Genomic DNA, 230,686 nt, shown 5'->3' on the forward strand with positions numbered 1-230,686 from the left:
TGATTACCCTTAAAACTAATGTAGCTTTTGGCGCCATTTTGAGTGATTTCGTATTTACCTAAAATACTCCCACCCCGCTGCATGTCTAGCGCTAGCACTCCCATGGTTTTTACATCTAATACTTGGCCTGCGAACTGGTTCGTGAGACTAGCGGCAGTAAGAACTAACTTTTGAGCGAGCTCCGATAGGCCTAAGTCTTCCAATTTCTGACTAATCGCGGTTTGCTCAAGCCCTTGGCTTTGCTGTTTGGCTAACCATAGTGCGAAAAACTGCGGGCCATGAAGCACATAGAGGTCGACTTCTTTCATCTCTGAAGCTCTAAGTTTGCTCAAGCAAGCATCACGTTTAGCTTTATTTCGTTGGGACAAACATTGAAATTGATTTTTGGCCACTGCAATTATCTCCTATAAGTTGCAGGGCTAAATAGTAAACACCAATAATGACAAAGTAAACAATAAGGTTTGCCGAATTACATGACTTATGTTGATTGATTCCCAGTAAGAGACCTTATTAATCAACTACTCGGCCATAAATGCACCTCTGCCTTAGCTAAATGTCGCAGCCTGCCCACAGCGCTTAGTTGCCCTCGTTCATTTTTGTTTAATCATCAGCCATGTTAAAGCTTTTTCCGCCGAGTTTGGCTAGGACTAAGCTAACCCACCCTGTTAAACTCATATCATTAAATTACTTAGGTTTTTTGAGCTTTAGCCTCGGTTAACGAGAGCCATAAGGTGTTATTATGGGTTTTGTTTTTATGGTGGGTGCCTCTATTAGTTTCGCTCTAGACGCTAGCTTGTAGGAACAATCAATGCAGAGTTGCGGCGGATTATCTATTTCACCTGTTCTCTATCGGCAAGGAGCTTGGCTATTTTAGCGGGCTCACCTCTGTAGCCGTATCTAGCTAATTTGTCGACTTCTGGGTCGTTGCACAGACTAAAGTCTTTTACCCAAGCGTCAATGCTAACTGACCCCATGAGTAATGTGAAAGGAGGACAAGGTTGATAGCCATGTTGCTCAGCAATTTTTTCAATACGGGATTTTTCTAGGGATTGGCCAGGCAAGATAATTAGAATGCTAAAAATAGCCACTACCGTTAGAGTTTTGACAGATAGATGTTTAGGTCCTAAATGTAAATTCCTTTTTTTAAACAGGTGTATTGCCATAACATAAATATCGATAGTGAAAGAAATAAGATAATTCCAGCAATAGGTATCAAGTAACCACTATCAAGGTAGATGACTGGATAGTTTTGTTTTATCTGGGTAGATAAAAAAGTGAGTTCACCGGTACAAAATAGCATTAACAAACATAAGACAAATAGACTCATGAAAAACAAAAAGCCTAATAGAAATGTTCGAGTTGTATACTTTTTTTTCATTGTTATCGTGCTCTAGAAAAAACTAAATACGGAGCTTTTCATGCTGTTAATTGCTTTCATCTTCTCTATATCTTGATTTAGCTTATACATACTTTTACTAGTGGATCCTTCCACTTTTTGATTTAAAGATTATATAAGTTTTTCTTTTATTTGAAATTTATTTTCAATGCTAGTCAATAATTTCTGGATAACAAAAGCCGCAATAACTCCAGCGATTACGGGGGTAACAACAACACTAGAACCAACGGTTAAAGACCCCGCTACAACGCCTAAACAAGCAGCTACTGAGGCTTTTACCACATCAGACCCTACATCTACCACCCAATTGGTCGCCAAGTAGTCTTTTTTAAGTACTAACTCCAAAGTGTGGTGGGATACTGAAAAAACAACTGAAATTAATACACCTCCACGAGCAGATGCTTTAAGTCCTTGCTGACCTATACTTAATGACAGCATCTTCGTGTTAGTTGAGAGGTAGTGAGTCCCTCTAATCAATGTTCTAAGTTTATGATTAACCTTAAAACTAATGTAGCTTTTGGCGCCATTTTGAGTAATTTCGTATTTACCTAAAATACTCCCACCCCGCTGCATGTCTAGCGCTAGCACTCCCATGGTTTTTACATCTATTACTTGGCCCTAAATATTGAGAAAAATGGGAAGAGTCGTCTATTTGGATTCTCTATTAGCAAGCAGCTTGGCAATTTGGGCGGGTTCGCCGGGATATCCGTACCTAGCTAATTTATCTACTTCTGGGTCATTACACAAACTAAAGTCTTTTACCCAAGCGTCAATGCTAACTGAACCCATGAGTAATGTGAAAGGAGGACAGGGTTGGTAACCATGTTGTTCTGCAATTTTCTCAATACGGTTTTTTTCTATAGATTGACCAGGAAGTATGAAGAGAAAGCCGATGACAGCAACTACTGTAAAGGCTTTTGTTGAAAGGTGATTTGGGCCTAAACTCAAATCAAATCGTTTCAAACAAATATATTGCCAGAACATAAATAATCCAGCCGATAGTAAAACAACTGAAGCACCAATCATTCCAAAATACCGGGAGTCTAAGTAAACCACTTTATAATCGTTGTTGAGCTGATAACTTAAATACCCAAGTGTATTATCGCTTACTAACAGGAAGCTTGATAGTAGGCACAAAGCGAAGCAAGCTAGTGAAGTTATTATGGCCTTTAGGGGAGATAGTTTAACCACGGTACTTCCTAAAAGAGTTGGTATGTAGATTGGTTCATGCTCGATACTGCCCTCATTGTATCTATTTTCTGATTTAGCTCTTTGATTTCGTTTGTAGCCGAAATTTCTGCAGATCGATTTAAACTAGCGACTGTATTTTCTTTTAGTTTCTGCCGCTTTAGGTGTGTGTTTTTATCACTCTAGACGCTAGCTTGTAGGAACATCAATGTAGAGTTGCGGCGGATTATCTATTTCACCTGTGCTCTATCGGCAAGGAGCTTGGCTATTTTAGCAGGCTCACCTCTGTAGCCGTATCTAGCTAATTTGTCGACTTCTGGGTCGTTGCACAGACTAAAGTCTTTTACCCAAGCGTCAACCGTCAGAGAGTTCATAAGTAATGTAAAAGGTGGACAAGGTTGATAGCCATTTTTCTCTGCAATTTTTGCTAAACGGGACATTTCTATTGATTGGCCCGGAAAAATGAAAAGAAAGCCGATTATTATTGCCAGCGCAAAAGCTTTAGTTGAGTTATTTTTTAAACTGAGCGGAGCTGTACCTTTTATTGTATTTCTAAACTGCCAAAGCATGAACAAAGCTCCAGTTAGAGTTGTTATTGCTCCACCAATGTAACCAGTATATTTAGCATCTAAATAAATAACAGGAAACTTACTAATCAATTGATTTTGAGTTGCACTAACCATATCCGTCAGGAAAAGTAACCCACAACTTATAAAAAAAAGACTAATAAAAACTAAGAATCCTAGAAGCGATTTCTTGGTTGTTTGTTTCGTTGTCATTTTAGGCTGACCTAGAAAAAATTATAAGGCGAATTGTTCATATCACTAATCGCTTTCATTTGATTAATTTTTAGATTCATTTTATCTATATCTTTATCCAATGATTTTTTGGCCGATTTATTGAGTTCTTTGAGCAGCTTGGCTTTTAAATCGTAAGCGCTCGCAGTTTCAGTTAATAAGCCTTGAACAATAAATGCAGCAATAACCCCGCGGCTACGGGAAGCACAACGATACCGAATGTTGATACAGCGATAGAGCCTACTATGTAGCCAAAGACCGCAGCGACCGAAGCGATAACTATGTCTGCGGAAATATCTACCACCCAATTGGTCATCAAGTAGTCTTTTTTTAGTACTAACTCCAAAGTGTGGTGGGATACTGAAAAAACAACTGAAATTAATACGCCTCCACGAGCAGATGCTTTAAGTCCTTGCTGACCAATACCTAATGACAGCATCTTCGTGTTGGTTGAGAGGTAGCGAGTTCCTTTAATCAATGTTCTAAGTTTATGATTACCCTTAAAACTAATGTAGCTTTTGGCGCCATTTTGAGTAATTTCGTATTTACCTAAAATACTCCCGCCACGCTGCATGTCTAGCGCTAGCACTCCCATGGTTTTTACATCTAATACTTGGCCTGCGAACTGGTTCGTGAGACTAGTGGCAGTAAGAACTAACTTTTGAGCGAGCTCCGATAGGCCTAAGTCTTCCAATTTCTGACTAATCGCGGTTTGCTCAAGCCCTTGGCTTTGCTGTTTGGCTAACCATAGTGCGAAAAACTGCGGGCCATGAAGCACATAGAGGTCGACTTCTTTCATCTCTGAAGCTCTAAGTTTGCTCAAGCAAGCATCACGTTTAGCTTTATTTCGTTGGGACAAACATTGAAATTGATTTTTGGCCACTGCAATTATCTCCTATAAGTTGCAGGGCTAAATAGTAAACACCAATAATGACAAAGTAAACAATAAGGTTTGCCGAATTACATGACTTATGTTGATTTAACCCCAGTAAGAGGCTTTGTTAATCAACTACTCGGCCATAAATGCACCTCTGACTTAGCTAGATGCCGCAGCCAGCTCACAGCGCTTAGTTGCCCTCGTTCATTTTTTGCCTAATCATCAGCCATGTTAAAGCTTTGCATGTCTAGATTATGGCTAAGACTAAGTTAATCCCCCTGTTAAACTCATATCGTTAACTTACTTAGGATTTTTGAGCTTTAGCCTCGGTTAACTAGAACCAAAAGATGTTATTGTTAGTTTTGTTTTTTTAGCATATAGCGCTAGTTAATTCTAAAGAGCCTGTTATAGATATTTGTGTAAGCGAAGGCCGCTTTCCGTCGTATGAGAAATTAATTTTTGAAATGGAGATTCTATGTTTGGCATTCATAAAGTGAAGGTTGTTGATTTGTTCATCGAATCCGAGAAGAAGCAGGTAATTCCATTTACAGCTTCTTGCGCTGTATACCTTACGCAGAAGTTGATTGATTTAAAGCTGACCTATGCAACAGGAGAAAAGAAATCAGGCTTCTTTGGAGGCATGATAAATAAGGATATTAATTATAGAAACAGTGGATTGGATGATTGGGAGATCATTTCAAATCTTGATGGATCTGAATCCGCTGCCAAACTAAAAGGCCTTGGAGTTGCTTCGCTGGTTGGGTATGGGTTAGCGGGACCAGCTGGTGCCGTCGTAACAGGATTACTCTCCGCTAACAAGAAGGATATTCCAATTATGCTCGTGCATAAGCCTTCAAAACAAGCTTTCCATTGCATGGCCAAACATAACTTTGCAAAAGAAGTTCAAGAGAGTGAATGGGTAAGAGATGTTGTTGAATCACAAAAGTAAGCTAACAAACACATCAAGTCGCTGTAATAAGATGTTATGCCATCAGTATCAACTTACTGATGTCGCATAAAAAACATAAAGGAAAAGCTATGAAATGGATTCTGTTGGTAAAGCCAATAGTTGTAATTGTACTTTTGTGGGCTACAGGTAGATTCTCTCTTTGGTTACAAAATTATTCTGATCTATCAGAACTATCACTTATGACATTGCTAACGATGTCCTTCATTCTGAGCATACTTCTTCCTAATATTAACCAGCTAAAGTCTTTTTCAATCGCAAAAGGTGAAATTATTCTTCAACAAGTCACTGAAAAAGAAGAAAACGTAAAGCAGGTAGCCATAGCAACAGCTAGAGTTGCTCGTTTACTTGAAAAAGAAGCTTTAATATTGCCTTTAGATGGTACTCCAAGTGAAATCATCCCCGCAATTGAAAAATTAGAAGAACTGGTTAAGTAGTGGCATAACAAAACGTTCAAGAGCGATACGTAACGCATGGCAATTTTTGTTTGCGTTAAGTTAAGTGTTTATGGCGGATAGATAAACCAGACATATATGGGCGTCCGGTAATTGGCGGCTAATCCTAAGCCCCGAAAACCTCAGCATTAGCTAGCGTCTCAAGAGCCACAGCCCAAGTTATCAGCCCTTCCCCACGGCAATTTCTATTATTACCAAAAGCCACCTTACTTACAGGCTACCCAGCTCGGCAAATTGGCTATGCGCCGCTTCAATGGCGTTAATTCGCGCCGCGGCATCAGGGCTTTGCTCAATCAATTGGGTAATCAACAGATTTAAAATACTCATCACGCTGGTGTAGGAATCGAAGGTGGATGCACTGTGGATCACGCAGCTAATCTTCCAACTGGCGTACTTTTCTAAGGATGCTGCGGTAGGGTCGCTAATTAAGGCGATTTGAGTCTGTTTATCTTTGGCATGCTGAATAATTTTTTCAAGCAGTGGGGTGCGTCGGCGCATACCAAAAATAATCAACAGATCATCGGGGCCAATATTAAACAGCTCTTCGGAAATGGTCTGATTGGCTCCCGGATGCAAGCTCACATTGTCGCGAATAATCGACAATTGGCGATGAAAATACTCGGCCAAGAAACGGTTATTACGATAACCAATTACCAACACTCTTTTCTTCGAGCTAAGGGCTTTTATTAAGGAGCGAAAGCTGGCCACATCGATGCTCTCAAGCGAGCGTTGCAGGTTGGTTTGCTCGCGGTCCAAATGTTTAGTCACTAGGTCACTGACTTTGGCATCTTTGCTGTCTGATTTGTAAGAGCTCTGATAATTAAGCGCGCCCCAGTTTTTGGCCTCTCGCGCCTGACGCCGCGCATCGCTGAAATCTTTATAGCCTAGGCGACTAAAAAAGCGGGTGGCCGCGGCTTTAGAGGTTTTAGCCAGTTCGCACAGCTCGGAGGCTGAATAATCCGCCACATCCCCCGGAAAGGATAACAGTAAGTCGGCTAAGCGCTTTTCAGAAGGGGGCATGTTTTCGTAATGCTCTCTGATTCTGGTATCCAAGGGGTTGGAACTGTTGGGGTTATTCATCGAGGCCTCATGTTTATGGTACTTATTTTTTAATACCAAGGATAATCGAAAATAAATTAACAAAAAAGGCTTGTCTAAATGAAAACATAGTTTTAAAGTTCTTTCATATGGTAATTTTGTTTCAAACTGAGTTAATACAGTTTCAAGGACAGGCTATGGAACAAGTAAAACTGACAATTGATGCAGAGCGTTTGCAAGCCAGGCTACTCGCCTTGGGCGAAGTGGGCGCCTTAGCCGGAGGCGGCGTGTCTCGCTTAGCCCTGACCGAGGCCGATAAACAAGGGCGCGATCTCGTATTAAGTTGGATGCAACAACTGGGCTTAACCATCAGCATCGACGCCATTGGCAATGTGGTCGCCACCTTAGCTGGCCGCGAAGATCTGCCAACGGTAATGATGGGCTCACACATCGACACCGTTTCCACCGCTGGGCTATACGACGGCAATTTGGGCGTACTGGCCGGGTTAGAAGTGATTGAAACCTTGATTGAGTCGGGCATTCAGCCGCGCCATCCAGTGGCCGTGGCGTTTTTCACCAACGAAGAAGGCTCACGCTTCGCCCCCGATATGATGGGCAGCGGCGTTTATACCCAAGCGCTAGACTTAGCCACTTCCCTTGCCACCATTGGCATCGACGGTAAAAGCGTGGAGCAGGAACTCAACGCCATAGGCTATAAGGGCGATGCGCCCGTTTGTGACGTAGCCAAGCAAGTGGCCGCTTACTTCGAACTGCACGTTGAACAAGGCCCGGTATTGGACGAAGAGAATATCGACATTGGCGTAGTAGAAGGCGTGCAGGGGATCTCGTGGAGTGAATACACCGTTCATGGCACCTCTAACCATGCTGGCACCACGCCGATGAATTACCGCCAAGATGCCGGTTTAGTGGCGGCTAAGGTGATGACCTTTGTTAACCAACTTGCCTTAAGCATGGCCCCCCAGCAGCACGCCACCGTGGGCGCCTTAGAACTACAACCAAACTTGGTTAACGTTATCCCTAACTTTGCTCGCTTTACCGTGGATTTACGTAATTGCAGCGAGCAAAAGCTGCTTGAAGCGGAAGCCGAGCTAGCGGCTTACTTGGAACAACTGGCCGAGCAGCATGGTGTAAGCATTGAAAAACGCGTACTGGCTCGCTTCCAACCGGTGGACTTTAACCCTCGGCTCATCGACAGCATTGAAAACTTCGCCAAAGACTCTGGATTAAGCAGCAAACGGATGTTTTCTGGTGCTGGGCACGACGCACAAATGTTTGCTCCCTTGTGCCCCACCACCATGATCTTTGTTCCCAGCAAAGATGGCATTAGCCACAACATCAACGAATACACCAGCCCTGAACAAGTGGCTAATGGAGCCAATGTATTGCTTCAAGCCGTATTGAACATCGCAGAATATTAAAGGAATAGATAACATGGAAAGAAACGTCACCGTAGGGATTGCCCAACTCGGCCCGATTGCCCGAGAAGAAAACCGCCAGCAAGTCATCAGCCGGATGATCGCGCTACTAAATAAAGCCAAGCAACGAGACTGTGGCTTTGTGGTATTTCCTGAACTGGCCCTTACTACCTTCTTTCCGCGCTGGTATTTAGAAGACGAAAATGAATTAAATGCCTTTTACGAAAAAAGCATGCCTAGCGATGAAACCCAAGCCCTGTTTGATAAAGCCGCGGAACTCGGCATTGGCTTCTACCTTGGTTACGCCGAGCTAGCCGAAGAGAACGGCGAGACTCGCCGCTTCAATACCTCAATATTGGTGGATGACAAAGGCCAAATCGTGGGTAAGTACCGTAAGATCCACCTACCCGGCCATACCGAGCACGAACCTTGGCGCGCCTTCCAACACTTGGAGAAACGCTACTTTGAAGTGGGTAACCTTGGCTTTGGCACTTGGGACTTCATGGGCGGCAAAGTGGGCATGGCGCTATGTAACGATAGACGCTGGCCAGAAACCTACCGGGTGATGGCACTACAAGGCGCAGAAATGATCGTGCTTGGCTACAATACGCCAATGCACTACCCGCAGGCGCCCGAGCACGACCACCTGCAAGCCTTCCACAACCATGTGGTAATGCAGGCTTCGGCTTATCAAAACGGTTGTTGGGTTTTGGCCTGTGCCAAGGCCGGTAAAGAAGAAGACTGCGACCTACTAGGGCAAAGCTGCATTATTGCGCCCACTGGCGAAATTGTTGCTCAGGCGAGCACTCTGGGTGATGAGCTGATCGTAGCCGACTGTGACTTTGAAAGAACCCGCGAAATCAAAGAGAACATCTTTAATTTTAACCTTCACCGCATTCCTGAAGAATACGAAATCATTAGCCGACCCAAGAAATCCCAAGCCGGCAAATAGGCATACAAAAATACGGGCTAATTTAGCCCGTATTTTTTTAACTTGCGATACAGGGTAGCAATGCCAATGCCCAGCTCTTCGGCCACCAGCTTACGATTACCCAAGCGCTTAATGGCATCTTCAATTTTGTGTTTTTCCATCTGCTCAAGGCTCACCCCGCTCATACTCGGCGCAGCCTCCACCGCCACGCTAGGCTTAAGTTTTTCAAAGTTAGGCGGAAGAAAATCCATGCTCAGCGGCGCGCCCTCGGGCACGATGTTAATCAAATATTCCACTAAGTTACTTAGCTCACGCACGTTGCCGGGCCAAGAATAATGACTGAGGCTGTGCATCACTTCCTTGGTGACTCCGGGATTGGCCACCCCCAAGCGCTGGCAGTGTAGCGCCACAAAATAATTCACCAGCAAGGGCACGTCGCCTTCTCGCTCTTTCAGCGGCGGCAGGTGCAAGGGAATCACATTGAGTCGATAATATAAATCTTCCCTAAACTCGCCGCGCGCAATCAGCTCGGCAAAGTCGCGGTTGGTGGCAGAGATCACTCGAATATCCACCGGAATGGCTTTATTGGAGCCAATTGGGGTAACTTCCCGCGCCTCTAACACCCGCAATAACTTGGCCTGCAACTGCATCGACATATCGCCAATTTCATCGAGGAACAGGGTGCCTTCGTTGGCCGCTTGAATTAAACCCACCCGACCTTTAGTTGAAGCCCCGGTAAAGGCGCCCTTGGTATAACCAAACAGCTCGCTTTCTAACAGTTGATCGGGGATCGCCGCACAGTTAATCGCAATAAAGGGCTTCGCCGCACGGTTACTCAGCTTATGAATGGCATTGGCTATTACTTCCTTACCGGTACCACTTTGGCCATTAATCAATACACTGGATGGGCTAGAGGCGATGCGCGTCATCAAGGATTTAATGTGGCGAATACCGGTACTATCACCAATCACTTCCGAGAGTACTGCATTGGTCTCATAGGCAATCACCGGGTTATGCGGCTGAAAGAACGACATTAAAAATAATTTATGGGCATGGCTGTTATAAAACTGCCCCACCAATAGTTCTTCGCGTTCACCCAAGGAGATAATGTGCTGCTGGCCCTCGAGCTTGTTTTTGCAATTCACCAGTGGGCGAATATTAATTTTAATTTTGTTTAAGTCGCTGCTGGTGAGGTTTAAGTTACGCAGCGCCGGCTGGTTGCCATACTTCACCGAGTTATCTTGGTTCATTACCAAAACGCCCTGATCCATGTTATCGATCAGGTTGATAAACACTTCTTCTAAGCCATGCGGTTGCTTGGCCTTGTTTTGCACATTGCTTACCACCGATTGGGCAACGTGTTTAATGTAGTCAGAGAACAGGGCGCTGTTGTCTTTTATTCGCTGCTGCGCTTGCTCGTCGAAGGCCACCAAACTCACCACCCCAATGCAGCGTTCACCGGCTAGGATCGGCACCCCAAGAAAGGCGGTTTCGTCGCAGAGATCTCGGCTAGTACAGTCGGCACATAAGTCGTCAGCCTGGGTTTTAATGATGGTCTTTTCTTGCTTGGTCTCGAGTATGTAACGGAATAAGCGCGAACCCGAAGTAAGTTTTTGCCCTAGAAATTGACTATAGGGGCCAGTGCCGGCAATGCGGACTAGATTGCTATCAACCACTTCAGCGTCCACTTTAAGCACCCGCGACAACATTTGGGTAAAGCGGATAATGGTGGGCTGAATCTCCATCAGCTCAGAAACATTATTGATTTCTAACATGTCATTCCATTCAAATTACTGTAAACGGTGCTTAGCATTAGCCATCCATCCTATGCGGCGGGAAAACATTGGCGCTTGACGCAGATCAGATTAAGCTGCAAAGCCAGCCAAATTAACTAACCACTTGGTCAACTTTATACCAAGCCAAAGCCCTTATTTGCTGCGGCTTTAGCCTTATCAGCTTAATTCAATCAAGGCCTTTCTCAAAATGATAGTTGATAGGATCTGAGACTATCATTGAGCTTAAATTCTTTCCCCTAGATTAGCTCGCTAAGCCAGCATATCTGGCTTAAATTCCGCTAGTTGAAGCTGATTTTCCGAGTATTCCAAGGTCGGCATCTTGGCACAGAATTTGGATTTGTCTCCCTTAGGACGTAAAAGTATTTTAAGGAGTTATTTTGGCTAAGTTTAATATCGCCATCGAGGCCAATCGGCATTTTAACGGGGAGTTAGTCGCAGACTTTGGTTATGCTAAAGGAGCTACGGCGCAGCGTTTTCATCAGAGTTTACCGGGTTATCAAGCCACCCCGCTACAACCATTAAATGACTTGGCTAAAGTGATTGGGGTGAAACAAGTCTTGGTGAAAGATGAATCTTATCGCTTTGACCTAAACGCCTTCAAAATGCTCGGCGGGGTGTATGCGATTGCCCGCCTGCTGTGTGAAGAGTACCAGCTAGACATCGAACAATTCGACTTTGCCCAGTTCAATCAAAAGATCGACAAAAAACTCACCTTTGCCACGGCCACCGACGGCAACCATGGTCGTGGCGTGGCTTGGGCAGCCAAGCAGTTGGGGCAAAATGCGGTGGTCTACATGCCTAAGGGCGCGGCGGCCGAGCGGGTAAACAACATTCGAAACTTAGGTGCCGAGTGCATAGTTACCGACATGAACTACGACGATACAGTGCGTTTTGTGGTAGAGCGAGCCCAGCAACAAGGCTGGAAAGTGGTACAAGACACCGCTTGGGAAGGCTATACCGACATTCCCACCTGGATCATGCAAGGCTACAGCACCTTAGCCATGGAGAGCCTCGATCAAATTGAGCAACAGGGCTTAAGCCAACCCACCCACATCATTCTGCAGGCGGGAGTGGGCGCCATGGCTGGCGGCGTATTGGGCTGCTTTGCCGACAAACTCGGCGCTAATAACTTCAAAGCGATTATCGCCGAGCCAGAACTGGCCGACTGCATCTACCGCTCGGGCAAACAGGGCGATATGGTGAACGTAGGCGGCGATATGGCCACCATCATGGTGGGACTAGCCTGTGGTGAACCCAATCCCTTGGGATGGACAGTACTGAAAAACTGCGCCAGTTATTTCGTCTCCTGTGAAGACAAGGTCTCGGCCTTGGGCATGCGTGTGTTGGGCAACCCCATTGGCGACGATCCACGAGTGGTATCGGGTGAATCGGGTGCGATTGGCGCTGGCTTACTGGCCGCCGTGCACTTCTCCGATGATAAGCAACAACTGATGCAAGCCTTGGACTTAAACCAAGACTCGGTGGTGCTGGTGATCAGTACCGAAGGCGATACCGACGTGGCTAACTACCGTGACGTAGTTTGGCTAGGAAAATACGCCTAAACTGCCGACCGATAAGCGAGTTTAAGAGAACAAGGAATAGTTATGACTGAAACTAGCCACCAGCTCCTACACCAAAGCGCCGCCGGCAGTGAAGCCTCGGCTCGCTACTTGTTATTAAAAAATGGCTTGGTGGCCGATCACCATGACGCTAGCCAGCGTGATGTGCTGGTGTTCAAGGGCAAGATTGCCGCCGTGGCAGAGTCGATAGATGTTAGCGCTTTAGATTGCCTCACGCTGGATATTAGCGGGCTTTACTTGCTGCCGGGCGGCATCGATGTGCATACCCATTTTAATATTGATGTGGGCATCGCCAAAAGCTGCGATGACTTTTATAGCGGAACCCGTTCGGCAGCCTGTGGTGGCACCACCAGCATAGTGGACCACATGGGCTTTGGCCCCAAGGGCTGCAGCCTGTTTCACCAATTAGAGGTGTATCAGCAGGCGGCGCAAAACAAGGCGGTAATTGACTACAGCTTTCACGGCGTGATTCAGCACATTGATGAGGAAATTCTGCAGCAGATGCAGCCGATGGTGAATGCCGGCATCTCCAGCTTTAAACTCTACCTCACCTATGACTACAAGTTGGATGATGGCGATGCCTATCGCGCTCTGAAGCAGCTGAAAAAAGTGGGCGCTTTAACCACGGTGCATCCAGAAAACGATGCCGCCATTGCGATTAATCGGGCGCAGTTAAGTGCTGCGGGTAAAACCACCCCAGAGTACCACCCGCTTAGCCGCCCCTAGAGTGCGAAGCCGAAGCGATAGCGCGAATGATAAACCTCGCTAAGATGGCCGATGATGCGCCCTTGTACATCGTGCATCTGTCTAACGGTTTGGGTTTGGAGTATGCGCGTCTGGCGATAAATCAGCAGCAAAAGGTGTGGGTGGAAACCTGCCCGCAGTATCTACTATTAGATGACAGCTATTATCAGCGAGAAGACGGTGAAAAGTTCATTCTTAGCCCTCCGCTAAGAGCCAGCGCAGAACTGAATAAGCTATGGCAGGGGCTGAGCGACGGCAGCATCGATGTGGTGGCCACCGACCATTGCTCATTTACTTGGCGCGAACAAAAGCAGCCTCACCACAACGACTTCACCCGCTGCCCCAACGGTATTCCGGGAGTGGAACTGCGCATGCCGCTGCTGTTCTCCGAAGGCGTGATGAAAGGACGCTTAAGCCTGAGCCAGTTTGTTAGCCTCACCAGCTACCAGCCTGCCAAGCTATTTGGACTCTATCCACAAAAGGGCTGTTTAGAGCTGGGGGCAGATGCCGACTTGGTGATTTTCGATCCCCAGCAGAGCGTTAGCATCAATGATGACACCACCCATGATGCCTGTGATTACAGCCCCTATAGCGGCCTAAGTTGCCAAGGCTGGCCGGTGATGACCTTTAGCCGTGGCGCCTTAGTCAGCCTAAACGGCCAATTTACTGGCCAGGAGGGAGCTGGCCGCTTCATTGCTCGTAAACCCTTTAAGCTTTAAACGCACGGCGGTGCTGTAGGTGCAGCATCGCTTCCAATACGCTACCGGCAATGGCGCGGGCTTTATCAGACACCGTGGTAAAGTCGGCCTCTGCGCCGCGTGGGTCAATATCGCCAATTTTGAAGTCTTTGCTTACCTCAATGTCATTGTTTAGTAGCCCCCGCACCATGCCCGACAGTGGCGCATACACTGAGGTTTCGCCCACATGGGCAATCAACTCGCCCTGCTCCACCAGCGCGCCAATCTGAGTGTGACTGCGCATCTGCCCAGCGCAAGGAGCACGAATCACCCGTTGATGGCTAAAACCGGCGATATTACCGGGTACGCCGGTATTGTCTTGAGTCGAGCCCTGATAGATCACCCGCCCGAGGTGATGGCCGCGGTTGGTTTCAATCACCGCATCGCAGTCGCTACCCCCGCTAAAACCCGGCCCCAAGGCGATGGTGATGGGGGCCAAATCACGATGAAAATTGATATTCCGCTTGGCCAAAATGGCATCAATCACATAGCGCGGCTGCAAGCGAGAGACTTGCTGTAAGTCTTGATCCTGCAATACTGGAATATGGCCCTGCTCGATTAACTCTACAGCATGGCTAAGGTCGCGGGCCTTGCTGGCGCTAATGCCTTCTACCTGATGTGCGCCTTGATAAACACACTGGCCTAAAGACACGCTACAGCGAATCATGGTTGGCCGCTCAATCTCAGTCATGATGATGCTAAAACCGGCGTTATACAGCCGCAGAGCAATACCGGTGGCAATATCTCCGGCACCACGAATCACCACTAAGCCGTCATTGGATATGCTTGAGGCTCGAGAAGGGAAATAACAGGGCGTGGTATTGTTAGGCATAGCTATCCTTATACTACTTGGCTAAGAGGCGAAATAACGTTCTACTGTTGGTGAGGGTAAATCAAGTTGGCTCAACCAAACCGCGTTCAGCAAAGCCGTTTGGCTAAGTACTTGCTGAGCAAAGAGCCTTAAGCGCAGCGGATCTGAGCAACGGTCCATCTTATTAACTAACCATAACTTGTTAGCCTGCTTCGGGCTGTTTTTAAACAGACCCTGCGGATCGACTAGCAATTTACTCAGTGCTGCTTCATCCACTTCCGCACCCTCTACACAGCCGCTGATCTTAGAAAACAGTGGCCAACGATGGATCTGCTGCGGTGCTGCAGGCGAAAAAATTGCCTCTGCTCCCGTTACCCCAATCAGCAAATCACTTTGTTCACAAATGCAAGGTTCATGCCCCGCAGGGGCCTTCAAAGGCAGGTGTTTCGCGCCATCCGCTTCCACCAGATAAACATCGAATAAGCCCAGTTCGGCTAGTTGGGATAGCTCGGTAACACTAAAGCCCTGTACTTTAGGCGGCTGATTAGCTGGCATGGCCAGTCTTTGTTTATAGAGAAAATAGACGCCGCCAGGCGCGACATTCACCCTTGCCATCTGCCTTACCAAAGCCTGCGCGGGGCTAGGCTCTGCCAAGCAGATCTGGGCGTTAAATTCGTTGCCCTCGGGCAGGTAGGTTTTGGTCGTCGTAGTCACACAGACTTTAAAGCCCTGAGCTTGATAAACGGCGGCCAACCATTTGATTAGATGAGATTTACCTCCGGCCCCCACCACCGAGATAAAACGCGCAGCAGGAGCTAACATTTGAATGGCTTCAAAATCAGCAGCGGTGGTATGGTATTGATTTAATTGCAGCATAATTTGGGCAATAAGGCCGTTAACATTAACCGGAAGCATCACTTATGCAATACCCACACTCAAAAATCAATGCCGACTGCATTATTCCCGCAGCAGGCCTATCTACGCGCATGGGTGAATGGAAATTGTTATTACCCTTCAAAGACTCCAGTATCATTGAACAGAGTATTAGCAACGCCCTCGCGGTTTGCTCTAGAGTGATTGTAGTGGTGGGCCATCGCAGCGACGAGCTAACTGAACGACTGAAGGGCTATGCCAATCTAGAGATAGTGAGCAATCCCGATTATCAGCAAGGCATGTATTCATCCATTCGCCAGGGGGTAAGGCGAGTGACTAGCGATTACTTTTTTATTTGCCATGCCGACATGCCCTGCATCGCTCCGCAGATTTTTACACGCTTATGGGAGCAGCGAGGTGAGGCGACGGTATTTCCCGGTACAGAGCAGAAAAGCGGCCATCCGGTATTGCTCTCTGCTCGGCTAAAGCCTGTGATAGAGCAAGAACAGCAACACAGCCCGATGAAAGCCCTGCTGAAGCTCTACCCGATGCGTTTTCTCAACTTGGATGATCCCAATATTCATTTAGATATCGATACGCCACTGGCCTACCAACAGTTAATCGGCCAGTAAGTCGGCTCGAGGCAACTGCGATATATCATCGCTATCAGTGCTTATCACTATCAAAGTGATAGTCACTCGGCAAAATTTATCACTCTGATAGCAAACTCGGCTAGTTTGCGGAGATTTGCCGCAGTTTTAAGCCAATTTGTCAGCTATTCACTCTGGCTTAGTTATTGCTAATTATCCTTTATCAACTTCCCATCGGTGGCTGCTGAGCGTTATCACCGAGCTGAGAATTGCAGAAAAAAACATTGGTAAATGAAGGAGCTATTTATGGCCAAGGTAGGAATATTTTTTGGAACCGATACCGGCAGCACCCGCAAGGTGGCAAAACAAATTCAGCAGCACTTAGGTGATGAGCTAGCCGCTAAACCGGTCAATATTAACAAGGTAGAAGCCGACGACCTACTCGCTTACGACTACCTTATTTTAGGCACCCCCACCTTGGGTGAAGGCCAACTGCCCGGCATGGAGAGCGACTGTTCAGAAGAAAGCTGGGAAGAGTTTTTACCCAACTTTGACGACCTAGACTTAACCGGTAAGAAAGTCGCTTTATTTGGTTTAGGTGACCAAGTGAATTATCCAGACCAATTTGTCGACGGGCTCGGTGAGCTTTATGACTACGTTGCAGAATGTGGCGCCGACATGGTGGGCCATTGGCCGATTGATGGCTATGACTTTAATGAGTCAAATGCCGTTGATGATGACGAATTCTTAGGTTTGGTGATTGATAAAGACAACCAAGCCCACTTAACCGACGAGCGGGTGTCCATTTGGTTAGAGCAAATCAAAGCCGAAATGGGCCTGTAAACCTTGTTCCATCCAGCAAAGCTGTTAACTACTGAGCTTTAGCTTGTTCCCACACCGCCTACCATGTAGGCGGTACCCTTTCCTCCATAAGCTGCGCCCTTACTTATCACTATTAATAGAGCTTTTGCTTGATACCGCAATGACGCTTTTATCAGCTTATGCTAGATTAATAAGGTCTTTTTTACCCAAGGTATATGCGTGTTAAATACCGCCTTAAGCGATTTAGGCTTGGTGATATACGCCCTGTTGATTTGCCTGGTCACCTTTCAAGTGATTCTGAAACGCAGAGCCGTAGGCGTCACCCTTAGCTGGCTGTTATTGATTTTTGTTCTGCCCCTATTTGGCATTATTTGCTATCAATTGTTTGGCGAGCGCTACCTTGGACGACTTCGAGCGAAGCGCGCTCGAATTATGGAAGTCAAATATAAACAACGCATCGAGCTCTTGAGCCGCTCCCCTCATGTGGTGCAACACTCTGGTTCCGCTCAAGCAGAGCCACTCAACAACCTTACTCGCCGCTTACTTGGATTGCCCATTTTGGGTGGCAATAAACTGCAAAACTTTCAAGACTCCCTCGCCACCCTGCAACAGTTATGCGCAGATATTAAACTCGCCCAGCACACGATTTATATGGAATTTTACATTGTGCAGCCAGGGGGCTTAGTTGACCCAGTATTACAAGAATTGCAGCAAGCGAGTGAGCGTGGCGTCAAAGTCTACCTATTAGCGGACTCAGTAGGTTCGAGTCAATTTCTTAAGTCTGCGCAGTGTAAATCCTTGAAAAAACAAGGGTTAAACATAGTTGACGCATTACATGCCAACCCAGTACGAATGTTATTGCAACGTGTCGATTTAAGATTACACCGTAAAATTGTCGCCATCGATCAGCGTATCGCCTATAGCGGCTCAATGAACTTGGTAGACCCGCGTTACTTTAATCAACAGCGCGGTGTAGGCCAATGGGTCGATCTGATGCTCAGGGTTGAAGGGCCCGCAGCACTCAATCTACAAGCCATAGTGGCTTACGACATCGAGATGGAAACCGGCGATGCCGCCATCGAGCAATTAAATTTGCAGCAAGAGCAAGCCAGCTACGGGCAGCAAAAGATGCAAATAATGCCTTCGGGGCCGGGGATCTTTGGCGACCACGTTATTCAACTGCTACTGTGCTCTATTTATGCGGCGAAACGACAGATCGTACTCACTAGCCCCTACTTTGTTCCCGATGAGAGCCTACAAATTGCACTGGTTACCGCGGCTAGCCGAGGCGTAGAAGTGATCCTGATCCTGCCTGCAAAAAACGACTCTCGCTTGGTACGTTACGCCAGCCACTCCTTCTATCAACAATTGCTTGATGTGGGTGTGAACATTTTTCGTTTTAAGGGCGGCTTACTGCATACTAAAAGCCTGTTAATAGACCAACAAATCGCATTGGTGGGCACGGTTAACTTAGATATGCGCAGTTTTTGGCTCAACTTTGAAGTGACCTCAATTATTGACGACCCTGCCTACGCCGAAGACTTGTATCGGATTATTCAGGACTACTTAAAACAAAGCAGCCGTATTAATCCCATCGCTTGGCGAAAACGCCCCCTCTATCGCCGCCTCATGGAGAACATCATCCATATTTTCAGCCCGCTGTTATAGGCTAAAACTCAGCCAAGCAACACTATAAAGCCATCAAAATCCTGAAATAAAACTGAAATTTTGGTAAGGTTTTCATACCTAAAGCAATGCGCCAAAGCACAGATTTGCCATTGAAACATCAAATTTAAGTGACCACTTGCTTAAAAGGCTATCTAATTATCTTGTCAATTTTTAGCCAACTCGAGCTAGCCAAGGTTAGCCATTAGGGAATAACACAGGGTTTTCATGTGAGTCATCAGCAACCGAGCAGTATTGCCCCTCGTAAACATGCTTATTCCGCCCCCTCAGTGAAACAGCTAACGCTGTTACATCAAGGCGAAGTACTAGCGCAACGCTACCAACGTTATTTTCAGGCCAGCGTTGCCAGCACCGAGCACGACTTACGCAGCATCTTTCAACTACGCCATCGAGTGTACTGTGAAGAGTTTCAGTTTGAGCCGAGTAACGCGCTACAACTAGAGCGTGACCAATACGATAGCTACTCTCACTTTTGTCGTGTACAACATCTCAATTCGGGTTTAGATGCGGGCTGCTTAAGACTGGTTAACCCTAATAGCCAGCAAAGCCTCCCCTTATTGGATGCCTGTAGTTCCGCAATTACCGATCGTAAGCTGCACCCCGACAATTTTGCTAAAGAAGATATTTGTGAAGTATCACGAGTGGCCTTAGATGGCTTGTTTCGTCGCCGTCGCATCGACCAGCAATATGGGGCAAGACCCTCTGGAGTCGGTTTAGATCGCTTTAGTGATAAGGAGCTACGCACCTTTCCTTATATCAGTATCAGCCTCTACCTAGCCGCATCGATCATCGCTGAGCATAGCGGAATCAAGCACGCTTACGTCATGGTAGAACCCAAACTGGCCCGTAGCTTGTCATTATTTGGCATCAAAATGACCCGCATCGGACCCGATATTGATTACCATGGTATTCGTGCCGCCTACCATATTACTATCGAGCGCTTTCAAAGCTATTTACCGCTGTTATATCAGCCCTTGTTTGAGTTGATAAAACAAAACGTACAGGCCAGCATGGGACTACTAACTCAAGCGAGCACCAATCCAAATAACTACCCTGCTACCCTGCTCCCCTGCCTCTGCAGAGCTAAGTAGCCTCGCCCTTTTTTTGTGCAATAAAAAAGGCAGCCTAAGCTGCCTTAATATTACCAGTACAGGTTCCGCTTAAGCTTTAGGCGGACGCGCAGCACGTTTACGCTCATTTTCAGTTAAGTGACGCTTACGAATACGAATATTCTCTGGCGTTACCTCAACTAATTCATCGTCATCAATAAACTCAAGCGCTTGTTCTAGCGTCATCACGATGGGTGGCGTTAGCACCTGCGCTTCATCAGTACCCGAAGCACGAACGTTAGTTAGCTGCTTGCCTTTAAGACAGTTCACGGTAAGGTCGTTATCGCGACTGTGAATACCCACAACCTGACCTTCATACACTTCATCAGCATGCTTAGTGAATAAGCGGCCACGCTCTTGTAGGTTGAACAAGGCGTAAGTTAGCGCTTTACCGGTAGCGTTAGAGATCAATACGCCGTTTTGGCGCTGACCAATAGTGCCGCCTTTATGGGGACCATAGTGATCGAAAGTATGGTAAAGCAAACCAGAACCCGAAGTTAGGGTCATGAACTCGGTTTGGAAACCAATTAAGCCACGCGAAGGAATCATGAAGTCCATACGCACGCGGCCTTTGCCGTCTGGTGCCATGTCGGTTAACTCACCCTTACGTAAGCCAATTTGCTCCATGATGCTACCTTGATGCTCTTCTTCCACATCGATGGTCACCACTTCATAAGGTTCTTCTAACTTGCCATCTACGGTGCGAAGAATTACTTCAGGGCGTGATACCGCTAGCTCAAAGCCTTCACGACGCATGTTTTCAATCAGAATACCTAGGTGTAGTTCACCACGACCCGATACACGGAATTTATCAGGATCATCAGTTTCTTCTACACGTAGCGCTACGTTATGTACTAGCTCCTGTTGTAAACGCTCCAAAATATTACGTGAAGTCACGTATTTGCCTTCTTTACCGGCAAAAGGAGAAGTGTTTACTTGGAAGGTCATGGTGACGGTAGGCTCATCAACTGACAAGGCAGGCAAGGCTTCTACATTGCTTTGGTCACAAATGGTGTCAGAAATTTTCAGCTCACCTAAACCAGTAATAGCAATAATATCACCGGCATTGGCTTCAGCGACTTCGTGACGCTCTAGACCTAAGTAACCCAATACTTGGCCCACTTTACCGTTACGAGTTTTACCGTCGGCACCCACTACGGTCACTTGTTGGTTAGTTTTCACCGAACCACGTGATACACGGCCCACACCAATTACACCTACGTAAGAGTTGTAATCAAGCTGAGAGATTTGCATTTGCAGGCCTTCACCGCTTTTGGCTTCTGGTGGTGCAACGTTATCCACGATGGCTTGAAATAGTGCTTCCATGTTGTCGGTTTGTACGCCCTCTTCAGAGCTAGCCCAACCATTCAGGGCTGAAGCGTAAACCACTTGGAAGTCTAACTGCTCGTCAGTTGCACCAAGGTTATCGAATAAATCAAATACCTGATCCATTACCCAGTCAGGGCGAGCACCGGGCTTATCGATTTTGTTAATCACCAAAATCGGTTTTAGACCTTGCGCAAACGCTTTTTGAGTTACGAAACGGGTCTGTGGCATTGGGCCTTCTTGGGCGTCTACCAACAACAATACCGAATCAACCATAGACAATACGCGTTCTACCTCACCACCGAAATCAGCGTGTCCAGGAGTATCAACGATATTGATGTGGTAATCATTCCACTCAATCGCCGTATTCTTGGCCAAAATGGTAATTCCACGTTCTTTTTCAAGATCGTTTGAGTCCATCACTCGCTCTTCCGCATCTCCACGTGTTTGCAGAGTGCCCGATTGCTGCAATAGTTTGTCTACCAAGGTAGTTTTACCATGGTCAACGTGAGCAATAATGGCGATGTTTCTTAACTTATCTAGCACGGCTTTCAGCCCTTCATAAAGTGAGGTAAAAAGAAAAAGTGCGCTATTGTACATATAAACGACAAATTCTCATAGTTTTAAGTTGATCACGGTTTTTAATTCAGCCGAATAGGGTATTATATTGCCAGCTAACAACTTAATGCACCAAAACGGACAGACACAGCACCATAGTAGTGCAACGAATTGCACTATATTGATGCCTCTCGCGTCAATCATTAATAATTTCAATGATTTACGTCTTGGCATAGTTTTAGCTTGATGCAAAACAACGACGATTATTCGTAAAAATAAATACTATTAAATCGATTGAACCATCAATTTTGATGACACCGGAGGTTAAAAACATGTCTGCAGAAGTTTTAGCTTTGCTTAAAGAGCAAGAAGTTAAATTTGTTGACCTACGCTTTACCGATACTAAAGGTAAAGAACAACACGTATCTATTCCATCGCACCAAGTTGACGAAGATTTCTTCACCGACGGTAAAATGTTTGATGGTTCTTCAATTGCTGGCTGGAAAGGCATCAACGAATCAGACATGGTACTAATGCCTGACGCTGCAACTGCCGTTCTTGACCCATTCACCGAAGAAACTACCTTAAACCTTCGTTGTGACGTATTAGAGCCTGCTACTATGCAAGGTTACGACCGTGACCCACGTTCAGTAGCCAAACGTGCTGAAGAATACATGCGCGCTTCTGGTATTGCAGATACTGCTTACTTCGGTCCAGAGCCAGAATTCTTCTTGTTTGACGACGTTAAGTACAAAACTGACATGTCAGGTTCTATGTACAAAATCGATGCTGACGAAGCTTGCTGGAACTCAGACAAAGCTTTCGAAGACGGCAACACTGGTCACCGTCCAGGCGTGAAAGGCGGTTACTTCCCAGTAGCTCCTGTTGATTCTTCTCAAGACATTCGTTCTGCAATGTGTCTAGTAATGGAAGAAATGGGCCTAACTGTTGAAGCTCACCACCACGAAGTAGCGACTGCTGGTCAAAACGAAATCGCAACTAAGTTCAATACCATCATTGGTAAAGCTGACGAAACTCAAATCCTTAAGTACGTGATCCACAACGTTGCTCACGCTTACGGTAAAACAGCTACTTTCATGCCTAAGCCTGTAGTTGGCGACAACGGTAGTGGTATGCACGTTCACCAGTCTATCTGGAAAGACGGCGAAAACTTATTTGCTGGCGACCTATACGGCGGCCTATCTGAAACTGCTCTATTCTACATTGGCGGTATCATCAAACACGCTAAAGCATTGAACGCGTTCACCAACGCTTCAACTAACTCTTACAAGCGTTTGGTACCTGGCTTCGAAGCTCCAGTTATGTTGGCTTACTCTGCACGTAACCGTTCTGCTTCTATCCGTATTCCAGTAGTTCCATCTCCAAAAGCTCGTCGTATCGAAGTTCGCTTCCCTGACCCAACAGCTAACCCATACCTAGCATTCTCAGCTATGTTGATGGCTGGCCTAGATGGGATTAAGAACAAGATCCACCCTGGCGATGCAATGGATAAAGACTTGTACGACCTACCAGCTGAAGAAGCAGCAGCGATTCCACAAGTGGCAACTTCTCTAGAAGATGCATTGAAAAACTTGGACGAAGACCGTGCCTTCTTAACTGCTGGCGGCGTATTCTCTGATGACTACATCGATTCTTACATCGAATTGAAAGCTGCAGACATCGAGCGTCTAAACATGACAACTCACCCAGTTGAGTTCGAAATGTACTACAGTGTATAACTAAGTAAAACGTTACTTAGCTTGAAAAACCCGCTTTAAAGCGGGTTTTTTTATTGCATTTTCATGCAATTACGCCCACCTTTAGCAACAATCAGGAGGAAGTGTTAATGAACAAATGGTTGATAGTTTTATCTTTGCTAATGAGTAGCGTAGCGTCTAGCTATGCCGCAGATACCATCTATCAATGGGTTGATGAGAACGGCATAACCCATTTTTCAGACCGCCCTCAACAAGGGGCTACTCCACTAAAGGTTGAGGTCACACCACCGGCCACCACAGGCCCGCTAGTCACCCCGAGACAGCCGCTAAAAAAACAACAAAAAGCGATTAAATATCAGGTAAATATAACCAGTCCTAACCATGAACAAACGATCCGCGATAATCAGGGAAAATTGGATATTAGCGCCACCACTCAACCAGCCCCGTTAAACAATATGGGCTTTAAACTGATTTTGGATGGTATTCCGCAAGGGCAGATCACCCCAATAGCTAACTTTCAACTCACCAATATTGATCGAGGCGCTCACACTATAAAAGTGCAGCTTGTTGATGAATCGGGCAAGGAAATTGCATCGTCTAAATCTATAACTGTATTTTTGCACCGCGCTAACGCATCAGTAGGCGGAGCAACGGCCTCAGGGGGAGGTTGATCAACCACTCTCTGCTTTTTAGGTTTATAATCCGTGCAGGCGCACCAATTTGGTGCGCGCCATTCAGGAGAGAGTAGTGTTAGATATTTCTGGATTAGAGCGCTTAGTACTCGAAAACCAAGTCACAGCAATTGTGCTACTTGATGTTGCGTTAAAGATCCAATATGTCAATGCCTCAGCCGAGCAGTTACTCGGTCAAAGTGCCAAACGCCTAATTGGCGAACCACTCGCGATGCAGGTGAAACATAGCTCACTAGACCTTAGTAAACTCAACGCCCTGTGTAGTAATGGGCAAAGCTTTACCGACAACGAAGTCACCTTAGTGTTTGATAGTCATCACGCCTTGGTTGAGCTTTCTGCAACCCATATCAATAGCAGCAAAAAAAACTTATTGATGCTGGAAATGCGGGCGATTGGCCAGCAAAAGAAAATTTCTCAAGAGCTCTACCAACATGCCCAACAACAGGCGGCCAAAGAATTGGTTCGCGGACTAGCCCACGAAATTAAAAACCCCTTGGGCGGGCTACGCGGCGCAGCACAATTATTAGAGAAAGAGCTGGTAAATCCAGAATTAAAAGAGTTTACCGGCATTATCATTGAACAAGCTGACCGACTTCGCAAATTGGTTGACCGCTTATTAGGCCCACAACGCCCCGGCACTCACGAATTGCACAATGTGCACTCGGTATTAGAGAAAGTAAGGCAACTGGTTAAGCTTGATTTACCCGAGGGAATCACTGTAGAGCGTGATTACGACCCAAGTATTCCCGACTTTGAGATGGACCATGAGCAATTACTGCAGGCCTTTCTCAACATCGTACAAAATGCAGTGCAAGCCTTGGGCGACAAAGGCGGCATTATTAGTATTATTACCCGAACAGCTCATCAAGCCACTATTGCTGGTCAGCGTTACAAGCTAGCCGCAGAAATACGCATCGTTGATAATGGTCCGGGGATCCCAACCGAGTTACTCGACACCCTGTTCTACCCCATGGTCACGGGGCGAGAAGGCGGTACCGGCCTCGGTTTATCAATTTCACAGAATTTAATTAATCAGCATAAAGGGAAGATAGAATGCGCAAGTTGGCCAGGCCACACCGAGTTTACCATTCATCTTCCACTACGACGTTAAGGAAGTACTAGCATGGCAGCAACAATATGGGTGGTTGATGACGATAGCTCAATTCGTTGGGTCTTAGAAAAAGCGCTTAAAACCGCGGGATATGACTGTTTGAGCTTTGCCGATGGCGAAATGATGCTTCAGCAACTGGATTACGAGCAACCCGATGTGGTGATCTCAGACATTCGCATGCCCGGTATGGACGGCTTAAGCCTGCTGGAAAAAATTCAAGCGCATTACCCCGATATGCCAGTGATTATCATGACTGCACACTCCGATTTGGATAGTGCTGTAAATGCTTATCAAAGAGGTGCCTTTGAATATCTTCCTAAACCCTTTGATATCGACGAAGCCGTTGCTTTAACAGAACGCGCAGTTACCGTATCTAGAGAGCAAAAAGGTAACAAAGCCAATAACAAGCCTAGCTCCCCAGCACCAGAAATCATCGGCGAAGCACCTGCGATGCAGGAAGTTTTCCGCGCCATTGGTCGCCTTTCACGCTCAAGTATTTCAGTGTTAATTAATGGTCAATCGGGTACCGGTAAAGAGTTGGTCGCTCACGCCTTACACAAGCACAGCCCTCGCGCTAGCGGCAGCTTCATTGCGCTGAATATGGCCGCGATTCCTAAAGATTTGATTGAGTCAGAACTGTTTGGTCATGAAAAAGGTGCCTTTACCGGAGCCAACAACATACGCCATGGACGTTTCGAGCAAGCCAATGGTGGTACCTTATTCCTCGATGAAATCGGTGACATGCCGCTAGACATTCAGACTCGTTTGTTACGCGTTTTGGCCGATGGACAATTCTACCGAGTGGGTGGACATTCGCCGGTACAGGTAGACGTGCGGATTATCGCCGCGACTCACCAAAACTTAGAGAAGAAGGTGACCGAAGGTGACTTCCGTGAAGATTTATTTCACCGCTTAAATGTGATTCGTATTCACCTTCCTTCATTATGTGAACGACGTGAGGACATTCCAGCTTTAGCCAAGCACTTCCTAGAGATTGCTGCTAAAGAGCTCAATGTAGAAAGCAAACAGCTGCACAAAGATACTCAACGCTTCATGATGCAATTGGCTTGGCCGGGTAATGTGCGTCAATTAGAAAACGTTTGTCGCTGGTTAACGGTAATGGCCAGTGGTCAAGAGGTTCTGCCTACTGACTTACCACCAGAGTTGAGCCAACCGGTGGCCAGTGAGCCAGGTGAAACAGCCGATGCCAACTGGCGTACCCTGCTGAAAAGCTGGGTTTCTCAACAACTGGTCTCGGGACAAATCGATATTCTTAGTGAAGCCATGCCCGACTTTGAGCGAATCATGCTTACCACCGCCCTAGAACATACTCACGGGCACAAACAAGAAGCGGCACGTTTGCTTGGCTGGGGGCGCAATACCCTCACCCGTAAATTGAAAGAGTTAGACGTAGAGGCTTAAGCTAAAACAACAATAAAAAAGGAGAACCGAGGTTCTCCTTTTTTATTGGGCTCAAGCGCACTAATCGGCTAACGGAGCACTCTTATACTTACAGCTTTTCTGAGGACACACTTCACGCTTACCTGCGGCGGTTTTTTTCACTACTAATAACTTCCAGCCACATTCGGGACAAGGCTTGGCCACCGGCTGGTCATTTACCGCATAAGAACACTTCGGGTAGGCATCACAGGCATAAAAGGTTTTACCATAGCGCGATTGTCTAGCCGCCAATTTGCCCTTATTGCAGGCAGGGCAAGTAATGTCGGGACTGGCTGGTGTTTTCGGCTGAGCCGATTCAATATGCTGACAAGCAGGAAAAGCGCTACAGCCGATAAACATGCCATAACGGCCTTGGCGCAACATCAACTCTTCTCCACACTCTGGACAGGCAGTGCCGGGGAGTCGCTTTTCTAAGGAATGATCTTGTTGATGAAGCGGTCGGCTATAATCACAACTTGGATATTGGCTACAACCTAAAAATGGGCCTGACTTACTATTACGATGTTGCAGTTCACCACCGCATTTAGGACAAACATCGTATTCTTTTTCTAAGGCGTGTTCATGGGCGGTAAATAATTTAGGATCGATCTTAGACATGCTTACACCTCGTTAAACTGTGCTAAGCATAACAAAATGGTAATAATAGGCTATTGATTAGACGCAAGCGCAGTGTAATAGCGACAAAAGTTGGTCGGCACACCGCTAATAAGCGGCGCACCTTGAACGACGGAGCGGACTAGTGAAGAGGCCCATCCCCTAAGTCGAACAATAACTCTTCCATCTGCTGATAGGCGGACTCACTGCCGGGAACATTAAATAGCACCATTAAAATGACCCATTTTAAGTCTTCCAGCTCTAACTCCGGCCCATCCAACTCCATCACTCTATCGATAACCATCTCGCGAGTCTCGGCGTTGAGCACTTTCATTTGTTCTAAGAACAATAAAAAGCCACGGCAAGATACGTCCAACTTGGTAATCTCTTGGGCGGTATACACCCGAAGTGAAGGGAGTTCAGAAGGATTTAAATAAGGCTGTTTGTCGCTGTCTTGCAACGAAGCAAGTTGCTCCAACCAATCTAAGGCCTTATAGATTTCTTCTTTATGAAACCCCGCCCGACTAAGCTCTTCAGTTAGCTCATCGTGATCCATCAACAGTTCTACATCACTATGTATGTAGGTTTCGAACAGATACATGAGGATATCAAACATAGTTAGTTCCTCCTCAGCTTGACGTAACCACCTGGCACTACGGCCACAACACCCAATATCTCAAGCTCAGTTAGCTGAGCCAGTACAGCATCAACAGGTTGTTGAGTGCTTAAGACCAAATCATCAATTGAAGTTGTCTCATAAGCTACGTTATCCAACAATTGACGATAAGGCAAATTTTGTTCTTGCATATTTTGCTCCATTCCCGGAGAAAGGGGAATAGGCGTCTCAATAAAACCTTCAAGCTCTTCCATAATATCGGCCGCCGAGCTGACTAATTTAGCGCCTTGCTGAATCAGATAATGGCAACCCGCATGCAAAGGATCGTCGATGGAACCCGGCACAGCAAATACATCTCGCCCCTGCTCTGCAGCATAGTTAGCGGTCAACAAAGAGCCACTGGGCAAGCCTGCTTGCACCACCAATACCGCCTTGCTCAAGCCGCTAATAATTCGATTACGCCGAGGAAAGTGGTTAGCCTTAGCGGCGGTTCCCGGCCAAAATTCACTTACTATGACGCCTTGTTCAACAATTTGATGGGCGAGCTGTTGATGGCGCTTGGGGTAGACTCTATCCAAGCCGGTTGCCACCACGGCAATGGTAGCGTCTGGCCTTGCCAGCAAAGCGCCTTTATGGGCTGCCGCATCGATGCCTAAAGCCAAGCCACTGGTAATAGTAAAGCCCTGTTCTGCTAGTTGCTGAGCAAACATTTGGCTATGCCGTAAGGCCACCACACTGGCATGACGACTACCGACAATGGCCAGTTGAGGTCGCTTTAACAAAGCGGCATTGCCACGAACAAACAATAGCAAGGGTGGCCGCTGAATATTACGTAAACATTCAGGATATAAAGCGTCAAAGCAGCCGATTACTTGGCAACCTGATTCAGCTAACCAACTAAGGGTATTGTCGATGCGCTGTTGATTGGGTTTTAATAAAGCGGAAATTTGCGCGGAGCTAAACTGCCAGCCACGTAATTGTGCTTCGCTGGCAGTAAACAAAGCCTCAGTACCGGTGTGAGCTAATACCTCTTGCAGACGCGCCAAAGAAAGACGCGGCACCTCTGCTAACAGCAGGTATTGAGCTACCGATAACTGAGGTAGCAACTATAGGTTCTCTACCAAGTACTGAGGGCGAATAGTGACTTTGCTGTCGGTAATAATGGCATAGCTAAGTTTTTCATAGGTTTTAAATACCATCAGCTCGCCCACTTTCTCATTTGGCAACGTAACATTCTCTTGCTCATCATTGAAAGCCCGGTCGTAGCGATTCGCCATATCCTCATAAGACTTACGTTTCACTTTATCGATCACCACTTTACCTGGTTGAGCAATCGCAAACATGTCTCCTGGCGCTACCTTGTCGCGGCTGCCTTTGTTAATAATCACCACATCGTAGCGACTCATTACCGAGGTATCTGTTGCGGCCGATAGGATGTAGCCATTGTCATCCAAGTGCTTGTTGGTAGGCACAAAATAGGCGGGCAGGCGATCTTGGTCTGGTAAGGGCAGAATAATGTCACCCTGATTAATCTCTTTTAAAACCTGAGTCACCTTAACTTGACTAATATTGTCATCGTGTAAACGTTCCGACACCGCTACAGCAATAAACTCCAACTTCTGACCCAATTCCTCTTTAGTAAAAGGGTCTTGGTATTTATTGGCTAAACGATAAACCCCAAAATATTTCCCAGGCTTAAGTTGACCGCGAACATACATCGCTCTGCCTATGGCAATACGCGATTGCGCATCGTTATCACCCAATACGTAAGGCACGTCTTTCAACATGTCCTCATCGGCAATGTGGTCGTGAGACAAGAAAGCACTAATCGCTGACAAATTGATAGTAGGAATGGGTTTGGTTTTTTCTTCAATGTGCGCCTTGGGGCTAACTTTCACAATACGCTTGCGAACTAAGCGTGGCTCACCATTTTCATAAATCAGGCTCAAGCGATCGCCAGGATAAATTAAATGTGGGTTTTCAATTTGCGGGTTGTATTGCCATAAGCGCGGCCATAACCAAGGCGAGTGTAAATACAGTTCCGAGATATCCCAAAGCGTATCCCCTTTCTTAACTACATAAACCTCGGGGAAATCCTCTTTTAATTTCAAGGTGTCGGCTATGGCGCTTCCCACTAGCAACAACAAAGAGGCCCAAAGCCAAACTAATTTTTTCCCTTTCATAGTGTCTCCCAGCGACATCCCTTATAAGCAAAGCTGTTTTTTAGTCACATAAATGACTAGAATTACCAACAATCTATCAAAACCAGATTGAAGACAGAAGTTATGGCTGTACTTGAAGTATTGCGTTTTCCTGACGAACGCCTGCGTACTATAGCGCAACCCGTTAATAATATTGACGATAATGTTAGAACTATAATCGAAAACATGTTCGAAACCATGTATATGGAAGAAGGAGTTGGTCTAGCTGCGACACAGGTCAACATTCATCAGCAAATTGTAGTAATAGATGTATCAGAAGAGCGCAATCAGCGGCTCGCTCTGATCAATCCAGAAATCCTTGAAGCCGATGGCGAAGCCCTCAACGAAGAAGGCTGTCTCTCGGTTCCTGAATATCGCGCGCAAGTACCAAGAGCTGAAAAAATCAAGGTGAAAGCGCTGGATGAACACGGTAAAGAACAAATTTTTGAAGCCGAAGGTTTGTTGGCGATTTGTGTACAACATGAATTAGATCACCTGAAAGGCAAATTGTTCATCGATTACCTTTCTCCACTGAAACGCCAACGCGTAAAAACCAAGCTAGAAAAACTTGCTCGTCGCAAGTAACTATTCAACCAATTGGAAATCAGCATGACGCCATTGCGGATAATATTTGCAGGCACGCCCGACTTCGCAGCGCGCCACCTCGCCGCTTTAATCGAAAGCGAACATCACATTGTGGCCGCCTATACCCAGCCGGATCGCCCAGCCGGACGCGGCAAGAAGCTTCAAGCCAGCCCGGTGAAGCAACTAGCACTGGAGCACGACATTGCGGTATACCAACCAGAAAACTTTAAAAGTGAAGCGGCGCAACAACAATTAGCCGAGCTGAATGCCGATTTAATGATAGTGGTTGCCTACGGCTTGCTACTGCCTCAGGTCATTCTCGATAGCCCACGCTTAGGCTGTATTAATGTACACGGCTCACTGTTGCCACGTTGGCGTGGCGCAGCCCCGATTGAGCGTGCATTATGGGCCGGTGATAGCCATACTGGCATAACCATTATGCAAATGGATATTGGCCTCGATACCGGTGACATGCTGCTGAAGAAAGAAATTGCCATTGAAGCCAGTGATACCAGTGGCTCGCTCTACCATAAACTGGCCGAAGCAGGCCCCCAAGCACTGATTGAAGCGGTAAATGGTTTAAGCAAAGGCGAACTTAGTGGCGAAAAACAAGATGATAGCCTCGCCAATTACGCTAACAAGCTCTCTAAAGCGGAAGCCTGCATCGATTGGAATCAACCCGCTGAGTTTATCGAGCGCTGCATCCGCGCCTTTAATCCACGTCCCGTCAGTTACTTCATGGTCGCCGAACAAAACGTTAAGGTATGGCAAGCCAGCGTTCAACCCTTAAGCAAAGCTGCGCAACCCGGCACCATCGTTCAAGCCGATAAACACGGCATTGTGGTGGCCACAAGCGAACAAGCCCTGCGTTTAGAAACCATTCAACTGCCCGGCAAAAAAGCGCTTGCGGCTGCCGATGTACTGAATGCCCGCAAAGAATGGTTTCAGTTAAATAGCGTATTGGAGAGCAACCATGGCAGAACAGCCAAGTAGCAAACAGCTTAGTGCCCGCGCAGCCGCCGCCAGCATTCTTTTTCAGGTGGTCGACCAAGGCCAATCTTTAAGTCAGATGCTGCCGCGAGTCCTGCCTCAGGTTGTTGCTCGCGATCACGCCCTAGTAAAAGAACTTTGCTTTGGGGTATTACGCTGGTTGCCACGCTTTGAAGCCATGTTGCAACAGCTGATGGATAAGCCCTTAAAGGGAAAATCACGCCGTGGTCACTTCTTGCTAATGGTTGGCTTATATCAGCTGTTCTACATGCGAGTACCAGCACACGCTGCGGTTTCAGAAACCGTTTCGGCCACTCATGCACTAAAACTCCATTCACTAAAAAAACTAGTAAATGGCGTATTACGTAATGCCGAGCGCCAAAGTGAGCAACTACTCACCGCACAAAATGGCAACGATAGCCTGCTCTACTGCCACCCTAGCTGGTTAAGTAAACGCCTTAAGGCCGCCTACCCTGAACGCTGGGGCGAAATCCTAGAAGCCAATAACCAACACGCCCCCATGTGGATCCGCGTTAATGCCTTACAAAGCCAACGCAACGATTATCAGGCAGAACTGCAAGCCTTAGAAATCGCCAGCCAAGCGGCTAACTTGGGTGAGCAAGCATTGTGTTTAGAAAAGCCTCAACCTGTACATAAGCTGCCTCGTTTTGACCAAGGAGCTTGTTCGGTACAAGACGGTGCCGCGCAACTCGCTGCAAGCCTATTAGACGCCCAAGCCGGAGAGCGAGTACTAGATGCTTGTGCCGCACCAGGCGGAAAAACTTGTCACATTCTTGAGCTACAACCCAAACTCGCCAAACTGGTTGCAGTAGATAGCGAAGCCACGCGTCTGAAACGGGTGGATGAAAACCTGAATAGAATTGGCCTACAAGCAAAACTGATTTGCGCCGATGCTAGCCAACCCGAGCAATGGAACCAACAGCCCTTCGACCGCATACTGCTGGATGCACCTTGCTCCGCCACTGGAGTAATTCGTCGCCATCCCGACATTAAATGGCTGCGTCGCGATGCTGATATTGAGGAATTGGTAAAACTGCAGTCCGCGATTTTAAAAGCCCTTTGGCAGCAGCTAAAGCCCGGTGGTATGATGCTCTATGCAACCTGTTCGGTACTACCTGATGAAAATAGCCAGCAAATTGCTGCTTTTTTGCAACAAACAGATGATGCGGAACTGGTGCCGATTAACAGCGACGAAACAATAGAACAACCCGGATGGCAACTTTTACCCGGCGACAATAACATGGACGGTTTTTACTATGCGCGACTTCGTAAAACGCTCAGCTGAGCTTGCCTTTAGTCTATCCAAAGGTAACACTACAAAATTCGCCATAAACGCTTAAGGTATTGTTAGAAAATGAAAATCATTATTCTTGGAGCAGGGCAAGTTGGTGGCACTTTAGCCGAAAACCTCGTCGGTGAAAAATCGGATATTACCCTTGTTGATACCGATCAAGATCGCCTGCGAGAACTACAGGATAAGTTTGATTTACAGGTGGTGTTTGGCCATGCCGCCCACCCCAGCGTATTACGTGAAGCCGGCGCTCACGATGCCGACATGTTGGTAGCCGTTACTAATAGTGACGAAACCAATATGGCGGCCTGCCAAATTGCCTATACCTTATTCAATACCCCCAATAAAGTCGCGCGGATCCGCTCTGAAGAGTTACTCGCCGAAAAAGACGCCTTGTTCTGTAATGAGGCGGTACCACTTGATCACCTGATCGCCCCAGAGCAACTGGTGACAGATTATATTAGCCGCTTAATCGATTATCCCGGCGCCTTACAGGTGATGGAATTTGCCAATGGCCGAGTCAGCTTAGTAGCGATTAAAGCTTATTATGGCGGCCCCTTAGTGGGCAACGCCTTATCGGTATTACGTGATCACATGCCCGATACCGAAACGCGTGTAGCCGCGATTTTCCGTCAAGGACGTGCGATTCGCCCTCAGGGCACTACGGTTATTGAGGCCGACGACGAAGTCTTCTTCGTTGCCGCTAGCTATCAGATTCGCCAAGTCATGGCCGAGCTACAAAAACTAGAGAAACCCTACCGCCGCATCATGATTGTAGGTGGAGGTAACATAGGTGCCGCCTTAGCCAAGCGTCTAGAAAGCCAATACAGTGTTAAGCTGATCGAGCACAACCAGCGCCGAGCCGAGCAATTGGCAGAAATGCTCAACAATACCATCGTTTTCTGTGGCGATGCCTCAGACCAAGAGCTACTCAGCGAAGAAAACATCGAGCAGGTAGATGTATTCATCGCCGTGACTAACGACGATGAAGCTAACATCATGTCAGCGATGCTAGCAAAACGCATGGGTGCCAAGAAGGTGATGGTATTAATCCAGCGTGGCGCCTACGTCGAGTTAGTTCAAGGCGGCACTATCGACATTGCCATTTCACCGCAACAAGCCACCATTTCAGCTTTGCTAACCCACGTACGCCGGGCCGACATCGTTAACGTTTATTCACTGCGCCGCGGCGCAGCCGAAGCCATTGAGGCGATTGCCCACGGTGATAGTAATACCTCCAAGGTGGTGGGCCGCAGCGTAGGCGAGTTAAAACTGCCGCCGGGTACCACTATTGGCGCCGTAGTACGTGATGACGAAGTCGTTATCGCCCACGACGATACGGTGATAAAACAAGATGACCACGTGGTGATGTTCTTAGTGGATAAGAAATTTATCCCCGAAGTCGAACGCTTATTCCAGCCAAGTCCGTTTTTCTTATAGGCTCAAGCGCTATGATGATAGCTTCCGATCTAAAGCCTATCCTATTTGTGACAGGTTTGGTTCTGTCTAAATTAAGCTTACTGATGTTGGCTCCCTTGGCCATGGGTATGGCCTACGATGAACCCGGCTACGTAGAGTTTTTCTATACCATTATCGTCACTCAGACCGCCGCCTTCACCATGCTACGCTGGGGTCGACAAGCCCAGTTTAATCTGTCGGTAAGGGGCATGTTCATGCTCACTACCAGCGTGTGGCTAATCGCCTGTATGTTTGGTGCCTTACCGCTTTATCGAATCGACCATATTAGTTTTACCGACGCTTTTTTTGAGACCATGTCGGGGCTTACCACCACCGGTTCCACGGTGCTTGCAGGCCTCGATGAGATGCCTAAGAGCGCTTTATTGTGGCGCTCTATGCTGCAGTGGTTAGGCGGCATTGGCTTCATCGTATTAAGTGTGGCTATTTTGCCCTTCTTAAACGTTGGCGGCATGCGCTTGTTCCAAACCGAATCTTCCGACTGGTCAGATAAAAATACCCCTAAAACTAAAAACGTCGCCAGTAACATGCTCAAAGTGTACCTACTGCTGTCGGTGTTCTGCGCTTTGGCCTATCACCTTACCGGAATGAATTGGTTTGAAGCGATTAACCACGCCATGACCACCATTTCCACCGGCGGTTACTCGACCTCCGATGAATCAATGGCCCATTTCAGCAACGCCAGCCATTGGGTAGGTAGCGCCTTTATGTTACTGGGAGGCTTGCCCTTTTTGTTGTTAGTACAATCGCTGCAACACCGCGACCTACACTATATTTGGCGAGATGCTCAGGTACGTGGCTTTATCACCTTAATCGCCGTAGTTGGCGGCATGATGAGTGCCTGGTTATGGCTACATGGCACCTTTTCTTTGGAAGATGCGCTGCGCATCAGCATTTTCAATATTATTTCCATCGTCACCACCACCGGTTATGGACTCACCGATTTTAGCCATTGGGGCAACTTTACTACGGTCTTGTTCATCTTCTTGATGCTAGTGGGCGCTTGTTCTGGCTCAACATCGGGAGGGATTAAAATCTTCCGTTTCCAATTAGCCAGTGGCTTGTTCACCCGCCAATTACAACAGCTGGTACACCCCAGAGGCATTTACCCTCACCGCTATAATGGGCGAGTAGTCAGTGAGCAACATATTCGCTCCTTAGTGGCATTCATCTTTGCCTTTTTCTTTACTCTGATTCTACTGGCAAGTGGCTTAGCGCTATTAGGCTTAGACCCGGTCACGGCTCTGTCTGGCGCAATGACAGCACTGGCTAACGTAGGCCCTGGTTTGGGTAGAGTGATAGGTCCCGATCATAACTTCCATCTGCTACCCGACTCAGCCAAATGGCTATTGTCTTTTGGCATGTTGTTAGGACGCTTGGAAGTATTAACGGTATTGGTATTGTTCCTACCCGCTTATTGGCGTTATCGGTAAGGCTGGCGCCTCGCCTTGGATAGGTAGGGGTTTACCAGCCACCAGAATGCTAAATAACCAAAGTAAATAGCGATAATGATGACTTTATGTTGATTGACTCCGCTGTCTACCTGCTCAAAATCTAAGTCTCTAAAGTGGCAATAAAGCCAAACAATTAAAATTGAGCTATAGATGATGGAAAAGCGCCATAAGCTTAACAATAAAGATAATAACGCTCCCCACAACATGGCTTACTCCCCTAAGCAAATAGGCCTAACGGCGAACGGCTAAATGCCACCGCTAACAGCTGAGCAAACACCGCAATAGCGGCCATTCCGGCGAATAATCTCACCCACTGATTAGGCGCTCGTTTTAAGGCAAACATCCCTAACAGGATATACAGCACCAACAATACCACCTTAGTCGTTAGCCAAGCTTCAACCAAAGGATACTGCTGTAGCATTACGCACAAGGTAATAGCCGCTAGCAACAAAGCCGTATCAACTATATGAGGAATGACTTTTAGCCAAGTCTTGTTTAATAGTGAAGAGCCGAACAGTGCCAAGATCCAGCGAAACATAAAACCAAGAATACTGAGCATGGCTAAACTCATGTGTAAATGCTTCACTACTGGATAATATTCAAGCATAGCTTTCCTTGTTCATTAATTGCTATTTTAGGCCCGACCAGTGTATTGACTTGCTTAACAGACCACAAATTATTTTTATTCCTTAACATTTGCACAACAAAGCATAGGTTATTGATTAACAAAAGAATCCCCTTACAAACCCAGCGCTATGGGACGACTTTGAAAAATCCGCTTAAAAAACCATCATTAAGAACGTGATCCAGATCTCTTGGGGAAGCCAGCAAACTGTGGGACAGTGTAGCCGCGTTTATACCTTTTCATTAACAATTGTTGGAGCCACGCATGTCAGAAGTACCAAGTTTGCTCCCGGCCATCGACATCTTGATGTGCCACACAGGGGCGTCATTTTTAGATGCATGCCAAGAGTTAGGTGTTGATCCAAATGAAATCGCTGAGTTCAACCCTGTATCGCCCAGCGACACTAGTAATAATTAATAAAAAGGCAGCCTAGGCTGCCTTTTTGCTTGGAAAGCAAAAGACCAACACTAGCCGAACAAAAAGCAAATTCTTAGATAAATTTTCACAAGCGCTTTAGTTATTTCGCAACCATTAATATATACCCAATCCAAGGCTAGCCTAAACGCTCGACTTCCCCTTAAAATATCCACTACGGTAGTCACTCGCCACTAGTAGTCATTAGCGAGGAAAGGATGTCACAACTATATCGAGTTAATTTTATCTGTAACGGCAAAACCTACGAACTCTACGCCAAACAAGTACAGCAAAGTGGTTTATTCGGTTTTATAGAAATCAGTGAGTTTGTCTTTAACAGCCGCGCACAAGTCGTGGTAGATCCCAGTGAAGAAAAGTTAAAAACAGAATTTGCCGGAGTCGAGCGCACCTACTTACCGATGCACAATATTCTAAGAATTGACCAAGTCGATAAATTAGGCACGGCAAAAATCCATGACGGCCCATCGGTAATGCCCTTCCCCTCACCGCTGTATACATCCAAGCCATGAATAAACTGACCATCGACTGGTTTAAGCTGGAAGCTCAGTTTAACAACCCGCAGTTATTGCGCCGCTGGTTAGAGGACTTTCTCGCCGGTAGCGAGCAAGAGCAGACGCTATTGCAACAAGCACTGTTGGAAAAACGCAGCTCCCCGGCTCTGGAACTACAGTTGCAGGGTGTAGCGGCCTTGCTATGCAGCCCTGCCTTACATTACTGCTTGCAACAACTAAAACAGAGCGAACATAAACAACAGCCGCTGCAGCAATGCTGGCAGGTTTACCAAGAAATTCTAATCGAAGTAGAACAGAAGCTAGAATAGCTAATGCGGGATGATTCCCGTTAAGGACAAACTCGTGGGGAAGCAACAAAGCTAGCCCCCCCGACTTTCCCGCTAAGCTAGGGCTTTATCAGCCACTCGCCGCTGGGGCTTTGGATATAAGCTCCAGACTCGCTACGTTCTATGGCTTTTTTTCCAGCCAAAATAGCTACTTGCTCAGCATCTAAGTCATTCTCTTGGGCGATTTGCCGGTATTTTTCTAGGCGTTTTTGATTTATTTCGTTCACCAATTGTTGTACTTCCGCTTGATGACTCACTACGCCTAACAGGCCGTTAGTTTGTTCGCCAACCCAGCCCTGCGTTTTTGCTTCACCCAAATCGATTGCCAAAGCCGAAAAGCTTAGGCTCAACAGTAAAGCAATTAACCACGTTTTGCTGTTCATCATCTACTCCTAAAACAACCCACTATCATCACTAAATAAGTCGTCCAGTTGCTTATCAACTCGGACTCTAATCTCGTGATCAATTTTGACATTTAAATTCACTGTGATCGGCTTATCAACCGCCACTTCGACTTTGGGAGTACAGGCCACCAAGCCCAAACTTAACGCGAGGGTGGCGCAGAGTGTTCGTCTATCCATTGCTGCAGTTGTCCTGACAGTTGGTCGCCAATACGCAAACTGCGTAGTAGCTGGTAAATGTTTTCCTGATGACGATAATTTAATGCCACCGGCCGCGAGCTCACCTTGGGGTTACGCCCATAAAGTTTTACCTGCATGTCTAGCTGCCCATCTTCAGCAAAATCAACATTGGCTGCAAGTGTTTCATAGTTAAAGTCTTCTAATAAGCTTAACGCAAAATCTAAAGAAGGATGTTGCGCCTTTAAGGCCACCAAAGACTGGTGGCTTAAAGCAATCTTGCCAGCTGGCTCGATTACAGCCAATTGCCCTGCCGAAATCGCCAAGCCCTGCTGGCTTAAGTACATCGGCAAGCGCCCCGACACCGAGCCTGCCACGCTTAAACCTAACTCTGGATACAGCGCCACTAATTCGCTCAGCTGTAAGCCTTGCAAGTTCACCAGCGCCTCAGTAGGAAAATCCAAATAAAAAGGACTCAACTCGGCCTGTCCACCAAGCAGTGAAAAACGCACTTGGCTAAGTTCCAATCCGGCTAGCTCACTAAGCGGCGCGGCTTGTTGTTGCTGCCAACTGGCCGTTAACTGAGTAAGTGGAATACCCACATCCCAAGTCTCTAAGCTTAGCTTCCCAGAGTGCTGCCAGCCCTGCTCGGGGCGATAGCCAAAATCGCTACTTAAACTCCCGCCGCTAAGGCGTTGCTCTCCCCATAAGGCATTCAATGAATCCAAGGAAGCGTGACCAGTTAGCCGCTCTGCCTGCCAAACAAAATCAAGCCGCCCCTCTCCTGATAGCAGCTCAGTGTTGGCGGCCAAGGGATAAAGGCTTCGCTGTAGCAAGGGCAGATGCTGTGCGTTTATCACACCTTGCACGCTAAGTTGCGGCTCTAGCTGCCAGTAACCTTGACCACGAGTTTGCCACCGCTCAATCTCAGCTTGCCAACGCCCAGCTTGCAGCTGCCAATGGCTCGCCGGCAACTGCCACTGGGCAAAGTCAAAGGGCGAGCTATTGACATCTAGCCGCCAGTTTTCCCAGCCGCTGAGTTGAGCATCCACTTGGCTGCCTAATTGCGGCAAACTAAAGCGCATAGCAAGCTGTAAATCATCGAGGCTGGCAAGATTCATCGTGATATTCAACGGGCCGTAAGCTTGGGCAGTATTGAAACTCGGCCACACAGTAGCAAGCGCCTTAATAAGGCTCGGCTGCAATGCACCACTTAAGCTGAGCTGCTGGCGCTGTGGCTCTAGTTGAATAGCTACACGACTGCCATCATCCCCCCGCCACTGCGCCTGCCATTGCTGCACCTTCTGGCTCAGAGAAAGTTCGCCCTGAATAGAAGTACTAGTCGTTAACTTAAGCTCCAGCCGCTTCACCTTCAGCTGGCTGGCAGGCAAGGCCTTAGCCCAATCCGCTAGCTGAATAAATAGCTGCTGTAATGGAGCTTTTAGCTCTACCAGAGAGGCTGATTGAGTGGGTCTTTGTGGGTGACTAATACAAGCCAAGTTGAGCTTTAAGTGCTCCAGCTCAAACTGCAAGGGCAGGCCAATTAGCTTAAGTCCACTCAGCTGAGTTTGTGGGCAGCCTTGCCACTGCGCATCATCTAAAGCCGCGAATATAGCGGGATTGATTGAGCTATTGGCCAACGCACAGTAAGCCACAAGACAACCAGCCAGAATGCTGCTAGAAACTAGCCTTCGCCACACTAACTTAGCCTTGCTATGAGCTTGCAAATTAACCGGCTCCTACCTCATTTTAACGGCTTAACTACATCAACTAAGCGCAGCATAACAAGCAGGCTAGGCGCAGGCTATTAGTTTTCTTGGCTTGACGGATCGGCAAATCCAGATAAAAACTTAGTAACTTAAGAGGAATAAAAATAATATCGATAACGCTTATTGGCAGGGAGGGGAAATATGCCTTGGTGGTGGTTTATAGTAATGGCGCTGATCGCAGCGATGGTGGTCTATCAACTATGGCGGAATGTTCAACAGCGGCGTTGGGATCACCAACAACCCATGCACAAGCTTTGGGTTAGAGTGTCGAAGCTAGAAGAGCAGCCCATCACTCGTCCAGGTAAGCATAATGACGGTCGCCAGCTACGTTACCGCTACTTTGTTGAATTTTCCCCCTTAGAAGGCGGACAGGCTCGGCGTTTCACGATAAAACGCAGCCAGTATCAACAATTAGACCCAAACTTACGCGGAGAACTCACCATTCAAGGCTCGCGTTTAGTGCGTTTTGAAGTGGGAGAACCACCCTCTGATGGCACCATTGAAGGGTAGCAGCGCCACCAGCAGCCCAAGAGCAATAAACAAGGCCCCCCAAGCGTGGTAGGCAAATAGCTGCTCTCCCAATAAACCCAGCCCCAATATCGCGCCAAATAGCGGCATTAAATGAATATATTGGCCAGCAATGCCGGCACCCACAATTTTCACCCCATAGTTCCACGCTAAATACGCCAATAAAGAAGGGAAAATGGCTACGTAGGCCAAGGCCCATAGGGTATCGTGAGTTAAGGGAAAGGCCGCCTGCGGTAAATTCAGCCAATAAAACGGACTCAGCACCACAGAGCCAATCACCAAGGTGCAGCCTAAAAATGCAGCCCCGCTGAGCTCGCTGGGCTTATAACGTAAACCAATCGAGTACAGCGCCCACACCAAAGAAGACAATACAATCCAGCCATCACCGGTGTTAATGCGCAACTGGCTTAAGTGTTGCCACTGCCCCTTCAGCAGCAATACCAATACCCCTAAAAACGATAAACCAATGCCCAATCCTTGGCGAAGCGACATTTTGTAACCCAAGCACAAGCTACTTAGCAGTAAAATAAAAATCGGGATCATCGAATTAATTATTAAGGCATTGGTAGCGGTGGTGGTTTGCAAACCAATATAGACACAAGAGTTAAAGCTCACCACGCCCAAACAGGCCAAAACGCTAATCACTAACCAGTGACGCACAATCAGCTCGCGCTGCCGCCACATACTAGAAAAAACCAAAGGTAAAGCGATCAACATGGCTAAGGTCCAACGCCAATAAGACAATGACATAGCAGGAATTTGTTCTGATATGTAACGCCCAGTGATAAAATTTCCAGCCCAAAATAGCGGTGGTAATACCAACAAGCCATAGGCTAACAGCCTTCCCTTCATAAAACCTTTCCTTTGCCCTCTGGACGTCAAGCGCTTTGGGCTGTTAGGGTATAGCATCATGGATGTTTTTGCAGTACTATCCGGCACGCGTTGAGAGCGCTTTCTAAGATATTTTATTTCATGGATAACGATCAATGAGTCTACTTGAGGCCATTAATGCAGGTTTGCATGTTACAGCAATTATTTTGCTAGCAGGCGCCCTGTACTCAGAAGCCTTTTTGTTCCGTCGAGGAATGACCCAAGATGATGTGAAAAAGCTGTTGTTGGCCGACGCCACCCACGCTTTCTCTACGGTATTGATCTTCACCACCGGTGCGCTACGGCTATTTGTGTTTCATAGCACTGATCGAGTTTATTTAGATAACCCCTTCTTTGCCTTAAAAATGCTGCTGTTTTTTATTGTGGTACTGCTGTCGCTGTACCCCTCATCCACTTTTTATCGTTGGCGTAAAGCCTTAAAACAAGGCAAACCGTCAATGATTAGTTATCGCCAGCACTCTTCGGTTATTTGGCTAATTCGTTTAGAATTAAGCGTATTATTACTGATCCCCATGCTGGTAACACTGGCCCGTGCTGGCTTTGGCGAATAATAAAGCCAGCTAAACGCAACCACGCTAACAGTATGTAAGCAACGAGAGGTGGAGCTTTTGCACCATGCGTCCTATTCATTCACTAGTGAGCAGCTCTTAGCCCAAAGCTATAGTCAAAGTATCGAGCCTTACTGGCAGCAATACGCAGAGCCTGGCAGCTTTAAAGGTGTAAACCAGCTTAATATTCACTACTTAAAACTCCCTGCCGCTACGCCCACTAATAAACTAATTGTATTGTCTCCGGGCCGCACTGAAGGCTATTTAAAATATGCAGAACTGGCCTACGACCTCGCTCAGCAACACTACGATGTACTCATTATTGACCATCGCGGCCAAGGCCTATCAGACCGAGAAACAGCTCGCCAGCAACCCGGCGATGTGGCCAACTTTCAATATTATGTAGACGACTTAGCCGAGCTCATTAATCGCCACTTAGCCGCACATAACTATCAAGATAAATATCTACTAGCACATTCCATGGGCGGCGCTATCGTCGCGCGTTACTTAGAGCAACAGCCTGCCGATTTTAACGCGGTGGCTTTATCGGCCCCCATGTTTGGGATTAATCTGGGCGCCGTACCTAAGCCCATTGCCGCAGGCTTAAGCCGCACCATCCACCAACTAGAGCAACGCTTTAAACGAGGCCCTTACTACGCCCCAGGCCAAAAAGACTATCGGCCTAGTAGCTTTGCTGCTAACCACCTCACCCACAGCCAAGCCCGTTACCAACAGATGCTGGCGGTGTACCAGCGCCACCCGCAAATCCAGCTGGGGGGGCCAACTAATCGCTGGTTAACAGAAAGCTTTAATGCCATGCAACAATGCATCAACAACGCTCACAAGATCACGCGTCCACTACTATTATTACAAGCAGAGCAAGATCAAATTGTAACGGCAGAAGGGCAGCGTGGCTTTTTTCAAGCGCTAAATTCTTCGTCGGCAGCTGCGAGCCAGTTTTCCATTATTACTGGTGCTAAGCACGAGATCATGTTTGAGCGAGATGCCATTCGCAATCTCGCCTTAAGCAAAGTTCTCGACTTCTTCGCGCAGCATACTAACGAAGGTTAAATCCGCAGTAACAGGATTAACCAAGGAGTAACTATGTATCAACTCATCGCTAGCGACCTCGATGGCACTCTACTCAACCCCGACCATCAAGTGTCTGAACATACTCTGCAAACCATTACCCGTTTGTATCAACAGAACGTTAAGTTTTTGATTGCCACTGGCCGACACTACATCGACGTTTGTCCGATTGCCGCCCAGTTTGATTTTCCGATGTATTTAATTACCTCTAACGGCGCACGGGTGCACAACCGCGAAGGAGAAGTACTCTATCGCGCCGACTTAAAACCCGAGGAAATCGAAACCATTCTTAAGGTCAGCCGCAAATACAAGCTACACCGCAACATCTACCACGAAGACAACTGGTACGTAGAAGAAGAAAACGAATACGTTCGCTCCTTCAACAAACATTCTGGTTTCGACTATCAACTGGTCGACTTCGATAAGCTAGAACATGAACACATCTGTAAGTTATTTTTTGTAGCAGACCACGAAATACTGCTGGAGCTAGAAAAAGACCTAATAGATATTTTTGGCGACAGCCTCAACATTACCTTTTCACTGCCCGACTGCTTAGAAGTAATGACCGCCAAGGCCAATAAAGGTGAAGCCCTAAAAGCGGTATTAGAACAAAAAGCCATTGCCCCAGAACACTGCATTGCCTTTGGCGATGGCCTAAATGATAAAGAAATGCTTACTTTGGCTGGAAAAGGTGTGATCATGGCCAATGCGCATGACCGCTTAAAGTTGACATTACCTCATTTAGAACAAACACTTAGCAACAAGGAAAATGGTGTAGCTGAATATTTGATTGGCACCTACGATTTGTAGCAAATAGAGGAAGGGAAATGAGGCTTTTACAATTACTTGGCACGGCGGTTATTGGCTGTATTACCTTAGCGGCGTGCTCGTCTAGCCCAGAGCCCACTCCTGCCCCGAAAAAAGTAGAGCCGGTAAAAGTAGCGGTCAAGCTCAACCCGGCCACTCCATTAAAAGGACAGCTTAGCCTTAAGCAGCAAACTGCCATCTTCACCCCCTGTGGCGGAGATACCCAATACTGGGTGGAGTTATCAGCCAGTGACCGCCAGCTGCTACAAGGCTTCGCTAAACCTGGCCAAGGCTATGCCGAGTTTAGCGCTCGCTTTGACAACGTCAGCAAACAAGCACCACAAGCCGACTACCCTGCCAAAGTTATTCCATTAGAATGGCAGTATGTAGCCGCCGAAGGACCAGGTTGCCAGAAAGAGATTGACGAACTCAGCGCTTGGGGTAACGAGCCAGACTGGCACATTGATATTCAGGCCAACCAAATTAAATTTTCTACGCCCTCCAGCTCGGTCAGCAAAACCATTAGCCGTAGCGGCATCGACCAAGGCCTGCATTATTGGCAATCGGGAGATGAGTTACTACTAGAAGTACAACAACAACGCTGTTTAGGTAGCATGGTCAATAGCGTGTACTCTTACACCGCTAAGCTCAACTACAAGGGCAAAAGCTATCAAGGCTGTGCGCGCCGCCCCTTTACACAAGATATCGCAGCGCTGGCTGGCTATTATCAAGTGAAGCTACCCACCGCGTCAGGCTCGGGACGCGTGGTGGATCTTAGCCTCAACAGCGATTTCAGCGCCGAACTACGCAGCTCTTACCTTGAACAAGACAAAACCTTCACCGAAAAAGGCTATTGGTTTCCTGTCAATGACAAACAACTGATGTTCACCATTAGCCAAAGCCGTCAGCAGCAAATTAAAAGCAGCATGGTATTTAACTGGGACGGTCGGCTATTGAAACTACAAAACCCAGAGCAACACCAGCAAGGCAGCGTTGGCCTGAACATGATGAAAATGAGTGGGCCAGCTGTGGCTGTTACCAGCCCCGCCAACAGCTATACTGAACGTAGCTTCGAGCCCGCCAGCCTTATCGCCAGCAGCGACTACGACCCACAAGTAGAAGCCGCCCTTAAACACTACTTCAAGTTGCATCGCACCGAATTAAACGGCACCAAATACCAATGGTGGAAATTTGATTTAAATGGCGACGGCCAAGACGAAATCATCACCTATGTAGACTGGTGCGGCAGCGGTGGTTGTAGCCTACTAATTTTTGAAGGGCACAACAATGGCTGGCGTTTCCTAAGTAAGACCACCTTGGTACGCAGCCCCTTCTTCTTAGCCAGTTCCAGCCATGCACGCTGGCAAGATCTACTGCTGGAAGTGTCCGGCGGCGGCGCTAAAGCCAGCCTGCGCTTACTGCGCTTCGACGGTTTAAGTTACCCACTTAACCCCAGCCTGCAGCCAGAAGCACCACAACCCGCGCCACTTAGCGGCGTTACCTTCCACGCCGAAGCCTTTGGCCAAGGTGCGGGTCGCGCCCTAAAATAAGCCCCTGTTACAGCGCTGGCTCCTAAGCCATGCGCAGAGTACAATGCCCCTGATTTTTCAGGGGTAAGTTATGACACAGCAATTCGACGTAATTATTATTGGTGCAGGCGCCGCGGGCTTAATGTGTGCCGCCACCGCGGGCTATCGTGGCCGCTCGGTATTAGTGCTAGATAATGCCAAAAAAGCCGGTCGAAAAATCCTGATCAGCGGCGGCGGACGTTGTAACTTCACTAATACCCAAGTTGGCCCCGAAAACTACCTATGTAGTAACCCCCACTTTGTTAAATCGGCCTTAGCTCGCTACCCCTCTAGCGACTTTATCGAGCTGGTAGAGCGCCACGGCATTAGTTACCACCAACGCGACCACGGCCAACTGTTTTGCGACGACAGCGCCAAAGACATCGTAGACATGCTACTCACCGAATGCGACTGGGCAGGCGTGAGCATTCAACTGCGTAGCGAGATCCACACCATCAGCCAAAACGGCGAGCAAGGCTTTATTGTGCAAGCGGGCGGCCATAGCTATCAGGCTGAATCCTTAGTGATTGCCACCGGCGGGCTGTCGATGCCCAAACTAGGCGCTACGCCTTTTGGCTATCAAGTCGCCGAACAATTTGGCTTAAAGGTATTGCCCACCCGCGCCGGCTTAGTGCCCTTTACTTGGCATAGCGAGCAAAAACAACGTTTTGAAGCGCTCTCTGGCATCGCTGTACCCAGCTGTATTACCGCCGCCAACGGCAAACAATTTAGCGAAGCCTTATTATTTACCCACCGCGGCTTATCGGGCCCGGCAATTTTGCAGATTTCCAATTACTGGCTGCCCGGCGAGGCGATCAGCATCGACCTGCTGCCCAAGCAAGACGCCCTCGCCTTACTGGAACAAGTACTGCAACAGCACCCCAAACAAAGCCTGAAAAACACCTTAGGGCAATGGTTGCCCAAGCGCTTAGTAGAAGCGCTGTTTGAAGAAAACCAACTCAGCAAAGCACTTAACCAACTCGGCCATGGCGAGCGCGAACAAATCGCTGCCAAGCTAAAAGGCTGGCAGCTAGTAATGAATGGCACCGAAGGCTACCGCACCGCCGAAGTCACCCTAGGCGGCGTAGATACCAACGAACTCAGCTCTAAAACCATGCAAAGCAACAAGGTGAAAGGCCTCTACTTTATTGGCGAGGTGATGGACGTAAGTGGTTGGTTAGGCGGCTTTAATTTTCAATGGGCCTGGGCCAGCGGCGTCGCCTGCGGGCAAGATTGTTAGTTGTTTTGGAACAATAAAGTTTGTACACTGTTGAAAAAGTTTGTACACAAATGCTGTTTGGAACAATAAAGTTTGTACACTAGGCTATAATATATTTTATCGAATTGGGCAGAGTATATGTTGTGGCTGGACGAAGAAAACTTGAAAAGCTCGCTGATTTCAAGCGGGCTTTAAAACAAAAATATGGCTTAGGTGAAGGAGCCAATTACACTCCTTGGATAAGAGTTCAGGATATTAAGTCTCATGGGCACAGCGGTAAGATTGACGGAATAAAATCGGGACGAACTCACCATACCTTATCTGAGCAAGAGACATGCTTTTTCTATTTAGCTGAATTTTCCAATTCAGTTACCGATATTCGGGAGCAGTTTCCATTGCTACCGCTTACGCTCTCATTAAAAATTTCCCAATTACTTGATATTGAACATCCCAAACATCCCATCACCAAAGATCCGATTATTATGACTACGGACTTCCTTTTAACCTGTAGTGATGGAAAGCGGATTTGGTATGAAGCTGTATCTGTGAAGCCTAGTGAAAAGCTTTCAGATAAGAGGACGGCAGAAAAACTCGATATTGAAAGAGTTTGGTGGGAGTTATTAGGTGTTCCCTTTCACGTATTTTGCCTGTCAGAACTTAATCAAATTAAGTCAAAGAATATTCAATGGATTACTGATCCTCAACGTAAGAAGTACTCATCACCTTCGAACAAAGTTAGAGAAGAAGCCAAGCACTTGTTGACGGTGGGAACAATGCAATTAAGTGATGTCTGCGACACTTTTTCTCATCAAATCGGTATATCGAATGATGACGCATTGATTTTGTTAAAGTATTTAATAGCTGATAAAGAAGTGATTGTAGATTTGGCGCGACCCATAGTTCTATCTGGGATGATAGAAATTGTTCAAGTTAAGATGGATGGGAAACCACAGCAATATGCAAGTTGAATTAAATAGCATTTGGCGGGTTTATAACTTGGATGGTCTAGGGGATGGCCTTTACAGAGTTTTGCAACTGTATATAAGGGAACATATCGTTATTCTGTTTCCGTTGTTCGAATCAAAGACTTTGCAACGACCACTTAAGCTTAATATTGACCTTCTTAATGAAGCAATCAAAGTCGGCAACGCCCAATTAAGTTCATATGAACTGCCTTATTATCAACTGCAATCAGAAGACAATATTTCAGAGAGCTATCTTGTAAAAAGAGATGAGAAATACCGACTTATTATCGAGTTAGTATCTGACCCGAATTTTTTGCTAAATTTGGTTGAGCGGCCTCGTAGTAAAACTATTCCGATCCACGCGAAAGCCCACAACACATATGTGCAGAATATCTATCGAGCTCTAAATCTTTATTGGAAATATGGTCAAGAACGAAATGCTCTCTTACCAAGCTATATGAACTCTGGGGGCAGAGGTAAATCAAGAGTAGCTGGTGTAACAAAGCGTGGCTCTCCGATACAACTCTCTAGTCCAAGTATTGAAGTGCCTGAAGGTGTTAATACCACTGAACGCGATAAGGTTTTGTTTCTTAAGGCGATGAAGGAATTTGGACTCAAAGGTGAAGAAGTTAAGTTCAGTCGTGTATATGACAAAATGCTCAAAGAATATTATACAGAGGAGCTAATTGCTGCTGAATCTGAGTCACGAGAAGCTTTAGTACCTAATTACCGAGCGTTTGTTTATTGGGCCAAAAAACTAGTTCCACCACAAATTCGAATACATAAACAAACAAATCAGGGTGACTTTGACCGCAATAGGCGAGGTTTAAAAGGTTCTGCGACTGATCATACAGAAGTTCCTGGCAGTTGCTTTGAACTAGATGCAACAGTTCTGGATGTACATATCGTATCTGACTTTCAGCGAAATCATGTGTTGGGCAGACCAACCGTTTATTGTGTGGTTGATAAAGAAAGTCGAATGATTGTCGGGCTGCATGTCTCAATGGAATACGCTTCTTGGAGGGCTGGCCGGCAGGCTTTAATCAACAGCTTTACCTCTAAGAAAGACTATTGCGCAGAATTTGGCATCGAAATTGATGAAGCTGATTGGCCTTGTAACCATATACCTCAACGATTGCTTTGTGATCGAGGAGAGTTTATTTGTCAAGATGCCGAAAACCTCGCTGTGCCCTTGATCGGTCACCTGAGTATTGCTCCACCATACCGAGCGGAATTGAAAGGTATAGTAGAACATCGTTTCAAGATCTTGAACGACAAGTTAGTCCATGAGTTGTTGGGAACGACGAAAGGACGGCATTACATCAGAGGTGATAGAGACCCAAGGTTAGATGCCACTTTAACTCTCAGGGAAATAACCACGCTCCTCATTGATGAGGTTTTGGAGCATAACAGTTCCATTTTTGAAGATTTAGCTAAGCAAAGTACATTACTTATTGAGTCAGGTCTTTCTCCAACACCTCTGAATTATTGGAATCTACATGTCAAAGCGCAACGTCATGCTTTAAGTCGAGCGGACGAGGCTCATATTCGTTCTCGCCTATTACCGACCGTAAAAGTGACCATGACAGGTAAAGGGATTAGGCTGAACGATCAAATGTATTATGAATCAGATCATGCTGATTTTGAAACGTGGAAAGTAATCGCGAGAAATAATGGTTCATGGAAACTAGATGCTTTAGTTGATCATGATAATTCAAGTTTCATATTTGTTCGGCTTGAGGAAGAAAGTGGCTTTACCCGATGTTACCTAAAGAAGGAGTCAGCTAATTTTGCTCATAGGCATCAAGCAGATATCCTGTACTTTGGAGACTGGATTAAGTTAGAAAACAACAAAGATAAGCCAACAAAGAAATCGATAGAGCGTCATCAGAGAAGAAATCAGGTTATCGAAACTGCAAAAGAAGAAGCGGCATTGGCCCCGTCGCTAAGTTCAAAATCTGAGAGAACAAAGGGCATGAAAGCAAGGCGAAGGGAAGCAACTCTTGCTCAGAGAGTTGAGGATGTAGAAGACCAACTTCGTCAAGCTAAGCCTGATATTGAATCAGATTTACCCAGTGAACATCTTGGTGATAAGAAGAAAAAAATAATTTCAATACTCAAGCGAAAAAGGGTCAACGATAATGAGAGCTGAAAATGCTATTTACCATGAAGCGATATTACCTGAGCATCGTGGAAATCCTTTGATTGAAGCTTTGCCACCTAAGCTTGAGGATGATGAGTTAGTTGTTAAGCTGAGTAATTATCCTGAGAGGCTCGTTGAGGAAACAACCTTAGAGGCTATTGAAAGATTAGATTATCTCACTCGATTAAAAACGTTGAGGCAGCCGCTTCCACTTTATTTTGATGTATTCAGGTCCATCGAAATGGCAATCAAAGAGGGATATTCAGCAAAAAATCCTTTATCCCCTACAACAATGAACTACCTACACTATTCTTCGGACAATCGACCTGATGTTGAACCCAGAACAGGTTTTTTCAAACCCAAAGGCAGTGGAATAACAATCATTGGTGAAAGCGGAGTTGGTAAGACATGTATGCTTGAACAGGTGCTTAACTGCTTTCCTGATGTTATAGAACACACATATTACCAAAATCAAATGTTAGCAATACCGCAAGTTGTATGGATAAAAGTCGATTGTCCAGATGACTCAAGTGTTAAGGGGCTTTGTCATCGTATATTAGAGCAAATAGATCAAAAACTAGGGCTCTCACCGACAAAACCTGCGGGAACAGTAGCTCTTTTACTTCAACAAATTGAATCGAAAATGAAGTCAAATTTCCTCGGAATTTTAGTTATTGATGAAATGCAAAACCTAAACCTTGCTAAAGCAGGTGGTGCCGATCGACTTTTAGGCTTTTTGCATAACTTAGTTAACAATTTAGGTATTCCGATACTTTTCTGTGCAAATCCCCCGTTCGACGAACTCTTAAGTAAGAGCTTTAAATCAGCGCGACGAGCGGAAAGTAGTGGCTACTTCGATGTAAAACTAATGAAGAATGATGATGAGTGGGAATTGTTTGTGGATGAACTTTGGTGTTTACAGTGGACGAATATTGAAACGCCGCTGACCCCGAGTTTGAACAATACACTTTACTCGTTATCTGCTGGCAATATGGATTTAGCTGTTCGAATTTATTATTCAGCTCAAAAGGCAATTATTGGTTCTTCAAACGAGAAGATTACAGAGGAGGTTCTTGAGCTTGGAGCTAGTATTGCTATACGGGCAACGAAAAAGCTAACAGAAGAAATGAGAAAGAAACACGCGATTTCTATTTTAAAACGAAATCGAAAAGATGGTAGTACTGGAGCTAACAGCCATCTGCATGAAGATGTTTCATCGAAAGAAGTCATCAATACCAAATCTAAAACTGTAACGATACCAGGAGACTTGACTCGTCCACACCATCACGAGTTTAGTGAAGAACTAACCGAACTAGTTTTTGCAGAAGATTTGAGAGAACGGATATTGGATACTAATCTGATCCAGAGGGCTTCTCAGGATAGTGAGCCACTTGAAAACCTCAGGGCTTTGGGCGTTTTGTGTGACGACCCATTGGAGATATTTAGTTAGAATTTAGCTTTATGGCGAATCCTTCGGAGGTGATATGCGTTTACCTGATGCATTACCCGATGAACTACTATTTAGTCGAATGATTAGATATTGCAGTGTAGGCGCGGTTCCCATACCTGAATTTCTCAAAAGCGTATACGGAGACCATAGAGCAAGTATTAACCCGATACTTACTGCTGGCTTGAATTCCCTTTCAAGCCGTTACTGTGAGAGAAAGAATGACCTGCTAATGGAGCAAACTCTTGCTCCGTTGTTTATGCATTATTACCCGCAATACAAAGCCAAATTATTAGAAGCTATATCTTCAACGGACAATTACACAGCGATTAGGTTAAGCCAGCTTTCGTGCGTGAAAGAACATGCACAACTTACCCTCAAAATGTGCCCAGTGTGTGTACAGAAAGATATCAGGCAATTTGGTGTGGCTTATTGGCACCGAGTTCATCAAATACCTGCTATCGAATCTTGTTGTGATCATCAGCAGCAACTATTGCATGTTCGCCTTCCCAAACGATTAAAGTTAGCCGTTGGGTATCCTTCTTCTTTTGAAACCGAGCAACAAGAAAGTAGCGATGAAAGCTTTCATTTAGCGCAATTTTCTCGGCAAGTACTTCGGCAACAATCAAAGAATATTTCTAAATTTAGGACAGGTAGTTACTCTGATAAATTATCAAATTTTGGTTACGTGACCAAGAGCGGTCGAATACGCAGGCTAAAGTTACTCTCTGACTTTTATGCGTTTACAAGTCAATTGTATTATCTATCTTCAAACGTTCTACCATCATCCGAATTAGATTTTAAGTACATTACCAATTTGCTCTATAACAAGTATTCACAGCATATTTTTAAGTACTTAATTTTTGAATACTGGCTATCAAAACAGCGAAGGACTAGAAAAACACCAGAAATATTCAGTGAACATAGTGCCGATAGTCCTCTTAATGTAGAGCAAGAATGTTTGGTACTCCTAAAGCAAGGGCTATCAATATCATCGATAAGCAAGCAGACAGGAAAGAGTCGCACTTATGTAAAATCCGTGGCGTATGCTTTTGGTATGGAGGATTTGTTTAACCCGACGAAGCTAAAATCATCACTAAGAAAGCGCGTTATTACACTTGCATGGAAAGGTTTCCATCGCGCAGAGATCGCCCAACGTTTATCTATATCAACAGGAAGTGTAGAAATGCTGATATCTTCAGTTGATGGACTAGTTGAGTGGAGAAAGCGATGTAAACATGAATCAAAACGACGACGCTACAAATGCGAAATACTCAGATACCGACAAAAGTATCCAACAAGAATTAGAAAAAATATAAAACACGACTGTAGCGCCGCGTTTTACTGGTTATATTTGCATGAAGCGGAGTGGCTTGAATCCGTATTACCTACGCCATCCCATCCTCATCAGAATCCTAGGATTCAAAAATAAACTAATTCTCAATGTGACACTATAAGTTGTGCCTAATTCACGCTACAGCCTATGGTAAAAGTCATTTTTCAGTACTGAGAGCACAATATTGGCATCTTCGATAGAAAGTGAACATTTCCATCTCACCAAATTTTCTCCCCAAATAGTTAATATTGGAGAACATCTTCCCTATTTCCGCTCAGCCTCACTCAGAAAATGGCTAAAACTATTGGCCTCAAATACACACCCGAAACCGAAGATGACTCTAATGATTTAAGGTTGCTTGAAAAAATATATATCGAGCAAATTTTCTGAGAACTACTAGGTGTTAAGTTATTTTACTAGCATTGAACTACCCCAAATCCAAAGGGCGAGATCGCGAACACTCATTTTCTCCCCCTACTCTTCCATAACAGATCTGAAAACATTTTTTGCCAAATAGGTACCAATACCTTTAATATTCATGATGGATGCTTATTTGTTAAAGAAGGCTTTGCACCTTTAATTTGGCATATTTGTCGCCGTAAGAAGGGCGTTTGCCATAGCCCACCTTACCCCATGATAATAAATGAAAAAAAGAGACCTTTATGAACTGGTTAACGGCGCCAAATGATGAATCTCTACAAAGTTATATTTTCAGAAAACTATTAGTACATGGAGAAACCGATTTCTCTTCTGTATTAACAAAAAATGGAATGTGGAAATTAAATATAGAAACAAACATAAATCAACAACATATTTTTAAAAGAACGCCTGAAAAACATCTAATTCACTTAGTGAAATCAAATTACAAAGACCACATCAACTGTAGCTTTCATCATAACGCTTTTTACTACCTAGAGTTATACAAACAAGCCTTTATTCAAAACGAAACCACATCATATATCAACAGATTTAAATTTACTTATTTACGGAAAAATCACCTACCAATTTATTTTTGTGAGACCTGTATAAAAAACAGCATTTCACATTATGGTTATGGTTATTTTAAAAATTCTTGGTTTAATGCAAAATCATGTAAAATTCACAACGTTCCACTTAGCTATTTAAGTGAAACATCTGAAAACAAAAGCGCAGAACTAATAAGGGAAATATTATCAGGAATAAAACCTAAAACAAGCCATGAAAACACAACCAACGAAATAAAAACCATTCAAAGTAAACCAATTCAATATTTTAATTACCCATTATCCCCTTGCTTACTGCAACTAATTATAAACAAGATAAGAAGGATCCCTTCAAAATATCACAAAAACAGCACTTATCTCAACGAAGAAACCAACTCAATGGCAAATTACATAGACAGAAAAATAAATGATTCATCAGGGGTTTACAAAAAAATAAACGGCTACACGCTAGAACTAACAATAAACAAACTAGTTAATAACAATCACTTTGATATATATAAATTCTTGTTGCAAGAATGTATCGAAACCGATACTTACAACGGAATAAATAATATAAATTCATGTAAACAACGTATACTCACTCCTAAGAAAAAAGATTGTTTAAATTGTAGATTTTCTAAACAAATTTGTGGATTATCACTTAATATTGAATTGTTTACCGTTCATCCAGATACAAAAGTAACAATTAGAAAAAATTATTGTGACACAATAAAAAAAATCAGAAGTGCATGGTCATTCTACGGAAGAGAGCCTTTAATATCGAATTTAACGTCCATTCCAGATGATATTTTAGAAAATGAATCATGGTCTGTAACAAAAAAAATATTTGAATATGATATATTAGACGTATTAATCTAAGTTGATATACTGAATCAACCATACATTACACTTAATGTGAATTAGTTCGACCAGATCTGACACAGTTTCCTGAACAGTTGAGAGTTACCCGTTTTGATAAAGGTGCTGGATCTTTAATCAAAACAAACAAAGAGGTAACTCTCATGCTTCATACTAACAACCCAATCATCAAACACAAAGCTGGTTTACTCAATCTGGTCGAAGATGGCGGCATCGATGCGCTAATTGATAAGTCTCGTAGAGCGCCCAACTTAAAGAATCGCGTAGATGAAGACACTGAAAAAGCAGTCATACATTACGCGGTTGAATACCCCGCCCACGGTCAGGTCAGAACCAGTAACGAGTTGCGTAAACAAGGCGTATTCGTTTCCGGCAGTGGGGTTCGTTCAATTTGGCTACGTCACGATTTGGAAAACTTCAAAAAGCGGCTGAAAGCGTTGGAAGCAAAGGTCGCCCAAGAAGGCATTATCCTCTCAGATGCACAGGTTGCGGCACTAGAAAAGAAAAACAACGATGATGAGACCAGTGGTGAAATTGAAACGGCTCACCCGGGTTGTCTTGGTTCGCAAGACACATTTTATGTTGGCAACCTCAAGGGCGTAGGCCGCATTTATCAACAGATCTTCATTGATACCTACAGCAAGATAGCATTCGCTAAGCTCTACACGACTAAAACGCCGATTACCGCGGCAGATATGCTCAACGATAAGGTTCTCCCTTACTTCGAACAACATGAGCTACCAATGCTGCGTATTCTTACTGATCGAGGCACAAAATACTGCGGTACAGTCGAACACCATGATTACCAGTTATATCTAGCGATCAACGATATCGACCATACGAAAACAAAGGCAATGTCACCACAGACAAACGGTATCTGTGAACGCTTCCATAAAACCATTTTACAAGAGCTCTATCAGGTCATGTTCCGCAAAAAACTGTATAGCTCGCTGGAGGAACTACAGAAGGACCTAGACGATTCAGAAAGCCTTTCCCCCCTCCGACCATTTGGTTAACCAATAAGCCTTTTGAGGCTTCAGCGCGACGCTCAGCCAAATACCTAGACAAAGCCATTACACTGCTATTCATTAGTGACGGTAGTCATTTCCAGTGTGAAACCGTTAACAATTCAAACAAGTTATCTACCAATGATCACATTTTGGAGATCCAATTGGTGCGCTTTTGGTTAACCAAACTTAGTATTGGCTGGACTTATCATAAAAAAGGAATTACAAAGATGGAGTTTAAGTTAAAGAAAAGCTTCGTTTGCCTCGCATTAACAATCGCGTTGGCAGCATGTAACGACACTGAACGTTACTCATCAGTCGATCCCGACTCTCCGGTAATTACCGATCCATCAGAGCCTGAACCTTCCATACCAAATATTAGTGATATATCTCCAGACAACCCCCTTATGGTTGCCCAAGGTGAATTCGCTGATGTTTTAGCCAGTTCGGCATCAGGTTTGCAGCGCGTCAGCTTTAGCGTTGAAACAACTGAACCCTATGATTCTGTGACCGTCTACTTGGTAGAAGATGACACAGCTAGAGCAGCTGGTGAGCAAGACGGGCTGCAAATTTTGATCGACAATTTAGACTTACCCGGCAGCGGTGAGCACGCTCTGGAGACCATAGTCAATCTTGAAGGTGCAGCTACACTTCGAATCATTGGCAAAAATGGGGCTTTGCAGATCAATCAACTAACCTTCACAGACCTTGACACCATTGAGTTTCCACAGTTTTCCGACATATCACAAGATATTGGTATGCCAGAAGAAGTTACTCTTAAGTATGGCGGCCCATCTATCGGTGATGTGGATGGAGATGGAGACTATGACTTTTTACTTAACAACCACAACTATGTCTCCCCACAAATGATTACTAATGAGGGTGGAGTAGCCGTCAGTGAACTCAAGCTTTACGATGGAGCGCGTGATTACCACGGTACCGCATTAGGCGATTATGACAATGACGGAGACTTGGATATCCTAGTAGGGATGGGCGGAGCTAACGGTACTAACCCTAGTTCTTACGAACTCCTTCGCAATGACAATGGTACTTACGTGCTACTAAGCTCAGCAGAATCTGGAATTGATCAGCCCTCACGCGGTAGAGCTCCTCGTTTTGTTGATTTCAACCAAGATGGCTTACTGGATATTGTTTTGATCAATGCCCTAACAAGTCTCCCCAACTATGAGCTACCACAACAACATTTCTATCGAAACATGGGGCCTGAGCATAATTACAAGTTTGAACGGGTACCTATGCCAGCTCTTGAGGAAACGCCTTCTGAGCGGGTTCTAGTGTTTGACTACAATAATGACAATATTGATGACTTGTTGCTACTCTCTCCCCCTAGTCTTTGGGAAGGTACAGGCTCCGGTTTCATTGATCGCTCCGAGCTGCTTCCTGATGAAATAAAAGGACTATGGGATATCCAAGCAGCAACAAACTTAGACGTGAACAATGACGGAGTCCAAGACTTATATCTTGCGCGCGGTTTACCAGAATACCAAATAGCTCGAAAATCAGCAGACTTTGATGCTCAAGCTAAAAAGTTGGACATTCGTGATGATGGCGAAACCGGTTCAACGGCTATTGAATTTGAGTCAGATGGCGACATTAGTTTGTCACACCTGAACTTAACTTACCGCCAGTATAATGATGGCTACCCACTGTACCTTGGTGGAAGTGAAACTAAAGTTTGGATGTCCGCCACAGGCTTTCAGTCGAACCAAATTCACCCTGACATGCGAGATGCTCCAGCTGAATTAAGTATAAGCAAAGAGACTGCTTCAGGCTTTCCTGCTAACCGCGATAAGAACGGCATTTACATCGGCTATGTTGATGGCAAGTGGCAAATGGAATGGGTTCGCACACAAAACGTTTATTGGGACGTCACGTTTACTGTAGATAACGTAGAGAATTTAACTTACAAGGGTTGGGAGCCTCAAAACCGCAACCGTCAAGATATTCTATTAGTGGCCGAAGAAGGAAACGTGTTTGTTAATCGCTCTGAAGAGTGGCACATACCTAAGGGTGGCAATCACTGGGGCGTCACCAATGGTGACTTCAATAATGATGGTCATGAAGATTTGTTCGTCTATCGTTTTGGCCACTTGAAGCAACGAATTGCGGACCTTCTGCTACTTAATGACGGTTCGCGCTTCTATGCAACCAGCCAACATGGTGCTAGCGATCCAACAGACACCGGTCATGGAGACATGGGACAAGCCTTTGATTTTGACGGTGATGGCAACATTGACATGCTCAACGGAAGTACCGAAGAAGGTAAATGGTATATCTATAAAAATATCACTCCTAACACAGGAAAATCACTACAAGTCGAAGTTGGCTACAGTCCTGAACAAAACATCGATCCCTTGGGTGCTTTAGTGATAATTGAGACCAATAATGGAACCATTTTGACTAAGCGTGTAGGTTCCGCTGGCGAAGTTTTCTCACAAAGCCTAATGAACATCGTTCATCAAGGTTTAGGAGAAGAGCAAGGTGTAGCTAGTGTGCAGGTAAAATGGCGCAATGGCGAAACAGTGAGCCTAAAAACTCCTGCTGCCGGAAAATATTCGACTAACTCCGCAGACTTTTCTAGTCCTGAACCAAGTGCTGTTAGCCTAGGACTTGATATGAAAACACTAGCTTCTGGAGAAACCTATCAGTTGTCCCCAGTGTTTAACCCACTAAATGCCATAGCATCAGTGACATATAGTTCTTCCGATGACAGCATAGTTAGCGTATCAGAGAGTGGCTTAATAACTGGTATTCAAGATGGTGGGCAAGCGGTCGTTACTGTAACATCAGAGCTAAATACAAACGTCAGCGATAGCATTACTATCAGTGTTAGCGATACACCAAACTATGTAACCGCTCTAGCAATAACCCAACCTGAGAGCACAACTCTTTATTTCGGAGCCGAGTATGCCATCGCTTTAGAAGCAGAGCTCACCGCTCAAGACTCAAGCGCTTCACTCTCCGATTCAAGTATACAGTGGAAAAGTTCTAACGAAGCAGTTGCTACGGTAACGGATGGTTTAGTAACAGGTATTTCCGCGGGAGAAGTAACGATTACTGCAACCGCTATAGGTAGTGAGCAACCTGGCACAGTAAGTGATTCCATCAATTTAATTATTGAAGAGTTTAAATCTCACTCTGCCAAATTAGACAATGATTGGAAATACAAGACTCGAGCTAACCCTATTGACCAAACAATGGATGTTACCCTGTCTTATCATGCAGGTTCCGGTAATACTGTAGAGGGTGGAGTACGCATTTACCTTCGCAAACTGCAAAGCCCAAGCTGGGGGCTACTGTACGATTTCACTGGTAAAGAAACCGACACGCAGTACGACATCATCCCAGGCACAGATGGAACGGAATCAGGCACTGTGACCTACTCGCTAGATTTACCTAGCTACGTTGCTGATGGCTTAGTAACAACATCTGACTTAGCAAGTGACGAATTCTATTACTTGTTTGTAGAATTCTTTAACTCTGCAGGAGTCAAAGTAGATGTAGGAACCCAACCTATCTGTATCACAGCAGCGGGCGATACAGCTACATGTAACTAATAGAAACCGTATCTAACCCCAACTAAAGCCCTTATTTTAAGGGCTTTTTTTATTTCATCTGAGTAATCAATTCACTATGCCTTGGCATATTTCCTAAGTTTAAATGCGACAAAGCACTATTTTTGACCGTGGCAAATGGAGAAAAGCTCCTATTAGACATAAGCTTTAGTGAAGAACACAAGGAGTAGATATTGAACAGCTACATTGTCTGTTTCTTATTGCTTATTTTCAATATATCCAAAGCAGAAGAACTCACCTTACCCGTTGCTGGAGACATTGGCACTTACGAGCTCTACTTGGCATTGGTAGAGGAAAAAGGAGGCGACCCATTCAAAATCAACAACTACCATTCAACCTACTCAACTCGAGCCAGCGTTAGTCTGTTGTTACTAGTTCAGGCATTAAAAGCAGGTGGGCTCAAATTCAATATTGAGTTTTTACCAACACCAAGCTCTGCTAGATCTATTCGCTTAGTAAAAAGTGGGAGTGCGGTACTTTATCAGGCAGATATTTGGCATGCCGATTTTGATGACTCTACCTATATGACTCAAGCAGTTGTAAGATCAGGAGTATTCGAAAAAGGCTTTTATGTAAAAAGCGAATCACCTTATCTGAATAAGGAGTTAGACCAAGATCAGCTAAAGAACCTAACCGTAGCAGTGGAAAAAACTTGGCATATGGATATTGCTCAGCTAGAGCAAGCTGGCTTCAAACATGTGTCAAAAGTAAGTAAGTCAGGAACTATGTTAGACATGCTTCAAAGGGGTAGAGTCGATGCAGTTTTCTGGGAATTCTCTGAACGCCGAGACTTGGCTATTTTTCATAAAAAATATCAATTTTTGCCTATTCCCAGATTCAAGCTTAGCTTTCGTCAAGGTAGGCATTTCATGGTTTCCAAACAGCATCCCTTAGGCCAAAAGGTCTACTTAGCGTTAGAGCACGGCATTGCAGCATTATGGTCTTCTGGAATTGTGCGTAAAGCGCTAACTCAAGCAGGCTTGTATAACCCTGAGGTCTCCAACTGGCAAGATCTCAGTGAGGAAACGCCCCCACCACAAACACCGAACTTTCCTCTCTTTAAAGAGCCAGGAAAAATATCAACAAGGTGACTAAAAAATCAAGCATACGACATCCGATTAGCGTATAGACTATTTGATTGCCATAGGTAGATAGTTGCACGACAAGCCCATGACGCTACAGGCTTAGATACATTACCAATTTCTTAAACCAAATTGAGTAAACCGGCTTGGAGTGGATGTTTGGGGGAGTTAGTATAGAGCCAGAGAGTTACCTTTAGTTTGTTTTGATTAAAGATTCAACACCTTTATCAAAACAGGTAACTCTCAACTTTTCAAAAAACCGCGTCAGAGCTGGTCGAAACTGATCTAGGCGAGCCTTGCGCTTTGGAGTTGAATTCGCGCCTTCCAGTAGCTATCACCTTCTCCTTTAGCTCTAAATAAACACTAATGTTTATAGGCAATGACTTGCCTTTGGTAACAAAAATACAGACAAAACTAAGTTAGGCAGCATTCATTAATGTCACTGGTATTTTAACAATCGCTTTACGTACTCGCTGGTCATGCCTAACTGTACATAATGGTCTATGAATTTCTCCAGGAAAAAAGATAGCATACTGCCCTCGGGCCAGCGTCAGCATATTTTCACTATCAATTTCATCAATAAATGAGACATCGTTATTGAATACCAAGTTAGCTAATAGTTCTTTACGCTGCTCAATGTTATAGCCTATCGCTTCTTCACCCTCTAAAAGTATCTGAATATCAATGTATTGTTGATGCACTTCAGCTTTACGAAGGTGTTTAGTTTGAGTATTGTCATCAGCCAATATCACAAATACACCATTATCATCTAGTGGGTACTTACCGTTAGTTTGGTCTTTTGCCAACAACATTGCCTGTTCAACCCAACGCTGAAAGCGCGGATCCATACCTTGAGACTGCTGAAGGTGGCAACTATCTCCATAATACATCGTAATCTCCTATAAAATAGTTAAACCTTGAAGCGACTGATGTTACTCACCAGTTGCGAATTAAATTCTTTTAAAGCAATAACTTGAGCGTTAACATCATTCGAGTTAGTGGCGATAGAATCGGCTAATGTATGCAGAACATTGACATTCTGAGCAATTTCACCAGTTGCTGTATTTTGCTGCTTAGCCGCAACAGCAATACTGCCGTTCATCTCATTAATATTCTCAATATGAACACTAATTTCTCCCAGCGCCCGCGATAATTCACCGGCAGCCTGATTAACTGAAGCACTAGAATTTAAGCAACCATTCATCGAACTCGCAGCACTGGATGCACTGACTTGAAGTTTGTCTACAATCGACTCAATTTCTTGAGTCGATTCCTGAGTCTTACTGGCAAGAGTACGGACCTCATCGGCCACCACAGCGAAACCTCTTCCTTGCTCACCTGCTCTTGCCGCCTCTATAGCCGCATTCAAAGCCAATAAGTTAGTTTGCTCTGCTATGTTACGAATAACCTCAACTACTGAGCCAATCTCAGCGCTAGACTGAATCAATGTATCTATCCGTTGTGAAGTGTCCGTAATATTGTCGGTTAAAGTATCAATCAAGCGACTATTTTCATGTACCAATTCCACGCTATTTTGCGTTCGTTTCGTGACCTCTTGAGTCTTGCCAGAGGTACGCTCAGCGTTGTCCAAAACCGCATCAGCAGAAGCGCTCATTTGCTCTAATGCTGCAGCGGCAGTCTCCATTTGGGCCTGCTGAGATCGTGTATTGTTTAGCGATTCTAAAGAAGCGCTATCCAATGAACTGCTGACAAGGTTTACTTGCTCACTTACGTTACTAATGTTACGCAGTAGGCCCAATAGATTATCCATCAACAAATTGAAGTTCATACATAACTGCCCAATTTCATTCTGCCGTTTAACTTCAATACGCTTGGTAAGATCGGCATCCCCAGTAGCGATGTTTTGTAGTGAGGACGCGACATCATTGATAGGTTGTAGAATCAAACGGCGCACGGCGAAAAAGACCGCCACCCCAACTACTAGCAATGTGAGTAAAATATTACTGACAACGTTGAAGACTTCATCGTTCACTCTGGAAAGATAAGAGCGAGCATCTAGACGGATGATCAACTCGCCGACCTTGTTGTCACCGTGCAACAAAGGCTGAGTTCGCACAATGGCCTGAGGATAACTTTGCTCTGCATTAGTCTTGGCAATAGTCTTACCACGATGATCTACCACCTCTAAGCTATTAATGATGACAGAAGATAGAAAAGCCTGAGTGATTAACTTAGCTTGCTCAAAATCATATACAAATACCGGCTCAATAAGAGAAGCTTGAGCCATCTCAATCAGTGATGCTGCATCATGCTCGAATGCTTGCTGCTGTTTACTTTGATTAACCATATAGCTGTACGCTGCCCCAGTAAGGAGACCAAGTAAGCCAAACAATACCAAAATAGCAATCATGGTTTTACTTAAACTAGATTTCATGTTCATCTCACCTAATACAACTTTTCCAAATCGAACCAAAGCTCTTTACGCTCCAGCGGCGTTTGCTTAGGTAACAAGGGGTTGGCAATATGGATAGCTTTACGCTCCTGAAATTTAGCCACGTCTAAAGTTCGACTAATTAACTTAGAGCCCAGAAACACCTGATCAAAGCTACCGTCGGCTATAGCCTGCTCTAAGCCTTGATTCAAAATGTTATACAACGACTCATTGCCCTTATCTACGTAGAGGTACATAGCCAGTGGATAGATGAGTAACAAATTTGTATCAACAGCTAAATTCAACTCTGGATGAGTTTCAACCACCTCCCAAGCTTCATGCGCAGCTAATGGCAAGTAGTCAAAACGCCCACCATCTACCATGTAGAACAGGCTTTCTGCTTTAACTGGCTTTATCACTGTTATCCCAGCGTTTTCTAGAATCTTGGTATCCCCCAAAAGCGGCCTAAACCCGCCTTAAACTGGGTCAACTTAGAAAGGCTATCTACCCCGAGAATAAGTATTGATTGCTTTTCTCAACGATAAAAACGCGATAGCCCATTAAGCCTTTAAACAAAGGAATACGAATGGGACGCAGCGCGGATTCCATTTCTTCGCTGGCACCAGACCACATCAAATCAATGTGGCCTTGTTTCACTTCTTCAACCAAACGAGCATCTGAGTAGTAGGTATTGGAATGACTTAGACTTAACTCCTGTTGTTGTTTGCTAAAGGCCAACTCAATCAATGAGATAATCAGCTTGTCACGTTCGCTGAGAACCATCGGTGTTGTTACTGCTGATGCGGCTAACGCACTTGTTGCCAGGCAGAGCGACAACAAGAGTGCTGCTAACTTCTTGTGAACTGCCATGTTCTTTCCCGTTGTTTTTATATGAACTAAAAGCTCTGATGGAACATCACATTGTTTTTCAAGTTGATGATCTGTTTTAACACCACATCTTCTGGAGCGTCACGCTTGTATTCTTCAGGATCGCGACAATCCATGATTAAACTAAACACCTTGTAATCATGCTTTTTAGCGAGCGAATAGTAAAAATCTAAATCTTCATTCTTAGAAAATGAATTGGTCACAGCGACCTTTTCTATGCCTTGCTCAAGTAGTGATTTAACTTCATTACGACAGTATTCGTCAGCATGCGGTTTCAGCTTTGCATTCCACTTGTTTTCACCGTAAGAGGCATAATAATCCCAACACGACACTACCTGTTCAGTAATGGTGCGAGCGAACTCAGTTTTACCCGTCCCAAATGGGCCGCGCACAATATAGAGATGTTTCATGTTCTATCCTTGAGTTGAAAATTGTAGCGGCCAATGACCGCTACAAAAACAATTATGGCTAATGGACTCTTCTGCGAATTAACGCTAGACCAAGCAAACCAGCGATGAGGAGAATACCGCTACTACCACCATTGATTACTCTTCCTGTAGGAGGCTCCTCAGGGTTCGTTGGTTCCTCTGGTTCTGTAGGCTCCTCAGGATCAGTTGGCTCTTGTGGCTCACTAGGATCAGCAGCTTCCGGACCACGGTGCAGTACCCCTACGTTGTTACCACTGTACAAGCTAGAAGAACGAGCTCTGCTATCAGAATTTGGCGCTGTTAATTCTGTTTCACATTGATCTTTCAAACTAGCGTCATACATATAACAGTTGAAGATCCTTATCGCATCGGTCATTTCGGCATAAGGAGTATCAGTTACAGTGACAAAACCTACATTGTAGTTCTCACCGTCCCAAGCGCGTCCAACTATAGGGGAATCAATGTACTGGAACCAATGAGCACCAACGAACTGCGGATTATCATTCACTGTTTCTAGGTAATTCACCATCATCTCAGCTCGCTGAGCTTGCGAAGTTGCAGTAATTAAGCCTTCAGCAAAGGAGCCATTGTCTAAGGATCCCATGTGAAACTCACCGATAATCGCAGGCTTATCCAAGTCAGCTAGCTGCCCTAAGGCATCACCATCCCAGTCATCGGCACTTACGCTCTGTTTGTAAATGTTATAACTCAATACATCAACAACAGCGGCTGCAGCATCAACAACGCGATCCGTTCTACCCCAATCGGCAAAGCGAGATCCGAGATAGAGATGACCGGGCAGTTCAGCATTCAAAGCATTTTTCACAACCGTAAAGTATTGGAAGGCATAGAACCATTGCAAAGTGTTTAGGTCAGCAGTCATTTGTGCGTGCTCACCGTCATAGCCCAGCTCCAAGGCTGGACGCATTGCATCAAAACTTGCAAAACTAGTTCCCCAAGCACGATTCAATTGCTCGATGGTGGCATAGTTTAGCCCCCAATCAGCTTGAATGATGTTTAGGAAAGCACTCTTAGCTGGACTTAGCTCAGCATCCGTATTAAATACCGCTATCGTTTGAATGTGCTTTTTCTGGTTGCTGTTAAGCTCTTGCGGCCCCGCAGTTGGACTACCCCAGCTAAGCTCGTTATCAACATAGATCCCCACCAGCTTGCTCATATCTGCGCCACTCAACTCAGCTTTGATCTGGGCAGCCATTGCCGCGGCATTGCTGGCAAAGGCCTCGTCCCATGGGTCCGGCAGCCCCCCCAATAACCATCGCCAATAGTGTTTACTGGCTCACAACCACGACAGTTTCTAGTCCAACCGTTTGCTACAAAAGGCATATCTGTTTCTGCATAAAAAGCTGGGTCAGTCCAGTTACCAAGCGTGGTAAAGCCCCAGTCTTTCATACGATTCAAGGTGTTGCTACGCCATGCTTGTTCAGAACCATAACGTTGCACCAAGTTATGACCGTAGAAACTCACCGCTTGTCCACGAGACACAGGACCACTATGAACCGGCCCATAATTGGCATTTTCATAAGTGGTGGGAACTTCAGTAAACATAGCCTGACGTAGCGCAGAACTATCGCCTTCTGTGGCACTGCCAGTCATGGTGTAAGTATCCGCTAAGCGAATATTCGCTACACCGGTAGAAAAGAAAGCATTACCGTCTGCATCTACCAAGTGCCATTTACCATTAGTATCTTTACAGGCATTGAATGAGGCAGGACTTGCCATTACACAACTTTGGTTTGGTTGTAAGCTTGGGTGGCCAAAACCATTAGCGGCACGAGCAGCGCCTTGTAACCTGCCCAGAACGCCATTCGCAGTTTCTGCAGAACCTAGGTCGGATAAGTCCGTTTGATCAGCAACTTTATACTTATAAGTAACTTGACTGTTTTGTCCTTTGGCGTCCAATAAGCCGGCAAAAGCAGAACTGTGGTTCAAATCCTTAATTACCCGTAAGTTATCAAAAATTAAAGTAGTATCTGCTGCTGGCTGCGCGAGGAAAAAACGCAATTCGGTAATATTCGCGCTGTTTAGCTCAAAGTCTTGCCCCCAAGCATCTCGAGCAGGAGAAGCCGGTAGATCACGCATACCCAAAGCGGCTACGCGACCATTTTGATCCCACTCGTTCATGTCCCAAGGTGGGTTGTCATTTAGGCTCACGTAAATGGTACGGGTTTGCTTACCAGCCAAAATTCGCGCAGCACGATTATTGATGTCTCCACTCACCCCACCATCTGACTGCAATCGAGTAAACAGTTCTATACTTTGGTCAGCAGGGTTGGTCACATCTATGGCAATCGCAAGGTTGTCACCTAGTTCATCGGCATTCCAGGCGGGGTTAGGATTAAACACCAAAGAGCCCCAACCACCAGCAGGGTAAACCACCTCAAGCGCTTTAGCTCCTTGGCTAACCCCTTTATCTACCACGTTTACACTCAAACCTTGATCAGGAACGATGTATTCAGCTAGCTCATCACCATCAAAGCCTTCAAGCAAAGCTAGCGTCTTCACTGGCGCGCTGTGCACTTGATTGGCCGCCTCAGGGACCTCCGGAGGTGTAGGTTCTGAGCTAATCGTACCAACCCGCAGGTTGTCAAAATACAAGTCAGCTGCGCCCGCTTCGCCAAGCAATACTTGCACACCTAGCGCTTTATTCTTGTCAAAGTTTTCACCATGAGTTTGATCCTCATGGCCACCATTCAAGCTCATTGCCAGAGTAGTGCTTTTTCCGGCAGCAACCGTGTAGTACTGAATAGTTGCATGGCTTTCATCACACCAACAACCAGTGGCAATATCTTGGTCAATAACTTTAAAAGCCACGACCGCATCGCTAGTACCAGGGTTAGTCACATCAACATAAATATTATCGTGTGAGCTCCAGTCCCAAGTGCCCCAGTTCCAAATAAGCACAGGCTCCAGCTCTGCTGCGAAGCTCGCTAACATGGCATTACTGCCATCGCTAGCGTGTTGCTGAACATAATCAATGATTGTAGCACTGCCGCCCTGCGGCGTGATTTCCAAATACTCGGGTTCACCACTCGCATAGGGAGGGTTCTCAAATGAGGTGACGAGCTCTGTTGCCGCAAACACAGGGACACTGAGACTCGAGGCAATCGCTAACGATAGTAGATGCCTTTTCATATCTAACTCCATTTCTTAATAAACAGAGCCTCCTTCCAGAGGCTCTAACTATTGTTATTTTTTGTAACGCAGATTATATAGATCACGGTTGAACTGCTTAGCGGCATCAATCAACTCTTGATATGGTGTGTCGGTAATTGAAACGAAGCCCACATTGTAGTTCTCACCATCCCAAGCTCGACCAGTGGTAGGCGAATCTAGGTATTGGAACCAATGAGCACCAACAAAGTATGGGTTGTCTACGATGCTCTGCATGTAGTGGGTATATTTCTTCGCTCGATCCGCTTGATTTGATGCTGAAACGATACCGCCGTGGAACAAACCGGTATCTGTCGCACCGAAATGGAACTCACCAATAATGCTCGGCTTATCTAGCTCAGGGAGTAAACTCCAATCACCTTTGCTGTTCAAGTCTTCTGCATAAAGGTTGTAACTCATAACATCAACGTAAGGGGCTGCGCCGCGGGCGATTTCAGGAGTTACCCCCCAATCAGCGAAGCGGGCCCCAAGGTACATATGGTTAGGCAACACTTTTTTTAGTTCAGCCTGTACAGTAGAGAAATACTTCTCTGAGAGCATTTGCAGCATCTCGGAGTAATCTTTCTTCATACTACTGCTTAAGCGAGAACGATGATCAAAAGAGACTTCAAAATCAGCCCATGACGTAACCTTAGTTCCCCAGCTTTGGTTAAGTGCATCAATGCTTGAGTACTTGTCTTGCAAATGCTTAGTGAAAGCGGCCTTAGCAGGGCTCTCTTTGATGTCATAACTCAGCGCATTCACTACGAGGCCGTAGTGGTTGGCTTCGTTCTTGGTATTACCCCAACTAATTTCATTGTCGACAAAGATACCCATTAGCCATGGGTCGTCCTTGCTAACTTCGGAAGCCACTTTCTCCGCCATCTTGCGGGTGCTAACGGCAAACTCAGGATCGAATGGGTCATGGATCGGTCCCCAGTAATCGTTACCAGTACTGATGCGAGCGTGATCACCGAAAATCCAACCATTGGCCGCATAAGCAATTTGCTGATTATCATAGAACTTAGGATCCGCCCAATTACCTAAGGTGGTAAAGCCCCAATCTTGCATACGATTTAGCGTGACATCCTTCCAAATCTTCAGAGCTTCTTCACGAGAGGTTTGGTACTTACGTTGTAGGTTGGCACTGTAAAAACTAAACACCTCGCCTTTTTTCAATGCACCAGTGTGTATCCAATCAGCATAATCATAGCTCTCCGCGAGCACATCATCATACTCTGGTAGCCACGTGAACATGCTATTACGCAACTCAGACGCAACTTCACGGCCTTCTCGAGTTTCTTTGTTGCTGAAATCAACACCGGTAATAGTTACGGTGTCATCCATCCGGATGTTATCTAGGCCTGTCACAAAGAACAGATAACCTTCAGGATCGACTAATGCCCATTTACCGTCGACTTTTTCAGCTCGGAAAAAACCTGTTGCTTCTAGTTTGGGACCATCGGCCCAGCCGCCGAACTTACTACGATCCGGTAATTGAGTAGGATGCTCTAGAGAATCAAGCTCAGCTGCGCCTGCGGCTTGAAGATCTTCCAAACTCTTCACTTTTTGCGCCCAGTCTTGGCCAGTATATTGACCGAACTCGTCTAGTAATCCTTCATAACGACTCGTATCTGATTCTAAGTTTGGAATTAAACGAACACTGCTTATCTGTAACTTTTGATCCGCAGTTGGGTTTTGCAGGTACAACTGCATAGAATAGATGTTGGACAGGTCAAGATTGTTATCACCCCAACCGTAGCTTATAGCTTGCGCCTTATAAGATTTCTTCGGTGGTTCACCACGCATACCGGATACCATTTGATCTCCAGCAGGCATCAGCGACAAGTAGTAAGTTCCTTCATCATTTGGCGCAATGGTGACATAGCCCGACCAAGAATTTTGCACCCCATTGGCAGTACCACCAAAGGCTTCATGCTCGTCATCGTCAACGCGAACGAACAGCTGCAACGGCTCGTCTGATTTGTTAACCATATCAAAGGCAACGTTGAAATCTCCCTGACCAGACCAGTCCCAAGGAACGTCAGGACGGAACGTAATATTCGGGTAGGAGTTGCTGGCAGAGAACAAAACGTCAATTGCTGCACCATCATCGGTTTTCACCGGCGAGATTGTCGTTGCCACACTTCGCTCTGCAGAAATAAAGCTATCTTGTCCCTTCTCGAAATCAGTAATAGCCAAAACAGTTGGCACTGGACCAGTAACAACTTCTTCTGCGCCGGATGCTTCAACAAAGTCACCAGTAGCATCCACTAGGGCAAAGTTATCTACGATGACACTTTGCTGATCGATTGGGCCTTGTACGAAAATCTGAAACTCAACCAATTTACGCAGGTTGATTTTCTCTCCGCCCCAATAACCGTCTAACTTCCGCTTAGAACCGTTAAAGATCATTTCAACTGGTACAGTTTCTCCAGCAGGCACACTAAGCGCATAGTTAAGCTGATTGTCTCCGGCACCCATCACACCAACATTGTCAGCAATTTTCAAAATAATGTTAGCGGTACTGTCGGTAGGGTTGGTTACATCTAAAGTTAAACTGCCTTTGGCGTTCCAATTCCAATTACCAGTGTCTGGATGAAGCTTCACGTTTGGCCAAAACTTGAACTTGTTGGCCTCATTCACTGAATCGAAATCTATTTTCAGCGCTTGACTGCCAGCAGTAACACCAGTATCAGTAACGGCGCTCGCCTTGGCATGTTCGGCCTTCAGCTTGCTAAAAAACTTATCGCTCTCAAAATCAGGAAGCGCACCACCCATGTCTTCAACTACTTGTTCACCGGCGGCAGCTTGCTCATTCTGTGGGGTCGTAGAAGCACAACCATAAATGCCTAATAAACTCAGGCTAAGAACGGTTGCGATTTTGCTTTTAGTAAATGTCATCACATTGCCCTTTAGGATAGAACCCGCAGCGTATCCCACGGGTCTTTATTATTTTAAGAATTTGGTTTACCACCAAGCCTCGAACTGCGCACCAACAGTAAGTGCTGTGCGTTTACCAGTTTGAGAAACGTAAGGGTTGGTACGCCATTCCCAGCTTTCGTTTGCGGTTGGGATGTCGTTATAAACAGTAGTCTTGGTATCCAACTCACCATAAGTAGCGAAGAATCGAATTACAGGACGGTCCCAGAAATCGCCACCCAAGTGAAGGTTTTGAGCGATAGTGGCTTTCCAAGAAGTATTTGTTCCTGGGTCTGAGCCCTCATTCACGTCATCGAACTTCATCATGTCATAACCCAGTTCAAGCTGAGTAGACCAACGATCACTCCAGTTGTAGGAGTTACGTAATACAAATGAGTTCCAAAGCGTTTTTTCCCATGCCACGCTATTAATTCGACGTTGGCGAGCTTCTTCGTTAAAACTTTGGTATTCACCAGTCCATGCGTATTCAATACGGAAGGTATCAGTTAGGTTCTGCATACCTTGGAATACCCAACCTACAGAATCTGTTGGGAGGTATAGCCAATCTTGAGTCATTGAGGTGCTGGTATTGCGCCCATAGCGAAGTATAAATTGATTAAAATCAGCCCATTGTCCCTGTCTAATAGCAAAACCCAAGGTATAACTGTTTGGTTGATGGAAACTGGCAGATTTCTCTACATCACCCCAAGACCACTCATACTCAAGGTCAGAGTCAGAGCCGTAGTAGAAGCCATAGTTAGCAAACACATCCATGGCAATATTGTCTGCTAACGAAATACCATGTAAGCGAGTTGAAATAGCGTGATAGTTACCGCGAAAGCCCGGCTCACCTTCACACTCCCACGTTTGTTCATTAGTATTAGTACAGAAATCTTGACCGGTGACGCTTCCGTTACCTTCTTTAGTGTAGCCGACGTTAAGTTTGGCAAATCCAAGATCCAAGTCATCAATACCCGCACCTACACCATCATTCATAACCATGTGGTAATCAATGAGTTCTGATTTATAGCGTTGGTAGTAACGCTGGCCAGCCCAGATGGCGGCTTCGGGATTACTTGGAATTACGCCACGGCCAACAACCCACCATTCGTCAAGGTTGAAGTCTTCTGCATCACTCGCAATATTGGTCTTAATAATCCAATTCATGCCATTCTTAGACACCCCATAGTCAAGGTGCAGTTCAGCAAAAGTGCCTTCGTTACCAAGCCGGCCAGTCATAGCGCTATTATTACCGGCGGTCTGAATAATATTCATACCATTGTTGGCATTATCAGATTGACGATTCAGAATTTGGTCATTAGTTGAACCGGTGCCACCTTTGCCGTAACCCCAGAATCGAAATCCATCTAAGTTTTCACCGAATGCCGAATTACAGGCAAGAGCGAGGGCTGAAAGTGCAATGACTCTCTTCATGCTAATTTCCTTATTTTAAGTTGTTTTGTTTATGAAAAGCTAAGCAAGTACCGGATCTTCTTCCGGCTCAGACTTTTTTTTCTCAGAGCTGAGAGTAAACACAGCCATCACCGTGGCGACCGCCGCGAATAAACCGAAGTAGATATAGCTATAAGGGAAGCCGTATTGGTCATACATGCTGCCCATAATTGGCGAGGCTATCGCGGTCATTAAATTGTTGACAACCTGAAAGCCAAACATATAAGTGAATGAGTTAACTTTCCTATCAAACTGCTCAGCAGTGTACGCAAATACCGAAACAATAAGCAGAGGGTTAACAATACCGAACAGCAGTTTAGCCGCAATTGCAAGATAGAGATTCTTCTCGCCAAGGCCAGCATAGCCAATCATCAGTAGAAAAGAAGTAATGCCGCATGCGGTGAGAAGTAGACTGCCTTTAGCACCAATTCTCTTGATGATATAAGGCACACCTGCACTAACAAAAAATAAGAAAACCGCAGTCAATCCATCCATATTTGAGCTAAAGCTAATCCCCTCTTCTTGAGTAGGAAAAAAGCTGATGAAATAACGCGTAAATTGAGTCATAGACGTCCAGAATACGACTGAAATAGTGCCCGCATAGGTCATAAAGGCCCACATTTTTGGGTTTTTAAGCAGTTTAATAACATCTTCTTTAGTGATTTTGTCTGCCGAAATAACCTCGTTGTCGACATCATCCAAATGCTTAACTCGTAAAGACCAGCAAAAAAACAACATAAGAAAGGCCGCCACACTACAGGCAACAAAAATCAAATCAGGGTTAATGTTATAAAGAATACCAGCTAATACAGCAGACACCCCCCATGCAGCAATACCAAAGCCATTAACTAGGCCAAAGTCGTTGTTGTGACATCTAGCAAATCGATCACTATAGGAGGCAATCACACCGCTACCAGCTTGGAATAACATCCCTAGATATAGCGAACCGATAACAATCCCTGAAACAAAAGTGGCATCATTAGACAACAACGGCCCATAGACAAAAATATAGAAAGGCCCAATCAACAAACTCAGCACCGATATAAAATAAATAAGGTGTTTTTTCATACCCAACTTATCGAGTATGTAACCAAACGCGGGTTTAAATAATACTGCTACCCCTGTTTGCAGACCAAACAATACACCAATTTGAGAACCATCTATGCCTACACGATCGTTCAACCAAACCGCAAACAGCGAGCCTGAGCTTAAAGACCAAAAAAAGTTATAAAAAAAGTACATTAGGCACACTTTGCCCATTGCTATACGATTCGAGTCGGTTTTCATAAAATCTCCATTAACCGAGTTGACGTCCTTCATTGAGTCAACCAAGCACTTAAATTGGCAAACCAATAATAATAAACTGAGGCTAATATTACCTAATGTTCAACCAATTTAACGTGATTAAAGTCGACATATGCCACCAAGAGTATCCTTAAAGGTCGATCTCCATCACAACACATCAACAATAAAAGAGCACACCTCAACCAATTAACAACAACAAGCTGAAAACGCTCCCTCCCCCTTATACAAAGGATATTAATTGGATATAAAGAGCAAAATAACTAGCGCCAGATCACTTTTATAACACTAACTTCCAACACCAATGATTATTTGAGGTAACCTAGAAAAAATGGTTAACCAATATTTAGAGTATAGAGGACATTATGCTAAAATCAGCACGAAAGCTCAGCTTAGCGAGTAAACGCGCGCTTGAGCGTGGCTATGATAACAAAGGACCAGAATGGTTTATTGAGTTTGAAGAACAAGAATTGTTAGGTGACTTTGCATATCAAGAGGGAGTCATTCGTCGCGACCCTACAGCAGTCATCAAAGTCAATGGTATATATCACTGCTGGTATACCAAAGGCGAAGGTGAAACCGTGGGCTTTGGTTCTGACAATCCAGAAGATAAGGTGTTTCCTTGGGACAAGACTGAAGTCTGGCATGCCACCTCTGATGATGGAATGACGTGGAAAGAACAAGGAAGCGCAATCACCGCTGGAGAACCCGGCCGCTATGATGATCGGGCAGTGTTCACCCCAGAGGTGCTAGTTCATGAAGGCAAGTTTTACCTAGTCTATCAAACGGTCAAAGCCCCTTACACTAACCGACAAATTGAAGAAATTGCTATTGCTTGGGCAGATTCGCCCTACGGTCCTTGGACTAAAAGCGATGCTCCTATTCTTAGCCCAGAACAAGACGGCGAGTGGGACGGAGAAGAAGACAATCGCTTCAATGTAAAAAGTAAGGGCAGCTTTGATAGCCATAAGGTGCACGATCCTTGCCTGATGTTCTTCAAAGGACAGTTCTACCTTTACTACAAAGGAGAAACCATGGGCGAGGGAATGAACCTAGGAGGCCGTGAGATCAAACATGGTGTAGCCATCGCCGACAATATTCTTGGCCCTTACCGCAAGTCAGAATACAACCCGATTAGTAATAGCGGCCATGAAGTGGCGGTATGGCACCAAAATGGCGGTATCGCATCACTGATCACCACCGATGGCCCTGAGAAAAATACCGTGCAGTGGGCCGCTGATGGTATCAACTTTGAAATCATGTCGCATATCAAGGGAGCTCCTGAAGCACTTGGTATTTACCGTCCCGAAGCAGATGAACCTCTTGAAGATCCGGGGCTGCACTGGGGGCTTTGCCACCGCTACGATCCCTCTTGGAACTGGAACTACATTTGCCGTTACCGGGTGAAGCGACAAATCATGGACGCTGGTACCTTCCAGAATACCAACTAAGCGGCCAAAAACGACCATTGTTGCTTACTCAGCGGGACTAAGCCATGTAGTAGACTCGAGCATGGAGTAGCTCCCGCTTTTAACAGGAGCTCTCATGTTACGCCAAGACAAAGACTTTAATGATGGCTGGAGTTTTCAGCTAAACAGCCAGCCAACAACTCAGGGTTGGCGAACGGTTAGCCTTCCCCATGACTGGAGCGTGGAGGCTAAATTTGACCCCTGCTTAGAAGGAGCAACCGCCTATCTGCCCGGCGGTATCGGCTGGTATCAAAAGTACTTCCAACTCAAGCTGCAACCAAAGCAGCGTGCCTACCTAATTTTTGACGGCATCTATAATCACGCTAGCCTTGAGCTAAACGGGCAGAACCTGCACTACCAAGTATTTGGCTACTCACCATTCTATCTGGATATTACGGAGTATTTGCAAGCTGAAAACCACTTGTTGATAAAAGTCGATCGTAGCCGAATAGCGGATAGTCGCTGGTATTCAGGTTCAGGGATCTATAGAGAAGTACGTCTGCTTGTGGTTAATCAAGTTCACGTTGCACCTTGGGATAACTTTATCTTTGCAACGCAAGCCTGCGCCAGCCAAGCAAGCCTGACCCAGCAACTGCAAGTGGCTGGAGTGCGCCCCGGCGCGTCACTTCAGGTGAGGACTCGCCTGATTAACGCTGCAGGCCAAGTGTGCGCAGAGACCACACACCAACAGCAGTCTCTGTACAACTCGGTTAATTTAGCCCTTCAGTTAACTGTTGATGCACCAGAGCTTTGGGGCCCTGAGTCACCTTCACTTTACCGAGCCATAACCGAAGTGCTTTGCGATGGCCAGTTAAGCGATAGCTTTGAGCAACAAGTTGGTATTCGTCATTTGTACTTCGATCCCAAGCAAGGCTTCTACTTGAACCATCAAGCTTATCCAATCAAGGGAGTTTGCTTACACCATGAAGCTGGAGCGGTTGGCGCGGCGGTCCCCGATGGCGTATGGCTACGCCGCTTAACTAAACTCAAAGAGGCTGGGGTCAATGCGATTCGAATTGCCCACCACCCCGCGTCGTGCGCACTGCTAAGTCTTTGTGACCGCCTTGGGTTACTGGTTCAAGATGAATTCTTCGATGAATGGGACTACCCCAAAGATAAGCGCCTCAACATGCACGATCAGCATGGCGATCCGCTTTCCGAAGGCTATGCCAGCTACTTTGCCGAGCATGCACAGCGCGATCTAACTAACGCCCTTAAAGCTCACCGTAATCACCCCTGCGTGTTTATGTGGAGCATTGGCAACGAAATAGAGTGGACTTATCCACGCAATGTGCAAGCCACAGGGTTCTTTGATGCAAGTTGGGATGGCAACTACTTTTGGAGCCAACCGCCCAACAGCCGTGAAAAAATAGCCCAAAAATTGACAGAATTACCACAGCAGGAACAAGACATAGGCCGTACCGCTCAGCGCCTAGCTAAATGGGTCAAAGACTTAGACCAATCAAGACCGGTCACCGCGAACTGCATTCTCCCTTCGGCCAGTTACGAGTCGGGCTATGCACAGGCCTTAGATGTGATTGGCTTTAGTTATCGCCAAGTGATGTATGACTATGGGCGACAGCATTATCCAAGTTTGCCAATCATCGGCAATGAAGTGCTTCCTCAGTGGCATGAGTGGAAAGCAGCCTCAGCCAGACCACATGTAGCAGGCGTGTTTTTGTGGACCGGCATTGACTACCTTGGCGAAGTTCACCAACAATGGCCAACTCGCAGCCTTGCTGCAGGCCTACTGGACACAGCAGGTTTTACTAAGCCCACATGGCAGATGTTCCGAAGCCTTTGGCAGCAGCAGCCGGTCCTAGCCTTATACACTCGCCCCTTTGATCACGAACAATTTGTACATAACAACCAGGTTGTAAGCGCTAAGGACCCGAATGCTTGGCAACAAGCACTTTGGATTTGGCCGCAACTCAATCAGCATTGGAATTATCAAGACCAAGATATCATCTTGGTCGAAGCAATAAGCAATTGCCCAGAGCTTGAGCTATTCGTCAACGGTAGCAGTGTAGGCAAGCGTCAACTCAGCCAGCAAGCCGACCGCATTTTCCGCTGGGCGGTGCCGTTTAGCGCCGGTGAATTAAGACTAGAAGCTCGTGATGAGCATGGTAACCGGCATACAGAGCAATTGAGCACTAGCGATGACGCGCGGCAACTGGCGCTAAGCCTAGAGCTTAGCGAAGACAACTTAGTCGCTCACCTGATCGCCCAGTTGGTTGACAAACAAGGTTTACCTGTGCGCCACCAACAACGGCGAGTTGAGTTTAGTGCTGATAATAACGCCCACCTGCTCGGTGTTGACAATGGCTCGGCATCTAATGTGGAAGCATTTACCGGCCCCACTCTCAACACCTCTAAAGGGCGAGCTCTGGCAATATTCAAAAGGTCCACGCCAACACAAGCTGTCCAATTGGGTGCAGCCTTGCAAGGAGGTCAGCTACAACAACTTAGCTGGCCAGCAGCCTAGGAGCTTGATGCGCCTAGGCTGTCCACAGGGTTAGGCGCATCACGTTACTGTGACAAAACGCACACACATCAACCAAAAACACAAAACAAGCCAACCATTAAGAAAATTCATTAACCAAATCACACAACTGTACAACCAATATATCTATAGTCTGCGGAGTAACTAACAAGGAGAGCATAATGTTACCTCGACACTATAAGAACCTACTGCTACTAACTCAGGGACTAAGCCTATCTTTCGCCAGCCTAGCGGCAAACGATTGGGATACAATTCCAATTCCTGCCAATCCTGGTACCGGCTATGTCTGGGAGCTTCAAGAAGCCTATTCAGATTCCTTCAACTATTCCGGAAAAACCAATGAGTTCACCAGTAAGTGGAATGATAGCTATTTTAAGAGTTGGACAGGTCCAGGTCTAACCCATTGGGACTCATCTGAATCGTGGGTTGCCGATGGCAACCTAATTGTTAGCGCCTCGCGCCGCCAAGGAACCGACAAAGTCAATGCCGGCGTGATTACCTCAAAAACTAAGGTGAAATACCCTATTTTCCTAGAAGCTAGCATCAAGGTGAGTAACCTAGAGCTATCTTCTAATTTCTGGCTATTAAGCGAGAATGATGAGCGAGAAATAGACATTCTTGAAGTTTACGGTGGGGCCGCTGATACATGGTATGCCAAAAACATGTCTACCAACTTCCACGTGTTCATCCGAGACGCTGCCAGCAACCAAATCATCAGTGACTTTAACGACCAAACCCACAACGAACCCTCTTGGGGAACCTACTGGCGAGATGGCTTTCATCGATTTGCTGCCTACTGGAAAAGCCCAACCGAGGTAACTTTCTACATTGATGGCCAACAGACACCAGAAGGCTCCTGGGCTCAAGTAGTGATGAAAGATAAAGATTACACTGGTGCTGTTCTCGACAAAAGCGTCTACAACCTAAACCAAGAGGCCTTCATCATTATTGACACCGAAGACCATAGCTGGCGCTCAGAAATGGGCATTATTGCCAGTGATACCGACTTAGCTGACAACAGCAAAAACAAGATGTATGTTGATTGGGTGCGCGTCTACAAACCAGTGACTGATGATAGCTCAGGGGGAGAAAACGGAAATGTCAGCGTACCTAGTACTTACACCAACCTACAGTTGGTTCATAGCGACCTTTGCTTAGACGTTGCTAGTGGAGCGACTTGGAATGGAAGTACCTATCAGCAGTGGATATGTAATACAGGCAATAGCAATCAACGCTTTCAGTTTTCCGCGCTAGGCAACGGGCAGTATGCCATCAGCTCCGAAGTAAGCCAGCTCTGCCTAGAACTTGACCAAGCAAGCCATGCCGATGGTGCAACAGTTCATCAGTGGGTTTGTAACCACTCCGACAGTAAGCAAACCTGGACCCTATTTGATAAAGGTAGCAGCACCTTTGAAATCCGTAACAAGGTCTCTGGAAAATGCTTAGAAATTGCCAATGCTTCTAGTAATAACGGCGCTCCGCTCCAACAGTGGTCCTGTGACGGAGGCAACAACCAACGCTTTAAATTCCTCTAATCACAAAGTCTCGCCTAAAAAGGTTTGGCCGGCTATCGCCGGCCTGTTTTGTATCTAAACACGAAAGCGTTTTGGATACATACTCTGATTTACTCGCTTCGCCGCATCAACCATCGGCTGATAAGGTACGTCGCTTATCGATACAAAGCCGATGTTGTAGTTTTCGCCATCGAAGGAACGCCCGGTGATCGGCGAGTCAATGTATTGAAAATAATGAGCGCCAACAAAATAAGGGTTGTCGACCACGGTTTGCATATAGCGCTCAAACATCTGGCCCCGCTCCTGCTGCGAGCAAGCCGTCACCAGCCCCGCATGGAAGAAGCCGGAATCCAACGCACCAAAATGGAATTCGCCAATAATACTTGGCATATCAATATCAGCTAGGAAACTCCATGGTTCTGGGTGAAGCCCTTCTTTATAGTAGTTGTAGCTGACCACATCAACGTGCTTAGCAGCGGCTCTAACCACTTCTGGGTTCATTCCCCAATCAGCAAACCGGCAACCTAAGTACAGGTGATTAGGTAGCTGCTTCTTCAGCTCCTGCTTGACGACACGGAAGTATTCGCTGGCAAAAGCCTCTAGTAAAAGCGCATAATCTTCGACTTGGGCAGAATTATGAGTAAGACCTTTCACTCCTTTAGCCAAATCGGCCCATGAAGCCAGATTGGTTTGCCAACTTTGGTTTAGTGCTTCAATCACCGTATATTTTGTCTTGAGCAACTCAACGAAAACGGCCTTAGTCGGACAGGCATCCGCACTGCGTCCTAAAGTATGAATGGCAATACCGTAATGGCCATCAATGCTCCCCATACGGCCCCAACTTTTTTCGTTATCAATGAAGATACCAACACACCACGGTGTATCTTTGATTTCATTTTTCACTTGGCTCACGGTAGCCGCGGCGCGCTGACGAAAGCGCGGGTCGAAAGGATCAGGTAAGGCTGCCCAAAAGTCATCGCCACTACTAACCTGGTCAAACTCACCAATGATCCAGCCATTGGCAAAGAAGGGAATTCGTTGGTTGTCATAGAACTCGGGCGCGGTCCAGTTACCTAGACAAGTGAAGCCCCAGTTCAACATACGGTCTACGGTAACATCACGCCATTTCGCCATGTAATCAGCGCCGTCCGCCCCATACTTACGCTGTAGGTTTGCTGCATAAAAGCTATAGGTTTCACCTTGCTCTACCGCGCCTTCGAATAACTCACGCATATAACCATAATGCTCGGCTAAGGGATCATTATAATCCGGTAACCACTGATACATGGCTCGGCGTACCTCGCTGGCCACCTTGGCGGTAGCTAAGGCTGCTCTGGGTACCGTGACTTTTTCTTTAGAATCCTCGGGGTGACATCATCATCATCACGCTGATTAACCAGCTTATGATCGTAATCTATACCGGTAATGGTCGAGGTGTTAGCCAGACGAATAATATCTAATCCAGTCGCAAAATAAGGATACCCCTCAGGATCAACTAAGGACCATTTGCCAGCAATTTTCTCAGTTCTAAAATAGCCACTAGCTTGCTGACGAGGACCATCAAGATACCCACCAAATTTTGAACGTCCCAGCATAGGGCCTTTGGCCAACTCAGTGAGTTCAGCCTTGGTCACTTCAGCTAATTCCTGCTCAGAATGGATCTTCTGGGCGTGTTCTTGCTGGGCATTCTGCCCGAAACGGTCAATAATCCCGCTGAGATAATTAGGATCAACCGCGGGGCTAGACTGTAGCCGAAAGTTGCTTAATAACAGATGGTGATCCAGCAGACTCCCGTGAATGCTCAGCTCAATCTTACTAATTGCACTAAGGTCGATGTTCAATGCTCCCCACATCCAAGTAGCGTACACATCCTTGGTCCCCCATGGACAGGGATTAGAGCGTAACCCGCTAGCATAATTACAGGCCCCTCCATGGAGCGTTTCACCTTTTAGTTCCACCATAAAACTTTGCTGTTTACCTGGTGCAATATTGATACAACGACTGTGCATTTGCCCTTGATGATCAAAGATATTGATGAACATTTGCGTGGAATGTTCATCCAAAGCTCGTGCATCGAAAGCGAAACAAAAATTCCCTAAATCACTCCAGTCCCAGTTCTGCTGAGGCTCAATAAATACCGAGGTGTAAAAATGCTTCTTGCTTAAGGCTTTTATTTCAAGGCATTCAAATCGCAAGTTAGCCTCTACATTACTAAAGCTAAATTCTTCAGGAAGCGTCGATTGAGAAAAATCAAAGAGAGGGAGCGCTCCTTGCAAGGGCTGATTTGCTGGCTCCATTTGGCTAGTTGTCACAGTTTTACCTCTTCTTATAGAAGGCGCATTCTTTATCACCTAAGTTCTATTACTTAGGTTGAAGCACCCTACCACCATGTTCCGATTCAATGTGTTGACCATAATAGCATTTTTGGTCAACCAATTTACGACAAAGCTCTCAATTCCATTATAAATACGAGGATAAAACAAACCAAAACCAATAGAATCAGGCAATTCAGCCAAACAAACTCATCAACCAAAAAGGGAGTTTTCATGCCATACATCTATCGTTACGCCTTAATTGTATCCATTGGCGGTTTCCTATTTGGGTTTGATTCGGCGTTAATTTCAGGTTTAGTACCTTCAATTACTCAGGCTTTCAACCTCAATCAACTGCAGCTAGGTTTTGTTATCAGCGCACCAGCACTTGGCGCGGCACTCGCTTTGTGTTTTGTTGGAAAAATCGCCACCTATCGGGGGCGCAAAGGTGCCTTGGTATTGGTATCTAGGCTTTACTGTTTAGCCTTGATGATGGCGCTATTATCGCCGAACTATACCTTGCTGGTATTAGCTAGGTTATTATGTGGAGTCGCTTTCTGCTCCCTTTCGCTTTCGTCTATGTATTTAGGGGAAGTATCTCCCTCAGCAATCCGTGGGAAGCTGGTTTCAATCAATCAATTAAGCTTGGTGGTGGGATTGTGTTTAGCGTATATCGTCAACTTTGCACTGATTAATACACTCAGCCACTATTTATTAGCACAACACCTCTGGCGAGGAATGCTAGCACTAGAGTTGATTCCAGCTCTTAGCTGGTTCATTTTGCTACGCAAAATCCCGGAGTCACCACGGTGGTTACTTAGTCAAGGGCTAGAGAATCAAGCAAAATTGTCTCTGCGCCAAGTGTTACCTAATACGGAATTCCTCAACACCTGGTCAAGCCTCAAAAGCAACAAAGAGACTAGCCCGACTTCCGCTATAAAAGCTCTTGGTAATCTGTTCAGTTGGAAGATGAGAAGGCTATTCATCATTGGTTTTTTCTTAGCGTTTATGCAAGCCGCAACCGGTATGAATGCAATTCTCGTCTATGCTCCTAGCGTTTTCTCTCAACTAGGTTTTACTGAAAATGCAGCACTCTTACAATCGGCATATATTGGCATAACCACCTTAATTTTCACTCTTTTTTCACTGTATTTAGTTGATCGTGTAGGGCGTCGCCCCTTATTGCTATGGGGTTTAGCATTTGCGGTGCTAAGCCATTTAACCAGCTGGTATGCTATTAGTACTGCTCCTCAACGCTTAAGCCATGAGTTTTTGGAAAGTTTAGAACAGCTCTTTGACCTATCACTTCCCCTCGTTGTCGACAGTGTGTATTCCTCTAAGTCTGCCTTAGAAATAGCACTAGCCGAGTATTTGTCAGGCCCACAACTAGCGCTAATTAGTCAACAGCAATGGCATTTAGCCCAGGAGCTTAATGCCAATTTGGTACTAGCTGGTTTGCTAGGCTTTATCGCCGCATACTCTCTTTCACTTGGCCCAATTATGTGGATTGTTTTCTCTGAAGTGTTTCCAAGCAGCATTCGTAGTATTGCAACGCCTTTTTTCGCCTTACTTGCCAGCTTGGGAAGCTATCTAAGCCAACTGCTGCTCCCTTGGCAACTTGCTGAATTGGGAGCCGCCAACACCTTCTTCATTTATGCAGCGAATGGATTTGTGGCTCTAATATTTATCGCCATAGTCTTACCAGAAACTAAAAATCAAGGCTTAGAAGACATCAGTAGGCTACTGGTAGCAAACGGTGATGCCTAACTCCTACAACAACTCTAAAATTGTAATAATGGTGGCCAACTAAAAATAATCAGCCACGGCTCGAGCTGCTGCTTCTTTAAGTTGAAGAGCTCTACGACTGGTATTTTATTTCAAACGAAAAAGTGATTTTTCTATCAGAAGATTCTTGAAGAAGAAACTAATAACAACTAATACATTGTGTCACAACGCGGATTCGCTACGACAGAATCGCTTGGTGATCACAACACACGGACTTGGCCTCGAAACTCAGTTTTGGACAGAAATAAGTTAGATCACTAACACTAGCGCAACCAATTGAGATTACGAAAAGTATGTCATACATCGAAACTACGTTAAGGACAGTTTTGGAGTAATGTATTATGTAGTAAGAAAGTCAAAACTGGCCGCAAACTCAATATCCATCGTTTGTATCACCCTGCTACATCATAGAAAATCTCATCGGCTCGTCGGTCAAGCTCATTAGTGTGATTTGTTAGACCTCTCAACCTGTCATCCCAAGTTTCAATAGCCAACAAGATGATTTCTCGTGATGTTGCCTTGTCGATTACACTAGAAGGAGTTACAAACTGTTCATTAACTGAATCAGTGTACAAAGATGCTTCTCTTAGCTCGACTAACCCACCAGCTTCCGCCATATCCAATAAGGCTCTAACTCGATCCTTACCAATAGCTTTAGGCAATCGAGAACCAATGGCGATAACTTCTTGAAGAGCAATGACGTGCTTTGCTCGATGATTGTAGAGCTTATCTTGTCGTTGCTTCTTTACCTCCTCTGGCTCTCCCATACTGCGAAACATTGCAACTTCAAGCTTGGCGATTTCCTCAATGGCAGATATCGCCAGAAAGACGGGCACATGGTAAATGCCTGACTTGTAGAGTTGATATGCACTTTCAAAGAGTGAAAGCACATGGTCACAGCCACTATTGAACTCTTCTATTACATTAGCTTTGTTGAAGATGTTTCGACCTTTGCCGATTGCCTCACCAACAACTATTGCCTTTCTAATTGCTATAGCTTTGTCTATGTCCACCAGCACACCCAGCCCATTATTGATAGTTTTCTAAGTATGAATTACATTACTATTCTCTGGCCCAATTCATATTCAAGGTTAGAGAAATGTATACTATAAACTATTATGCAACATGTTATTAAGAAGTAATATCAAAAGGGACAGTTAATGAAGCTACGCTATTTCGGCTATCACTTGCGTAAGTTTGACACTCAAAAGACGTTTCTATTCAACATCAAGTCAATCGTTGACGCATTCATTAGCTCTAACAATATGGAGCTAAAGAGCAGCTTTAAGCGTGGTGATGACAAACTATATTTGACCCACATTGCGGGACAAAAGAACGTCTATTACTTCGTCCGTACCAGTGACGATGATCTAATCAAACGTATCAACGAGCAAAACCTAACGGTCAGTGACATCACAGATAAGCTATCTGCTAATGAAAAGGTCGCTTATGTATCGTATGTGTATTTGAATGACACAGACAACATCATGGCATGTGCAAGTAGCACTAGCTGTCCTCGATTTGATGATTTTGCGGATTACATCAACGAGTTGTTTAACAAGGTCGGTCTTAAAAACTATGACTTCTTCATTGATGCTCTGACATCAAACAGTAACAAAGCCGATTTGATGAATATGGAAATGGTCAACAGTGTGTATGTCGATGTTGCAGCAGATAAAAGCCTTGGGAAGTTGATAGCTAAAGAACTGACGGGCAACCCAAATGCTTCACTAGGAAACTTCCGTATTACGATTGAGCCAACAGGATCGAATCTAAAGCAAACATTTGTTAATATGCTGGCCCGCTTAGCACCTACAGGTAAAGCAAAAAACACTCAAGGTGTCATTCGAATCGGTGCTAAAGCGAAGCACAACGAGCTAAAAGGACAGTTGAATGACTATTGGTTGGATAATGAGAACAACCTAACAGACAACCTAAACCCTAAAGCTAAGACGAAGTTACCAGATCAGATCACGGCAAAGCACGATGAGAACTCGTATCTGGACAACCTGTATAAAGCATACGTTAAGAACAAGAACCTGAAATCTGAAGCGGATACATTACTGGCGACGTATGCAGACAAGACACAGTTTGCAAAGAAAGCCAAAAATCAAGTAACTCAAGCTGATGCTGAACCAGCAAATGACGAACCGACAACTTTAGTACCACTAAACTCTGAAGCGACTAGCTAAAATGACCAGAACTGAGATTGCAAAACTAAAGAAAGTTATATGGTTCACGCCTCTACTTGGTGTGATCTTTGGCTTTGCATATCTTGGCCTCAAAGCTCATTTTGATTGGGCTTTTGGCTTCACTGAAGTCCGTACACTATCAACAATAGTTGCAGGGTTCAGCTTCACGATGCAGGGTTTCCTAGCTGCTATCGCTGCATTTCTCTTTTCATTGCAGAAGTACCGATTCTTCAAGAGATGGGTGGAAGATGGTAACTCTGAAGTTTTCTTTACTCTCTTTAAAGTTGCATTCGTTTGTCTGTTCATCACCTTTGGGTTCAGCTTATTCGTGTTCACATCTCAAGGGCAAGGCTTTGCATTCAAAGCAATGATGATGTCTGTAACCAACAACATCATCCAGCTTTGCATAATAACCATTATCATCATGGACAAGGTGTTTAAAGCTCGTGAGAGTGACGTCACCTAATTCAACTCTATAATTAGAGTCGTGGAAGTGGGGGCAAGTCTTGCCTCTTGCCATTCATTACTTTTTGTATATCAAACCTAGCAAAGTATCCGAAATAGTGATTCGAGCCTAGGCTCACTTTGGGGCAGTTTTGATTTCATTACGCAACGTGCGTTTCATAAGTTGCGTAATAACAGTGAAAGACGCTTTGAGGCAGAGGTGATTTACGAAACAACTTGTTTCGCAATTGTGCAAGAGGCGGTTGCATAATTGAAGTTTGGCATGCCAGCTATCAGTCAGTCTTATGGCAAAGAAAACCCCAGTTATACATTTGTGAATAAATTCATGTCAGTCGAGTTTGAGCTGATACTCCGTTGGACACTGTTCATTATTACTGCGTCACTTACATAAAAGCGTCGGCGGCGCTACATGTACTCTTATTCGACATATGCATATTTCAGTTTTAACTAAAATTTGAAATGCGGCACGTTTTATAACTTATTGTTATTCTATTATTTTGGTATCCAAACCACACAAAACCGTAGTAGGAGATATCAATGGGCATAAAACCTGGGCCAAAGAGAAAAAATGAAGACGGAACACCCGATAAACGACAGCGTGTCCGTCCAGAAACAAAGAAAAAACACCCAAAACTAAAAGAGCATAACCACGAGAAAGGTGATTAAACTCTATGATAAAGCAGCCTACTTAAGCTGCTTTATCAATAGCTCCCACAGCCTAAGCAAATAATATTTGACGACTGTACTACCTCAATATTCTGAATAAGCCAGCCAACTTGTTTTTCTAGCACACCTTCTTAAAAATGTTCAACCATATGATTATTATGAAAATATCACATGCGCCTTCAACAAAATCGAGCAAAAGATCAGAAAATGAGACTTGTTAGATTGTCTAAGTGCATGGATGCCCACGCATAAGGAAAAGTAGGAAAAATACCAGAGTTGTGAATTGAGGCGTAAGCCTGTTGAAACACGTTTTGGGGCACAAACGTGCTAGTACGCCTTAAGCGACAAACACAGGACAAAATTTCGTCCCGTATCATTACCTTTATTTGCAGCTAATAAGTGGAATATGTCGCCAATCCGTCGTGTATTGAGGCGTGAGCATATCCCTTCGCATATGCCACTTGGGGCTGATACCTTGTGAGCCTAGAAACATTGTGCCACTGCCGTAGCGTTGATTTAATGCATCAACAGCTTTCATTAGTTCTGGTCGGCCCGGCTTTGCCGTAAACATATCCAGTTGTTGATACTGTTCATCAATTAAATCTATAAGGCCCACGCCGACTTTGTAGTATTTGATACCTGGAATAAATAGTTGGGGTATTGCTTGTGAGACCAGCTGACTAATCACAATGGTATCGTTAGTTGCACAAGCGGGCCGCAGCAACTGCTTAAAGCCTCGACTGATACCATCATCAAACGGCGAGTTATGTGCAAATATTAAAATCGCACCGACTACGCTACCTTGCTCTCTTGCTTTTAAACATGCACAGCTCACATGCAGTGAAAATGCTTGCATCAACGAGTGTAGCTCCAGTATTCGTTGGCCAGTGCTTCTCGTTGAGAAAATTTGCTGCTTATTCGCTCGCGCTTCATCCCATGATTTTGCGGATACACCGTTAAGTTCGAGTATCGTTCTCTCCATCTCCACGCTGAAATGCTGCTTAGCAAGCTTCGGTGGCATATTCGCCAACTTGTATCCGGTTGTTATTCCCATGTCTTTGAGACGTATGCTTAACTTTCGGCCCACTCCCCACACATCGGACACACACATTTGAGATAAAATACGGTCTCTTTGTTCATTATGCTCAATCACACAAACCCCATTGAAACCAGGTAAACGTTTAGCAGCATGATTGGCGACCTTACACAGCGTCAGCGTTTTTCCAAACCCCACACAAACGGGTAAACGCACTTCTTTCCAAACAGTTCGACGGATTTGCTTTCCCAGAACCTCAAGCGGGGGCAGAGCCTCACAGGCATTTGATACATCTATGAAGGTTTCATCAATACTGTATACATGTTGTCTTGGAGCAAATGCGCCAATGATTTGCATCATATGCATCGATAAATCTGCATATAGCTCATAGTTTGACGAGCATACAATGACACCTTTTTTTTCGCACAATGATTTAATCTGGAAAAAAGGTTTAAAGCGCTCGATACCAATAGCTTTAGCCAAACGATTTACAGCAACCACACAACCGTCGTTGTTGCTCAGTACTATGATTGGTTTGTTGCGCCAATCAGGGCGAAACACCGCTTCCGCTGAACAATAAAAACTATTGGCATCAACAAGCGCAAACATTAAAGCAGTTTCAGCAAACGAGACGGCCGGTGACAGCGTATAGAGCGGATAACGACGCCTTCTACAGTAAACCTATCACAACTACTGACAGCTACTGGGCCATAGTGTTCATTGGCTGATAGGAGCATACGTCTTGATTTATCGATAATCTTACACACAAACTCGCCGTTGATATTTGCGACAATGACATCACCACTCTCTACATGGACGTGACGGTCAACAATCAATACATCCCCATCGTGTATACCGCTACCCAACATTGAGTCTCCGGACGCTAGACCGATAAATGTGGCTGATGGATGCTCAATAAGTAAGTCATCTAAACTCAGTGGGAGTTGCGAATATTCAGTCGCGGGGGATTCAAAACCTGTAAGGCCAGCACTCGCTAGAATAGGGATTACTTTCATTAAAGTCTTACACTGTATTTATATACAGCAATTATAGATACATTGGGCAAAAAGAGAAACTAGTAATTGCCGTAAAAAAGAGTCACTTGAATCAGTCTCCGCATAGACGTCAGATGATTGGATGATGTCTGTTCGCGTTTTTACTAAGCCTACCTTTCAGGCATGCAATTACTCTTAAGTGAGTAATTATCAACTTACAACCATATTGATAGTTATGTTAGATTTGGACTAAAGCCTAACTAAAGGATTTATAATGAAAGCATGGATAGCAATTCCGTTATTAGCCTCGGGGTACCTGAACGCTTCTGAATTTCGTACACCAAATTGCCCAATTGGCTGCCCAAGTCTTGATATTGAGGGGAATATAGTCATTTTCGAACGGCTATACACACTCTCCCAAAATAAGAAAACGAAGTTTGCTGATTGGGTGGCTTATGAAGTCGATGTGCTTAACTTTGGCACAACAACTAACAGAACGTGGAAAAACAATCCTTTACTTGATGAAAATGAACGACTGGAAAAAGATGACTACAGTGGAGCGTCAAGTAAACTCGATATTGACCGTGGACACCAAGCTCCACTAGCAAGTTTTGTGGGAAGTCGCTACTGGCCTACCCTTAACTATTTATCCAATATTACGCCTCAAGCTAAAGGTTTAAACCAGGGCCCATGGAAAAACCTAGAAGAAGCGGTTAGAGATGCTGTTGGGTTTCGTGAAAACCTATATGTTATTACGGGAACACTTTACCTAAATGAAATGGAAGACTTACCAAAAGCCGATGAAGCTCATGCCATACCATCTGATTACTACAAAATTATATATGATGATAAAGGCAACTCTGCCGCGTTCCTAATGAACCAGCAATCAACCAGGGATACAGACTACTGCACGACAAAGAAAACAATCTCTGAATTAAGGGCTATCGTGCCATATACCATTCCTGAAGGCTTAGCTGACAGCAATGTAATTTTTGCACGACTAGGTTGCTGAATGTAATTCAAATATCTAGGGGGAAACTTGCTCAACCGACCTCCGAATAAGATGCTCTAGCTCATCTTTGGACATTTCCGAGTTAAAGCCTTAACTCTAACTCGTCAGTTTCGGATAAATATTTCTATGGGTTAACGCTTTGCTCAGCCGCCGCCGGAATGGAGCTGCTTTGTGCTAGCGTAGCGTACAGCACAAAGCGAGCGGAGTGTAGGCGCAACAATTTGTTATGCCTTTTCTGCTTCCACTAGTCGAATAGTTTCGTTGATTGACACTTCATTGATGCTATTTAAACAGTCAAATCGCCAGCCACTTACTAAACTGTAGTGTTTAAAGGTATTCCAGAACTTTTGGTAATCTTCATCGTTTGAAAAGTCAACATTATCCTTTTTACTAAAAGGAATTATGTATACATAAACAACGCTACCAAGCCTAAACTCTGAAACAACGTGCGGTATATCGGAGTCATCTATTTTGCGAACGTAGTTGGTAATTTGAGGTACTTTAGAAAACCCACTATGAACAATATTTACAGCGACATTAGGTAAGCATAACTCTTTCTGATCATCGGTTTTCATCCACGTTATAGTTTGCTTAAGATCCGCTACATGCTCTTCATCAATTGTAGACAGTGTAATTTTACACAGCGCCTTGTAAAGTTTTGCTGGAGTGAACCTTTTTGTAGAATCCAAATGAACTTTTATTTCCTTGTCGCTTACCGTCTCTATATTTTGGGATGCGACAATTGGCATATTGTTTACAACTTGCATGTGCCCATTTTTGTATTTTATTTTGGGAGTTCCGCTTTTCCCCTTTACACCAAGGAATACCCGATATATGTCTAAATGTTCGATCAGTGATGGTTCGATATTATTTCCAAAGAATTCATTGCAATCGTCACATTCGTCACCAAGAATTATATTTTTGTTTCCAAGAGCCTCAGGGATCGCATGAGCCACCTTTCTGAAGGTGGCACCTTCATTCAAAGTTTTATTGCAAAACCTACAGCAACGACTTTCTTTTTTTGCATTTCCTATAATTGTTCTTCTGTCATTCCTAGGGAGATTCAAGTTGTACTTTGATGTTAAATCCCCCGAAAATTCATCCAAAACACGCATTTTTGCTTCAAAATTTGACTGTAGTTCTTCTGTATTGCCAAACTCATTTAGAGTAGAAATGTATGTTTCTAGCTTTAACTTTTCCGACGTGTCAGTCGGTATAGACGGAAGCACTAAAAAATATTCATTGGTTGATAGATTTTCTATTTTGCTCTTCAGCCTGTTTAAAATCGGATGAGAGCTTGCATACTTGACGACAAAGTCAGAGACTTTTTGCTTTAAATCTTCTGTCAATTTCTGCTCTGAAGAAACTTTTAAGGTGTTGTCTTTAATATCGCCAAAGCATGCCAACAGCTCTAAATATACAGTACCAGTTTCTTCGTTAGCTGGCTGAAGGTTGATACCAAAGCCATCACCTTCTGTCATAAAGCAAATATTGTAACTTTCCATACTAGATTTCCGTAATCAATTTGCCACCGCACTGTAGGCATAACATCTTAGTATTGATGTCCTGTGCGGTTTGCTGGGAATCAATCGATGTTGGACTTGGCAACTGCCACATCCGGATTATTTGGTATTAATCATGCTATAGGAATTTGCTTTTTTACGGTAGGGGGTTCTTTAACCGATTGAAGACTAATTGCTTGAATTATTTTATGCTTTATCGCCCTACGACTTGCACTGTCCCAGTAATAGTGGACACGCTTAATCATTACTAAAATTTGGTCAACTGGATTGCTTAAATTGGAAAGGCTCTGACATCCGTACCTCCGAATGGGGCATAAGTAATTTATGAAACAAGCTGTTTCACATTTTTGCAAGAACCTCTTGCAAAATTAGGGACGAGAATTTGTCCAACAGGCTGTTGGACATTTGTTGAATCAGACTACTTTCTAATTGTGCAACAGCTTGCTGCACAATTGACGTAGATGGAAATTGTACTGAAAAAGCGATAAAACCGTGGCCAGTTTTACTTGACCACTACATAGGTTATTACAGCCAAATCAGGCCTTACCAATTTTCGCACTCATGTAAGTATCAGAATCGCGTTTAGCTAATCATTAAATCTCGACCGAGTTCATATTAGGCATAGTTAAAATGATGCTTCATAAAAAAATCCAGATAGCATCCTCTTTCTAACGTTCTTTCTTCGATCTGCTTCCACAACACGGGTAAATAGGTCTTAAGAACTTCAGCAGCCGATTGATAGTATTCATCCACACAGTCCCCATCAGCTGCTTTTAGCCAATCAGAAGGAGTTAAAAGGGTCAATCCTTGGTGGTAGTATTCAGGAATAGCTTTACGAATTGATTCTTCAGTGCCGCTGGCGACATAAATTGTAACGCCTTCACCCGTCGCGTAATAATGGCTAACTCCTACATAAAACATATTAACTCCTGACATCCTATTGCTTAATGAAAGTAACTTCACTGATAATAAAAATTCTTAAACTCCAACACATTTCTGAAAACGCCCTAACTAGCATAATAAGTCATTAACCATAATGTAAGGTTCGTTCTGAAACATTTTTGAGGCATAAGCATTGCCAGCAATGTCTGGATGTTCAGGTAGATTTGAACTCGACAGGTTACAAGCATATACTGCTGATGCTTGCTATGAGAAACGTGGCTTCGGCTCCACTCGTAGACAGATTAATCCAAATAACCCTGTTCTCTTCCGCTCATAGAGTATTGACCACAGGTAGCAGAACAAGAGCCACTAACAGTGGCTCTTGTCGTATCTAAGTGTTAGAAAAGTTGAGGTATCCCCCTTCAACATTGCCACTTTCATATGTGGGGCGTAACACATTTGGGGGCAGAATTTTCTTAGACTAATCACTTAAGTTAGGAAAGTACGGATTGTCTATAAACAGGTGTCGGGAAGCACCTTTTGTTAAATGCGTCCTCTGAGAAATTCAATTGAGGCCAAGCTTACTTTATTATTATGATTTAAAAGACACCTTAGACTTATCAATACCAAAACTTTCATCTGGAAGCTCTTGGCTTTTGTCAAACATGACAATACTTCTGCGATGCTCCTTTAACGCGGAAAGAGCAATTTTAAAACAGCCTTCACATAAATCTAGGTGATAGCAGCTACCATCTTCTTTAGAACCGTATCCCCATTGAGCATTGAGTTTTCCTGCTTCTTCAATTTTATGGCCATTGACGTCTACCATTAGGCTTTCACCACAAACGTCGCAGACACTATCTATCATAGTCTCAACATATTGTTTCCCATATATTTTCATATAGATACTCTTGGTTAGTATTATTAGTTAACGTTAGCAATACTTTGAACTTAAGCCAACGGTGACTTGTTATGTCTTTGAACAATATGATTGATGTTTTTAATACCTAGCTCCATCTTTTGACGCGCCGATGAGTTTGCAGAGTGCACTTTCATTTTGGGTGGGACAAATTGATTAAGCAATGCCTGCTCTTCTATCCAAAGCACAACATCATATCCAGTGCCGTGGTCATCATTTCCGAGATCATGGTCTAAGCTAATTTCTGTTACTTCACCTGTTTTCAGCAATTCTATGGCTTCCTCCGGCCAATATACTCTTACCCACCCTTCAGGTGTCTCTCGTTCATCATCTAGGTAAACTTTCATGTCTTTACTCCATGTTCACACCCGACAGAGCATGTCGTAGCATGGTGAATTTTAATAGCCTGATATACTTTTACCAATCCACAAAAATCAGGAAAAATTAAAAGTTATGCAACGTACGACGCCTCCCCAACACAAATTAAAACATGACTACCTTTAAAATATACCTCGCTAGTATGATATCGAATGCGTTACGCAACTTGCGTAACGCAACTTGCGTAACGCAACTTGCGTAACGCAACTTGCGTAACGCAGCTTGCGCAATTGCTATTTCCTTTAATTTTCAATTTCTTAAAGTAAAGTTTGCGCACATCACAAGCTGAATTGTGCTGCTGTATATAACAGCTAAATCACGAAAACGTCGCCGTCAACGAAGTAGAGAAAACCAACCTTTACATCGTTACTCATTACGTCTGTGGCTAGAAAATATTTAGGCCAAATATGTCTTTGATATCAAAGAGCACTTTATCTGTCTTTTCTCGTGAAACTTGACTTCCTGCCTTCAAAATGTCGATTAGTTGTGCCTTATCATTTAAGTACACGGCTCTTTTTTGTCGAATAGGCCGGAGCATTTCTTGTAAGCATTCTTCTAGGATTCTCTTCGTCACGCCGTCACCTAGTCCTCCTCGTTGATAGTGTTGCTTTAATTGTTGGACATAGCTTTCATCAGAATGAAAAGCATCTAAATAAGTAAACACCACATTCCCTTCTATCTTGCCGGGGTCTTCAATTCTTACATGGTGAGGGTCGGTATACATAGACTTGACCGCTGCGGTGATTTCCTTTTCACTCGCTCCTAGATTAATAGTGTTCCCCATCGATTTAGACATCTTATTTTTTCCATCGGTGCTGGGTAAGCGTGGCGCTTTGCTTAACAATGGCTGACATTCATTGAGAACATTGCGCCCGGCTAATGCGTTTATCTTCCGCACGATTTCATTGGTTTGTTCAAGCATTGGTAATTGGTCGTCACCAACGGGGACTAATGTTGCGTTAAACCCAGTGATATCCGCGGCCTGAGAGATGGGATACGTTAAGAAACCTGCGGGGATGGAGCGCTCAAATCCTTTATTCTGAATTTCACTTTTAACTGTAGGATTACGCTCTAATCGACTAATAGTAACTAGGTTACTGTAATACATAGTGAGTTCGGCAAGCGCTGGTAATTGTGACTGAAGGCATATAGTCGTTGCTGATGGGTCTATCCCTACAGCGAGGTAATCCGCCACCACATTTAGAATATTCGATGACACTTTTTGAGGGTGAAGGGCATTGTCTGTCAGGCCTTGCATATCAGCAACAAGAATGGTTTGTTCATGGTGAGCTTGTAAAGCGACACGCTGCTTTAAAGAACCAACGTAATGGCCTAGGTGTAATGGGCCAGTCGCTCTATCACCGGTTAAAATAACCTCTGATTTATCCGTTTTATGTTGTGTATTCATCGGTATATCTCCTCGTCAAATAAATTGGCCACTGGAGATACAAAAGAGATGACATTCTTAGCTACCTACCAGCAGCATAAGAATGTAAGAATTCTGTGCCGCTCTAATGAGAGCGCCACCAAAGAATAGATAATGTAGGCATTGGAATATTATTCATGACAGGAATCTAACAATAATCAAGTTAGGAGACAAGCGTTTGAGCGCTCCCTTAGCATCTATGTAGGCAACTCGTTGGCTTTACTCTAAGTTTAAGCGTCAAATTGCTTCTTCGGTTATAAACTAGCTACCAATGATAAAAGTACTGTGTTTTTAATGTTATCGAGAACAAACATTAGATGATGAAATTTCCTGGCAACTCGACCTGAATTTTGTCCGTTTGTAATTACAGTGCGGGTTACAGAGCGACATGTGTAGTGAATTACTGGATTCAGCCTGTCAAAATGGCGAGTCTTTGAGCACTTTGAAGGCCCGTATGAGAGACCCAATAATTTTTACCCTTTTCCGGCGTAGTGTTTTCACCTAGGCCGTAAAACACAGCACCAATTACTGAATTATTCCAATGTCCCCTCAAGTAAATTCCCGCGTAATTTACACACATATAGAAATGATTCATCAGACAAATTGTCTACTGACTGTGTAAGCGAGGAGTGCTTATCTGATGTATTTAGGTGCCTGTTTGGTAAGGTCTGAAAACTTTATATAAACGCTACCCTTCAAAAGAGACCGTTAAAGCAGTTTTTCGAATACACTTAACTTTGAGTTCCGCACAAAAAAAAAGCGGACTATAAAGTCCGCAAACAAATCAAAAGTTCAAAGGAGAGGTCTAATGAATAAATGAACTAACTCACTAAATATTGATAAACACCTTCTGCTACTGGAATGCCGTTCTGCTGACATTGGATCTTGTATTCCACTTGCAGATCATTTGGTGCTAACACTTTGTCTACACCAGGAGCTGGAGGCACCTGATGAAGCTCATTAACTAATTGAGCCATAACGGTTGCAAACAGTGGATTGCCCAACTTTTCAGGGTTAATCACTATCACTAAACTCGCCAGTTTTCTCATCTTGTCGTAATCACCATACATCTTAACGATGTGATTACTATAGTTTGCTCCCATCAACACCCCAGTAAGAGCATCAATCGCTAGTGAGATGCCTGAACCTTTATGGCCACCAAACGGTAGTAAGGTCGTTGCCTTGTGCGGGTCTGTAGTATCATTCCCGTGCTCGTCCAAGGCTAGTCCAGAGGCAATAGTTTGATTAGTTTCTCTTGCATGAAGTAACTTACCGTAAGCGGTCGCACTAGTTGCCATATCCACAATCATTGGAGAGCCACCTTCAACTGGAAAGCCAAACGCAATAGGATTGGTTCCTAAAAACTTGGTTGCTCCACCATAAGGGGCAACACAAGTATCAGTTTGAGTCATTGATATGCCAATCATCCCGGCGTCAGTGGCTTGCTCCATGAAATAAGATAGTGCACCACAATGAGAACCATTCTTCACACTAACAAAACCTAACCCACTGTCTTTGGCCATTTCGATAGCATGACGAGTAGCCGCAATCATAGCACTGTGGCCCATGCCGTCATCTGAATCTAACACCGCAACTGATGAAGACACCTGCTCGATGCTGAACTCAGCATCAGGTTTAAGCCCTCCAGCCTGCAGTCGAGTACAATAGTGCTCTACCCGCATTACCCCATGCGAATGCACCCCTGTCATGTCCGCATGAACCAATACATCCACGACTTCTTTGGCTGACGCTACGTTTAAACCAGCAACAACCAGCTTTTCCAGTGCAAGTTGCTTTAATTCCTTCTCAAATACATACTGTGTGGTCATCATCTTTTCCTACGATCTAAAAATTCACTACGCCTTTAATTAGCTCTTTGTTTTCCACCACTTGCTCGCGGTATTGCTCACCAAAGCTGGCGAAGTCGTAGTCTTTGTTTTTCATAATGGATTCGCTTATAGCGCCCTTCTCCATCAACTCAATTACTCTTTCAAAGTCCTGGCGGGTAGCATTGCGACTACTTAACAACGTGGTCTCTTTTTTGTGGAAAGTTGGATCGTCTAACACTAGATCACCAATATACAAACCAATGAAAACAATCTTTCCACCATGGCGAATTAACTCAACACTGCGGCTCATTGAAGCCTTATTACCGGTGGCATCCATCAGCGTGCATGGCAATTCTCCGCCAAAAGCTGCACGCAATTGTTGTTCATAGTCAGCAGCAACAGGATCTAACGCGGGCACACCCAAGACCTTGGCTACATGCTGGCGGCGCTCTTCACTGACATCTGCCACAACCACCCTGGCACCTTCAGCCTTCGCAATAGCAGCTGCAGCTAAACCTATAGGTCCAGAGCCAATCTGCAACACATTTTCACCCGCTTTAACTTGAGCGCGACGCACGGCATGGGCACTAATCGCAAAACACTCAACCAAGGCACCTTGACTATCACTGACGCCCTCAGGCAAAGCCACTAAGTTGTCTTTTTTCACCGCCAAATATTCAGTAAAACCGCCATCTTGATGAACTCCGTACAAGGAGACATTTTCACAACAGTTGGTCTTACCATCTTTACAAGCCGCACATTGACCGCAAGGAATACATGGAATAACCGAGGCACGTTGACCAATTTTTACATCCGCAGCCTGCGCTCCTGCATCTACCACCGTTCCGCAAATCTCATGCCCTAGAACACGCGGGTAGCTAAAAAATGGTTGGCGACCCGCGTAGGCATGTATGTCCGTGCCACAAATGCCCACCGCATTAACTTTAAGCAACACCTCATCATTGCCAAACTTGGGTAGCTCCCTCTCCACGTATTCGATAGAGAATGGTTCGTTACAGATTAGGGTTTTCATTATCTCTCTCCTACTCGGCAAGCAACTGGCGAATCACCGCCTGAATGCCCAGCTGTTGAATTTGTAAAAAGGCGCTGACGACTGCATCAGCAAACTGAGGATGAGTATGTGGTAACTCACCGAAAATGGGGCTTAAACTCAGCATTGCTCTGACCTTAAGCTCTGGTGTTTCAACATCCGCTAAAACTTGTCGGAACTGCTCAGCCATAGGATCTTCTACAGCTTGTCCCTTGGCGAAACTGGCAATAACAAAATGCATCCAACCAGCAATCGACACAGGTAAACATTTCGGTGACAGCCCCTTGGCAAGCAATTGTTGTAGTGGATCAATGGCTCGCTGAGTTAGCTTTTGCGACCCATCCATAGCTATTTGAGCTGTCTTATGTTTAATGTTGGGGTTACTGAATCGCTCGATTAGAACTTTGGCATATGCAGCTAAGTCAACATCCAAATTAGGACTTAGGCTCTTCGCCTGCTCCTCAAGCATCAACTTAAATGTAGCTTGACGAAAATCATTGTTTTCCATGCATTGATAGATGTATTCAAAGCCAGCCAAACTACCGTTATACGCAAGGAAAGAGTGACTACCATTTAGCATACGTAGCTTCATTTCTTCATAAGGCAGCACATCTGTTACAAACATGGCTCCAGCCAAGTTCCAGTCTGGGCGTCCTGCAACAAAGTTGTCTTCGATGACCCACTGGCGGAACTCTTCACAAACCACACCACAGGGATCGGCATAGCCAGTATGTTGCTCTAGTGCCGCAAAAGCATCTTCGGTCATAGCTGGCACAATCCGATCAACCATGGTGCTAGGAAAGCTAACATTGTCCTCAATCCAACGAGCTAATTCACCGTCTACGGTTTTGGCAAAACCGATTAAAGCATTTTTAGTTAAATGACCATTCTCAGGAATATTGTCACAAGACATTACACTAACCGGAGCCAAACCTCTTTGTTTGCGTAAGCGCAACGCTTCAACAATTAATCCAATAGCACTTTGTGGCTGCTGAGGTGTCGCAAGATCATGTCTGACTAAAGCATTATTTAGATCTAATTCGCCAGAGTTAGGGTCAACACAATAACCCTTCTCTGTGATGGTAAGAGAGATTAACTTAACCTGCGGTTCAGCTAATTTTTCAATTGCTTTATCAATACCGTGTAACGGTGTATGAATCGCTTCCGTTACGGTACGCACTAAACGCGAACAACTCCCATGAGCGGAATTTTCATAAACTGAAAATAAACAATCTTGAGCGAGTAGATCCTCAACCAACTGTTCACTACCAAACAGGTTTATTTCACATATTCCCCATGGGCGACCACTAACTTGATTAGTTAGATCGTTATATACGGCTTGATGGCCTCGGTGAAACGCACCGAAACCGATATGAACAATCTCGGTCTGTAGCAATTTTCGGTCATAATCCGTTACCGAATCGTAGCGGCGCTTATTAGCGGTATTTACATCGCGGCTCATTTAACTCTCCAAGTGTTCAACCAAAAATGGCTAACAAGAAACTCAACAGAAGTACAGGTTGAACAATATCATAATTGGTTTACCAGTAAAACAAAAGTAAGTACTGATTAATAAACCCGTGATCTTTTTCACAAACACGTAATTAATGAATAAACCTAGAGTAAAAGTGTTAAATAACGCACATAACAACAACAATTTTACTTGAGGATATAGCTTAGAGCCCCACAATTGGTTGACCAGTGGCATGCATAAACTTTAGTATTGGTCGAAAGGTAAAACCAATTTTTGCATTTAGGCGCCTAATGGCAGCCTTACTTTGATATGAGAGAGCAGCATGGACAGTGAAATATTAAGCTTTGGTGAACCTATGTTTGAGTTCAGCCAAGTTGGAAGTTCCGAGCCAGGAGGAGCTGACTTCCTTAGCGGCTTCGGTGGTGATGTGTCAAACTTTGCTATAGCAGCGGCCCGACAAGGTGCCAATGTAGGTATGTTAACTCATTTAGGCAACGATGCTTTTGGTGAAAAGTTTCTCGCACTTTGGAAAAAGGAAGGAGTAAGCATCGATAACGTAGTTATCAATCCAGAAGCTCACACAGGTGTATACTTCATCACGCACGATGAAGATGGTCACCACTTTTCATTTCTTCGAAAAGGCTCTGCAGCTAGCCGAATAAGTGCAGCTCAACTCCCTAACAACGCAATTGCCAAAGCCAAGTTGCTCCATGTTACAGCTATCACTCAAGCAATTAGTGACAATTGCTGTGATGCAGTGTTTGCCGCTATTGAACAAGCCAAGCAACATAACACTCTCATATCTTATGATACCAACCTTAGGTTAAAACTATGGTCTTTAAACCGCGCGCGCGCAGTTATTAACGAAACAGCCTCGCTGATAGACATCTGCTTTCCAAGTCTGGATGAGGCGCAATTACTTACTGGCCTAAAACAAGCAGATGACATCATTGATCATTACCTAAAACTGGGAGCAAAAATAGTAGTGCTCAAACAAGGTCGTGAAGGCGCCACTGTGGCAACAGCCAATGAACGTCATACTATCAAGCCACACAAGGTTAAAGCTGTTGATGCTACCGCTGCGGGAGATTCATTCGCGGGCTCTTTTTGTACTCACTTTGTTCAGGGTAAACCGCTGCAAGAGTGCCTAGCCTACGCCAATGCTACAGCCTCTATCACCATTACAGGATATGGTGCAGTAGCTCCTCTGCCGAGCTTAGCCCAAGTTCAAGAACGCCTAACAGAATCACTTATCAGTTAAAAAGGACAGAAAATGCAACAAATAATTGAACGCCTCAGCAAGCATAAAGTCGTACCAGTGATTGCAGTGGATAAAGCAGAAGACATTCTACCGCTCGGTGAGCAGTTGCAAGCCAATGGTCTTCCTGTTGCCGAAATCACTTACCGTTCCGATGCTGCGAGCAAAGCAATCGAATTACTAAGAGAAGCTTATCCTGATATGCTCATCGGCGCAGGAACTGTACTTAACGAAAAGCAAGTTATCGCGGCTAAACAGGCTGGCGCAGACTTCATAGTGTCACCAGGCCTAAACCCAAACACAGTTAGAGCTTGTCAAAAACATAATATTGCTATCATCCCTGGCGTAAACAACCCTTCAACTGCAGAGCAAGCGATTGAACTAGGTTTAGACACAGTTAAATTTTTCCCTGCCGAGCCCTCTGGAGGCATCGCGATGTTGAAGTCATTATTGGCTCCCTATAGCATGCTGAAAATCATGCCAACAGGAGGTATTAACGCCAAAAACATTCAATCTTATCTTGATGTGACTGGTGTTGTAGCTTGTGGAGGCTCGTGGATGGTAGATAAGTCACTGATCAATAGCGGAAAATGGGAAGAACTAGGTGAGCTTATAGCCGATATTGTTAAACAATTAAAATAGCCGAGAAAAAAATGACCTTAGCAATTAAAGAAATATGCACCCGTTTATTTAAGGTGCCATTGGCTGAGATTCTCTCTGATGCCAAACATGGCGATCACGACCATTTCGAGCTAATCACATGTACCATTACTTTAGAAGACGGCAGCAGCGGCACCGGCTACACCTATACCGGCGGCAAAGGCGGCTATGCCATCAAAGCCATGCTAGACCATGACTTGCGCCCAATGCTATTAGGTAAAGACGCCAGTGCCATTGAAGACATTTATGATGAGATGGAGTGGCACATTCACTATGTAGGCCGTGGGGGATCTCTTCCTTTGCTATGTCTGCAGTAGATATTGCACTGTGGGATCTAAAGGGCAAACGCGAAAATATGCCTCTTTGGAAAATGGCAGGTGCGAGCAGTGATCGATGCAAAGCCTACTGTGGTGGTATCGATTTGAACTTTTCCTTAGAAAAGCTGTTGAATAATATTCAGGGCTACTTGGATAGTGGCTTTAATGCCGTCAAAATTAAGGTCGGCCAAGCCGATATGAGCAAAGACATCGAACGGATCCGTGCTGTTCGCCAACTTATTGGTCCCGAGACTATCTTTATGATTGACGCCAATTACTCGCTCTCGGTTGAGCAAGCCATTGCACTATCCAAAGCCGTTGAAGACTGTGATATCACTTGGTTTGAAGAGCCAACAATTCCTGACGACTACCTAGGTTTTGCCAAGATTGCGGATGCCACCCGTATTCCTTTAGCCATGGGTGAGAACCTACATACCATTCATGAGTTTGGCTATGCCTTTGAGCAAGCAAAGCTGTCTTTCATTCAGCCAGACGCATCAAACTGTGGAGGCGTTACCGGCTGGTTGCGAGCAGCTAAGCTGTCTCAGGATTATGACATCCCCGTGTGTTCCCATGGTATGCAAGAATTGCATGTAAGTTTAGTGTCTTCACGCCCAAATGCAGGATGGTTAGAAGTACATAGCTTTCCAATTGACCAATACACCAAGCGCCCATTAGTAGTTGAAGATCATCTAGCCATTGCACCCAGTACCCCAGGCATCGGTGTTGAGTTCGACTGGGATAAGCTCGCCCAATACCAAGTTTAACTTAAGCCAAGCCCTGCACTCGCAGGGCTTTACCTTGCGCACTTTACTCCCCCAGAATCAAGCCACCGCAAGCACTGCTGACCTTAGCCGTTCCTTTTTCACGCACACTAGTTTTAATTTTGTTAGCAAGCTCACTGTTTACTGGTAAACCAATAAATACTATTGATCATCCAATAACCAAATAAATTAACCAAAGGGGAGCTTTGGTCAGCCTATGGGGCATAAGCCCCAGCCTGGCTCTAAGGAATGAAATAAGCATGAGAATAGACAAATTACCTTTCGCGGGAGCATTACTCGCCATCCTGATTGGAGCCTACGGATGCACATCCAATTTAAACAATGCCCCTTCAACCAAGCAGACCGGCAACAGCCAACTGCCAGACTTTGAGAGTAGAGCATTTTTCAGTTCAGTGCTTACTGAGCATGCCACTGCAACAATGGTAACTGACTCAGGAGTGATGGCGGGTAAGCATGCGCTTCAGCTAGAGTTTGAGGGAGTTAATGTGGCCGAGCAATTTAGTCGCTGGCCCAATGCTAAATTTCACCCCGCAGTCCAAGCTTGGGATTGGAGCGCCTACCAAAGCCTTAGCATCGATTTGACCAACCCCGACATGCAAGCCGCGACGGTCATTTTAAAGCTCGCAGACAAACTCGGCGTAAAAGGCTCGCCGCCTAATCAGCTCAATTACCAGTTTAGGATCCCAGCTCAGCGAACTCAGCAGTTAACCCTAGAGTTCGATGGTGGAACCAAGCAGCGCCCCGGATATTGGGGTGGCACTCAGCTTGATCTCAGCTCCATTTTAGAGTTGCAAATTTTCGTTCAAGGTCCGATCAAGGAGCAGCAGGTTATCCTAGATAACCTACGCCTAAACAAAGCTAGCTCTGAGCAGAGCGTTGTCGATACCAAGACCATTATTCGGAAAATCCCCACGCTGAAAAACCTCACTAGCTCTAGCCAAGGGCATAGCAACCTAGTCTCTTATGAGCGCAGTGAAGGTACCATCATTACTGAACTCACAAATGGTATGGAAGGCCTGCTCGACATCCGCTTTTCAGCTAACACTGACTACCCTAATGTGACCTTTAAAGAAGCCTACCCTTGGGATTGGAGCGAGTATCAAGAGCTTAGCCTAGCCTTCGATATTGATAACCAGCAAAACCAAGATTTGCAGTTATTCGTTCGTGTTGACGACGCCGAGGACCAGCGCTGGGGAGGCTCAGCCGACGGAGTAAACAATAGTCTCTCAGCAATGGTTACACTGCCAGCCAACAGCAGCGGTAGTTACTATCTACCGCTAAAGCAATTGAACCAGCAGATAAATGCTGGCATGACCGGCTTACCTCCTAAACCAAATTATCTGGCTGAGGCAATAAAGTATGGTTGGGGGCAACGCCAATTGGACCTCAGCAACATCGTATCTTTTCAGCTCTATCTGCAACAACCCAAGCAAGACGCCCACCTGCAACTAAAACGTCTGCGCTTAATCCCCGACCTTGACTCAGAGCAACAAGGCTTTGCACAAATCGTCGATAAGTTTGGTCAATACACCGGTTATGACTGGCCCAAGAAGGTTCATAGCGATGAAGAACTGCGCACCATGGGCCACGTGGCTAAGTTGTCACTCAAGTCTTCATCAGCGATGCCGCAAAGAAGCAAATTTGGCGGATGGCTTGAAGGCCCTAAAAGCAAAGCCAGCGGACACTTTAGAACGGCGAAGCTAGGTGATAAATGGAGCTTGGTCGATCCCTTGGGTTACCCTTTCTTCGCCACCGGCTTAAGCAATATTCGCCTAGATGATAGCTATACCCTGACCGGTTACGATTCCTCAGACCAAACCAAGAGCATGCTATCACCAGTGCGGGCCAGCATGTTCACTTGGTTGCCAGAGAGGGGCGAACGGCTAGCGGATGGCTTCTCCTACGCAGAAAAACTGCATAGCGGAGCGCAACAACAGGGTGAGATCTTCAGTTTTTACGCCGCCAATCTACAGCGAAAGTATGGTGGCTCACTTGAGCAAGCACTGAACAGCTGGCAACAGGTAACCTTAAGCAGAATGCAAGATTGGGGTTTTACTAGCTTAGGAAATTGGACTGACCCGGCTTTTTATAACAACGGCTCCATCGCCTATGTAGCGCATGGGGAGATCACAGGAGAGCATGCTCGCATCGCCACGCCAAACGACTATTGGGGCGCAATGCATGACCCATTTGATCCGGTATTTCGTCAAAGTGCGCGAGCGATGGCCCAAGGCTTAAGCGGACAAATTAACCGAAACGATCCATGGTTGATTGGCATCTTTGTCGACAACGAGCTGAGCTGGGGCAATCAGCAAAGTGACGCGAAGCACTTTGGCTTGGTCGCAGCAGTATTAGCCAAGGATCAAAGGAACAGTGCAGCCAAGACCGCCTTCACCGACTACATCAAAAGTAAGTACTGGACGATAGAAGACCTAAACCAAAGTTGGCAAACAACGCTCACATCCTGGGTGCAGTTTGAGCGGGGCTTCGATTATCACTCTGAGCTGCATCAAGCAATGCGACGCGACTACTCGGAGTTATTGTACTTATTTGCTGAGAAGTACTATGCGATTGTTCGCGCAGAGCTGAAGAAGGAGCTGCCCAATCATCTATATCTAGGCTCCAGATTTGCTGACTGGGGCATACCGAAGAAGTCCTGCATGCGGCATCACTCTACGTGGATGTATTGAGCTTCAACCACTATAGCGATGACTTTTCATCTAGCGGTCCGTGGGCCCAACTGGCGGAACTGGATAAACCGGCCATGGTGAGTGAGTTTCATTTTGGTGCGACTGATATGGGGATGTTTGCCGGAGGCGTAGTATCGGCAAAAGATCAGGAGCAGCGAGCGGCGAAATACTCGCACTATATGCGCGGAGTCGTCGCCCACCCCAACTTTGTCGGAGCTCAGTGGTTTCAGTATATCGATGCTCCCCTTACCGGGCGCGCGTGGGATGGAGAAAACTACAACAACGGTTTTGTCTCAGTGAGTGACTCACCCTACCCACAACTGGTCGAAGCGGCCAAGAAATTTAATCAGCAGTTATATCAAAGCCGCTTCAAATAAGTTCATCGTCCCTTGGCCCCTACTTTGTTAGGGGCATTTTTTGCCCACTGCTAGGTCCAGCCCCAAGCTAAACCACAACATGCATCTCACCAAAGCCAGAGCACTAGGTAAATAAACAAGTAATCGAACAATGAGGGAGTAATGTCTCAGCCTAATAGCTGAATCGCGTTTGCTGACGCTTGAACAACAGTCATAGGCTTACTAAGCCAAGTGCGGCTAAGAGAGCAGAGGAAGGATGGAGAACGCAGAGACTTGGTAAGTACCAAAGAGTACTTGGGTTTCGCTATTAAACTACAAGGAGCCCAGATATAGCGGATAAATATGGCTAAATGCCAAGCCTAACAACACCAGCTTGAGGGAAAAAATTACCGAAAATGGGCTCAAGTTAAACACGGCAACTCCTTGTACTACACCGTAAAAAGGCCCCGCCATAGCGGGGCAAATAACTAAGGAAATTAAGGCTGATGATGATTAGCTGTATTAGCCATAGTTGAAATAAACTGTCTTCTTCTGCAAGTAGCCTTCAAGACCATGTTTACCATCTTCACCACCGACTCCACTACGCTTAAATCCGGTATGAAATCCATTCAGTAGTTCACCGTTAGGTCTATTAACGTAAATTTCACCTACTTCCAACTCATTGACGGCCTTCATCACCTTCCTGACATCATGAGTAAACACGTAACCCGATAGTCCCAAATCAATATCATTTGCCAGCTCTAATGCATGTTCAAGATCTTTTACTGGCATTGCTGTAACAATAGGACCAAAAGTTTCCTTCTTCATGATCTCCATATTGTTATCAACATCGACGATCACAGTCGGCTCAAACCAATAACCTTTCTCAAATTGAGGCCCTGTTGGCACACTGCCACCGCAAGCTATAGTGGCCCCTTGCTGTTTAGCCCTTTCTACAAGCCCAACTAAATTATCAATTTCACGGGCATTCACTTTTGGACCTATGTCGCTAGTCTCAAGCATCGGATCACCGACTCGAAGAGACTTCGCTTTAGCGACAAACTTCTCCATGAACTCATCGAAAACGCCTTGTTGAATATACATTCGCTCATTCGAAGTACATATTTGACCACAATTACCAAAAGCCGATTGAATAGCTAATTCAACGACATGATCTACATCAACATCATCCAACACTATAAATGGAGCTTTCCCTCCTAATTCTAGATTGAGTGCGGTGATATTCTCTGAAGCAGAACGATACAAAATTGACCCTACTTCAGAGCTTCCTGTAAGGGTAACTAGTTTTGTAATGGGATTACGTACCAATTCATCACCAACAGTGGCCCCCTCTCCTGAAACGATATTAACTACACCCACAGGGAAACCAGCCTTTTCCACTAGTTCTCCCAACAATAAAACAGCTAAAGGCGTATCTGCAGGAGGCATTACTACCATTGTGTTACCAGTAACTAATGCATTCCCCAGCTTGCGAGCAGCCAATGCCAACGGGTAATTCCACGCCAACAGGCCAACAGTTACACCATAAGGTACACGTTGAATCCAAATCTGTTCATCTGAATTTTCACTTGTAACAATCTCTCCCTCAATTCGACGAGCAGATTCGACCGCGTAACGGAAAAAGCCTACAGACCCCTTAACTTCACCAAGAGCGTCTTTATATAACTTACCTTGCTCTTTAGTTAATAACGTCGCGAAACGCTCAGTATTTTCTTCTAACAAATCTGCTAGCTTGGCCACATAACCGGCTCGAACTTGAGCAGGCAAGCGCTGCCAGTCTTTTTGCGCAGTTTGAGCTCCTTCTAAGGCTCGTTTAGCGTCCTCTCTTTCAGCTTTAGCTGCATATCCAACAACACTTTCGTCTGTAGGGCTAAGAACTTCAATTAGTTCCTTTCCTACTGCTTCACACCATTCTCCGTTAATATACATCTTATGGGTAATAGAGCTCATATATCCCTCGACTAAATTTGCACTAGTGGTAAACCAATGGGTTTATTTTACACAGTATTGGTTAACCATAGGAGTGATGCAAGTCACACCTTCCGCAGTTTGTGAAGTGCCCCCCAAAAAACTTAATAACAAATAATTGAAATATATAGGTCCATTCTCTTAGAATGTTGTTAATACCGTTTGGTTGACAAGTGTTTAACCAACAACTTATCCCGTAGGCAATTGAGTTGGCTTATGAAAGCTTAACAGTAGAAGCAGAAAGTGGATTGCTCCTACACCAATTACCGCCTAAAACAAAAAGCTGGTTACCCCATGAAGCAAACAGAAACAAAACGGCGCTATTATGAAGTTGGCCTTCAGATTGAAGAACTACTGTTTTCAGGTGTTTTTAAAGCTGGGGCCCGCTTACCATCAGAACGAGAGTTAAGCGAGCGTTTTGATACCAGTAGAGCAACAGTTCGCGAAGCTATCATCATGCTCGAATTAAAAGGACTTGTTACTGTTCGTCAAGGCGCCGGTATATTCTTTACCGAAACCCCGGATAGCACAACTAATCGCCATATACTCCCTAAAAGTGATATAGGCCCCTTCGAGTTATTACAAGCACGACAAATAATAGAGAGTAACATCGCGGCTTTCGCTTCTACACAAATTAAATTCAGCGAACTACGAGAGTTAAAACAAGTATTGGCTATGCAAGAAAGTGAAATAAATGGCAATAGCGATAAATTTGAACAGCTAGACCAACAATTTCATGTCTTAATAGCAGAATCAACCCAAAACAGAGTACTGATCAATCAAGCAGTGGATATGTGGAGCCATGTTCGTACAGCCAACCCTTTGTGGAATGAGTTGAATAACCAGTTCTTACACGAAGAAAGATTGCAAACTTTATGGATTGATGACCACAAAAAAATTCTATTAGCGCTACAAAAACGCTCCCCAACAGAAGCTCGCAACGCGGTGTGGCAACATATAGAAAACAGCAAACAAGAATTGTTGCGCCTATCTAACCTTGAAAATACCGATGCCGATACAGATGACTTCTTTTTCGCCGTGGAGTTTGATACAGACTTTGCGCACCCTGAATGATAAAAACTTAATAGAATTGTTCAACACTGGTCGCACTTAAGAACGCCGTAGCTCTATTTATCTAAGTGCTGCCAGTAAGCTAATACTTTTATATCATTCCAATAGAAAATTAAAATCTAATTCAAACAGTTACCGCCACCAGTTTATACCAGACCAAAACAGAGTAAGATTCATATTGGTGTACCACTCTTTTAGAGCTGTTTAAGAAGGGCTTAACGAACACCCACTCTCCATTTTTGACTAACGATATCACTGAGTTGACACATTCAGCTTTACAGGGCGATCATCAAAACAGTGTGATATAGTGTACAAACTTTATTATTCCAAACTTAATTAGTGTACAAACTTTATTGTTCCTAAACATTAGTTGTTTTGATTAAATTAAAACGAAGATAATTGAAATTGAAACGAAGACAAAGTTGTATTGTTTTTGCACATAAAAATGCTTAACAGCATGATAATTAAAGGTTTAATATTTTCTCGATTTGCTGACGTAGCATTAAGTATCAACTTAAAGTACTGAACGATACTGCGACTCTTATATTCATTTACCTTGTTATTGTTCGCGCAAAGATTCACTTTGTCGAACCGCTGATAGCGCTGAAGCCTGATGATCTAGAAGGTTTAGCTGTATAAACCTATAGCCCTGCCACAACGCTCTTTGATTTCAGCCAAATTAGCAGCAATTTAGCCTGATCAGTTTTATCACTCGAAGTAACTCGTGTTCTATAGCCTCGGTAGGCTCATACCCAATATTTAGTCGAAGACAATCTTGATAACGCTCTGAGGCGGTAAACCAAGGGCCAATACGTATGTCTAGCCCTGCCTCTTGAGCGGCGGTGGCTAAGCGAGGTGCATCTAAGCCTGGTATTTGCAGCCAAAGCACCAAGCCCCCCTCTGGTTGAGTTATACAACTACCTTCAGGCAAATGCTGCCCCAAAAAATTTAAATAATGTAACTTGTTTTGGCTGAGTTGATAGCGAGCACGACGCAAATGGTTTGCATAGGCTCCCGAGTCAATAAAATCGGCAACCACATGCTGAATAAACATGGATACGCCAAGCATACGTTTAATAAACAACGGTAAGAATTGCCCGGGCTTACACCAACCTAAGCGGAAACTTGGTGCTAAGGTTTTAGAAATAGAGCCGCACCATATAACATAACCACTGGTATCATAATACGCCGTGGGTAATGAGCTTTGTTGATGGTGGGGTAACTCATAATAAACATCGTCTTCAATAACCGGTACTTGGTATTGCGCCGCCAGCTCCGCTAGTTTTATCTTCTGTTCTGCCGTTAAGGTAATGCCCTGCGGGTTCATATGGGTGGTACAGAACAGCCCTGCCTGAATCTCCCCACGCTTTAAGTGATGCTCTAGCCTCTCAAGGTCGATACCGTCTGCTGTAGAGGGAATTTCTATCAGCCGCAGAGATAACTCAGACAACAGCTCTAACAAACCGTTATAACAAGGCGAGCTCATTGCCACCGTATCGCCGGGTTTGGTGCAAACCAATAATGCTGTTTTTACTGCGTCCATACAGCCATGGGTAATCACCAGCTCATCACTATTTATAGGAAACCCATGTTTACTAAAGTGGCAAGCGAGCGCTTGCCGTAACAACGGCTCCCCCTGCGGCTTTGGGTAGTCGCTAAGCGTATCGGCCATATGCCTCATCACTCGTCGCATGCTGCGGTCCAGTTGTTGGCGACTGAGTTTATCAAGTTGCAGGCGTGAAATACCTAAGGGTCCTTTGGCTATTGCTACTTGCTCAACTTGGCTTTGGGGTATAGCAACTTGACTAGAAAAGGTTCCCCAAGTGGGTGAAGCACAAGCTGGCGGATAGTCGGCAATAATAAAACCCGACTGAGGACGAGCAATAAGCCAGCCCTTCGACTGAAGCTCGGCATAACAATTTACCGCTGTAGAAACACTAATATTGTGCAGCAGAGCAAACTGGCGCAACGACAGCATTGTGCTTCCCGGAATGAGCTTGCCTGTCTGTATGTCGTTAACGACTTTTTCCGCTAGGTCTCTAAATTTTGCCATGTTCACTAAAACTGTATTGGAAAAATTAGCAATAATTGTATCTGTACTGAATCTATACCGTAAAGCACAATTTCTGTATCTGTAATCACTGAGGTAGAGCGATGCGAGCTAGAGATTTGGTACTGATTATTACTGTTATGGTCATATGGGGCTGTAACTTTTCGATGATAAAACTGGGCGTTAAAGACTTTGATCCCTTGTTAATTGCAGCGGTTCGCTTCTTATGCGCGACTTTTCCAATGATATTTTTTGTCACTAAACCCAATGTTAAATGGCGTTATTTGCTTGCTTACGGGCTGGTATTTGGCACCGGGATCTGGGGCATGGCTTCAAGTTCTATCACCCTTGGGCTGGCATCTGGAATGGCTTCGGTATTGCTTCAACTAGATGTATTAACAACGGTATTTGTTGGAGTGCTGCTTTATAAAGAAACCCTTTCGGCAAGAGCGGTGGTGGGTATTTTAATTTCACTGCTAGGGCTTACCGTTTCAATTATATACACCAACGGCAACATTACTTGGTTAGGTTTACTTTGCATAACGGTTGCCGCTATTTGCTGGCCGTTGGCTGGGGTGATCATACGCATGTCGAAAACGCGTTCAGCATTCGCATTTAACATATGGGGTATGTTGTTTGCGCCTATCCCATTAATTGCTTTAAGTGTGGCATTCAATGGCTGGGACGTTATCAATGCCACCTATCAACAATGGAACAGCAACGCATGGATGTCGGTGTTATTCCAAGCCTATCCCACCACTTTGTTCGGTTATTGGGTTTGGAACAAAATGGTTCTTAAATACCCGATGAGCCAACTGGCGCCATTAACGCTATTGGTATCGGTATTTGCCCTGCTAAGCGGTTACCTTGTGTACGGAGAGCAGCTTACCGTGCCCCAGTGGGTTTCCTGCAGTGCCTTTCTCATTGGTATTGGCTTGGTGTTATATCCGAGTAAACAGCAGCCTCAAGCTCCGGTTAATCACTTAAAACGTTCCTATGAGTCATAGGGCGTATTTGCCCTATCAACATATAGTGCTTAAGACCCGAACAACAAAGAACTTATTTGATGAACCCATAAGTCACAAAAATAGCGTTTTTTGCTGGATGTACTGATTAAACCATCTCGCGATCCACTCAGCGAGATTTTTGTTACTATTAACAAGATGTTGTTTCTCCTAGCTAGATGAAGAACAACAGTTTTTCCAACTGGCAGGTGATGAGCGACACAAAAAACAACAATTAGCTCATGTCTATATCAAAGCAATGGCCGGCTTAAATAGCTTACAAGCTCAAGCTTTAAAGGGAGGCACATGTTCATCATCAAATATTATCTGCTGGGCGCGCTACTCACGCTTATTACGGCTATTTACATTCCGCAACTGATCATTAGCCTACTGTTATTCTGGGTTTCGCTTTCCTTAGCCTTAGTCAGCATCGCTTACTTATTTGATTTTCCGTCTATTTTTAGGAAGAGCCAAGACGGTAAAATTGTTTGGTGGATCCGCTGGGCTTTTATTCCCTTCTTACTGGGGGCAAAAATCTACAATGCTTGGCAGAGGCGGCACGATAGTGTGCCTCCCATTCAGCAAGTTGGCGAAAATCTTTATCTTTCTCGTCGCCTGTTTCCCAGTGATTTAGAATTTCTCGAAGCTCACGATATCTCCTGCATTGTTGATGTCACGGCGGAGTTCGCTGGGCTAGAGAGCGCCATGACCGACCAACAATTCCACTACCTCTCTATTCCGGTATTGGATCATAAAGCGCCTACTTTACAACGCTTACGCCACGCCATGAATTGGATAGATAGCCAAATCGCTTGTGGCCGTTCGGTGGTAGTACATTGCGCCTTAGGTCGTGGTCGCTCGGTATTTGTGGTGGCGGCTTATTTGTTGAGTAAAGATCCATCGCTGTCGGTGGAATCGGTGATGCAGCAAATCAACAGTGTGCGCAGTACCGCTAGGCTCAACCGCTTGCAGCTCAAAACACTGCAATCGATCCGTGATAAAGAATTACTTACACTGGAAGAGCCCATCTGGATGGTGGTAAACCCTAGCGCCGGTGGAGGGAAATGGCAGCAATATGAACAACAGGTGATTCGCTATCTTACCAAAAAACATCGGCTAAACATTCACCTAACAGACGAGCACACCACCGCAACCAGTCTAGCTCAGCAAGCAAAACAAAGCGGGGCAAAGCAGCTCTTGGTATCTGGTGGCGACGGCACAGTCACAGAAGTCGCAAGCCAACTGGTCGATACCGACATCACACTTGGCATCATCCCCTTGGGCACAGCTAATGCCTTATGTCATGTTTTGTATGGCGTAGGTGTGAAGTTTTCGCCAGTTGAAAAGGCCTGCGAAACCATTCTTGCTGGACATTGCCAACGCATAGACACCGCAGCATGTAATCAACGTTTAACCCTGTTAGTTCTGGGTATTGGCTTTGAGCGGAAGATGATCGAACACGCCGACCGCGCAGATAAAGATACCTTTGGACAGCTAGCGTATTTGGCGGGATTTTTTAATGCCGTCATTTCCGAAGATACGCACAGCCTGCAAGTGAGCATGCCAGAGCACATGGGCAACGAAGCTAAATGGAATGAGAAGACCATAGATGTTCACAGTTTTGTGGTTGCCAACATCGCTCCTTTTAGCACCATGCTAGCCCAAGGCGGTGGCGCCCCGCTGCCAGATGATGGCCAGCTACACATTACCTATCTTGACAGCCTTGAGTCTCTTGGCGGACGACTCGCCGCCTTATCCGATTTAACCTTAACCAGCATAGGTGCTCAGGAGAAATCAAACCGATTTCAATACACCAGCACAACTCAGCTTACCATTACCGCCGATAAGCCCATCGACTACGTAATTGATGGCGAACTCTATTGCGACAGCCGTTTAGAAATAACGCTTTGCCCTCGCTCTTTAAGTGTTTTTGTGCCTGCTTAGCTCAAATAAAGGCAACTCCCACTGCTAGAAACTTAGCCAGCCCTTGCTAAGCTTATCCATCCTTTATTCTCAGCATCATTGCCTAGCGCAAGCAAAATATCCCGACTAGCTAGCAACATGAAATAATTACAAAGAGCCATGGGATCTAGGAAATAATTACCGATAGGTTTAAAGACAAGCTCTAAGGGAAACATATTAATCTTTATAAAACAATTAGTTATGCTGTTGGCACGGTAATCGCTATATCACTATTGAACCTGCGGTAATTTTTTAGTTTGCGCAACTAAGAAATCAACCGTGCTATCAACAATCAACAGCTAACGGAGGCTAGTTATGGCAACGGCTAAAAAAACCACAGAAACACCTCAAGAACAATTAGAAGAAGCCTATCATCTTGCGGGGCAAGCCACTTCAGACGCGGTTGGTGCAGTGAAAGAACAAGCCAAAGAGAAACTGGAAGCGGGTGGAGAGAGCATTCAGCAAGCCACCAAATCAGCAGAAAACATGATAAAAAAGCGCCCACTACTGAGTATTGGCTGTGCCTTTCTTGCCGGTTGGGCGGTATCTAAGCTAATCAAATAGGCTTGTATTTTGCTGCAAGCAGATAGGACACGCGCTATGGACAACTCAAATAATACCGACAAGCAGCACAAGGGCTCGGCGACTGCGGATAGCCGAGCCCAAGAGCAAGCTGATACTCAGCAAATGGAGCAAGCGATTAAGGGCTTACAAGCGCTGTTATTTCAAACCAGCGCTCTCTCTGCATCGCTTAAAACTTGGTCAAACTCTAGCTTAGATTTGTTTCTGCTGGAGATGAAAGTCAACATGGCTGCCGCTCGCCAAATCGTAGTGTGCAGCATCATTTTTACCCTGCTCTCGGTACTGTTTATCTTCAGTTTGTGCTTAGCCGCTGGCCTCGTCACCTTCCATTTTACCGCCCACTTATTGCTAAGTGTGGTCGTATTTATTGGCTGCTTAGGCTTAGCCTTAAGCGCTTTAGCATGGTGGCAACTGCGACTCACTCACTTCCTTGGTTTTAAAAATACCACTAAGCAATTACAAGAGGGATGGTATGCGTTCTCTAATCAAGCTAGACCGAGCCATGCAGATAAAACGCATTGAGGGTAAAGCGGCGCTTGAGCAATGCTTACTGGCTAAGCAAACCCTCAAGTTTAGCTGTAAACGGTATCTGCAAGAGCATCCTTGGACATCTGTTGGAGTGAGCGCCTTACTGGCAATAGCGGTGACTAAACTTGGCAAAGCTTCTCGGGTTAAGTCGTCAATCTCATCTATGCGCTTGCTGTTAAACGGAGCCTTAGATCTCAATAAATGGGATATCAACAAACAGCTCTCTAGAGCTTCAGCATCCCAAGCAACAAGCTCGGCTGCGCTCTCAAGTGAAACTAAGGCAGCTAGTTCTCAGTATTCCGAGTCTTCGGCGCAATAGGAGGAAACGTGAGAGAAGGACTCAAGCTGCCAATCAATAGCGTAATGGCGATGTTTTTGCTGCTATTACTGCTAGTGCCTGCACTGTACTTTGCCAAACCCTTGCTGCTTCCTATTGTGCTTAGCAGCTTCATTGCACTGCTATTTAGCCCGCTAATCAATTATTTCGAAAATAAGGGAGTTCCCCGTAGCGCAATAGTGATTGTGCTTTTAGGGCTGCTGGTGAGTGCTTCCGCCCTAGGCTTAAGCGCCATCTCAGAACCGGCTAAACAGTGGTGGGCAGAGCTTCCCAGCATAGTCAAAAACGTTTCACAGGAAGTCAATGAAGTCACCAAAGCGTCATCGGAACAGATGGACACGCCTCTGGATCTTGGCGAAACAATGAACATCAATGAGATGAGCAATAGTACCGTACTTTCTCTGCTTAAAACTGTTGCTACCACCACACCAAGCATATTAACTCAGGCGATGATAATGCTGTTTATGGTGTACTTCATGCTGAATAATGGGCGCAGCCTGTTTCGCAAATCGGTGTCGCACTTACGGGGTTTCTCCAAACAACGCCAAGCCGTAGAGCTAGTACAGGCTTTACAAAAAGATCTATCGCGTTACATCGCCAGCATTACCTTAGTCAACCTTGGTTTGGGGCTTAGTGTTGGGCTGGTGTTTTTTGCGCTTGGTCTTGAAGATCCATTTTTGTGGGGCGCCTTTGCTGGCGTGATGAACTTTGCTCCCTATTTAGGGCCAGTGATTTCGATGGGCAGTTTCGCTTTTGTCGCCTACCTACAGCATGACTCAGTCAGCTTCATGGTAACCGTGGTATCGGCCTACCTATTGCTCAATTTAATCGAAAGCCAGTTTGTTACACCCACGCTGCTAGGCAAACGCTTTAACCTTAACCCTTTGGTTATCTTCATTTGGCTAGTCTTTTGGGGTTGGCTGTGGGGCGGAATGGGATTATTGATTGGTGTGCCGCTGTTAGTCAGCCTTAATATCTTAATGAGCCGTTTAGTGTTTTGCAGCACCAAGCAGGGCAATGTCAACTAGCAACAAGAGTTAGATAAATCGCTATACTGGTGAAGCCGATACCGGGCGGCAAGTTAACCGCCCTAGTGAGGCACTTAAGCTTGTAATAGCTCTAAAGCGCTAAGTAATTGAGCATTCAGTTCGGTATTAGTTAACTTGCCTTGCTCGCTATCGAAATTGTCGTAAAAGCTCGGTACCGATAGACTTGCTTTAACCGTGCCACCAAAAAACGGCATTGAGCCTTCAGCGGTAGCTAATACACTTTTCGCTCCGCCAGGGCCGGGGGAGGTAGACAATAGAACCAAGGCTTTGTCTTCATAAACTTTTGAGTTAATCCGCGAGGCCCAGTCAAACAAGTTTTTATAGGCCACGGTGTAAGAGCCATTATGTTCGGCGAAGGAAATCAGTAGGCCATCTGCCGATTGGATTTTATCAATAAAGGCTTGAGCCAAGGGCGGCTGACCTAATTGCTGCTCCTTATCTTGGCTAAACAGCGGCAGCTCGTAGTCATTCAAATCCAATATTTCGATTTCACAATCCTTTAGTTGTGAGGCGGCATAAGTCACTAATTGTTTATTGATAGAAACACTACTGCTACTTGCGGCGAAACCAATTATTTTCATGCGCTATTCCTTTTTGATGGTGAGATTGAAGCTTGAGGACGCAATAGTAAGCGCCCTTAACCAAAAGCTAACTTATTAAAAATAAAACGATCTTTCTCTAAGAATGAGTTATTAATCGTAGCCCAAACACACGGTGAGCTAAGCGAAATTAAAGTTACGACCAATTTTTTTGCAAGGGAGCCACTAAACTAGCGGCATCATTTTCACTGAGATATTGCAATATATAACTAGAAAACTTCGCCACCATGGCGTTATCCATGCCTAAAGCATTAAAGGCCTGCTGCACGCTTTCCATATTACTAATGCTATTCAGCAGCGATGAGCTTAACGAGCTACTAGTCGAGCTGGGAATTAAATCAGCCAGTAAAGTGCTTTGCTCGCCGCTAAGTTGCTGATTAGCTAGTGCAACTAAGGCTGCTATACCACCGCTAGCTTGACTATCGGAAACACCTAATTGATTGGTTAAGCTATTTATTAGCTCACTGCTAACACTATTGGCTTGATTCCCCTGAACTCCCAAAGATGAAGCGCTATCGAGCAATGAACCTAAACCTTCAGCTCGGGCGAACGTACTCAACAATAATAAACAAGCTAGGCTTAAATTAACTACGATTTTACTTTGATAACGGCACATAAATGCTCCTTTTAGATTCAACCGAGCAAGGGCTAATTATTGAGCTTAATGTTCATTCTGCGCCCTGTTCCCAAAAATGTGAAGTACGTTTTTTGAGCGCTAAATTGCCAAATTTTCTTTAAATTTAGCGGCTGCTAACTTAACTCTTCCCCAGCTAGTATTAAGCCTACAAGTGATATATCCATTCCCTAAAATGCCCGAAGCGAGTCCTACATGAAGCATGGCAACATTAAGTATTAACCCTTAATTCAATAACTTAAAATCACACCCGGTGGTCAACCATGTCTCAAAGCCACAAGGGAAATACCAGCACTATGATAGTGACTTAAATCAGACCGGCAGCTATCACATAATATTCCCTATTTATTGCCTGATCTTATCGATTCAAGGCAAGGGCTTTGGCAAAAACCCCCGCAGTTCAATGCATTACAACATTAAGAACAAAATGAGGAAATTAATTCAACACATTCACCATTGTATGGAACACTTGCAAGAGGGATACTTTAGTCACACCGAGACAACAACTCGGAACAAACAACCGATTACTTAGAGGAAATGAATATGAAAAACTTAACACTATTAGCCGCCGGCCTACTTGCAACGGCTTCTGTATTTGCTTCTCCACTTACCGTTAGCAGCAGTACCACTGTCGATGCTGGCACCTTCCAAAGCAAAGCAGCAGCCTATGATGCGGGTTTCGCCCTAGCCGATTCGCTACAAGCAATGAACAACGCACAACTAGGTAAACAACTTGACGTAGCGACTTACACACCCGCTAGCAACATCAAAATTGCCGGCCGTCAGGTTCAAGTAGAAGAGATTGCTCACAGCCGTGATGATATTCAATACCGCGCCGTTGTGAACGTGGACTACCGCTTCAAAACCATTGAAAGCAACTAATTTTGAGCCTTATAGCCAACTAAACGATAACTGATTAAAGAGGAATACAACATGAAAAACTTAACTATTCTAGCCGCTGGCCTACTTGCAACTGCTTCTGTATTTGCTTCTCCACTCACCGTTAGCAGCAGCACTACTGTGAATGCGGGTACTTTTGAAAGCAAAACCGCTGCCTACGATGCCGGTTTTAACCTTGCAAACTCTCTACAAGAGATGGAGCGCAGCCAACTTAGCCAACAACTTTCTTTATGGGCTCACACTCCACCCAGCAACATTGAAGTGACCAATCCTGAAGTGAAAGTGGTAGAAGTAGCCAACAGCCCTGAAGACATTCAATACCGCGCAGTTGTGAACGTTGATTACCGCTTTAAAACTATTGAAAGCAACTAAGCTTGAAATAGCTGAGGCAACTCGGCAACACATCAACTAGGTAAGCGTTTAATTAAAGGAATAATTTAAATATGCTTCTCTTCAATGGATGGCAATACTCAAGCTAGCTTGTGGCTAATAGATTTACCGCAAGCTAGCTAAAGCCCGAACTAAGTTAGTTTTAATGCCCAGTAAAACTATTGCTAGATCATTAATCCATCACCTGCAGCCTCTCAATAAATTGTTGGTACTGTTTCTCGGCATTCTTTAGCTGAGATGCGACACTTTCACGCATATCTTCAGTCGCATCATTAGACAAACCTTGATAGCGCAGCTCAGCAATTTGATACTGCTGAAGTAACAACGTTCCATTTATAGTATCCATCCAATTGTTAAAACCAAGGTTTTGAATATCCCAACTGGTATTGTCTATTTCATCAGTGAGTGTTTTAGGGCTTTTTTCTGTCAGTTCTCGAAAACTATTTAGTGCCTCGGTAACATACTCCAAGGTTACGCGGCTCTCTTCAAGAGAAAAACGCTCGCTGTAGTCTTCTGCACCTAAGCCTTCCTCAGCATGAGAAAGCATCGAAAACAGTGCCACGATCGCGACAAATGATTTTAATGTCATTATAAACTCCTACCATCGGGCCTTGTAGCCACGTACATCATAGTGAACGAATGTGTTATATAAGCCTAAACCGCCTTCAGCCATTTTTTTGCAGGCAATTAAGTCAAGTATTTTTGCATGTACATCTTTTGGAGTCATGCCAGAAACAACAATATCTGCAGCCTTAGCCTGCACATGCAAACTGTTTTTCTTGCCACCCACTTTATGGTTATGTTCAGGAGTTCTATAAGCGCTGTTTATTTTTATCGGCTTTCCTAACTCTTTGCGCAATACATCAAGCTCCTTTGCTAATGTCTTAGTATTAGATCTTAGCTCTATCGTGACAAGCAAACTCTTCCCAAGAAAAGTATGTTGAAGCTTTACCAGTTGCAGGTATAGCTAATGCAGTCACAGTCAATGCAGTTAATTTGTCATTAATCTTTCGATGACTTCGCCCATTCACGTCAATTTTCCCGTCGGGACGAACCATACCCACCACTTTCTTTTGAAATACTTTAATCGCCGCAACGGTTTTAGAGTTTTCTGGTTTTGAGCCTAGCTTTCCATCTTCGGCTAACTTTTTAGTCGGGGGAATTAAACCTAGCAATTGATTTAAGGCAGCTTGCACTGCTTTTATGTCTTTGGGGCCTTGTTGATCAATTCAGAGCCAAGAATGCAGTAACCCCAAGGCGTTTTCCTCTTTATTCAGCTAGCTGACGAGCAGGCATACCTAGCCTGCTCATTTTGTTCAACGCGCACACTCCGGCCATGATTTCACCGACTTGGGCGTTGTAACAACGTAGACTCAACTTGTCGCTAAGCAGTTGTTTGAAACGATACATCGCCGTCTCCGATAGTGAACGAAGATGGTAAGCATTGTCCCGTTTCCAGTTTTCCAACTCACCTTACTTCAAGGCTTTTACTGCAACGTTCCGTGGGTGACCCGCTTCCCACATACCTGCATTCTTGCGTGGAGGGATTAGTGCAACAGCCTTCTTACGTTGTACTTCTTGATAGCTCTGCCGTGTGTCATAGGCACCATCAGCGCTTACTGCTTTCACTTTGCGCCGCAGCGGTCTCAACAAGGTGGGTAACACTTCACTATCGTGAACCCAGTCCATCGAGACCTCAGCACTCACTATCTGATGGCTCTGGGCATCTACTGCCATATGCAGTTTTCGCCAGACTCGACGCTTTTCAGCGCCGTGTTTACGCACCTTCCACTCTCCTTCGCCAAACACCTTAAGACCTGTAGCATCGATAACGAGGTGAGCCGCTTGACCTTGGCTAGGTAGGCGATAGTTGACTTCAACAGTCTTTGCTCGCTTGCTTATACAACTGTAATCGGGAGATTTTAAGTCGACCTTGAGCAGGCGAAACAATGAGTTGATGAAGCCTTCAAGAGCACGCAGTGGTAACTTGAATACGCCTTTAATCATCAGCACAGTTGCGATAGCGGTGTCACTGTAAGTATGGCTGCGCCCTCGACGACCACTGCGCTCAGTGTTATTCCATAGTTCTATGGCTTTCTCATCCATCCAGAAGGTCAATGAGCCGCGTTGCTTCAGTGCACTGTTGTACAGCTTCCAGTTGGTGATGTTGCCTTTCGCTTTACCCATGTTTGGTGACCCGACAGATATAGATACTGATCAGATCCGCGACTGCTGAGTTAGTTCAATCTGATTTAGGAAACAACGCCTGTCTTTGGGTGTATTTACGCCCCCTAAACCTACCGATTGGGCGATTTGTAACTTAGCCATTGTGACTCCTTGTACACAGCTAATTGATAAAGAAATTTTTATATAATGTCAGCTACAGCGAACTAGTTTGAATCACGCTTGGAAAAACATACATGGAATTAAAAATCACGGTTCCCTTAATATTTATTCAATAATTTACATTTCTTCTGACATGCAAATATCACCCAACAAACGAATCTTCCCACCCAATACCTGAAACTCATTAATAGAAACCTTTTCTATTTGAATTGCTTCTGATTCACCATAGATACTTTCATACACAGGTATCGGTTTTTCATAGGATTTCAAAAATGTCTGAAAGCCTGCTTTCGTATCACCTTTTTTCTCATCAAACCTAATCACCTTTGGAAGAACTAAATCTGGTATTCCAGTTTCTTTAATAACCCTAGACCTCACAGCCTCCAAAGCTTGAACATCATCGGGAATCGTAAGCTCATTAGGACTCATTTCAGTGATAAACAAATTTGTTGGATCACTACTTTGAATTAAACACAACAACCCATATGTATCTTCATCTGACTCAGCCCAGAATTCAAAATCGTAAAATATCTTAGAATCCAATTTCGACTCGATTTTACGAATCTGACCATCTATAGACCTCATACTCATCATTTCACCAAACTAGGATTAAATAGAATTACATTCAAGCCGCCATCGGCTTGTGCAGCTGGAGCAATAATACCGTTATAACCACTATCTTCAGCATATCGCCCAAGAGGATTAGTAATCTCATATCTCCACTCCTTAGAGCCACCCGTTCTGACCAGTTCTTCCAATGAAACACCTAGTTCAGAACGAATAGATGGATTTGTTAAATCCAATAGCCCATCAACTTTGACATAGTAATAGTTGTTTACAAGCCCTTCTATCGAAGCCCCATTACCAGTAAATTCGGAATTAACTATCCGCTGTGATGACCCCAAATACAAACCACCTTGTCCTTCACCAGTATATCTATGAATAGCTTTTTCAGTATTAAAGACCGGGTGAATCTCAAGAGGATTTCTACCTTCAGGTACAGACCTGTAGAGGCCACCCTCGAATGTCACACCAATTTGCGTCTTCGGATCGCTCTCAATCAATTCACTCGGTCTGCCCTGCGCTTTCCACTCCTCAATACTACCATCACCACCATTGGCCAACCATGTGCGATGTCCCAGCTCATCTTGCTGAGCTTGTTGCTGAATAAAACCAGCTACATCATCTGAACCCGCGCCAACTTCAGCCGAATAAAACAACAGTGCCCATGGGGCTTTGGGTATCAATGAGGCCAGTAAAGACCGTTCCGCAACAGCATAAACCGCTTGGTTAGCGGCTTGCCGCGCAGCGTATTGTCCTAACACTTGCGAGCCTGATGAGGCTAGTGGCTGAGCAGCCGGTGCCAATAGAGGGAGCCCAGCAACCAAAGGGGCACCATCTTCTTTACACAAACCCAATGGGTCTACCCAGTTAGTGGGGCTTGGGGTGTATTGGTAAAGGTTGATGCCACCAAGTAGCTCTATCGGGTCTTGCTGGATGTAGCGCCCTTGCTGCGGGCAGTAATAACGATGAAAGTTATAGTGTAAACCACTCTCTTCATCATGATACTGACCTTGAAAACGCAGCGGGTTGTCTATTTGGTTAACGCTTAGTTTTTCTAGCGCACCATAGGCTTGGTAGTGGGCTTGCCATACGATGTTGCCTTGCTCATCACTTAAACGAATAGGCGTACCGATGTGGTCTAGGTGATAGTGGTAAACCTGCCCTTGTTTAATCATCGCCAGTGGTCGATGGCTATTAGGTTCGTATAGATACCAGGTAAATTGGCCTTGGTAATGCTCACCTATGAGTTGATTACCTTCCCACAGGTAATTGGTTTTCCCTTGGGCGACTACTCACTTAACTCTTAGCTATTCTCTTTACCCAACCTTGGACATCAACTTTGCTAGTACTACTTGTCAGTAATATTAGCGACTAAGGTCACATTCTATTAGGTGTGAACAATCGTAAATTGTTACCAAAAAAATAAATAGCCAAGCTGGTTTGTAACTAACAGCTTTACCGCAAGCTAGCTGAATCAACAACCTATTAAAGGTTCATCTGAAAATGATTAACCAATAACACTAGCTAACAAAAAACTAGGATTTAATTATAATTTTTAGCATATTGATATAACTGGATAATACGCGATTTAACCAACTCAGCCTTATACGCATTTCTTGAAAGATTATAAGAGCTGCCAAAACTGACTCTATTCCAATTCTCATTGACAAATTGCAACTCTGAATCCCTGAATTCAAGCCACTTCAGCTGGGAAACCTTGAGCTGCTGGAAGTTTTCTTCATCCAGAACATTTTTTAATAACGAATAAGCCTTGTTTAATTCTTCATCAAGAAAAGCATGGTACTCTGCATATTCTAAAATAAGGTCTATATTTTTACTATCACTCTCCGACAACGCTAACTCATATTTTTCAGCCACGCTTTCAAACTGCTCTAAATAATTTGGTGCGTCCGGATTATCAATAGAAAACGCATCAAATGAAAACAAGAATACGCAAACAAAAAAAACACCTACGAAACTAAATCTTTTCATATCACCAACCTTTATAAATGTTATTAGAAAACATATTCCACTCAGCGGCCCTACGATTAACAAGCCCTTTGTTGACTTTACCCTGAGACTTATTCCAAGCTTTCCATGCCCCCTCAAGATTGACATAAGAAGTGTTCGCCTTGGGGTCATTAATCAATTTAACAACACTAGATTTCTTAAATCCGTCAATTCCAACATTAAATACAAAAATAACCAACGCATCAAACTGACATTGTGTCACAGAAACTTTGATACAACTTTTTACAACATTAATAAATGGTTTTAAATCATCCCCAAATAAAATGTCAGCTTCAGCTTCTGTGATTCCATTTTGATATCTAGGCGGCCTTGTTGATCAATTCAGTGCAACGAACGCAGTAACCCCAAGGCTTCCACCGGTTTACTCACTTAACTGACGAGCAGGCATACCTAGCCTGCTCATCTTGTTTAACGCACACACTCCTGCCATGATTTCGCCGACTTGGGCGTTGTAGCAACGTAGACTCAACTTGTCGCTAAGCAGTTGTTTGAAGCGATACATTGCCGTCTTTGATAGAGAACGAAGATGGTACGCATTGTCCCGTTTCCAGTTTTCCAATTCGCCTTGTTTTAGCGCTTGCACCACCGCATTCCTCGGGTGTCCCGGCTCCCACAGTCCTGCGTTCTTGCGGGGTGGAATCAGTGCAACGGCCCGCTTACGCTGAACCTCTTGATAGCTCTGTCGTGTGTCATAAGCTCCATCAGCGCTCACTGCTTTCACCTTGCGACGCAGCGGTCGTAATAGTATGGGTAAGACCTCACCATCATGCACTCAGTCCATCGAGACTTCAGCGCTAACGCTCTGGTGGCTCAGGGCATCAACTGCCATATGCAGCTTACGCCAGACTCGCCGCTTTTCAGCGCCATGTTTACGCACTTTCCATTCTCCTTCGCTAAACACCTTCAGACCTGTAGCATCGATAACGAGGTGAGCCGCTGGGCCTTGGCTAGGTAGACGATAGTTGACTTCAACAGTCTTCGCTCGCTTACTGATGCAACTGTAATCAGGTGACTTCAAATCGACCTTGAGCAAGCAAAACAATGAGTTGATGAAGCCTTCAAGGGCACGCAGGGGTAACTTGAATACGCCTTTAATCATCAGGCGCTGTAAAGATAGCCGTATCACTGTAAGTTTGGCTGCGCCCTCGACGACCACTGCGCTCAGTGTTATTCCATAGTTCTATGGCTTTCTCATCCATCTAGAAGGTCAATGAGCCGCGCTGCTTCAGTGCACTGTTGTACTGCTTCCAGTTGGTGATGTTGCCTTTCGCTTTACCCATGCTTGGTGGCCTGACTGCTATCGATACTGATCAGATCCGCGACTGCTGAGTTAGTTCAATCTGATTTAGGAAACAACGCCCTTCCCCCTTACAAATATTTCTGTTTCAATCTTAGTATCTGGATCAATGGTAATAATTCGGTCAACGCTGGGATTATTCATAAGTGCAGGTAGCTCTGCCGTTTCCCAAACATTGCCTTGTCGAAGATTTTGACCAATTACCGAGAGTACTTTTGAAATCAGAACCGCTGCCAACGATGCCGGTTTTCACCCTGCAAACTCTCTATAAGAAATGGAACGAGCCAACAGCCCTGAAGACATTCAATACCGCGCCATAGTGAATCTGGACTACCGCTTCAAAACTATTGAAAGCAACTAGTTTGAAAAGCTGCTGCACCGCAGCCCCTCAAACAAGCTTTTAATCAAAGGGACGATTTATATGAGCTTTAATTCAATGGATATGACCACTCAGCCTAGTGTGCAGCTAGGCTGTTTTAAGCAAACTAAGTATGAATAAGGCAATCGTTATCAAGCCCTTATTCATTTAAACATACCCATTAGTACAACTATGGAGTCTCTTCTGGCGCATAAAGCTCAAACTTTTCACCATTCCAATAGAGATACGTATCTATTCCCGCATCCGTTGGAACAACAACTACCTGCTCAACATTATTGGCCACTGGAATGCTATATTGAATCGCTGAGACATCCCCGGCGAAGATGGTCATGCCTTCTAAGTCGAGTTCTCCACAGGAAGTTAAAACATGACTCCAATCGCTATCGATACGAGAGACAATCACTGAAGTCTGACTAAGACGATGCTCTTTACAACCATAGAGATTTTGCCAAGGGTTATATACTGTTACTGATGATGAAGAGTACGTGTTGTAGACGGCCAGATGGGCAATATACGCGTGCTCATCCCCCAAAAAATAACCTTTTACACTAGCAATTTCCTCGCTAAACAACTTTTCATCAGCTATAGAATTGGAATAACAACCACTGCTAAAAACAATGAATAGTAGAGTCGTTAACCGAACACATAATCTTAAATAACTTTTCATAATGCCGCCTTATCTAAATAAGGAGTTGGATCTAAAAGATCAGATCGTCTTTTATATTCATTACTATTTGGGCTTTTATCACTCAGTGCACCACTCGCTTTCCCACTATACATCTCTAGATGTAACATCGACATAGTTGCTCCACTTTTGAAAGTGAGCAAACCTACATCGGCTATATGTTGGCCTTTCTTTACAGCATCACCAACTTTAATGCCATCTGGAAGTGCTTCATCAACTTCACCATATCTTGCAATAAAACTACCGTGGTCCACTATTAGTTGATAAGTTCCCAAGTAAAACTTTCGGTGAGCCTTAACTACACCATCAGTCATCGCATATATTTCAGTACCGGCATCTGCATATAAATCACAGCCAGCATGTTTTCTCGAACCACTGCTTCGACTAGAACCGAAACTTCTCGGAGCAACTTTATAACTTTGAGTAGGCTTGCTTGCTAAAGGAAATTTTAAGCTGGTTATAACAGGAGAGTTAGCTATGCCTGTAAACAACTTTTCATTAATCTTACGATGACTTCGCCCATTCACGTCAATTTTCCCGTCGGGACGAACCATACCCACCACTTTCTTTTGAAATACTTTAATCGCCGCAACGGTTTTAGAGTTTTCTGGTTTTGAGCCTAGCTTTCCATCTTCGGCTAACTTTTTAGTCGGGGGAATTAAACCTAGCAATTGATTTAAGGCAGCTTGCACTGCTTTTATGTCTTTGGGTGTATTTACGCCCCCTAAACCTACCGATTGGGCGATTTGTAACTTAGCCATTGTGACTCCTTGTACGCAGCTAAATGTATAAATGTCTATTTGAGCTTTCGAGAACTACAAAACTAATGAGGCCCGCTTACTAAGGGGTTAATAAATTAACTCGACCTCAATAAGTTTCAGACTATAGCTCTATATCTTTCTGTTCTCTGGGGTTTGGTTTTGACTCTATAAACATTTTCCATGAAACAAGAGCATTCCTAAGCTGCTGAAGAGTAATATCCTCAAAATAAGTCTCATCATGTAGTGAGTAAATTCGGACACCATCTCGAGTGATTAACGCACCCCAAGATTCTCTATCCCAGCTAGAGGCTACATCCGCATCATTTAAAACTGAGTCTACTCGCGCAATTCCCTCTATTATCCAAGGAAGTGTCTGAAAATAAGGAATGCCTCCATCATCCATTAAAAGGTAAGAAAGGAGGCTTAAACCATCACTATTAACAACTTCAGATTTGCAGCTTGGGAAAATAGTGCTTTCAGCTTCTTCCCATAAATAAGTAACTTTCATGTTTTAACCCTAATATTTTGGATATACCGTAGTCTTTGGTATTAACCATCCCTCGACAACAACACCACTAGGAGTTACACCACTCCATTTGTTTCCAGTAACAACCTTATTTTGGTAAGCTGCGTCCACCTCAACTTTAATTCGATCCGCAGACCATGAGTCTGGAAACATGGTAGATATACCACCATTGTTAGTTTTTCGTAAGAAATGACCTGGACTAGATGGATCTGGAACTTCAATCTGGGCAGTATATACACCTTGAGGATTTGGCTCAGACTGAGTTCCAGGTATCACCCGTACATTACCTGTAGCAATCGAATGACCACCAACCACACTTCCATTTGGCTTGACTTCTCCGCTCAGAATATGACCATCGAAATCAATCGGCGCTTTAACATTACCGACCCCTTGAGCCGCCCTTGCATTTAGATCGGGTTGCTTGTCTTGAACATCTACCACTAATTCAGTGGGCTTCCCCTTAGACTTCCACTCCTCAATACTACCATCACCACCATTAGCCAACCATGTGCGATGTCCCAGCTCATCTTGCTGAGCTTGTTGCTGAATAAAACCAGCAACATCATCTGAGCCCGCGCCAACTTCAGCTGAATAAAACAGCAATGCCCAAGGAGCTTTGGGTATCAATGAGGCCAGTAAAGACCGTTCCGCAACACCATAAACCGCTTGGTTAGCGGCTTGCCGCGTAGCGTATTGTCCTAATACTTGCGAGCCTGTTGAGGCTAGTGGCTGAGCAGCCGGTGCCAATAGAGGGAGTCCAGCAACTAAAGGGGCACCATCTTCTTTACACAAACCCAATGGTTCTACCCAGTTAGTGGGGCTTGGGGTGTATTGGTAAAGGTTGATGCCACCAAGTAGCTCTATCGGGTCTTGCTGAATATAGCGCCCTTGCTGCGGGCAGTAGTAACGGTGATGGTTATAATGCAGGCCGCTTTCATCATCAAAGTATTGGCCTTGAAAACGCAGCGGGTTGTCTATTTGCTTAACGCTTAGTTTTTCTAGCGCACCATAGGCTTGGTAGTGGGCTTGCCATACAATGTTGCCTTGCTCATCACTTAAACGAATAGGCGTACCGATGTGGTCTAGGTGATAGTGGTAAACCTGCCCTTGTTTAATCATCGCCAGTGGTCGATGGCTATTAGGTTCGTATAGATACCAGGTAAATTGGCCTTGGTAATGCTCGCCTATGAGTTGATTACCTTCCCACAGGTAATTGGTTTTCCCTTGGGCGACTACTCACTTAACTCTTAGCTATTCTCGGCGTTGTTTCCTAAATCAGATTGAACTAACTCAGCAGTCGCGGATCTGATCAGTATCTATATCTGTCGGGTCACCAAACATGGGTAAAGCGAAAGGCAACATCACCAACTGGAAGCTGTACAACAGTGCACTGAAGCAACGCGGCTCATTGACCTTCTGGATGGATGAGAAAGCCATAGAACTATGGAATAACACTGAGCGCAGTGGTCGTCGAGGGCGCAGCCATACTTACAGTGACACCGCTATCGCAACTGTGCTGATGATTAAAGGCGTATTCAAGTTACCACTGCGTGCTCTTGAAGGCTTCATCAACTCATTGTTTCGCCTGCTCAAGGTCGACTTAAAATCTCCCGATTACAGTTGTATAAGTAAGCGAGCAAAGACTGTTGAAGTCAACTATCGCCTACCTAGCCAAGGTCAAGCGGCTCACCTCGTTATCGATGCTACAGGTCTTAAGGTGTTTGGCGAAGGAGAGTGGAAGGTGCGTAAACACGGCGCTGAAAAGCGTCGAGTCTGGCGAAAACTGCATATGGCAGTAGATGCCCAGAGCCATCAGATAGTGAGTGCTGAGGTCTCGATGGACTGGGTTCACGATAGTGAAGTGTTACCCACCTTGTTGAGACCGCTGCGGCGCAAAGTGAAAGCAGTAAGCGCTGATGGTGCCTATGACACACGGCAGAGCTATCAAGAAGTACAACGTAAGAAGGCTGTTGCACTAATCCCTCCACGCAAGAATGCAGGACTGTGGGAAGCGGGTCACCCACGGAACGTTGCAGTAAAAGCCTTGAAGCAAGGTGAGTTGGAAAACTGGAAACGGGACAATGCTTACCATCTTCGTTCACTATCGGAGACGGCGATGTATCGTTTCAAACAACTGCTTAGCGACAAGTTAAGTCTACGTTGTTACAACGCCCAAGTCGGTGAAATCATGGCCGGAGTGTGCGCGTTGAACAAAATGAGCAGGCTAGGTATGCCTGCTCGTCAGCTAGCTGAATAAAGAGGAAAACGCCTTGAGGTTACTGCGTTCGTTGCACTGAATTGATCAACAAGGCCTCTTTTTGCTCTAAGTTAACTGCTTAACAATTAGGCCTACTTCGATGTATTTTCAAGACTAGAAAGACCGCTAAAACTTTTTCCTTCACATTCAAAGTATTTTTTTTCTCCGTTCTCTATTACGGTTACACTTAGCTCATCAATGATTTCTCCTAACTCCTCGCTATGGTAATCACTGACAATAACTTTTGTATTCAGAATTTGAAACTCAACGCTATGCTCATCAACCATTGAACGATGATAGCTAGTTTTAAAGAGAGTAACCTGTTGTTTCACTTTACCGAGTTGCTCACCATCAACAATAAATTGTTCGAGATAATAACCTTTACTACTCTCGCATAATTTCATAGTTAAAGGTTTCGGTTGACTTGTAAAGCATCCAAAAACCTCTTTACTACATTCTGCTGCGGCACTACAAGACGCGCTTACAAATGAAAGCCCTAGAACAACCACAACATTTAATATTTTAAATTCATGCATGTTTTTTATAAGCCTTTTCTAACTTCACATCGTATTTATTTACTTGATACTGAGGACCATTGTAACCTTTGGCAAAAGCTGCCCAGTCTTTCGACTGAATATACTGAGTGAGATGGGAGTTCTTCACATATGAAACAAATGCATCAAGTTGCCGGCGTTCAGATCCAAACATTGCCGTAACAAATCGCTCTGCAGAGGGAAACCCTGAAAGTTTAAAATTAAAGCCCATAATCTGAAAACGCCCCCATGAAGCAGACTGAATAGCCGCGTTGGAGTTAAGAGTAATGGCTTTCTCTAACCGTTTGTACTCCGCAGTACCTCCAACGTACAAACTACGATTCCACTTTCTACTTGAAATATCTGGGTGACTAGAATCAAAGACGTGCTTCGTGAGTTTAGAAAAGATATGAGCCTCAAACAATATCTTAGGCTTACCATTACTAAAGAACGCATCACCCGAACTCTCTACCTCGGCAACTGCTTTTATTGCAGCGACTTCACAGCCAAGTTGTGTGGCAACAGCTTCATAATCAGACTCTCGAAGTGGCTCATTACTTCCAATCGGCGGCAACTTGTAGCTTTCTATAACACTAACAGTGAGTTTTTCATTTATCTTACGATGACTTCGCCCATTCACGTCAATTTTTCCGTCGGGACAAAGCATACCCACCACTTTCTTTTGAAATACTTTAATCGCCGCAACGGTTTTAGAATTTTCCGGTTTTGAGCCTAGTTTTCCATCTTCTGCTAACTTTTTAGTCGGGGAGATTAAACCTAGCAATTGATTTAAAGCAGCTTGCACTGCTTTTATGTCTTTGGGTGTATTTACGCCCCTAAACCTACCGATTGGGCGATTTTCAACTTAGCCATTGTGATTCCTTCTACTCAGCTATATTTAAAATTCCTTATGATTATTTTCACTGCTTCCAATTCAGATATTACCTGCGCGTGAAGATAACCATAAGATAACTCTAACTACATTTTCTCTTGTTTATAACAACACTCAACTTTCTCTAAATTTGCATCTAGCAGGTCAAATATTGTTATATCTATAGAATCTATATCACCCATTTCGTCCTGAAGAATATCAAGCTGATCATCATCTATATTGATAAGTAAATCCCAGCCGTCGGTATTCACACCAAATCTCAACAATTTTCTCTCATGATCAAAACTATTATTCCAACAGTCTTCAATTAAATATTGAATACTCAATAAAAAAACACCTTCTTCAGAAAGAAAAGAAACTGGAAGCTCTCCTTCCAACTCAAAGCGATTTAAAAATTCAACCATTGCCTGAGGCTTTTCACCATCAAATTGTTGCTGACTCATTTATTTTTTCTCCGGAATAGGGAATGCTGTGAACATCTTTCCTGTATTAGGATCGAAACGTACCCTCGCAGTATTTGTATAATCTGCGGAATATGGACCTCTATTTTTATGTAAATCACTCTGCGAGTTGAAGTCTTCTTCTGCTAATTCCTCATACTCATCTGGCGAAATCAACTTCATGTCACGGGCTTCTCTAAGCTGAGCTTTAAACAATTGAACGTCATATGGAACCCCTTGCCCTGTGTGAAGAGCCTCCCACAAAGTTTCGGGTCATAACATTCAACTTGGCAAAATTTTCTTAGTACTGTTTTCAACGGCTCTTTAATTTGACTCATGAATATCTCTTAAGACTTTAGATATAAGATCTTTTATTTAACCGGCTTTTCTTGGGTTATAGAGGCCAAGCCTTAAAAGTCATCAGCACAAAGCTGGCGCTTTAGCACCAGATCACTTCGGCCTTGCTATTACTATCTATGGTGCTAACTCGTTGGGGAAAACTCTATTCCAAAGACTCTCCACTACATACGCCTTTGCGTCGGCCTCATCATCTGCCGGATAAACTACATATTCATCATTTTCTAATAGTTCAGACCAAGAAATAGAAGTATCTTGAAAAAGCTGTCTTAACTCCCCTTCAATTTCCATTCTCTGAGATGAGTCACTAAGCACCCTTTCCAATGCTTCTATTTCCTCATTTTCTTCGAGACCGACATCCACTGAAAAAACGGAAATAAGTAAGTTTCTTAAAGTGGAATAGCTTTTCATTTAATTACCTCGTAGGGAATATAGTTATGGTTTCCCATACTTGTTTAGCCTCATTAAAATAAATAAGCCAACCAAATAAATTTAATTACCAGTTCTTTGCACTTAAATATTTATCAGGAATCCTTAACCTAACCTCTTCATCAAGCATCTTTGGCACTAATTCCAAATTTTTCTCAGTCAGTTCCAGCTTAAAAAGCTTAAACAAAAAACCTGACTGGACAATTGAAAAAAACATCATTCCTTTCTCAATAGTAGCTCTAACAACGAAGTAGTTATAGAGTGACATTTCAATATTAAGCTGGAGAATTGGCATATCGGAAGAATCAGTAACAACAAAGTCCCTTACAGCCTCTTTAAAATAACTATCAATTTTTCCTATTAGTTCATCTTCAACGACTTCACTTCGCATACCAAACTCCTTTAATTTCTTTCAATCGTTTAAAACTATGAGTGTTTTGCAAATATTCCCACTCCTGTTCGAGAAATCCTCCTTCAGTTCGAGGATCGTGAGTAAATTTAATTTGCTTCCCGGAACTTACCGCATAATCTAATATTGGGATATTAAAAGCCTCAAACATATCATCTGGAGACATATTATATTCGGACACAATAGAGTCCCATTCAGCTCCAAGGTCAAAGTAAGTAGCATTTTCTGTTCTAGCAATGACCACATATGAATCAGGCCCAGGAGTACTCCAATCCTTAACGCCATTTCTAACTGTTGGGCGATACTTGCCTAAAACTAAGGTTTCAGAATCGATGTTATGCACTGATCTAGATCTGATATCAAAATAATCTTTCTTAGGTATCTTACAGAAAACATCTTTTAACTTGCTTGGAGCACTATCAACTAACTCACTCGGTCTGCCCTGCGCTCTCCACTCCTCAATACTACCATCACCACCATTAGCCAACCACGTACGATGTCCCAGCTCATCTTGCTGAGCTTGTTGCTGAATAAAACCAGCTACATCATCTGAACCCGCGCCAACTTCAGCCGAATAAAACAACAGTGCCCATGGGGCTTTGGGTATCAATGAGGCCAGTAAAGACCGTTCCGCAACAGCATAAACCGCTTGGTTAGCGGCTTGCCGCGCAGCGTATTGTCCTAACACTTGCGAGCCTGATGAGGCTAGTGGCTGAGCAGCCGGTGCCAATAGAGGGAGCCCAGCAACCAAAGGGGCACCATCTTCTTTACACAAACCCAATGGGTCTACCCAGTTAGTGGGGCTTGGGGTGTATTGGTAAAGGTTGATGCCACCAAGTAGCTCTATCGGGTCTTGCTGGATGTAGCGCCCTTGCTGCGGGCAGTAATAACGATGAAAGTTATAGTGTAAACCACTCTCTTCATCATGATACTGACCTTGAAAACGCAGCGGGTTGTCTATTTGGTTAACGCTTAGTTTTTCTAGCGCACCATAGGCTTGGTAGTGGGCTTGCCATACGATGTTGCCTTGCTCATCACTTAAACGAATAGGCGTACCGATGTGGTCTAGGTGATAGTGGTAAACCTGCCCTTGTTTAATCATCGCCAGTGGTCGATGGCTATTAGGTTCGTATAGATACCAGGTAAATTGGCCTTGGTAATGCTCACCTATAAGTTGATTACCTTCCCACAGGTAATCGGTTTGCCCTTTAGCAGTAAGTTTGCTGCTGCGGCGGCCCAGTGCATCGTAGTGATAGACCGTGTTGTTGCTGCCTTGACTGAGTCTAACCAGTTGGTTTAGACCATTAAATACCCGTTGCTGACGGACCTTGCGTTGGCTGGCCAGCACTTGATTGCCGTAGCGGTCGTAACGATAGCTTCGCTCATCAAGGCTTAACAGTTTATCGCCAACTAGCTCGCCTTGTTTGGGGTTAGCAAAGCTATCTAAGTCGAATTTTTGGTTAGCGCAACTATGGCTAGTGGCTTTGCTTAGTTGGTTAAGTTTATCGTAACTATAGGTATTGTCGCCCAGTTCACTATCACTTACCCCGAGTAACTGATCGCCCGCGTCAAAACGGTAATGGCTCACAACAGTGACGACATTCAATATCACCCATGAGCATTAATTGCATCCCACACAGGTATTTGGATATCGCTGGCAATAACTTTCGTATTCAGAATTTGAAACTCAAGACCTTGAATAAGATAGCCATGCGCTTCAAAGAGAAGTGATGCTGGCGCTTAAATATTAACTGAAAGCGGCTCACTTTTGATTCTTCGCGAAGTAGGTAGCCGCCTTTTTAGAATGGTGAGGTCCTCTGCTTGCTCTGCGAGTTGGCGTTTGGATTTTGATGTCATTGTTCACCTCGTTAAACGATTTTACTCGCTTAGCGTGGTGTCCAAAACTACCAGAGCGGATCACAACACTTGCCTGAATGAATCTTTCCGTGATTAATCGATTACCCTAACACTCAGTAATTTAAGTTTGTTAGCTAATTGATCGGCAAAAGGCTTTAGTGAATGCGCCTCGTTAATCATCTCCATCGACTGAATAAGCTCTAATCGAGTTTCTTCTAACGCTTCTTCTTCGCCACCACTAAAATCAGTCAACAACGAGCTTTGTAGCTCTTCGAGCCACTTTTGATACTCTTCAGGATACTGACTCAATATCGAAAGCATAATGTTAGGTTGCTTAATCAGTAAACTGGCGATCAACGGGGATACTTCTCCCGCGGTTGCACCGTCACGCTTTAACCAAATCAACCCTAATGTATTCGCTATAGGTACAATCGTTTTAAAATTGCTGGATTTTATATCTTGCTTAAGTTCAAAGTAATTTCTATTTAACCAATTTAAGTTAATATCATTGACAGTAGTTGTGGCGAACACCTGTAATGAAGTAACTAAAAGTACCAGTGCCATTAGACTTTTTTTAGTCATTATTTAGGTCCTCTGAATTAATAATCTCAACTGATGTATCACTGGCTGCAGCAATATACTCAAAAATTTCTTTAGTGGCAGTTCGGCTATTTCCAACATGATACTCACCATTACTAGACTTACCGCTAGTTTTTCCGGGCATCAAGCAACCTAAGGTATCCTGATGATAGTTTCCCGCGTGTATCAAAATGTTTGTTCTACCCGGCACATTAAGTAACTGATAAACATTCTTATATTTCGGAGAGCTATAAGGTTTTAACTTATAGGTACCAGTACTTATTCGATGATCTGACCCTTCTTGCTGAGAATCTGGACCTCCGGGCTCTAGCACGTACCAACTTTTCGCTACTCCATCTATTTTTAAAGAACCCAATGTTGACTTAGTTCCTTGCTTAAGCCGTTTAACCTTTATTTTCAAGTTAGCTTTAGCAGTATGAACAGCTAGCTTCTCATTGAACTTACGATGACTTCGCCCATTCACGTCAATTTTCCCGTCGGGACGAACCATACCCACCACTTTTTTTTGAAATACTTTAATCGCCGCAACGGTTTTAGAATTTTCCGGCTTTGAGCCTAGTTTTCCATCTTCTGCTAACTTTTTAGTCGGGGAGATTAAACCTAGCAATTGATTTAAAGCAGCTTGCACTGCTTTTATGTCTTTGGGTGTATTTACGCCCCCTAAACCTACCGATTGGGCGATTTGTAACTTAGCTATTGTACTTCCTTTCACTGTTCACTAATTAAATATCATTTACATCAAGCATCACTTTCTTTTCTGATAGGCCAGCAAGAATCACAAGGTGCTCGACAGCGGACACTTTTTGCAAATTTTCTAATTTAGCTTGCCCACCTAAAGCGAGAGCGGGAACAAAACCGTACATAGTGTCATGTTCGAGCTCGCCTAATTGGTTGAGTGCCTTTTCAAATAAAGGCTTTTCATCTTCAAAATCTAAATGTTCTTTAGTCTTAACCGAAAAGAACATCTGCGTTAACCGGTCTTCACCACATTCTTCAAACTGCGCCATATTAAAATTAGGATTTAGCCAAGCATAATTCGGTGTAATACTTAGAGAGTCGCCAGTATTTGTACCCCACAAAAACAATTCAACAAAGGCACTTCTAGCGATAACATAATAGGCGTCTTTTTCCATAAACTCGGTATCGCCTATCCAAGCCTCTAGTGCTGGCTCCCAGTCGTCAGGATTAACCGTCCAAAACAAACCATTCTCGTAGCTGCTCCACCCATACTCCTGCCAATATTCTAGTAACTTATCAGGTAGCTTACCTTTAATTCTATTGATGGTTTCAGCCGGTACGGCTTTAGATGATTTAGCAGGGCCAAACTTTTTATAGTTATAAAAATTATCAAAAAACTTATCCATCATATTCTCCCTACTTGCATCGCGATAAGGCTACATTCATTGAGGTGCTACTTCTTTCATTTGCGGGAACGTTATTGGCTGCCGCATCGAGCTTGTCGATACGATGCCGCCATTGGGAACCAATTGAAGAATTCACGCCTCTATCACCAAGAACTTCCACCATATCTTTGCCGCCAGCGATCATATCCAAGGAAGTGTCTGAAAATAAGGAATGCCTCCATCATCCATTAGAAGACAAGCAAGGAGGCTTAAACCATCACTATTAACAACTTCAGATTTGAAGTTTGGAAAAATAGCGCTTTCAGCTTCGACAGCTCTAGAATTACACAAACCATTAATGGCACCGTCTAATATCAACTATCTGGAACTACTCAACTTCTAAGGTATGCCCGCCTTTAGCAAAGTCTTGTCGAATATCTTCGATAACTTCATTAATCTCTTCCGTGGTTAGTTTCACCGATTCATTCGGAGAGTCCCATGCCTTGATCTCTCTTTCAAATATGGCAAAACCCATTTTGTCATTTGGGGGAAAGAACATTTCCCCTGGCACTGTTACGACCCGCCCTCGGATTTCAACCTTTATGTGGCTTCTTGATACGTCCAAAATCATTATTTACCCCTTACAAATATTTCTGTTTCAATCTTAGTAACTGGATCAATGGTAACAATTCGGTCAACGTTGGGATGATTCATAAGTGCAGGTAGCTCTGCAGTTTCCCAAACATTGCCTTGTCGAAGATTTTGACCAATTACCGCTCGCACCGTACCTTTAGCACCAGTTGCGTCAGGGTGAGATCGTGAACGTTTTTTGAACGACAGGCGTTCAATTAACACGCTACATTCGCGTGCAAAATGTGCAAGCTAACAGCACAAATTTGGAAAATCGACTATTAGAAGCCTAATGTTCGCAAAGTGAGCATTCACGCTCTCACCCTGTTAGTTATCCACGGGGGTCCACTATCCGGTAAAAACTTCATAATCTTGCCCTTAATGCCATCGAACTTGTTTGGAAAATTTAATGATTAAATATTCCATAATTACTAACGTGATAATAAATTCTTTCTAACACGTCATCTAAGGTTTCGCCTTCTAACTGCCTATCTTCAATAACCCTAAAATCCATCAATAAATGCTGTTTTACATTTTTCATACCTTTAGGATCTTTAGACTTAAGGATATTTTTCACCTTTTGGACTGACTTATAACTTTGCTTCGTATCTTCTCCAAGTTGATCGAGAGTGAAAATTAGCTCATCGACCATATTCAATAGCTGAAAAATCAAATCATCGTCATTCGTTAAATGTGCCATTATTAATTATCTCTTGTCATTTGGCCTGGAAATGCAGCCTTGAACTCATCGAAGGTATAAACAATTCCTGTTTTCCCATCTCTTACAAATTTCACCCAATCAGTTGACCAGTTTCTAGGTAAAAGAACCTGATCAGCGCCGCCTCGAAACTTTGGAGTCAAACTGTTCGGAGGTTGCTGTCCTACAGATCCGATATTCAATTTATGACCTTCAGGAATAACTAACTCAGCTTCGAATCGACTGTTACTCCATGCAGGATAAATAGCTGTTTCTTGTATAGCTATGGAGTCTCTTCTGGCACATAAAGCTCAAGCTTTTCACCATTCCAATAGAGATAGGTATCTATTCCCGCGTCCGTTGGAAAAACAATTACCTGCTCAACTTTATTGACCGCTTCACCAGCAAACATACTGCTTGGCACAACAGACCATCACATTGATTCCTTGTAGTATTGCTCGACTTCAAACACTGCGTCTAAAAACTCGTCATCTTCCGTCCACTCACCAATGCTCTTAACTAACCCCAAACCTGTGCCTTCTGGAACTTCACCATTAGATATCCTAGGTAGCTTTCCTGAAGACGCTAGGTTGCTATAGTTTTGAAGCCTCTTAATAGTCGCGTCTACACGCTCTACAGTCGCACCTTTAACTTTCAAGCTCCTAGCAATTAAGATTGCTGACTCGATAAGATCTATAAAATTTTGATTCGTTTGATCAGTAGTACTCATTATTTCAACCTTTTGGATTCGATAATCCAGCTCGTATCGAACTCTTTAAATCGATACTGAATCGCATTGCCTTTAAACAATTCACCCGTTTCGCTTAACTGAGGTGACGCATGTCCTTTATAAGCAGTAACATTCGTTCCTTTCGGAATTTTAATGGCCTTGTTGATCAATTCAGAGCCAAGAATGCAGTAACCCCAAGGCGCTTTCCTCTTTATTCAGCTAGCTGACGAGCAGGCATACCTAGCCTGCTCATTTTGTTCAACGCGCACACTCCGGCCATGATTTCGCCGACTTGGGCGTTGTAACAACGTAGACTCAACTTGTCGCTAAGCAGTTGTTTGAAACGATACATCGCCGTCTCCGATAGTGAACGAAGATGGTAAGCATTGTCCCGTTTCCAGTTTTCCAACTCACCTTGCTTCAAGGCTTTTACTACAACGTTCCGTGGGTGATCCGCTTCCCACATACCTGCATTCTTGCGTGGAGGGATTAGTGCAACAGCCTTCTTACGTTGTACTTCTTGATAGCTCTGCCGTGTGTCATAGGCACCATCAGCGCTTACTGCTTTCACTTTGCGCCGCAGCGGTCTCAACAAGGTGGGTAACACTTCACTATCGTGAACCCAGTCCATCGAGACCTCAGCACTCACTATCTGATGGCTCTGGGCATCTACTGCCATATGCAGTTTTCGCCAGACTCGACGCTTTTCAGCGCCGTGTTTACGCACCTTCCACTCTCCTTCGCCAAACACCTTAAGACCTGTAGCATCGATAACGAGGTGAGCCACTTGACCTTGGCTAGGTAGGCGATAGTTGACTTCAACAGTCTTTGCTCGCTTGCTTATACAACTGTAATCGGGAGATTTTAAGTCGACCTTGAGCAGGCGAAACAATGAGTTGATGAAGCCTTCAAGAGCGCGCAGTGGTAACTTGAATACGCCTTTAATCATCAGCGCAGTTGCGATAGCGGTGTCACTGTAAGTTTGGCTGCGCCCTCGACGACCACTACGCTCAGTGTTATTCCATAGTTCTATGGCTTTCTCATCCATCCAGAAGGTCAATGAGCCGCGTTGCTTCAGTGCACTGTTGTACAGCTTCCAGTTGGTGATGTTGCCTTTCGCTTTACCCATGTTTGGTGACCCGACAGATATAGATACAGATCAGATCCGCGACTGCTGAGTTAGTTCAATCTGATTTAGGAAACAACGCCAATTTTAATTACTGATACTGTATCTCTAACTCCCCAATCATGAGGTAATGCCAAACCTTGATGGACATCATCAATCGTAGACATAGCATTAGCTTGATCTGTCGTAGTCCACCATTTTGCAGAACGACCTTCACCTAACGGCGTATCCGCATGATATGAAACCAGAACAAGATCATTGTCCAAAGGACCATCAATTAACACGTAACCCGACTTGAAGTTCAAAAGATCTCGTTCAAAGCCTTTTGAATAATCGACCCGTGTTGCTATATCAACCTTGGCTAAAACACTTGCCATCAACTCGCTAGGTCTGCCCTGCGCTCTCCACTCCTCAATACTACCATCACCACCATTAGCCAACCACGTACGATGTCCCAGCTCATCTTGCTGAGCTTGTTGCTGAATAAAACCAGCTACATCATCTGAACCCGCGCCAACTTCAGCCGAATAAAACAACAGTGCCCATGGGGCTTTGGGTATCAATGAGGCCAGTAAAGACCGTTCCGCAACAGCATAAACCGCTTGGTTAGCGGCTTGCCGCGCAGCGTATTGTCCTAACACTTGCGAGCCTGATGAGGCTAGTGGCTGAGCAGCCGGTGCCAATAGAGGGAGCCCAGCAACCAAAGGGGCACCATCTTCTTTACACAAACCCAATGGGTCTACCCAGTTAGTGGGGCTTGGGGTGTATTGGTAAAGGTTGATGCCACCAAGTAGCTCTATCGGGTCTTGCTGGATGTAGCGCCCTTGCTGCGGGCAGTAATAACGATGAAAGTTATAGTGTAAACCACTCTCTTCATCATGATACTGACCTTGAAAACGCAGCGGGTTGTCTATTTGGTTAACGCTTAGTTTTTCTAGCGCACCATAGGCTTGGTAGTGGGCTTGCCATACGATGTTGCCTTGCTCATCACTTAAACGAATAGGCGTACCGATGTGGTCTAGGTGATAGTGGTAAACCTGCCCTTGTTTAATCATCGCCAGTGGTCGATGGCTATTAGGTTCGTATAGATACCAGGTAAATTGGCCTTGGTAATGCTCACCTATAAGTTGATTACCTTCCCACAGGTAATCGGTTTGCCCTTTAGCAGTAAGTTTGCTGCTGCGGCGGCCCAGTGCATCGTAGTGATAGACCGTGTTGTTGCTGCCTTGACTGAGTCTAACCAGTTGGTTTAGACCATTAAATACCCGTTGCTGACGGACCTTGCGTTGGCTGGCCAGCACTTGATTGCCGTAGCGGTCGTAACGATAGCTTCGCTCATCAAGGCTTAACAGTTTATCGCCAACTAGCTCGCCTTGTTTGGGGTTAGCAAAGCTATCTAAGTCGAATTTTTGGTTAGCGCAACTATGGCTAGTGGCTTTGCTTAGTTGGTTAAGTTTATCGTAACTATAGGTATTGTCGCCCAGTTCACTATCACTTACCCCGAGTAACTGATCGCCCGCGTCAAAACGGTAATGGCTCACAACAGTGACGACATTCAATATCACCCATGAGCATTAATTGCATCCCACACAGGTATTTGGATATCGCTGGCAATAACTTTCGTATTCAGAATTTGAAACTCAAGACCTTGAATAAGATAGCCATGCGCTTCAAAGAGAAGTGATGCTGGCGCTTAAATATTAACTGAAAGCGGCTCACTTTTGATTCTTCGCGAAGTAGGTAGCCGCCTTTTTAGAATGGTGAGGTCCTCTGCTTGCTCTGCGAGTTGGCGTTTGGATTTTGATGTCATTGTTCACCTCGTTAAACGATTTTACTCGCTTAGCGTGGTGTCCAAAACTACCAGAGCGGATCACAACACTTGCCTGAATGAATCTTTCCGTGATTAATCGATTACCCTAACACTCAGTAATTTAAGTTTGTTAGCTAATTGATCGGCAAAAGGCTTTAGTGAATGCGCCTCGTTAATCATCTCCATCGACTGAATAAGCTCTAATCGAGTTTCTTCTAACGCTTCTTCTTCGCCACCACTAAAATCAGTCAACAACGAGCTTTGTAGCTCTTCGAGCCACTTTTGATACTCTTCAGGATACTGACTCAATATCGAAAGCATAATGTTAGGTTGCTTAATCAGTAAACTGGCGATCAACGGGGATACTTCTCCCGCGGTTGCACCGTCACGCTTTAACCAAATCAACCCTAATGTATTCGCTATAGGTACAATCGTTTTAAAATTGCTGGATTTTATATCTTGCTTAAGTTCAAAGTAATTTCTATTTAACCAATTTAAGTTAATATCATTGACAGTAGTTGTGGCGAACACCTGTAATGAAGTAACTAAAAGTACCAGTGCCATTAGACTTTTTTTAGTCATTATTTAGGTCCTCTGAATTAATAATCTCAACTGATGTATCACTGGCTGCAGCAATATACTCAAAAATTTCTTTAGTGGCAGTTCGGCTATTTCCAACATGATACTCACCATTACTAGACTTACCGCTAGTTTTTCCGGGCATCAAGCAACCTAAGGTATCCTGATGATAGTTTCCCGCGTGTATCAAAATGTTTGTTCTACCCGGCACATTAAGTAACTGATAAACATTCTTATATTTCGGAGAGCTATAAGGTTTTAACTTATAGGTACCAGTACTTATTCGATGATCTGACCCTTCTTGCTGAGAATCTGGACCTCCGGGCTCTAGCACGTACCAACTTTTCGCTACTCCATCTATTTTTAAAGAACCCAATGTTGACTTAGTTCCTTGCTTAAGCCGTTTAACCTTTATTTTCAAGTTAGCTTTAGCAGTATGAACAGCTAGCTTCTCATTGAACTTACGATGACTTCGCCCATTCACGTCAATTTTCCCGTCGGGACGAACCATACCCACCACTTTTTTTTGAAATACTTTAATCGCCGCAACGGTTTTAGAATTTTCCGGCTTTGAGCCTAGTTTTCCATCTTCTGCTAACTTTTTAGTCGGGGGAATTAAACCTAGCAATTGATTTAAAGCAGCTTGCACTGCTTTTATGTCTTTAGGTGTATTTACGCCCCCTAAACCTACCGATTGGGCGATTTGTAACTTAGCTATTGTACTTCCTTTCACTGTTCACTAATTAAATATCATTTACATCAAGCATCACTTTCTTTTCTGATAGGCCAGCAAGAATCACAAGGTGCTCGACAGCGGACACTTTTTGCAAATTTTCTAATTTAGCTTGCCCACCTAAAGCGAGAGCGGGAACAAAACCGTACATAGTGTCATGCCCTAATTCACCTAGAACCTCTAATGCCTTATCAAACATTGGCTCTTCGTTATCATCTTCTATATCAAATTCATCCTTAGATGAGGATGAAAAAAACAACTGAAGCTCTAAATCTTCTTTATCTCTTTCGTATGAGTTCGTAAAGCTAGGAAAAATCTGCCCATAAATAGGAGTTATTGATAGAGAGTGCCCTGTATTTTCGCCCCAGAAAAGCAATTCTCCAAACGCACTTCTAGCGATCACATGGTAAGCATCTTTTTCCATAAATTCTGTTTTACCAATCCAAGCTTCTAGTGCAGGTTCCCACTCTTCTGGGTTAACAGTCCAAAAGAGTCCTTTGGCATAACTACACCAACCATATCTCTGCCAATATTCCAGAAGTTTATCGGGCAATTTCCCTTTAAATTTTTTTATCGTTTCTATTGGTACATGTTGTGACTTTTCGGCTGGACCAAATTCTTCAAAGTCATAAAAATTACTAAAATATTTATCCATTCATCACCTATTTACAGCGAGATAACGCAACATTCATACTCGTTGCCCCTCTTTCGTTAACGGGAACCGCTTCAGCTGCGTTGTCAAGTTTATCTATCCGATGTCGCCACTGCGAACCTATGGAAGAATTCACGCCCCTGTCACCAAGAACTTCCACCATATCTTTGCCGCCAGCGATCATATCAGGGTTATGTAAAGCTGCTAGCGTAGCCATTTCTGTTGAAGTTTTATTTTCAGCATAAGCTTTGGCCGCCTCACCCATTAAACCAATTTTTTGAGCTTGCTTTTTGTACTCTCGAATTAGCTTGATTTTAAGCTTTTTCCTAGCCGTCCTCTGCGCTTTCCCATCACCACGGCCGATATCCTTATACTTTGCCCTACCATCCAGATATTCTTGAACAGTCATATCGTTAAGGCCATCTTGCTGGCCTTGTAACTGCCGATCAAACTCTGGAAATTTATCTGAGGTGATGGCGTCTCCGGCCTTGAAACAATCTACTTCGAACTTATCCATCAAAGTGGGTCGCCCCTGTGAACGCCACTCACCAATGTCACCGTTGCCACCATTAGCCAACCAAGCACGATACCCAAGCTCATCTTGCTGAGCTTGTTGCTGAATAAAACCAGCTACATCATCTGAACCCGCTTTCCTACCATTAATTGGTGAGCATTATACTCACCCGCTGCCGCTTTTTGGTGATTGAGTGAACTAAACTCATTTGCAAATGACTCTGGTGAGCGGCTATCGGCTGGCCGATGAGCGATGTCTCTTGGTCGTCTAGCCTTTCTTGTTTTACTTGTTATTTTCGCAGCATCACCACCAGTATCAACGGCTTTAGCCGCTTTGCGCAACTTAGCGGCCTTACCGCCGGGTACGACATCTAAAGCACTGATCGGCATCACTGCCGCTAAACTCGCATAAGCAAGGCCAGTCGCTACTCTACCAAAGCTACCCTCAGGATATTGAGCGCCATGTTCAACGGCAACATCTAGTGCGTCATCTAATGCTTCATTTAGAGCATCTATTTCTAGCGCATCTAAGCCATCAAGTATTGCCTGCCCTGCTTTCGCTAAAGGACTTTCGCCGGGAGCGTAGCGCTTACTGGGTTGTCGCACCCGGCCAACTCTTTTGCCATCCTCTTTACACAAACCCAAAGGGTCTACCCAGTTAGTCGGGCTTGGCGTGTATTGGTAGAGGTTTAAGCCACCGAGTAGTTCAATCGGGTCTTGCTGGATGTAGCGCCCTTGCTGTGGGCAGTAGTAACGGTGATGGTTATAATGCAGACCGCTTTCATCATCAAAGTATTGGCCTTGAAAACGCAGCGGGTTGTCTATTTGCTTAACGCTTAGTTGCTCTATTGCGCCGTAGGCCTGATAGTGGGCTTGCTATACGATGTTACCTTGCTCATCACTTAAACGAATTGGCGTGCCAATATGGTCTAAATGGTAGTGGTAAACCTGCCCTTGTTTAATCATGACCAGTGGGCGGTGACTATTAGGCTCGTACACATACCAGGTAAATTGCCCTTGGGCCGTGATTTTACGGCTACTGCGGCCTTCTTCCCACGCGCGTTGTAGCGATATTCGGTCACAGCCCCTGCTCCGGGCTGTGCTCTGCCACCAGGCGTCCGCCCTCATCATAGTCCCAGCGCCACTGCCTGCTGCGCTTTTCAGTCAGCTTGCCGTTATAATTCGGTTGGGTGTCTCGTTAGGCAGTATAGGCTCAAACATCGATGGCGAACAACTGAGTTAACAGAAGAATACGCTGCTCTACCCACTCTATGCGATGCACATAGCTATGCCCGGAGTGAGGGGCTTTGCCACAAAGAAACCCACGCCGAACACAGCGGGAGACACAGTGGATAGTGCGGTGTATCTTGGAGACTGACCTGTGATTGACGTGAACGCGGCACAAACAAGCACCCTGTATATTTGGATATGAATATAAGCATTGTTGCTTATGCCTACTTTTACCAATTAGGGTGGGTGTCTAGGTTATCTTCTTAACAGTTCGCTAAAATAACTTTCATCACGGCTGTTAATCTTGGATGTCCTCTTCAGGGCGTATTGTTAGGCATTATGGCTGTGCTTTTTCGCTTACTAACATTAGTATTTTAGCCTGCCAGCTATCTCATTTGCATCAACAAGCAGCTCTGCAAAAAACCTATCCGTTTCACTAAATTCCCTAACAGCATAAACACCAAGGATAATCTTAGATAGTCTACTTTTATCAATCTCAGAACCGTCCAAAAGAGATCTCAAGTAGAGTAATTGCTGTTCTATAGAATTCAAGAGCTCATAACTAGGGCATTTGGCTATACGCTCTCTACATTCAGAAAGCGCTTCATCAATAACTTCTATGTCTTTTTGTACACTCATTTTCATACCTATCTTACTGCAACTTGAACGGATTTTTCTCAATCGTAAATAACTGAGTCCCTCCACCACATGCTTTATATGGCTGAGTACTCACAGACCAATCATCAATAATATCTCTGGCTGTAGATCTCAAGACTCGCACATCTTGATTAACACGATATTGTCCTTGAACTTTATCAATCAACTGACCCGTATCACGATGAATAGCTTGAGGGTTAATACCTAACTGACCAGGTAAAGTTGATTGGTTAGGTGTATAATAATTTCCTTGCGGAGCACCAGGAATCTGCCATTGAAAGACGTCTTCTCCAACGTTTAAAGTATCTACATAAACCGGCTTAGTAAAATCAATTCCATCTACGTGAGAGTCTACCCATTTACCTTCCCAACCTTGTTCCAAATAAAACTGCCTAGCTGTTTCTTTTCGTGTATATATCGAGAAATTTTCTGTTGGGCGAGCATTTCTACTTGCTTCAATATTGGCCAGTACTCGCTCACGTACAGATGAGACAAAACCGTCTGGGAGTTTACCATCTTTCAGTTCATCACTCAGCTCAAATTCGTCTGCTAAGCCAGCTTCCTTAGTAACATTCACCACCAACTCAGAGGGCTTACCACGAGACTTCCACTCCTCAATACTACCATCACCACCATTAGCCAACCACGTACGATGTCCCAGCTCATCTTGCTGAGCTTGTTGCTGAATAAAACCAGCAACATCATCTGAGCCCGCGCCAACTTCAGCTGAATAAAACAACAGTGCCCAAGGAGCTTTGGGTATCAATGAGGCCAGTAAAGACCGTTCCGCAACAGCATAAACCGCTTGGTTAGCGGCTTGCCGCGTAGCGTATTGTCCTAATACTTGCGAGCCTGTTGAGGCTAGTGGCTGAGCAGCCGGTGCCAATAGAGGGAGCCCGGCAAGTAAATGGGCACCATCTTCTTTACACAAACCCAGTGGGTCTACCCAGTTAGTGGGGCTTGAGGTGTATTGGTAAAGGTTGATGCCACCAAGTAGCTCTATCGGGTCTTGCTGAATATAGCGCCCTTGCTGCGGGCAGTAGTAACGGTGATGGTTATAATGCAGGCCGCTTTCATCATCAAAGTATTGGCCTTGAAAACGCAGCGGGTTGTCTATTTGGTTAACGCTTAGTTTTTCTAGCGCACCATAGGCTTGGTAGTGGGCTTGCCATACGATGTTGCCTTGCTCATCACTTAAACGAATAGGCGTACCGATGTGGTCTAGGTGATAGTGGTAAACCTGCCCTTGTTTAATCATCGCCAGTGGTCGATGGCTATTAGGTTCGTATAGATACCAGGTAAATTGGCCTTGGTAATGCTCACCTATAAGTTGATTACCTTCCCACAGGTAATCGGTTTGCCCTTTAGCAGTAAGTTTGCTGCTGCGGCGGCCCAGTGCATCGTAGTGATAGACCGTGTTGTTGCTGCCTTGACTGAGTCTAACCAGTTGGTTTAAGCCATTAAATACCCGTTGCTGACGGAGCTTGCGTTGACTGGCCAGCACCTGATTGCCGTAGCGGTCGTAACGATAGCTTCGCTCATCAAGGCTTAACAGTTTATCGCCAACTAGCTCGCCTTGTTTGGGGTTAGCAAAACTATCTAAGTCGAATTTTTGGTTAGCGCAACTATGGCTAGTGGCTTTGCTGAGTTGGTTAAGTTTATCGTAACTATAGGTATTGTCGCCCAGTTCACTGTCACTTACCCCGAGTAACTGATCGCCCGCATCAAAACGGTAATGACGCTCAATGTTGCGGGCAGCTTGTGAACTTTTCTGCAATTGCCAGTGCTGGCTTTGCAAGCGACCTTGTGTATCGTAATGAGAGTGCTGCTGATGGCGCGCACTTAACTCGCGCCTTGCTTCTTGACCCGCTTTATTAAAGTGGCGACTAAGCACTATTGTTTGATTCACATATAGATCAATTAAGCGGCCTTGCTCGTCGTAGTGATAGCTAAGCTCATTTCCATCGGCTAACTGTGTATGACTACGCAGGCCTTGAGCATTTAGTGTATGGCAGGTTTGCCATTCATCTTGCCAATGCTCTTGCAGCTGACCGTTGGCAAAATAGCTAAAACGTAATTTGCGAGCGGTATTATTGGCTTGGCTTAATTTACCGCGTTGGTTATAAGCAAAATCATTGATGAGGGTAATACCATTGACAGAACTGCGCTGCTCAATAATTTGCCCCATCAGATTATGTTTTAACTGAATTAAGCGTTCACTATTTTCCACTAGCTGAGTCAGCTGCCCACTTAAGTTATATTGATAGTGCTGCTCGCGCCCGTCAAAGCCTGTGGTTTTACTGATCCGCTCGCAGCTATCATATTCCAAGAGATAGCGCTGGCCATCGCTACGGGTAATACTAGTAAGGTTACGTTCGTTGTCGTAGCCAAATGCCAACCACGAGCCATCGGGGTTAATTTGCTTGCTTGGCTGTGATAGGCCTTGGTATTCATATCGAGTACAACGACCGAGTGAGTCTATTAGCTCAGTCATTCGACCCGCTTCATCATAGCCATAGTGAATAAGTTGGCTTTGCTCAGGTGTATCTTGATGATAAGCCAAGTGTTTTACTACGTTGCCGAATAGGTCACGCTGGTATTGGCTTACCCAACCTTCACCATCTACTTCGCCATTACATTCACCCAAATCATTGTAGCTATAGCGGGTAAGGGCTTCGCCCTCTTGCTTGGCACTGAGTAAACCTTGCTCGTTCCACCAAAACTGTTGATTAGCTTGGTTACTGGCCGTTTTACTTACTAAACGGCTTTGCGCGTCGTAGCGGTATTCGGTGACAACGCCTTGCACATCGGTTTCAGAGGTTAACAAACCCAAGCTATTATATGCACGCTTCAACGAGGAGCCGTCGGCATAGTCAACCCGCGTAACAAAACCCAAACGGTTATAACTATAACGGGTAAGATTTTGATTTGGCGCTAACTCAGCGTCTAACTGGCCGTGCGCATTATAATGGTAACGAGTAGTCGCGCCATTTGGCTCTGTTTGGCTAATTTTGCGCTGCAGCTCATCATACTGATAGTGCCAAACAGCGCCGTCCGGTGCGGTTTTCTGGAGAATTTGCCCCTGGCAGTTGTGCAAATAAGTCCAGCAATGGCCAAAACTATCAAAGCTGCGGCTAAGGCCGTTCTCTAAGTCATACTCAAATCGATAATGATAATGCTCGTTATCACCCCACTGCTCTATGCAACGAGCATGTTGGTCACTGCCATCCCAAGAAAAATAATGAGAAAATCCTGAGGCGCGGGTACGTTGGGTTAACAAACCTTGCTGATAACGATATTGCTCTTGCTGGCCCAATCGGTTGCTGGCGCTAATTAAATGTCCGTATTCATCATAGCTATAGCTTGCATAGCTTTGAGCGTTCGCGGCTTTAGAGCTAAGAACTTCAACCAATCTGCCAGCTAAGTCATAACGTAAAAAGAATTGCTGGCTATGGTTTATCGCAATCTGAGTAAGGCGCGGCGCAACCGAATAACTAAGTCGATAATGAGTATCGACACCATCACTTATTTTACTTAATAGCCACTGCTCTTGTTGCTTAGAAAACTGCAAAGTTTTACCCGCGGCACTGCTGATAACAATCTGCTCAGCTTGGTGATATAACACCATCCCCGATTTAACTTGGCTAGTTTTTGCACCCACTGCCACATAAGGAAAATGCTGCTGATGGCCTAGAGCATCGGTAAATCGCCAACCCGCTTGTTCACCTTGCAGCTCTTCTAAACTAAAGTGAAAGTTGCTGCGCCAACCTAAACCTAAACCCACATCTTGGTGCGACAAGCTGGAACGATAAGTACGCTGCCACAGCAAGGCGCGATGACCTTGCAGGCATACATCGTCGAGCTGCAACACTTCTTCACCACTGCTCATTACAATGGGATCGCCACAGGTTTGGGTGTCGGGATGATCAAGCGCTTGAATAAACGGGTCATTACTCGTTTTATTCTTGCCTTGCTGTTGGGTCTTCGAGCGCCCTCCTGGAGCTTTGGGTTCATTTGGGACGGATGAACTCCAAGAGGGCCTCGAAGTCGGAGAATGTTGAGGGATAACTTTTTCAGCTTGACGCTGAAACCACACCTCACCATTCGTTAACGCGGTAATTAATTTCTGATGGGGATCGCCAGCCGGCACGGTAGCCACCAAACGGTATAAACGGTGCAAACCTTTACCATTGCTATCAGCCGCACCGGCAAAGTTAGCTAGAAATGCCGCAGCTTTTTCAGCATTGGCAAACGCAGGCTGATTGCCCAGATTTCGTTTGCCGCTAAAAAAGTCATAAGCATAGCCGTCAATTCCTGTGACTACTTCTTTTTGGGTTCCATCCATACTACTGTTCTACACCACTAGGCTACCCACGCGAGCATCATTGCACTGCGATAGGTCTTATCTGAAATATCGAGTTGAAAGCTCACGCCTGTGTGCTTTTTACGTTGGTAGTGCGTCACCAGGTGACACAGCTTAAACAAACCACTACAAGCAGCTAGATCACCTACTCTCGCATCAGCAAACACCACTTGGCTACGATTATTCAAACACCCCGAAAAGCACTGAAAAGCGGTTAACCAAGCCGCTTTTAGTTCTTCTTCTAACGAGATCGGCAGGTAGCACTGGGTTAATGCTTCACCACATTGCACTTGGTAACGTTGCAGCAATGCAGCAATGGTCGCTACTGCACTTTTATCTGGGGTTTGCACCTCATAACTGGCCCAAGGCACACTCAAGCCTGTGCGAGCAGCATAAAGCCGAACTGCCATAAAGCACTGACTGGCGATGCTATTTGTTGCCGCAATATTCGAGTTTGGCTTTAAGCGCGGATCTTGGTGATAAGCCAAGACTTGAATATCACTGACCTGCCGCTGCTGAATTAATTTTAAGGCGTGACGCAACGCCAACTGCATTGCACATCGCCCATAAGGAAATAAATAGACTTTTTTGCATTGTTGCAAGCTCGGCAGGATCTCTACGAGTTCCTGATATGCTTGCGCCTTTGCGGGCTCCAATCGAGACTCTGGTAACAATACAAATATGGCGTCGGCATCGAGTTTCAATTGACCAAGTTTGGCAAACTCTTGCTGAGAAAAACTAAAGTGACGTAAGGCCTGACCTTGTCTAATGGCAATGGGGGCGTCTAAGACTTGTTCATCTAAACTGAACAAAGCTGCTAAGTCATCTACTTCGCCTAATTGAAAAGCATCGATTTCCAGTTGTAGATTCATGCTCATCCTATCAATACCGTAGGATTGCCTACTACAATCTTGCCACCATGGGCTGTCGGGTCGCCCAAGCGAGCGACAGCCTTGCCACCAACAGTGACAGAGGATGAACCGGCCTTAATCGTATCGGGCGGCCCAATGCATACCAACTTATCGCCAACACAAGCTACTGGCATGCCACCGACAGTCACGCTGCCATTACCACCCGCGACAGGCCCTCCCACATGAGGCACTTTATTCTGAACTTTAGGACATACGTGAAACGACCCAAGCATAGCAACCGGCTTACCCATGGCTCTTCCTAATTTAACGAAATAGCTGGCGCTTTAAGCGCAATAGAGGTGCCATTAATCGAAACCGAAGTTCCTTTAATGTCAATGTTGCCGCCGCTTGAAAGGGTAATTGAAGCCCCTCCCGCCTTAATCGTTATTTTACTACCGGCCAGCAAATCAATGTTTTTACCGACATCAATCACTAGATTTTTGCCGATTTTCTCAGACTGGTTCTCGGCAACATCAATGGTTAAATCTTTGCCAATACGCTCGGTCTGGTTTTGCTTAATTACAGTTTGCAGATCCTTCTCGGCCTGCAGGTAAAGCAACTCCTTGCCCACATCATCATCGAAGCGAATTTCGTTAAAATTACTCTCTCCGCCTCCTTTAGTGGAGCGGGTTTTCACTCCTGATTGAGACTTCTTACTGGGCAAACCATAAGGTGGCATTTGCTCACCATTATATAAGGCGCCGGTGATAACCGGTTGGTCGGGGTCGCCCTCTAAAAAACTCACCAACACTTCTTGGCCAACTCTAGGTAAGAAAAACGCACCATAGCGATTACCAGCCCAATGTTGCGAAACCCGTATCCAGCAGGAGCTATTGCTGTCACTTTTGCCTTCACGGTCCCAATGAAACAGCACCTTAATTCGGCCGTACTTATCCACATGGATCTCTTCTCCAGGGTCACCTGTCACCAAGGCTGTTTGAGCACCGTAAATAATCGGTTTGGGAGTGGTTTGGGATGGCCTAAATAGCACATCAGAAGGAATACAAGAAAATTGGTTATGTAATACTTGGCCGCTATTTTTTGCCGCCCCCGTTTGGCTAGTAATAGCCACACTTAAACTAAGTTGGGTGATTAAATAACTTTTACCAACTTGGGCAGGATCTTCATGGGCTTTAAAGGCGAAATAGTGGCCGGCGCTAAAGGTGGCGCAGGTACTGCCAGCCTGACAAACAACGGTATCTCGCTGCATTGCTTCTAAGGCTACATTGGCCGCATCTTGCAAGACCGGATTAAACTCAGAACCTGCGTAATATTCAAATACTTCGGCATTCTGCTGTTGCTTAGCTAGGGCGGTGTTTTGCTGTTCAGCGCTTGGCTTAGCACTGGGTTTTATAAAGTCGTAACCGCCTTTGCTTGCCCGTCCCGGTGTAATGTTGAGATTACCACTCCAGGAAAACACATGTGACTCTGCTAAGGAACCCGTAGTAAAGGCCACTTTGCTTTCTTCTGCCTCGCGGTATGCGCTGAATGCATCGGCTAATACCAGGGTATGTTTCGCCTTGCTATGTTCAATAATGTAAAAGATCCCAGCTTCTTCCAGCAGACGATGCACAAAGGCAAAATCACTTTCGTTATATTGCACCTTATAACCCAAAGTAGGGTAACTCGCTTTAAGCTCGCTTTTCACTTGTACACTGTGCTCAGCAAGGATCTTTTTTACAATATCGTCAGCGCTTAAGTTTTGAAAAATACGGCAATTACTACGCTGCTTCAGAAAATGTAAATTTGGCACAATCTGTAGTTGATAATCTTGATACTTCTCTCCTTCAGCTTCACTAGGAACGCGACTGCCTAAGGAGGTAATACTTGCAACAACGCCATTAAAAAAACGGGTAACACTAGTCTTATCTTTTAGATAATCTAAATTAATAGTAACCGGCTTTCCAATAACGTCGGACTCAGCAATTATTTGTCCGTTTGTATAACAAGAAACATTAATAGAGAATGGCGATGAAATCCCTTCCTGAATATCAAACTGAGTAAGATGCAATACATCCTTACCTAAGGGTGTATCTATTTTAATAATATTCTTACTTTGACTTGCTTTTTCCATATGCTTCATGTTCACACTAGTTAAAAATAAGCGGGATAGGTGACTACCCCGCAGAAAACCAATTACATTTGTTGGCCTTTAACACCGCTATAACCATAAACAAGCGGAGCTTGAACATTGTTTTGATCATCAGTAGGTGTAACCGTCATCATCATTTCTGTATAAGAAATGGTAATGTTCTCAACTGGACGGTCATCTTGAATAGAGACTGAATAGCTAGAAATCATCGCATCAGTCAATTCAATCTTCATGATCTCTTCAATCTTCTCGCCTTGCTTAGTGATGTGGAAAACGGCTGGTTTACCCTTACCAATAGTGGCTTCTTTAAATAGATCAGGAGAGGCTTTGTCTTGCATCTTAGTGATGGTGATATCACATAAACGTGTTGCACTCGCTTCACGGTCTTGAGCAGTACCAGTATGCGAAGTGATCTCACGAGCAACAGACCAATCAACAGACATAAGCGTAATCATGTCTTTGTATTGTTCAGCTGTCGCTTCCCCTTTGATATCACCGTACTTCAAATAAGTATTTGCTTGCATGCTAATTTCCTTTAGCTAATTAAGTAAAAATCAACCCTTTTGGGTAAGTTTTAATATAACGCGTCAACACGCGCAATTTGTTAGCCGCAACGTCATCACATTTAATAAACCACATAAAATAAAAAATGAACAACAGCCACAACCAGATTAAACCACTACATTATAGATATTTTGATCAATAGTGGAAACAATAATTAATTTATTTCTAAACAATAAACACCATCGATTAAGTTAACGTTTATTTTATTTATATTTTCACGTCGAGAAACAGCCTCTAGCACCTTGTTGGATATCACAGGTAGAAGCTCATTTTGTATGTTGTTTTGAATTGCTCTAGCGCCAACGTCAGCATTTTGTGACTGCTCATTTAGATGCGTAATGATAGCTTCTGAAAAATGTAGTTTGGCTTGGTAACAGCGGCTAAAGCGCTGCTCTACTCTGGCCAACTGCAAACGGACAATTTGACTTAGTGTTTCGTAGCTAAGCGGAACAAATGGAATGAGGTTTAATCGACCAATAAATGCGGGTTTAAACACGGCTAACAAGTCATCGTTTAATGCTTGCTTTAAACCTTCAATGTCAGGAGCCGTTTCTTCATCTTCAAACAGTCCGATAGTTGTATCGGTACCTACATTTGAAGTCATAATAATGATGGTATTTTTAAAATCTATATCTCGACCTTCTCCATCTTTTATGCTGCCCTTATCAAATACCTGATAGAAAATATCTTGTACTCCAGGGTGAGCCTTTTCCATCTCATCTAGCAATACAACACTGTATGGCTTTCGACGAACCGCTTCAGTTAGCACGCCACCTTCACCGTATCCAACATAACCCGGAGGAGAGCCCACTAGCAGCGATACTTTATGCTCCTCTTTAAACTCCGACATATTAATCACCGTTAAATTGTCTTCGCTGCCGTAAACTTGTTCCGCAAGAGTCAAGGCCGTTTCAGTTTTACCAGTACCACTTGGCCCAGTAAGTAGAAATACCCCATTAGGTTTACGTTCATCACTTAACTGGGCTCGGGCAGTTTGTACCACTTTACTGATCAACTCTAAGGCATGGTCTTGGCCAACAATTCGCTCACCCATTCGCTGAGGTAAACTTAAAATCGTGTCCACGTCATTGGCCTGCATCCGCCCTAAAGGAATACCAGTCCAATCAGCAATTACCTCGGCCACCAGCACCTCGTCTACCTCTAAAAACACCATTGGTTGCTCGACTTCCGCTAAGCTAGCTTTGATTTCCACCAATTGCTCACGCACATTTTCTTCAGCAGCACCTTCAGCTTGTAATAAACAGGCAAGATGTTGCTTGGCTTGCACGACCAGGCCCTGCTCATCGCGCCATGTGGCTTCAGCTTGTTGTAAGCAATTTTGCGTATCGACTAATTCAGCATTGAGTTGCTGAAGCAACTCTTGATGCTCAGAACCAGTTAATTGTTCGCGCTCTAATTGCTCTATTTGGGCATGCAATTGCTGTTGCTTACGCTGCAATCGTTCTACTTGGCTAGGGGTCGCCGCTTGACTCATCGCAACCCGGGCACAGGCGGTATCAAGTAAGGCGACCGCTTTGTCCGGGAGTTGACGCCCGTTGATATAACGATGGGATAAATGCACTGCCGCCTGCAGGGCTTGGTCACTAATTGAGACTCGGTGATGTTGTTCCATTACTGGCAACAAACCGCGTAGCATGACTATCGCCTGCTCTTCACTGGGTTCTTCAACTTTCACCACCTGAAAGCGACGCGTCAGCGCCGCGTCTTTTTCAAAGTACTTTTTGTACTCCGCCCAAGTGGTTGCCGCAATAGTACGTAACTCACCACGGGCTAAAGCTGGCTTTAGCAAATTTGCCGCATCATTTTGTCCGGCTTGGCCACCACTGCCAATCAAGGTATGCGCCTCGTCGATGAATACAATAATCGGTGTGGCTGAATTTTTTACTTCATTAATAACCGACTTAAGACGATTCTCAAATTCACCTTTCATGCCGGCACCCGCTTGCAACAAGGCTAAATCCAGAACATGAATTTTTACCTTTTGCAGCGATTCCGGCACATCATTGTCGGCAATACGCTGAGCTAAACCTTCAACTACTGCCGTTTTACCCACCCCTGCTTCACCGGTAAGGATCGGATTGTTTTGGCGGCGCCGGGTTAAAATATCAATCATCTGACGAATCTCTTCGTCACGCCCAAGGATGGGGTCGAGTTTGCCAGTGCGCGCTTGCTCTGTAAGGTCAGTAGTAAACTGATCTAAGCTTGGCGTTTTAGCGGAACTATTTACCTGACTGGCTGAAGCCATATCGGCATTTTGTTTTGAGTTAAGCCATAACTGCACCAATTGACTTGAATCGATACTCTCTAATTGCTTGAGAAAATGCATGGTACTGAAGCTAAGCGTATCATCGCTCAACAAGGCATGAATAATATGGATGGGCGCAATAGTGTTCACGTTATACTCAATCGAGGCGGCCATCCAAGCTGCATTTAGCAGGCTAACAATTTGCGGCGACAAACCGGGGGTTTGCTGATTGCCCGTTTTGGCTCCTTCTAAATTACGATTAAGATCGGCCGTTAAGGCATCAATATCTACCGAAAAATGCTTGGCAACTAACATCAAGTCTTCAGTCTGGCTTTCGCACATCGCCAACAACCAATGCTGAATTTCTACACTAAAGTGACTACGGCTATTAGACAAGGCTGCTGCAGCTTCTAAGCTCTGCTTAGCCGCTGGTGACAGCTTTTCCACCATTGATTTTAAAGTCATTGTCGACATCTGTTTTTCCTTTAATCCTTTAAACTAAATCGATTAAGCGATGGGAACTTTAGTTTGCTCGTCCATTTGCTTGCTGTTGATGGTTAATGCACTACCTTGCCCTAAGCCCAAGCCGGAACTCCCTAAACGTGAACTTGGCATGTCGCGGTAACGCGCCATGAGACTCCAGCGAGGCCGAATATGCGTAGGTAAGTAATCAGCAACGACCTCCTGCAGTAGTGACAATGTTTTACTACCCGGTAATAATTGCTGGGCTCGCGTTGCATTAGCCGCATGAATTTCAATCTCTATAGCCGAACCGACGTCCCAAACTTTGTGGCCAAGAGTGGCGCTGAAACCAAGTTGAGCATGTTGCCCTTCAGGATTAGCGCGACTCGCTAGACGTGTTTGCTCCGCTTCACTCAATGATAACCACTGACCTAAGCGCTCATTCACCACCACCTTGCAGCCCGAAATTAACCCTACAATTTGCTTTAAACCCTGAGCGCTACGAAGCGATTGAGAAAATAAACCGCCAAGGTATTGCTGAGTGAAACTAGAAGTGCCCGACAAGGAACTCAACACACGAGAAATGGGGTCCTGCTGAGCAGTTTGTTGCTGACGCTGATATTGCAGTGGAAACTGGTACTTCTCCCAGGCGCGGTGGTACAAGGAGATCAATCGATGATGGAAGATGTCTAAAAAATCACGTAAGGACTCGTCTTTTTGTTTACAGCGGTCCATCACCCACTCACTGTAATGACGCGGCATAACACCGCTTGGTCCAGTTAGACCAAAAAAATTGACGAACACGGTATAGGGCTGATCCCCAGCATTGGGAGGCTCTACACGTTCTAGTGCTTTGCCTGGAAAGCCTAGATTTTGTGGGACTTTAAAGCGCAATACTTCGTTTTTGGGCAAGGTATCAGAGCCGACACCGTTATGTAGAGCTCCGCGCCCCGCCTGAATGGCCACCACGCTATGGTGAAAATCTTGCTCACTGCCGCTATTTAGGCTGTCAAATAACTTCACAACAGCTCCTTATCACCAGCCATTGCCGGCCAGCGATGCAATACATCATTGCCACCGAGTAGCTTTATGGACAAACGAGTAAAGCTATTAATGGTGGTGTATTGGGCAAAGAAATGAGCTAATACATTGCCAAAGAAGAACAAATTAATGCCTGACAGCTCTTGGTTTACAAATTCCAACACGATGTCTGAACCATGACAAAAACCTACTCGACCATTTTGTACAACTCGTGCGGTAGCGCGAGTGACCTGTACTTTAGCAATCGCCTCTATGAGCACTTTAGTTTGAGGGGCTTGTTTAAAATCATAAAGTTGTAACAGCTCTTGCAACAGCTTAACGGCATTAGGCTGGTTAAAATGATTTAAGGTTAAATGACTCGCCAGCTGCCAGCGCGAAGCATCGAACATGGCGGGTCGAACAGGCTCACTAAAAGGTAATAAGCAGCGCACATTTTTTAAGGAATCGGTACGACTTGGCACTACTATCGATGGCTGTCCACCGCCAAAAGGCAAGCGCGCAGGTAGGTTTCGATTACTACATAGGGCCTTGGCTGAGACTAGCCATTGCTCATGTTGCTCAACATCTAAAGCCTTAGCGTTTCCATCAACCACCGATAAGTAGCTCTCTACACCGGGTTCATCATGTCCACCAGCCCACTTATTTAACTCTCGCCTCAAGGTCCAAAATAGGTTTCCGGCTTGTGGGTAATGGGGCAATTGGCTGCCATAAAATGGACTAACGGCAACACTATTATCATGTTGATCAAAGGCTTCTACATCTGTCACCCTGACCACTTCAGAGATATCGGCATCCCGATAACGAGGCACTAAACGATGTTCGAAACGAGCGGGATCTAAACGCAGAGGCTCCAGCTCGTCCTCGAACAAGTTGATCACTGGCACACAGCCTAACAAGATGTTCTCTGCGGTAAGTTGTTTCGCTAGGATGTCGCTATCACTGTCGAGATAGATATATAAATCAACTTCATGTTGCTCGCCAAACCAGCTTGGCTCCAGCCCCTGCAGCTCAAAAAACATGAATTTTTCAGGACACAAAAAGTGCTCCACCAACAAACGATAACCATTGAAGGTACGTTGCTCATAGGGCACCACTTTTTCATCGTCAGCAAAACCCACACTGCTAATATGGCGAGCCTGAAGGTATTGATGCGCCTGCATGCTGCCTGGCGCAGCAAAGGCCAAGCCGATGCTAGATTGGAAAATCAGCTGATAAAGCTGATAGCTAAGTTGAGACTGGCCATGAATATAAAAACGCATTTTTTGTATGCCAACGTCACTCAATGCAACATCGTCAAATTCACAACTTAAACGCAGTTTTATTACCGCTGCCGCATTCTTTTGGAAGTTAGGTCGCGGCGCTTTAAATGGAGCGCCTTCAAAACTCGCATGAGTCACTTCCACTGGCCACATTTCGGTATCGTAACAAGTATTAAAGCGACAACTTTTATAGCCGGGTACTTGGGTTTCTAGCTCGGTACCCTTAGGGATCATCAAGCTATAATCAGTGACATTTTGAGTACTCATTTTAATCACTGAAATCGACGGAATAGGAGCGTGATAGTCAGGATAAAGCTGTCCTAACAGGGCCTCGGTTAACTCAGGAAAGCTATCATCTAACTTTTGCCGCACTTGGGCGGTAAGTAAGGACACGCCCTCCAACAAGCGAGAGACATGCGGGTCTTCGACATTTTCTTCGCTCATTCGCAAACGGCCGGCGACTTTCGGATAGCGCTCGGCGAACTCCGCCCCCATATGGCGTAAGTAGGCAAGCTCTCGATTGTAGTACTTTAATAACTCGTCACTCATGCGCTACTCAACTATTTTAATACCAAGGCATACCGGCTCAACCTCAGAGTCAAAGGTGATTTCCTCCGGTTCAGGATCGGCATGGCAAAGTGCATGAATGCGTAATCGCAATATACGATCTAAGGGTTGCTCGTCGTTGACAGTAGTTACCGATAAATCAATAAAACGAGGCTCAAACTTACGAATCGTTTGCTCGACAATTTGGCATAGCAACTCACGGCCATCTTGACTACTTAAAGGCATCGATGAAAAGTCAGGTAGACCATAGCTGAACAAAGAAAGATCCAGCTCGCTATACCATTCAGGCCAAATATGCCAATGTAGCTTGGCATTAAGTAAGGCCTCTAGATCGCGACGAATACTGCGCCGGTAGGCCTGGCGACCATAGCCTGAATAAATATCACCGCTTATGGGTTGATCATCTAGGCCATTACTTAACCTATCGAGCAACGACAGCTGCAATGCGGGTTGAACGCCACTCATTAACCAACGGCCTCGGTACTAGCCTGGGTAGACAAGCAATCCAGCTGAGATAAGGCTAAGGCCTCGTCATTCACTAGCCACATTTTTTGACCGCGGCCTTGGTAAAATTCACTACTCAAAACCGCTTGCCAATCAGTTTCACGCCCCAGTTTTTCCGCGTCGGATTCGCTAGCGAGATAAGTCATCGGAACGAAGACTTCACCTGATGGCCCCTCTTTAATATCGAGCTCTGCACGACGCCAAACATGTTCAAACAGTGTGCTAGCGGGTAGCAGCTTCAACCAAGTAATGTCGGCGAAAGGCACAAAGTAATAATTGCCATTTGAACCAAACACCTCGAGATAGCCCGCTAAACTGTCATCCAAATCGCGCAATTCGTGACAGGGTTTATCGTCAATTTGCAACTGCGCCGGTTCACGTAAGTGCTCTAGCTGTTGGGCTGCTTGTTCAAAGTCACTCTTATTTTGATTTAACTGAGCCAAACGAACAGCAACTAATGGAGCGAGGCTCTTAGACGCGCCAGTAACCAGGCTGGCGGTATCGCCCCCGCGAGAAAAGTCGACGCGAGACTGAGCGGCATGTACCAGTTGACGCATGTTTAAGGCACCAGGCACGCACTCGGGATGTTGCTTCACTAACAAATCTAACTGTTGGTCAGCTCGCTCTAGTTGACCATCAATACATAGCAGTTCAATGAAGCGACTGCGGGTATCTAAATCTTTGGGCTTTTGCTTAAGATGGGCAATTGTTGCGGCTATTGCCTCACTTAACTGTCCTTGTTGAATCAACTGGGTAATCTGTTGTTGCATCTGTTTATCCTGCTTGGCTGTAGCTGGGTGATAACTCGGTTATCAAGCGAATACTGGAAATCATTTGGTCGAGCTGAAAATGCGGACGCAAATGGATAATGGAGTAGTAATGGCCAGGCTTACCGGCTTGTTCTTTAACTTGAATCTTGGCTTCGTTTAATGGGTAGCGGGCGCGGATTTCATCGGAGGCCTCATCTGATGCGGTGGTGTAAGCATGCAACCAACTTTGTAAATCACGCTCTATCATGTTGGCATTATCAAATGAGCCCACTCGGTCACGCCCCATCACTTTTATGTAATGGGCAAAACGAGATACGCACAATACGTATTGCAACATCGATGACAAACGCGCATTCACGGCTACCGATAAGCTGTCGTATTGCTGTGGCAAATTGACTGAAGCATTGCTGTATAACACCAAGTGTTCGGTATGAGGCACAGTAGATACCGGAATAAAGCCATTGTCTGACAATTGCTTTTCTAAACGGTCCCCCACCTGCAAATTCACCGATGGCTTGGCCGAATGGATGTGTCGTGAAAACTTGAAACGAGAACTAGGCAGGTCAAATACCAAACCATGTTTATACTGACCCGGTTGTAAACCACGGATCTGGCTAAACCAGCCAGAATCTTTAAAAGCCCGCAAAGCAACAGCGGCAACGCCATAAGCGGCATTACCCCATAAATAATCGGCTTCGGCATCATTAACTTGCTCAACAAACATGAAGCCTTCTTGGCGACGCCCATCCTGCTGATAAGGCTCTCGCATTAGAATATTGGGGCTAGTAATACCTAAAAAACGCGAATCTTCTTGGCAGCGCAATTTACGCCAATTGATGTATTCCGCTTGTGAGAATTGCGCGCTAATATCTCGCACCGATGCCAACTCACTGTAGAAGTTAACACCAAACATCGATGGGGCAGCGCCAGTAACAAATGGCGCAAACGCCGCTGCAGCAACATGACTAATGGCCCGTAGCGCATCGATGTCATTGGTTGGCATGCTAGGTTTAGCTTGATGAGATATTTGGTAATCTCCCACAATCAAACCAAAAGGCTCCCCGCCAGGCATACTGAACTCATTGGTATAAATCAGCTTAAACAACTCACTTTGATCGAACTCAATGGCGCGAGAAGCATCACGGCAGAGTTCTCGCCAGTTAATGCTAATTAATTTCACCTTCACAATTAAACTGTGATCTTGAGTACCCGATTGCTCGGTGAGGTATTTCACGCCCCGCCAACTGGCCTCTAAGCGCTGGAAACGCGGATGATGAATAATCGCGTTAACTTGGTCATTTAAACGCTCATCAATATCACGAATTGCTCGTAGTAAAAGCGGCCGCAGGCTCTCTGCTGTCCATGCCGACTGATATTGTTGATTATCGCGCTCTAACCAAATTCGCAGCGCCAAATATGCATCTTCTGCCGCTAAAAACTTATCCACCACTTGGCTCTGGGCACACCAATCCACATCAACATGTTGAGTATCTCCCCCAACTTGTCGCAAGCTCTGGCTGTCCACAAAACTCAGTGGTGGTAAAGTTTGAATTGAAGTCATAGTAGTAAAGCGGGCCTTGCGGCCCGCAATCTTGTTATCCGCCGATTTCTGGGATCTTTGCAACCAAACGCAAAGAGGTAGTGAGTTCTTCCATTTGTAGCCAAGGGCGTAACCAAGCCACTGCATTGTACGAACCTGGCGCACCCGGAATTTCTTTCACCTGAACCTTGGCATCCGCAAGGGGGTATTTGGCGCGGATTTCTTGACCACCGCCCTCGGAAGCATTCACGTAGTTGAGGATCCAACGGTTCAGCCAGTTCTCAACATCTTCCGCTTCCATAAAGCTACCAATCTTGTCGCGCGCCATCACTTTTAAGTAGTGAGCAAAGCGAGATGTCGCCATCATGTATGGCAGGCGAGAGGAAATAGCCGCATTGGCCGTGGCATCTGGGCTATCGTATTTCTTTGGTTTTTGACAAGTTTGTGCACCAAAGAACACCGCATAATCGGTATTTTTATAGTGACAAAGCGGTAAGAAACCCAGCTTACTCAATTCCGCTTCTCGGCGATCGGTAATGCCGATTTCGGTAGGACATTTTAAGTCTGGGTCCCCATCATCGGAAACGAATAGATGAGAGGGTAAGTTTTCGACTTTACCTCCACCTTCGGCTCCACGAATCGCCGTACAGAAGCCGTATTTGGCAAATGCTTCGGTCATCCGCACACCCAATACGTAGGAAGCATTCATCCAACAGTACTCGTCATGCTCCGTTGTTTGCGCCATACCGGTTTGAACATCAACTTCAAACTCTTCGTAGTTAAATTCCTCAATAGGAATGGTCGCTTCGCCATAGGGTAACCGGGCCAATACTCGTGGCATCGCCAAGGTCACAAAGCGAGAATCATCACTCTCACGGAAAGAGCGCCACTTAGTGTATTCCAGCGATTCAAATACCTTCTCTAAATCACGCGGTTTAGTGAGTTCAGTCCAATTATCAAAACCAAATAGTGCCGGAGAAGCCGCCGATAAGAACGGAGCAAAACCCGCAGCAGCCACGTTCGACATTAAACTTAAGGACTCAATATCTTCTGGATGATTAGTGAATTCATAATCCCCCACCAAGGCTCCATAAGGCTCACCGCCAGGAGTACCAAATTCAGACTCGTAAACCTTCTTGAAAATTTGGCTTTGATCGAATTCAACCGCCTTACTTAAGTCTTTGTGTAACTCTTTTTTGCTCATGCTGAGCACACGAATTTTCAGCGTTTGGCTAGTCTCTGAATTCATAACCAGGTAGTTAAGGCCACGCCAAGAGCCTTCTAACTTCTGAAAACTCTCATGGTGCATCACTTCAGCTAGTTGCTTAGAAATGAGTTCATCGATGCCGGCAATGGCTTCTCTAAATGTTACCGTCAGGTTTTTGTTCCAACTAACGGTGCCTTTTAGTGCTTCTTCTGTTAGCGTACGTAACAACTCTTCTGAGCGAGATGAGTCGGTTTGCTTAGTCGCACCAATGGCCTGCTCCAATATGGAACCTTGTGCTTCTTCTACACTGGGGTCGAGGGTGGTTTGGCTTTCGGTGCTCATTCTGCCCCCTCCGTGCTAGCTTCTTTATCCAATTCACCTTTTAGCTTTTGCAAGGAATCGGTATTGTTCAGCACTTCTTCTAGAATATTTTCTAGATCTTCCGAACGGTCCACTTTGGTCATCAAATCACGCAACTTATTTCGTGTGTCCATTAATTTACGTAATGGCTCTACCTGATTGACAACCGCCGCCGGAGCAAAATCTTTCATCGAGCTAAATTGAAGCGCTACTGACATTTCAGAGCCATCATCAGCCAGTTTATTGTCTACTCGAAACTCCAACTTGGGATTCATTCGTTTCAATACATCATCGAAATTATCTCGGTCAATTTGGATAAAACGTCGGTCTTTTAATGGTTTCAGAGCCGCAGTATTGTCACCTGCAAAATCGCCCATCACCCCAACTACAAAAGGCAGTTCCTTTTTTACTGCAGCCCCTTCCGTTTCTACATCATAAGTAATGTGAACGCGTGGCTTACGTACCCGAGACAACTTGCCGTGGATACTGTCCATATCAATCTCCTTATTATTGATTAACACGCAGAGCGCTAAGCACCACGTTAGTCCTGTGATTCCGATGAAATACCAGTCAATCGGAAATACCCGGTTCGAGCTTCGTTATCTGAAATCAGTTCTTGCAATAAATCAGGCAAGCTCATTCCACTCCAACGAACAACTTGTTCAATGGCATAAGCCATTGGCGAATGAGGCTCGGTTTGTTTAAAAAACTCAGCAATATTGCCAAGTTGTTGGATCGCATCCGCACGATTTCTAAGTTGCTTATTTGGCGCATCTGCTACCTCAGCAGCAGACGGCTCAATCAAATCGGAAGGCATATCTTCAGGAATAAGCTCAAGCTTGGCCGCACTGAGCTTATCAGCAGCAAGGTAGCGAACCGCTTCTATGCAGTCGCTTAAACGCTTAACGATATGCGAGCTAGGTTGAGGCTCACCAACTGCTTCATCCACTGCTAGCGAAAGTTGTTGATAAGCCTGACTGGCCGCCTCTATATCTTGTAATAGGCTTATAAAAAACTCGGCACTAGTAGCGTTGACGGTAACAGTAATATCTTCTAGTTTTACCGCCCCCGCAGCATGACGTTGATTACGCTTGGTTTCTTCTAAGCGTTCCACTTCAGAGGCTTGTTCAAACTCCCATAAGGAATAAGGCTGCTCTTCAATTACGTCGGTCAATGGGACGCAGGCGATAGGCATCAGTAAAGTACCCTCACCATCGTAACCATTGAGTCCAACCAAAGGAGCTACCCGAGTCACCAGCCCATCTTCATCTGGGCTTGGGTACAGGTGTTCCCAATGATGCTCAATCAGTGTTCTGGCGATATCAAAGCCCTGACGCAAGCCTTTGAACCCCTTACGACGTACTAAGCCTTCGATTAGCCAAGCGGCGAATTCCAAATCTTTACAACTTTCCAGTAAGACTTCTGGAATTTGACTGATGATCGGATCCCACTCATTGGCAAAACTCAGTAAGGGCTCGTTATCAACTAAGGCCTTACGCTCCGAGGCTCGAGCCGTATTGCGCACATCCTTAAGAGTGAAATACGTTGAAAGTGGAGAAGCATCTAAACGCGGGTCTTCTCCGCAAGGAAGTTGTTCTGAAATCGGCTGAGCCAGCTGTGCAAAATCGATGTAATTCAATTCTTGAAACATCCTTTAGCTCCTCACCAGACCACGTCGGTTGAAAAACACCGGTACCGTATCGTCGTTATGTTCTGGTGACGCTTCACCATCGCTCTGACTCACCTTCACCAAAACACAGCTGACATTATCGCTAGCACCTTTTACTAGTGCTGAATGCATTAGCGCTAGACCCGTGTCTGACACACTATTAGCTTGCATGCATATCGCCAGATCGGCGTCACTGAGTTCTTTTGTTAGGCCATCGGAGCACAATAAAAATTGATCCCCTGGAAGTAATTGCCCTGAATTTTGGTCAATACTTAGCTCATCGCTCACACCAATTGCCCGAGTAATCACATTCGATAAGGGATGGTCTTCCGCTTCTGACTCCGCAATGAGTCCTTGTTCAACCATGTCCATAACCTGACTATGATCGCGGGTTTTTCGCTGCAGGTGATTTTGACGCATCAAGTAAATCCGGCTATCTCCCACCCACAAACAATGGAAGAAGCCATCCCGAATAAACAGCAAGACCACCGTGCTACCGGCCGTTTTTCCATCGAGGTGCTGTTGAGAAAACTGGATAATTTGCTGGTTAGCTCGCAACAAAGCTTGCCTTAAGCTGTCACTACTCAGCGCTGAGGAAGGCGTTTGCTCCACACACTGCTTCACCGCATCAATTACCATCTGGCTAGCTACGTCACCTGCAGCATGCCCACCCATACCATCGGCGACGACCCACACCCCTTCCTCGCGAAGGTCCAAAACAGCATCTTCATTATAAGGACGCACTTTTCCGGCATGACTCTGTGCGAAGCTAACAAAGAAACCGTTGATCAATGATGAATTTGCTACCATCCCCATTGCTCCCATTGGCCATCTAACATGGCGGAAAACTGGCTCACAAGCGGCAAGCTATCACTCACTAAGCTGCACTCCGGCACCAAATCAGAGCCTTTGGTCCACCATATACAATAGCGGTCTAAGCGTTGCTTTAGTTGGTAATGCAGTAAGTGCTCGCTAGTCATTGATTGCTCACTTTCCAATACCAGTTGCTCACTTAGCCGAGCATGGTTAAACAAAGGCTTAGTGGTTTTAAGCTCCGATAACCAATCAAGTTCAGTGAGGCTTTCTGCCCAGCGTGTAACATCAGTATCATCATCCAGCAATTTAAGTACTTTTTGCTCACTCAACTCGCTCCACTGACGTTGCTGCCAAACATCTACTGGAAGCTGTTTAATCGGCTTCGCCATAGTGAAATAGAAATGACGCCCAACTTGGTCAACACTGGGCATTAAGGTCCCGGCGATGGCGGACTCCCCACACACACCAGCAGACAACGCAAAGTGCCAAATGGGGCTAGTTAGGTAGCACTCTAGCCAGCGTTCGCCCAGTTGCTCTCGACTTACAGCAGTAATGGCTTGTAACCACTCACTCCAGCCGTTTATAAAATCACTGGGCAGGTGACTTTGTATGAAATCTCCCCGAGCAGGCACTTTGCCAAAATAACCGAAGCCTTCTATAGCGTTACTGGACATGAGAACCTCGCTAAGTCATTCGACCAAAATGGATGCATGGCCGTAGCCGGGATGAGTTCGAGCTGAACCTTATTGCCCTTAAATTCGATATCCAGCAGGTTGTCTTTACGGCTGTCGGGGCGCTGCTTGGCTAAGTCATCCAGCATTCGAAACAAGCCCCAATAACCCGGATAGGTTTCTGAGATAGAATGGCCCGACTTAGGTGGAACAAATGCCAAGCGGGTACTTCGATTTGATTCTGTAGGCCAAATGAAATGAGAGGTTCGCTGAGGCCCATGGCGATAGACCAGCTCTTGCTCACCGAGCTCAATACGAAAGTTATTGATATGGCCATCCAGGTATATCGGTTTAAGGCCAAACTCCACTCGAGGATTTTGCGTACCAGGCTCAAAGAACACATCGCGGATCCGTCTAGCTTGCTGAAATACCTTGAGCGAACTGGGGTCGATACCCACTGAGCGTTCCAGCTTCCAATTACGTTTGCTGGTATCCACTGAGGATTTCAAATAACGCTCAAAAAAGCTGTCCATGGTGCCGCCAAAGCCAAAGAAACGGCTGAAGTCTTTTAAACGTACTTCATCTGAGGCTCGGCTGTTAAACGGATATTTACCGCGAATAGCGGTACGATATTCCTTATATACACTGTCCTTCCAGATAGCATTTACATGAACTTGAGCCCCTCGTTTGGCCAGCGCTGAAGTCTGACTAGATAATTCACTAACCCAAGAGGCGAAGGGAGCAGGTAAATGCTTGCGTGAGCGACGCAAAGCACTGGTGACCGCAGATTGACTATTTTCATCCATTAAACTGGTATAAGCCCGCTTATTGTTTGACTCTGCCAGTAATTCCAAATAATCGCGAAGTTGCAGCAATGACGCATGCAAGCCTTCTAAGTCCGTCTCTGTGATGCCGAGTAACTCGGTAAATTCCGCCTCGACTTCTTCGCCCGGCATTGAAATCTTGGCCTGAGACATATCATTAGGCAGAAAACGGTTAATGCGAGCCTTTTGGTTTTTCAGGGCCACATCGGCGACATTACCTGCAACTTCGGCAGCAACTTTAGAATTATCACTTAGCGCAATGTCGGTTAAACGAAGCTCCTTTTGCACCGCTAAAATGAAGCTTTGTAAGGGCCGCTCTGAGCCGGTCAAATTTTTCAACTGCTCCGCGCCATCCTTAGCTGAGACATAAGGCTTTAATTGCACATCGGCTAGCAGTTGTTCCCATTCATAGATATAGTCTCGGAAATAACGTTCACTTACCGCCTTAACCACTTCGTCACGAGTAGCTTCATCAATAGATAAACTATCTCCATACACCCAGCTGTCTTCCATTAAGCGCTTAACGATGCGGTTATTTTCAATACGAAACAGACCATGAAATCCACTGTAGGTATATAAGCCAGGGATGCCCTCATGCAAAGGAGCCCCACTGATTCGCATAAAGACCTGACGTCCTTGACGTCCAAACACGTCGCTCAATCTGAAATCAGCGACATGGCTCGACAAAAACTCTATACGTAAACGCTGATAGGCGCGTTCCGCCAAGGGCATGCGTGTTAACACGCTACGCGCCTGAGCAATGGCATTTTGCTTAACCGGCACCAGGTTGATGCCTTCAGAGAAAAGGTTACGCGTGTGGGCCATTAAGTCTTGACGCAGTGACTGATTAATTTCACCGGGCAAACGGCGTTCATAAAAAACTTCAAACCAACTATATATTTGCTCAATTTCTCGATGCTCGGCGTCATAGATCATCAAGTACGCTTTTAATGTTTCATACAAGTACTCTAGATATTGCTCGTTATCGGCTAGTTCCTTGGTCATCGCATCGGTCAGGTAAGTCGCAAAATAACCTTGTAAGGCTCGCTGGTAGGCGGCTTGCGCTGGCTGGCCAATTTTTTCACCTTGATATAAGCCCATTCGATATACGCCGTTATCAACTAGCTGTTGGCTATAACCTGCGGGTAAGTCTCTGAGAGCATTGAGAGCCTGTACCAAGGTAATCACATCGGTATCGCTGCTAAGGCCGGGCTTAACTATATTTTGGTACTTCTTCACAGCCGCTTCACTTTGGTCAACCAACTGCATGTTCCAGCTATAACTGCGATACCAAAGACCACTGCAAGCCAATAAGCTCACTACACAAGCTACTGCAAGCCCCCGGCGAAGCCACATACTGTTTTTTTGATGGTGGCGGTTAACCGAACCGACAAATTTCTCAGGGAAGATCACCTCTTCCAGCAAGCGCTTAATAAAATAACCTTTACTTTCCCCACCTTGCTGCTTGAGGGGAACTTGCCCCAGACCCAAACCATTCGAGGTTTCCGCCATTACACGGTCAATAGGTTTGCCCTCTTGGGTTGCACTGGCAATGTACAAACCACGTAACATTGGCGCCTCTTCAAAAGCATTGGGAGAGAAGATCTCTTTCAAAAAGTCATCAATACTCGCCTGTAAAAGATGCATTTGCTTTGGGAATTCATATATAAGCGTTCGTTTATCAATGTCTCGCTCTTGCTGTAGACGAACGTTTAAACGCCCCTGAATTCGTTTCAATAAGCTATGAAACTCGCGATTAAATAATCCCACTACGCCGGCATCTTGATTTTCAGCCACTAGTGGAAAGGTAATGCCCCATATTTGCTCTCGTTCATTGGCATTAAGATCGGCAAAAAACTCACTAAAACCTGCAATTAAATCCGCTTTGGTTAACACCACATAAACTGGAAATTGCATTCCTAATTGATTCTTTAATTCTTGAATGCGTTGCTTAATTGCCCGTGCATGCAGATTTCGTTCAGTACGGGTTTGCTGAGTAAGACTGGCTAAGCTAACGGTAACAATGGCTCCGTTAATGGGACGTTTGGTGCGGTACTTTTTCAATAAACCTAAGAACCCCAACCAAGCACGCGAGTCCTTACTGTTATTGCTGTCTTGCGTGGTATAACGCCCGGCGGTATCAATTAATACCGCCTTATTGGTAAACCACCAGTCGCAGTGACGTGTGCCCCCCACTCCAGCCAGAGGGTCTTCGCCTAATTTATCTTTGAGAGGAAACTCTAGCCCTGAATTTTGTAATGCTGTCGTTTTACCCGTACCAGGAGGGCCGATCATGATGTACCAAGGCAATTGGTACACCCCTTGACCTTTGGCCAAGCTCGAATTTTTCAAGACATCTAGGGCAGTCACCACCCGTTCGCGTAAGGTCTCTACTTCCCGGAGGCTCTCTTCATCATGCTCTTCTTCTCCATCCAGTAAGGACTGCACGGCTTGCTGATTTTGTTTAGCGTTACGGATGTGCTGCCAAAACTGATAAAGCACACAACTCAAGGCGAGCAAGACTATCACCAGCCAGCGAGCGGTAGCACTCACCAAGGGTTCTGCTCCAGCAATCGCGATCAAGGGTCCGCCAAACCAGATAAGAAAGGCCAAGGCCAAAAAGCCCAATAAGGTCATCGCCCACTTAGACCTGAAGCCTTGTATTAAACGCCTAAAAAAAGAACTACTAAACATTATTCAATCCCTTGCATTTGCTAATAGAGCAAATCAATTTCTACACGGCGGTTTAACGCCCGCTCAGATTCGGTATTATTTCCAGCTCGAGGGTCCGAGTCTCCGCGCCCTTCAGGCCATAAGCGTCCCTGTAATAAGGTTCCCACCGACATGGTGTTAGCCACCGCAGTAGCCCTAGCTAAAGACAGGTGCCAATTCGATGGATAACGACTAGTGAAAATGGGTTGGCTATCGGTATGACCGGTGATGAGTATTCGGCCGGAGGTCGATTCCAATGCCCTCGATAGTTTTTGCAGAACAGGAACAACCGAAGACTTAACTTCTGCGCTTCCTGGGCCAAACAATTCACTAGACTTGATGGTGATGCGAATTCGGTCATTCAGAGGACTAATTTCAAGTAATTGGCGTTCAACTTCGGTTTGCAAACGCTGCTGCAGCATTAAAACTTGTTGGTCATCAACCGTAAGCACTTCGGCATCCGTCGACTCCCACCTCGCTAACTGATTGAGTTGATTAAACACCTGATCTGAATAGTTATTAATGAAGTAGCTACAAGCCATGTAAATGGAAAGTAAAATCACCCCGTAGATAGCACCGATAACCCACAGAGGTAGTCCACCATTGGCTTCACTGCCAATCGTGACGCTCTTGATACTGTTTGGCGAGAGCTCGATATCTGGCTCACCGTGAATGGTTTGCAAATGCTCGAAAGCCTGTTGTCGATAGGCTTCAAGCTTATCGCTACCTTGTTGCTCGACTCGCATCTTGCCGACGAAGCCCAAAGACAAACATAGGTACTGCAGCTCCAATAACTGTGTTTTGGCATAGGGCGCGGCGAGGTTCTCATCAAGCAATGTAAAAAAATGCTCACCGCCCCAAGTTTGCGAATGAAATGTGGAGAGTAAGCTATCGCTAGCCCATATAGATTGCCCACCCCAACTGGTATTTAATACCGTTTCGTCAATGAAGCAGCAGACGCAATAACGAGCGGCTTCAATCACCTCAGCACTGATTTGCTGATGACGTAAATTGGCTTCGTAATCGCGAATTTTATCAATACAGACTTGGCGTAAAGAGGCGATATCACCGTGCTTAGCCGTGCAGCGAATTTGTCCCACCATCGACAACAAGGCACTCGCTTCATCTATTAGCGGGTTATCTCCAAACTTAGGTAGCTGTACTCCTCGTTCCTTATTTTTTGAAGGGGTAATCACTACCGTACATTCCGCCTCGGCCGCTGAGGCAGCTATTTTACCTAGCTCACTGGTCGATTTTTGAGCCCCACGACTACCAGGTCTAGGCTTCATTACCGTTGCTTCAGACATTTAATTCATCCTTGGAACTTTTATTACTGGCTGATCGCCCAAATTTGCATTTCAAGATCGGGATAACGACCCGATAAGTGAATAGCTACGCCACCACTAGCACTAAGGCGTGACCAGTAATCGTTGCTTTTATCCAATTTGAAATAATGAAAACCTGCGTGATAAGGAATTTGCCGAGGCGCCACCGGCAAGCCAATTGCCGCAATCCCTGGCAACTGGTTATTCACCAAATCTCGTATATGTTCTACAGGGCCAATTTTGACTTGCGCGGGGAAACGCTTGCGCAGCTCATCAGCGCTGATATTGGCATTTACTGCCAGCACAAATTCAGCACGCTCTAACAAACCTTTGTCTTGAACTTGTGCAACTCGGATCCCGTAACTGGTTTCTTCTAGATTAATTTGCACAGCGGTTTGCTCTAATACCATGCTCATAAACTGGTTAAGAACAACCATTAGGTCGCCAAACACTCGGGTAAGTTCATCGTGTTGATAAATGGGTAACTCAGGAGGCCTTTTTTGCTTACTGGAAAAAGTCGCAATTTCACCGGCTAATGCCGCAAGCTCTTGATATAAACGCTCGGGGTGTAAACCATGGGTGGTAATGATGTGCCCCAGCAAGGCATCAAAACGATTTAATAGCTGTAACATTAAAAAGTCGGCAATTGAGCTAGCGCTACCTTGCCCTGCGCCAAGACGAGCCGCTAACGCGGTTGCTCGCTGACGTAACATGCCATGAATTTCACTAAGCTGACGTTGCAATATGGGATTAGCCTGAGCGTCTAGGCAGGCAGGAATAAACTTCTCATCTAAGGTCACCTTCCCCTCTTCTGAGACTTCCACTATCTTGGCAATAGCGAGTGTGTCGTAACCGGACAAGCTATCGCTCTCTAGTTTTAACTCAAAACCCGCTTGGGCCAGTTGCACCACTTCAACCGCATCATTTCCAATATTAGTATCGACGACTTCATGGTCGACGAAGCGATAACGAGTAACACAACTTCCTGCAGCAGAAACATTAAGACCATCTGATTTCTCGCTCGGCAACACCAGATAGACCAGCTGATCTCGCACACCACTATTGAGAGTCAAAGGCTCAGGCAATGGGTCTCGGAGCGGGCTTATCATGGTTGCACCGTCCGGTAAGCATGCTTTAATGCTGGTAAAGCCAAACTTGCCATTTCCTAATAAGGCTTGGTTCAGCTCTAGTTCACTGATTCCCCAATAATAACTAGATTGCTGAAATAAGCTTTGCTGCATCTGAAAATTCAGGCTTCGCTCTTGCTGCTGAAAATGTTGTGGCCGCAAGAACATACCTTCGCTCCAAGCCACACGACAAAAGTCACTCATCTAAGATTCCGTATTTACGCTCTATGGGTTGCCAACAAAGACGGCTAATTCACCAACGTGAATGTCGAAGGTTTTATATTCTGTAGGATTTACAGCAACCACTTCGCGCCAACTGGCCGTATCGATGTCGCGATAGGCTACCAACACACCGGCGTAGCGCACGCCAGGCATTAATGACAATTTATATTCGTGTTCACTACCCGGTTCGAATTCAAACTCAGTACGATTAATAAGATCAGGCCCTAATACCGATGAAGCATCATCGTATAAAGCAAAGAAGTCCTGACTATCAAATAAGGTACGCGAGGACAGTTCAAATACCTTAACCACCACTGGAGAGGCTCGGCCAGTAATATCAGGATTAACATTTTCAGCGACGTGAAATTGTAATTTTGAATATGGTTCGACTACATAGTTAGCCACCGTGCAGCCTAGTATTGAGATACTCAGTAGCGCACTAAGTACTAATTTCCCTATATTGCTCATCGTTGTCCCTTTTGTTCTATGCTTTTTAAAGTAGATTCATAAGCCTTGGCAAAATCTTCCATATAAAAAGCGTTACTATTGCGGTTAAATTCATTCTCTAAATCGCTATATATGGAACAATAACGATTCCAATTTTTATGCTTTTCAATAGCCGAATAGACTTTAGCTATCCCTCGCTTATTCAGCTCTTTCGATTCTATTAACTTAGGGTCGAGCAATTGCATAAGCCCAGCGACAGCCCCTTCGATGCCAGATAACAAGGCATATTCATGTCGTTCCAAATCAATAAAGGCTTCTTTTACCGCGCGTTCAGGGGGAGGAACCCTGCCGTTTTACGCTGCAACAAATTATGAATCGCGTCTTCGGCATTGGTAGAGAACTTCAAGGGGTTGTTTTCATTCCTTCTGAATGTCGTTTGATTAATACGACTACTTTCTTTAAATGCGGCGCGGTTATGTAAGGTATTCATAATTCCGTCTAAAGAATCTCTGGTAATCACCCCTAACTGATGCCACCAGCGCACGGCATTATCCTGAGAAATTAAATCACTAGAGATGCCCATTCCCTCTAAAAACGCGGCCAATTGAGTAGCTGCTTGATCGCTAGCTTGCAGGCTCGTTGCTTTAGCAATCGATGGTGATGATACAGGGGCTGAAGCCGCTACAGCTGGAGGGACGGAACTCTGTTGGTGAGCGACACTGTTAGTCTTTGTGGGCGGATTTAAGGTCTCGGAAGCAGCAGCTACAACGGCAGGCTCTGATTTCAATAAATTAGAGCCTGCAAATAATGCATTCCAGTCCTCAGGAATATTAGATTGCTCATCTCCCCCCAGTTCAGGCGGAAAAGAGAGGGCGTCATCTAAGTTCGCATTAAAGGTGGAATCTAAACTGCTATTTGATGCGCTGTTTGGCTCAGCCAACATACCGAAATCTTCAGCTACACTGGCTGCAGGCTCAAGCGGAGATGAAGCGCTCGAATCTACCACTGCACCAGGATGCTTAGAGGCCTCTAGATGACTTTGCGGTGATTGCTTAGCATCTGATATGGCTACCGCGATTTCATAATCTCCAATAACCAATACATCGCCATCATTCAGTAAATAAGGCTGATCTTTATTTAAAGGTTCAACCGAACGATTAACAAATACGCCATTGGTAGAGGTATCGTAAAGCCAATATTGCCCTTTAACTGACTCAACCCGCGCGTGACGACTCGAAATAACACGCTCGGGGTCCAGCAAACACCATGAGCACTGACTCGCTCTACCAATGGTGATAACTGATTCACCAGAATCCGCCTTAAGCTGCTTGGTTTCTTCCACTCCAGAGGTAAATCTGTGATAGCTCACCACAGATAAACACAAATCCATCATTTCCCGTCCCTTTATTTTATCTGTGAGAAGAACCCATTCCCTCACAAATAAATATTGATCCAAATATCAATACCAAAAAGAGCGAGCATTATTGCACTCAAAGAATAAATTAATCAATAGCACTTATAATAATTTTAACAATAAAAATTATTATGTATGTTCCATTTCAAATCCTTTGTTGATAGCATTCTGCTCGTTGTAATGAATGGCAATATCACAATTGCATACAAAAACATACTCAATTTAGTAAATAGATATATGTCTATTTATATTATTAATGATATGAATTGGAATAATCCATGGAAGGCGAAAAAAAAGGCAACGAGCCCCAGAAAAATAAAGGGATCGATAAAACAATTAACCCTAATACTGGGGTAAGTAAGTCAAAAGATAACAATATTAAGCCACAAGCTAATCAAAAAGTGCTTAAGCGAGTAATAAAAAAGCGCTATCAAATTGAAGGTTTAGTTGGTCATGGTGGAATGTGTGATGTTTATCGCGCCAAAGACTTACTACTCGAAGCAGCAGGAGATAGCCAGCCCTACGTAGCCATTAAGTTACTGCAAAAAGAATTTTACGATCAGCCTGATGCAGCTAGGATTTTAATTAGAGAAGCACGAAAAACCCAACGCTTAAGCCACCCCAACATTATTCGAGTACACGACTTTGGCGTAGATCAAGAAGACTACTACTTAGTGATGGAGTGGTTAGATGGACAAACCTTAGATGAAGTAATCAAAAGCCATCGACCCAATGGATTAGCCTTCAAAAACAGCCTTGCTCTACTGAAACAACTGATATCGGCTTTACGCTATGCGCATGCTAATGGTGTAGTTCACGCCGATCTAAAACCTGGAAATATCATGCTATCTCGGGACGGTACTATCAAGATTTTTGATTTCGGCGTATCCCGGGCTTTAAACCTTAATGCCGACCAATACGCTGCGGATAAGCCTGAAGATACGTCGCCTGTCAGTGGTTTTACCCCAACTTATGCTTCTCCTGAACTACTCTCAGGAGCGGCTCCGAGTATTGCAGATGACGTATTTGCCTTTAGCTGCATCGCCTACGAACTATTATCGAGCAAGCACCCATTTAATCGAAAAACGGCTAATCAAGCCAAACAACAAAACATCAAACCTAGCAAGCCCAAACAAGCACCGTTATTACGTTGGCCGATCTTAAAAAATAGTTTGAACTTGGATTCAGCAAAACGCATAAGCGATTTAGACAAAATAGAAAAAAGCTTAACCAAACGCTATCTAGCGCCAAGTTTTAGCGTGGTCGTCATCGCCGCCCTCATCGGGGCATCACTTTATGGCTACCAGCAGCTAGATCAGCAACTCGCGACAAATAAACAACAGCTCGCTTTATTACAACAACAAAACCTAACGGCACAAGAGCTACTAGCATTGAGCCCACAACAGTTTTTACCCAAGCTAGAAACCATTCCGGCAGATCTACACCTGCCCAAGCAGGCTTTACTTAGAGACAAACGCCGTTTGGTCATCGAATACTATGAGAAGAAAATTGATGACCTACTTAACAATAGAAACGACGCTTACCCTGATTACTACGCTATTCAGTCGTTGTTACAACAAGCTAATCAAATTTATCCTGATTCTTACGCACTAGCTCTAATTGCTGAAAACATTAGCCAAGGATGGATGGGAACCATTGAAGCGCTAAACCAACGCCTGAATACCCACCTAGAACAAGGCCGCTATCAACATAGTGAACAAGGGGACGATATATACACAATTTATAGCGACTTAAAACAAGTCAAAACCGACTATCAATTTAGCCCGAATGAGAAGTCTATTGAGACTTTCGCCAAATCTTTTGACAAAGCGGCAGCCGAACTAAACGTCGTTCCACTCGCTCAAGTACTAGAAGCAGGCGAAACATTTTTCGCTAACATCGACTCGCAGCAGCAGCGCATAAGCAATGGCCTAGAGTTAAAGCATGCCATAACAGCGATGGCAGAATACCAAGAAGCGATAGACAATGATTCCCCAGCAGAGTTTCCCTACCAAGCTGCAGAGCTGTTTTATCAAGACCATTTCCAACATATGCAAACTCGAATCAGTCAATTAACTCGAGTGAAGTCATTAGATAAAGTAGTCAAAGAGCTTGATAAAATGGCGAAAGGGATGCCTGATGACTTTTCTCATCTAGTCGAAACTCGACAGACCATCGTGAATAAGTACTTACGCTTCTCAGACTATTTGTTACAACATCGTCGCAACAAAGAAGCCAGAGCGGTGATGAAAAAGGCGCAAGACTTAATGACAAAAGTTCAAGAAACTCATGTAGTTCGCGCATAATCAACAAAACTAACCAGCTTCCCAGAGTGGAAGCTGGTTTGAATGACCTCGCTAGCTACGAGCAGCTCATTTCACGCTTTCCGAGCATCGTTAATTCTAGTCGTACCAACACACCAAGACTGTATCCTGTATATTGGAAACAAGATCCCACATCTCACTAACTAAGAGCTATACCAAAGGCTCTAAAACTCTAAAAATATGAATAAATTCAACAATTTAACCTTAATGACAACTGTTATTCCCTGCTATCAATTTCATTTTAATACATTCCTTAGGTCACACCGAGACAACAACTCGGAAACAACAACCGATTACCGATGAGGAATATGAGCATGAAAAACTTAACTATTCTAGCCACGGGCCTACTTGCAACGGCTTCTGTATTTGCTTCTCCACTTACCGTTAGCAGCAGTACCACTGTCGATGCTGGCACCTTCCAAAGCAAAGCAGCAGCCTATGATGCGGGTTTCGCCCTAGCCGATTCGCTACAAGCAATGAACAACGCACAACTAGGTAAACAACTTGACGTAGCGACTTACACACCCGCTAGCAACATCAAAATTGCCGGCCGTCAGGTTCAAGTAGAAGAGATTGCTCACAGCCGTGATGATATTCAATACCGCGCCGTTGTGAACGTGGACTACCGCTTCAAAACCATTGAAAGCAACTAATGTAGAAACAAAAAAAGAAGGCAGGCCAGCGAGATTAATCCGCCAGCCGCCTTCTTCAGGCAACCCCACCCTATGACTCAAAGAAATAAAAAGGCACGAACTAAAACCTCATTTCGCGCCTAGTTATTGCAACGTTCTTTCAATTAAGCCTTTAGCAACACTTAGTTGGCCAGCTTGGGTACTATCCTTACGCCTTCACTATCAAATAAATGGCAAGCCGCAGACTCACAACTTAAGCTAATGTCGGTATATAGTTCAGGGCTTTGGTCACCATTTAGGTGAACTTTAAAGCCATCTACTTGGGCACAGCGACCAAACATGTAAGTGGCATTTCCCAAACGCTCAGTCACTTCATTGTTAAAGTTAAGCTTTACATCCCCTTGCAGTTCTAAACTCAAGTGCTCTGGACGAATACCGAAAGTCAGCTTTTGCCCTTGTTGTAAGTCATAACGCTGGCCATCCATGCGCAAGCTATCACAGCCATTTAATAACAGCTCAACGTAGCTATCGCTGACCAGCTTTACTTCGGCGGGTAGAAAATTCATCTTAGGCGAACCGATAAAACCCGCCACAAACAAATTATTTGGCGTATGGTAGAGCTCCATAGGCGTGCCCACCTGCTCGATATGTCCTTTGTTTAATACCACTATCTTATCTGCCAAAGTCATGGCCTCGACCTGATCGTGGGTCACGTAAATCATGGTGTTTTTTAGCTCTTGATGCAGCTTGCCAATTTGAAAGCGCATATCTACCCGCAGCTCGGCGTCTAGGTTGGATAGCGGCTCGTCAAACAAAAATACTTTAGGGTCACGCACAATGGCCCGGCCAATTGCCACGCGCTGGCGCTGGCCTCCCGACAATTCCTTAGGAGTGCGGGCTAACAAGTCCTCTAACTGCAAGGTTTTAGCCGCACGCATCACTTGTTTTTGCACTTCGGCTTTGGGATGGCCATTCATCCGCAAACCAAATCCCATGTTGTCGGCCACATTCATGTGCGGATACAAGGCATAGGATTGAAACACCATGGCAATACCACGTTCTGCTGGGTCGCGCTGATTCACTAAGTTGCCACCAATGTAAATTTCACCATCACTGATGTCTTCTAGGCCCGCAATCATACGTAAGAGGGTTGATTTACCGCAGCCCGATGGCCCAACAAATACCACAAAATCACCTTCATCAATATCTAAGTTAACACTGTGAATGGTTTGTACATTACGATAACGCTTAGTGACATTTTTAAGAGAGATATCAGCCATGGTTCACCTCTAGCTGTTCGGTTGTTTCTGACGTAATCTGAAACATAAGCTGTTGTTCAGCAAATGTTTGACTGTGGATCTTCAAGAAGGCCTCACCTTCCTCGTAAGCGCGCACCCATAAGGCTGCCACCCCGCCGTCGATGCTCAAAACCTTAGGCCCCAGCACCTGTAAATTAGCACTCGTTTCAAGACTCAGTACATCTTTGAAATAAGGCAATAACAGACCATTTTGGTCGAGGGCTTGAATAGTTACGCGACTCACGTCTCCTTGTTTAGCCAACAAGGTTTGCGTTTGCGCCTCCACCAATAATCGACTTGGCAAAGTGGACGCAGCTAGCCATAACTCTTCCACCATTTGCTCACCGATGTAACCGCGGATCCGTAAGTCATTCCAAGCATAACCCCAGTCACCTAGCGGGAAGTCACCGAGGTTCCATTCGTCAATCACCACCGGTGGATTGGGCAAGTTAGGGAACATGGCTCGGTCAGGGAAGAAGCTTTTACACTCACCAGTGGGCATGAAAATCTCAACCCGCTGGCAGTTGGTCAGAATCACTAAAGGCAAAGGTTTGGCCTCGGGACGTTCACCTCTAGTCCAATAAGTAACCGGTTTTAACACCACGTGTTTACTGGCTGGCTGCTGGCTGGCATACACCGAGGCAGCAAACTTAGGCATGCGGAAGGCGTCGTTGATTCCGTGATAACACACCTTATCGCCACTGCCAAAGTCGCGGTGGGTATTGTAGTCAAACAAACACCAAGTAATTGCGCCGCTAATATTGGGGTTGGCATGGCTCGCATCCAACACCTTTAAGTGGCGCATAACGTGTTCAATTTGCCAGCTTTCACAGTCGGTGCGCTTGGTGGGGAACATATGCCCGGCGTATTCGGTCACCAAATAAGGTACCGGCTTAGCTAAACCAGTGACATTTTGCGGACTGCGCAAGTTTTTACTGCCATCACCCAGCACAAAGTCATTCATGGTGTAGACGTCTTCAAGGAATTCACTGTCTTGAATGCAGCGCACTCCACCGGTTTGCCGCGTTGGATCTAACTGTCGTGCCAAACGATTAGTTTTAGCATAAAACTCATGGTTGTCGGGTGACTCGTTAATTCTTACGCCCCACAGAATAATGCTGGGGTGATTCCAGTCGCGTTGGATCATGGCGCGAACATTATCTAAGGACTTCTGTTGCCAAGCTTCATCGCCAATATGCTGCCAGCCGGCGATTTCTTCAAATACCAACAAGCCCAGCTCATCACAGCGATCTAAGAAATCTGGAGATTGGGGATAGTGAGAGGTTCTTACCAAGTTAAAGCCTTGCTCATTTTTGATCAGCTCGGCGTCCAATTGTTGGGCGCGCTTGCCCATGGCGTAACCCACATAGGGATAACTTTGGTGACGGTTCACCCCGATAATTTCAACACGTTGATTATTTAAGAAAAAGCCCTCGGTACGAAACTCTGCCTCTCGCAAGCCAAAACGGCTTTGGCAACTGTCGAGACAGTCTTGGGCACTTAAACTCACCTGCACCTGATAAAGATGGGGATTATCACAATCCCACAGCTGAGCGCCTTCGGCTAAATTAAACTGACAACTTGCGCTGTCGGCCCATTGTTCTAAGCGCACATGCTGAGAGGCCAGTAGCTTCGCAGCGGGGTCGTACAAGTCAAATACCAGCTCAATTGGTCCGCTTATCGGTGCAAATTGCTGCAAGTAAGCGTCAACATTGATCAGTGGCTGCGCCAAGACATTCTGGCTTTGCACTTTTAGATTTTTGATCCGTGCCGCGTCGTGGTGATGCAGCGTCACATCGCGATAGATTCCCGGAAAACAAAGGTAATCAATGGCGCCACCAAAGGGCGGTATGGCGGGGTTTTCTACCCCACTCAACAATACGCTAATCAGGTTAGTACCCAATTTTAGCTGCGGAGTGAGCAGCGCATCGAAGGGGGTATAACCATCAGTATGCTCAGCCACCAGCTGCCCATTCACATACACCTTGGCATTGCTTAATGCGCCAGCAAAATGCAACAGCATAAACTGGCTCAAGTCGGCTTCGCTGCACTCCAGCGTGTAGTAATAGCTAAAGTCGCGGTGCAAGCGGGTTTCATCAAAATAATTAAGTGGGATATCTACCGCATTATGTGGCAAATCAACCTGTTGAGCCTGACTTAAATCACTCGATGAAGGGCTAATTGCATGCCCTTCCAGGAACAGCCAGTGGTTATTAAGTAAAGTTTTACAAGGCATTATTTAATTGCTCCGGTCATGCTGGCAATAAATTGTTTTTGCATAGCAAAGAAAAGAAGAAGGCTAGGTAAGGTCGAGACCACGGTGCCCACCATAATTAGGCCAAAATCCGGTGCGTAGGCAGAGGCAAAGCTCGATAGCACCAAGTTAATGGTTTTTAAATCACTGGACTGCAGCACAATCAAGGGCCAAAGAAAGGCGTTCCACGAGGCCATAAATACAATAATAAAGGCCGCCGAATAGCTTGAGCGCATAATCGGCACGTACACGTAGAGAAAGATTTTCCACTCTTTTACGCCGTCAACCCGCGCCGCATCAATCAGTTCTTTGGGGAAAGTTTTAGTACATTGGCGAAAGTAGAAGATGATGAAAGCGCCAGATACGGTTGGTAGAATTACCGCCAAGTGCGTGTCTAATAAACCCGCCTTACCAAACATGGTAAATAACGGGATCATTAAGGCCGCAAAAGGGATCATCATAGTGGTTAGCAGCGCCGCATAAACGCGGTCGCGATTCTTACTCTGGTAAATCTCGAAGGCATACCCGGCAATCGAGCACACCGCCAAGGTAGCAAAGGTACTTAACAGCGCGATTTTACTGGTATTCCAAAATATTAAGGGTAAATCCACTTGTGAAGTCAGGTTATTAAAGTTCACCAATAGCTGATCACCAAAGGTGAATTTGCCCATGTTGATGTCACTGGTTTTATTGGTGCTGGATACCACCATCCAGTAAAACGGGAACAAAGAAATCAGGCTCATCACCACCAAAAACAGGTGCATGCTGATATTTTGAATGCGAGAACGGCTCATATTAACGGTCCTTGGCAACTTTGAATTGCAGCAATGCCAGCACAGCGGCAAAGGCAACAATCACGTAAGACACAGCAGCCGCGTAACCAAAATTAGGCACGAAACTGAATGACAAATTGTAGATATACAGTGACAAGGTCAGCGTCGAATTGGCTGGCCCACCGTTGGTAATATTCATAACCTCATCAAACAGCTGTAAGGTACCAATGGTGGAGGTAATACTGGTAAACAGAATCACCGGTTTAAGCAGCGGCACGGTAATAAAGAAAAACTGTTTGATTGGGCTTACCCCGTCGATACGCGCCGCTTCATAGACCGACTTATCAATGTTTTGCATCGCCGAGAGATAGAAGATCATGTTGTAACCAGTCCAGCGCCAGGTAATCGCGATAATAATCGTCACCTTGGCCCAGAACGGGTCGGCCAACCAGGCAATCGGTTCATCGATGATATGCAGAAATAACAAAAATGAGTTAATCACCCCATCTAACTCAAACATACTTTTAAACAAGATGGAGTACGCCACTAGCGAGGTCACACAGGGCAAAAAGATAGCGAGGCGAAACCACTGTTTATACTTCAGGCGTGGCGAGTTTAAGCACGATGATATTGCCAGCGACAATAAAATCATGATCGGCACCTGAATCACTAAGAAGGTTAGGGTATTGAGTAAGGCGGTTTTAAACATGGGGTCATGAAATAAACGCACCACATTACCAAAGCCGACAAAATGGGTGACAACCCCCTACCCGAATGCAGTGACAGCCACAATGAGTTTACTATCGGATAAATGGTCATCAGAGCGATAAGGCCTACCGCCACACTGACGAACGCCCACCCGTTCACATCATACAGCTTGTGAAGTTTAGTCTTGGACATCTGTGAACCTTTCTAAGAACTGAGCTGGGGGAAGTCCCCCAGCCAAACGACTTACATGATTTGGTATTTAAGGTTGTTTTCTACTCGTTTGAGGATGTCATCCACGGGTTCACCCTTGAGTAAGGCCGGGATTTCGGCGGCAATCGCGTTATCCACTTCTTGAGTGAACATGCCGTACTGCACCTGAGGAATCTCGCCCACCCATTTAGCAAAGTCTTGGAATACTTTCTGGCCGCCAAAGAATGGCGCTTCTTCTGCGTAAGCCGCGCCACTACTAGCTGGCAAATACGTGGCTAAGGCACCGCGTTCTAGCAATAGCTTTTGATACATGTCGGTATCATGGGCAAAGGTGGCATTTAAAAACTCAATTGCCGCCTGTTTGTTGGCGCTAGCATTTAATACATACCAGCTAGAACCACCTTGGTTTGAGGCTTGTTTAGCGCCTTCAAGCTTAAGCCGTGGAATAGGAGCCACCCGCCATTTACCCGCTTGCTCTTCTACGCTTTTAATCGAGCCGATAATCCAAACGCCCGACGTGACCGTGGCGACTTGTCCAGCATTAAAGGCCCCTACAAAACTTGACCAACCCGAAGTAGGACGGACAATTTTGGCATCGTTAATCTTTTTAATGGTAAGCAGGGTTTCTTTAAGGGCTTGGTTATCGGCAATGTTTAACGAGCCGTCTTCCTTAAAGAACCACTCGCCACCGGACTGCATCATAATGTGCGGCAATACCACATCATTGATGTCGTAGGTCAGCATGTTTACGCCGGTTTTTTGTTTAACTTGTTTACCGATTTCGATGAACTGATCCCAGTCCAAGTTCTGCATGTCTTGCTCGCTATAACCGGCTTGGCTAAGGTAGTCAGAACGATAAAACAAACCGGCCACTCCCGAATCAAAGGGAATACCGTAAACGTTTTTATTAATGCTCATCACTCCCACTTTATAGGGAGCAAATTGGCTGTAATCCACCGTATCTTGCATCGGCGCAAACGAGCCAGGATAAGCCTGTAAGAATTTTTGAGCGTTATAGTCTTCTATCAACACTATGTCGGGAAGCGAGTTGGTGATCCCCGAGGCCAACATGGTGTGCAGTTTCTGCTCGATATCTTCCTTACCCGAATCCATCACTGTGAGACTGAAATCAGCGTGCGTTTGTTGATAGCGACTGGCGGCTTCATTCATGGCCGCCACATTAAAATTGGGATCCCATGCCCAAACGGTGAGTTCTTCAGCGGCAATTGCGCAACTCGCCAAGCTTAGGGAAGTGCTTAATAGTAGGGTGGTAATTTTATTTTTTGTTGTCATGGTAGAATATTCCTTTGGCTATATTCACCATCCAACATTAGAGTTGCCCCCCCGCTAATACAATCACGCACAACGGCTAAATCTACAGCCAAAGTGATCAGGCTCACGCTTTGTTAGGGAGAAATGTTGAGGATTTGATCAAAGTAAAAAATAATTAGGAAATATTTTCCTTGAAAGCGCTATCAATTTTGCTAAAAAAGGAAATATTTAGGGTTAAGCCTATAGCTTATTTGGCTAACTCTGCCTGGCTAAAACTGTCTCGCCAAATGAATTGATAGCCCAACATCACATCTTTTTTATACTCTCGGCCCGCTGCCAACTCGAGAAACAGATCCACCGCAGCCTCGCCCATTTCCTTTGGGTACAAGCGCATACTGCTTAAGCTAGGATTTAAATGCTCAGAAGTGGGAATGTCATTCATGCCCACTACTTTTATGTCGTCGGGAATACGCAGATTGTTTTCCTGTATGGCACGGTACACACCAATTGCCACAATGTCGGTAGAAGCGAACACCACGTCGGGGATTTCTGCTTGCTGCAGCATTTCAGTCATCGCCACATAACCCGACTCGATACAGAAATTTCGACTCACCTTACACAGCGCTTCTCGATACACTCCGTGAGCCTGGGTCATGCGCCTAAATACATGTAAACGGGTTTCGCTATTACCGATGAAAGCGGGTCGAGCCGCACCACTTTTTAAAATGTAACTCACAACTTCTTCCGCCGCTGCCTCACGGTTGAACTGTACCGAATCACAGAGTTTTTGCAGTGGATTTGAGTCTATAAAAATGAGGTTTTTATTCATCGAATAGAGAGTATGAGCCTCTTGTTCTGAAAAATGTCCCACACAAATCACCGCCTGACTTTCGCTTAATAAATGGCGATTGGCAGTCAACTGACTCTTAAAAGTATTACGCAAGGCCACATTGTGCTTGTGGCAATAATTTTCGATGCCGATCCGAATAGAGGTATAAAAAGGGTCACCTAACTCTTCACTAGGAGTTAAAAAATGCACCACAGCCAAGCTCAATTGAGGGTCGGCTAAAAAGGCCGAATTACCCGCAGAGGGTTGGACGGGTGCTTTGGCCTGTTTACGCTGTCGAGGTGATTGGTAATGTAAGCGTTCCGCGGTGCTAATAATCAGCGCTCGTGTTGCTGAACTAACCGACATCGAACTGTCGTGACTTAGTACTCGAGAAACCGTAGAAGGAGCCACACCCGCTTGCTGGGCAATATCTTTAATTGTCGCCAAAACTTTCCCAAATAGTTTCCTAAATTTTTCCTCATTCTATACCGACAAAAACACTAAAACATGCAGTAAAAACAGAATAATTAGTGACCCACCTCGCTAAATGAGAACTTTGTTAGTCTGTAACGGGATCATTGAGGTATCGAAATGACGGCTCTACAGGTATTAAGCAACATAACGACAACCATGCACTCCCGCCGCACAATACAACAACCATAAAAGGGGCATAACCATGGCCACTCTCAATATGGCCATGGTTGAGCGGGCTTAGGCTTGGCTCGCTAACTTCACTCCAGAGCGGGCCAATTCAGCGAGGTCTTTATCAATGAAGAACAGTAACTTATTGTCATTTTCCACCAGAGAAATTTTATCTAAGATGCCTTTAAATAACTTCTCTTCTTCATGTTGCTCAGCCACATACCATTGTAAGAAGTTAAAGGTAGAGTAATCCTGAGAACTGAACGCTGTATGGGCCAGCTGATTGATTTTCTGAGTGATTAACTGCTCGTGCTGATAGATTTCATCGAACATAGTTAACAAAGAATCGAACTCGTGCGGTGGCGCATCAATGGCGCCTAAAATAGGCAATGCACCGGTTTCGCTAACGTAGTTAAATAACTTGGTCATGTGCTGCATCTCTTCCTCTGCATGACCGCGCAAAAACGCCGCTGCGCCTTCAAAGCCCTGATCATCACACCAAGCACTCATTTGTAAATAAAGATTAGACGAGTAAAACTCCAGATTGATTTGATTATTTAGGCAATCAACCATTTCCTTTGCCAGCATTTTTGCTCCTTAATGAATAGTTTGCCTAATCAATGCCAGAGCCACTTTTAAAAATCAAATTTAACAGACAACAACTTATCCAAGCTCAATAAAGGCAGTGCTTCCGCTAAGCGATAGCGCCCAGCCATGGCATACTAATAAACCAGCGCCCCCAATTAAATGAGCCTAAACCGTGAAGAAAATCGCCGTATTTGCCGATGTACAAAACATCTATTACACCTGTCGCGAAGCTTACGGCAGACAATTCAACTACCGCAAGTTATGGCAGCAACTACAAAGCCAAGGGGAGATTGTCACCGCCTATGCCTACGCGATTGACCGCGGCGACCAACAACAACAGAAGTTTCAAGACGCTCTCAAACACATCGGTTTTGAAGTCAAACTGAAACCCTTTATTCAACGCAGCGATGGTTCGGCAAAAGGCGATTGGGATGTGGGCATTACCATCGATGTGCTAGAAGCGGCTCCGGATGCCGATATTATCGTGCTGCTGTCGGGAGACGGCGACTTTGCCATCTTGCTCGACAAACTGATTCACAGCTACCATTGTGAAGCTTGGGCCTATGGAGTGCCTAGCCTCACCGCTCATGCCTTAATCAATGCGGCCAGCCGATTTCAGGCCATCGAACAGGATTTACTACAATAAAGCTGTTATTTTTTACCCAATTGTTGACGTTTTCAGCTATCATCGCGCCCCCCTAAGAAATTGCAGGGGCTTAACCCTATATTTTCCCTCGACGAGGACGCCATTGTGAGCCAAACCGATTTCTCTAGTCTTGCCCTACACCCTGACTTACTCAACAATTTAGCCAGCTTGGGCTATAACACAATGACGCCCATTCAAGCGCAGAGCCTACCGCCAATATTGGCCGGTAAAGACGTGATAGCTCAGGGAAAAACCGGCTCCGGCAAAACCGCCGCCTTTGGCTTGGGCCTGCTCAATGCCTTAGAAGTGAAACGCTTTCGCATTCAAAGTTTGGTATTGTGCCCCACTCGTGAGTTGGCCGACCAAGTGGCTAAAGAAATTCGCAAACTGGCTCGCGGTATTCACAACATTAAGGTATTAACCCTGTGTGGTGGCATGCCCTTCGGCCCACAAATCGGCTCTTTAGAGCACGGCGCTCACATTGTTGTGGGTACACCGGGGCGACTCGAAGAGCACCTTCGCAAGGGTACCCTGCGTTTAGATGACCTTAAAAACCTGATCTTAGATGAAGCCGATCGAATGCTAGAAATGGGCTTTCAGTCAGCCATTGACGCAATCATTGAGGCCGCGCCAGCGCAGCGTCAAACTCTGTTATTTAGCGCCACTTTTCCCGAGCAGATTGAAGCCATTGCTACCAACATCCTGCGCCAGCCGATTCGAGTCGAAGTGGCTAGCAGCCACGATCACGCGTCAATTGCTCAGCATTTTTACAAAATAGACGAGCCGCAGCAGCGCCTACTGGCATTACGTTTATTACTGCTGCAACATCGTCCCAAATCCAGTGTGGTATTTTGTAATACCAAGCGGGAAACCCAAGAGCTGGCCGACGAGCTACGCTTGCTAGGCTTTAGCGCGCTGGCACTACACGGCGATTTAGAGCAGCGTGAGCGTGACCAAACCTTAGTGCAATTTGCCAATGGCAGCGCCAGTGTCTTGGTCGCCACCGACGTGGCGGCGCGGGGTTTAGACATCGACTCACTCGATGCGGTATTTAACTACCAACTAGCTCATGATAGCGAAGTACACGTGCATCGCATCGGCCGCACTGGACGCGCCGGTAGCAAAGGCATGGCCTGCTCATTCTTTAGCGATAATGAACACTACAAAGTGGCGCTATTAGAAGACTACCTAGAACGCCCCATCGAAGATGAAGACTTACCGCCAATGAGTTTGCTAAATCAACAGCCTGCAGAACCGCTAATGGCGACTTTGCAGATTGATGGCGGCAAGAAACAAAAAGTGCGGGCCGGTGATATTTTGGGCGCACTGACCGGAGAAAACGGCATTGCCGGTGCGCAGGTAGGAAAAATCAACCTGTTTGATAACCGCGCCTATGTGGCGGTGGAGCGTTCAGTACTAAAACGCGCTCGCAAAAAACTAGAGCACGGTAAAATGAAAGGCCGCTCATTTAGAATACGCCACTTACCCTGTTAAGCACTCGGTGCTTGGGGCTTAATAAGTATTGTAATTAAGCACCAAGCTGCCACCTTTTATGGCGCTGCCATAGTTAAAAATCAAGCCTATGTTGAGGTTGTCTAGCCAGCCCTTGCCATAGGCCCCGGTGCCCATCAGCAAGTCAAAACCCAATTCGTAATAATGCGGCGTCTCTAAGGCTTGTCGAGTATGGCCGGTTAAATCAACCCGCGACCAACTAAGCTGTCCCGCCAAAGAAACATCCCAAAGCCGCCCTAAGGGATGGGAATACGCCGCGGTATTACGCCAATAGCTTCCTTGAATAGTAAATTGATGAGCGCTAACAGCAGAGCCAAAGCTTTCACCATAGAGCTGGCTCAGCCGCGAGCGATAACGAAACTTATGGCGACTCCAACGCTTTTGATACTCCAGTGCAACCTTGGGCTCTAGCATCCAAGCATTCAGTGAAAAATTACTTAAAATGCCATCAAACAAAGGCTGAAATTGCTGACTAATCGAGTTGTTATAACTATAACGTTGCTCTATCCGCCTGACACTACCTCCCAACTCGGCGCTTAAACGCCAATTGGACCACAGCTCCTTATGCACGCCACCCGCCAAATATAAAGAATAAAACCGCACTCGCTCTTGGTCGCGCCGCGCATCTATTTCCTCAAACAAGCTAATTTCGTGATAGCGCTGAGTAAAGCCCAAATGGCCAGTAAAATAAGACTCCCAGCTAGCGCCATGCCACGGCAAAAACTCAGCAAAAGGCAAAGTAAACGCTTTGATCTGGTTTTTGCGTTTTCTCGAATCTTCATCTCCTAAGTCCTCATCGTCGATGGGGATAAACTTTCTAGGGTTGAAGTTGGCAACGCCAAGGGTTAGCGTTTCGCGGTCATGCAGTACCGCATCGGCGGCAAAGCTACCGGCTAAGTTACGTTGTACAAAGGGTAAAATTTCTTGCTGCATGTGTCCTGCAACAAGACGCGCGCAGGCTGGAAACGACCACGCCAAGCCGAAAATGGCCAGCAAACTCCTCGTTAAAACACCGCGCCCCAGCACTCGAAAATGAGCCCGCGCCATCTGCTTCCTCTACATCAAACTATTACGACAAACCAAAACAATACAAACAGAACGCAGATGATAACACTTTATTAGAGATATTTATTAGATATAAAATCCAAGAAAAAACCAATAAATAGAAATATAGTTCGACAGAGGCAGAAAAAAGGTTAAGCATAAAGCGCATCATAAGCGATGCGACTCATTGTGACTTAACGGCGCTGCCGACTAAAAATCGTCAGCAATATGCCACCCAGCACTAAACCGGCAGAGAATAAAAATCGCCAACCTAAAGCTTCATCCAATAGCCACCAGCCGCCAACCGCGGCAAGAATGGGCACGAGTAATTGCAACACCGCGGCTTGGCTCGCCAACAAAGATGCTAAAGCGACATACCAAAGCCAATAGCCTAAACCGGAAGCTAAGGCCCCGAGGCTACCGCCAGAAGCACACCCTGCATGCTAAATTGCCCATCTTTGACTAACCAGGGCAGTAATAACAATAGAAAAGGCAGACTCAAGCAAAAATTAATATAAGTATCCCGACTGGGATTGCTAGAAGTTCGGCCAACTAGGCTGTAGATTCCCCAAGCAATGCCCGCCACCAACATTAATAAAAAACCCTGAATCGACAGCGAGACCTGCTCGCTGGGGGCCAACAGCAATATCAAGCCACTAAAAGCACAGCCCACACCAAGCACTTCCGCCAGTTTGAGCGGTGCTCCTTGCAGCCAAGAAATCAACAACATACTCAACTGCACCGCGCCAAATAAAATTAAAGCGCCAATACCGGTATCTAAATACAAGTAGGCAAATGAGAAGCAGCTGGCATACACAAACAACATCAGAGCAGAGCCCAAATTAGCCCGCTGGAAACGCGGCAGCGCCCCTTGCGAAAAGCCCAGTAATAAGCCCAGCATAACCGCGCCAGACAATAAGCGAACCCCGGTAAAACTCGCGGCATCAATTTGTTGCTCACCAAGAGCGAAACGGCACAACAGTGAGTTGGCAGCAAACGCTAACAAGGCAATAACAGTGCTCACTAGGGTTTTTAGACGGTTACTCTCAAACATGTTCAGACCAAACTGCAAATTCGTTTCCGCTGGGTTCGCAAAAGTGAAAACGGCGGCCGCCGGGAAAATGAAAAATAGCTTTACTAATAGCGCCTCCAGCAGCCACTATCTTGGCTTGGGTTTGCTCTAAATCATCACTGTAAAACATTAATAAGGCAGCTCCTTGACGACTATCAGAATGCAATGGCGCTTGATAAAAGCCACCGGCTAAATTGGCTTCTGTAAAGGCGCTGTAAGCCTCACCAAAATCTTCAAACTGCCAGGCGAAGACCTCAGAAAAAATCCTTTAGTCGCGTTCAAATCACGGCTGGGATATTCCACATAATTGAGTTTTTCGTGTTGTTTCATGACTTACTCCTTGCGCTCATTGGGGCATTACAACAGTAACTGTCCTTCGAGATAAGTTTTGGCATATCCAGCAATACAGACTCGCTCATCTTGCACTTGGCAATGCAATACGCCACCACGGCTTGAGGCTTGATAAGCAAGCAGCGTGGTTTTAGCGAGGCGCTTACTCCAATAAGGGGCCAAGCCGGTATGAATGGAACCTGTAACCGGATCTTCATCGCCGCCATTGGCCGGCCAGAAATAACGCGACACAAAGTCATATTCAATACCCGGCGCGGTGACCACTACATCATAAGGCGCTAAGCTTTTCAGTAAGCTTAAATCCACCTCTAGCTGTTCCACCTGTGCTTGCTGCGAGTAAATAGCAAAATAAGCTTGTTGATTACGGCGTACTTCTGTGGGGGCAATCGATAAGCCATCCAGCAGCGCTGCTGGAGTTTCAAAATCTAAAACCGGAGGATAGCTGGGAAAGTCCATGGTAATCAGCCCTTGCTCACCACGCTGCACGCTTAACTCTCCTACTTGTAAGGTGGAAAAACCAATCGTAGATAACTCGGGATGTTGCTCAAATAACACATGGGCCGCCGCCAAGGTGGCATGGCCACAAAAATCAATTTCGCATAAGGGCGAAAACCACCGAATCATGTACTCATCGGGTTCTAGCCTTACCACGAAGGCGGTTTCAGACAAATTATTCTCTTTAGCAATATTTTGCATCAATTCGTCTTCTAACCAAGCGTCCAGCAATAACACCGCCGCAGGATTACCTTTAAACAAATCCTGAGTAAAGCTGTCTACCTGATGAATTTTTAAGTTCATAATAATCCTTAGTATTTAAACGAATCATTGATTAGTTTTTTATAAAAAAATAATACGCACGATTTTTCTAAGCTTCTCACAGACTTAAGTAGTTTACGAAAGATCACACATAGCGCTTTACATTACCCCAATATAAGTTACACTTCGCTGGCTGGTAAAGGTTACAGCGGATATTTATGCCCCATACAAATACGTCGATTTTTAGCAATTTCCACCTGTTTGTTCGTAAGTAATTTCTGCATCTTTCGGCACCCTAATTTATCTATTTTCGGATAAATTTTATTTATTATTTTTGGAGATTACTCATGGCTACAGGTCGCGTAAAATGGTTCGACGAGCAAAAAGGTTTTGGTTTCATCGAGCGCCCAGACGGTAAAGATGTATTCGTACACTTCCGTGCAATTCAAAGCGAAGGTTACAAAACTTTAGCTGAAGGCCAAGAAGTTACTTTTGAAGTAGAAGAAGGTCCAAAAGGTCCTCAAGCTGCTAACGTAAAAGTTGCCTAAGCTGCTTATTAAGGCATGAGTATCTAACTTATCAACGATGAGTTCGACACTCGCTTTAAGCGATAAAACGGTCCCCATGGACCGTTTTTTATTGCCTAAAATTTAAGCCCGCAGCGATTCCGCAACGGCGGCCTGCACATGAATCACCGTAGTATCGTATAAAGGCAAGTCACTATCGGCCTGCTTTAGCAACAAACCAATTTCGGTACATCCTAAAATAATCGCCTCAGCTCCCAACTGTTTTAGCTGGTTGATTTGCGCCACATAATATTGGCGAGACCTATCTTTGATCTGTCCTTGGCAAAGCTCTTCATAAATGATGCGATGTATTCCCTCACGCCCTTGGCTATCGGGAATCAGCACGTCTAAACCTTGCAGCTGCAAACGTTGCTTATAAAAATCCTGCTCCATAGTGAAACGGGTACCGAGTAAACCGACCTTGTGGATCCCATCGGCCAACAAGGCTTGGGCCGTAGCATCACCAATGTGTAATAGAGGGATATCTATAACCTGTTCTACCTCTGCGGCCACTTTATGCATGGTATTGGTAGCAATGAGCAAGAAATCGGCGCCAGAGGCTTGAACCGAGCCAGCGGCCTGCTGCATGAGCTTCGCTAACGCGGACCAATCACCTTGATGTTGTAAGCGCTCAATTTCAGCAAAATCGACACTCACCAAGTTCACTTTTGCCGAATGCAAACCGCCTTTCTCGCGCTTTATCGCTTGGTTTAGCTGTTGGTAGTAACTCAAGGTGGACTCCCAACTCATACCGCCAATCATTCCAATTGTTTTCATTTAAGCCCTCGTTGCACTTAACGCCATTTCACCGGCTTTTTTTCAATTTCATACAAATCATCAGCAATGTTATCGACACGGCTTTGCACCACTGCCTGCGCATCTTTTAGCCCTTGATTGTAATAAAATGCACCTATTTCTTCGGCGAAGAAATCCAGCAAGAACTCAGCATCAAACTGGCCCACTTCAAGTTCTAATTGCTGTTCACAATAGTCTTGTATCTTCTCTACTAGGGCAGCCTTTTGCTCTGGTTCAAAAGTGATTTCAGCCATTTTCCAGCTCCTTCTGTTGGCGGCTAATGAAATCGTTCAATTGCTGCTCGGTTTTAATATGGCGCTGCCAATACGCTACGCTAATCCAACGTCCAAACTTGTAACCGACTTTTTCCAACTCAGCCACTTTATGAAAACCTAAGCTTTGATGTAAGCCTTCACTCGCCTCATTAGGCAAGGAGATTCCAGCCAATATAGTCGCTATGGGGTAGTCGTCTGCTTGCTTCAACAACTGCTGATAAAGCTGCTTGCCTAAACCTTTCGAGCGCACATGAGCCGCCAAATAAATCGAACTTTCAGCGCTAAAGCGATAGGCACTGCGCGGCTTCCAAGCGCTGAGGTAAGCATAAGCCACCACTTCCCCTTCTTGTTGGTAAACCAACCACGGAAAACGCGCACTAAGCTCTGCGATGCGCTGGGCCATAGTGGCCTCGCTCACCGGCTGTTCCTCAAAACTAGCGCTACTGCTTACCACGTAATGATTATAGATCCGACAGATAGCGGCACTGTCTTTGACTTGTACCGCCCTTATGATTTGTCTTTGCCCGTCCATGTTGATGCCAATTATTTGTATAAAGCAATATCACACCATATTCAGGCTAAATAAAAAAGCATCCGATAAACCCATGAGGTTAATATAAAAAAACGAAATTATTAATTTGTCATATGTCTGTATTAAACTACTGAGAAGCTTGAGCCAGTATCTTGGTTTGGGTATATTGGCCAACAAAAAAACGTTAAAAGAGGCTAGTAAGTAATTTAACAATATAAGTTGTATCTCAAGGAAAGTTTGTGAAAATTCTAGCAGTCGCGCTTAGTGTCATCTCATTCCCACTATTCGCATATAACAGCTACTATGTAGCTAACCAGCCCACCGAGTATATTGGTACTAACGCACAAATTAACTATCGTTACCATCATACGACTAGCGGCAACATCCCATCAGGCATCAAAGGCTTGGTTGGTATTCTTGATCATTACGCGATGTTGCAAATGATTTGCACTAATGAAGGCAAGGTGGGTATAAAACACAACTTGCTGAATAGTCATGTGCAACAAGTGTATGTGGATAATCAGCCCTTACTGAGCACCTTGGGTAACAGCCAAGTACTAGAGGCCTCGAACCAACAAGTCGAGCAATTACAAAACGGTAAATACCTGCACTTTAGTGAACCACCAGTAACCTTGGGTAATATAACGTTAAGCCGAAAAACCATCTCATTACAGGGCTTTGCTGAAACCTATCAACGCATGCAAACCCTATGTAGTGATAGCACCGGTATTTAAAACTTTCAGCTAGTTGACGACCTTGAGCGGCGAGTAAAACGCTTGAGCATCCACACATCACAGCCGCTATGTTCGCTGGCGGCAAACGGTGTAGTTAGGTGTTGAAAACCCAAGTCTTGATACAAGCCAATGGCTTGCTTCATGGTGCTAAGCGTATCTAGGTAACATTGCTGATAACCCAACGCTTGAGCCTGCTTTAAGCAATGCTCTGCCAAGGCGCGCCCATAACCTTGACCGCGCGCTTGCGGGCTGACAAACAGTTTACGTAATTCACAGGTAGCCGTTGCTGCATCAAACTCAGCAATTCCAGCACAGCCCCACACTTGCTGCTGCGCCTCTAGTACATAATAAGCACTATTGGCTGCTTGATAGTGTTGGCTCATTGCCGCGACTTCAGGATCGGATGGGCCAAAACCTTCACCAATGGCGCTAAATTCACGCCCTCCCTGTTCGATGATCTGCTGCACTCGGACATCATCTCTAGCTTCGATGGGACGAATAATAAAACTCAAAGTCACTCCTGGTTTGTTAGTTAATTCGACATCTTATTTTGCCACTCATTCACAAGTACTTGGTTTAACGCAGCTTTAAAGTTAGTTAGGCAAGACTTGCTTAATTTTGATGGCCGCGGCTTCACTCACCCAAGCCTGCCATATCGTTGGGTACTCCTGCAGAAAATAGTACATGCTGGTTTGAGCATCGGCTTGCTGTTGTTCCATCCACGCTAGCAGCTGGTTCATTTGTTGATTACTAAAGGCACGTTTGCTGATGTAGTCGTAAGCTGCCGGGGCTGAAATAGCAAAGCGTTCAGTGGTAACACTGTGGACAGTCGCAGCTGGATACATGGTTACCTTGGGCTGAAGACAATCTTGCTGAGTCGTACAATGAGTAAACTCTTCAGGGTCGACGCCGCTGGCAAAATCCACCTTCACCATCGGATACTTGCCAAGTACCGCGGTGGGGGCCCAGTAATAACCCAACCAGCCTTGTTGCTGCTGATAAGCCTAAGCGATGGAGGCCGACAAGCTATAACCTGAGCTGGTTGTAATCCACTCAAAACCGGCTTGTTCTAGTTGCAAAGCATCAAATAAATGTTTTGCTGAAATATAACAATTCCAGCCCTTGGGGCAGCCATGAAAGCCCGATGCTCCCTCCTTATGGGGGTGAGGGAATAGTTCAGCGTGCTGCTTCACCCCTTCAATGGTAGCCAGTTCAGGATATTGCTCAAGCAAGTACTGGGGAAGCCAAAAGCCTTCTTCCCCACCATCTAACAAAGCGTGTCCCGCTACTCGCAAGCGTTTATCTGCCACTCCCTCGTCTAATAGCGTTTTCACGCTGTGGGTCCATAATTCTGGGGCAATATCTGGGGTATCGCTGTCCAGCATGGATTGTAAAGTAGGCATGGTGGCACCAGGCACCAGCTCAGTATCACAGCCGTAACCATGTTCAAGAATGAACTGATCTAAATGGGCGATGATGCTAGCCGAACTCCAATTCATATCGGCAATGGAGACCTTACCGCAGCTCGATTCGGCTTGCGCGCCAAGGCTTAATAAGAACCAAACAGCATGTCTAAATTTCATATCCCCATCCTAGTGGCATGCTTAGTTGATGCTAAGGCCCTAGTGAGAACAAATTCATCCGTTTGGCCTTACGGCCCTTAGTATTGAATAGCAGTGATGAAAAACCAAGCAACTTGCCCCGAAAAGCTGACAAAAAAACCAATTTAGTCGGGGAAATAAGAGGCATTATCCAGCTAAGCCACTAGCTTAAGCGGCTTAGCTGAACTAGAAAAACCTAAATCACTGCGCTTAACGGCGCGCTTGATGCTTGGTTAAAATACTGTCTAAGTGGCTAGCAAAGGCTTTGCGGTCAGCTTGACTTAGCGCAGCAGGCCCACCGGTATGCACGCCACTGGAGCGTAGGGTGTCCATAAAGTCACGCATATTTAAGCGCGATTTAATATTACTCTTGGTATACAACTCACCACGAGGGCTAAGCGCCTGCGCCTGCTTAGTGATGACTTCATCCGCCAAGGGAATATCTGAGGTAATCACCAAATCACCGGCTGATATCCTAGCCACGATTTCGTTATCCGCCACATCGAAGCCGGAGCTCACTTGCAAGCTGCTGATCACTTTAGAAGGAGGGGTTTTGATGTATTGATTAGCCACCAAGGTTAAGGGGATTTGAGTTCGCTCGGCAGCGCGAAACAAAATCTCTTTAATTACTACCGGACAAGCGTCGGCATCCACCCAAATTTTCATTATTGCTCCCCTTTATTAGACGGCTCTACTATGCCAGTACCGACCACAATTACAAGCCGCTAGCGAAGATTGAAGCAGCCCATCCAGCCACTTAGCCCATTAGACTATACTAAAGCATCACTAAGCCTTGCATGTTAGGCGCTAAAGACATTGGCGCTTGGACACAACTTACTGTAAGCTGCACGCCCGCATAAGGCGGCCACGTCAAGAACTGACCACAAGAGACCATGCTATGAGCTTTGCTTCCCTCGGTTTATCAAAACCTTTATTAGATGCTGTTGCCGAACAAGGCTACGACACACCCTCACCTATTCAAGCCAAAGCAATTCCGGTGATCCTTGAAGGTAAAGACATCATGGCCGCGGCGCAAACCGGTACTGGTAAAACCGCTGGTTTCACCTTGCCGTTGTTAGAGCGCTTAAGCAAAGGCCCTAAAGTGCGCGCCAATCAAGTCCGTGCCTTAGTACTTACCCCTACTCGCGAGTTAGCCGCTCAGGTGGGCGAAAGTGTCAGCAACTACGGTAAACACCTTGATCTTAGCTCCACGGTGGTCTTTGGCGGGGTAAAAATTAACCCACAAATGCAAAAGCTAAGACGTGGCGCCGATGTATTAGTGGCCACCCCCGGTCGCTTGCTCGACCTCTACCAACAAAACGCCTTTCGTTTTGGGCAGTTAGAAGTGATTATCTTTGATGAAGCCGACCGCATGCTGGACATGGGTTTCATCCACGACATTAGAAAGATCCTCGCCCTGCTACCCAAACAGCGCCAAACCCTGATGTTCTCGGCAACCTTTTCTGAAGAAATCAGAACGCTGGCAAAAAGCTTGGTAAAAGATCCGGTAGAAGTTTCGGTGGCACCGCCCAATGCCACTGCCAATACTGTCAGCCAATGGATCGTACCGGTAGATAAGAGCAAGAAAGCCGGTCTCTTAAGCCAGTTAATTAAAGACAACGACTGGCAGCAAGTCTTGGTATTTAGCCGCACCAAACATGGTGCTAACCGCTTAGCCAAACACTTAGAACAGCGTAAAATTTCTGCCGCGGCAATCCATGGTAATAAGAGTCAAGGCGCCAGAACCCGTGCCTTAGCTGAATTTAAAAGTGGCGAAGTACGGGTATTGGTGGCCACCGACATCGCGGCACGCGGCTTAGACATCGACCAACTACCGCAAGTGGTTAACTTCGACTTACCCAATGTAGCGGAAGATTATGTGCACCGCATTGGTCGAACCGGCCGCGCTGGCGCATCTGGTCAAGCGGTATCGCTGGTTTGTGCCGAGGAAGTGGGTGATTTAATTGGCATCGAGCGCTTAATAGGGCAACTATTAGAGCGAAAAGAGATCGCAGGCTTCGAGCCTAGCGCGAAACTGCCTGTCACTAAAGATACTCGTCCGCCGAAGGGGAAAAAACCGAAAAAGGCCAAGCCTGCCAGAACCGAACATAAAGATGGTCAACGCTCTGGAGAGAATGCCCGCGGCAACAAGCCGATTGGAAAAAACCGTCGCCACACCGGCGACAATAAAACCAGTCGCCGTTTCAGCAAGCCCAAGTCAAATAACTCGGGCAATAAATAGACCGAGCAGTCGCAACTAGCCGAGGAATTCTCGGCGAGTGGATTTACTCGCCTTAAACTTACCCCCATAAGCCGAAGTTTGGGTGCTAGAACTGGCATCCATCACTCCGCGCGCCTTCACGCAGTAGTGAGTCGCCGCAATGCTCACCGCCACATCTTCAGTGCCTAGTAAACTTTGTAGCGCCACTAATACTTGTTGGGTGAGACGTTCTTGCACCTGAGGTCGCTGAGCAAAGAAGCGCACAATACGGTTGATTTTAGATAAGCCGATAATTTTATCTTTGGGCAAATAGGCCACTTTGGCGAAGCCGTCTATGGTCACAAAATGGTGTTCACAGGTGCTGGTGAAAGCAATATCTGAAACCTTCACCATCTCTTCTAAGCCCATTTTATTTTCGATGATACTAATGCTGGGAAAGGCCGAATAGTCGAGGCCGGCAAATACTTCATCAACAAACATCTTGGCAATGCGATGCGGCGTTTCGGCGAGGCTATCGTCTGTTAAGTCTAAACCGAGAGTCGCCACAACTTCTGTCATACTGGCCTTAATCTTCTGATACTTCTGCTCGTTACTCAGGGTATTTTCCACTAATGGAGTTTCAATACCCTTGTCGATCAAAGCTTGGCGTACTTGAATGGCCTCTGCAGACAAGCCAGCGTCTGTACTAAATTGTTTTTCAGCTAGCGCTACTTTCATAATCACTTCCTATCGCTGGTTTGTTTGCTTATTTCCCGCCATCTTCTCTGTTATAACCCGCTGGCGGAGCGAGGTCATCACCACTAAACAAGCGTCTTAACTAAGGCTTAACCTGCAACACTCTGTTTAATATTTAACAACGAAGGCGCAATAGTATTCACTTTTTGCGCGGGTGCAAGTCGAACCACTAAGGAAAGGCTAAAATTCGCTAAATTAAACTGCTCACAGTAGCGTTTACTTTGATATGGCCAACTTATCACTGTTTATTCTCTGTCGCGTTTTCCAGCCAGGGTCACCGATACCGAATCAGCAAAACGCAGGGCATGGGGTTTGTCCACGGTAATACTGGCGCTTAATACCCGCGGTTCATCCATCACTAGTTGCAACAAGTCAGCACACAATTTTTCGAGTAGCCGAAAGTGGCCCTGCTCTACGTGACTAATCATCGCCTTAGTAATCACCTTATAGTTTAAAGCCAATTGTTCACTATCGGCTTCACAGGCCTGGCTCGCCTGATAACGAATTTCAGCGTTAATTACCACATCTTGCTGCTTACTTAGCTCTTCCTGATTGAAGCCAATATAAGTGCGTAATCTCAGGTTGGTAATCGTAATCAAGGCCGGCTCTAAGCTAAATCCTCGCGCTGGTGCCGCCAAGTTAGAAACATTACTCATTTACATCTCTCTTTGCATTTCGCTTAATAAATACCTAGCTTAATTTACCGCGCTTTAACAAGTTCTAAGTCAACTAATTCAGCAATCTGTGAACACAGGGCTGCCGCCTACCGCTGCTTTGTAATCACCAAACTGACCGAGCCCACAGTAAAACCAAACTTAGTTAAGCGAGATTCATTAATTAAGGTGGTGGGGTTAACTAAATACATCTTGTCTTCCACCACCACATCTAAGGGCTTGCCGCGATACTGCAAGCTCAATACGTAGTCCATGAACATGGCGTTGCCAGCCAGCCTAATGGGCGCGGGTGTTGCTACATCGTTGGCGCTGGCAAGGTAGCTACCATCAGCTTGTTTTACTAACTGCCATACGCGGCGTTGTTGCTCACCATCATCAAATACAAAGCGCTCATCTAACTGGCCGTTGCCCGCTTCATCCCAGCTCGCCTTTATGCTGGCATTAAAATAACGAATCAATTCACCGGAACGGTTTTTCACGATGCCATGAGCGCTCAGCTCACCGGCAAAAAACTCACTTAGTAGCAAACGCGGCTGATTATTGGCGTAACGCTGCACATCAGCGCTGGAGCAAGCAGTTAAACTGAGCAGGCCCAACAATAAGACTAGGGCACGGTAGCGAACTAAAACTGGCGTCATAACTGTTATTAATTATGGAATGGTATTTATATTACGGCGAATAAAACAGAAAGGATCGCAGGGCTTAAAATGATTTAATTCCAATCGCGAGGAGCAAGCTGCTGGCATTTAATACAGTCTAAGGTTTTGCCCAACATGCTAGCGCGTCCTTGATAGTCCAGCACCCATGGACGGTTTTGCCAAGGCGGGAGGTGGCGCACATGCTGCAAATGGCCGCAAGCCAGTCGAGCCACCCAGTGACGATCTTCGTCTAATTGAAAACCCACTATCACCTGTTTCATTTTTTACCCTAGCGGCTAAACATTTCCCTTAACACCATATGGGTACGCACCATGACCATCTTCTCCATTTGCTCTAATTGCAAACGAATTGCTTCCAAACGGGCCATTGAATCGACTTCAACGTAAAGTAGCATGTCTACCTCCCCAGAAATAGTTTGGCAGCGCTTAATTTCTGGGATGCTACGCATAATTTCAGTATATGCTTCACAGTGGTGTTCATTATAGCGTAGCTCCAAATGTGCCACGATGGGGGCTGAACTTTGCTGACGGCCAAGTTTGGCGTGATAACCACTGATCACTTGCTTTCGCTCTAGGTTGGCAATTCGCTCGGCGGTGGCCGAGCGCGATAGATTTACCGCTCGGGCAATTTGGCTCACTGGGGTGCGGGCATTGTCCACCAGCATTGCGACAATCTTTTGATCAAATTTATCCAAGCACTACTTCCCTATTCGGCTTTAGCTAATTACGCCTCACTCGGCGGCGTCGCCACCAAACCACGCTAATTGATGGTGCAGTTGAGTTACGCTTCCCACCACAATCAACGAAGGACTTTCCGCTTGTTCAGCCAATACGGCTAAGTTATCTAAAGTACCGGTAAATACCCGCTGCTGAGGGGTGGCGCCACGCTCAATAATGGCGCAAGGCGTGCTGCTTGCCAAGCCGTTATTCAGTAGATTTTGCCGAATTTGTGGGCACTGCTTCAAGCCCATGTAAAATACTAGCGTATGGTTCGACTGCGCCAAAGAAGCCCAGTTAATGTCTTCACCGTGCTGCTTTAAGTGTCCGGTAATAAACTGCACACTTTGCGCATGGTCACGATGGGTCAGCGGAATACCAGCATAAGCAGTACAACCCACTGCCGCAGTAATTCCGGGAACCACCTCGTAGGCCAGGCTATGCTCGGCCAACGCTTGCAGCTCTTCACCGCCACGACCAAAAATAAAAGGGTCGCCCCCTTTTAAGCGAACCACATGTTTACCCTGCTGAGCACGGTCAACCAAAATTTGGTTTATTTCCGGCTGAGGTACAAAGTGGTGATCCAGTTGTTTGCCCACATACACCATCTCTGCGGTGGGTGAGGCAATGTCTAATATGTCTTGCGACACCAAACGGTCATAAACAATCACATCGGCATTACGGATCCGTTTCACCGCTTTTACGGTGAGTAAATCAGGATCGCCAGGCCCGGCTCCGACTAAGGAGACAAAACCCTGCTGGCTCTCTGGATGAAGATGAGACATCGACCATTTCCTTTATAATTCATAATCTTCAATAGCTGGAAAAGACTGCACTAATACTTCAGCAGCGGCTACTGATACTTGTGTTGTTGCTTTATACCTATAAAAAAGCCCCTCAGCAAGCAAAGCGAGGGGCCCTTTTAGACTGTTTTGTTTAGGCTAAGAGCTAAACAGCCTTACGTGAAGGCAAGGTCTTAGCGTGAGTCACATACAAACTCAGCCCAGTAACCATTAAACCGCCTACCAAGTTACCTAAGGTAACCGGAATTTGGTTCCACACTAACCAATCGGTCACGGTGAAATCGGCACCCAACATCATACCCAGAGGGAACAAGTACATATTTACTACCGCGTGCTCAAACACTAAACCGAAGAAGATGAAGATCGGGAACCACATCGCCAAGACTTTACCGCCCACGGTTTTTGAGGTCATCGCTCCTACTACGCCTAGGCATACCATCCAGTTACACAAAATGCCTTTTACAAAGGCGGTAATCCAGCCGTTTAGCCCGTGCTCGGCAAACCCTAAGGTACGCGCGGTTGAGGCTTTAATGAAGGCTTGACCCACGGCGCCGGGTTCCATGCTGAAGTTCATGGTAAAGGTGAGAGCCACCAAAAAGGCCACCGCCACCGCACCAATTAAGTTACCTAAACCCACCAATAGCCAGTTGCGTAATACGCCTTTAGCGGTGACGCCAGGGCGCTTTTCAAATAGCGATAAGGGAGCTAGGGCAAACACGCCGGTTAACAAGTCAAAACCCATTAGGTTCAAAATACAGAAGCCCACGGGGAATACCAAAGCACCCACAATCGGTACGCCGGTTTGTACCGCGGCGGTAATGGCTACCGCCACTGCAATCGCGAGGATCGCGCCAGCCATAATACCGCGAATAATGGTATCGCGAGTGGACATAAACACTTTGCTTTCGCCGGCATCGATCATCGTTTGAACGAATTCAGCTGGTTTTACGTAAGACATATTAGTCCTTAATGTTAAAGTTGAATTTAATTCTTTACGCGCTTACGGCGACCTTGCCAGCGCTAACGCTTACTGGATAACTCGCGACCGCTACCTCTGGGTTTTCCAGACAGACGCCGCTTTGCAAGTTAAACCGCTGTTTCTTAAGTGGGCTGGCTACCCATAGCTGGCCCTGATGCTCACAAATCAAACCCCGCGATAACACGTTGGATTGAGCAAAAGGGTCCATGTTATTAATGGCGAACACCTGCTCATCGTCACGCGGGCGAAATAGCGCGATTTGCGCACCGTTCACCAAGGCACAAACGCCAGTTCCAGGAATGATGTCGCTCAATTGACAAACTGTTTCAAAACGCATGCTTATGCCTCCAACTCAAGGTGTAAAATATCGCCCTTCGGCTGTGGATATTTTTCCGCCCACGTGGCTGGACGGTGCTGCTCACGTTCATCCACAAACACTACGTTGTCATCACGTTGCTCGCTATTAATGAAGTGGGCGAAGCGCTTCAATTGGCTTTCATCGTTGATGGTTTCGCTCCATTCACAGCGGTAGTTTTCGATCAACTTGGCCACATCGGCCTCTAGTTGTTGGTTGATTCCGAGTTTGTCGTTAACAATCACTTCACGCAGGTAATCAACCCCACCTTCTAGGCTTTCTAGCCACACCGAGGTGCGTTGTAATTTATCGGCGGTGCGCACGTAGAACATCAAAAAGCGGTCTACATATTTGATTAAGGTTTCTTGGTCTAAATCGGCTGCCAGTAAGTCGGCGTGGCGTGGTTTCATGCCGCCGTTACCACCTACATACATATTCCATCCGGCGTCGGTGGCAATAATGCCTAAGTCTTTACCTTGGGCTTCGGCACATTCGCGAGTACAGCCAGACACCCCAAACTTCATTTTGTGTGGCGTGCGAATGCCTTTGTAGCGGTTTTCCAAGAGAACCCCAAGGCCTACACTGTCTTGCACGCCAAAGCGACACCAAGTGCTACCCACACAGGTTTTCGCCATACGTAAAGCCTTACCGTAGGCTTGGCCAGTTTCATAACCCGCCGCAATTAACTTGCGCCAAATAGTGGGAAGATCATCTTTTTGCGCGCCAAACAAGCCGATGCGCTGGGCGCCAGTCACCTTGGTATATAAGTTATATTCCGCAGCCACTTCGGCTAAAGCCGCAAGCGCTTGTGGTGTCACTTCACCACCAGCCATGCGTGGGATCACCGAATAGGTGCCATCTTTTTGCATGTTACCGAGGAAGTTATCGTTGGTATCTTGTAAGCTAACGCGCTCTGGAGCCAGTACGTGCTCACCCCAGCAAGAGGATAAAATCGAGCCCACCGCCGGTTTACACACTTCGCAGCCATAACCCTTACCGTGCTTGGTTAAGACTTGATCAAAACTTTTTAGCCCTTCTATGCGCACCAAGTGGAACAACTCTTGGCGAGAGTACTCAAAGTGCTCACACAGGTGATTGTTCACCTCAAGTCCGGCCTTGGCTAATTCGGCATTTAATACCTGACCAATCAGCGGCAAACAGCCGCCACAACCAGTACCGGCATTGGTAGAGGCTTTAATTTCGGCCAGTGTGGTGTGCCCTTCGGCTACGGCGGCGGCAATTTTGCCTTTGGTAACATCGAAACAAGAACAGATCACCGCTGAATCAGGCAGGGCGTCTGCACCCATCGCCGGCTTTTCGCCACCGGCATGGGCCGGAAGAATTAAGCTATCGGGATGCTCGGGCAAATCAATGCCGTTGAGCTTAAGCTGCAGCAAGTTGCCATAGTCTGCGGTATCACCCACCAGCACCGCTCCCAGCAATTTTTTGCCGTCTTCGGAAACAATCAAACGCTTATATACGCCCTGTTTATCATTTTGATAAACATAGCTTTTACACTTAGGCGTGCGGCCATTAGCATCACCGATACTGCCCACTTTAACCCCAAGTAATTTCAACTTGGCACTCATGTCTGCGCCGGTGAAGGCACTTTGCTGACCGAGCAAGTGGTCCACCGCCACTTGCGCCATTTTGTAACCTGGCGCCACCAAACCAAAGAAACGCTGGTTCCAAGACGCACATTCACCAATGGCGTAAATATCTTGGTCGGAAGTGAGACACTGGTCGTTAATCGCGATGCCACCACGAGGGGCGATGGCTAACTCAGCTTGGCTAGCCAATTTGTCCTGTGGACGAATACCGGTAGAGAATACAATGAAATCCACCTCTAGTTGGCTGTCATCGGCAAATACCATGGTATTGCGAGCCTGCTCACCCTGGGCTTTAATTTCTAGGGTATTTTTACCGGTATGCACCTGCACACCCATACGCTCAATGGTGGTACGCAGTAATGCACCACCCTGCTGATCTAGCTGTTCAGCCATTAATACGGGAGCAAACTCCACGACATGGGTAGTCACACCTAAGGCTTTTAAAGCGCCTGCCGCTTCTAAACCGAGTAAACCACCACCCACCACGGCGCCACTCTTGCTGTTCTTAGCACAGGCTTCAATGGCTTTAAGATCTTCGATAGTGCGATACACAAAACAGTCTTTTTGCTCGCTACCCTTAATCGGTGGAACCCAAGGGTAAGAGCCAGTGGCAATGATCAGTTTGTCGTAACTCAGCTCTCTACCGCTATTGGAATAAACGATTTTTTGCTGACGGTTAATGTTAATCGCCCGCTCACCTAATAAGACTTTAATACCGTGCTTTTCATAAAAGCCCTGCTTTACCAGTGACAGCTCTTCAGCAGTGTGGTGAGAAAAGTAAGACGACAAGTGAACTCGATCATAAGCCACACGCGGTTCTTCACAGAAAACCTGTACATCAAATTGGCTAATTTCGGCCTTTTCAACCAAATCTTCTAAATAACGGTGACCCACCATGCCGTTACCAATAATGACCAGCTTCAACTTGCTCATACACTTCCCACACAAAAAAGATTAATGAGCGGATAATAGGATGTAACAAAAGCAACGAAATGATGTAGATCAATAACAACTTAAAACTACCCTAAAGAGGTAGTTTGCGCAAAATACCAGCAAAATAGGTAACTTTATTTCATTTGGGTAAGAAAATGACGGCAAAATCCGCAAATATCGGCAAAACTGTTTTCATGATTAAGGCCAATTATTTTTTTACAAATGGCCTTGTTTTGCCAAAAGATTTAAATATGCCGCTTATTGGCTAGGCTTTAATCCACCCCAAAGGCCGGTTAAAGTTAATCATACCTAGGCAAATGTAAGCATCTTGTTAACAGGCAAACGAAGCTATGGGCCTAAGGCTTGAACCTAAGGCTTGCACAACGCCACCGTTAAATTCACGGAAAAACCCGCAAATTGCCGCTGGCTTTCCGCCATATTGCTAGCTCCCAGAGTTCACTAAAGGCGCTATGATTTTGCTCTTCTCTATTTTAGCAGTGCATTATTATGAGCCGTTTACATCAGCAATTAGGTATAGGCCAAGGCGCCGCCTTATTGGCCACCTCTCTCCTCGGTACCGGGATTTTTGTGGTGCCCGCCATTGCCGCCCATATTGCTGGGCGCGACTCGCTGCTAGCATGGTTATTGCTGATAGCCTTGGTACTCCCCATTGCCTTTACCTTTGCCGCCTTAGGTAAGCACTACCCTCATGCGGGTGGTGCCGCCCACTTCGTTGCCAAGGCCTTTGGATCGCGCGCCGAGAAGATCTGCGCCTTCTTGTTTATTGCGGTACTGCCAGTAGGACTGCCTGCTGCATTAGTGATGGCCACCGGTTTTTGGCAATCCATTTTTTCACTTAGCTCAGGCGAGCAGTTAGCTGTGCAGCTCGGCAGTCTGGCCGCAATTTGGCTATTGGGTTTAGGCGGCGCTAAATTGTCGGGTAATGTGCAAGGCTTAATCGCGATTTTTATTATTGGCCTGATCCTCAGCCTTAGCTGGCAAGCCGATATTCAGCCGTTGGATTATCAACTGCCCAGCAGCTTTTCAGCGGCGAAGATTGCTCCCGCCTTAGCGGTAATGTTTTGGTGTTTTGTGGGCATTGAGGCCTTTACCCACATGGGTGAAGAGTTTCGCAAACCGCAACGCGATTTCCCCATCGCCTTATTGCTGGGCGTATTGATAGCGGGCACGGTCTACTGGGCCACCTCGGTATTGGTACTAAAATATGCCAGCTATGGCGACCAACACGCCAATACTCAGTCCTTAGCTCGCTTGGTAGCGATACTATTTGGTAGTAAAGCCAGTTACTTAGCGGCCATCATTGGCTACTTAGCCTGTTTCGCCAGCATCAATATTTATATTCAGGGTTTTGCTCGCTTAATTTGGAGCATGGCCGACGAAGGGCAATTACCGGCGTATTTTGCCCAGCTATCGGCCAACAAGGTGCCACGCCGTGCCCTGACTTTCATCGTGCTAGCCTGTGTGGTCAGCAGCCTTTCCATCTGGCTATTTAAGCTACCTTTGGAAGATTTAATCCGTTATGCCAACGGTAACTTCATTGCGGTGTACTTGCTCAGTATGTTGGCTGGAGTGGTTTTGCTAAAGGGCTTAGCTCGGCTATTAGCCTGTATCAGTGTGCTACTGTGCTGCGCCTTACTGGTGGCCTTAGGCAGCCAAGTCACTTATGCGCTCATCTTGGGCCTTGGCATGTTCGCCTACTTAAGCTGCAAACCTTACTTCAAGCGACCCTTTGCTCAAGCACTACCTCCTAGTGAATAAACATCTAACGGTTTATTGCTAATGTGAGCCGCTAAGCTACGAGTGTGGCTTAGCGACTTTGCCAAACCGATGCCTTTTTATCCTCTAAGTATTGCCAGGCAGAGCCACTTCGCTTAGGCTAAAAATTCATCATCAAGGAAAGTTATGACAACTCACTTCTCTTACCTAGTCAGCTCGATTATTGGCGCTAATCACTTAGCTCCTAATCTACTGTGGCTGCTACTTGGTTTGGGCAGCGGTGAGGCTTAAGTTAATACTTGATCACTGGCTGCGAAGCGCAGTCAGTGTTGTGTCCTTCGTAGCCGTTTTATTCATCATTAGGCAATAAGGACATGCACTTGAACAACTCATCCAGCGCAGCTCTACGAACCCGCATTTCTACTGTTAAGGCCAGCCTTGGCTTGAGCCTAGCCTTGCTGGCCACCGCCTTATTTTCGCTGAAAGGGATCTGGATAAAACTGGCTTATCAATACGGCATTGATCCCGCCAGCCTAATGACCCTGCGTATGGCCTTTAGCCTTCCGGTGTATCTGGGCCTTGGTGCCTATTGGTGGCGACGCGGGCGCTTTCAAAGCCGCCATATAAAGTCGGCCATTTTACCCGCGGCCTTGGTCGGCAGCTGTGGTTACTACTTAGCAAGTCTACTGGACTTAAGCGGGCTACAGTACATTTCCGCCCCTTAGAGCGGGTCGTATTGTACGCCTACCCGAGTTTTACCTTATTACTCGCTTGGCTAGTTTATCGGCAACGCCCACAACGCGCGGTGTTTTTTGCAATTCCACTCAGCTGGTTAGGCGTTTGGCTAATGGTATGGAACGAAGCGCAGCAACAGCTTAATCAAGACCAACTGGTCTTAGGCACCGGCTTAGTGGTGGCCAGTGCCGCCAGCTTTGCCTGTTATTTGGTGTTCAGTAAAAACATCGTCAGCAAAATCGGCAGTCAAGCCTTTACTTGTATTGCTATGGTGGCAGCAAGTTTCGCCATTTTTATTCACTTTAGCTTGCAGCCTAGCTTGCCTTCGCTGTTGGGTTATCCGCTGCCGGTCTATGGCTACGCATTATGTATGGCGCTATTTTCAACGGTTATTCCGTCGTTTTTGTTTAGCGAAGCCATTCACCGCATTGGCGCCCAGCGTACCGCCATTTCGGGAAGCTTAGGTCCGGTAATTACTCTGCTGCTAGCAGCGTGGATCTTAGGAGATAGCATTAGCTGGCTGCAGCTTATTGGCATCACCTTAGTGGTAACTGCGATAAGTCTGCTTAATCGAAAATAGCAATTGCACATAGTGAGTAGGCGCAGGGCTTAGTGATTTTTACTAGGCCTTGCCCCTGCTGCTGTTTATACTGCGAGCAACAGCAGCAGGGCTTCAACAATGCAACAAGTGAACTACCTCAGCGCTTATCCAGCAGCGCTACAACAGCAAATTCAACAATTGATAGAACAACAACAGTTGGGTCACTGGCTGCGCGCTAAATATCCCCACGAACATCAGTTGAGCAACGACCAAGCCCTGCGCGACTATGCTCTCGAGATAAAAAACCGCTACATGCGCAAATCTGCGCCGCTCAGCAAGGTGGTTTACGATCCCAAAATACATGTGCTAAAACATGCCTTGGGCTTACACAGCTATGTGTCTCGAGTTCAAGGTAACAAACTCAAAAGCAAGAACGAAATACGCATTAGTAGCCTGTTTAAAAAAGGGCCGGAAGCCTTTTTACAAATGATAGTGGTACATGAGCTCGCTCACCTTAAAGAGAAGCAGCACAACAAGGCCTTCTACCAATTATGTCAGCACATGCTGCCTCACTATCATCAGCTAGAATTTGATACTCGTGTCTATCTCACTCACTTAGAGCTGATAGGCCCGGTCTATAGTTAAGTAGAACCCGTGAATTAACCTGCAAACATAACCAAGTAGGCGTTGAAAACGACTATGCTTAGTGGGCGAATATGGGGCCGCCGCCACCGCGGCAATCACCAGGACTTAAACATAAGCCATTGATATAAAATAGATGTCGGCCATTTGTCGGGTTACTGTCGTTACCTAAATGGAATAAACTAGCTTAAGGTTGTGGTCGGAATAGCAGTAAGGGAATAATGATGATCGTAAAAAAACTCCGGTTGCAAAGGGCTTGGTCTCAGGAGCAATTGTCTGAGCTTACCGGCTTGAGTATTAGAACTATTCAACGCATCGAAGGTGGGCAAAAACCCAGCCTCGAATCACTTAAAGCCTTAGCTGCTGTATTTGAAATTGAGCTTAGCGACCTTCAGATGGAGCCCGACATGAACAGTAATATTCGCGTCACCGAAGACGAACAAAAAGTCTTCAAACAAGTACAAGCAATTAAAGGTTTTTACTCTCACCTCACCAGCTATGTACTGGTTATATGTATGTTGTTTGTAATTAACCTAGTCACTCACCCAGAATACATTTGGGCCTTCTGGCCGGCATTGGGTTGGGGCATCGGCTTAGCTAGCCACGGTTTGAGGGTCTTTGACGTCATCAATTTCTTTGGCCCTCAATGGGAGAAAAAGCAAATCGAAAAAAGACTCGGCCGTAAGCTCTAAACCTACTACGGTCCCTACGCGCAGCGGATCCCTAGTATTCGCTGCTAGCGTAAAATATCAGCAACACTTGATGTATTCGATCCTGCAAACAGGATTAGCGCCCTACTATAACTAGCACTAAGATGGCTTCATCCTATTACTTCAGATGAGCCAAACTCAAAACACCGCGTTAGTTCGCCGAATCTGCGAGCTTACTGAGCGGGATAAATCGATAAGGCCTTATTTGGCAAAGCTATTTATTTCAGGGCAAACAACAATGAAAAATATTATCTCAATCCAATCGCATGTGGTGTTTGGCCATGCGGGTAACAGCTCTGCGGTGTTTCCTTTACAACGTATGGGTTTTGAAGTGTGGCCAATTCATACGGTGCAATTCTCTAATCATACCCAGTATGCCGAGGGCTGGACTGGCCAAGCCTTTAGCGCTGCACATATATCACAATTAATAGATGGCATTGCCGCCATAGACCAGCTCAAAAACTGTGATGCCTTAATATCGGGCTATCAAGGTAGCGCCGAACAATGCCGCGCCACCTTTGATGCGGCAATACGCCTAAAGCAAGCCAACCCACAGGCGCTATACATTTGCGACCCAGTAATGGGTGACCCACAGAAAGGCTGTATAGTGGCCGACGGCGTGAGTGAGGCCTTATGCCAAAAGTTACTGCCCTTGGCCGACGTGATAGTGCCCAATCAATTCGAACTCAGCCAGTTTGTTGAAATGGACATAGAGACCCTAGATGATGCCATTGAAGCCTGCCAGCACGCCTTAGCCAAAGGCCCCAAACTGGTATTGGTTAAACACTTACACTGCTTGTCTGAGCAACAATTTAGCATGATGCTAGCCAGCCAAAAGGGCTGCTTCTTGGTGCAACGTCCTCATTTAGACTTTGCCAAAGCTCCGGTGGGTGTGGGTGATTTAATCACTGCCACTTTCAGTGGTGGCTTATTGCAAGGCTTAACTCCAGTGGCGGCTTTTGAGCACTGTCATAATGCCGTATATGGGGTATTGCAAACCACTCAACAAAGCCAACAGTGGGAGCTGCAAACCGTTGCTGCGCAACAACAATTTATTACCCCAAGCTCAAACTATCGCGCCCAACAGCTCAGCCAATTAAGCTCCATAATTTAACCCAAGCATCACCGCGATAGTCAATCAGCAACAAACCAATAGCAGGCGGGTTTAAGCAGGGCTGATTCGAGGCGGTGATAGGCTTTTAGCTGAGTCAAAAAAAACTGATTAATGTGCAATAAATTGCTTGTCAATCTTGTCCAGCTAAGGTTTAATCGCGAAAAATTTATCCAGCTCACTGCAAGCTGGAAAATCAATATACGCAATACTTCAGTAAAAGGTTTTTTATGGTTCTCGTGGCATAAGCCGTGAAAGTTGCCTAGCGCATTTTTCACGGTGGAAAAGAGCAAATATATTATGAATACATCTATCAGCATTAAAACGTTGTTTCGACAACTACGACTCTTCGTCGTTACCCTCTATGCAGTTCAAGACTGCGACAATTTTTATCATCCCTTAGTCGCCTATTTCCGTCGAATTCGCGCTAACGCCTCGCGCGAAGAAGCCGCCACGAACTACGCCTAATCTCTCGGCTATTACCTATATTTACTGTGCTTGAGCAGGCTTTATTGCTACCTGTTGCTCAACCAGCACGGCGTTTTTTAGCACCCGATTTTTGTTTTTAGAGGAATACCCATGTTAGTTGAACAACGTTATTTTGAAACCCTACACCCCGGTTACGGCCAGTACTTTGACGTAGAGAAAGTGCTGTTTGAACAAAAAACCGAACAATGGCACTTGGTGATTTTTGACAACCCGTTTTTTGGTCGAGTCATGGCCTTAGACGGCGTGATTCAAACCACCGAACGTGACGAATTTATTTACCACGAAATGCTCACCCATACCCTCTACTCGCCCACGGCAAGGCGAAGAGCGTATTAATTATTGGTGGTGGCGACGGCGGTATGCTTCGTGAAGTAGTTAAGCACAGTGCTATTGAACAGATCACCATGGTGGAAATTGACCATGCCGTGGTAGACATGTGCAAAGAATTCTTACCCGGGCACTCGGCTGGGGCTTATGACGACCCACGAGTGAACTTGGTGATTGCTGACGGTGCCGAGTTTGTTAAAAACACCGAGCAGAAATTTGATGTGATCATTTCCGACTGTACCGACCCCATCGGTCCCGGTGAAGTGCTGTTCCACTCTGATTTTTACGCGGCCTGTAGCGCCTGCCTAAACGACGGCGGCATCATGGTGGCGCAAAACGGCGTGGCCTTCATGCAGATTGATGAAGTGACCACCAGCCAAGTACGTTTATCTCAGTACTTTAGTGATTGTTCTTTCTACAGTGCGGCAGTGCCCAGCTACGTAGGTGGCATCATGACCTTTGCTTGGGCCAGCCAACAAGCCGAGCTACGCCAAGCACCACTAGAAGTAATTACCCAACGTTTTAACGCGGCCAATTTGAACACCCGCTACTACACCCCAGCTATTCACGCCGCCAGCTTTGCTTTGCCTCGCTACATCGAGCAAGCGCTAGCTAATGTTCAGGAGCGATAACATGAGCAAATCCACTTGGTCTGCACAAGATAGCTGCAACCTTTACAACATTCCTTACTGGAGTCAGGGTTACTTTACGGTTAACCCACAAGGTGAAGTGGTGGTGAAGCCTAGCTCGGCGCATCCCGATGCTGAAATAGCGCTAAGCCAACTGAGTAAAGAGCTGAATCGCCAAGGTATTTCACTGCCTGCGCTGATCCGTTTTCCACAGATATTGGAAGACCGCGTGGCGCGGCTTTGTGAAGCCTTTAACCAAGCCATGGCCAATTATGAGTATCAAGGTGACTACCTAGCGGTTTACCCAATCAAAGTAAACCAGCAACACAGCGTAGTTAAAGGCTTGTTAGGCAGCCCTTCAGCCAAAAAACGTCAACTGGGTTTAGAAGCAGGCAGCAAGCCCGAGCTTATGGCCGTGCTCGCCATGGCCCAGCAAGCCAGCTCGGTGATTGTTTGTAATGGTTACAAAGACCGCGAATATATTCGCCTAGCGCTAATTGGCGAGAAGCTCGGCCACCAAGTGTATATCGTGCTAGAGAAACTTTCCGAACTGAGCATGGTGCTTAGCGAAGCGAAAAAGCTTGGGGTAAGCCCACGCTTAGGCCTTCGTGCGCGCCTCGCATCGCAAGGCCAAGGCAAGTGGCAAGCCAGTGGTGGTGAGAAATCAAAGTTTGGTTTGTCGGCCGCTCAAGTATTAAAGGTGATTGAGCAGTTACAAAGCCACGAAATGCTCAGCAGCTTGCAATTACTGCATTTCCACTTAGGCTCGCAAATCGCCAATATTCGCGATGTGCGTAAAGGCGTGAGCGAAGCGGCTCGTTTTTACTGCGAGTTACGCCAATTGGGCGCTGAAATTAGCTGCATCGACGTGGGCGGCGGCTTAGCCGTGGACTACGATGGCACCCGCAGCCAAAATGCCAACTCAATGAACTACGGCATGAGTGAATACGCCAATAACATCGTCTACAGCATTGGCGATATTTGCCAGCAACAGCAACAACCGATGCCACGGATTATGTCTGAATCTGGTCGAAGCTTAAGCGCCCACCACGCAGTACTGATTACCGATGTAATTGGCAGCGAAAGCTATCAACCCGAAGACATTGCCGCGCCAAGCGAAGACGCGCCGCAATTGCTGCACAACATGTGGAGCACTTGGACTGAACTGAGTCAGGGTTCAGACCAACGCGCCTTAGTGGAAAGCTACCACGACAGCCAAAGTGATTTAGCCGAAGTGCATACTCAATTCAACCTGTCGCTAATCAATCTGCAGCAACGTGCTTGGGCAGAGCAACTTAACCTGCGAGTAAGTTACGAAATCCAGCAGCGCTTATCGCGCCTCAATCGTAGCCATTTAGCACTGTTGGATGAGCTTAGAGAACGCTTAGCCGATAAGTTTTTTGTTAACTTCTCGCTATTCCAATCACTACCCGACAACTGGGGCATCGATCAAGTATTCCCTATTTTGCCTTTATCGGGATTAGACCAAGCCCCGCAACGCCGCGCGGTGATCCTCGATATTACCTGCGATTCCGATGGCAGCATCGACGAATACGTGGATGGCAGTGGCATAGAAACCACTTTGCCAGTGCCAACCTGGCACAAAGATAAACCTTATTTAATGGGTTTTTTCTTGGTGGGCGCTTATCAAGAAATTCTTGGAGACTTACACAACCTATTTGGCGATACCGACTCCGCAGCGGTAGTGATCAACTCAAAAGGTAAGGCCGAAGTGGTAGACATTCACCCCGGCGACACCGTAGAAGATGTATTAGCCAGCGTGAATTTAAACAGTGATGAATTTGTACGCAGCTATCGTGAGCTAGTAAGACAAAACATCGCCAAAGACCAGCAGCGTGCCATTCTTTCTGAACTAGAAGCGGGTTTGCGCGGCTACACCTATTTAGAAGACTATGCAGAGGGCTAACTAAGATGACGCATTTGTTTTTTGAAGGCTCGGAGAAAAAACTCGAGCTAAGCCTGGTGCCCGGTAGCCCTTCGCTACGCTCGCTAGGCTATGAATTTTGGTCACAAGCAGTACACATTGCCAAAGCCGAGATCCTCTCGCAAATCAGCAATGAGCACTGTGATGCTTATTTGCTTAGCGAGTCCAGCCTGTTTGTTTGGGATCAGCGTTGTTTAATGCTGACCTGCGGCAATACTACCTTGGTGGATGCGGCGATTTGGCTGGCTCAGCAACTAGGCAGTGAAAACATCGCCTTTCTTAGCTACCAGCGAAAAAATGAGTATCAACTGCAGCTGCAACCCTCTTGCCCAAAAACCGACTTAAGTCGCTTGCGCGAGGCCATGCCGATGAAAGCCTACCAGTTAGGCTATTTAGATAGTCATCACCACTTTGTTTGCCACTTAGACAAGGCCTTTACACCGCCGCCCAGAGACATCACCTGTGAGCTGTTGATGTATCACGTACAAGGGCCAAACGCAGATTATCTGCGTAGCGAAGGTCAGTCTATAGAGCAAGTAAGGCAACTGCTTAAGTTAGACTTGCTGTTTCCCGGCTTTACCATCGACGACTACTTGTTCGAGCCTTACGGCTACTCGATGAACGCGCTACGTGGTGAACATTACGCCACCATCCATGTTACCCCAGAGCAGCATAGCTCTTATGTAAGCTTGGAAACCAACCTCAACTTGGGCAGCACCCATGCTTATATCGTGAAACAGCTATTAAGCATACTGCAACCTAGCAGTTGGGACACCCTAGGTTTTAATTGCCAACCCTTCTCGCCCTTGGGCGCCGAGCAAATAGAAGTGAGCAAGGGTAATGTAGACCTAAGCTGTGGTTACCAAGTGGATTTTCGTCACTACCAACACCTGCAGCGCCGAGTTCAACCGGTGATTCAACTGTAAGCGACCAAGCCAGCCGAGCCTTCGGCTGGCTTACCGACTAAACCCTTAACTCTATGCGCTTGCTATAAGCCCCGCCCTGTTGTGAGATAATGCAGCCAATCATTGCGACCTCTTAAACTGGCACCTTTACCGCTCTGTGATTGTCATAGGCAACGTGAATATGCTCAACAACGGCATTAACTGTGCTGCAATCTAAAATGGCATAACTTGCGTGTGGGCTGTAGTTTTCCATCAGGTGCGGCGATGGCTCGGCATCATTGTAGGCTGGCAAACCAACACTGCCAGAATTGACGACTAATTGCCCAGAGCGGGTAACGACGCTACGCGGTATATGAGTATGACTGTCCACTTCCCCATTAATGAGACAGTTCTAAAGTAGAGTTTTCCAGTTTTGCTCGGTAAGCAGCCGGTGGCAAATTACCGAGACTTTCATGGGTTCGTTCTTCGTTGTAATCCAAACGCCAGAACCAAGCCATTTCTCGGACTTGTTCTAGCGATTCAAATAAATACGCATCCAAAAATTCTCGACGGAACGAGCCATTGAAACGTTCCACAAATCCGTTTTGCTGAGGCTTACCTGGCTGGATATAAACCAGTTGAATATGGTGCTGTTCACACCAATCTGTCAGCCTTGCCGAGATAAGCTCAGGCCCGTTATCGACTCGTAATTGAACCGGTAGACTACGCTCAGCTTTAATTTGCTCAAGTACGCGTACAACGCGCTCTGCTGGCAATGAACTATCTACCTCAATGGCAAGGCATTCCCGCGTACCTTCATCTACTACATTAAGTGTGCGGAAGCGTTTCCCGCAATAAAGTCCGTCATGCATAAAATCTAAGGCCCATTGATAGTTGGCTTTCGCTTCAACCTGTAATGGTTGCGCAATTCGCTTCGGTAATACTCGTTTAACCCGCCGTTTAAGGTTGAGTCCCATTTGGCAATACACGCGATAAACGCGCTTATGATTGAATGGATACCCTTTGTAACGCAGTCGGCCAAAGCACTTCCAAAAGCCCGCTCTGGGGGACTTCTTAAGCTCAGAATTCAACGCATCAATGACAGCAGCATCCCTTTGACGCCAATCGACTAATGGCCGGTAATAACTTGAACGGCTGATGTCAGCCAAGGTACAGGCTTTCAGAATGCTCAAGCCGGCACCGACCAATAATTGGGCACAGCTCCGTTTTTCTGCTGTCACCAGCCCTTTTTTGCGAAGAGTTCCTTCATCGCATGGTTTTCCAAACTGACTTCGGCAAATAACTTTTTCAGCTTCGAATTTTCCTCTTCCAACTCTTTGACTCGCTTGAGTTCAGAAGCATCCATGCCACCGTACTTAGATTTCCACTTATAGTACGTGGCGTTACTCATTCCGTGTTTACGACAGATATCTTCGACCTTCATCCCCGCGTCAGCTTCTTTGAGAATGTTGACGATCTGCGTTTCGGTAAAGCGTGATTTTTTCATGGCGTTCTCCTACGTTAATGAGTGTAGAAAACTCCATTTAAATTTGTGTCATTTTAGGGGAAGTGGACATGACCACACAATATAAACTGTGATGTTTCACCCGCTAACAGGGCCACTATCTCACTATCCTGACGCACTACAGCACGGCCTGTTTCAACATTTTCTAGCAGCTAGACTAAATCATCGCTGGGACTGGCATGACAAAGAAAAACTTGTTCAGTTAATTGATGACTAAAGGGCAGCTGGCGCATCCAGTCTAGGGGTTTGGAACCAAGATCTTCGAGTATGAACTGCATGCTTGGATTGGCATCTATCTCACTTACCCTTGCTTCATAGATTTGCCGGTCTTGATTTCCTCGCACCGTGACCAGCTGATTTTCCATTAGCAGCTCGTAGGTGTATTTCGGAGCTATTGGTCCATAAAGAATATCGCCTAAATTCACCGTAACATCTACGCCATGCTTGCTTACATCTGCCAATACAGCTGACAAGGCAAATACGTTGCTATGAATATCGGATAAGACCGCAATTCGCATTTCTATCCTTTTAAAAGCTGATAACGGCCATGCAAAGCAATGCAGCAAAGTTGTGCCGAAGCCGATTCAAGTGCTTATTATGGTTTTCTTAATTCAAGCACTTCATCTTCTATATGATCGGTTTCACCCGAAAACCGCCAGCCTAGGTGTCGATAAAACCCATGAGCTCTTACATCAGGATCCGAAGATGCCGTCAGCCAAAGCTTATTTAGGCCGGAGTGAAAAAGCTTTTCTACCACTTTGCTAAGAAGATTTTTAGCTATACCATTCCCTTCATACTCGGGTAATACAGCTAAAACAAGAACTTCGCCAGTTGCCATATCAGCGAAACAAAAGGCAATCACTTCATCTTCGAATTCAGCCACATCGCCAATAATACTTCCATTTAGCAATAAGGGTTCCCATGCCTCTTTTGTCACACCGTTTAATCTCAGATTCTCTCTAGAGATAGGGTTATCTCTTGTCATGCCTCTAATGGCTATGCAGCGCTCAAGATCTCTAACTTCCGCTTCTCTGAATTTGATGTTCACTTAGTCATTGGCTCCAGCAAGTCCCAAGAGTTTCAGCCCTAATGTTGGTGCCCATTGCGCTATACCGGTAAGCCATTGTTATAATTTATGGCTCTTCACCGAAAGTAATGGAAACACCTTCAACAAACATGGCTCGACCGAAATAAAGCGCGGCAGAATGTCAGACGTCCCAACCTAGGTTTTTTGCCTGCGAATGCCGCGCCTTGTTATGCATTTTTCAGCCATAGGCTATTAGATTTAAACGCATACATAAATTGAGGATACAAATATATAGCGCCAAACGCTGCGAGAATGAACGAAAACCATAAGACTTGAAACATACCTATTCCGCCCAGGGCTAAAATTACGCCATAAATAAGGCCAGCCAAAACAGCCAAAGCATTAAACAGAAAAATTAAAGTTGACGTTAGCTTGGTTCCAATAGCCACTTGATAGGCATAACCATAAAGAGGAATCAATGAAATACCACTGATAACAAGACCGATTAAATCAGACATATCAATATTGTTTGAGAATGGCATCCCCAAAAGGTCTCTCGCGAAGAAAATAGCCACTAACCAAAACAATGCTTTCCATTTTTTCATTAACTTTCCTTATGCAGCCTCACCCCAATAACTGGCAGTGTAGAGGCGAAGTTTATCGGCTTGTTAGGTGCTTTATTGACACGGAACGATGGTGGTTTGTTCTTTATCACCTTCATAATTTACAACTAGGCATTCGATAGACCATTTGTTTAATTCCTTAAAAGCTCTTACCGCAACGCTAGCCTCACCCTTTGGTCCCTCAATACTGTATGACAAATTTGCTACCCCTTCCGGACCAGAAATTTGCATATTGCCACTGATGAAGCCTCTTTCTATTGGTATACCCAGATAAGAGCGAACTTGTTGCGAATGAACAACCTGGTTAAATGACATTTTGTAGGGCTCAGAATCCTTAAAAAGACTGCCTATACCAAATATCATTGTGAAGACAAATAAGAATATGACGGCAACAAAAATAACGCTGACCTTTGCCCTCTTAGCTTGTACTTGCTTGAAATGTTCAACGCTTTCCCACTTTCTATGCCTCCATGCCCATTCGTTGCCTTTACTCAGACGCCAATTGTTTGGACAAATTGAAACCGGTTATGGCGAAACCAAGCTCTTTGTACAGTTTTAAAGCGCGCTCATTATGGTAGGCCACGCGCAACTTTATTTGCTTAATACCTTGCGCTAATAACTGTTTTTCTAATTCAGAAATGACCTGCGTACCATAACCTAAACCGCGATATTCACTGGATATATAAAAATCATAGATGAACGTTGCACTATCATTCTGATTCGGTGAGTGCCATAAATAGCCCAGCAATTGAGGTTTATGATTAACGGTAATTTCTATACATAATAGAGAATGAGCCGCAGTTTCTACCCCATTTGGAAAACAACAATTCAACTCAGTTTCCGCTAGTTGAATGGCAACATCCATTGAATGACCATAATTCTCTGAAATTTCTTTGCTGTAATCATCGATGAAATAATCTCGATAAGCAGGAAATTCCTCTAACCTCATTTCTCTTAGTACTAACATTGTTATATCTTCTACTCGATAATTTTGCTGGCAATACAACGATCACCTAAAGGCTTAATAAAGTGCATCGGTGGCTAGATGTGTTTATTATTCATTTTTTTTCAATATGCTCATAAACTGCCTTTCGCCAATCAGCTAGATGGGGCAAACAGCCCAGAAGAGTATGTTCTAAACTACCATTTAAGTCTGCTAGTAAATCAGATAAGGGGTAGTGGGCCGAGTCCCTATGATGAAGTACCTTGTCTACAGTTTCTTGCGATCGTTCTTTTAGCTTTTCCAACCAAATATGCCATTCAGGTTCATGTTTCCAGTAATTAGCAGCAGAATGAATTAGCTCAGCAACAGGCTCTCCGAAAGTACTGAAAGGACCCAACGCTCTTGCTTCAAAGGGATTGATATCAACATCCCTCAGTACATCAAACATGTACCGCTGCATGATGCAAAAACCTAGGCCAATCAAGTATTCCCCTTTATCACACAGATGTTCAACTTCCCGTACATCAGCTTTGGAAATCTTTTTATTCAGTTCAAAAAGTGAAACATCGATGTCCTCCAATAATGTCTTACTGCGACCTCGCAAACTCACCTAACTTACAAGGTAGTCGCAAAGCATCATCGACCCCATAGAAAACGATTAACAACCATACTCAAAATTGGCAAAACGCAAGCCAGAGCGAGTTCAATATTATGCTAGCCCGTTGCGGCATTGACCCAATACTAGCTAAAGCGAGTTGTATAAACGTCCAGATGAAAAAATAAGCACAAGACGAACAACCTAAAACCTTTCTAAATCAGCGCCGTTGATTACCAGTAAACCCGTCAATTTTTGTTGAAGCTTAATCTAGCTCTGTAAACTCCATCGGATCGAAAGCATGGCTAGAATTTGACCATTTTGACCAAACGCCGATGTCATAGCCGTATCGAAGTTCAATACTCAAAACATCTTTATTTGCCACTTCTGGGATATTATCAACAGTAGTTTTGGCCAACTCTCTCGCCAACTCAGCATGGTTAAGCTTATCTGAAGACAAAAAGGCGCTAACTCTGGTATATGTAGTTGTTTTGCTTCCTTCATTAGAAGAATTGAAGGTCGTAGACCCCAAAGTAATATAAGCGTTAGTGACTCCGGGAGCATCAGAAAGTGTGATCGTGAAGCTCTTGACGCCTACCTAAAAGGAGACATTAAGGACGCGTCACCAGCAACAACTCGCTTCACCGAAAGCATTGAAGACATTAAAAAAACAATTAAAAAACACAAACTTGAAGAAGAAATGAGCGGTAAAGTCGCACAAATTGAATCAGACTACCTTCAAATGAGAGAGGTCACTTTAAGCTCTGGCATCGCTGGTATCAATTTAGCTGTAATATTGTAGTGGCATAGTGAATTTGGCCACCTGATTAGAGGTGATAGACTCACCTCAGAGACAAAACAGGTGAACTAATGACAAAACCAAGAAGACCTAACTTTAGCCCCGAATTTCGCCTAGAAGCTGCCCAGCTTGTTGTAGACCAAAATTACAGCGTTCGTGAGGCCGCTGAAGCCATGGGCGTGGGTAACTCAACGATGGATAAATGGGTGCGACAACTTCGCTCAGAGCGCCGTGGTGAATCACCTAAGGCGACACCCATGACGGATGAGCAACGCCGTATTCGTGAGCTAGAAAAGCAGGTCAAACGCCTTGAAATGGAAAAAGACATTTTAAAAAAGGCTTCCGCTCTCTTGATGTCGGACGAGCTGAAAGGTTTGCGTTAATTCATCGGCTTCAAGAGAGCTTTCCCGCTAATCATTTATGTCAGCTATTCAGTGTTCATCGAAGTAGTTACAAATATTGGCGTGATGAAGCGGTCGGCGAAACACCGAATCGCATTGTGCTTAAAGAGAAAGTTCGAGAAGCATTTGAAGTGAGTGAAGGTTCTGCGGGAGCTCGCACTATTGCAGCAATGGTTACGCAAACAGGTACACCCTTAAGCCGTTATGTCGCTAGCAACTTGATGCGTGAACTTGCGTTGTTTAGCTGCCAACAACCAAAGCATCGCTATAAACGAGCGACACACGAGCATCCTGTTGCACCCAATGTTCTTGCTCGCCAGTTTACGGTGGATGCGCCTAACCAAGTTTGGTGTGGTGATATCACGTATGTCTGGACTGGGAATCGTTGGGCTTATTTAGCGGTTGTACTGGATTTATATGCAAGGAAACCTGTTGGTTGGGCAATGTCTTTGAGCCCTGACAGTAAACTTATTAGCAAGGCGCTGATGATGGCTTATGAACTGAGAGGTAAGCCTCAAGGACTAATGTTTCACTCAGACCAAGGCAGCCAATATACGAGTGTTAAATATCGACAGTTGCTATGGCGATATCAAATCAAACAGAGCATGAGTCGCCGTGGTAATTGTTGGGATAATGCGCCGATGGAGCGTTTCTTTAGAAGTTTGAAGACAGAATGGATGCCAGAGCTAGGCTACCGAACTTTTTTAGAAGCCAAGCACGCCATAACGGATTATATCGTAGGGTATTTCAGCCAAGTCAGGCCACATCAGCACAACAAGATGTTGCCACCGAATCAGGCTGAAGAGTTGTACTGGAAAAACTATAAAACCGTGGCCAGTTTTACTTGACCACTACATATTTCACGAGGTAGAGAGGGGGTGGATGACCTAAACGAAGCAATTCGGCAGTCTGATGATTACGAAACCCTTCTAAAACGAGCAGAGCATCTTGCTGAACTACTAGAGGGTTTTGCACCACTTCTCCGCCGTAATGAACAAAAAACTTTTAACATCAAAGCTCTTACTCAAAAGATTATCAAACTTAATACACATCGCTTTGAACACCACAATGTGACCGTATCGTGCCCCGTAAATACCGACGAATCAGAATCGTTTGAGGTTACTGCCCCATTCGGTTTACTTCAAGCAACCTTAACTAATCTAATCGATAACTCGATTCATTGGACGAACTTACAAGCTGAGAAAAAGGCAGTGACTTTAAGCCTGCTATACGCATCGATACCCTTCCTCACTGGTTTAAAGAAGGTCCGGCATTAGTAGTTATGGACAATGGTCCAGGCTTTAGTTTGACCCCAGAGGAAGCAATTCAGCCTTTCAAGACATCTAGACCTGGGGGTATGGGAGTTGGGCTTTACTACGCCGATAAAGTAATGGAAACAATCGGGGTAGACTTCAAATATGTAACCCAGAAGATTTAGACCTACCTGAAGCTTACCAGGGTGCAGCAGTAGTAATTATTTTTAGTTAGGAACCATAATGATCAGTTTGCCAAGTATCGTTCTTATCGATGATAACAAAGAAGACTTAGATGAGCTTCAAGAGAGTTTTACGCGCATTGGCTACCCATGCTTCCCTATCCGCTATCAGGGAGGTGAGCCCGGCAATGTGTCAGGAATAGATCATGTTAGACTCGACATGATTAAGCCACGTATCGTCATTTCTGACCTCAACCTTCAAGAGCTTCAAAAACTTGATGAAAAACAATTAGCAGGACCAATTGCAGAAGTTCTACGTAAGTTATCGTTAAGTGGTCCTTTCATTTTGTACTTTTGGTCTCGCAACGCAGGAACTGTCGAGCCTGTAATGCAAGTTATTTATGAACGATATACCGATATACCTCACCCTATACACTGGGGTGTTTTAGACAAAACTCAGTTCAAATCAGGTCAAAAAAATCTAGAAGAGCGAATTGCTACTATAACTAAAGATAATCAAGTGTTCGATGCATTAAGTAGCTGGGAAGGCCGAGTCTCAACTGCGGCACAAAAAACGACAGATTCATTATTCAACTTAGCTCGCGCCACTGAACATGAAAGCTTAAGTGATTTTCAAGGTAAAACCACAGACAAAATTCAGGCCATGCTGTCTGTAATTGGTAATGAAACCTTAGGTGTAAAAAATGCTGCAGAAGAACCTGATATAGCAATAGAACTTGGTTTAGAACCAGTACTTCATGACCATATACAGGCAATGTATGAGCACATAGAACCTTCTGTATGGACTGATGCTGCCAATCAGATAGGAAAGCGAATCAGCGCAGATAGTGATGTAAAAGCGCACCTGAACTCCTTCTACCATATTGAAAAGTTAGAAGATAATGCACCGAAAAATAAGCGAGGTAGTTGGGTCGAGTTTGAACCTTCATATTTAGCGGACAGCAACAAAGAGCCGAAGATTAAACAAAATCTTGGCCGAAATATAAAAACTTTACTAAACGAAGAATTTTTGGATAGTAGCCAAGGCTCTAAAGCTACGAGAAAAACTGTACATGAAGCAACTAAAATAGGTTTTCTAGAACTCTCTGCCGAATGTGATCAAGCGCAACGGAAAACCAAACTTAACAGATATTTTTTATCGGCAATGATCCCCAAAGAGCATGAAAGTTATACATTTTTCAGAGAACAAAAGGACAACACTGCTCATGCAGGTATTTATCGCTTACCTAATGTAATCGTTGATGGGCAAGAGTACATCGTGAAAATTAGCTTTATGTATCAGGTTGGAGCGATTCCTAACTTCAATAATAAGTGGCTGGGGAAACCTATATTCAGGCTAAAAGACCAAATATTATCCGACATTAGCTTCAAAGCTTCACAACATTCTGCAAGGCCAGGCATTATCCGTTTTGATTAAGCAACTCCATCACCACTTTTCCTATCTGCTGTGCCAAATACGGTGGTACAGCGTTTCCTACTTGCACATACTGCTGTGTTCGATTCCCTTCAAATAAATAGTTATCCGGAAATGTTGGCCTTGTTGATCAATTCAGAGCCAAAAATGCAGTAACCTCAAGGCGTTTTCCTCTTTATTCAGCTAGCTGACGAGCAGGCATACCTAGCCTGCTCATTTTGTTCAACGCGCACACTCCGGCCATGATTTCACCGACTTGGGCGTTGTAACAACGTAGACTCAACTTGTCGCTAAGCAGTTGTTTGAAACGATACATCGCCGTCTCCTATAGTGAACGAAGATGGTAAGCATTGTCCCGTTTCCAGTTTTCCAACTCACCTTGCTTCAAGGCTTTTACTGCAACGTTCCGTGGGTGACCCGCTTCCCACATACCTGCATTCTTGCGTGGAGGGATTAGTGCAACAGCCTTCTTACGTTGTACTTCTTGATAGCTCTGCCGTGTGTCATAGGCACCATCAGCGCTTACTGCTTTCACTTTGCGCCGCAGCGGTCTCAACAAGGTGGGTAACACTTCACTATCGTGAACCCAGTCCATCGAGACCTCAGCACTCACTATCTGATGGCTCTGGGCATCTACTGCCATATGCAGTTTTCGCCAGACTCGACGCTTTTCAGCGCCGTGTTTACGCACCTTCCACTCTCCTTCGCCAAACACCTTAAGACCTGTAGCATCGATAACGAGGTGAGCCGCTTGACCTTGGCTAGGTAGGCGATAGTTGACTTCAACAGTCTTTGCTCGCTTACTTATACAACTGTAATCGGGAGATTTTAAGTCGACCTTGAGCAGGCGAAACAATGAGTTGATGAAGCCTTCAAGAGCACGCAGTGGTAACTTGAATACGCCTTTAATCATCAGCGCAGTTGCGATAGCGGTGTCACTGTAAGTATGGCTGCGCCCTCGACGACCACTGCGCTCAGTGTTATTCCATAGTTCTATGGCTTTCTCATCCATCCAGAAGGTCAATGAGCCGCGTTGCTTCAGTGCACTGTTGTACAGCTTCCAGTTGGTGATGTTGCCTTTCGCTTTACCCATGTTTGGTGACCCGACAGATATAGATACAGATCAGATCCGCGACTGCTGAGTTAGTTCAATCTGATTTAGGAAACAACGCCGGAAATGTTTGTAAACGAGCCGCCTCTCGGACAGTTAAGCTTCGGCACTGCTTTGGGTCGTAGTGAATAAAATAATGTCCATCTTTCGAAATATGACTTGTCACCGTTGTTGAGCACTTATTTGCCGCTTGAGTTCTAAAGCGGTCCGCATGAGAGCCGGAAGTCCAATTTTCATGAGCAGGAGCAAGATCATCTGGGAAATCTCTCGCCTTAGGAGAAGTGCCACCACTTAGCTGTGTATATGCAGCGCTGTAAGCATAACGAAGCAAATCACTTTTCATATGACCACGAGTTTCATGGTTTAACACACAAGGTGGCTCAACAACTCGATACCATTCAATTAAGTGCTCGGGCATTTGAATTGGGTACTCGACGGGCTGGACCGCAGAACGAGCTAGATTTTTAAGTGGTTTAATATCTAAATCTTTTGCTTGTTTAAATTGCGTCTTCAGTAGTCGTTTAACTTGGGTAGCATTCTTAGAAACAACTCTCCCCCAATCAGTCGCGTTGTCTTTACACTTAGAAAAGCCACTTCTTAATTTGGGCAAGTCGGCTAACACTTGCTCTACTGAGGCCTGGCTAGCAAACTGTGAAAGAGTTTCCGGAACCTTAACAATGTCTGCACGCACACCTAATAAAATGACGCGATGACGCGATGACGCGCTTGGGGCACTCCATATTTTTCTGATTTAATTAAGAAATCAGCAGAGTTTTCGTATTCAGGATTCTTGGGGTTATTCGCCCCTATTACCAATGAGAAAACTTTATACCTTGGCGTAGCTATTTTCGTCACTCGCCCTGGAGCTCTCAAATCCTTAAGAATTCGAGGGAACATGATGTTTCCATCAATTTTGGCAGAGAGAATACCTCGAACATTCTCCATTACGAATACGTCCGGCTGTGCGATAGAGAGAACTTTAAGGTATTCCTTATAAAGAAAGTTACGATGGTCTTTTTCGGCGGTGTAATCCTCTATCCCTGCATTACGAGAACGACCGGCGAGCGAGTACGCTTGGCATGGCGGGCCACCTATAACGACTTTTGGCCTATTACCATGTCGTTTCACTAATTCAGTAATGCGGTCGTGAATAATACGATTGTCATCGCCAAGTGCTCTAGGCTGATGCAATGTTTCACTTAAAGCCTCTTTGGCTTGCTCGGGATATCGTTTAAAAAGCTGTTCTCTAGAAATAGAGCCTAATAAATACTCGTTGTAACTTATTAGGCCCCCTTCAACATCTTTTAGTTTTCGATAAAGAGCTCTGGTTGTAAGAGTTTTGTGAGCAGAAGATTCTTTCTCTACAGAGACCCCAATTTTGAAAGGACGTTTCCCATTCGGTGCCATGACTGAAGACACTCCCTCACCTAAACCCCCAGGTCCGGCAAAGAGATCAATTACAAGAACGTCGCCTGTTTCCATTTTTCACTATTATCATCAACTAAATCGCAGGCAATAATACCAGGCAAATAAACATACACAATGGTTTTCTAGGGCAAAGGCTTTTCCACGTAATATGTCAATTTTAATTTAGCTGGCTGAGCACTCTTCACGGTGCTTCAGCCAGCTTACGCGTTTAAAACGAAATAATGCCTTTTAACAAACCTTTATTATTTACTACCTGTTCTTGGTAGTGCTCGCCAATGGTGTTGAAGTCGAAGGTATGGGTAAGCATCATGCTGGCGCGTAGCTTGCCATCGGTCATCAGCTGCTGCACCTTCACAAGGTCTTGTTTGAAAAACACCGAAAACAGCCTTATCACCGAAAGCAAACAACCCGCCTAAAGCCGGTTGTCGTCTACAACTCGCAACAAAACCGGCTAGTTATTCACCAAGGCCACCGCCTCTCTCACTAACTGGCCAATTTGCTCCCATTCACCGCGAGCGATCATGCCCTTGTCTACCATCCATGAGCCACCACAGGCCAGCACTCGTGGCAAGGCAAGGTAGTCGTTGATATTAGAAGTATTAATGCCACCAGTAGGCATAATTTGAATATCCACATAAGGGGCAAGCAAAGACTTAAGCATGTTAATGCCACCCGAGGCCTCCGCAGGGAAAAACTTCAAGGAAGTCAGACCCATTTCTAAGGCGGCTTCAATGGTGCTAGGGTTATTCACCCCCGGAATTATTTCAATATCCAGCTCTTGGCAAGCCTTTACGGTATTGGGATTAAAACCCGGTGAAACGATGAAGGTAGCACCGGCATTTTTCGCTGCAATCACTTGCTCACGGTTTAGCACAGTACCGGCACCAATTAGCATCTCTGGGTAGCTGGCACGTAACAAGCGAATCGCTTCTTCGGCGGCGTCGGAGCGAAAGGTAATTTCCGCCACCGGCAGGCCATTTTCAACTAAGGCTTTACCTAAAGGTAGAATATCTTCGGCCTTATCTAATGCAATCACGGGGATCACCTTATATTTGCTGATTTGCTCAGTAATGGTGGTCATCAATAATCCTTGTTAATAGAGTTGAAATAAGAACGGGTCAGGTCTTTAGCGACGATCGCACCGCGATGTTGAATCACCAAACCGGCCAGCCCATTGCCCTGCTTACAGGCTTGAGACAGGCTTGCACCGCTTAAGTAGGCAGCTAAAAAGCCACCATTAAAAGAATCCCCGCCGAGGTGGTATCAACCACCTGTTGCACCGCTTGGGTGGGCACCAATTCAGCTTGTGTCATGCTGGCGAAATCTTGATAAACACAGCCCTCGGCACCCAGTTTAACCACCACCTTGCCACAGCCTGATCGTTGGTAGCGGGCCAAGGTTTGTTGATAATCACTATCGCCCCACAGCGCTTGTTCATCGTCGAAGGTCACCAAGGCTAAATCACAGCGCTCCGCCATTTGTTGATAAACCTGCCTCACCGTTTGTCCTTGGTCTTGCGGCCATAAACGGGGGCGATAGTTGCTATCAAAGGCTATCTCTACCCCGGCATCGGCCAGCGTTTGCAATAAGCCTAACAAATGCTGACGATCTCCTGGCTCTAGAATAGCCAAGGAAATACAGCTCACAAACAGCACGTCCATGCTGCGAAGCGCCTCGGCCACCGCCGCAAACTCGCTATGTTGCAGCAGGTATTTAGCCGCCGACTGCTCGCGCCAATATAAGAAGCTACGCTCGCCATGTTCATCTAATTGAATCATATATAAACCCGGCGAGCGAGTGGAGTCGCGTAATACCCATTCGGTATTAATCCCCTCTTGCTGCCAGCGCTTGCGCATGCCTTCGCTTAAGGCATCATCACCTAGAGCAGAAACATAATGAATCGCTACTGGCTGTTGCTTAGCGGCTCGCGCCAAATACACCGCCGCGTTCAGCGTATCGCCACCATAGGTTTGTTGCATGCTGCCAAAGGGCTGACCATTTAGCTCAATCATACATTCGCCAATAATTGCTATTTTCTTCATATTTAGGCTTAAATATCAGTAAGATGCACCGCTTATCATTCCATGGCTAGCCCAGAAATAACAACAGGAATTAGGCCAAGTTAGCAAAGGCCTTAATTGCCTTAGAAATACCGGCGAAAACTTGTTTGATGGATGCGCCATCGTCCATGTAGGCGGGGCTAGTCACCAGCAGGTGTTGCTGATCCACCACGCAATCATCGGTGGCACAGTTTTGATGTTGCGCGCCGGTTTTTTCCACTTGCTCGGCGGTGCCAGGATCACTGCCAATGGTTAAGGTTGGCGCGTGCTTACCCAATATTAAGGCGATAATCGCCGGCGCAATACAAACCGCCGCAATCGGCTTTTTCGCTTGGTAGAAGCCATTCACCACTGCCGCTAAGTTAGCATCGGCTGCGCCCTCAGCGCCCTTAAAAGCAAAATCAGACAAATTCTTGGCCACGCCAAAACCGCCCGGCAGCACTAGGCCGTCAAATTCCTCAACCGTTAATTCGCTTAGGGGGCTAATATCACCGCGGGCAATTCTGGCGGCTTCTTGCAAAACATTACGCTCGGCGCCCTCTTCAGGCTCCGCGGCCAAATGGTTAACCACATGAAACTGGGCGCTATCTGGAGCAAAAATACGATAACTGAGCCCTTCTAGCTCCAAGGCTAATAAGCTTAATACCGATTCGCGAATTTCGGCGCCGTCTAAATGGCCACAACCCGATAAGATTACTGCTACCGTCTTCATACCTATACCTCTTGATCCTAAATACAACAATGCTTTAGAACTATAGATGAAGCTGAGCAATTGCCAAAACGACTAAACCGACAAAGCCAGCCACAAGGGCTGGCTTTTGTCATGAAACAAGGTACTTAAGATTGCTTCACCGAAGCAATCAGCTGCTCGATATGAGCTGGGCCAACCGGGCGCACGCCCGAAGGGTTAAGCGCCTTCAGCGCATAATAGCCAGCGGTAATGTGGTCGATGCTCACCGTATCTATCACCCCAGGCAAGCGTAAAATACGTTCCATATAGGCCGACAAATTCGGGTAATCGGCAATTTGCTTACGGTTAGTTTTAAACAAACCGTGGTAGGCCGCATCGAAGCGAATCAAGGTAACAAAGCAGCGAATATCGGTTTCGGTAAGCTGATTTCCCACTAAGTAATCTTGCCCCTGTAAGCGCGCTTCTAATTCGTCCAACATGGCAAATACTTCGTTACAGGCTTCTTCATAGGATTCCTGCTCTTGAGTAAAACCGGCTTTATATACACCGTTATTCAACATGTTGTAGATGCGTGGATTAAGTTCATCAATCTCGGCGGCATGTTGCTCGGGATATAAACGAATCTTAGATGGCACCAAGTGCTCAAAGGCGCTATCGAACATTCTTAAGATGTCGGCGCTTTCGTTATTTACCATCACGTTTTGCTGCATGTCCCATAGAACTGGCACCGTAGCACGGCCAGTGAAATGAGCATCGGCGCGAGTATAGAGCTGATGCATGTACTGCGATTTAAACAGCGGATCTTGGTCCGCGCCTTCATAACCACCAAACTCCCAACCCTGGTCGGTCATTTTTGGGTTTACCACCGTCACGGAAATTACATCTTCCAAGCCTTTTAGCTTTCTGGCGATTAAAGTACGTGAAGCCCAAGGACAAATTAAGGCCACATATAAACGATAGCGACCGGCTTCAGCCTTAAAACCGGCTTCACCAGTAGGGCCAGCGCTACCATCGGGGGTGATCCAGTTTCTAAAACCCGATACCTGCCGAACAAAGCGCCCTTTCTCATCGGCTTTTTGCATGGGTTTCCAATCTTCTACCCATTGACCGTCAACTAACATAAAAACTCTCCTAAGTATGGCTTAAGCATGAAACATGAACGAGCGCATCGATATCGCCCCTAAATCGATGCCTTCACTGGTGTAAATAAGTTGGTCCTTAGCGTTAGCAGCACCGGCAATGGTTAAAGCGGGAGCATAATGCTCTAAGGTGGGGTTGGCCATTCGTAATAGGCTGCCCAAGGCTTTGGTATTGGCTAAACCAGCAAAGTCACGTTGATTAAGCTTGTCGGCAAATACGCTATCAAACTTCAGCGCCCAATCGTGCGCCTTACCGTTAAATTGCAAGGCACCTAGGTTGTGCACCACATTGCCCGAACCAATGATCAATACACCGCGCTCGCGCAGCTTGGCCAAAGCCTTACCTATGCCCAACTGCCAGTTCAGATCTTTGGTGATATCAATAGATAACTGGAACACCGGCACATCAGCCGCTGGGTAGAGATGATGCAATAAACTCCACGCGCCATGGTCTAAGCCCCAGCTATCATCGGTTTTCACTTGGTAGTCGGCCAACATGCTGGCCACTTGCTTGGCTAGCTCAGGCGAGCCCTTCGCTGGATAGTGCAGTTGATAAAGCTCATCAGGAAAACCGTAAAAGTCATGAATGGTGCGCGGCGCGGCAGACACATCTACCAAGGTGCTGCCTTGGGTCATCCAATGTGCCGATATCATGAGAATTGCCTGTGGACGAGGCAATGACCGTCCAAATTCAGCCCAACGGCGGCTGTAGGCGGTATCTTCAATAGCGTTCATTGGCGAACCATGCCCCAAAAATACCAAGGGCATTTTGGGAGAAGCCTTAAAACGCTCGGCCAAGTTTTTTAATGAAGAAGCAATATTCATATCGATCCTGTTATCTGTGCGATTATCGATCAAGCAAATTATTCGCTAGAAGGCCAACGGCCCCCTAGCCGACTTAGGCGTATTGACCGAATAATTTATTCGCCACTGGGATTTTTAGTGCCAAGGCACCGTTGCCCAATAAACCAATAGCAGCTTGTGCTGCCGCCCAAAATAGCGGGAACTCCCAACCACCACCGGCATTGGTGAAGCCCCAACCATTGCCAGAATGAGCCCAAACC

At 45.3% G+C, this 230,686-nt stretch carries 224 protein-coding genes and 14 pseudogenes (2 of these 238 running past the window's edge); 80 read left to right on the plus strand and 158 right to left on the minus strand.

The annotated features are described in order from the left end of the window. The 6 genes from AR383_RS11010 to AR383_RS11035 all read right to left on the minus strand — a co-directional run. A protein-coding gene (locus AR383_RS11010; RefSeq protein WP_055733183.1) for a hypothetical protein crosses the window boundary here: on the minus strand, window positions 1–392 show its 5' end (the start). Its footprint begins 496 nt before the window's first position; the window shows 392 of its 888 coding nt (coding positions 1–392); the start codon lies at window positions 390–392; its stop codon lies beyond the left edge, outside the window. Between the two features lie 438 nt (window positions 393–830). After that, window positions 831–1,163 carry a hypothetical protein gene (locus AR383_RS21745; protein WP_055733184.1) on the minus strand — a complete coding sequence of 111 codons (333 nt, stop codon included), beginning with the start codon at window positions 1,161–1,163 and terminating at the stop codon, window positions 831–833. Window positions 1,164–1,507: 344 nt separating this feature from the next. Next, on the minus strand, window positions 1,508–1,990 hold the full coding sequence (locus AR383_RS11020) for a hypothetical protein (RefSeq protein ID WP_055733185.1): 483 nt from the start codon (window positions 1,988–1,990) through the stop codon (window positions 1,508–1,510). Window positions 1,991–2,044: 54 nt separating this feature from the next. Then, window positions 2,045–2,587, minus strand: a complete 543-nt coding sequence (locus AR383_RS11025; protein ID WP_055733186.1) for a hypothetical protein — start codon at window positions 2,585–2,587, stop codon at window positions 2,045–2,047. Window positions 2,588–2,814: 227 nt separating this feature from the next. Further along, the gene (locus AR383_RS11030; protein WP_055733187.1) at window positions 2,815–3,363 is read right to left on the minus strand and encodes a hypothetical protein; all 549 of its coding nucleotides are present in this window, start codon (window positions 3,361–3,363) and stop codon (window positions 2,815–2,817) included. Between the two features lie 172 nt (window positions 3,364–3,535). After that, window positions 3,536–4,204 (minus strand): hypothetical protein, encoded by a 669-nt coding sequence (locus tag AR383_RS11035; RefSeq protein ID WP_157051707.1) that lies wholly within the window; start codon window positions 4,202–4,204, stop codon window positions 3,536–3,538. 529 nt (window positions 4,205–4,733) lie between these two features. Here AR383_RS11035 and AR383_RS11040 point away from each other — a divergent pair. Both AR383_RS11040 and AR383_RS11045 read left to right on the plus strand, forming a co-directional pair. Then, window positions 4,734–5,207 carry a hypothetical protein gene (locus AR383_RS11040; protein WP_055733189.1) on the plus strand — a complete coding sequence of 158 codons (474 nt, stop codon included), beginning with the start codon at window positions 4,734–4,736 and terminating at the stop codon, window positions 5,205–5,207. An 89-nt stretch (window positions 5,208–5,296) separates the two neighbouring features. Beyond that, the gene (locus AR383_RS11045; RefSeq protein WP_055733190.1) at window positions 5,297–5,662 is read left to right on the plus strand and encodes a hypothetical protein; all 366 of its coding nucleotides are present in this window, start codon (window positions 5,297–5,299) and stop codon (window positions 5,660–5,662) included. A gap of 228 nt (window positions 5,663–5,890) precedes the next feature. Here AR383_RS11045 and AR383_RS11050 read toward each other — a convergent pair whose 3' ends face one another. Further along, window positions 5,891–6,760, minus strand: a complete 870-nt coding sequence (locus tag AR383_RS11050) for a MurR/RpiR family transcriptional regulator (protein WP_157051708.1) — start codon at window positions 6,758–6,760, stop codon at window positions 5,891–5,893. Window positions 6,761–6,915: 155 nt separating this feature from the next. On the opposite strand from AR383_RS11050, the gene AR383_RS11055 reads away from it, so the two are divergent. Continuing rightward, the gene (locus tag AR383_RS11055) at window positions 6,916–8,157 is read left to right on the plus strand and encodes a M20 family metallo-hydrolase (RefSeq protein WP_055733192.1); all 1,242 of its coding nucleotides are present in this window, start codon (window positions 6,916–6,918) and stop codon (window positions 8,155–8,157) included. Between the two features lie 13 nt (window positions 8,158–8,170). Continuing rightward, a complete protein-coding gene (locus AR383_RS11060) occupies window positions 8,171–9,106 on the plus strand; it encodes an N-carbamoyl-D-amino-acid hydrolase (protein ID WP_055733193.1) in 936 nt (311 codons plus the stop codon). Window positions 9,107–9,123: 17 nt separating this feature from the next. Here AR383_RS11060 and AR383_RS11065 read toward each other — a convergent pair whose 3' ends face one another. Further along, window positions 9,124–10,860, minus strand: coding sequence for a sigma 54-interacting transcriptional regulator (locus AR383_RS11065; RefSeq protein WP_055733194.1), 1,737 nt, complete (start codon window positions 10,858–10,860; stop codon window positions 9,124–9,126). A 398-nt stretch (window positions 10,861–11,258) separates the two neighbouring features. Between AR383_RS11065 and dpaL the strand changes: the two genes are divergently transcribed. The 3 genes from dpaL to AR383_RS22535 are packed head-to-tail and all read left to right on the plus strand — an operon-like array spanning window position 11,259 to window position 13,924. Then, on the plus strand, window positions 11,259–12,443 hold the full coding sequence (gene dpaL, locus AR383_RS11070; protein WP_055733195.1) for a diaminopropionate ammonia-lyase: 1,185 nt from the start codon (window positions 11,259–11,261) through the stop codon (window positions 12,441–12,443). A gap of 42 nt (window positions 12,444–12,485) precedes the next feature. Next, window positions 12,486–13,187 carry an amidohydrolase family protein gene (locus AR383_RS22530; RefSeq protein ID WP_269465139.1) on the plus strand — a complete coding sequence of 234 codons (702 nt, stop codon included), beginning with the start codon at window positions 12,486–12,488 and terminating at the stop codon, window positions 13,185–13,187. A gap of 26 nt (window positions 13,188–13,213) precedes the next feature. Next, window positions 13,214–13,924, plus strand: coding sequence for an amidohydrolase family protein (locus AR383_RS22535; RefSeq protein ID WP_269465140.1), 711 nt, complete (start codon window positions 13,214–13,216; stop codon window positions 13,922–13,924). On the opposite strand, the gene yqeB is transcribed toward AR383_RS22535, so the two are convergent. Both yqeB and yqeC read right to left on the minus strand, forming a co-directional pair. Then, the gene (gene yqeB / locus AR383_RS11080) at window positions 13,914–14,774 is read right to left on the minus strand and encodes a selenium-dependent molybdenum cofactor biosynthesis protein YqeB (RefSeq protein WP_055733196.1); all 861 of its coding nucleotides are present in this window, start codon (window positions 14,772–14,774) and stop codon (window positions 13,914–13,916) included. The two genes, AR383_RS22535 and yqeB, sit on opposite strands and share 11 nt — an antisense overlap. Window positions 14,775–14,795: 21 nt before the next feature. Continuing rightward, the gene (gene yqeC, locus AR383_RS11085; RefSeq protein ID WP_157051709.1) at window positions 14,796–15,668 is read right to left on the minus strand and encodes a selenium cofactor biosynthesis protein YqeC; all 873 of its coding nucleotides are present in this window, start codon (window positions 15,666–15,668) and stop codon (window positions 14,796–14,798) included. 5 nt (window positions 15,669–15,673) lie between these two features. On the opposite strand from yqeC, the gene AR383_RS11090 reads away from it, so the two are divergent. The 4 genes from AR383_RS11090 (at window position 15,674) to AR383_RS11105 (ending at window position 19,815) form a co-directional block, all read left to right on the plus strand. Then, window positions 15,674–16,258 (plus strand): NTP transferase domain-containing protein, encoded by a 585-nt coding sequence (locus tag AR383_RS11090; RefSeq protein WP_055733198.1) that lies wholly within the window; start codon window positions 15,674–15,676, stop codon window positions 16,256–16,258. Between the two features lie 264 nt (window positions 16,259–16,522). Next, the gene (locus tag AR383_RS11095; RefSeq protein WP_055733199.1) at window positions 16,523–17,059 is read left to right on the plus strand and encodes a flavodoxin; all 537 of its coding nucleotides are present in this window, start codon (window positions 16,523–16,525) and stop codon (window positions 17,057–17,059) included. A gap of 198 nt (window positions 17,060–17,257) precedes the next feature. Next, window positions 17,258–18,706 carry a cardiolipin synthase gene (gene cls, locus AR383_RS11100; RefSeq protein WP_055733200.1) on the plus strand — a complete coding sequence of 483 codons (1,449 nt, stop codon included), beginning with the start codon at window positions 17,258–17,260 and terminating at the stop codon, window positions 18,704–18,706. Window positions 18,707–18,933: 227 nt separating this feature from the next. After that, window positions 18,934–19,815 carry a PEP-CTERM/exosortase system-associated acyltransferase gene (locus AR383_RS11105; protein ID WP_055733201.1) on the plus strand — a complete coding sequence of 294 codons (882 nt, stop codon included), beginning with the start codon at window positions 18,934–18,936 and terminating at the stop codon, window positions 19,813–19,815. Between the two features lie 69 nt (window positions 19,816–19,884). On the opposite strand, the gene typA is transcribed toward AR383_RS11105, so the two are convergent. Continuing rightward, window positions 19,885–21,705 carry a translational GTPase TypA gene (gene typA, locus AR383_RS11110; protein ID WP_198150140.1) on the minus strand — a complete coding sequence of 607 codons (1,821 nt, stop codon included), beginning with the start codon at window positions 21,703–21,705 and terminating at the stop codon, window positions 19,885–19,887. 344 nt (window positions 21,706–22,049) lie between these two features. Between typA and glnA the strand changes: the two genes are divergently transcribed. The 4 genes from glnA to glnG all read left to right on the plus strand — a co-directional run bounded on the left by glnA (window position 22,050) and on the right by glnG (window position 26,660). After that, window positions 22,050–23,456, plus strand: coding sequence for a glutamate--ammonia ligase (gene glnA, locus AR383_RS11115; protein ID WP_055733203.1), 1,407 nt, complete (start codon window positions 22,050–22,052; stop codon window positions 23,454–23,456). A gap of 107 nt (window positions 23,457–23,563) precedes the next feature. Continuing rightward, the gene (locus AR383_RS11120; RefSeq protein WP_055733204.1) at window positions 23,564–24,106 is read left to right on the plus strand and encodes a DUF4124 domain-containing protein; all 543 of its coding nucleotides are present in this window, start codon (window positions 23,564–23,566) and stop codon (window positions 24,104–24,106) included. 76 nt (window positions 24,107–24,182) lie between these two features. Beyond that, window positions 24,183–25,238 (plus strand): nitrogen regulation protein NR(II), encoded by a 1,056-nt coding sequence (gene glnL, locus AR383_RS11125; RefSeq protein WP_055733205.1) that lies wholly within the window; start codon window positions 24,183–24,185, stop codon window positions 25,236–25,238. A gap of 12 nt (window positions 25,239–25,250) precedes the next feature. Continuing rightward, the gene (glnG, locus tag AR383_RS11130; RefSeq protein WP_055733206.1) at window positions 25,251–26,660 is read left to right on the plus strand and encodes a nitrogen regulation protein NR(I); all 1,410 of its coding nucleotides are present in this window, start codon (window positions 25,251–25,253) and stop codon (window positions 26,658–26,660) included. A 60-nt stretch (window positions 26,661–26,720) separates the two neighbouring features. Here glnG and AR383_RS11135 read toward each other — a convergent pair whose 3' ends face one another. The 4 genes from AR383_RS11135 to AR383_RS11150 form a co-directional block, all read right to left on the minus strand. Continuing rightward, window positions 26,721–27,296 carry a DNA topoisomerase family protein gene (locus AR383_RS11135; RefSeq protein WP_055733207.1) on the minus strand — a complete coding sequence of 192 codons (576 nt, stop codon included), beginning with the start codon at window positions 27,294–27,296 and terminating at the stop codon, window positions 26,721–26,723. A gap of 139 nt (window positions 27,297–27,435) precedes the next feature. Then, window positions 27,436–27,909 (minus strand): DUF494 family protein, encoded by a 474-nt coding sequence (locus tag AR383_RS11140; protein ID WP_055733208.1) that lies wholly within the window; start codon window positions 27,907–27,909, stop codon window positions 27,436–27,438. Between the two features lie 2 nt (window positions 27,910–27,911). Next, window positions 27,912–29,015 carry a DNA-processing protein DprA gene (gene dprA, locus AR383_RS11145; RefSeq protein ID WP_055733209.1) on the minus strand — a complete coding sequence of 368 codons (1,104 nt, stop codon included), beginning with the start codon at window positions 29,013–29,015 and terminating at the stop codon, window positions 27,912–27,914. Next, window positions 29,016–30,092, minus strand: a complete 1,077-nt coding sequence (locus AR383_RS11150; protein WP_055733210.1) for a LysM peptidoglycan-binding domain-containing protein — start codon at window positions 30,090–30,092, stop codon at window positions 29,016–29,018. Window positions 30,093–30,194: 102 nt separating this feature from the next. On the opposite strand from AR383_RS11150, the gene def reads away from it, so the two are divergent. From def to AR383_RS11175, 5 genes are all read left to right on the plus strand, one after another. After that, window positions 30,195–30,695, plus strand: a complete 501-nt coding sequence (gene def / locus AR383_RS11155) for a peptide deformylase (protein WP_055733211.1) — start codon at window positions 30,195–30,197, stop codon at window positions 30,693–30,695. Window positions 30,696–30,719: 24 nt separating this feature from the next. Next, window positions 30,720–31,688, plus strand: coding sequence for a methionyl-tRNA formyltransferase (fmt, locus tag AR383_RS11160; RefSeq protein WP_055733212.1), 969 nt, complete (start codon window positions 30,720–30,722; stop codon window positions 31,686–31,688). Next, on the plus strand, window positions 31,669–32,991 hold the full coding sequence (gene rsmB, locus AR383_RS11165; RefSeq protein WP_055733213.1) for a 16S rRNA (cytosine(967)-C(5))-methyltransferase RsmB: 1,323 nt from the start codon (window positions 31,669–31,671) through the stop codon (window positions 32,989–32,991). The genes fmt and rsmB overlap by 20 nt, the downstream gene beginning before the upstream one ends. A gap of 69 nt (window positions 32,992–33,060) precedes the next feature. Then, window positions 33,061–34,437 (plus strand): Trk system potassium transporter TrkA, encoded by a 1,377-nt coding sequence (gene trkA / locus AR383_RS11170; RefSeq protein ID WP_055733214.1) that lies wholly within the window; start codon window positions 33,061–33,063, stop codon window positions 34,435–34,437. Window positions 34,438–34,448: 11 nt separating this feature from the next. Beyond that, a complete protein-coding gene (locus AR383_RS11175) occupies window positions 34,449–35,906 on the plus strand; it encodes a TrkH family potassium uptake protein (protein WP_229711205.1) in 1,458 nt (485 codons plus the stop codon). Here AR383_RS11175 and AR383_RS11180 read toward each other — a convergent pair. After that, the gene (locus AR383_RS11180; RefSeq protein WP_055733215.1) at window positions 35,897–36,133 is read right to left on the minus strand and encodes a hypothetical protein; all 237 of its coding nucleotides are present in this window, start codon (window positions 36,131–36,133) and stop codon (window positions 35,897–35,899) included. The genes AR383_RS11175 and AR383_RS11180 overlap by 10 nt on opposite strands. 11 nt (window positions 36,134–36,144) lie before the next feature. Next, entirely contained in the window at window positions 36,145–36,534 is a 390-nt protein-coding gene (locus AR383_RS11185) for a SirB2 family protein (protein ID WP_055733216.1), read from the minus strand. Window positions 36,535–37,184: 650 nt separating this feature from the next. Between AR383_RS11185 and AR383_RS11190 the strand changes: the two genes are divergently transcribed. Further along, window positions 37,185–37,496 carry a DUF1820 family protein gene (locus tag AR383_RS11190; protein WP_055733217.1) on the plus strand — a complete coding sequence of 104 codons (312 nt, stop codon included), beginning with the start codon at window positions 37,185–37,187 and terminating at the stop codon, window positions 37,494–37,496. Then, entirely contained in the window at window positions 37,493–37,807 is a 315-nt protein-coding gene (locus tag AR383_RS11195) for a hypothetical protein (protein WP_055733218.1), read from the plus strand. Before AR383_RS11190 ends, AR383_RS11195 begins: the two co-directional genes overlap by 4 nt. A gap of 77 nt (window positions 37,808–37,884) precedes the next feature. Here AR383_RS11195 and AR383_RS11200 read toward each other — a convergent pair whose 3' ends face one another. The 3 genes from AR383_RS11200 to AR383_RS11210 are packed head-to-tail and all read right to left on the minus strand — an operon-like array spanning window position 37,885 to window position 40,130. Next, a complete protein-coding gene (locus tag AR383_RS11200; RefSeq protein WP_055733219.1) occupies window positions 37,885–38,211 on the minus strand; it encodes a YdbL family probable chaperone protein in 327 nt (108 codons plus the stop codon). Between the two features lie 6 nt (window positions 38,212–38,217). Next, the gene (locus AR383_RS11205) at window positions 38,218–38,406 is read right to left on the minus strand and encodes a YnbE family lipoprotein (protein ID WP_055733220.1); all 189 of its coding nucleotides are present in this window, start codon (window positions 38,404–38,406) and stop codon (window positions 38,218–38,220) included. After that, complete coding sequence (locus AR383_RS11210) at window positions 38,370–40,130, minus strand: intermembrane phospholipid transport YdbH family protein (RefSeq protein WP_055733221.1); 1,761 nt, start codon at window positions 40,128–40,130, stop codon at window positions 38,370–38,372. Before AR383_RS11210 ends, AR383_RS11205 begins: the two co-directional genes overlap by 37 nt. A gap of 183 nt (window positions 40,131–40,313) precedes the next feature. On the opposite strand from AR383_RS11210, the gene AR383_RS11215 reads away from it, so the two are divergent. Then, entirely contained in the window at window positions 40,314–40,682 is a 369-nt protein-coding gene (locus AR383_RS11215; RefSeq protein WP_055733222.1) for a DUF2500 family protein, read from the plus strand. On the opposite strand, the gene AR383_RS11220 is transcribed toward AR383_RS11215, so the two are convergent. Beyond that, on the minus strand, window positions 40,629–41,552 hold the full coding sequence (locus AR383_RS11220; protein WP_055733223.1) for a DMT family transporter: 924 nt from the start codon (window positions 41,550–41,552) through the stop codon (window positions 40,629–40,631). The two genes, AR383_RS11215 and AR383_RS11220, sit on opposite strands and share 54 nt — an antisense overlap. A 134-nt stretch (window positions 41,553–41,686) precedes the next feature. Here AR383_RS11220 and AR383_RS11225 point away from each other — a divergent pair, with 134 nt between their 5' ends. From AR383_RS11225 to AR383_RS11285, 13 genes and pseudogenes are all read left to right on the plus strand, one after another. Next, complete coding sequence (locus AR383_RS11225) at window positions 41,687–42,142, plus strand: DUF2214 family protein (RefSeq protein WP_055733224.1); 456 nt, start codon at window positions 41,687–41,689, stop codon at window positions 42,140–42,142. A gap of 57 nt (window positions 42,143–42,199) precedes the next feature. After that, complete coding sequence (locus AR383_RS11230; RefSeq protein ID WP_188407473.1) at window positions 42,200–43,210, plus strand: alpha/beta fold hydrolase; 1,011 nt, start codon at window positions 42,200–42,202, stop codon at window positions 43,208–43,210. Between the two features lie 33 nt (window positions 43,211–43,243). Continuing rightward, entirely contained in the window at window positions 43,244–44,038 is a 795-nt protein-coding gene (locus tag AR383_RS11235) for a Cof-type HAD-IIB family hydrolase (protein ID WP_055733226.1), read from the plus strand. Between the two features lie 17 nt (window positions 44,039–44,055). Next, the gene (locus AR383_RS11240; protein WP_055733227.1) at window positions 44,056–45,585 is read left to right on the plus strand and encodes a copper resistance protein NlpE N-terminal domain-containing protein; all 1,530 of its coding nucleotides are present in this window, start codon (window positions 44,056–44,058) and stop codon (window positions 45,583–45,585) included. A 70-nt stretch (window positions 45,586–45,655) separates the two neighbouring features. Further along, window positions 45,656–46,843: a BaiN/RdsA family NAD(P)/FAD-dependent oxidoreductase gene (locus tag AR383_RS11245; protein ID WP_055733228.1), complete on the plus strand. Its 1,188-nt coding sequence runs from the start codon at window positions 45,656–45,658 to the stop codon at window positions 46,841–46,843. Between the two features lie 122 nt (window positions 46,844–46,965). After that, complete coding sequence (locus AR383_RS11250; protein WP_055733229.1) at window positions 46,966–47,790, plus strand: heteromeric transposase endonuclease subunit TnsA; 825 nt, start codon at window positions 46,966–46,968, stop codon at window positions 47,788–47,790. Next, window positions 47,780–49,939 (plus strand): DDE-type integrase/transposase/recombinase, encoded by a 2,160-nt coding sequence (locus AR383_RS11255; RefSeq protein ID WP_055733230.1) that lies wholly within the window; start codon window positions 47,780–47,782, stop codon window positions 49,937–49,939. Before AR383_RS11250 ends, AR383_RS11255 begins: the two co-directional genes overlap by 11 nt. Further along, on the plus strand, window positions 49,929–51,380 hold the full coding sequence (locus AR383_RS11260) for an ATP-binding protein (protein ID WP_055733231.1): 1,452 nt from the start codon (window positions 49,929–49,931) through the stop codon (window positions 51,378–51,380). Before AR383_RS11255 ends, AR383_RS11260 begins: the two co-directional genes overlap by 11 nt. Before the next feature lie 34 nt (window positions 51,381–51,414). Beyond that, a complete protein-coding gene (locus AR383_RS11265) occupies window positions 51,415–52,809 on the plus strand; it encodes a TnsD family Tn7-like transposition protein (RefSeq protein WP_055733232.1) in 1,395 nt (464 codons plus the stop codon). Window positions 52,810–53,375: 566 nt separating this feature from the next. Further along, window positions 53,376–54,554, plus strand: coding sequence for a hypothetical protein (locus AR383_RS11270; RefSeq protein ID WP_055733233.1), 1,179 nt, complete (start codon window positions 53,376–53,378; stop codon window positions 54,552–54,554). 143 nt (window positions 54,555–54,697) lie between these two features. Then, window positions 54,698–55,534 (plus strand): annotated as a pseudogene (locus tag AR383_RS11275) (transposase family protein); the annotation flags it as partial. A gap of 257 nt (window positions 55,535–55,791) precedes the next feature. After that, on the plus strand, window positions 55,792–59,139 hold the full coding sequence (locus tag AR383_RS11280; protein ID WP_055733235.1) for an Ig-like domain-containing protein: 3,348 nt from the start codon (window positions 55,792–55,794) through the stop codon (window positions 59,137–59,139). 191 nt (window positions 59,140–59,330) lie between these two features. Next, on the plus strand, window positions 59,331–60,248 hold the full coding sequence (locus tag AR383_RS11285; protein WP_055733236.1) for a type 2 periplasmic-binding domain-containing protein: 918 nt from the start codon (window positions 59,331–59,333) through the stop codon (window positions 60,246–60,248). A gap of 410 nt (window positions 60,249–60,658) precedes the next feature. On the opposite strand, the gene AR383_RS11290 is transcribed toward AR383_RS11285, so the two are convergent. From AR383_RS11290 to AR383_RS11330, 10 genes are all read right to left on the minus strand, one after another. Continuing rightward, window positions 60,659–61,129: a NanQ anomerase/TabA/YiaL family protein gene (locus AR383_RS11290; protein ID WP_055733237.1), complete on the minus strand. Its 471-nt coding sequence runs from the start codon at window positions 61,127–61,129 to the stop codon at window positions 60,659–60,661. Window positions 61,130–61,149: 20 nt separating this feature from the next. Beyond that, window positions 61,150–62,634, minus strand: a complete 1,485-nt coding sequence (locus AR383_RS11295) for a methyl-accepting chemotaxis protein (protein ID WP_055733238.1) — start codon at window positions 62,632–62,634, stop codon at window positions 61,150–61,152. 11 nt (window positions 62,635–62,645) lie between these two features. After that, entirely contained in the window at window positions 62,646–63,050 is a 405-nt protein-coding gene (locus AR383_RS11300; RefSeq protein WP_157051711.1) for a type 2 periplasmic-binding domain-containing protein, read from the minus strand. An 85-nt stretch (window positions 63,051–63,135) separates the two neighbouring features. Beyond that, window positions 63,136–63,501 carry a hypothetical protein gene (locus AR383_RS11305; protein ID WP_157051712.1) on the minus strand — a complete coding sequence of 122 codons (366 nt, stop codon included), beginning with the start codon at window positions 63,499–63,501 and terminating at the stop codon, window positions 63,136–63,138. 26 nt (window positions 63,502–63,527) lie between these two features. After that, window positions 63,528–63,929: a hypothetical protein gene (locus AR383_RS11310; protein ID WP_055733241.1), complete on the minus strand. Its 402-nt coding sequence runs from the start codon at window positions 63,927–63,929 to the stop codon at window positions 63,528–63,530. A 58-nt stretch (window positions 63,930–63,987) separates the two neighbouring features. Next, window positions 63,988–65,217 (minus strand): hypothetical protein, encoded by a 1,230-nt coding sequence (locus tag AR383_RS22035; RefSeq protein WP_157051713.1) that lies wholly within the window; start codon window positions 65,215–65,217, stop codon window positions 63,988–63,990. Next, window positions 65,136–67,100, minus strand: a complete 1,965-nt coding sequence (locus tag AR383_RS22040; RefSeq protein WP_157051714.1) for a hypothetical protein — start codon at window positions 67,098–67,100, stop codon at window positions 65,136–65,138. The genes AR383_RS22035 and AR383_RS22040 overlap by 82 nt, the downstream gene beginning before the upstream one ends. A gap of 54 nt (window positions 67,101–67,154) precedes the next feature. Continuing rightward, window positions 67,155–70,022, minus strand: coding sequence for a beta-galactosidase (locus AR383_RS11320; protein WP_055733242.1), 2,868 nt, complete (start codon window positions 70,020–70,022; stop codon window positions 67,155–67,157). A 66-nt stretch (window positions 70,023–70,088) separates the two neighbouring features. Then, window positions 70,089–71,474 (minus strand): carbohydrate porin, encoded by a 1,386-nt coding sequence (locus AR383_RS11325; protein ID WP_055733243.1) that lies wholly within the window; start codon window positions 71,472–71,474, stop codon window positions 70,089–70,091. A 39-nt stretch (window positions 71,475–71,513) separates the two neighbouring features. Then, complete coding sequence (locus AR383_RS11330) at window positions 71,514–72,779, minus strand: oligosaccharide MFS transporter (RefSeq protein WP_055733244.1); 1,266 nt, start codon at window positions 72,777–72,779, stop codon at window positions 71,514–71,516. A gap of 380 nt (window positions 72,780–73,159) precedes the next feature. On the opposite strand from AR383_RS11330, the gene AR383_RS11335 reads away from it, so the two are divergent. From AR383_RS11335 to AR383_RS11345, 3 genes are all read left to right on the plus strand, one after another. Then, a complete protein-coding gene (locus AR383_RS11335; protein WP_055733245.1) occupies window positions 73,160–74,245 on the plus strand; it encodes a glycoside hydrolase family 117 protein in 1,086 nt (361 codons plus the stop codon). Between the two features lie 94 nt (window positions 74,246–74,339). After that, on the plus strand, window positions 74,340–76,748 hold the full coding sequence (locus AR383_RS11340) for a glycoside hydrolase family 2 TIM barrel-domain containing protein (protein ID WP_083481579.1): 2,409 nt from the start codon (window positions 74,340–74,342) through the stop codon (window positions 76,746–76,748). Window positions 76,749–76,927: 179 nt separating this feature from the next. Next, entirely contained in the window at window positions 76,928–78,301 is a 1,374-nt protein-coding gene (locus AR383_RS11345; RefSeq protein ID WP_055733246.1) for an RICIN domain-containing protein, read from the plus strand. 54 nt (window positions 78,302–78,355) lie between these two features. Here the strand turns inward: AR383_RS11345 and AR383_RS21755 are convergent, their stop codons facing one another. Together AR383_RS21755 and AR383_RS21760 are read right to left on the minus strand one after the other, a co-directional pair. After that, window positions 78,356–79,567 carry a beta-galactosidase gene (locus AR383_RS21755; protein WP_198150141.1) on the minus strand — a complete coding sequence of 404 codons (1,212 nt, stop codon included), beginning with the start codon at window positions 79,565–79,567 and terminating at the stop codon, window positions 78,356–78,358. 35 nt (window positions 79,568–79,602) lie between these two features. After that, window positions 79,603–80,592 carry a hypothetical protein gene (locus tag AR383_RS21760; RefSeq protein ID WP_198150142.1) on the minus strand — a complete coding sequence of 330 codons (990 nt, stop codon included), beginning with the start codon at window positions 80,590–80,592 and terminating at the stop codon, window positions 79,603–79,605. Window positions 80,593–80,826: 234 nt separating this feature from the next. Here AR383_RS21760 and AR383_RS11355 point away from each other — a divergent pair, with 234 nt between their 5' ends. Next, complete coding sequence (locus AR383_RS11355) at window positions 80,827–82,359, plus strand: MFS transporter (RefSeq protein ID WP_055733247.1); 1,533 nt, start codon at window positions 80,827–80,829, stop codon at window positions 82,357–82,359. Window positions 82,360–82,769: 410 nt separating this feature from the next. On the opposite strand, the gene AR383_RS11360 is transcribed toward AR383_RS11355, so the two are convergent. Next, window positions 82,770–83,390, minus strand: coding sequence for an AbiV family abortive infection protein (locus tag AR383_RS11360; protein WP_055733248.1), 621 nt, complete (start codon window positions 83,388–83,390; stop codon window positions 82,770–82,772). A gap of 147 nt (window positions 83,391–83,537) precedes the next feature. On the opposite strand from AR383_RS11360, the gene AR383_RS11365 reads away from it, so the two are divergent. The 3 genes from AR383_RS11365 to AR383_RS22455 all read left to right on the plus strand — a co-directional run bounded on the left by AR383_RS11365 (window position 83,538) and on the right by AR383_RS22455 (window position 85,700). Further along, a complete protein-coding gene (locus AR383_RS11365) occupies window positions 83,538–84,569 on the plus strand; it encodes a hypothetical protein (protein ID WP_055733249.1) in 1,032 nt (343 codons plus the stop codon). A gap of 1 nt (window position 84,570) precedes the next feature. Continuing rightward, complete coding sequence (locus tag AR383_RS11370; protein ID WP_055733250.1) at window positions 84,571–85,035, plus strand: hypothetical protein; 465 nt, start codon at window positions 84,571–84,573, stop codon at window positions 85,033–85,035. A gap of 536 nt (window positions 85,036–85,571) precedes the next feature. Beyond that, entirely contained in the window at window positions 85,572–85,700 is a 129-nt protein-coding gene (locus tag AR383_RS22455; protein ID WP_257720921.1) for a hypothetical protein, read from the plus strand. Between the two features lie 382 nt (window positions 85,701–86,082). Here the strand turns inward: AR383_RS22455 and AR383_RS11375 are convergent, their stop codons facing one another. Together AR383_RS11375 and AR383_RS11380 are read right to left on the minus strand one after the other, a co-directional pair. Then, on the minus strand, window positions 86,083–87,345 hold the full coding sequence (locus AR383_RS11375) for a Y-family DNA polymerase (protein WP_055733251.1): 1,263 nt from the start codon (window positions 87,343–87,345) through the stop codon (window positions 86,083–86,085). Beyond that, window positions 87,345–87,752, minus strand: a complete 408-nt coding sequence (locus AR383_RS11380; RefSeq protein ID WP_055733252.1) for a LexA family protein — start codon at window positions 87,750–87,752, stop codon at window positions 87,345–87,347. Before AR383_RS11380 ends, AR383_RS11375 begins: the two co-directional genes overlap by 1 nt. A gap of 253 nt (window positions 87,753–88,005) precedes the next feature. Here AR383_RS11380 and AR383_RS11385 point away from each other — a divergent pair, with 253 nt between their 5' ends. Continuing rightward, on the plus strand, window positions 88,006–88,743 hold the full coding sequence (locus AR383_RS11385; protein ID WP_055733253.1) for a DNA/RNA non-specific endonuclease: 738 nt from the start codon (window positions 88,006–88,008) through the stop codon (window positions 88,741–88,743). A 224-nt stretch (window positions 88,744–88,967) separates the two neighbouring features. On the opposite strand, the gene AR383_RS11390 is transcribed toward AR383_RS11385, so the two are convergent. The 8 genes from AR383_RS11390 to AR383_RS11425 form a co-directional block, all read right to left on the minus strand. Next, window positions 88,968–90,248, minus strand: coding sequence for an HNH endonuclease (locus AR383_RS11390; protein WP_055733254.1), 1,281 nt, complete (start codon window positions 90,246–90,248; stop codon window positions 88,968–88,970). A 633-nt stretch (window positions 90,249–90,881) separates the two neighbouring features. Next, window positions 90,882–91,187, minus strand: a complete 306-nt coding sequence (locus AR383_RS11395; RefSeq protein WP_055733255.1) for a hypothetical protein — start codon at window positions 91,185–91,187, stop codon at window positions 90,882–90,884. 553 nt (window positions 91,188–91,740) lie between these two features. Further along, window positions 91,741–92,049, minus strand: coding sequence for a hypothetical protein (locus tag AR383_RS11400; RefSeq protein WP_055733256.1), 309 nt, complete (start codon window positions 92,047–92,049; stop codon window positions 91,741–91,743). 50 nt (window positions 92,050–92,099) lie between these two features. After that, the gene (locus tag AR383_RS11405; RefSeq protein ID WP_055733257.1) at window positions 92,100–92,414 is read right to left on the minus strand and encodes a cyclic-phosphate processing receiver domain-containing protein; all 315 of its coding nucleotides are present in this window, start codon (window positions 92,412–92,414) and stop codon (window positions 92,100–92,102) included. Window positions 92,415–92,830: 416 nt separating this feature from the next. Continuing rightward, window positions 92,831–93,853 carry a tryptophan--tRNA ligase gene (gene trpS / locus AR383_RS11410; RefSeq protein ID WP_055733258.1) on the minus strand — a complete coding sequence of 341 codons (1,023 nt, stop codon included), beginning with the start codon at window positions 93,851–93,853 and terminating at the stop codon, window positions 92,831–92,833. A gap of 839 nt (window positions 93,854–94,692) precedes the next feature. Further along, the gene (locus AR383_RS11415) at window positions 94,693–95,703 is read right to left on the minus strand and encodes an Ldh family oxidoreductase (RefSeq protein WP_232304729.1); all 1,011 of its coding nucleotides are present in this window, start codon (window positions 95,701–95,703) and stop codon (window positions 94,693–94,695) included. 13 nt (window positions 95,704–95,716) lie between these two features. After that, window positions 95,717–96,733, minus strand: a complete 1,017-nt coding sequence (locus tag AR383_RS11420; RefSeq protein WP_055733260.1) for a zinc-binding alcohol dehydrogenase family protein — start codon at window positions 96,731–96,733, stop codon at window positions 95,717–95,719. Window positions 96,734–96,743: 10 nt separating this feature from the next. Then, window positions 96,744–98,213 carry a mannitol dehydrogenase family protein gene (locus AR383_RS11425; protein ID WP_055733261.1) on the minus strand — a complete coding sequence of 490 codons (1,470 nt, stop codon included), beginning with the start codon at window positions 98,211–98,213 and terminating at the stop codon, window positions 96,744–96,746. A gap of 334 nt (window positions 98,214–98,547) precedes the next feature. On the opposite strand from AR383_RS11425, the gene AR383_RS11435 reads away from it, so the two are divergent. The 5 genes and pseudogenes from AR383_RS11435 (at window position 98,548) to AR383_RS21535 (ending at window position 104,312) form a co-directional block, all read left to right on the plus strand. Continuing rightward, entirely contained in the window at window positions 98,548–99,486 is a 939-nt protein-coding gene (locus tag AR383_RS11435; protein WP_055733263.1) for a sugar kinase, read from the plus strand. A gap of 12 nt (window positions 99,487–99,498) precedes the next feature. After that, window positions 99,499–100,125: a bifunctional 4-hydroxy-2-oxoglutarate aldolase/2-dehydro-3-deoxy-phosphogluconate aldolase gene (locus AR383_RS11440; protein ID WP_055733264.1), complete on the plus strand. Its 627-nt coding sequence runs from the start codon at window positions 99,499–99,501 to the stop codon at window positions 100,123–100,125. An 11-nt stretch (window positions 100,126–100,136) separates the two neighbouring features. Further along, window positions 100,137–101,227, plus strand: a pseudogene (locus tag AR383_RS11445) (mandelate racemase/muconate lactonizing enzyme family protein). A 257-nt stretch (window positions 101,228–101,484) separates the two neighbouring features. Next, a complete protein-coding gene (locus AR383_RS11450; RefSeq protein WP_157051715.1) occupies window positions 101,485–103,935 on the plus strand; it encodes a beta-agarase in 2,451 nt (816 codons plus the stop codon). Continuing rightward, window positions 103,932–104,312, plus strand: a complete 381-nt coding sequence (locus AR383_RS21535; RefSeq protein WP_157051716.1) for a hypothetical protein — start codon at window positions 103,932–103,934, stop codon at window positions 104,310–104,312. The genes AR383_RS11450 and AR383_RS21535 overlap by 4 nt, the downstream gene beginning before the upstream one ends. 480 nt (window positions 104,313–104,792) lie before the next feature. Here the strand turns inward: AR383_RS21535 and aldA are convergent, their stop codons facing one another. Continuing rightward, window positions 104,793–106,241 carry an aldehyde dehydrogenase gene (aldA, locus tag AR383_RS11455; protein ID WP_055733265.1) on the minus strand — a complete coding sequence of 483 codons (1,449 nt, stop codon included), beginning with the start codon at window positions 106,239–106,241 and terminating at the stop codon, window positions 104,793–104,795. 312 nt (window positions 106,242–106,553) lie between these two features. Between aldA and AR383_RS11460 the strand changes: the two genes are divergently transcribed. Next, window positions 106,554–107,333, plus strand: coding sequence for an FCD domain-containing protein (locus tag AR383_RS11460; protein ID WP_055735027.1), 780 nt, complete (start codon window positions 106,554–106,556; stop codon window positions 107,331–107,333). 676 nt (window positions 107,334–108,009) lie between these two features. On the opposite strand, the gene AR383_RS11465 is transcribed toward AR383_RS11460, so the two are convergent. After that, on the minus strand, window positions 108,010–109,383 hold the full coding sequence (locus AR383_RS11465) for an aminotransferase-like domain-containing protein (RefSeq protein ID WP_055735028.1): 1,374 nt from the start codon (window positions 109,381–109,383) through the stop codon (window positions 108,010–108,012). Window positions 109,384–109,484: 101 nt separating this feature from the next. Between AR383_RS11465 and AR383_RS11470 the strand changes: the two genes are divergently transcribed. The 6 genes from AR383_RS11470 to AR383_RS11495 all read left to right on the plus strand — a co-directional run bounded on the left by AR383_RS11470 (window position 109,485) and on the right by AR383_RS11495 (window position 114,821). Beyond that, the gene (locus tag AR383_RS11470) at window positions 109,485–110,387 is read left to right on the plus strand and encodes an EamA family transporter (protein WP_055733266.1); all 903 of its coding nucleotides are present in this window, start codon (window positions 109,485–109,487) and stop codon (window positions 110,385–110,387) included. 303 nt (window positions 110,388–110,690) lie between these two features. Further along, window positions 110,691–112,328: a diacylglycerol kinase family protein gene (locus AR383_RS11475; protein WP_055733267.1), complete on the plus strand. Its 1,638-nt coding sequence runs from the start codon at window positions 110,691–110,693 to the stop codon at window positions 112,326–112,328. Window positions 112,329–112,661: 333 nt separating this feature from the next. After that, window positions 112,662–112,910 carry a hypothetical protein gene (locus AR383_RS11480; RefSeq protein ID WP_055733268.1) on the plus strand — a complete coding sequence of 83 codons (249 nt, stop codon included), beginning with the start codon at window positions 112,662–112,664 and terminating at the stop codon, window positions 112,908–112,910. 36 nt (window positions 112,911–112,946) lie between these two features. Next, window positions 112,947–113,450: a hypothetical protein gene (locus tag AR383_RS11485; protein WP_055733269.1), complete on the plus strand. Its 504-nt coding sequence runs from the start codon at window positions 112,947–112,949 to the stop codon at window positions 113,448–113,450. Then, entirely contained in the window at window positions 113,401–113,775 is a 375-nt protein-coding gene (locus AR383_RS11490) for a DUF883 C-terminal domain-containing protein (protein WP_198150143.1), read from the plus strand. Before AR383_RS11485 ends, AR383_RS11490 begins: the two co-directional genes overlap by 50 nt. 8 nt (window positions 113,776–113,783) lie before the next feature. Continuing rightward, window positions 113,784–114,821 (plus strand): AI-2E family transporter, encoded by a 1,038-nt coding sequence (locus AR383_RS11495; RefSeq protein WP_198150144.1) that lies wholly within the window; start codon window positions 113,784–113,786, stop codon window positions 114,819–114,821. Between the two features lie 74 nt (window positions 114,822–114,895). Here the strand turns inward: AR383_RS11495 and AR383_RS11500 are convergent, their stop codons facing one another. Together AR383_RS11500 and AR383_RS11505 are read right to left on the minus strand one after the other, a co-directional pair. After that, window positions 114,896–115,423 carry an NADPH-dependent FMN reductase gene (locus tag AR383_RS11500; RefSeq protein WP_055733271.1) on the minus strand — a complete coding sequence of 176 codons (528 nt, stop codon included), beginning with the start codon at window positions 115,421–115,423 and terminating at the stop codon, window positions 114,896–114,898. A gap of 154 nt (window positions 115,424–115,577) precedes the next feature. Further along, entirely contained in the window at window positions 115,578–116,057 is a 480-nt protein-coding gene (locus tag AR383_RS11505) for a DUF2780 domain-containing protein (protein WP_055733272.1), read from the minus strand. 561 nt (window positions 116,058–116,618) lie between these two features. On the opposite strand from AR383_RS11505, the gene AR383_RS11510 reads away from it, so the two are divergent. Together AR383_RS11510 and AR383_RS11515 are read left to right on the plus strand one after the other, a co-directional pair. Beyond that, window positions 116,619–116,957: a DUF3316 domain-containing protein gene (locus AR383_RS11510; RefSeq protein ID WP_055733273.1), complete on the plus strand. Its 339-nt coding sequence runs from the start codon at window positions 116,619–116,621 to the stop codon at window positions 116,955–116,957. Between the two features lie 51 nt (window positions 116,958–117,008). Beyond that, entirely contained in the window at window positions 117,009–117,347 is a 339-nt protein-coding gene (locus AR383_RS11515) for a DUF3316 domain-containing protein (RefSeq protein ID WP_055733274.1), read from the plus strand. Between the two features lie 190 nt (window positions 117,348–117,537). On the opposite strand, the gene AR383_RS11520 is transcribed toward AR383_RS11515, so the two are convergent. The 13 genes and pseudogenes from AR383_RS11520 to AR383_RS21280 form a co-directional block, all read right to left on the minus strand. Next, a complete protein-coding gene (locus tag AR383_RS11520; protein ID WP_055733275.1) occupies window positions 117,538–117,954 on the minus strand; it encodes a hypothetical protein in 417 nt (138 codons plus the stop codon). Between the two features lie 9 nt (window positions 117,955–117,963). Then, entirely contained in the window at window positions 117,964–118,284 is a 321-nt protein-coding gene (locus AR383_RS11525) for a YcbK family protein (RefSeq protein ID WP_373869503.1), read from the minus strand. Further along, complete coding sequence (locus AR383_RS11530) at window positions 118,256–118,561, minus strand: hypothetical protein (protein WP_055733277.1); 306 nt, start codon at window positions 118,559–118,561, stop codon at window positions 118,256–118,258. The genes AR383_RS11525 and AR383_RS11530 overlap by 29 nt, the downstream gene beginning before the upstream one ends. A gap of 73 nt (window positions 118,562–118,634) precedes the next feature. Next, window positions 118,635–119,552 (minus strand): annotated as a pseudogene (locus AR383_RS21265) (IS5 family transposase). 276 nt (window positions 119,553–119,828) lie between these two features. Continuing rightward, the gene (locus AR383_RS11540) at window positions 119,829–120,254 is read right to left on the minus strand and encodes a hypothetical protein (RefSeq protein WP_157051717.1); all 426 of its coding nucleotides are present in this window, start codon (window positions 120,252–120,254) and stop codon (window positions 119,829–119,831) included. A gap of 47 nt (window positions 120,255–120,301) precedes the next feature. Next, window positions 120,302–121,540: an RHS repeat-associated core domain-containing protein gene (locus AR383_RS11545; protein WP_083481583.1), complete on the minus strand. Its 1,239-nt coding sequence runs from the start codon at window positions 121,538–121,540 to the stop codon at window positions 120,302–120,304. A gap of 277 nt (window positions 121,541–121,817) precedes the next feature. Then, on the minus strand, window positions 121,818–122,267 hold the full coding sequence (locus AR383_RS11550; protein WP_055733280.1) for a lysozyme inhibitor LprI family protein: 450 nt from the start codon (window positions 122,265–122,267) through the stop codon (window positions 121,818–121,820). A gap of 1 nt (window position 122,268) precedes the next feature. Further along, window positions 122,269–122,592, minus strand: a complete 324-nt coding sequence (locus AR383_RS22660; RefSeq protein ID WP_083481584.1) for a lysozyme — start codon at window positions 122,590–122,592, stop codon at window positions 122,269–122,271. A gap of 75 nt (window positions 122,593–122,667) precedes the next feature. Further along, a pseudogene (locus AR383_RS21270) lies at window positions 122,668–123,586 on the minus strand (IS5 family transposase). Window positions 123,587–124,151: 565 nt separating this feature from the next. Beyond that, entirely contained in the window at window positions 124,152–124,649 is a 498-nt protein-coding gene (locus tag AR383_RS11565) for a hypothetical protein (RefSeq protein WP_055733282.1), read from the minus strand. Continuing rightward, window positions 124,646–125,428 (minus strand): M23 family metallopeptidase, encoded by a 783-nt coding sequence (locus AR383_RS11570; protein WP_055733283.1) that lies wholly within the window; start codon window positions 125,426–125,428, stop codon window positions 124,646–124,648. Before AR383_RS11570 ends, AR383_RS11565 begins: the two co-directional genes overlap by 4 nt. A 121-nt stretch (window positions 125,429–125,549) precedes the next feature. Then, window positions 125,550–125,936 carry a hypothetical protein gene (locus AR383_RS11575; protein WP_055733284.1) on the minus strand — a complete coding sequence of 129 codons (387 nt, stop codon included), beginning with the start codon at window positions 125,934–125,936 and terminating at the stop codon, window positions 125,550–125,552. Between the two features lie 9 nt (window positions 125,937–125,945). Beyond that, entirely contained in the window at window positions 125,946–127,163 is a 1,218-nt protein-coding gene (locus AR383_RS21280) for an RHS repeat-associated core domain-containing protein (RefSeq protein WP_470207131.1), read from the minus strand. A gap of 130 nt (window positions 127,164–127,293) precedes the next feature. Here AR383_RS21280 and AR383_RS11585 point away from each other — a divergent pair, with 130 nt between their 5' ends. Next, entirely contained in the window at window positions 127,294–128,211 is a 918-nt protein-coding gene (locus AR383_RS11585) for an IS5 family transposase (protein ID WP_055733286.1), read from the plus strand. A gap of 92 nt (window positions 128,212–128,303) precedes the next feature. Here AR383_RS11585 and AR383_RS11590 read toward each other — a convergent pair whose 3' ends face one another. From AR383_RS11590 to tagH, 50 genes and pseudogenes are all read right to left on the minus strand, one after another. After that, complete coding sequence (locus tag AR383_RS11590) at window positions 128,304–128,747, minus strand: hypothetical protein (protein WP_055733287.1); 444 nt, start codon at window positions 128,745–128,747, stop codon at window positions 128,304–128,306. Then, window positions 128,740–129,549 (minus strand): N-acetylmuramidase family protein, encoded by an 810-nt coding sequence (locus AR383_RS11595; protein ID WP_229711279.1) that lies wholly within the window; start codon window positions 129,547–129,549, stop codon window positions 128,740–128,742. Before AR383_RS11595 ends, AR383_RS11590 begins: the two co-directional genes overlap by 8 nt. Window positions 129,550–129,722: 173 nt before the next feature. After that, window positions 129,723–130,079: a hypothetical protein gene (locus tag AR383_RS11600; RefSeq protein ID WP_055733288.1), complete on the minus strand. Its 357-nt coding sequence runs from the start codon at window positions 130,077–130,079 to the stop codon at window positions 129,723–129,725. Continuing rightward, window positions 130,080–130,292, minus strand: coding sequence for a hypothetical protein (locus AR383_RS21765; protein ID WP_198150145.1), 213 nt, complete (start codon window positions 130,290–130,292; stop codon window positions 130,080–130,082). Between the two features lie 258 nt (window positions 130,293–130,550). Continuing rightward, window positions 130,551–130,844 (minus strand): hypothetical protein, encoded by a 294-nt coding sequence (locus tag AR383_RS11610; RefSeq protein WP_055733289.1) that lies wholly within the window; start codon window positions 130,842–130,844, stop codon window positions 130,551–130,553. A gap of 85 nt (window positions 130,845–130,929) precedes the next feature. After that, a complete protein-coding gene (locus AR383_RS11615) occupies window positions 130,930–131,253 on the minus strand; it encodes a hypothetical protein (RefSeq protein WP_055733290.1) in 324 nt (107 codons plus the stop codon). Continuing rightward, entirely contained in the window at window positions 131,243–132,859 is a 1,617-nt protein-coding gene (locus AR383_RS11620; RefSeq protein ID WP_055733291.1) for an RHS repeat domain-containing protein, read from the minus strand. Before AR383_RS11620 ends, AR383_RS11615 begins: the two co-directional genes overlap by 11 nt. Before the next feature lie 103 nt (window positions 132,860–132,962). Continuing rightward, window positions 132,963–133,122, minus strand: a pseudogene (locus AR383_RS22045) (IS3 family transposase); the annotation flags it as partial. A 99-nt stretch (window positions 133,123–133,221) separates the two neighbouring features. Further along, window positions 133,222–133,710, minus strand: a complete 489-nt coding sequence (locus AR383_RS11625) for a hypothetical protein (protein ID WP_055733292.1) — start codon at window positions 133,708–133,710, stop codon at window positions 133,222–133,224. After that, a complete protein-coding gene (locus tag AR383_RS22050; RefSeq protein ID WP_232304730.1) occupies window positions 133,703–134,440 on the minus strand; it encodes a DUF5675 family protein in 738 nt (245 codons plus the stop codon). The genes AR383_RS11625 and AR383_RS22050 overlap by 8 nt, the downstream gene beginning before the upstream one ends. A 10-nt stretch (window positions 134,441–134,450) precedes the next feature. Beyond that, on the minus strand, window positions 134,451–135,095 hold the full coding sequence (locus AR383_RS11635; RefSeq protein ID WP_229711281.1) for a GAD-like domain-containing protein: 645 nt from the start codon (window positions 135,093–135,095) through the stop codon (window positions 134,451–134,453). A 7-nt stretch (window positions 135,096–135,102) separates the two neighbouring features. Continuing rightward, a complete protein-coding gene (locus tag AR383_RS22665) occupies window positions 135,103–135,276 on the minus strand; it encodes a polymorphic toxin type 15 domain-containing protein (protein WP_083481586.1) in 174 nt (57 codons plus the stop codon). A 183-nt stretch (window positions 135,277–135,459) separates the two neighbouring features. Then, window positions 135,460–135,702: an Imm74 family immunity protein gene (locus tag AR383_RS11640; protein WP_055733294.1), complete on the minus strand. Its 243-nt coding sequence runs from the start codon at window positions 135,700–135,702 to the stop codon at window positions 135,460–135,462. Then, entirely contained in the window at window positions 135,702–135,926 is a 225-nt protein-coding gene (locus tag AR383_RS21290) for a hypothetical protein (RefSeq protein ID WP_157051720.1), read from the minus strand. Before AR383_RS21290 ends, AR383_RS11640 begins: the two co-directional genes overlap by 1 nt. Window positions 135,927–136,107: 181 nt before the next feature. After that, on the minus strand, window positions 136,108–136,401 hold the full coding sequence (locus AR383_RS11645) for a hypothetical protein (RefSeq protein ID WP_055733295.1): 294 nt from the start codon (window positions 136,399–136,401) through the stop codon (window positions 136,108–136,110). A gap of 280 nt (window positions 136,402–136,681) precedes the next feature. Next, window positions 136,682–136,822: a hypothetical protein gene (locus tag AR383_RS21545; RefSeq protein WP_157051721.1), complete on the minus strand. Its 141-nt coding sequence runs from the start codon at window positions 136,820–136,822 to the stop codon at window positions 136,682–136,684. Between the two features lie 9 nt (window positions 136,823–136,831). Continuing rightward, window positions 136,832–137,128 carry a hypothetical protein gene (locus AR383_RS11655; RefSeq protein ID WP_055733297.1) on the minus strand — a complete coding sequence of 99 codons (297 nt, stop codon included), beginning with the start codon at window positions 137,126–137,128 and terminating at the stop codon, window positions 136,832–136,834. Window positions 137,129–137,339: 211 nt separating this feature from the next. After that, window positions 137,340–138,257, minus strand: a complete 918-nt coding sequence (locus tag AR383_RS11660) for an IS5 family transposase (protein ID WP_055732661.1) — start codon at window positions 138,255–138,257, stop codon at window positions 137,340–137,342. A 65-nt stretch (window positions 138,258–138,322) separates the two neighbouring features. After that, on the minus strand, window positions 138,323–139,795 hold the full coding sequence (locus AR383_RS11665) for an RHS repeat domain-containing protein (protein ID WP_055733298.1): 1,473 nt from the start codon (window positions 139,793–139,795) through the stop codon (window positions 138,323–138,325). A gap of 103 nt (window positions 139,796–139,898) precedes the next feature. Then, a pseudogene (locus tag AR383_RS22055) lies at window positions 139,899–140,058 on the minus strand (IS3 family transposase); the annotation flags it as partial. 99 nt (window positions 140,059–140,157) lie between these two features. Next, window positions 140,158–140,646, minus strand: coding sequence for a hypothetical protein (locus AR383_RS11670; RefSeq protein ID WP_055733292.1), 489 nt, complete (start codon window positions 140,644–140,646; stop codon window positions 140,158–140,160). Continuing rightward, a complete protein-coding gene (locus AR383_RS22060; protein ID WP_232304731.1) occupies window positions 140,639–141,376 on the minus strand; it encodes a DUF5675 family protein in 738 nt (245 codons plus the stop codon). Before AR383_RS22060 ends, AR383_RS11670 begins: the two co-directional genes overlap by 8 nt. A 10-nt stretch (window positions 141,377–141,386) precedes the next feature. Continuing rightward, entirely contained in the window at window positions 141,387–142,031 is a 645-nt protein-coding gene (locus tag AR383_RS11680; protein WP_055733299.1) for a GAD-like domain-containing protein, read from the minus strand. 7 nt (window positions 142,032–142,038) lie between these two features. Beyond that, a complete protein-coding gene (locus tag AR383_RS11685; RefSeq protein WP_157051723.1) occupies window positions 142,039–142,545 on the minus strand; it encodes a polymorphic toxin type 15 domain-containing protein in 507 nt (168 codons plus the stop codon). Window positions 142,546–142,658: 113 nt separating this feature from the next. After that, window positions 142,659–143,147: a hypothetical protein gene (locus tag AR383_RS22065; RefSeq protein WP_229711277.1), complete on the minus strand. Its 489-nt coding sequence runs from the start codon at window positions 143,145–143,147 to the stop codon at window positions 142,659–142,661. Between the two features lie 42 nt (window positions 143,148–143,189). Next, window positions 143,190–143,396: pseudogene (locus tag AR383_RS22460) on the minus strand (RHS repeat-associated core domain-containing protein); the annotation flags it as partial. Between the two features lie 21 nt (window positions 143,397–143,417). After that, window positions 143,418–143,672 (minus strand): RHS domain-containing protein, encoded by a 255-nt coding sequence (locus AR383_RS22075; protein WP_055733302.1) that lies wholly within the window; start codon window positions 143,670–143,672, stop codon window positions 143,418–143,420. A gap of 85 nt (window positions 143,673–143,757) precedes the next feature. Beyond that, window positions 143,758–143,944: pseudogene (locus AR383_RS22080) on the minus strand (transposase); the annotation flags it as partial. 193 nt (window positions 143,945–144,137) lie between these two features. Then, window positions 144,138–144,410 carry an immunity protein Tsi6 family protein gene (locus AR383_RS11700; RefSeq protein WP_055733303.1) on the minus strand — a complete coding sequence of 91 codons (273 nt, stop codon included), beginning with the start codon at window positions 144,408–144,410 and terminating at the stop codon, window positions 144,138–144,140. A 13-nt stretch (window positions 144,411–144,423) separates the two neighbouring features. Beyond that, window positions 144,424–148,773 (minus strand): polymorphic toxin type 46 domain-containing protein, encoded by a 4,350-nt coding sequence (locus AR383_RS11705; RefSeq protein ID WP_055733304.1) that lies wholly within the window; start codon window positions 148,771–148,773, stop codon window positions 144,424–144,426. Between the two features lie 17 nt (window positions 148,774–148,790). Next, window positions 148,791–149,663, minus strand: coding sequence for a hypothetical protein (locus AR383_RS11710; RefSeq protein WP_055733305.1), 873 nt, complete (start codon window positions 149,661–149,663; stop codon window positions 148,791–148,793). 2 nt (window positions 149,664–149,665) lie between these two features. Next, window positions 149,666–149,953, minus strand: coding sequence for a PAAR domain-containing protein (locus tag AR383_RS11715; protein WP_055733306.1), 288 nt, complete (start codon window positions 149,951–149,953; stop codon window positions 149,666–149,668). Window positions 149,954–149,961: 8 nt separating this feature from the next. Continuing rightward, window positions 149,962–151,776: a type VI secretion system tip protein TssI/VgrG gene (gene tssI / locus AR383_RS11720; RefSeq protein WP_055733307.1), complete on the minus strand. Its 1,815-nt coding sequence runs from the start codon at window positions 151,774–151,776 to the stop codon at window positions 149,962–149,964. Window positions 151,777–151,838: 62 nt separating this feature from the next. Then, window positions 151,839–152,318: an Hcp family type VI secretion system effector gene (locus AR383_RS11725; protein WP_055733308.1), complete on the minus strand. Its 480-nt coding sequence runs from the start codon at window positions 152,316–152,318 to the stop codon at window positions 151,839–151,841. A 194-nt stretch (window positions 152,319–152,512) separates the two neighbouring features. Further along, window positions 152,513–155,098 (minus strand): type VI secretion system ATPase TssH, encoded by a 2,586-nt coding sequence (tssH, locus tag AR383_RS11730; RefSeq protein WP_055733309.1) that lies wholly within the window; start codon window positions 155,096–155,098, stop codon window positions 152,513–152,515. A 33-nt stretch (window positions 155,099–155,131) separates the two neighbouring features. Next, window positions 155,132–156,109 (minus strand): type VI secretion system baseplate subunit TssG, encoded by a 978-nt coding sequence (gene tssG, locus AR383_RS11735; RefSeq protein ID WP_055733310.1) that lies wholly within the window; start codon window positions 156,107–156,109, stop codon window positions 155,132–155,134. Further along, window positions 156,106–157,935, minus strand: a complete 1,830-nt coding sequence (tssF, locus tag AR383_RS11740) for a type VI secretion system baseplate subunit TssF (protein ID WP_055733311.1) — start codon at window positions 157,933–157,935, stop codon at window positions 156,106–156,108. The genes tssG and tssF overlap by 4 nt, the downstream gene beginning before the upstream one ends. Before the next feature lie 3 nt (window positions 157,936–157,938). Continuing rightward, window positions 157,939–158,418 carry a type VI secretion system baseplate subunit TssE gene (gene tssE / locus AR383_RS11745; protein ID WP_055733312.1) on the minus strand — a complete coding sequence of 160 codons (480 nt, stop codon included), beginning with the start codon at window positions 158,416–158,418 and terminating at the stop codon, window positions 157,939–157,941. Beyond that, window positions 158,418–159,227 (minus strand): type VI secretion system accessory protein TagJ, encoded by an 810-nt coding sequence (locus AR383_RS11750; protein WP_055733313.1) that lies wholly within the window; start codon window positions 159,225–159,227, stop codon window positions 158,418–158,420. The genes tssE and AR383_RS11750 overlap by 1 nt, the downstream gene beginning before the upstream one ends. A 4-nt stretch (window positions 159,228–159,231) precedes the next feature. Then, window positions 159,232–160,788, minus strand: coding sequence for a type VI secretion system contractile sheath large subunit (tssC, locus tag AR383_RS11755; protein WP_055733314.1), 1,557 nt, complete (start codon window positions 160,786–160,788; stop codon window positions 159,232–159,234). 34 nt (window positions 160,789–160,822) lie between these two features. Next, window positions 160,823–162,316, minus strand: coding sequence for a type VI secretion system contractile sheath large subunit (gene tssC, locus AR383_RS11760; protein WP_055733315.1), 1,494 nt, complete (start codon window positions 162,314–162,316; stop codon window positions 160,823–160,825). Next, the gene (gene tssB / locus AR383_RS11765) at window positions 162,313–162,828 is read right to left on the minus strand and encodes a type VI secretion system contractile sheath small subunit (RefSeq protein ID WP_055733316.1); all 516 of its coding nucleotides are present in this window, start codon (window positions 162,826–162,828) and stop codon (window positions 162,313–162,315) included. The genes tssC (AR383_RS11760) and tssB overlap by 4 nt, the downstream gene beginning before the upstream one ends. Window positions 162,829–162,875: 47 nt before the next feature. Then, a complete protein-coding gene (gene tssA / locus AR383_RS11770; RefSeq protein WP_055733317.1) occupies window positions 162,876–163,985 on the minus strand; it encodes a type VI secretion system protein TssA in 1,110 nt (369 codons plus the stop codon). A gap of 3 nt (window positions 163,986–163,988) precedes the next feature. Next, window positions 163,989–164,813, minus strand: coding sequence for a PP2C family protein-serine/threonine phosphatase (locus AR383_RS11775; RefSeq protein WP_229711267.1), 825 nt, complete (start codon window positions 164,811–164,813; stop codon window positions 163,989–163,991). After that, window positions 164,807–165,493: a type VI secretion system-associated protein TagF gene (gene tagF / locus AR383_RS11780; RefSeq protein ID WP_055733318.1), complete on the minus strand. Its 687-nt coding sequence runs from the start codon at window positions 165,491–165,493 to the stop codon at window positions 164,807–164,809. Before tagF ends, AR383_RS11775 begins: the two co-directional genes overlap by 7 nt. Beyond that, entirely contained in the window at window positions 165,475–169,008 is a 3,534-nt protein-coding gene (gene tssM, locus AR383_RS11785; protein WP_055733319.1) for a type VI secretion system membrane subunit TssM, read from the minus strand. Before tssM ends, tagF begins: the two co-directional genes overlap by 19 nt. 20 nt (window positions 169,009–169,028) lie before the next feature. Next, complete coding sequence (gene tssL, locus AR383_RS11790) at window positions 169,029–170,333, minus strand: type VI secretion system protein TssL, long form (protein ID WP_055733320.1); 1,305 nt, start codon at window positions 170,331–170,333, stop codon at window positions 169,029–169,031. A 23-nt stretch (window positions 170,334–170,356) separates the two neighbouring features. Continuing rightward, a complete protein-coding gene (gene tssK, locus AR383_RS11795) occupies window positions 170,357–171,682 on the minus strand; it encodes a type VI secretion system baseplate subunit TssK (RefSeq protein ID WP_055733321.1) in 1,326 nt (441 codons plus the stop codon). 21 nt (window positions 171,683–171,703) lie between these two features. Next, window positions 171,704–172,168 (minus strand): type VI secretion system lipoprotein TssJ, encoded by a 465-nt coding sequence (gene tssJ / locus AR383_RS11800; RefSeq protein WP_055733322.1) that lies wholly within the window; start codon window positions 172,166–172,168, stop codon window positions 171,704–171,706. Next, window positions 172,165–173,540, minus strand: a pseudogene (tagH, locus tag AR383_RS11810) (type VI secretion system-associated FHA domain protein TagH). Before tagH ends, tssJ begins: the two are co-directional and overlap by 4 nt. Before the next feature lie 299 nt (window positions 173,541–173,839). Here tagH and AR383_RS11815 point away from each other — a divergent pair. Together AR383_RS11815 and AR383_RS11820 are read left to right on the plus strand one after the other, a co-directional pair. After that, complete coding sequence (locus AR383_RS11815; RefSeq protein ID WP_055733325.1) at window positions 173,840–175,867, plus strand: serine/threonine-protein kinase; 2,028 nt, start codon at window positions 173,840–173,842, stop codon at window positions 175,865–175,867. Between the two features lie 332 nt (window positions 175,868–176,199). Continuing rightward, entirely contained in the window at window positions 176,200–176,538 is a 339-nt protein-coding gene (locus AR383_RS11820) for a DUF3316 domain-containing protein (protein ID WP_055733326.1), read from the plus strand. Window positions 176,539–176,699: 161 nt separating this feature from the next. Here AR383_RS11820 and AR383_RS11825 read toward each other — a convergent pair whose 3' ends face one another. The 7 genes from AR383_RS11825 to ftnA form a co-directional block, all read right to left on the minus strand. Then, entirely contained in the window at window positions 176,700–177,797 is a 1,098-nt protein-coding gene (locus tag AR383_RS11825) for an ABC transporter ATP-binding protein (protein ID WP_055733327.1), read from the minus strand. Then, a complete protein-coding gene (locus AR383_RS11830) occupies window positions 177,790–180,051 on the minus strand; it encodes a glycoside hydrolase family 2 protein (protein WP_055733328.1) in 2,262 nt (753 codons plus the stop codon). The genes AR383_RS11825 and AR383_RS11830 overlap by 8 nt, the downstream gene beginning before the upstream one ends. Next, window positions 180,051–180,863 carry a carbohydrate ABC transporter permease gene (locus tag AR383_RS11835; RefSeq protein ID WP_055733329.1) on the minus strand — a complete coding sequence of 271 codons (813 nt, stop codon included), beginning with the start codon at window positions 180,861–180,863 and terminating at the stop codon, window positions 180,051–180,053. Before AR383_RS11835 ends, AR383_RS11830 begins: the two co-directional genes overlap by 1 nt. 1 nt (window position 180,864) lies before the next feature. Then, on the minus strand, window positions 180,865–181,572 hold the full coding sequence (locus AR383_RS11840; RefSeq protein ID WP_198150146.1) for a carbohydrate ABC transporter permease: 708 nt from the start codon (window positions 181,570–181,572) through the stop codon (window positions 180,865–180,867). A gap of 221 nt (window positions 181,573–181,793) precedes the next feature. Beyond that, window positions 181,794–183,053 carry an extracellular solute-binding protein gene (locus AR383_RS11845; RefSeq protein WP_055733330.1) on the minus strand — a complete coding sequence of 420 codons (1,260 nt, stop codon included), beginning with the start codon at window positions 183,051–183,053 and terminating at the stop codon, window positions 181,794–181,796. A 226-nt stretch (window positions 183,054–183,279) separates the two neighbouring features. Then, window positions 183,280–184,308, minus strand: a complete 1,029-nt coding sequence (locus AR383_RS11850) for a LacI family DNA-binding transcriptional regulator (RefSeq protein ID WP_055733331.1) — start codon at window positions 184,306–184,308, stop codon at window positions 183,280–183,282. A 264-nt stretch (window positions 184,309–184,572) separates the two neighbouring features. Then, complete coding sequence (gene ftnA, locus AR383_RS11855) at window positions 184,573–185,091, minus strand: non-heme ferritin (RefSeq protein WP_055733332.1); 519 nt, start codon at window positions 185,089–185,091, stop codon at window positions 184,573–184,575. A 172-nt stretch (window positions 185,092–185,263) separates the two neighbouring features. On the opposite strand from ftnA, the gene AR383_RS11860 reads away from it, so the two are divergent. Together AR383_RS11860 and dbpA are read left to right on the plus strand one after the other, a co-directional pair. Next, the gene (locus tag AR383_RS11860; protein ID WP_055733333.1) at window positions 185,264–185,737 is read left to right on the plus strand and encodes a LabA-like NYN domain-containing protein; all 474 of its coding nucleotides are present in this window, start codon (window positions 185,264–185,266) and stop codon (window positions 185,735–185,737) included. A 105-nt stretch (window positions 185,738–185,842) separates the two neighbouring features. Further along, entirely contained in the window at window positions 185,843–187,231 is a 1,389-nt protein-coding gene (gene dbpA, locus AR383_RS11865) for an ATP-dependent RNA helicase DbpA (RefSeq protein WP_055733334.1), read from the plus strand. An 18-nt stretch (window positions 187,232–187,249) separates the two neighbouring features. Here the strand turns inward: dbpA and AR383_RS11870 are convergent, their stop codons facing one another. The 5 genes and pseudogenes from AR383_RS11870 to AR383_RS11885 form a co-directional block, all read right to left on the minus strand. Further along, window positions 187,250–188,296: a Solitary outer membrane autotransporter beta-barrel domain gene (locus AR383_RS11870; RefSeq protein WP_055733335.1), complete on the minus strand. Its 1,047-nt coding sequence runs from the start codon at window positions 188,294–188,296 to the stop codon at window positions 187,250–187,252. 191 nt (window positions 188,297–188,487) lie between these two features. Continuing rightward, window positions 188,488–188,649 (minus strand): EamA family transporter, encoded by a 162-nt coding sequence (locus AR383_RS22085; protein ID WP_232304732.1) that lies wholly within the window; start codon window positions 188,647–188,649, stop codon window positions 188,488–188,490. 47 nt (window positions 188,650–188,696) lie between these two features. After that, on the minus strand, window positions 188,697–189,347 hold the full coding sequence (locus AR383_RS11875; RefSeq protein ID WP_232304733.1) for an EamA family transporter: 651 nt from the start codon (window positions 189,345–189,347) through the stop codon (window positions 188,697–188,699). Next, window positions 189,340–189,695 (minus strand): annotated as a pseudogene (locus AR383_RS11880) (VOC family protein). Before AR383_RS11880 ends, AR383_RS11875 begins: the two are co-directional and overlap by 8 nt. Before the next feature lie 27 nt (window positions 189,696–189,722). Then, entirely contained in the window at window positions 189,723–190,514 is a 792-nt protein-coding gene (locus AR383_RS11885) for a PhzF family phenazine biosynthesis protein (protein ID WP_055733336.1), read from the minus strand. A gap of 305 nt (window positions 190,515–190,819) precedes the next feature. On the opposite strand from AR383_RS11885, the gene AR383_RS11890 reads away from it, so the two are divergent. After that, window positions 190,820–191,020 (plus strand): cold-shock protein, encoded by a 201-nt coding sequence (locus AR383_RS11890; RefSeq protein ID WP_016399963.1) that lies wholly within the window; start codon window positions 190,820–190,822, stop codon window positions 191,018–191,020. Window positions 191,021–191,122: 102 nt separating this feature from the next. Here AR383_RS11890 and AR383_RS11895 read toward each other — a convergent pair whose 3' ends face one another. Genes AR383_RS11895 through AR383_RS11905 form a run of 3 tightly spaced genes read right to left on the minus strand, consistent with a single transcriptional unit; the run spans window position 191,123 to window position 192,640 of the window. Continuing rightward, the gene (locus AR383_RS11895; RefSeq protein WP_055733337.1) at window positions 191,123–191,815 is read right to left on the minus strand and encodes an aspartate/glutamate racemase family protein; all 693 of its coding nucleotides are present in this window, start codon (window positions 191,813–191,815) and stop codon (window positions 191,123–191,125) included. A gap of 17 nt (window positions 191,816–191,832) precedes the next feature. Further along, on the minus strand, window positions 191,833–192,087 hold the full coding sequence (locus AR383_RS11900; protein WP_055733338.1) for a DUF2164 domain-containing protein: 255 nt from the start codon (window positions 192,085–192,087) through the stop codon (window positions 191,833–191,835). Continuing rightward, window positions 192,080–192,640, minus strand: a complete 561-nt coding sequence (locus AR383_RS11905; RefSeq protein ID WP_055733339.1) for a GNAT family N-acetyltransferase — start codon at window positions 192,638–192,640, stop codon at window positions 192,080–192,082. The genes AR383_RS11900 and AR383_RS11905 overlap by 8 nt, the downstream gene beginning before the upstream one ends. 239 nt (window positions 192,641–192,879) lie before the next feature. Here AR383_RS11905 and AR383_RS11910 point away from each other — a divergent pair, with 239 nt between their 5' ends. After that, the gene (locus tag AR383_RS11910) at window positions 192,880–193,374 is read left to right on the plus strand and encodes a hypothetical protein (protein ID WP_055733340.1); all 495 of its coding nucleotides are present in this window, start codon (window positions 192,880–192,882) and stop codon (window positions 193,372–193,374) included. A 5-nt stretch (window positions 193,375–193,379) separates the two neighbouring features. Here the strand turns inward: AR383_RS11910 and AR383_RS11915 are convergent, their stop codons facing one another. The 3 genes and pseudogenes from AR383_RS11915 to AR383_RS11925 form a co-directional block, all read right to left on the minus strand. Further along, entirely contained in the window at window positions 193,380–193,886 is a 507-nt protein-coding gene (locus AR383_RS11915) for a GNAT family N-acetyltransferase (RefSeq protein WP_055733341.1), read from the minus strand. An 81-nt stretch (window positions 193,887–193,967) separates the two neighbouring features. Beyond that, window positions 193,968–194,957 (minus strand): annotated as a pseudogene (locus tag AR383_RS11920) (glycine betaine ABC transporter substrate-binding protein). A 228-nt stretch (window positions 194,958–195,185) separates the two neighbouring features. After that, window positions 195,186–195,641 carry a YaiI/YqxD family protein gene (locus AR383_RS11925; RefSeq protein ID WP_055733342.1) on the minus strand — a complete coding sequence of 152 codons (456 nt, stop codon included), beginning with the start codon at window positions 195,639–195,641 and terminating at the stop codon, window positions 195,186–195,188. Window positions 195,642–195,873: 232 nt separating this feature from the next. Between AR383_RS11925 and AR383_RS11930 the strand changes: the two genes are divergently transcribed. Continuing rightward, window positions 195,874–197,217, plus strand: a complete 1,344-nt coding sequence (locus AR383_RS11930; protein ID WP_055733343.1) for a DEAD/DEAH box helicase — start codon at window positions 195,874–195,876, stop codon at window positions 197,215–197,217. A gap of 15 nt (window positions 197,218–197,232) precedes the next feature. Here AR383_RS11930 and folE read toward each other — a convergent pair whose 3' ends face one another. The 9 genes from folE to nirB all read right to left on the minus strand — a co-directional run bounded on the left by folE (window position 197,233) and on the right by nirB (window position 204,660). Then, complete coding sequence (folE, locus tag AR383_RS11935; RefSeq protein WP_055733344.1) at window positions 197,233–197,913, minus strand: GTP cyclohydrolase I FolE; 681 nt, start codon at window positions 197,911–197,913, stop codon at window positions 197,233–197,235. Window positions 197,914–198,176: 263 nt separating this feature from the next. Next, on the minus strand, window positions 198,177–198,587 hold the full coding sequence (folX, locus tag AR383_RS11940; protein ID WP_055733345.1) for a dihydroneopterin triphosphate 2'-epimerase: 411 nt from the start codon (window positions 198,585–198,587) through the stop codon (window positions 198,177–198,179). 107 nt (window positions 198,588–198,694) lie between these two features. Next, the gene (locus AR383_RS11945; protein ID WP_055733346.1) at window positions 198,695–199,243 is read right to left on the minus strand and encodes a DUF3833 domain-containing protein; all 549 of its coding nucleotides are present in this window, start codon (window positions 199,241–199,243) and stop codon (window positions 198,695–198,697) included. Between the two features lie 74 nt (window positions 199,244–199,317). Next, on the minus strand, window positions 199,318–199,524 hold the full coding sequence (locus AR383_RS11950) for a DUF3565 domain-containing protein (protein WP_055733347.1): 207 nt from the start codon (window positions 199,522–199,524) through the stop codon (window positions 199,318–199,320). Window positions 199,525–199,532: 8 nt separating this feature from the next. Further along, window positions 199,533–199,958: an Lrp/AsnC family transcriptional regulator gene (locus tag AR383_RS11955; protein WP_055733348.1), complete on the minus strand. Its 426-nt coding sequence runs from the start codon at window positions 199,956–199,958 to the stop codon at window positions 199,533–199,535. 36 nt (window positions 199,959–199,994) lie between these two features. After that, complete coding sequence (gene cobA, locus AR383_RS11960; protein WP_055733349.1) at window positions 199,995–200,765, minus strand: uroporphyrinogen-III C-methyltransferase; 771 nt, start codon at window positions 200,763–200,765, stop codon at window positions 199,995–199,997. 163 nt (window positions 200,766–200,928) lie between these two features. After that, complete coding sequence (locus AR383_RS11965; RefSeq protein ID WP_055733350.1) at window positions 200,929–201,741, minus strand: formate/nitrite transporter family protein; 813 nt, start codon at window positions 201,739–201,741, stop codon at window positions 200,929–200,931. Window positions 201,742–201,775: 34 nt separating this feature from the next. Further along, the gene (gene nirD / locus AR383_RS11970; RefSeq protein ID WP_055733351.1) at window positions 201,776–202,099 is read right to left on the minus strand and encodes a nitrite reductase small subunit NirD; all 324 of its coding nucleotides are present in this window, start codon (window positions 202,097–202,099) and stop codon (window positions 201,776–201,778) included. A gap of 2 nt (window positions 202,100–202,101) precedes the next feature. Next, entirely contained in the window at window positions 202,102–204,660 is a 2,559-nt protein-coding gene (gene nirB / locus AR383_RS11975) for a nitrite reductase large subunit NirB (RefSeq protein WP_055733352.1), read from the minus strand. A gap of 507 nt (window positions 204,661–205,167) precedes the next feature. Here nirB and yjeH point away from each other — a divergent pair. The 11 genes from yjeH to AR383_RS12025 all read left to right on the plus strand — a co-directional run bounded on the left by yjeH (window position 205,168) and on the right by AR383_RS12025 (window position 214,452). Beyond that, on the plus strand, window positions 205,168–206,439 hold the full coding sequence (gene yjeH / locus AR383_RS11980) for an L-methionine/branched-chain amino acid transporter (protein WP_055733353.1): 1,272 nt from the start codon (window positions 205,168–205,170) through the stop codon (window positions 206,437–206,439). A 338-nt stretch (window positions 206,440–206,777) separates the two neighbouring features. Beyond that, a complete protein-coding gene (locus tag AR383_RS11985) occupies window positions 206,778–207,122 on the plus strand; it encodes a hypothetical protein (RefSeq protein WP_157051724.1) in 345 nt (114 codons plus the stop codon). An 11-nt stretch (window positions 207,123–207,133) separates the two neighbouring features. Continuing rightward, complete coding sequence (locus AR383_RS11990) at window positions 207,134–207,712, plus strand: DMT family transporter (RefSeq protein WP_055733355.1); 579 nt, start codon at window positions 207,134–207,136, stop codon at window positions 207,710–207,712. A 99-nt stretch (window positions 207,713–207,811) separates the two neighbouring features. Further along, window positions 207,812–208,318, plus strand: coding sequence for a YgjP-like metallopeptidase domain-containing protein (locus tag AR383_RS11995; protein WP_055733356.1), 507 nt, complete (start codon window positions 207,812–207,814; stop codon window positions 208,316–208,318). 269 nt (window positions 208,319–208,587) lie between these two features. Next, complete coding sequence (locus tag AR383_RS12000; protein ID WP_417857831.1) at window positions 208,588–209,007, plus strand: 2TM domain-containing protein; 420 nt, start codon at window positions 208,588–208,590, stop codon at window positions 209,005–209,007. 256 nt (window positions 209,008–209,263) lie between these two features. Next, window positions 209,264–210,139, plus strand: coding sequence for a pyridoxal kinase PdxY (gene pdxY / locus AR383_RS12005; protein WP_055733358.1), 876 nt, complete (start codon window positions 209,264–209,266; stop codon window positions 210,137–210,139). 297 nt (window positions 210,140–210,436) lie between these two features. Beyond that, complete coding sequence (locus AR383_RS21555) at window positions 210,437–210,604, plus strand: hypothetical protein (protein WP_157051725.1); 168 nt, start codon at window positions 210,437–210,439, stop codon at window positions 210,602–210,604. Window positions 210,605–210,715: 111 nt separating this feature from the next. Further along, on the plus strand, window positions 210,716–210,961 hold the full coding sequence (locus AR383_RS22090; protein ID WP_232304734.1) for a class I SAM-dependent methyltransferase: 246 nt from the start codon (window positions 210,716–210,718) through the stop codon (window positions 210,959–210,961). Window positions 210,962–210,963: 2 nt separating this feature from the next. After that, the gene (gene speE / locus AR383_RS12015) at window positions 210,964–211,584 is read left to right on the plus strand and encodes a polyamine aminopropyltransferase (RefSeq protein WP_232304800.1); all 621 of its coding nucleotides are present in this window, start codon (window positions 210,964–210,966) and stop codon (window positions 211,582–211,584) included. Window position 211,585: 1 nt separating this feature from the next. After that, window positions 211,586–213,508 (plus strand): biosynthetic arginine decarboxylase, encoded by a 1,923-nt coding sequence (gene speA, locus AR383_RS12020; protein WP_055733360.1) that lies wholly within the window; start codon window positions 211,586–211,588, stop codon window positions 213,506–213,508. 5 nt (window positions 213,509–213,513) lie between these two features. Continuing rightward, entirely contained in the window at window positions 213,514–214,452 is a 939-nt protein-coding gene (locus AR383_RS12025) for an S-adenosylmethionine decarboxylase proenzyme (protein ID WP_229711259.1), read from the plus strand. Window positions 214,453–214,564: 112 nt separating this feature from the next. Here AR383_RS12025 and AR383_RS21560 read toward each other — a convergent pair whose 3' ends face one another. The 9 genes from AR383_RS21560 to AR383_RS12070 form a co-directional block, all read right to left on the minus strand. Beyond that, entirely contained in the window at window positions 214,565–214,801 is a 237-nt protein-coding gene (locus tag AR383_RS21560) for a hypothetical protein (protein ID WP_157051726.1), read from the minus strand. Window positions 214,802–214,808: 7 nt separating this feature from the next. Further along, window positions 214,809–215,917, minus strand: a protein-coding gene (locus tag AR383_RS12030; protein ID WP_157051611.1) for an IS3 family transposase whose coding sequence is annotated in 2 segments (ribosomal slippage) — window positions 214,809–215,668 and window positions 215,668–215,917 — 1,110 coding nt in all. Because the reading frame shifts where the segments join, the coding sequence is not laid out codon by codon here. 170 nt (window positions 215,918–216,087) lie between these two features. Beyond that, complete coding sequence (locus AR383_RS12040; RefSeq protein WP_055733361.1) at window positions 216,088–216,453, minus strand: metallophosphoesterase family protein; 366 nt, start codon at window positions 216,451–216,453, stop codon at window positions 216,088–216,090. Window positions 216,454–216,530: 77 nt separating this feature from the next. Further along, window positions 216,531–216,983 carry a GNAT family N-acetyltransferase gene (locus tag AR383_RS12045; RefSeq protein WP_055733362.1) on the minus strand — a complete coding sequence of 151 codons (453 nt, stop codon included), beginning with the start codon at window positions 216,981–216,983 and terminating at the stop codon, window positions 216,531–216,533. A gap of 206 nt (window positions 216,984–217,189) precedes the next feature. After that, window positions 217,190–217,567 carry a hypothetical protein gene (locus tag AR383_RS12050; protein ID WP_055733363.1) on the minus strand — a complete coding sequence of 126 codons (378 nt, stop codon included), beginning with the start codon at window positions 217,565–217,567 and terminating at the stop codon, window positions 217,190–217,192. Window positions 217,568–217,639: 72 nt separating this feature from the next. Then, window positions 217,640–218,101, minus strand: a complete 462-nt coding sequence (locus AR383_RS22670; RefSeq protein ID WP_417858478.1) for a cytochrome c oxidase assembly factor Coa1 family protein — start codon at window positions 218,099–218,101, stop codon at window positions 217,640–217,642. After that, a complete protein-coding gene (locus AR383_RS12060; RefSeq protein WP_055733365.1) occupies window positions 218,073–218,552 on the minus strand; it encodes a GNAT family N-acetyltransferase in 480 nt (159 codons plus the stop codon). Before AR383_RS12060 ends, AR383_RS22670 begins: the two co-directional genes overlap by 29 nt. Before the next feature lie 91 nt (window positions 218,553–218,643). After that, a complete protein-coding gene (locus AR383_RS12065; RefSeq protein WP_055733366.1) occupies window positions 218,644–219,108 on the minus strand; it encodes a hypothetical protein in 465 nt (154 codons plus the stop codon). A gap of 280 nt (window positions 219,109–219,388) precedes the next feature. Continuing rightward, window positions 219,389–219,583, minus strand: coding sequence for a hypothetical protein (locus AR383_RS12070; protein ID WP_055733367.1), 195 nt, complete (start codon window positions 219,581–219,583; stop codon window positions 219,389–219,391). A 410-nt stretch (window positions 219,584–219,993) separates the two neighbouring features. On the opposite strand from AR383_RS12070, the gene AR383_RS12080 reads away from it, so the two are divergent. The 3 genes from AR383_RS12080 (at window position 219,994) to AR383_RS12090 (ending at window position 223,196) form a co-directional block, all read left to right on the plus strand. Continuing rightward, window positions 219,994–221,171, plus strand: a protein-coding gene (locus AR383_RS12080; RefSeq protein WP_157051634.1) for an IS3 family transposase whose coding sequence is annotated in 2 segments (ribosomal slippage) — window positions 219,994–220,264 and window positions 220,264–221,171 — 1,179 coding nt in all. Because the reading frame shifts where the segments join, the coding sequence is not laid out codon by codon here. Between the two features lie 30 nt (window positions 221,172–221,201). Further along, complete coding sequence (locus AR383_RS12085) at window positions 221,202–221,600, plus strand: ATP-binding protein (protein WP_055733368.1); 399 nt, start codon at window positions 221,202–221,204, stop codon at window positions 221,598–221,600. A 219-nt stretch (window positions 221,601–221,819) separates the two neighbouring features. Continuing rightward, a complete protein-coding gene (locus AR383_RS12090) occupies window positions 221,820–223,196 on the plus strand; it encodes a hypothetical protein (RefSeq protein ID WP_055733369.1) in 1,377 nt (458 codons plus the stop codon). Here AR383_RS12090 and AR383_RS22675 read toward each other — a convergent pair. The 11 genes and pseudogenes from AR383_RS22675 to AR383_RS12130 all read right to left on the minus strand — a co-directional run. After that, window positions 223,180–223,311, minus strand: a pseudogene (locus AR383_RS22675) (DNA cytosine methyltransferase); the annotation flags it as partial. The gene AR383_RS12090 and the pseudogene AR383_RS22675 sit on opposite strands and share 17 nt — an antisense overlap. Before the next feature lie 57 nt (window positions 223,312–223,368). Beyond that, window positions 223,369–224,286 (minus strand): annotated as a pseudogene (locus AR383_RS21305) (IS5 family transposase). 55 nt (window positions 224,287–224,341) lie between these two features. Beyond that, the gene (locus tag AR383_RS22095; RefSeq protein ID WP_232304735.1) at window positions 224,342–224,995 is read right to left on the minus strand and encodes a DNA cytosine methyltransferase; all 654 of its coding nucleotides are present in this window, start codon (window positions 224,993–224,995) and stop codon (window positions 224,342–224,344) included. 2 nt (window positions 224,996–224,997) lie between these two features. Further along, a complete protein-coding gene (locus tag AR383_RS22100; protein ID WP_232304736.1) occupies window positions 224,998–225,786 on the minus strand; it encodes a DNA cytosine methyltransferase in 789 nt (262 codons plus the stop codon). A gap of 154 nt (window positions 225,787–225,940) precedes the next feature. Beyond that, the gene (locus AR383_RS21570) at window positions 225,941–226,108 is read right to left on the minus strand and encodes an L-galactonate oxidoreductase (RefSeq protein WP_157051727.1); all 168 of its coding nucleotides are present in this window, start codon (window positions 226,106–226,108) and stop codon (window positions 225,941–225,943) included. Window positions 226,109–226,183: 75 nt separating this feature from the next. Further along, window positions 226,184–226,813 (minus strand): bifunctional 4-hydroxy-2-oxoglutarate aldolase/2-dehydro-3-deoxy-phosphogluconate aldolase, encoded by a 630-nt coding sequence (locus AR383_RS12105; RefSeq protein WP_055733370.1) that lies wholly within the window; start codon window positions 226,811–226,813, stop codon window positions 226,184–226,186. Then, a pseudogene (locus AR383_RS12110) lies at window positions 226,813–227,774 on the minus strand (sugar kinase). Before AR383_RS12110 ends, AR383_RS12105 begins: the two are co-directional and overlap by 1 nt. A 70-nt stretch (window positions 227,775–227,844) precedes the next feature. Next, a complete protein-coding gene (gene elbB / locus AR383_RS12115; protein ID WP_055733371.1) occupies window positions 227,845–228,504 on the minus strand; it encodes an isoprenoid biosynthesis glyoxalase ElbB in 660 nt (219 codons plus the stop codon). A 125-nt stretch (window positions 228,505–228,629) separates the two neighbouring features. Continuing rightward, a complete protein-coding gene (locus AR383_RS12120; RefSeq protein WP_055733372.1) occupies window positions 228,630–229,604 on the minus strand; it encodes a glutathione S-transferase family protein in 975 nt (324 codons plus the stop codon). 21 nt (window positions 229,605–229,625) lie between these two features. Continuing rightward, complete coding sequence (gene ygiD, locus AR383_RS12125; protein WP_055733373.1) at window positions 229,626–230,447, minus strand: 4,5-DOPA-extradiol-dioxygenase; 822 nt, start codon at window positions 230,445–230,447, stop codon at window positions 229,626–229,628. Between the two features lie 73 nt (window positions 230,448–230,520). Beyond that, window positions 230,521–230,686 carry the 3' end of a DoxX family protein gene (locus AR383_RS12130; RefSeq protein ID WP_055733374.1) on the minus strand. 257 nt of this gene lie beyond the right edge of the window, so the window shows 166 of its 423 coding nt (coding positions 258–423); its start codon lies off the right edge, out of view — the gene reads right to left on this strand; the stop codon is at window positions 230,521–230,523.

The organism is Agarivorans gilvus (assembly GCF_001420915.1).
In the GTDB taxonomy this organism is placed as follows: Bacteria; Pseudomonadota; Gammaproteobacteria; order Enterobacterales; family Celerinatantimonadaceae; genus Agarivorans; species Agarivorans gilvus.

Excerpts from the sequence above, each read along its gene's own strand:
- AR383_RS11815 (WP_055733325.1), top strand. The coding sequence starts at position 173,840 with ATGGAAGGCGAAAAAAAAGGCAACGAGCCCCAGAAAAATAAAGGGATC.
- AR383_RS11680 (WP_055733299.1), bottom strand. The coding sequence starts at position 142,031 with ATGGATAAATATTTTAGTAATTTTTATGACTTTGAAGAATTTGGTCCA.
- folE (WP_055733344.1), bottom strand. The coding sequence starts at position 197,913 with ATGAAAGTAGCGCTAGCTGAAAAACAATTTAGTACAGACGCTGGCTTG.
- AR383_RS11565 (WP_055733282.1), bottom strand. The coding sequence starts at position 124,649 with ATGAAAAGTTATTTAAGATTATGTGTTCGGTTAACGACTCTACTATTC.
- AR383_RS11830 (WP_055733328.1), bottom strand. The coding sequence starts at position 180,051 with ATGCCTTGTAAAACTTTACTTAATAACCACTGGCTGTTCCTGGAAGGG.
- AR383_RS12060 (WP_055733365.1), bottom strand. The coding sequence starts at position 218,552 with ATGTTAGTACTAAGAGAAATGAGGTTAGAGGAATTTCCTGCTTATCGA.
- AR383_RS11685 (WP_157051723.1), bottom strand. The coding sequence starts at position 142,545 with ATGGATAAGTTCGAAGTAGATTGTTTCAAGGCCGGAGACGCCATCACC.
- AR383_RS11610 (WP_055733289.1), bottom strand. The coding sequence starts at position 130,844 with ATGAAAAGCTATTCCACTTTAAGAAACTTACTTATTTCCGTTTTTTCA.
- tssJ (WP_055733322.1), bottom strand. The coding sequence starts at position 172,168 with ATGAGCAATATAGGGAAATTAGTACTTAGTGCGCTACTGAGTATCTCA.
- elbB (WP_055733371.1), bottom strand. The coding sequence starts at position 228,504 with ATGAAGACGGTAGCAGTAATCTTATCGGGTTGTGGCCATTTAGACGGC.
- AR383_RS11135 (WP_055733207.1), bottom strand. The coding sequence starts at position 27,296 with ATGTCTAAGATCGATCCTAAATTATTTACCGCCCATGAACACGCCTTA.
- AR383_RS11485 (WP_055733269.1), top strand. The coding sequence starts at position 112,947 with ATGGACAACTCAAATAATACCGACAAGCAGCACAAGGGCTCGGCGACT.
- AR383_RS22075 (WP_055733302.1), bottom strand. The coding sequence starts at position 143,672 with ATGATGAGGGCGGACGCCTGGTGGCAGAGCACAGCCCGGAGCAGGGGC.
- AR383_RS22040 (WP_157051714.1), bottom strand. The coding sequence starts at position 67,100 with ATGAAAAGGCATCTACTATCGTTAGCGATTGCCTCGAGTCTCAGTGTC.
- AR383_RS22665 (WP_083481586.1), bottom strand. The coding sequence starts at position 135,276 with ATGATCGCTGGCGGCAAAGATATGGTGGAAGTTCTTGGTGATAGAGGC.
- AR383_RS11930 (WP_055733343.1), top strand. The coding sequence starts at position 195,874 with ATGAGCTTTGCTTCCCTCGGTTTATCAAAACCTTTATTAGATGCTGTT.
- AR383_RS11655 (WP_055733297.1), bottom strand. The coding sequence starts at position 137,128 with ATGAGTACTACTGATCAAACGAATCAAAATTTTATAGATCTTATCGAG.
- AR383_RS11950 (WP_055733347.1), bottom strand. The coding sequence starts at position 199,524 with ATGAAACAGGTGATAGTGGGTTTTCAATTAGACGAAGATCGTCACTGG.
- AR383_RS11335 (WP_055733245.1), top strand. The coding sequence starts at position 73,160 with ATGCTAAAATCAGCACGAAAGCTCAGCTTAGCGAGTAAACGCGCGCTT.
- AR383_RS11925 (WP_055733342.1), bottom strand. The coding sequence starts at position 195,641 with ATGAAAATTTGGGTGGATGCCGACGCTTGTCCGGTAGTAATTAAAGAG.
- AR383_RS11715 (WP_055733306.1), bottom strand. The coding sequence starts at position 149,953 with ATGGGTAAGCCGGTTGCTATGCTTGGGTCGTTTCACGTATGTCCTAAA.
- AR383_RS21755 (WP_198150141.1), bottom strand. The coding sequence starts at position 79,567 with ATGTATCAGTGGTTACCGGATTATAATGATCCCTTAGCCGAGCATTAT.
- AR383_RS11500 (WP_055733271.1), bottom strand. The coding sequence starts at position 115,423 with ATGAAAATAATTGGTTTCGCCGCAAGTAGCAGTAGTGTTTCTATCAAT.
- AR383_RS11705 (WP_055733304.1), bottom strand. The coding sequence starts at position 148,773 with ATGGATGGAACCCAAAAAGAAGTAGTCACAGGAATTGACGGCTATGCT.
- AR383_RS22535 (WP_269465140.1), top strand. The coding sequence starts at position 13,214 with ATGATAAACCTCGCTAAGATGGCCGATGATGCGCCCTTGTACATCGTG.
- AR383_RS11490 (WP_198150143.1), top strand. The coding sequence starts at position 113,401 with ATGCGTTCTCTAATCAAGCTAGACCGAGCCATGCAGATAAAACGCATT.
- AR383_RS11645 (WP_055733295.1), bottom strand. The coding sequence starts at position 136,401 with ATGGCACATTTAACGAATGACGATGATTTGATTTTTCAGCTATTGAAT.
- AR383_RS11325 (WP_055733243.1), bottom strand. The coding sequence starts at position 71,474 with ATGAAGAGAGTCATTGCACTTTCAGCCCTCGCTCTTGCCTGTAATTCG.
- tssM (WP_055733319.1), bottom strand. The coding sequence starts at position 169,008 with ATGTTTAGTAGTTCTTTTTTTAGGCGTTTAATACAAGGCTTCAGGTCT.
- AR383_RS11370 (WP_055733250.1), top strand. The coding sequence starts at position 84,571 with ATGACCAGAACTGAGATTGCAAAACTAAAGAAAGTTATATGGTTCACG.
- AR383_RS11225 (WP_055733224.1), top strand. The coding sequence starts at position 41,687 with ATGAGTCTACTTGAGGCCATTAATGCAGGTTTGCATGTTACAGCAATT.
- AR383_RS11660 (WP_055732661.1), bottom strand. The coding sequence starts at position 138,257 with ATGGGTAAAGCGAAAGGCAACATCACCAACTGGAAGCTGTACAACAGT.
- AR383_RS11175 (WP_229711205.1), top strand. The coding sequence starts at position 34,449 with ATGATGATAGCTTCCGATCTAAAGCCTATCCTATTTGTGACAGGTTTG.
- AR383_RS11020 (WP_055733185.1), bottom strand. The coding sequence starts at position 1,990 with ATGGGAGTGCTAGCGCTAGACATGCAGCGGGGTGGGAGTATTTTAGGT.
- AR383_RS11995 (WP_055733356.1), top strand. The coding sequence starts at position 207,812 with ATGCAACAAGTGAACTACCTCAGCGCTTATCCAGCAGCGCTACAACAG.
- AR383_RS11425 (WP_055733261.1), bottom strand. The coding sequence starts at position 98,213 with ATGAGCCGCGATGTAAATACCGCTAATAAGCGCCGCTACGATTCGGTA.
- AR383_RS11585 (WP_055733286.1), top strand. The coding sequence starts at position 127,294 with ATGGGTAAAGCGAAAGGCAACATCACCAACTGGAAGCTGTACAACAGT.
- AR383_RS11415 (WP_232304729.1), bottom strand. The coding sequence starts at position 95,703 with ATGATGACCACACAGTATGTATTTGAGAAGGAATTAAAGCAACTTGCA.
- tssK (WP_055733321.1), bottom strand. The coding sequence starts at position 171,682 with ATGAGTGACTTTTGTCGTGTGGCTTGGAGCGAAGGTATGTTCTTGCGG.
- ygiD (WP_055733373.1), bottom strand. The coding sequence starts at position 230,447 with ATGAATATTGCTTCTTCATTAAAAAACTTGGCCGAGCGTTTTAAGGCT.
- fmt (WP_055733212.1), top strand. The coding sequence starts at position 30,720 with ATGACGCCATTGCGGATAATATTTGCAGGCACGCCCGACTTCGCAGCG.
- speA (WP_055733360.1), top strand. The coding sequence starts at position 211,586 with ATGAGCAAATCCACTTGGTCTGCACAAGATAGCTGCAACCTTTACAAC.
- AR383_RS11395 (WP_055733255.1), bottom strand. The coding sequence starts at position 91,187 with ATGTTTTATGTAGGAGTTAGCCATTATTACGCGACGGGTGAAGGCGTT.
- AR383_RS11385 (WP_055733253.1), top strand. The coding sequence starts at position 88,006 with ATGAAAGCATGGATAGCAATTCCGTTATTAGCCTCGGGGTACCTGAAC.
- AR383_RS11245 (WP_055733228.1), top strand. The coding sequence starts at position 45,656 with ATGACACAGCAATTCGACGTAATTATTATTGGTGCAGGCGCCGCGGGC.
- AR383_RS11420 (WP_055733260.1), bottom strand. The coding sequence starts at position 96,733 with ATGAAAACCCTAATCTGTAACGAACCATTCTCTATCGAATACGTGGAG.
- glnG (WP_055733206.1), top strand. The coding sequence starts at position 25,251 with ATGGCAGCAACAATATGGGTGGTTGATGACGATAGCTCAATTCGTTGG.
- AR383_RS11345 (WP_055733246.1), top strand. The coding sequence starts at position 76,928 with ATGTTACCTCGACACTATAAGAACCTACTGCTACTAACTCAGGGACTA.
- folX (WP_055733345.1), bottom strand. The coding sequence starts at position 198,587 with ATGAGTAATGTTTCTAACTTGGCGGCACCAGCGCGAGGATTTAGCTTA.
- AR383_RS11510 (WP_055733273.1), top strand. The coding sequence starts at position 116,619 with ATGAAAAACTTAACACTATTAGCCGCCGGCCTACTTGCAACGGCTTCT.
- AR383_RS11450 (WP_157051715.1), top strand. The coding sequence starts at position 101,485 with ATGAGAATAGACAAATTACCTTTCGCGGGAGCATTACTCGCCATCCTG.
- tssB (WP_055733316.1), bottom strand. The coding sequence starts at position 162,828 with ATGGACAGTATCCACGGCAAGTTGTCTCGGGTACGTAAGCCACGCGTT.
- AR383_RS11205 (WP_055733220.1), bottom strand. The coding sequence starts at position 38,406 with ATGGATAGACGAACACTCTGCGCCACCCTCGCGTTAAGTTTGGGCTTG.
- AR383_RS11725 (WP_055733308.1), bottom strand. The coding sequence starts at position 152,318 with ATGCAAGCAAATACTTATTTGAAGTACGGTGATATCAAAGGGGAAGCG.
- AR383_RS11870 (WP_055733335.1), bottom strand. The coding sequence starts at position 188,296 with ATGGCGCGGGCTCATTTTCGAGTGCTGGGGCGCGGTGTTTTAACGAGG.
- AR383_RS11215 (WP_055733222.1), top strand. The coding sequence starts at position 40,314 with ATGCCTTGGTGGTGGTTTATAGTAATGGCGCTGATCGCAGCGATGGTG.
- trpS (WP_055733258.1), bottom strand. The coding sequence starts at position 93,853 with ATGAATACACAACATAAAACGGATAAATCAGAGGTTATTTTAACCGGT.
- AR383_RS11820 (WP_055733326.1), top strand. The coding sequence starts at position 176,200 with ATGAAAAACTTAACTATTCTAGCCACGGGCCTACTTGCAACGGCTTCT.
- AR383_RS12090 (WP_055733369.1), top strand. The coding sequence starts at position 221,820 with ATGATCAGTTTGCCAAGTATCGTTCTTATCGATGATAACAAAGAAGAC.
- AR383_RS11900 (WP_055733338.1), bottom strand. The coding sequence starts at position 192,087 with ATGGCTGAAATCACTTTTGAACCAGAGCAAAAGGCTGCCCTAGTAGAG.
- tssF (WP_055733311.1), bottom strand. The coding sequence starts at position 157,935 with ATGAGTGACGAGTTATTAAAGTACTACAATCGAGAGCTTGCCTACTTA.
- AR383_RS11305 (WP_157051712.1), bottom strand. The coding sequence starts at position 63,501 with ATGGCAGTTCACAAGAAGTTAGCAGCACTCTTGTTGTCGCTCTGCCTG.
- AR383_RS22090 (WP_232304734.1), top strand. The coding sequence starts at position 210,716 with ATGTTAGTTGAACAACGTTATTTTGAAACCCTACACCCCGGTTACGGC.
- AR383_RS11905 (WP_055733339.1), bottom strand. The coding sequence starts at position 192,640 with ATGGACGGGCAAAGACAAATCATAAGGGCGGTACAAGTCAAAGACAGT.
- AR383_RS11600 (WP_055733288.1), bottom strand. The coding sequence starts at position 130,079 with ATGAGTCAGCAACAATTTGATGGTGAAAAGCCTCAGGCAATGGTTGAA.
- AR383_RS11775 (WP_229711267.1), bottom strand. The coding sequence starts at position 164,813 with ATGGTAGCAAATTCATCATTGATCAACGGTTTCTTTGTTAGCTTCGCA.
- AR383_RS11670 (WP_055733292.1), bottom strand. The coding sequence starts at position 140,646 with ATGACTAAAAAAAGTCTAATGGCACTGGTACTTTTAGTTACTTCATTA.
- AR383_RS11295 (WP_055733238.1), bottom strand. The coding sequence starts at position 62,634 with ATGAAATCTAGTTTAAGTAAAACCATGATTGCTATTTTGGTATTGTTT.
- AR383_RS11570 (WP_055733283.1), bottom strand. The coding sequence starts at position 125,428 with ATGGCTAAGTTACAAATCGCCCAATCGGTAGGTTTAGGGGGCGTAAAT.
- AR383_RS11390 (WP_055733254.1), bottom strand. The coding sequence starts at position 90,248 with ATGGAAAGTTACAATATTTGCTTTATGACAGAAGGTGATGGCTTTGGT.
- AR383_RS11255 (WP_055733230.1), top strand. The coding sequence starts at position 47,780 with ATGCAAGTTGAATTAAATAGCATTTGGCGGGTTTATAACTTGGATGGT.
- yjeH (WP_055733353.1), top strand. The coding sequence starts at position 205,168 with ATGAGCCGTTTACATCAGCAATTAGGTATAGGCCAAGGCGCCGCCTTA.
- AR383_RS11700 (WP_055733303.1), bottom strand. The coding sequence starts at position 144,410 with ATGAGTGTACAAAAAGACATAGAAGTTATTGATGAAGCGCTTTCTGAA.
- AR383_RS11150 (WP_055733210.1), bottom strand. The coding sequence starts at position 30,092 with ATGAAAGGGAAAAAATTAGTTTGGCTTTGGGCCTCTTTGTTGTTGCTA.
- AR383_RS11470 (WP_055733266.1), top strand. The coding sequence starts at position 109,485 with ATGCGAGCTAGAGATTTGGTACTGATTATTACTGTTATGGTCATATGG.
- AR383_RS12120 (WP_055733372.1), bottom strand. The coding sequence starts at position 229,604 with ATGTTAGTTGACGGTCAATGGGTAGAAGATTGGAAACCCATGCAAAAA.
- AR383_RS11550 (WP_055733280.1), bottom strand. The coding sequence starts at position 122,267 with ATGAAAAGATTTAGTTTCGTAGGTGTTTTTTTTGTTTGCGTATTCTTG.
- AR383_RS11120 (WP_055733204.1), top strand. The coding sequence starts at position 23,564 with ATGAACAAATGGTTGATAGTTTTATCTTTGCTAATGAGTAGCGTAGCG.
- AR383_RS11365 (WP_055733249.1), top strand. The coding sequence starts at position 83,538 with ATGAAGCTACGCTATTTCGGCTATCACTTGCGTAAGTTTGACACTCAA.
- AR383_RS11520 (WP_055733275.1), bottom strand. The coding sequence starts at position 117,954 with ATGACATTAAAATCATTTGTCGCGATCGTGGCACTGTTTTCGATGCTT.
- AR383_RS11515 (WP_055733274.1), top strand. The coding sequence starts at position 117,009 with ATGAAAAACTTAACTATTCTAGCCGCTGGCCTACTTGCAACTGCTTCT.
- AR383_RS11235 (WP_055733226.1), top strand. The coding sequence starts at position 43,244 with ATGTATCAACTCATCGCTAGCGACCTCGATGGCACTCTACTCAACCCC.
- AR383_RS11340 (WP_083481579.1), top strand. The coding sequence starts at position 74,340 with ATGTTACGCCAAGACAAAGACTTTAATGATGGCTGGAGTTTTCAGCTA.
- AR383_RS11895 (WP_055733337.1), bottom strand. The coding sequence starts at position 191,815 with ATGAAAACAATTGGAATGATTGGCGGTATGAGTTGGGAGTCCACCTTG.
- tssE (WP_055733312.1), bottom strand. The coding sequence starts at position 158,418 with ATGAGTGGCGTTCAACCCGCATTGCAGCTGTCGTTGCTCGATAGGTTA.
- AR383_RS11140 (WP_055733208.1), bottom strand. The coding sequence starts at position 27,909 with ATGTTTGATATCCTCATGTATCTGTTCGAAACCTACATACATAGTGAT.
- AR383_RS11330 (WP_055733244.1), bottom strand. The coding sequence starts at position 72,779 with ATGAAAACCGACTCGAATCGTATAGCAATGGGCAAAGTGTGCCTAATG.
- tssL (WP_055733320.1), bottom strand. The coding sequence starts at position 170,333 with ATGTCTGAAGCAACGGTAATGAAGCCTAGACCTGGTAGTCGTGGGGCT.
- AR383_RS11965 (WP_055733350.1), bottom strand. The coding sequence starts at position 201,741 with ATGTCTTACGTAAAACCAGCTGAATTCGTTCAAACGATGATCGATGCC.
- ftnA (WP_055733332.1), bottom strand. The coding sequence starts at position 185,091 with ATGCTGGCAAAGGAAATGGTTGATTGCCTAAATAATCAAATCAATCTG.
- AR383_RS11890 (WP_016399963.1), top strand. The coding sequence starts at position 190,820 with ATGGCTACAGGTCGCGTAAAATGGTTCGACGAGCAAAAAGGTTTTGGT.
- AR383_RS11575 (WP_055733284.1), bottom strand. The coding sequence starts at position 125,936 with ATGAAAGTTACTTATTTATGGGAAGAAGCTGAAAGCACTATTTTCCCA.
- AR383_RS22530 (WP_269465139.1), top strand. The coding sequence starts at position 12,486 with ATGACTGAAACTAGCCACCAGCTCCTACACCAAAGCGCCGCCGGCAGT.
- AR383_RS11750 (WP_055733313.1), bottom strand. The coding sequence starts at position 159,227 with ATGCAACAACAGATTACCCAGTTGATTCAACAAGGACAGTTAAGTGAG.
- AR383_RS11465 (WP_055735028.1), bottom strand. The coding sequence starts at position 109,383 with ATGGCAAAATTTAGAGACCTAGCGGAAAAAGTCGTTAACGACATACAG.
- AR383_RS11280 (WP_055733235.1), top strand. The coding sequence starts at position 55,792 with ATGGAGTTTAAGTTAAAGAAAAGCTTCGTTTGCCTCGCATTAACAATC.
- AR383_RS11435 (WP_055733263.1), top strand. The coding sequence starts at position 98,548 with ATGGACAGTGAAATATTAAGCTTTGGTGAACCTATGTTTGAGTTCAGC.
- AR383_RS11945 (WP_055733346.1), bottom strand. The coding sequence starts at position 199,243 with ATGACGCCAGTTTTAGTTCGCTACCGTGCCCTAGTCTTATTGTTGGGC.
- trkA (WP_055733214.1), top strand. The coding sequence starts at position 33,061 with ATGAAAATCATTATTCTTGGAGCAGGGCAAGTTGGTGGCACTTTAGCC.
- AR383_RS11090 (WP_055733198.1), top strand. The coding sequence starts at position 15,674 with ATGCAATACCCACACTCAAAAATCAATGCCGACTGCATTATTCCCGCA.
- AR383_RS12040 (WP_055733361.1), bottom strand. The coding sequence starts at position 216,453 with ATGCGAATTGCGGTCTTATCCGATATTCATAGCAACGTATTTGCCTTG.
- AR383_RS11825 (WP_055733327.1), bottom strand. The coding sequence starts at position 177,797 with ATGGCTGATATCTCTCTTAAAAATGTCACTAAGCGTTATCGTAATGTA.
- AR383_RS11460 (WP_055735027.1), top strand. The coding sequence starts at position 106,554 with ATGAAGCAAACAGAAACAAAACGGCGCTATTATGAAGTTGGCCTTCAG.
- yqeC (WP_157051709.1), bottom strand. The coding sequence starts at position 15,668 with ATGCTTCCGGTTAATGTTAACGGCCTTATTGCCCAAATTATGCTGCAA.
- AR383_RS21555 (WP_157051725.1), top strand. The coding sequence starts at position 210,437 with ATGAATACATCTATCAGCATTAAAACGTTGTTTCGACAACTACGACTC.
- AR383_RS11375 (WP_055733251.1), bottom strand. The coding sequence starts at position 87,345 with ATGTTTGCGCTTGTTGATGCCAATAGTTTTTATTGTTCAGCGGAAGCG.
- AR383_RS11265 (WP_055733232.1), top strand. The coding sequence starts at position 51,415 with ATGCGTTTACCTGATGCATTACCCGATGAACTACTATTTAGTCGAATG.
- aldA (WP_055733265.1), bottom strand. The coding sequence starts at position 106,241 with ATGAGCTCTATTACCCATAAGATGTATATTAACGGAGAATGGTGTGAA.
- tssA (WP_055733317.1), bottom strand. The coding sequence starts at position 163,985 with ATGTTTCAAGAATTGAATTACATCGATTTTGCACAGCTGGCTCAGCCG.
- AR383_RS11590 (WP_055733287.1), bottom strand. The coding sequence starts at position 128,747 with ATGCATGAATTTAAAATATTAAATGTTGTGGTTGTTCTAGGGCTTTCA.
- AR383_RS12105 (WP_055733370.1), bottom strand. The coding sequence starts at position 226,813 with ATGACCACCATTACTGAGCAAATCAGCAAATATAAGGTGATCCCCGTG.
- def (WP_055733211.1), top strand. The coding sequence starts at position 30,195 with ATGGCTGTACTTGAAGTATTGCGTTTTCCTGACGAACGCCTGCGTACT.
- AR383_RS11440 (WP_055733264.1), top strand. The coding sequence starts at position 99,499 with ATGCAACAAATAATTGAACGCCTCAGCAAGCATAAAGTCGTACCAGTG.
- AR383_RS11240 (WP_055733227.1), top strand. The coding sequence starts at position 44,056 with ATGAGGCTTTTACAATTACTTGGCACGGCGGTTATTGGCTGTATTACC.
- tssC (WP_055733314.1), bottom strand. The coding sequence starts at position 160,788 with ATGACTTCAATTCAAACTTTACCACCACTGAGTTTTGTGGACAGCCAG.
- AR383_RS21745 (WP_055733184.1), bottom strand. The coding sequence starts at position 1,163 with ATGGCAATACACCTGTTTAAAAAAAGGAATTTACATTTAGGACCTAAA.
- AR383_RS11320 (WP_055733242.1), bottom strand. The coding sequence starts at position 70,022 with ATGACATTTACTAAAAGCAAAATCGCAACCGTTCTTAGCCTGAGTTTA.
- AR383_RS11615 (WP_055733290.1), bottom strand. The coding sequence starts at position 131,253 with ATGCGAAGTGAAGTCGTTGAAGATGAACTAATAGGAAAAATTGATAGT.
- AR383_RS11200 (WP_055733219.1), bottom strand. The coding sequence starts at position 38,211 with ATGATGAACAGCAAAACGTGGTTAATTGCTTTACTGTTGAGCCTAAGC.
- rsmB (WP_055733213.1), top strand. The coding sequence starts at position 31,669 with ATGGCAGAACAGCCAAGTAGCAAACAGCTTAGTGCCCGCGCAGCCGCC.
- AR383_RS11060 (WP_055733193.1), top strand. The coding sequence starts at position 8,171 with ATGGAAAGAAACGTCACCGTAGGGATTGCCCAACTCGGCCCGATTGCC.
- AR383_RS11310 (WP_055733241.1), bottom strand. The coding sequence starts at position 63,929 with ATGAAACATCTCTATATTGTGCGCGGCCCATTTGGGACGGGTAAAACT.
- AR383_RS11475 (WP_055733267.1), top strand. The coding sequence starts at position 110,691 with ATGTTCATCATCAAATATTATCTGCTGGGCGCGCTACTCACGCTTATT.
- AR383_RS11835 (WP_055733329.1), bottom strand. The coding sequence starts at position 180,863 with ATGAGCCGTTCTCGCATTCAAAATATCAGCATGCACCTGTTTTTGGTG.
- AR383_RS11220 (WP_055733223.1), bottom strand. The coding sequence starts at position 41,552 with ATGAAGGGAAGGCTGTTAGCCTATGGCTTGTTGGTATTACCACCGCTA.
- AR383_RS11195 (WP_055733218.1), top strand. The coding sequence starts at position 37,493 with ATGAATAAACTGACCATCGACTGGTTTAAGCTGGAAGCTCAGTTTAAC.
- AR383_RS11270 (WP_055733233.1), top strand. The coding sequence starts at position 53,376 with ATGAACTGGTTAACGGCGCCAAATGATGAATCTCTACAAAGTTATATT.
- AR383_RS11040 (WP_055733189.1), top strand. The coding sequence starts at position 4,734 with ATGTTTGGCATTCATAAAGTGAAGGTTGTTGATTTGTTCATCGAATCC.
- AR383_RS11185 (WP_055733216.1), bottom strand. The coding sequence starts at position 36,534 with ATGCTTGAATATTATCCAGTAGTGAAGCATTTACACATGAGTTTAGCC.
- AR383_RS11030 (WP_055733187.1), bottom strand. The coding sequence starts at position 3,363 with ATGACAACGAAACAAACAACCAAGAAATCGCTTCTAGGATTCTTAGTT.
- AR383_RS11260 (WP_055733231.1), top strand. The coding sequence starts at position 49,929 with ATGAGAGCTGAAAATGCTATTTACCATGAAGCGATATTACCTGAGCAT.
- AR383_RS11505 (WP_055733272.1), bottom strand. The coding sequence starts at position 116,057 with ATGTGCCGTTATCAAAGTAAAATCGTAGTTAATTTAAGCCTAGCTTGT.
- AR383_RS11635 (WP_229711281.1), bottom strand. The coding sequence starts at position 135,095 with ATGATGGATAAGTTTTTTGATAATTTTTATAACTATAAAAAGTTTGGC.
- AR383_RS11095 (WP_055733199.1), top strand. The coding sequence starts at position 16,523 with ATGGCCAAGGTAGGAATATTTTTTGGAACCGATACCGGCAGCACCCGC.
- AR383_RS11190 (WP_055733217.1), top strand. The coding sequence starts at position 37,185 with ATGTCACAACTATATCGAGTTAATTTTATCTGTAACGGCAAAACCTAC.
- AR383_RS11380 (WP_055733252.1), bottom strand. The coding sequence starts at position 87,752 with ATGAAAGTAATCCCTATTCTAGCGAGTGCTGGCCTTACAGGTTTTGAA.
- cobA (WP_055733349.1), bottom strand. The coding sequence starts at position 200,765 with ATGTCTCATCTTCATCCAGAGAGCCAGCAGGGTTTTGTCTCCTTAGTC.
- AR383_RS11055 (WP_055733192.1), top strand. The coding sequence starts at position 6,916 with ATGGAACAAGTAAAACTGACAATTGATGCAGAGCGTTTGCAAGCCAGG.
- tssC (WP_055733315.1), bottom strand. The coding sequence starts at position 162,316 with ATGAGCACCGAAAGCCAAACCACCCTCGACCCCAGTGTAGAAGAAGCA.
- AR383_RS22100 (WP_232304736.1), bottom strand. The coding sequence starts at position 225,786 with ATGGAAACAGGCGACGTTCTTGTAATTGATCTCTTTGCCGGACCTGGG.
- tssI (WP_055733307.1), bottom strand. The coding sequence starts at position 151,776 with ATGGAAAAAGCAAGTCAAAGTAAGAATATTATTAAAATAGATACACCC.
- AR383_RS11290 (WP_055733237.1), bottom strand. The coding sequence starts at position 61,129 with ATGTATTATGGAGATAGTTGCCACCTTCAGCAGTCTCAAGGTATGGAT.
- AR383_RS11400 (WP_055733256.1), bottom strand. The coding sequence starts at position 92,049 with ATGAAAATATATGGGAAACAATATGTTGAGACTATGATAGATAGTGTC.
- AR383_RS11845 (WP_055733330.1), bottom strand. The coding sequence starts at position 183,053 with ATGACAACAAAAAATAAAATTACCACCCTACTATTAAGCACTTCCCTA.
- tssH (WP_055733309.1), bottom strand. The coding sequence starts at position 155,098 with ATGTCGACAATGACTTTAAAATCAATGGTGGAAAAGCTGTCACCAGCG.
- AR383_RS11180 (WP_055733215.1), bottom strand. The coding sequence starts at position 36,133 with ATGTTGTGGGGAGCGTTATTATCTTTATTGTTAAGCTTATGGCGCTTT.
- nirD (WP_055733351.1), bottom strand. The coding sequence starts at position 202,099 with ATGCGTTTTGAAACAGTTTGTCAATTGAGCGACATCATTCCTGGAACT.
- AR383_RS11625 (WP_055733292.1), bottom strand. The coding sequence starts at position 133,710 with ATGACTAAAAAAAGTCTAATGGCACTGGTACTTTTAGTTACTTCATTA.
- AR383_RS11050 (WP_157051708.1), bottom strand. The coding sequence starts at position 6,760 with ATGAATAACCCCAACAGTTCCAACCCCTTGGATACCAGAATCAGAGAG.
- yqeB (WP_055733196.1), bottom strand. The coding sequence starts at position 14,774 with ATGCCTAACAATACCACGCCCTGTTATTTCCCTTCTCGAGCCTCAAGC.
- AR383_RS11640 (WP_055733294.1), bottom strand. The coding sequence starts at position 135,702 with ATGATTTTGGACGTATCAAGAAGCCACATAAAGGTTGAAATCCGAGGG.
- glnA (WP_055733203.1), top strand. The coding sequence starts at position 22,050 with ATGTCTGCAGAAGTTTTAGCTTTGCTTAAAGAGCAAGAAGTTAAATTT.
- AR383_RS11405 (WP_055733257.1), bottom strand. The coding sequence starts at position 92,414 with ATGAAAGTTTACCTAGATGATGAACGAGAGACACCTGAAGGGTGGGTA.
- AR383_RS11355 (WP_055733247.1), top strand. The coding sequence starts at position 80,827 with ATGCCATACATCTATCGTTACGCCTTAATTGTATCCATTGGCGGTTTC.
- AR383_RS11875 (WP_232304733.1), bottom strand. The coding sequence starts at position 189,347 with ATGTTTGAGAGTAACCGTCTAAAAACCCTAGTGAGCACTGTTATTGCC.
- AR383_RS12050 (WP_055733363.1), bottom strand. The coding sequence starts at position 217,567 with ATGAAAAAATGGAAAGCATTGTTTTGGTTAGTGGCTATTTTCTTCGCG.
- AR383_RS11045 (WP_055733190.1), top strand. The coding sequence starts at position 5,297 with ATGAAATGGATTCTGTTGGTAAAGCCAATAGTTGTAATTGTACTTTTG.
- AR383_RS11065 (WP_055733194.1), bottom strand. The coding sequence starts at position 10,860 with ATGTTAGAAATCAATAATGTTTCTGAGCTGATGGAGATTCAGCCCACC.
- pdxY (WP_055733358.1), top strand. The coding sequence starts at position 209,264 with ATGAAAAATATTATCTCAATCCAATCGCATGTGGTGTTTGGCCATGCG.
- tagF (WP_055733318.1), bottom strand. The coding sequence starts at position 165,493 with ATGTCCAGTAACGCTATAGAAGGCTTCGGTTATTTTGGCAAAGTGCCT.
- AR383_RS11885 (WP_055733336.1), bottom strand. The coding sequence starts at position 190,514 with ATGAACTTAAAAATTCATCAGGTAGACAGCTTTACTCAGGATTTGTTT.
- nirB (WP_055733352.1), bottom strand. The coding sequence starts at position 204,660 with ATGAGCAAGTTGAAGCTGGTCATTATTGGTAACGGCATGGTGGGTCAC.
- AR383_RS12025 (WP_229711259.1), top strand. The coding sequence starts at position 213,514 with ATGACGCATTTGTTTTTTGAAGGCTCGGAGAAAAAACTCGAGCTAAGC.
- AR383_RS11710 (WP_055733305.1), bottom strand. The coding sequence starts at position 149,663 with ATGAATCTACAACTGGAAATCGATGCTTTTCAATTAGGCGAAGTAGAT.
- AR383_RS11480 (WP_055733268.1), top strand. The coding sequence starts at position 112,662 with ATGGCAACGGCTAAAAAAACCACAGAAACACCTCAAGAACAATTAGAA.
- AR383_RS22455 (WP_257720921.1), top strand. The coding sequence starts at position 85,572 with ATGGGCATAAAACCTGGGCCAAAGAGAAAAAATGAAGACGGAACACCC.